Origin of the sequence: Shewanella indica (assembly GCF_033842865.1) — a bacterium.
GTDB classification, from domain to species: Bacteria; Pseudomonadota; Gammaproteobacteria; order Enterobacterales; family Shewanellaceae; genus Shewanella; species Shewanella indica.
Window position 1 is genome coordinate 400,570 of sequence record NZ_JAWXXR010000001.1, and the last position, 230,686, is coordinate 631,255.

Annotated in this window: 200 protein-coding genes, 4 tRNA genes, 3 pseudogenes and 3 riboswitches (2 of these 210 running past the window's edge); of the genes and pseudogenes, 100 read left to right on the plus strand and 107 right to left on the minus strand. The window is 53.3% G+C overall.

Annotation, left to right across the window (positions count from 1 at the left end; all coding sequences use genetic code 11):
- Together trpS and SIL79_RS01910 are read left to right on the plus strand one after the other, a co-directional pair.
- Nucleotides 1–693: the 3' portion of a tryptophan--tRNA ligase gene (gene trpS / locus SIL79_RS01905; protein ID WP_101095433.1), read on the plus strand. The gene continues 309 nt to the left of window position 1, outside the view; 693 of the gene's 1,002 nt are visible here — the last part of the coding sequence; its start codon lies off the left edge, out of view; the stop codon is at nt 691–693.
- Nucleotides 694–849: 156 nt separating this feature from the next.
- On the plus strand, nt 850–1,263 hold the full coding sequence (locus tag SIL79_RS01910; RefSeq protein WP_319618925.1) for an acyloxyacyl hydrolase: 414 nt from the start codon (nt 850–852) through the stop codon (nt 1,261–1,263).
- 24 nt (nt 1,264–1,287) lie between these two features.
- Here the strand turns inward: SIL79_RS01910 and SIL79_RS01915 are convergent, their stop codons facing one another.
- Nucleotides 1,288–1,545: a putative hemolysin gene (locus SIL79_RS01915; protein WP_039033146.1), complete on the minus strand. Its 258-nt coding sequence runs from the start codon at nt 1,543–1,545 to the stop codon at nt 1,288–1,290.
- Nucleotides 1,546–1,881: 336 nt separating this feature from the next.
- Between SIL79_RS01915 and SIL79_RS01920 the strand changes: the two genes are divergently transcribed.
- Complete coding sequence (locus SIL79_RS01920) at nt 1,882–3,417, plus strand: MFS transporter (protein WP_071475811.1); 1,536 nt, start codon at nt 1,882–1,884, stop codon at nt 3,415–3,417.
- A 136-nt stretch (nt 3,418–3,553) separates the two neighbouring features.
- The gene (locus SIL79_RS01925; protein WP_319618926.1) at nt 3,554–4,636 is read left to right on the plus strand and encodes a methyl-accepting chemotaxis protein; all 1,083 of its coding nucleotides are present in this window, start codon (nt 3,554–3,556) and stop codon (nt 4,634–4,636) included.
- Nucleotides 4,637–4,651: 15 nt separating this feature from the next.
- On the opposite strand, the gene SIL79_RS01930 is transcribed toward SIL79_RS01925, so the two are convergent.
- The gene (locus tag SIL79_RS01930; protein WP_319618927.1) at nt 4,652–5,365 is read right to left on the minus strand and encodes a 16S rRNA pseudouridine(516) synthase; all 714 of its coding nucleotides are present in this window, start codon (nt 5,363–5,365) and stop codon (nt 4,652–4,654) included.
- On the minus strand, nt 5,355–5,993 hold the full coding sequence (locus tag SIL79_RS01935) for a helix-turn-helix transcriptional regulator (RefSeq protein WP_039033142.1): 639 nt from the start codon (nt 5,991–5,993) through the stop codon (nt 5,355–5,357). The genes SIL79_RS01930 and SIL79_RS01935 overlap by 11 nt, the downstream gene beginning before the upstream one ends.
- Before the next feature lie 139 nt (nt 5,994–6,132).
- On the opposite strand from SIL79_RS01935, the gene SIL79_RS01940 reads away from it, so the two are divergent.
- Together SIL79_RS01940 and SIL79_RS01945 are read left to right on the plus strand one after the other, a co-directional pair.
- Nucleotides 6,133–6,735 carry an NADPH-dependent FMN reductase gene (locus SIL79_RS01940; RefSeq protein WP_039033141.1) on the plus strand — a complete coding sequence of 201 codons (603 nt, stop codon included), beginning with the start codon at nt 6,133–6,135 and terminating at the stop codon, nt 6,733–6,735.
- A gap of 50 nt (nt 6,736–6,785) precedes the next feature.
- Nucleotides 6,786–7,205 carry a VOC family protein gene (locus SIL79_RS01945; protein ID WP_233962687.1) on the plus strand — a complete coding sequence of 140 codons (420 nt, stop codon included), beginning with the start codon at nt 6,786–6,788 and terminating at the stop codon, nt 7,203–7,205.
- Between the two features lie 66 nt (nt 7,206–7,271).
- On the opposite strand, the gene SIL79_RS01950 is transcribed toward SIL79_RS01945, so the two are convergent.
- A complete protein-coding gene (locus SIL79_RS01950; RefSeq protein ID WP_039033197.1) occupies nt 7,272–7,874 on the minus strand; it encodes a disulfide bond formation protein B in 603 nt (200 codons plus the stop codon).
- A gap of 11 nt (nt 7,875–7,885) precedes the next feature.
- Nucleotides 7,886–8,308: a DsbA family protein gene (locus tag SIL79_RS01955; protein ID WP_234501210.1), complete on the minus strand. Its 423-nt coding sequence runs from the start codon at nt 8,306–8,308 to the stop codon at nt 7,886–7,888.
- Between the two features lie 532 nt (nt 8,309–8,840).
- Between SIL79_RS01955 and SIL79_RS01960 the strand changes: the two genes are divergently transcribed.
- The 4 genes from SIL79_RS01960 to SIL79_RS01975 all read left to right on the plus strand — a co-directional run bounded on the left by SIL79_RS01960 (nt 8,841) and on the right by SIL79_RS01975 (nt 13,562).
- Nucleotides 8,841–10,619 (plus strand): aryl-sulfate sulfotransferase, encoded by a 1,779-nt coding sequence (locus SIL79_RS01960; protein ID WP_319618930.1) that lies wholly within the window; start codon nt 8,841–8,843, stop codon nt 10,617–10,619.
- 43 nt (nt 10,620–10,662) lie between these two features.
- A complete protein-coding gene (locus SIL79_RS01965; RefSeq protein WP_039033137.1) occupies nt 10,663–11,421 on the plus strand; it encodes an outer membrane protein OmpK in 759 nt (252 codons plus the stop codon).
- A gap of 154 nt (nt 11,422–11,575) precedes the next feature.
- The gene (locus SIL79_RS01970; RefSeq protein WP_039033136.1) at nt 11,576–12,550 is read left to right on the plus strand and encodes a LysR family transcriptional regulator; all 975 of its coding nucleotides are present in this window, start codon (nt 11,576–11,578) and stop codon (nt 12,548–12,550) included.
- Nucleotides 12,551–12,674: 124 nt separating this feature from the next.
- Nucleotides 12,675–13,562 carry a universal stress protein gene (locus SIL79_RS01975; RefSeq protein WP_144361566.1) on the plus strand — a complete coding sequence of 296 codons (888 nt, stop codon included), beginning with the start codon at nt 12,675–12,677 and terminating at the stop codon, nt 13,560–13,562.
- 1 nt (nt 13,563) lies between these two features.
- Here SIL79_RS01975 and folM read toward each other — a convergent pair whose 3' ends face one another.
- Nucleotides 13,564–14,271: a dihydromonapterin reductase gene (folM, locus tag SIL79_RS01980; RefSeq protein WP_200887981.1), complete on the minus strand. Its 708-nt coding sequence runs from the start codon at nt 14,269–14,271 to the stop codon at nt 13,564–13,566.
- Nucleotides 14,272–14,552: 281 nt separating this feature from the next.
- Here folM and SIL79_RS01985 point away from each other — a divergent pair, with 281 nt between their 5' ends.
- Nucleotides 14,553–15,023, plus strand: a complete 471-nt coding sequence (locus tag SIL79_RS01985; RefSeq protein WP_039033133.1) for a DUF4920 domain-containing protein — start codon at nt 14,553–14,555, stop codon at nt 15,021–15,023.
- Nucleotides 15,013–15,573, plus strand: a complete 561-nt coding sequence (locus SIL79_RS01990) for a PepSY-associated TM helix domain-containing protein (protein WP_082014224.1) — start codon at nt 15,013–15,015, stop codon at nt 15,571–15,573. The genes SIL79_RS01985 and SIL79_RS01990 overlap by 11 nt, the downstream gene beginning before the upstream one ends.
- Before the next feature lie 83 nt (nt 15,574–15,656).
- On the opposite strand, the gene SIL79_RS01995 is transcribed toward SIL79_RS01990, so the two are convergent.
- The 6 genes from SIL79_RS01995 to ung all read right to left on the minus strand — a co-directional run bounded on the left by SIL79_RS01995 (nt 15,657) and on the right by ung (nt 22,537).
- Nucleotides 15,657–17,660: a TonB-dependent receptor plug domain-containing protein gene (locus SIL79_RS01995; protein ID WP_319618931.1), complete on the minus strand. Its 2,004-nt coding sequence runs from the start codon at nt 17,658–17,660 to the stop codon at nt 15,657–15,659.
- 108 nt (nt 17,661–17,768) lie between these two features.
- Nucleotides 17,769–18,578, minus strand: coding sequence for a class I SAM-dependent methyltransferase (locus SIL79_RS02000; RefSeq protein WP_039033132.1), 810 nt, complete (start codon nt 18,576–18,578; stop codon nt 17,769–17,771).
- Between the two features lie 40 nt (nt 18,579–18,618).
- Nucleotides 18,619–19,359, minus strand: coding sequence for an ABC transporter ATP-binding protein (locus SIL79_RS02005; RefSeq protein ID WP_039033131.1), 741 nt, complete (start codon nt 19,357–19,359; stop codon nt 18,619–18,621).
- Nucleotides 19,356–20,363: a FecCD family ABC transporter permease gene (locus SIL79_RS02010; protein WP_071475806.1), complete on the minus strand. Its 1,008-nt coding sequence runs from the start codon at nt 20,361–20,363 to the stop codon at nt 19,356–19,358. The genes SIL79_RS02005 and SIL79_RS02010 overlap by 4 nt, the downstream gene beginning before the upstream one ends.
- The gene (locus SIL79_RS02015) at nt 20,360–21,385 is read right to left on the minus strand and encodes an ABC transporter substrate-binding protein (RefSeq protein ID WP_143078353.1); all 1,026 of its coding nucleotides are present in this window, start codon (nt 21,383–21,385) and stop codon (nt 20,360–20,362) included. Before SIL79_RS02015 ends, SIL79_RS02010 begins: the two co-directional genes overlap by 4 nt.
- A 483-nt stretch (nt 21,386–21,868) precedes the next feature.
- Nucleotides 21,869–22,537 carry a uracil-DNA glycosylase gene (gene ung / locus SIL79_RS02020; protein WP_233962681.1) on the minus strand — a complete coding sequence of 223 codons (669 nt, stop codon included), beginning with the start codon at nt 22,535–22,537 and terminating at the stop codon, nt 21,869–21,871.
- Nucleotides 22,538–22,869: 332 nt separating this feature from the next.
- On the opposite strand from ung, the gene SIL79_RS02025 reads away from it, so the two are divergent.
- Nucleotides 22,870–23,196: a DUF3144 domain-containing protein gene (locus SIL79_RS02025; RefSeq protein WP_071475804.1), complete on the plus strand. Its 327-nt coding sequence runs from the start codon at nt 22,870–22,872 to the stop codon at nt 23,194–23,196.
- Nucleotides 23,197–23,385: 189 nt separating this feature from the next.
- Nucleotides 23,386–24,285: a LysR family transcriptional regulator gene (locus SIL79_RS02030; protein WP_264184785.1), complete on the plus strand. Its 900-nt coding sequence runs from the start codon at nt 23,386–23,388 to the stop codon at nt 24,283–24,285.
- Here SIL79_RS02030 and SIL79_RS02035 read toward each other — a convergent pair.
- Entirely contained in the window at nt 24,274–24,891 is a 618-nt protein-coding gene (locus tag SIL79_RS02035) for a LysE family translocator (RefSeq protein ID WP_039033127.1), read from the minus strand. The genes SIL79_RS02030 and SIL79_RS02035 overlap by 12 nt on opposite strands.
- 191 nt (nt 24,892–25,082) lie before the next feature.
- On the opposite strand from SIL79_RS02035, the gene SIL79_RS02040 reads away from it, so the two are divergent.
- From SIL79_RS02040 to ccoG, 3 genes are all read left to right on the plus strand, one after another.
- Nucleotides 25,083–25,625, plus strand: a complete 543-nt coding sequence (locus tag SIL79_RS02040) for a thioredoxin family protein (RefSeq protein WP_039033125.1) — start codon at nt 25,083–25,085, stop codon at nt 25,623–25,625.
- Nucleotides 25,626–25,709: 84 nt separating this feature from the next.
- Nucleotides 25,710–27,131, plus strand: coding sequence for a sigma-54 interaction domain-containing protein (locus tag SIL79_RS02045; protein WP_039033124.1), 1,422 nt, complete (start codon nt 25,710–25,712; stop codon nt 27,129–27,131).
- Nucleotides 27,132–27,315: 184 nt separating this feature from the next.
- Nucleotides 27,316–28,722 carry a cytochrome c oxidase accessory protein CcoG gene (ccoG, locus tag SIL79_RS02050; protein WP_233962680.1) on the plus strand — a complete coding sequence of 469 codons (1,407 nt, stop codon included), beginning with the start codon at nt 27,316–27,318 and terminating at the stop codon, nt 28,720–28,722.
- A 49-nt stretch (nt 28,723–28,771) separates the two neighbouring features.
- Here the strand turns inward: ccoG and SIL79_RS02055 are convergent, their stop codons facing one another.
- Nucleotides 28,772–29,341, minus strand: a complete 570-nt coding sequence (locus tag SIL79_RS02055) for an NADPH-dependent FMN reductase (RefSeq protein ID WP_233962679.1) — start codon at nt 29,339–29,341, stop codon at nt 28,772–28,774.
- 222 nt (nt 29,342–29,563) lie between these two features.
- Between SIL79_RS02055 and SIL79_RS02060 the strand changes: the two genes are divergently transcribed.
- The gene (locus SIL79_RS02060) at nt 29,564–31,180 is read left to right on the plus strand and encodes an AMP-binding protein (protein WP_233962678.1); all 1,617 of its coding nucleotides are present in this window, start codon (nt 29,564–29,566) and stop codon (nt 31,178–31,180) included.
- Nucleotides 31,181–31,243: 63 nt separating this feature from the next.
- Here SIL79_RS02060 and SIL79_RS02065 read toward each other — a convergent pair whose 3' ends face one another.
- Together SIL79_RS02065 and hemG are read right to left on the minus strand one after the other, a co-directional pair.
- A complete protein-coding gene (locus tag SIL79_RS02065) occupies nt 31,244–31,768 on the minus strand; it encodes a cytochrome b/b6 domain-containing protein (protein WP_039033120.1) in 525 nt (174 codons plus the stop codon).
- Nucleotides 31,769–31,780: 12 nt separating this feature from the next.
- Complete coding sequence (hemG, locus tag SIL79_RS02070; protein ID WP_039033119.1) at nt 31,781–32,323, minus strand: menaquinone-dependent protoporphyrinogen IX dehydrogenase; 543 nt, start codon at nt 32,321–32,323, stop codon at nt 31,781–31,783.
- A gap of 309 nt (nt 32,324–32,632) precedes the next feature.
- On the opposite strand from hemG, the gene SIL79_RS02075 reads away from it, so the two are divergent.
- Together SIL79_RS02075 and SIL79_RS02080 are read left to right on the plus strand one after the other, a co-directional pair.
- Nucleotides 32,633–33,835: an MFS transporter gene (locus tag SIL79_RS02075; protein WP_233962677.1), complete on the plus strand. Its 1,203-nt coding sequence runs from the start codon at nt 32,633–32,635 to the stop codon at nt 33,833–33,835.
- A 65-nt stretch (nt 33,836–33,900) separates the two neighbouring features.
- Nucleotides 33,901–34,731 carry a TIGR03899 family protein gene (locus SIL79_RS02080; protein WP_039033117.1) on the plus strand — a complete coding sequence of 277 codons (831 nt, stop codon included), beginning with the start codon at nt 33,901–33,903 and terminating at the stop codon, nt 34,729–34,731.
- Nucleotides 34,732–34,745: 14 nt separating this feature from the next.
- On the opposite strand, the gene cysC is transcribed toward SIL79_RS02080, so the two are convergent.
- Genes cysC through cobA form a run of 5 tightly spaced genes read right to left on the minus strand, consistent with a single transcriptional unit; the run spans nt 34,746 to nt 40,295 of the window.
- Nucleotides 34,746–35,384 (minus strand): adenylyl-sulfate kinase, encoded by a 639-nt coding sequence (gene cysC, locus SIL79_RS02085; RefSeq protein WP_025009979.1) that lies wholly within the window; start codon nt 35,382–35,384, stop codon nt 34,746–34,748.
- A 9-nt stretch (nt 35,385–35,393) separates the two neighbouring features.
- Nucleotides 35,394–37,130: an SLC13 family permease gene (locus SIL79_RS02090; protein ID WP_071475796.1), complete on the minus strand. Its 1,737-nt coding sequence runs from the start codon at nt 37,128–37,130 to the stop codon at nt 35,394–35,396.
- Nucleotide 37,131: 1 nt separating this feature from the next.
- A complete protein-coding gene (gene cysN / locus SIL79_RS02095) occupies nt 37,132–38,547 on the minus strand; it encodes a sulfate adenylyltransferase subunit CysN (protein ID WP_319618933.1) in 1,416 nt (471 codons plus the stop codon).
- Entirely contained in the window at nt 38,547–39,455 is a 909-nt protein-coding gene (gene cysD, locus SIL79_RS02100; RefSeq protein ID WP_319618934.1) for a sulfate adenylyltransferase subunit CysD, read from the minus strand. Before cysD ends, cysN begins: the two co-directional genes overlap by 1 nt.
- Nucleotides 39,456–39,473: 18 nt before the next feature.
- Nucleotides 39,474–40,295 carry a uroporphyrinogen-III C-methyltransferase gene (gene cobA / locus SIL79_RS02105; protein WP_319618935.1) on the minus strand — a complete coding sequence of 274 codons (822 nt, stop codon included), beginning with the start codon at nt 40,293–40,295 and terminating at the stop codon, nt 39,474–39,476.
- A 383-nt stretch (nt 40,296–40,678) separates the two neighbouring features.
- On the opposite strand from cobA, the gene SIL79_RS02110 reads away from it, so the two are divergent.
- Both SIL79_RS02110 and SIL79_RS02115 read left to right on the plus strand, forming a co-directional pair.
- Nucleotides 40,679–41,590 (plus strand): phospholipase A, encoded by a 912-nt coding sequence (locus SIL79_RS02110; protein WP_177192581.1) that lies wholly within the window; start codon nt 40,679–40,681, stop codon nt 41,588–41,590.
- A gap of 71 nt (nt 41,591–41,661) precedes the next feature.
- The gene (locus SIL79_RS02115) at nt 41,662–43,134 is read left to right on the plus strand and encodes a S41 family peptidase (RefSeq protein WP_319618936.1); all 1,473 of its coding nucleotides are present in this window, start codon (nt 41,662–41,664) and stop codon (nt 43,132–43,134) included.
- A gap of 547 nt (nt 43,135–43,681) precedes the next feature.
- Here SIL79_RS02115 and SIL79_RS02120 read toward each other — a convergent pair.
- The 3 genes from SIL79_RS02120 to SIL79_RS02130 are packed head-to-tail and all read right to left on the minus strand — an operon-like array spanning nt 43,682 to nt 47,989.
- Entirely contained in the window at nt 43,682–44,443 is a 762-nt protein-coding gene (locus SIL79_RS02120; RefSeq protein WP_039033112.1) for a phosphoadenylyl-sulfate reductase, read from the minus strand.
- Nucleotides 44,436–46,142, minus strand: a complete 1,707-nt coding sequence (cysI, locus tag SIL79_RS02125; protein ID WP_162206814.1) for an assimilatory sulfite reductase (NADPH) hemoprotein subunit — start codon at nt 46,140–46,142, stop codon at nt 44,436–44,438. The genes SIL79_RS02120 and cysI overlap by 8 nt, the downstream gene beginning before the upstream one ends.
- Nucleotides 46,143–46,174: 32 nt before the next feature.
- Nucleotides 46,175–47,989: an assimilatory sulfite reductase (NADPH) flavoprotein subunit gene (locus SIL79_RS02130; protein WP_162206815.1), complete on the minus strand. Its 1,815-nt coding sequence runs from the start codon at nt 47,987–47,989 to the stop codon at nt 46,175–46,177.
- 434 nt (nt 47,990–48,423) lie between these two features.
- On the opposite strand from SIL79_RS02130, the gene pntA reads away from it, so the two are divergent.
- From pntA to SIL79_RS02145, 3 genes are all read left to right on the plus strand, one after another.
- Nucleotides 48,424–49,950 (plus strand): Re/Si-specific NAD(P)(+) transhydrogenase subunit alpha, encoded by a 1,527-nt coding sequence (gene pntA / locus SIL79_RS02135; protein ID WP_039033109.1) that lies wholly within the window; start codon nt 48,424–48,426, stop codon nt 49,948–49,950.
- An 11-nt stretch (nt 49,951–49,961) separates the two neighbouring features.
- Nucleotides 49,962–51,446 carry a Re/Si-specific NAD(P)(+) transhydrogenase subunit beta gene (gene pntB / locus SIL79_RS02140; RefSeq protein WP_144361577.1) on the plus strand — a complete coding sequence of 495 codons (1,485 nt, stop codon included), beginning with the start codon at nt 49,962–49,964 and terminating at the stop codon, nt 51,444–51,446.
- A 485-nt stretch (nt 51,447–51,931) separates the two neighbouring features.
- Nucleotides 51,932–52,639 (plus strand): hypothetical protein, encoded by a 708-nt coding sequence (locus SIL79_RS02145; protein WP_162206816.1) that lies wholly within the window; start codon nt 51,932–51,934, stop codon nt 52,637–52,639.
- 430 nt (nt 52,640–53,069) lie between these two features.
- Here the strand turns inward: SIL79_RS02145 and mrcB are convergent, their stop codons facing one another.
- From mrcB to SIL79_RS02160, 3 genes are all read right to left on the minus strand, one after another.
- Nucleotides 53,070–55,397, minus strand: coding sequence for a penicillin-binding protein 1B (gene mrcB, locus SIL79_RS02150; RefSeq protein WP_162206817.1), 2,328 nt, complete (start codon nt 55,395–55,397; stop codon nt 53,070–53,072).
- A gap of 14 nt (nt 55,398–55,411) precedes the next feature.
- Nucleotides 55,412–57,967 (minus strand): ATP-dependent helicase HrpB, encoded by a 2,556-nt coding sequence (hrpB, locus tag SIL79_RS02155; protein WP_233962671.1) that lies wholly within the window; start codon nt 57,965–57,967, stop codon nt 55,412–55,414.
- 64 nt (nt 57,968–58,031) lie between these two features.
- A complete protein-coding gene (locus SIL79_RS02160; RefSeq protein WP_039033103.1) occupies nt 58,032–60,203 on the minus strand; it encodes a putative bifunctional diguanylate cyclase/phosphodiesterase in 2,172 nt (723 codons plus the stop codon).
- Between the two features lie 156 nt (nt 60,204–60,359).
- On the opposite strand from SIL79_RS02160, the gene thpR reads away from it, so the two are divergent.
- Nucleotides 60,360–60,908: an RNA 2',3'-cyclic phosphodiesterase gene (gene thpR / locus SIL79_RS02165; RefSeq protein WP_267959635.1), complete on the plus strand. Its 549-nt coding sequence runs from the start codon at nt 60,360–60,362 to the stop codon at nt 60,906–60,908.
- Between the two features lies 1 nt (nt 60,909).
- Here the strand turns inward: thpR and SIL79_RS02170 are convergent, their stop codons facing one another.
- Nucleotides 60,910–61,368, minus strand: coding sequence for a GNAT family N-acetyltransferase (locus SIL79_RS02170; protein WP_071475785.1), 459 nt, complete (start codon nt 61,366–61,368; stop codon nt 60,910–60,912).
- A gap of 91 nt (nt 61,369–61,459) precedes the next feature.
- Entirely contained in the window at nt 61,460–62,737 is a 1,278-nt protein-coding gene (pepB, locus tag SIL79_RS02175) for an aminopeptidase PepB (protein WP_144361583.1), read from the minus strand.
- A gap of 164 nt (nt 62,738–62,901) precedes the next feature.
- Between pepB and sfsA the strand changes: the two genes are divergently transcribed.
- The 8 genes from sfsA (at nt 62,902) to SIL79_RS02215 (ending at nt 69,547) form a co-directional block, all read left to right on the plus strand.
- Complete coding sequence (gene sfsA / locus SIL79_RS02180; protein ID WP_144361584.1) at nt 62,902–63,606, plus strand: DNA/RNA nuclease SfsA; 705 nt, start codon at nt 62,902–62,904, stop codon at nt 63,604–63,606.
- A 168-nt stretch (nt 63,607–63,774) separates the two neighbouring features.
- On the plus strand, nt 63,775–64,218 hold the full coding sequence (gene dksA, locus SIL79_RS02185) for an RNA polymerase-binding protein DksA (protein WP_025010051.1): 444 nt from the start codon (nt 63,775–63,777) through the stop codon (nt 64,216–64,218).
- A 68-nt stretch (nt 64,219–64,286) separates the two neighbouring features.
- Nucleotides 64,287–65,156, plus strand: coding sequence for a tRNA glutamyl-Q(34) synthetase GluQRS (gene gluQRS, locus SIL79_RS02190; RefSeq protein ID WP_144361621.1), 870 nt, complete (start codon nt 64,287–64,289; stop codon nt 65,154–65,156).
- A 113-nt stretch (nt 65,157–65,269) separates the two neighbouring features.
- Nucleotides 65,270–66,655 carry a polynucleotide adenylyltransferase PcnB gene (gene pcnB, locus SIL79_RS02195; protein WP_202932874.1) on the plus strand — a complete coding sequence of 462 codons (1,386 nt, stop codon included), beginning with the start codon at nt 65,270–65,272 and terminating at the stop codon, nt 66,653–66,655.
- Between the two features lies 1 nt (nt 66,656).
- Nucleotides 66,657–67,145, plus strand: a complete 489-nt coding sequence (gene folK, locus SIL79_RS02200) for a 2-amino-4-hydroxy-6-hydroxymethyldihydropteridine diphosphokinase (protein WP_233962669.1) — start codon at nt 66,657–66,659, stop codon at nt 67,143–67,145.
- 77 nt (nt 67,146–67,222) lie between these two features.
- A complete protein-coding gene (panB, locus tag SIL79_RS02205) occupies nt 67,223–68,017 on the plus strand; it encodes a 3-methyl-2-oxobutanoate hydroxymethyltransferase (protein WP_039033097.1) in 795 nt (264 codons plus the stop codon).
- A gap of 19 nt (nt 68,018–68,036) precedes the next feature.
- Nucleotides 68,037–68,882, plus strand: coding sequence for a pantoate--beta-alanine ligase (gene panC / locus SIL79_RS02210; protein WP_039033096.1), 846 nt, complete (start codon nt 68,037–68,039; stop codon nt 68,880–68,882).
- Nucleotides 68,883–69,040: 158 nt separating this feature from the next.
- The gene (locus SIL79_RS02215) at nt 69,041–69,547 is read left to right on the plus strand and encodes a DUF4124 domain-containing protein (protein WP_071475781.1); all 507 of its coding nucleotides are present in this window, start codon (nt 69,041–69,043) and stop codon (nt 69,545–69,547) included.
- A gap of 1 nt (nt 69,548) precedes the next feature.
- Here SIL79_RS02215 and SIL79_RS02220 read toward each other — a convergent pair whose 3' ends face one another.
- From SIL79_RS02220 to mpl, 5 genes are all read right to left on the minus strand, one after another.
- Nucleotides 69,549–70,319 carry an ABC transporter permease gene (locus tag SIL79_RS02220; RefSeq protein ID WP_071475780.1) on the minus strand — a complete coding sequence of 257 codons (771 nt, stop codon included), beginning with the start codon at nt 70,317–70,319 and terminating at the stop codon, nt 69,549–69,551.
- The gene (locus SIL79_RS02225; RefSeq protein WP_039033093.1) at nt 70,316–71,254 is read right to left on the minus strand and encodes an ABC transporter ATP-binding protein; all 939 of its coding nucleotides are present in this window, start codon (nt 71,252–71,254) and stop codon (nt 70,316–70,318) included. Before SIL79_RS02225 ends, SIL79_RS02220 begins: the two co-directional genes overlap by 4 nt.
- 126 nt (nt 71,255–71,380) lie before the next feature.
- On the minus strand, nt 71,381–71,911 hold the full coding sequence (hpt, locus tag SIL79_RS02230; protein WP_039033092.1) for a hypoxanthine phosphoribosyltransferase: 531 nt from the start codon (nt 71,909–71,911) through the stop codon (nt 71,381–71,383).
- Between the two features lie 7 nt (nt 71,912–71,918).
- A complete protein-coding gene (locus SIL79_RS02235) occupies nt 71,919–72,560 on the minus strand; it encodes a flavin prenyltransferase UbiX (protein ID WP_025010042.1) in 642 nt (213 codons plus the stop codon).
- The gene (gene mpl, locus SIL79_RS02240; protein WP_144361585.1) at nt 72,557–73,939 is read right to left on the minus strand and encodes a UDP-N-acetylmuramate:L-alanyl-gamma-D-glutamyl-meso-diaminopimelate ligase; all 1,383 of its coding nucleotides are present in this window, start codon (nt 73,937–73,939) and stop codon (nt 72,557–72,559) included. The genes SIL79_RS02235 and mpl overlap by 4 nt, the downstream gene beginning before the upstream one ends.
- Before the next feature lie 253 nt (nt 73,940–74,192).
- Between mpl and SIL79_RS02245 the strand changes: the two genes are divergently transcribed.
- Nucleotides 74,193–77,267 carry a DUF2339 domain-containing protein gene (locus SIL79_RS02245; RefSeq protein WP_319618937.1) on the plus strand — a complete coding sequence of 1,025 codons (3,075 nt, stop codon included), beginning with the start codon at nt 74,193–74,195 and terminating at the stop codon, nt 77,265–77,267.
- An 87-nt stretch (nt 77,268–77,354) separates the two neighbouring features.
- Nucleotides 77,355–77,816: a DUF1090 domain-containing protein gene (locus tag SIL79_RS02250; RefSeq protein ID WP_101095477.1), complete on the plus strand. Its 462-nt coding sequence runs from the start codon at nt 77,355–77,357 to the stop codon at nt 77,814–77,816.
- A 38-nt stretch (nt 77,817–77,854) separates the two neighbouring features.
- On the opposite strand, the gene SIL79_RS02255 is transcribed toward SIL79_RS02250, so the two are convergent.
- From SIL79_RS02255 to SIL79_RS02275, 5 genes are all read right to left on the minus strand, one after another.
- A complete protein-coding gene (locus SIL79_RS02255) occupies nt 77,855–79,132 on the minus strand; it encodes an O-acetylhomoserine aminocarboxypropyltransferase/cysteine synthase family protein (protein WP_101095478.1) in 1,278 nt (425 codons plus the stop codon).
- Nucleotides 79,133–79,264: 132 nt separating this feature from the next.
- Complete coding sequence (locus SIL79_RS02260) at nt 79,265–79,879, minus strand: disulfide bond formation protein B (protein WP_039033087.1); 615 nt, start codon at nt 79,877–79,879, stop codon at nt 79,265–79,267.
- Nucleotides 79,880–79,889: 10 nt separating this feature from the next.
- Entirely contained in the window at nt 79,890–80,504 is a 615-nt protein-coding gene (locus SIL79_RS02265; protein ID WP_226684395.1) for a thiol:disulfide interchange protein DsbA/DsbL, read from the minus strand.
- A 48-nt stretch (nt 80,505–80,552) separates the two neighbouring features.
- Nucleotides 80,553–82,313, minus strand: coding sequence for an aryl-sulfate sulfotransferase (locus tag SIL79_RS02270; RefSeq protein WP_319618938.1), 1,761 nt, complete (start codon nt 82,311–82,313; stop codon nt 80,553–80,555).
- A 15-nt stretch (nt 82,314–82,328) separates the two neighbouring features.
- Nucleotides 82,329–83,069 (minus strand): nucleoside-specific channel-forming Tsx family protein, encoded by a 741-nt coding sequence (locus SIL79_RS02275; protein ID WP_071475774.1) that lies wholly within the window; start codon nt 83,067–83,069, stop codon nt 82,329–82,331.
- Nucleotides 83,070–83,300: 231 nt separating this feature from the next.
- Between SIL79_RS02275 and SIL79_RS02280 the strand changes: the two genes are divergently transcribed.
- The 4 genes from SIL79_RS02280 to SIL79_RS02295 all read left to right on the plus strand — a co-directional run bounded on the left by SIL79_RS02280 (nt 83,301) and on the right by SIL79_RS02295 (nt 87,128).
- A complete protein-coding gene (locus SIL79_RS02280) occupies nt 83,301–84,011 on the plus strand; it encodes a TetR/AcrR family transcriptional regulator (RefSeq protein ID WP_039033084.1) in 711 nt (236 codons plus the stop codon).
- 232 nt (nt 84,012–84,243) lie between these two features.
- On the plus strand, nt 84,244–85,581 hold the full coding sequence (locus SIL79_RS02285) for a Na+/H+ antiporter NhaC family protein (protein ID WP_039033083.1): 1,338 nt from the start codon (nt 84,244–84,246) through the stop codon (nt 85,579–85,581).
- 99 nt (nt 85,582–85,680) lie between these two features.
- The gene (locus SIL79_RS02290; protein WP_052247930.1) at nt 85,681–86,355 is read left to right on the plus strand and encodes a hypothetical protein; all 675 of its coding nucleotides are present in this window, start codon (nt 85,681–85,683) and stop codon (nt 86,353–86,355) included.
- Nucleotides 86,356–86,414: 59 nt separating this feature from the next.
- Entirely contained in the window at nt 86,415–87,128 is a 714-nt protein-coding gene (locus SIL79_RS02295; RefSeq protein WP_039033186.1) for an RNA pseudouridine synthase, read from the plus strand.
- 275 nt (nt 87,129–87,403) lie between these two features.
- Here SIL79_RS02295 and SIL79_RS02300 read toward each other — a convergent pair whose 3' ends face one another.
- The 3 genes from SIL79_RS02300 to SIL79_RS02310 all read right to left on the minus strand — a co-directional run bounded on the left by SIL79_RS02300 (nt 87,404) and on the right by SIL79_RS02310 (nt 90,388).
- On the minus strand, nt 87,404–89,014 hold the full coding sequence (locus tag SIL79_RS02300; protein ID WP_260852993.1) for a hypothetical protein: 1,611 nt from the start codon (nt 89,012–89,014) through the stop codon (nt 87,404–87,406).
- 125 nt (nt 89,015–89,139) lie between these two features.
- Nucleotides 89,140–89,649: a hypothetical protein gene (locus SIL79_RS02305; protein ID WP_039033082.1), complete on the minus strand. Its 510-nt coding sequence runs from the start codon at nt 89,647–89,649 to the stop codon at nt 89,140–89,142.
- A complete protein-coding gene (locus tag SIL79_RS02310; RefSeq protein WP_039033081.1) occupies nt 89,642–90,388 on the minus strand; it encodes a winged helix-turn-helix domain-containing protein in 747 nt (248 codons plus the stop codon). The genes SIL79_RS02305 and SIL79_RS02310 overlap by 8 nt, the downstream gene beginning before the upstream one ends.
- 426 nt (nt 90,389–90,814) lie before the next feature.
- On the opposite strand from SIL79_RS02310, the gene SIL79_RS02315 reads away from it, so the two are divergent.
- The gene (locus tag SIL79_RS02315; protein WP_039033079.1) at nt 90,815–91,636 is read left to right on the plus strand and encodes a cytochrome c3 family protein; all 822 of its coding nucleotides are present in this window, start codon (nt 90,815–90,817) and stop codon (nt 91,634–91,636) included.
- Nucleotides 91,637–91,646: 10 nt separating this feature from the next.
- Nucleotides 91,647–92,189 carry a hypothetical protein gene (locus SIL79_RS02320; protein WP_039033078.1) on the plus strand — a complete coding sequence of 181 codons (543 nt, stop codon included), beginning with the start codon at nt 91,647–91,649 and terminating at the stop codon, nt 92,187–92,189.
- A gap of 3 nt (nt 92,190–92,192) precedes the next feature.
- Here SIL79_RS02320 and SIL79_RS02325 read toward each other — a convergent pair whose 3' ends face one another.
- From SIL79_RS02325 to SIL79_RS02355, 7 genes are all read right to left on the minus strand, one after another.
- Nucleotides 92,193–92,798, minus strand: a complete 606-nt coding sequence (locus SIL79_RS02325; protein WP_162206913.1) for a hypothetical protein — start codon at nt 92,796–92,798, stop codon at nt 92,193–92,195.
- Nucleotides 92,791–93,579, minus strand: coding sequence for a winged helix-turn-helix domain-containing protein (locus SIL79_RS02330; RefSeq protein WP_162206912.1), 789 nt, complete (start codon nt 93,577–93,579; stop codon nt 92,791–92,793). Before SIL79_RS02330 ends, SIL79_RS02325 begins: the two co-directional genes overlap by 8 nt.
- A 110-nt stretch (nt 93,580–93,689) precedes the next feature.
- On the minus strand, nt 93,690–95,144 hold the full coding sequence (gene nhaD / locus SIL79_RS02335; RefSeq protein ID WP_071475771.1) for a sodium:proton antiporter NhaD: 1,455 nt from the start codon (nt 95,142–95,144) through the stop codon (nt 93,690–93,692).
- Nucleotides 95,145–95,365: 221 nt separating this feature from the next.
- Entirely contained in the window at nt 95,366–96,103 is a 738-nt protein-coding gene (locus SIL79_RS02340) for a DUF481 domain-containing protein (protein ID WP_039033075.1), read from the minus strand.
- Nucleotides 96,104–96,242: 139 nt separating this feature from the next.
- Nucleotides 96,243–96,425, minus strand: a complete 183-nt coding sequence (locus SIL79_RS02345) for a DUF2474 family protein (RefSeq protein WP_082014222.1) — start codon at nt 96,423–96,425, stop codon at nt 96,243–96,245.
- A complete protein-coding gene (cydB, locus tag SIL79_RS02350; protein ID WP_162206911.1) occupies nt 96,409–97,416 on the minus strand; it encodes a cytochrome d ubiquinol oxidase subunit II in 1,008 nt (335 codons plus the stop codon). Before cydB ends, SIL79_RS02345 begins: the two co-directional genes overlap by 17 nt.
- 2 nt (nt 97,417–97,418) lie before the next feature.
- Entirely contained in the window at nt 97,419–98,816 is a 1,398-nt protein-coding gene (locus SIL79_RS02355) for a cytochrome ubiquinol oxidase subunit I (RefSeq protein WP_071475769.1), read from the minus strand.
- Nucleotides 98,817–98,957: 141 nt separating this feature from the next.
- Between SIL79_RS02355 and SIL79_RS02360 the strand changes: the two genes are divergently transcribed.
- Nucleotides 98,958–100,373: an aminotransferase-like domain-containing protein gene (locus SIL79_RS02360; protein ID WP_162206910.1), complete on the plus strand. Its 1,416-nt coding sequence runs from the start codon at nt 98,958–98,960 to the stop codon at nt 100,371–100,373.
- A gap of 163 nt (nt 100,374–100,536) precedes the next feature.
- On the opposite strand, the gene fba is transcribed toward SIL79_RS02360, so the two are convergent.
- The 4 genes from fba to tkt all read right to left on the minus strand — a co-directional run bounded on the left by fba (nt 100,537) and on the right by tkt (nt 106,124).
- Nucleotides 100,537–101,604 carry a class II fructose-bisphosphate aldolase gene (gene fba, locus SIL79_RS02365; protein WP_039033070.1) on the minus strand — a complete coding sequence of 356 codons (1,068 nt, stop codon included), beginning with the start codon at nt 101,602–101,604 and terminating at the stop codon, nt 100,537–100,539.
- Between the two features lie 114 nt (nt 101,605–101,718).
- The gene (locus tag SIL79_RS02370) at nt 101,719–102,894 is read right to left on the minus strand and encodes a phosphoglycerate kinase (protein ID WP_039033069.1); all 1,176 of its coding nucleotides are present in this window, start codon (nt 102,892–102,894) and stop codon (nt 101,719–101,721) included.
- Between the two features lie 87 nt (nt 102,895–102,981).
- Nucleotides 102,982–103,998 (minus strand): erythrose-4-phosphate dehydrogenase, encoded by a 1,017-nt coding sequence (epd, locus tag SIL79_RS02375; protein WP_039033068.1) that lies wholly within the window; start codon nt 103,996–103,998, stop codon nt 102,982–102,984.
- A gap of 131 nt (nt 103,999–104,129) precedes the next feature.
- Nucleotides 104,130–106,124: a transketolase gene (gene tkt / locus SIL79_RS02380; RefSeq protein WP_039033067.1), complete on the minus strand. Its 1,995-nt coding sequence runs from the start codon at nt 106,122–106,124 to the stop codon at nt 104,130–104,132.
- Between the two features lie 445 nt (nt 106,125–106,569).
- On the opposite strand from tkt, the gene metK reads away from it, so the two are divergent.
- The gene (gene metK, locus SIL79_RS02385; RefSeq protein WP_039033066.1) at nt 106,570–107,721 is read left to right on the plus strand and encodes a methionine adenosyltransferase; all 1,152 of its coding nucleotides are present in this window, start codon (nt 106,570–106,572) and stop codon (nt 107,719–107,721) included.
- A 65-nt stretch (nt 107,722–107,786) separates the two neighbouring features.
- On the opposite strand, the gene SIL79_RS02390 is transcribed toward metK, so the two are convergent.
- Nucleotides 107,787–108,116 (minus strand): hypothetical protein, encoded by a 330-nt coding sequence (locus SIL79_RS02390; protein ID WP_039033065.1) that lies wholly within the window; start codon nt 108,114–108,116, stop codon nt 107,787–107,789.
- 26 nt (nt 108,117–108,142) lie between these two features.
- Nucleotides 108,143–108,679 carry a GNAT family N-acetyltransferase gene (locus SIL79_RS02395; protein ID WP_143078352.1) on the minus strand — a complete coding sequence of 179 codons (537 nt, stop codon included), beginning with the start codon at nt 108,677–108,679 and terminating at the stop codon, nt 108,143–108,145.
- A gap of 129 nt (nt 108,680–108,808) precedes the next feature.
- Between SIL79_RS02395 and SIL79_RS02400 the strand changes: the two genes are divergently transcribed.
- Nucleotides 108,809–109,762: a GGDEF domain-containing protein gene (locus SIL79_RS02400; RefSeq protein WP_039033063.1), complete on the plus strand. Its 954-nt coding sequence runs from the start codon at nt 108,809–108,811 to the stop codon at nt 109,760–109,762.
- A 120-nt stretch (nt 109,763–109,882) separates the two neighbouring features.
- Nucleotides 109,883–110,749 carry a diguanylate cyclase domain-containing protein gene (locus SIL79_RS02405; RefSeq protein ID WP_071475764.1) on the plus strand — a complete coding sequence of 289 codons (867 nt, stop codon included), beginning with the start codon at nt 109,883–109,885 and terminating at the stop codon, nt 110,747–110,749.
- Between the two features lie 54 nt (nt 110,750–110,803).
- Here the strand turns inward: SIL79_RS02405 and SIL79_RS02410 are convergent, their stop codons facing one another.
- Nucleotides 110,804–110,971, minus strand: coding sequence for a hypothetical protein (locus SIL79_RS02410; RefSeq protein ID WP_233962663.1), 168 nt, complete (start codon nt 110,969–110,971; stop codon nt 110,804–110,806).
- A 136-nt stretch (nt 110,972–111,107) separates the two neighbouring features.
- Here SIL79_RS02410 and SIL79_RS02415 point away from each other — a divergent pair, with 136 nt between their 5' ends.
- Complete coding sequence (locus SIL79_RS02415; protein WP_039033061.1) at nt 111,108–111,521, plus strand: META domain-containing protein; 414 nt, start codon at nt 111,108–111,110, stop codon at nt 111,519–111,521.
- A 61-nt stretch (nt 111,522–111,582) separates the two neighbouring features.
- On the opposite strand, the gene SIL79_RS02420 is transcribed toward SIL79_RS02415, so the two are convergent.
- Nucleotides 111,583–112,905, minus strand: a complete 1,323-nt coding sequence (locus SIL79_RS02420; protein WP_039033182.1) for a dicarboxylate/amino acid:cation symporter — start codon at nt 112,903–112,905, stop codon at nt 111,583–111,585.
- Nucleotides 112,906–113,202: 297 nt separating this feature from the next.
- Between SIL79_RS02420 and SIL79_RS02425 the strand changes: the two genes are divergently transcribed.
- The gene (locus tag SIL79_RS02425) at nt 113,203–113,652 is read left to right on the plus strand and encodes a GNAT family N-acetyltransferase (protein WP_039033060.1); all 450 of its coding nucleotides are present in this window, start codon (nt 113,203–113,205) and stop codon (nt 113,650–113,652) included.
- Between the two features lie 2 nt (nt 113,653–113,654).
- On the opposite strand, the gene SIL79_RS02430 is transcribed toward SIL79_RS02425, so the two are convergent.
- From SIL79_RS02430 to SIL79_RS02440, 3 genes are all read right to left on the minus strand, one after another.
- The gene (locus tag SIL79_RS02430; protein ID WP_162206909.1) at nt 113,655–115,019 is read right to left on the minus strand and encodes an L-serine ammonia-lyase; all 1,365 of its coding nucleotides are present in this window, start codon (nt 115,017–115,019) and stop codon (nt 113,655–113,657) included.
- A gap of 15 nt (nt 115,020–115,034) precedes the next feature.
- Nucleotides 115,035–116,348 carry an aromatic amino acid transport family protein gene (locus SIL79_RS02435; RefSeq protein WP_039033058.1) on the minus strand — a complete coding sequence of 438 codons (1,314 nt, stop codon included), beginning with the start codon at nt 116,346–116,348 and terminating at the stop codon, nt 115,035–115,037.
- Nucleotides 116,349–116,766: 418 nt separating this feature from the next.
- On the minus strand, nt 116,767–119,328 hold the full coding sequence (locus SIL79_RS02440) for an acylase (protein ID WP_319618940.1): 2,562 nt from the start codon (nt 119,326–119,328) through the stop codon (nt 116,767–116,769).
- Nucleotides 119,329–119,560: 232 nt separating this feature from the next.
- On the opposite strand from SIL79_RS02440, the gene yjjX reads away from it, so the two are divergent.
- Nucleotides 119,561–120,097 (plus strand): inosine/xanthosine triphosphatase, encoded by a 537-nt coding sequence (yjjX, locus tag SIL79_RS02445; protein WP_162206907.1) that lies wholly within the window; start codon nt 119,561–119,563, stop codon nt 120,095–120,097.
- Between the two features lie 191 nt (nt 120,098–120,288).
- Nucleotides 120,289–121,290: a bifunctional helix-turn-helix transcriptional regulator/GNAT family N-acetyltransferase gene (locus SIL79_RS02450; RefSeq protein WP_083399750.1), complete on the plus strand. Its 1,002-nt coding sequence runs from the start codon at nt 120,289–120,291 to the stop codon at nt 121,288–121,290.
- A gap of 5 nt (nt 121,291–121,295) precedes the next feature.
- Here SIL79_RS02450 and SIL79_RS02455 read toward each other — a convergent pair whose 3' ends face one another.
- The 7 genes from SIL79_RS02455 to rplU all read right to left on the minus strand — a co-directional run bounded on the left by SIL79_RS02455 (nt 121,296) and on the right by rplU (nt 125,459).
- On the minus strand, nt 121,296–121,685 hold the full coding sequence (locus tag SIL79_RS02455; protein WP_039033055.1) for a DUF3718 domain-containing protein: 390 nt from the start codon (nt 121,683–121,685) through the stop codon (nt 121,296–121,298).
- A 133-nt stretch (nt 121,686–121,818) separates the two neighbouring features.
- Nucleotides 121,819–122,301 (minus strand): type 3 dihydrofolate reductase, encoded by a 483-nt coding sequence (folA, locus tag SIL79_RS02460; RefSeq protein ID WP_039033054.1) that lies wholly within the window; start codon nt 122,299–122,301, stop codon nt 121,819–121,821.
- Between the two features lie 23 nt (nt 122,302–122,324).
- Nucleotides 122,325–122,792, minus strand: a complete 468-nt coding sequence (locus SIL79_RS02465; protein ID WP_174840187.1) for a threonine/serine exporter family protein — start codon at nt 122,790–122,792, stop codon at nt 122,325–122,327.
- Nucleotides 122,792–123,553, minus strand: coding sequence for a threonine/serine exporter family protein (locus SIL79_RS02470; RefSeq protein ID WP_039033053.1), 762 nt, complete (start codon nt 123,551–123,553; stop codon nt 122,792–122,794). The genes SIL79_RS02465 and SIL79_RS02470 overlap by 1 nt, the downstream gene beginning before the upstream one ends.
- Before the next feature lie 23 nt (nt 123,554–123,576).
- Nucleotides 123,577–124,743: an Obg family GTPase CgtA gene (gene cgtA / locus SIL79_RS02475; protein ID WP_071475759.1), complete on the minus strand. Its 1,167-nt coding sequence runs from the start codon at nt 124,741–124,743 to the stop codon at nt 123,577–123,579.
- Nucleotides 124,744–124,878: 135 nt separating this feature from the next.
- Nucleotides 124,879–125,133 (minus strand): 50S ribosomal protein L27, encoded by a 255-nt coding sequence (rpmA, locus tag SIL79_RS02480; RefSeq protein WP_011760936.1) that lies wholly within the window; start codon nt 125,131–125,133, stop codon nt 124,879–124,881.
- A gap of 14 nt (nt 125,134–125,147) precedes the next feature.
- Nucleotides 125,148–125,459 (minus strand): 50S ribosomal protein L21, encoded by a 312-nt coding sequence (gene rplU, locus SIL79_RS02485; protein ID WP_025012063.1) that lies wholly within the window; start codon nt 125,457–125,459, stop codon nt 125,148–125,150.
- A 273-nt stretch (nt 125,460–125,732) separates the two neighbouring features.
- Between rplU and ispB the strand changes: the two genes are divergently transcribed.
- Entirely contained in the window at nt 125,733–126,704 is a 972-nt protein-coding gene (gene ispB / locus SIL79_RS02490) for an octaprenyl diphosphate synthase (RefSeq protein WP_319618942.1), read from the plus strand.
- Between the two features lie 115 nt (nt 126,705–126,819).
- Here ispB and clpB read toward each other — a convergent pair whose 3' ends face one another.
- The 3 genes from clpB to rluD all read right to left on the minus strand — a co-directional run bounded on the left by clpB (nt 126,820) and on the right by rluD (nt 131,179).
- Complete coding sequence (clpB, locus tag SIL79_RS02495; protein WP_071475758.1) at nt 126,820–129,393, minus strand: ATP-dependent chaperone ClpB; 2,574 nt, start codon at nt 129,391–129,393, stop codon at nt 126,820–126,822.
- Between the two features lie 96 nt (nt 129,394–129,489).
- Nucleotides 129,490–130,203 (minus strand): peptidoglycan editing factor PgeF, encoded by a 714-nt coding sequence (gene pgeF, locus SIL79_RS02500; protein ID WP_071475757.1) that lies wholly within the window; start codon nt 130,201–130,203, stop codon nt 129,490–129,492.
- Between the two features lies 1 nt (nt 130,204).
- Nucleotides 130,205–131,179 (minus strand): 23S rRNA pseudouridine(1911/1915/1917) synthase RluD, encoded by a 975-nt coding sequence (rluD, locus tag SIL79_RS02505; protein WP_039033048.1) that lies wholly within the window; start codon nt 131,177–131,179, stop codon nt 130,205–130,207.
- Between the two features lie 122 nt (nt 131,180–131,301).
- Here rluD and SIL79_RS02510 point away from each other — a divergent pair, with 122 nt between their 5' ends.
- The 5 genes from SIL79_RS02510 (at nt 131,302) to SIL79_RS02530 (ending at nt 132,792) form a co-directional block, all read left to right on the plus strand.
- Nucleotides 131,302–132,063, plus strand: coding sequence for an outer membrane protein assembly factor BamD (locus tag SIL79_RS02510; RefSeq protein WP_071475756.1), 762 nt, complete (start codon nt 131,302–131,304; stop codon nt 132,061–132,063).
- 267 nt (nt 132,064–132,330) lie between these two features.
- Nucleotides 132,331–132,406 (plus strand) — tRNA-Phe (locus tag SIL79_RS02515).
- Nucleotides 132,407–132,458: 52 nt separating this feature from the next.
- Nucleotides 132,459–132,545: transfer RNA gene (locus tag SIL79_RS02520), tRNA-Leu, on the plus strand.
- Nucleotides 132,546–132,585: 40 nt separating this feature from the next.
- Nucleotides 132,586–132,672, plus strand: a tRNA-Leu gene (locus SIL79_RS02525).
- Nucleotides 132,673–132,705: 33 nt separating this feature from the next.
- Nucleotides 132,706–132,792 (plus strand) — tRNA-Leu (locus SIL79_RS02530).
- A gap of 48 nt (nt 132,793–132,840) precedes the next feature.
- On the opposite strand, the pseudogene SIL79_RS02535 reads toward SIL79_RS02530, so the two are convergent.
- Nucleotides 132,841–134,023 (minus strand): annotated as a pseudogene (locus SIL79_RS02535) (ISL3 family transposase).
- Between the two features lie 225 nt (nt 134,024–134,248).
- Between SIL79_RS02535 and SIL79_RS02540 the strand changes: the two are divergent.
- A complete protein-coding gene (locus tag SIL79_RS02540) occupies nt 134,249–135,871 on the plus strand; it encodes a methyl-accepting chemotaxis protein (RefSeq protein ID WP_039035552.1) in 1,623 nt (540 codons plus the stop codon).
- A 208-nt stretch (nt 135,872–136,079) separates the two neighbouring features.
- Here the strand turns inward: SIL79_RS02540 and SIL79_RS02545 are convergent, their stop codons facing one another.
- The gene (locus tag SIL79_RS02545) at nt 136,080–137,942 is read right to left on the minus strand and encodes a methyl-accepting chemotaxis protein (RefSeq protein ID WP_162206906.1); all 1,863 of its coding nucleotides are present in this window, start codon (nt 137,940–137,942) and stop codon (nt 136,080–136,082) included.
- A 350-nt stretch (nt 137,943–138,292) separates the two neighbouring features.
- Between SIL79_RS02545 and SIL79_RS02550 the strand changes: the two genes are divergently transcribed.
- Nucleotides 138,293–138,421 carry a hypothetical protein gene (locus tag SIL79_RS02550; RefSeq protein ID WP_319618943.1) on the plus strand — a complete coding sequence of 43 codons (129 nt, stop codon included), beginning with the start codon at nt 138,293–138,295 and terminating at the stop codon, nt 138,419–138,421.
- Between the two features lie 77 nt (nt 138,422–138,498).
- Here SIL79_RS02550 and SIL79_RS02555 read toward each other — a convergent pair.
- Nucleotides 138,499–138,801 (minus strand): annotated as a pseudogene (locus tag SIL79_RS02555) (transposase); the annotation flags it as partial.
- 188 nt (nt 138,802–138,989) lie between these two features.
- Here SIL79_RS02555 and SIL79_RS02560 point away from each other — a divergent pair.
- The 5 genes from SIL79_RS02560 to SIL79_RS02580 all read left to right on the plus strand — a co-directional run bounded on the left by SIL79_RS02560 (nt 138,990) and on the right by SIL79_RS02580 (nt 143,286).
- On the plus strand, nt 138,990–139,625 hold the full coding sequence (locus SIL79_RS02560; protein ID WP_143078420.1) for a hypothetical protein: 636 nt from the start codon (nt 138,990–138,992) through the stop codon (nt 139,623–139,625).
- Nucleotides 139,626–139,843: 218 nt separating this feature from the next.
- Nucleotides 139,844–140,947: a metal-dependent hydrolase gene (locus tag SIL79_RS02565; protein WP_082014351.1), complete on the plus strand. Its 1,104-nt coding sequence runs from the start codon at nt 139,844–139,846 to the stop codon at nt 140,945–140,947.
- Nucleotides 140,948–141,272: 325 nt separating this feature from the next.
- The gene (locus tag SIL79_RS02570) at nt 141,273–141,830 is read left to right on the plus strand and encodes an RNA polymerase sigma factor (protein WP_371873330.1); all 558 of its coding nucleotides are present in this window, start codon (nt 141,273–141,275) and stop codon (nt 141,828–141,830) included.
- Complete coding sequence (locus SIL79_RS02575) at nt 141,827–142,351, plus strand: hypothetical protein (RefSeq protein ID WP_162206905.1); 525 nt, start codon at nt 141,827–141,829, stop codon at nt 142,349–142,351. The genes SIL79_RS02570 and SIL79_RS02575 overlap by 4 nt, the downstream gene beginning before the upstream one ends.
- The gene (locus SIL79_RS02580; RefSeq protein ID WP_162206904.1) at nt 142,348–143,286 is read left to right on the plus strand and encodes a DUF4097 family beta strand repeat-containing protein; all 939 of its coding nucleotides are present in this window, start codon (nt 142,348–142,350) and stop codon (nt 143,284–143,286) included. Before SIL79_RS02575 ends, SIL79_RS02580 begins: the two co-directional genes overlap by 4 nt.
- A 47-nt stretch (nt 143,287–143,333) precedes the next feature.
- Here SIL79_RS02580 and rsuA read toward each other — a convergent pair whose 3' ends face one another.
- Nucleotides 143,334–144,026, minus strand: coding sequence for a 16S rRNA pseudouridine(516) synthase RsuA (rsuA, locus tag SIL79_RS02585; protein ID WP_162206903.1), 693 nt, complete (start codon nt 144,024–144,026; stop codon nt 143,334–143,336).
- A gap of 289 nt (nt 144,027–144,315) precedes the next feature.
- Between rsuA and SIL79_RS02590 the strand changes: the two genes are divergently transcribed.
- From SIL79_RS02590 to SIL79_RS02605, 4 genes are all read left to right on the plus strand, one after another.
- Nucleotides 144,316–146,415: a M13 family metallopeptidase gene (locus tag SIL79_RS02590; protein WP_319618945.1), complete on the plus strand. Its 2,100-nt coding sequence runs from the start codon at nt 144,316–144,318 to the stop codon at nt 146,413–146,415.
- Between the two features lie 142 nt (nt 146,416–146,557).
- Nucleotides 146,558–147,340: a RelA/SpoT domain-containing protein gene (locus SIL79_RS02595; RefSeq protein ID WP_234500961.1), complete on the plus strand. Its 783-nt coding sequence runs from the start codon at nt 146,558–146,560 to the stop codon at nt 147,338–147,340.
- Nucleotides 147,341–147,408: 68 nt separating this feature from the next.
- Entirely contained in the window at nt 147,409–147,813 is a 405-nt protein-coding gene (locus SIL79_RS02600) for an SMI1/KNR4 family protein (RefSeq protein WP_039035558.1), read from the plus strand.
- A 59-nt stretch (nt 147,814–147,872) separates the two neighbouring features.
- Nucleotides 147,873–148,376 (plus strand): DUF4447 family protein, encoded by a 504-nt coding sequence (locus SIL79_RS02605; RefSeq protein WP_025888809.1) that lies wholly within the window; start codon nt 147,873–147,875, stop codon nt 148,374–148,376.
- 44 nt (nt 148,377–148,420) lie between these two features.
- Here the strand turns inward: SIL79_RS02605 and SIL79_RS02610 are convergent, their stop codons facing one another.
- The gene (locus SIL79_RS02610) at nt 148,421–149,047 is read right to left on the minus strand and encodes a glutathione S-transferase family protein (protein WP_028780886.1); all 627 of its coding nucleotides are present in this window, start codon (nt 149,045–149,047) and stop codon (nt 148,421–148,423) included.
- A 228-nt stretch (nt 149,048–149,275) separates the two neighbouring features.
- Entirely contained in the window at nt 149,276–151,858 is a 2,583-nt protein-coding gene (locus SIL79_RS02615; protein ID WP_071477362.1) for a TonB-dependent receptor, read from the minus strand.
- A 213-nt stretch (nt 151,859–152,071) separates the two neighbouring features.
- Here SIL79_RS02615 and SIL79_RS02620 point away from each other — a divergent pair.
- From SIL79_RS02620 to SIL79_RS02635, 4 genes and pseudogenes are all read left to right on the plus strand, one after another.
- Nucleotides 152,072–152,314 (plus strand): annotated as a pseudogene (locus SIL79_RS02620) (PH domain-containing protein); the annotation flags it as partial.
- Nucleotides 152,315–152,851: 537 nt separating this feature from the next.
- Nucleotides 152,852–154,015, plus strand: a complete 1,164-nt coding sequence (locus SIL79_RS02625) for a serine hydrolase domain-containing protein (protein WP_144361604.1) — start codon at nt 152,852–152,854, stop codon at nt 154,013–154,015.
- A 104-nt stretch (nt 154,016–154,119) separates the two neighbouring features.
- Nucleotides 154,120–154,584, plus strand: coding sequence for a YehS family protein (locus tag SIL79_RS02630; RefSeq protein ID WP_039035562.1), 465 nt, complete (start codon nt 154,120–154,122; stop codon nt 154,582–154,584).
- Nucleotides 154,585–154,809: 225 nt separating this feature from the next.
- A complete protein-coding gene (locus SIL79_RS02635; protein WP_039035563.1) occupies nt 154,810–156,498 on the plus strand; it encodes an NAD-dependent malic enzyme in 1,689 nt (562 codons plus the stop codon).
- A gap of 56 nt (nt 156,499–156,554) precedes the next feature.
- Here the strand turns inward: SIL79_RS02635 and SIL79_RS02640 are convergent, their stop codons facing one another.
- Nucleotides 156,555–156,992, minus strand: coding sequence for a DUF3069 domain-containing protein (locus SIL79_RS02640; protein WP_162206902.1), 438 nt, complete (start codon nt 156,990–156,992; stop codon nt 156,555–156,557).
- A gap of 264 nt (nt 156,993–157,256) precedes the next feature.
- Here SIL79_RS02640 and SIL79_RS02645 point away from each other — a divergent pair, with 264 nt between their 5' ends.
- Entirely contained in the window at nt 157,257–159,113 is a 1,857-nt protein-coding gene (locus SIL79_RS02645) for a tetratricopeptide repeat-containing diguanylate cyclase (protein WP_319618947.1), read from the plus strand.
- Between the two features lie 22 nt (nt 159,114–159,135).
- Here SIL79_RS02645 and SIL79_RS02650 read toward each other — a convergent pair whose 3' ends face one another.
- The gene (locus tag SIL79_RS02650; RefSeq protein WP_083399901.1) at nt 159,136–159,957 is read right to left on the minus strand and encodes a substrate-binding periplasmic protein; all 822 of its coding nucleotides are present in this window, start codon (nt 159,955–159,957) and stop codon (nt 159,136–159,138) included.
- 158 nt (nt 159,958–160,115) lie between these two features.
- On the opposite strand from SIL79_RS02650, the gene queG reads away from it, so the two are divergent.
- Nucleotides 160,116–161,261: a tRNA epoxyqueuosine(34) reductase QueG gene (queG, locus tag SIL79_RS02655; protein ID WP_260852994.1), complete on the plus strand. Its 1,146-nt coding sequence runs from the start codon at nt 160,116–160,118 to the stop codon at nt 161,259–161,261.
- 8 nt (nt 161,262–161,269) lie between these two features.
- Here queG and SIL79_RS02660 read toward each other — a convergent pair whose 3' ends face one another.
- A complete protein-coding gene (locus SIL79_RS02660) occupies nt 161,270–161,473 on the minus strand; it encodes a dodecin (RefSeq protein WP_025009040.1) in 204 nt (67 codons plus the stop codon).
- Nucleotides 161,474–161,605: 132 nt separating this feature from the next.
- Between SIL79_RS02660 and SIL79_RS02665 the strand changes: the two genes are divergently transcribed.
- Nucleotides 161,606–161,932 (plus strand): hypothetical protein, encoded by a 327-nt coding sequence (locus SIL79_RS02665; protein ID WP_096140927.1) that lies wholly within the window; start codon nt 161,606–161,608, stop codon nt 161,930–161,932.
- Between the two features lie 74 nt (nt 161,933–162,006).
- Here the strand turns inward: SIL79_RS02665 and metE are convergent, their stop codons facing one another.
- On the minus strand, nt 162,007–164,277 hold the full coding sequence (gene metE, locus SIL79_RS02670) for a 5-methyltetrahydropteroyltriglutamate--homocysteine S-methyltransferase (RefSeq protein ID WP_162206900.1): 2,271 nt from the start codon (nt 164,275–164,277) through the stop codon (nt 162,007–162,009).
- A 165-nt stretch (nt 164,278–164,442) separates the two neighbouring features.
- Between metE and SIL79_RS02675 the strand changes: the two genes are divergently transcribed.
- Entirely contained in the window at nt 164,443–165,345 is a 903-nt protein-coding gene (locus SIL79_RS02675) for a LysR family transcriptional regulator (protein WP_215774031.1), read from the plus strand.
- 48 nt (nt 165,346–165,393) lie between these two features.
- Here SIL79_RS02675 and SIL79_RS02680 read toward each other — a convergent pair whose 3' ends face one another.
- From SIL79_RS02680 to SIL79_RS02700, 5 genes are all read right to left on the minus strand, one after another.
- Nucleotides 165,394–166,116, minus strand: coding sequence for an HDOD domain-containing protein (locus SIL79_RS02680; protein ID WP_319618948.1), 723 nt, complete (start codon nt 166,114–166,116; stop codon nt 165,394–165,396).
- Between the two features lie 145 nt (nt 166,117–166,261).
- Nucleotides 166,262–166,882 carry a GDSL-type esterase/lipase family protein gene (locus SIL79_RS02685; RefSeq protein WP_162206899.1) on the minus strand — a complete coding sequence of 207 codons (621 nt, stop codon included), beginning with the start codon at nt 166,880–166,882 and terminating at the stop codon, nt 166,262–166,264.
- Between the two features lie 108 nt (nt 166,883–166,990).
- Nucleotides 166,991–168,940, minus strand: a complete 1,950-nt coding sequence (locus SIL79_RS02690) for a TonB-dependent receptor (RefSeq protein WP_319618949.1) — start codon at nt 168,938–168,940, stop codon at nt 166,991–166,993.
- 92 nt (nt 168,941–169,032) lie between these two features.
- Nucleotides 169,033–169,225: riboswitch (cobalamin riboswitch) on the minus strand.
- A 147-nt stretch (nt 169,226–169,372) separates the two neighbouring features.
- Nucleotides 169,373–169,720 (minus strand): DUF805 domain-containing protein, encoded by a 348-nt coding sequence (locus SIL79_RS02695; RefSeq protein WP_039035572.1) that lies wholly within the window; start codon nt 169,718–169,720, stop codon nt 169,373–169,375.
- Nucleotides 169,721–169,972: 252 nt separating this feature from the next.
- Nucleotides 169,973–171,238: a DUF3592 domain-containing protein gene (locus SIL79_RS02700; protein ID WP_319618950.1), complete on the minus strand. Its 1,266-nt coding sequence runs from the start codon at nt 171,236–171,238 to the stop codon at nt 169,973–169,975.
- A gap of 147 nt (nt 171,239–171,385) precedes the next feature.
- Here SIL79_RS02700 and rihA point away from each other — a divergent pair, with 147 nt between their 5' ends.
- Nucleotides 171,386–172,324, plus strand: a complete 939-nt coding sequence (gene rihA / locus SIL79_RS02705) for a pyrimidine-specific ribonucleoside hydrolase RihA (RefSeq protein ID WP_039035574.1) — start codon at nt 171,386–171,388, stop codon at nt 172,322–172,324.
- Between the two features lie 3 nt (nt 172,325–172,327).
- Nucleotides 172,328–173,233 (plus strand): ribokinase, encoded by a 906-nt coding sequence (rbsK, locus tag SIL79_RS02710; RefSeq protein WP_319618951.1) that lies wholly within the window; start codon nt 172,328–172,330, stop codon nt 173,231–173,233.
- 67 nt (nt 173,234–173,300) lie between these two features.
- Here the strand turns inward: rbsK and SIL79_RS02715 are convergent, their stop codons facing one another.
- Nucleotides 173,301–173,822 carry a DUF2059 domain-containing protein gene (locus tag SIL79_RS02715; protein WP_319618952.1) on the minus strand — a complete coding sequence of 174 codons (522 nt, stop codon included), beginning with the start codon at nt 173,820–173,822 and terminating at the stop codon, nt 173,301–173,303.
- A 208-nt stretch (nt 173,823–174,030) separates the two neighbouring features.
- On the opposite strand from SIL79_RS02715, the gene azu reads away from it, so the two are divergent.
- The gene (gene azu, locus SIL79_RS02720; protein ID WP_039035576.1) at nt 174,031–174,498 is read left to right on the plus strand and encodes an azurin; all 468 of its coding nucleotides are present in this window, start codon (nt 174,031–174,033) and stop codon (nt 174,496–174,498) included.
- A 237-nt stretch (nt 174,499–174,735) separates the two neighbouring features.
- Here azu and SIL79_RS02725 read toward each other — a convergent pair whose 3' ends face one another.
- Nucleotides 174,736–176,892, minus strand: coding sequence for a S46 family peptidase (locus SIL79_RS02725; protein ID WP_319618953.1), 2,157 nt, complete (start codon nt 176,890–176,892; stop codon nt 174,736–174,738).
- 136 nt (nt 176,893–177,028) lie between these two features.
- On the minus strand, nt 177,029–178,222 hold the full coding sequence (locus tag SIL79_RS02730; RefSeq protein WP_144361614.1) for an aromatic amino acid transport family protein: 1,194 nt from the start codon (nt 178,220–178,222) through the stop codon (nt 177,029–177,031).
- A 500-nt stretch (nt 178,223–178,722) separates the two neighbouring features.
- A riboswitch (yybP-ykoY riboswitch) is annotated at nt 178,723–178,826 on the plus strand.
- 92 nt (nt 178,827–178,918) lie between these two features.
- On the opposite strand from SIL79_RS02730, the gene SIL79_RS02735 reads away from it, so the two are divergent.
- The gene (locus tag SIL79_RS02735) at nt 178,919–179,476 is read left to right on the plus strand and encodes a TMEM165/GDT1 family protein (RefSeq protein WP_319618954.1); all 558 of its coding nucleotides are present in this window, start codon (nt 178,919–178,921) and stop codon (nt 179,474–179,476) included.
- 64 nt (nt 179,477–179,540) lie between these two features.
- Here SIL79_RS02735 and katB read toward each other — a convergent pair whose 3' ends face one another.
- The 4 genes from katB to SIL79_RS02755 all read right to left on the minus strand — a co-directional run bounded on the left by katB (nt 179,541) and on the right by SIL79_RS02755 (nt 185,091).
- Nucleotides 179,541–181,004, minus strand: coding sequence for a catalase KatB (katB, locus tag SIL79_RS02740; protein ID WP_028779401.1), 1,464 nt, complete (start codon nt 181,002–181,004; stop codon nt 179,541–179,543).
- Nucleotides 181,005–181,350: 346 nt separating this feature from the next.
- Nucleotides 181,351–181,632: a YgjV family protein gene (locus SIL79_RS02745; RefSeq protein WP_039035580.1), complete on the minus strand. Its 282-nt coding sequence runs from the start codon at nt 181,630–181,632 to the stop codon at nt 181,351–181,353.
- A gap of 267 nt (nt 181,633–181,899) precedes the next feature.
- Nucleotides 181,900–182,337 carry a PaaI family thioesterase gene (locus SIL79_RS02750; RefSeq protein ID WP_039035581.1) on the minus strand — a complete coding sequence of 146 codons (438 nt, stop codon included), beginning with the start codon at nt 182,335–182,337 and terminating at the stop codon, nt 181,900–181,902.
- 252 nt (nt 182,338–182,589) lie between these two features.
- The gene (locus SIL79_RS02755; RefSeq protein WP_319618955.1) at nt 182,590–185,091 is read right to left on the minus strand and encodes a S8 family serine peptidase; all 2,502 of its coding nucleotides are present in this window, start codon (nt 185,089–185,091) and stop codon (nt 182,590–182,592) included.
- Nucleotides 185,092–185,503: 412 nt separating this feature from the next.
- Here SIL79_RS02755 and SIL79_RS02760 point away from each other — a divergent pair, with 412 nt between their 5' ends.
- Nucleotides 185,504–185,932 (plus strand): curlin, encoded by a 429-nt coding sequence (locus SIL79_RS02760; RefSeq protein WP_405130409.1) that lies wholly within the window; start codon nt 185,504–185,506, stop codon nt 185,930–185,932.
- 18 nt (nt 185,933–185,950) lie between these two features.
- The gene (locus SIL79_RS02765; protein WP_144361618.1) at nt 185,951–187,387 is read left to right on the plus strand and encodes a curlin; all 1,437 of its coding nucleotides are present in this window, start codon (nt 185,951–185,953) and stop codon (nt 187,385–187,387) included.
- 1,438 nt (nt 187,388–188,825) lie between these two features.
- Here SIL79_RS02765 and SIL79_RS02770 read toward each other — a convergent pair.
- Nucleotides 188,826–189,491, minus strand: a complete 666-nt coding sequence (locus tag SIL79_RS02770; protein WP_319618956.1) for a helix-turn-helix transcriptional regulator — start codon at nt 189,489–189,491, stop codon at nt 188,826–188,828.
- A gap of 210 nt (nt 189,492–189,701) precedes the next feature.
- A complete protein-coding gene (locus SIL79_RS02775) occupies nt 189,702–190,307 on the minus strand; it encodes a DUF2238 domain-containing protein (protein WP_071476570.1) in 606 nt (201 codons plus the stop codon).
- 158 nt (nt 190,308–190,465) lie between these two features.
- On the opposite strand from SIL79_RS02775, the gene serA reads away from it, so the two are divergent.
- Together serA and ygfZ are read left to right on the plus strand one after the other, a co-directional pair.
- On the plus strand, nt 190,466–191,695 hold the full coding sequence (gene serA, locus SIL79_RS02780; protein ID WP_039035005.1) for a phosphoglycerate dehydrogenase: 1,230 nt from the start codon (nt 190,466–190,468) through the stop codon (nt 191,693–191,695).
- Between the two features lie 99 nt (nt 191,696–191,794).
- On the plus strand, nt 191,795–192,757 hold the full coding sequence (gene ygfZ / locus SIL79_RS02785) for a tRNA-modifying protein YgfZ (RefSeq protein WP_144360997.1): 963 nt from the start codon (nt 191,795–191,797) through the stop codon (nt 192,755–192,757).
- Between the two features lie 58 nt (nt 192,758–192,815).
- On the opposite strand, the gene SIL79_RS02790 is transcribed toward ygfZ, so the two are convergent.
- From SIL79_RS02790 to SIL79_RS02800, 3 genes are all read right to left on the minus strand, one after another.
- Nucleotides 192,816–193,847, minus strand: a complete 1,032-nt coding sequence (locus SIL79_RS02790; RefSeq protein WP_071476568.1) for a response regulator — start codon at nt 193,845–193,847, stop codon at nt 192,816–192,818.
- A 91-nt stretch (nt 193,848–193,938) separates the two neighbouring features.
- Nucleotides 193,939–199,233 (minus strand): PAS domain S-box protein, encoded by a 5,295-nt coding sequence (locus tag SIL79_RS02795; RefSeq protein ID WP_162206717.1) that lies wholly within the window; start codon nt 199,231–199,233, stop codon nt 193,939–193,941.
- 455 nt (nt 199,234–199,688) lie between these two features.
- Nucleotides 199,689–201,056 (minus strand): alanine/glycine:cation symporter family protein, encoded by a 1,368-nt coding sequence (locus SIL79_RS02800; RefSeq protein WP_162206718.1) that lies wholly within the window; start codon nt 201,054–201,056, stop codon nt 199,689–199,691.
- A gap of 117 nt (nt 201,057–201,173) precedes the next feature.
- Nucleotides 201,174–201,274, minus strand: a riboswitch (glycine riboswitch).
- 353 nt (nt 201,275–201,627) lie between these two features.
- On the opposite strand from SIL79_RS02800, the gene SIL79_RS02805 reads away from it, so the two are divergent.
- The 8 genes from SIL79_RS02805 to SIL79_RS02840 all read left to right on the plus strand — a co-directional run bounded on the left by SIL79_RS02805 (nt 201,628) and on the right by SIL79_RS02840 (nt 211,362).
- The gene (locus SIL79_RS02805) at nt 201,628–202,293 is read left to right on the plus strand and encodes an ABC transporter ATP-binding protein (protein ID WP_162206719.1); all 666 of its coding nucleotides are present in this window, start codon (nt 201,628–201,630) and stop codon (nt 202,291–202,293) included.
- Nucleotides 202,286–204,889, plus strand: coding sequence for an ABC transporter permease (locus SIL79_RS02810; protein WP_162206720.1), 2,604 nt, complete (start codon nt 202,286–202,288; stop codon nt 204,887–204,889). The genes SIL79_RS02805 and SIL79_RS02810 overlap by 8 nt, the downstream gene beginning before the upstream one ends.
- On the plus strand, nt 204,889–206,067 hold the full coding sequence (locus SIL79_RS02815; RefSeq protein WP_071476564.1) for a lipocalin-like domain-containing protein: 1,179 nt from the start codon (nt 204,889–204,891) through the stop codon (nt 206,065–206,067). Before SIL79_RS02810 ends, SIL79_RS02815 begins: the two co-directional genes overlap by 1 nt.
- A 389-nt stretch (nt 206,068–206,456) precedes the next feature.
- Entirely contained in the window at nt 206,457–206,756 is a 300-nt protein-coding gene (locus SIL79_RS02820) for a chaperone NapD (RefSeq protein WP_233962644.1), read from the plus strand.
- Nucleotides 206,753–209,236 (plus strand): nitrate reductase catalytic subunit NapA, encoded by a 2,484-nt coding sequence (napA, locus tag SIL79_RS02825; RefSeq protein ID WP_162206721.1) that lies wholly within the window; start codon nt 206,753–206,755, stop codon nt 209,234–209,236. The genes SIL79_RS02820 and napA overlap by 4 nt, the downstream gene beginning before the upstream one ends.
- A 10-nt stretch (nt 209,237–209,246) precedes the next feature.
- Entirely contained in the window at nt 209,247–209,990 is a 744-nt protein-coding gene (napG, locus tag SIL79_RS02830) for a ferredoxin-type protein NapG (protein ID WP_039035014.1), read from the plus strand.
- Nucleotides 209,987–210,925, plus strand: coding sequence for a quinol dehydrogenase ferredoxin subunit NapH (gene napH / locus SIL79_RS02835; RefSeq protein ID WP_039035015.1), 939 nt, complete (start codon nt 209,987–209,989; stop codon nt 210,923–210,925). The genes napG and napH overlap by 4 nt, the downstream gene beginning before the upstream one ends.
- Nucleotides 210,922–211,362, plus strand: a complete 441-nt coding sequence (locus tag SIL79_RS02840) for a nitrate reductase cytochrome c-type subunit (RefSeq protein ID WP_025889974.1) — start codon at nt 210,922–210,924, stop codon at nt 211,360–211,362. Before napH ends, SIL79_RS02840 begins: the two co-directional genes overlap by 4 nt.
- Nucleotides 211,363–211,468: 106 nt before the next feature.
- Here the strand turns inward: SIL79_RS02840 and SIL79_RS02845 are convergent, their stop codons facing one another.
- Nucleotides 211,469–212,104, minus strand: a complete 636-nt coding sequence (locus tag SIL79_RS02845; protein WP_039035016.1) for a class I SAM-dependent methyltransferase — start codon at nt 212,102–212,104, stop codon at nt 211,469–211,471.
- A gap of 342 nt (nt 212,105–212,446) precedes the next feature.
- Nucleotides 212,447–215,119, minus strand: a complete 2,673-nt coding sequence (gene acnA / locus SIL79_RS02850; RefSeq protein WP_319618957.1) for an aconitate hydratase AcnA — start codon at nt 215,117–215,119, stop codon at nt 212,447–212,449.
- A 170-nt stretch (nt 215,120–215,289) separates the two neighbouring features.
- On the opposite strand from acnA, the gene SIL79_RS02855 reads away from it, so the two are divergent.
- The gene (locus SIL79_RS02855) at nt 215,290–215,550 is read left to right on the plus strand and encodes a DUF5062 family protein (RefSeq protein WP_025008966.1); all 261 of its coding nucleotides are present in this window, start codon (nt 215,290–215,292) and stop codon (nt 215,548–215,550) included.
- A gap of 76 nt (nt 215,551–215,626) precedes the next feature.
- On the opposite strand, the gene SIL79_RS02860 is transcribed toward SIL79_RS02855, so the two are convergent.
- Nucleotides 215,627–215,767, minus strand: coding sequence for a hypothetical protein (locus SIL79_RS02860; RefSeq protein ID WP_157823006.1), 141 nt, complete (start codon nt 215,765–215,767; stop codon nt 215,627–215,629).
- Between the two features lie 95 nt (nt 215,768–215,862).
- On the opposite strand from SIL79_RS02860, the gene SIL79_RS02865 reads away from it, so the two are divergent.
- Nucleotides 215,863–216,744 carry a LysR family transcriptional regulator gene (locus SIL79_RS02865; protein ID WP_039035018.1) on the plus strand — a complete coding sequence of 294 codons (882 nt, stop codon included), beginning with the start codon at nt 215,863–215,865 and terminating at the stop codon, nt 216,742–216,744.
- 12 nt (nt 216,745–216,756) lie between these two features.
- Here the strand turns inward: SIL79_RS02865 and SIL79_RS02870 are convergent, their stop codons facing one another.
- On the minus strand, nt 216,757–217,626 hold the full coding sequence (locus SIL79_RS02870) for a universal stress protein (protein ID WP_039035019.1): 870 nt from the start codon (nt 217,624–217,626) through the stop codon (nt 216,757–216,759).
- A 107-nt stretch (nt 217,627–217,733) separates the two neighbouring features.
- Between SIL79_RS02870 and SIL79_RS02875 the strand changes: the two genes are divergently transcribed.
- Entirely contained in the window at nt 217,734–218,930 is a 1,197-nt protein-coding gene (locus tag SIL79_RS02875; RefSeq protein WP_071476558.1) for a cation:proton antiporter, read from the plus strand.
- Nucleotides 218,931–218,989: 59 nt separating this feature from the next.
- On the opposite strand, the gene SIL79_RS02880 is transcribed toward SIL79_RS02875, so the two are convergent.
- Complete coding sequence (locus SIL79_RS02880) at nt 218,990–221,227, minus strand: S9 family peptidase (protein WP_319618958.1); 2,238 nt, start codon at nt 221,225–221,227, stop codon at nt 218,990–218,992.
- Nucleotides 221,228–221,410: 183 nt separating this feature from the next.
- Between SIL79_RS02880 and SIL79_RS02885 the strand changes: the two genes are divergently transcribed.
- Both SIL79_RS02885 and ppa read left to right on the plus strand, forming a co-directional pair.
- The gene (locus SIL79_RS02885; RefSeq protein WP_071476556.1) at nt 221,411–222,400 is read left to right on the plus strand and encodes a class 1 fructose-bisphosphatase; all 990 of its coding nucleotides are present in this window, start codon (nt 221,411–221,413) and stop codon (nt 222,398–222,400) included.
- A gap of 207 nt (nt 222,401–222,607) precedes the next feature.
- A complete protein-coding gene (ppa, locus tag SIL79_RS02890) occupies nt 222,608–223,135 on the plus strand; it encodes an inorganic diphosphatase (protein ID WP_025008962.1) in 528 nt (175 codons plus the stop codon).
- A gap of 57 nt (nt 223,136–223,192) precedes the next feature.
- Here ppa and SIL79_RS02895 read toward each other — a convergent pair whose 3' ends face one another.
- On the minus strand, nt 223,193–224,437 hold the full coding sequence (locus tag SIL79_RS02895; RefSeq protein ID WP_233962790.1) for a dicarboxylate/amino acid:cation symporter: 1,245 nt from the start codon (nt 224,435–224,437) through the stop codon (nt 223,193–223,195).
- 277 nt (nt 224,438–224,714) lie between these two features.
- Between SIL79_RS02895 and SIL79_RS02900 the strand changes: the two genes are divergently transcribed.
- On the plus strand, nt 224,715–225,041 hold the full coding sequence (locus SIL79_RS02900) for a hypothetical protein (RefSeq protein ID WP_233962643.1): 327 nt from the start codon (nt 224,715–224,717) through the stop codon (nt 225,039–225,041).
- 128 nt (nt 225,042–225,169) lie between these two features.
- Here the strand turns inward: SIL79_RS02900 and SIL79_RS02905 are convergent, their stop codons facing one another.
- Nucleotides 225,170–225,859 carry an LrgB family protein gene (locus SIL79_RS02905; protein WP_083399819.1) on the minus strand — a complete coding sequence of 230 codons (690 nt, stop codon included), beginning with the start codon at nt 225,857–225,859 and terminating at the stop codon, nt 225,170–225,172.
- A gap of 4 nt (nt 225,860–225,863) precedes the next feature.
- A complete protein-coding gene (locus SIL79_RS02910; RefSeq protein WP_071476553.1) occupies nt 225,864–226,331 on the minus strand; it encodes a CidA/LrgA family protein in 468 nt (155 codons plus the stop codon).
- 99 nt (nt 226,332–226,430) lie between these two features.
- Between SIL79_RS02910 and SIL79_RS02915 the strand changes: the two genes are divergently transcribed.
- Complete coding sequence (locus SIL79_RS02915; RefSeq protein WP_039035027.1) at nt 226,431–227,321, plus strand: LysR family transcriptional regulator; 891 nt, start codon at nt 226,431–226,433, stop codon at nt 227,319–227,321.
- Nucleotides 227,322–227,688: 367 nt separating this feature from the next.
- Nucleotides 227,689–228,894: an aromatic amino acid transport family protein gene (locus SIL79_RS02920; RefSeq protein ID WP_039035028.1), complete on the plus strand. Its 1,206-nt coding sequence runs from the start codon at nt 227,689–227,691 to the stop codon at nt 228,892–228,894.
- 100 nt (nt 228,895–228,994) lie between these two features.
- Here SIL79_RS02920 and SIL79_RS02925 read toward each other — a convergent pair whose 3' ends face one another.
- Nucleotides 228,995–229,432: a hypothetical protein gene (locus SIL79_RS02925; RefSeq protein WP_071476551.1), complete on the minus strand. Its 438-nt coding sequence runs from the start codon at nt 229,430–229,432 to the stop codon at nt 228,995–228,997.
- Between the two features lie 318 nt (nt 229,433–229,750).
- Here SIL79_RS02925 and SIL79_RS02930 point away from each other — a divergent pair, with 318 nt between their 5' ends.
- Nucleotides 229,751–230,608: a DUF72 domain-containing protein gene (locus tag SIL79_RS02930; protein ID WP_233962789.1), complete on the plus strand. Its 858-nt coding sequence runs from the start codon at nt 229,751–229,753 to the stop codon at nt 230,606–230,608.
- Nucleotides 230,609–230,683: 75 nt separating this feature from the next.
- On the opposite strand, the gene SIL79_RS02935 is transcribed toward SIL79_RS02930, so the two are convergent.
- Nucleotides 230,684–230,686 carry the 3' portion of a hypothetical protein gene (locus SIL79_RS02935; protein WP_071476550.1) on the minus strand. 537 nt of this gene lie beyond the right edge of the window, so 3 of the gene's 540 nt are visible here — the last part of the coding sequence; the start codon falls outside the window, past its right edge; the stop codon is at nt 230,684–230,686.

A 230,686-nucleotide genomic window follows, 5' to 3' on the forward strand; every position in this document is an offset into this window, starting at 1 on the left:
CTTGAGCGCAATCCCACAGTCAAGGCGGAGATCCAGCAAAAAGGCTTTGAGCGCAGCCTACCGGCGGGTTTTCTGGTCTACCCCGTCAGTCAGACCGCTGATATTACCGCCTTTCGGGCCACTCATGTGCCTGTGGGTGAAGATCAGTTGCCCATGCTGGAGCAAAGCAATGAAATCGTCCGTCGCTTCAACAATCTGGTGGGGGCCGAAGTGCTCAAGGAGTGTCAGGCGATTCTCAGTGACACAGGCCGTCTCCCGGGGCTCGACGGTAAAGCCAAGATGTCCAAATCCCTTGGCAATACCATAGAACTGGGAATGAGCAGTGATGAACTCAAGCAAGCGGTGTTTTCCATGTATACGGATCCCAACCATCTGAGAGTAGAAGATCCGGGTAGAGTCGAAGGCAACACGGTATTCAGCTATCTCGATGCCTTCCATCCGGACAAGCCCTTGGTAGCCGAGCTCAAGGCCCATTATCGCCGAGGCGGCCTCGGCGATATGAAGTGCAAAAGGATACTCAACGACTGCCTGCAGGAATTACTCGCGCCCATGCGGGAGCGGCGCAGGCAAGCCCTGGCAGACAAAGGGCAACTGCTGGCGATACTGCAAAAAGGTACGGAAGAAGCCAGAGCCATCAGTGATGCCGTACTGCAAGATGTCAAAGCCGCCATCGGGCTTAATCTGCTTCGCTAAACGATTGTTCACTCAGCCAAGAGTCTATAAGCCCGGCACTTGGCTGAGCCTCTCACAGAAACAACTCCCCCTGTTGGCACTCATACTAACCTTGATACTGCGAGCGCTATCCAGCCAGGCTGTTTTTTACTGGGCAGTTTATTGCAGTGCTGTATCATGCCAAGCTATGCCAACGCCGCCGAACAAAGTGTGGCAATCAACTATATCCATGGAGAAGGCCAGGCCAAGGGTAGCAAACTGGCTTATCAGCTGTATCTGGATCCCCTGAAACCTATCAGTGGAAATTTTGAACTGCCCCTGAAAGCCAGTATCAACTTTTGGGAATGCGGCGAAAATAACCAGCATGATGTCAATCATCTGCTGGCCATGTCACCCATATTGAAATACCCGCTGATGAGGGGACAATGGCTGGACTTTTATCTGGAGGCCGGGATAGGCTTTGCCTTCAAATTTGGCCGTGAGCGCAAACAGACAGGCTCCATCACCTACCTGCATTATTCCAATGCGGGCCTCAGCAAACCCAACCCAGGGCTCGACTTTGTCAACCAGGCCTATAGCTACCGTTTCTAACACCCTTTTAGGGGAGCGGGCCAATCAATTTAGCGGATGATTGGCCCGAAAATAGGCCCACTCTTCCACAATGCTGCCATCCGGCAGGTGACAATAGCCTACAGTGCCCTTTTGTTCCTGAACCAGCTCCAGCTTACCGCCGGATTCGACACAAAATACCGCTGCCGGATTAGGGCTTCCCACAGTATCTTTCAGACTCTCGGACCCGGTTTTTGCCGCCTCTTCAGAGCAGCCCCCCAACAGCAGCACAGTGCCCACAATCATTACAGTTAATACTCGCATCTTGGCTCCTTGCTCAGTCCCTTGGGCGCGCCCAATTGCCACCGCAGACTTTCCAGTATCAGCTCAAACAAACTCCAAGCTACAAGGAGATAGCAAGGTCTGCAAGCGAATGAGCCACTTATCCAAGTTAATGATTTGAAAGTTATGAATATTGTTAAAAGTAAGCAGCAATTTTTGCCAGGCAGATCATGATTTTTCCAATTTGATCAGGCTTGTTTTTTGGTGTTTGACAGTAAAGCGGGTAAAGTGTCGCGGTTATCACCTTTTTTGATACAAGGCATTAGCCTGCAATTGATAAAAGACCTACAAACATAATAATACAGACAAGGGAAGAGTATGAGCGACTCCAACTCCTGTGCAGGCAATGACCTGCGCGAAGTCAAGCAACTGGGAATGTGGGCCTCCATCGCCAGTTTAAGCTATATCTTCTGGCTGGTCGGCGGTATGGAACTGGTTGAACGTATCGCCTACTACGGCGTTAAGGCCAGTGCCGGACTCTATGCCAAGGCGCCGGCTTCCGAAGGCGGCCTAGGTATCAGCCTCAGCGATTACGGCATCATTATTTCACTCTGGGCCTTGCTGCAGACCTTTGTGCCGGTATTTACCGGCGGGCTCTCAGATAGGGTCGGCTACAAAGAGACCATCTTTGCCTCAACCATCATCAAGATCTGTGGCTACCTCTGTATGGCCTTCTTCCCCAGCTTCTGGGGCTTTTTGTTCGGTGCCATGCTGCTGGCGGCCGGTACCGGCATCTTCAAGCCCGGTATCCAGGGAACGCTGGTGCTGTCCACCAACCGTAACAACACCTCCATGGCCTGGGGTATCTTCTATCAGGTGGTGAATATCGGTGGCTTCCTTGGCCCCTTGGTGGCGGTGCATATGCGGCAGCTGTCCTGGGACAATGTATTCTACGCCTGCGCCGCCATTATCTCGCTCAACTTCCTGTTCCTGCTGACGTACAAAGAGCCGGGTAAAGAGCAACGCCTGGAACGGCAACGTAAGATCAAGTCCGGTGAACTCAAGCAGGAAATGCTTTGGAAAGATGCCTGGAGCGAACTGAAAAAGCCGGTAGTCATCTACTATATGCTGGTGTTTTCCGGCTTCTGGTTCCTATTCAACTCCCTGTTTGACGTGCTGCCTATTCATATTGCCGAATGGGTGGATACCAGCGTGATTGTCACCAGCCTGTTTGGCCCTGAAGGCACCAGCAACGGCATACTGCAATTCTGGCTCGGGCTGAACAACGAAGGTACCAAGGTCATGCCGGAAGGCATGCTCAACCTCAACGCGGGTCTGATTATGACCAGCTGCTTCCTGATAGCCGCTCTGACCGCCAAGTACCGTATCACCAGCGCCATGCTGGCCGGCTGTCTGCTGTCTATATTTGCCTTTGTGTTGATCGGTGCCACCCATGCGGCCTGGTTTATCGTGTTGGCTATCGCCATGTTCTCCCTCGGCGAAATGATGATAAGCCCGAAGAAGAACGAATTTATGGGCAATATCGCCCCCGAAGGCAAGAAGGCCATGTACCTCGGCTTTGTGATGTTGCCACAGGGCATAGGCTGGGGCCTGGAAGGCTATTTCGGCCCCAAACTCTATGAGATCTTTGCCTCCAAAGAGATCTTCTCCCGTGAGATGCTGCTGGATAAGGGCATGTCACAGAAGGATGTAGCCGCCATTCCGCAGGGGGAAGCCTTTCATAAACTGGTTGAGTTCACCGGCCAAAGTGGCCGCGAGCTGACTGAGATCCTCTACCAGAGCCACAACATAGGCATGGCCTGGTACATCATAGGCGCCATAGGCACCATTTCCGCCGTCGGCATCTATATCTACGGTAAGTGGCTGCTGAGAATGCAGCAGGCCCAAGCCTGATTGGAAACGCCACCTCAGGGTGGCGTTTTTTATATTGATTGTAAATGAGAGCTTGATCCCGCCAAGGGAACAGGCCAAAGTCTATGCTTAAAATAGCCATAAATAGAATGCAACTATTTGTATCCAAGGAAGTTTTATGCTTTTTAACCATCATCTTCACCGGCAGATAGATTCATTGAAACAGCGGCTCGATGAACAGAGCCAGCAGCACCAGGCGACACTGGAGCAATTGCAGCTACAACTGGGGCAGCTTAAACAGGAAAGGGACCAGGCACTGGCGCAAAACCGCGACTTCGCCGCCATGTTGGCCTGCCAGAACCAGGGCGGGCTCATGTTGCAATCGGTACGCGAGGCCATGGCCGAAGACGCCGGACGTCTGCTTGAGGAGCAAAGCAAACTGGAGCAACTCAACGCCCTGTTCGAGCAAACCCGCAGCGCCGTGACCAGATTGGGAGAGCGAGCCCATCTGCTCAGTTCTCAGTCACAGCATAGCCTGGGAACAGTGGCGCAACTGGATACCAGTACCCAAAGCATCAGCCAGTTTGTCAGCGCCATTCAGGGCATTTCGGCACAGACCAACCTGTTGGCACTCAATGCCGCCATCGAAGCCGCCCGCGCCGGAGAGGCAGGTCGCGGCTTTGCGGTGGTGGCCGATGAAGTCCGGCAGTTGGCGGCCAAGGCCAGTGACGCCAGCCAACAGATAGAGCAGTTGGTGCAACAGATCATCACTCAGTCAGAAAGCATACGAACCCTGACAGATGACAACCAAGGCTGCGCCGATGAAGTGGCCAGCTCGGCGGTGCAGATAGACACAGTGGTCACTCAGGTATTAGCGCAATCGGCGCAGATGCAACAGGTGATCAGCCATGCCGCGACAGTGTCTTTCCTCAACACCACCAAGCTGGATCACGCGGTATGGAAGCAGAATATCTATGAACTGCTGCAAAACCAGTGTTTTGATCAGCCGGTAAACAGCCACCATGACTGCCGTTTGGGTAAGTGGTACTACGAAGGACAAGGCGCCAGCCTCTATAGCTCACTCCCGGGGTTCCGCGAGTTGGAAGCGCCGCATGCATTGGTGCACGAAAGTGGCCGCCTGGCGCTGCAACAGGCCGCAGCCGGCAACACCACAGAGCAGGTAATGGCACTGCAACGGATGGAAGATGCCAGTATGCAGGTGGTACTTGCCATAGATAGCATTATCGCCGCAGTTCAGTAGCCGTCAGTAAAATCGTCAGTAAGCGACCGATTCCACCTCTTCCCGGGTCAACTCTCTGGCTTCGCCCTCGGCCAGAGAGTCATCCAGCATTATCTGACCTATCTGGCTGCGATGCAGCGCCAGCACAGGGTTACGAAAGCGGCCGAACATGCGTTTTATCTGGTGATACTTGCCTTCGGTGAGTATCACCTCGGCCTCATGGCTTGCCAACATTTTCAGCTCGGCCGGCGCTGTGATGACGTTTTCAAACTCAAAGAAAAATCCGTCCCTGAAAGCCTCGATATAAGTGTCATCCAGCGGATTGGCCAGACGCACCCGATAACGCTTGGCCTTGCTCGATGAAGGCAGGGTCAACGCCTGGGTCCAGCGGCTGTCATTGCTGAGCAGTACCAGCCCGGTACTCTGTTTATCCAGGCGGCCGGCGATATGCAGCCCCGGCACCAATGCTGCCGGGGGCAGGCAGTCGAGCACGGTTTTATGCTTGGGATCTTGGGTGGCGCTCACTACTCCGGCAGGCTTGTTCAGCATCCAATAGACAGGGTTTTGCCGCTGCAGCCATTGCCCATCGAGACGAATATGACTGAACTCATGAATAAGCCTGTCTGCGGCAAACACCTGCTCGTCATCGAGCCAAACCCGGCCATCGGCAAGCAATTGCCTGACCTGTTTGCGGGGAATATTCAGCTGCCCGGCAAGAAACCTGTCCAGTCGTCCCCTCTTACTGCGCATCGTTTAAGGCGCCTTTAGCTTCAATCCGATAAGCACAGCGACGTGAACCATCCAGGATATGTTCGCGGCGACTGATCTCCACTTCGGGCCCCAGCAACTGCCGGAACAGCGCCAACTCAGAGCGACAAAAGTTCTGGCAACTCGTGGCTGCCGCACAAATGGGGCAATGGTTTTCCAGCAGCCAAAAGCCGGTACTGTCCGCTTCAATCTGCGCCATATAGCCTTCACGGCTTCGGATCTCGGCCAGGCATTCCAGCTTATCGGCCAGGGAAGCGGCAGCGGCCATCTGGCTCGAATAGCTCTCGAGGCTTTGCTGCTCCCTGTGACTGATGAGTTTATCCAAGCCCTCGTCACCAAAGACCTGACGCACTGAAGTTATCAGCTGCAGACTCAACTCATCGTGACGGTCGGCAAACAGCGAGCGACTTTGCTCGGTCAACGTCCAATAACGCGCAGGCCTGCCGCGGCCTTCGGCTCTATCTTCTGTCCGCACCAGCCCCTCGGCTTCAAGGGCTTGCAGATGTTGACGCACCCCCATACTGGTCAGCCCCAGCTCAGCGGCCAGGCTCTGGGCCGTCTGGGCTCCGTTCAACTTGAGAATGTCGACTATCTTGTCTGTGGTCTTCATGGCACCTCCAGCGCTGATTATGCCCGGATCAGGACGCCGCATCCAGAATAAATAAACTTTTTTGTTTATTTTATCTTTACATTATTAAGTAAAGCACATACCTTATAAAATAATAAATAAACAAAAAGGTTTACTTAACATGAAATACCTAGTCGTCAGCGCCAGCCAACGTTTCCAATCCCAGAGTGCCAAGGTCGCAGAATTCATCACCCGGGAAATAAAGACCAAGCAGCTCGCAGAGGCGGAGCATTTGGAGCTCTGCGGTTTCAATCTTCCCTTCTGGGATGGTGAACAACAACACAAGGGCGCCGACTGGCAACGGATAGAAGCCAAGGTGACAGCAGCCGATGCTCTGGTGCTTATCACTCCGGAATGGGGCGGCATGGCGACACCTTTGTTGAAGAACTTTCTGCTGATGTGTGACAGCCAACATACGGCCCATAAGCCTGTGCTGCTGGTTGCAGTTGTCTCAGGCATAAGCGGCGCCTATCCCATCAGTGAATTGAGAATGAACGCCATGAAAAACAACAAACTGGTGGCCGTTCCGGATCATTTGATCGTCCGCGATGTCGAGAAAATGCTCAACCCCGAATGCGACAGCATCCGCGATGCCAGATTAAGAGAAAGGATCGGCTACAGCCTGCATATGTTGGCCCAGTATGCAGCAGCACTGGCACAGATACGTTTTGCCCACAGGGACGCCCCCTTTCCCAAACAACAGGAATATTGCTACGGCATGTAAACAAAGGCCCGAATAAGAAGGAAAAAGGGCAAATACCAAGGAGAACGCAAATGATACAACTGGAACATCTGAACCTGGTGGTCGCAGACCTCCCCAAGGCCCTGGATTTTTACCGCGCCGCCTTTCCTCACTGGCAGATCCGCTGCCAAGGAGAAGGAAGCTGGTATGGCAAGCCACGAAAATGGCTCCACTTCGGTGATGACTATCAATACCTGGCTTTCAGCGATAATGGCGAAGGCAATAACCGCGACTTGAGCGGTCATCAACCCGGGCTGGCCCACTTCGCCTTTGTCACAGCAGACATTGACGGGGTGATCAAGCGCCTGCAGGACGCAGGCTATAGCATAGATAAAGACGGTGCTGACGAGCCCTGGCGCCGCAATGTGTACTTTATCGACCCGGCCGGGTTTGAAGTGGAGTTTGTCCAGTACCTGAGCGATCTGCCAAAACAGCGCAATCGCCCTAGCTAAGGGCAGTCATAAATAGCCTTACAGGCTCCCTCGCCTTCGCTCACTGGGTGGGGGAGCCGCCTTGATTCACTTCTTGGCAAACAGACTGTATAACCAGCCCAGGGTGACGGCACCCAGCGCGAGGCTGAAAATGCTGTAGGCTATGATGCAATAATCAGCCATATTCATTCCCAGCAGTGACCAATCATCTTCTCCACAGCCCCCTGTCGGCGCAAACTCATAGGGTAACCATTCATGCAACGGTAACCCCAAGGGGAAATGCGGTTCGGTTGAACAAGCGGCACCACCGCCACCAGTAGCAAAGATATCGCCACCATCCAGCATGTGCGCAGCTGCATGTATCTGTTGCAGCTCAACTGACCAGAGCATCCCCTGGATCACACCATACCAAGCCAGCGCCAATCCCAAGACCTTGAGCCATTGACTGGAAGGCTTAATCGCCATGGCAATACCGGCAATCAAGATACAGCACTGACTAAAACGAATATAAACACAGAGCTCACAGGGATCCATGGCCAAAAACCACTGGAAATACCCCATTGCCGACAACAACAGAAACAGCGCAGCTCCGGCCATCAGCAACCACACACCTCTCTGAGCCTGCCAGCGGCCCAAGGTTGATAAAGGAGCCTGCTTAAACTCCCCAAACAAACGGCTAACAAGATTCATCTGCATTATCCTCACTTCTTGGACAATTCAAGGATCATTTCGTCCAGCATAGGCATACTGCGAATCGACTTGGTATTGATCAAATACTTGCCATTGACCACCAGCGCCGGGATCCCCTGGATTTTAGCGATGGCAATCCCTTGGTCCCACTTGGCCAAGAGTTGTTTCACTTCAGGGGTTCCCTTGAGACGGTTGAACTCTTCTTGCGAGATCCCAGCCTGACTCAGGCCAAAACGGATGAGCTCATCACCACTGGTAAACTTGGCCTTCTTATCGTGGATCCTGGCATATAAAGCCATTTTGGCAGCTTTATATTTGTCTTCACTTAACACCTTGGCCACCGCTAAGACCTCAGAGGCTTCGGCACCAAAAGGCGATTTACTGGAAATATGATAAGCATCGTAATCCACGCCGGAAGGCAAATTTCCAACCATTCCGGGAACAACAGACTTCTCATACTTGTAGCAGAACGGGCAGTTGACAGAAAAAATTTTGGTTACCTGTTTATTAGCCTGAAACTGAACATTTTCCGGTAAAACTTGATAATGGTTTCCTTCTTCCAAATCCAATGCCATTACATTGCAGCTTCCCAGTAGAAAAGCACCCACTACAAATTTTTTAATAAATTTCATTTTCGACCTCTTATCCATCAATCAGATTCAACCCCATAATGCCAATATAAAAACCAATCACAACAAGCCACTCCAGATAATTAATAACACTGTGAGTAACAACAAAATAAACAACAGAATTCAAATAAACCAATATGGATTTCAAAAAATAATGGATTACAAACAAACCAATAAGGTAAATCAATTTTTTTGAAGTTATAAGTCAAGACGTAAACAAGAGCACAAACAAAACATTAACCAAACATTAAAAACGCCAAATGTGACTATGGCCTCAAATTAAATTCCTCCGTTCAACTTAATTAATAAGCGTCTATTAAAAACAAAGGATGATGATATGAAAAAGTCACTCACTTCATTGGCTGTGGTATTAGGTATTGGTTTATCAGCCTCTGTCTCTGCTGCTGGTTTTTACCCAGCACCGCCAGCTGGAAACTTAGGAGGGATTATTGTCAACCCCTATGGTAATTCGCCACTCACTGCCTTAGTCGATTTGGGTAGCAAGCGAGTGTCCAATGTTAGCGTTACCGTGGCCGGAAAAGGTAAGAATGGAGTCAGTATTTCCTATCCGGTCGGTCCCAAAACTATTAACAGACATGACGGTATTCCTATTTTCGGTCTGTATGCCGATTATAAGAATCAGATCAGTGTTAACTTCACTCTAGATGGTAAAAAATATAGCGATAAATATGAAATTCTCACCAGTGCACTCGAGAACAAGTACATAGATAACCGTAATATTACTTCGATGCAGGAAGTAAAGGTCAAGAAAGTCGATAAAAACTTTAAAGACAGACTGTTAATGGTGAACTCTCATACCATGGTATTCCAAGGTTCAGATCTGCACTGGTCCGGAGTCAAGAGTAAGGATGCCGGTATTTTCGAGTCGACCCCAGCATTGGGCGCCATGACATTCGACATGGCCCCTCTTACTTATATCATTGATACACAAGGTGAAACACGTTGGTGGTTGGATCAGGATGCCACCTATAATGGCCGTGATATCGACGTAAACAAGCGCGGCTATCTGATGGGATTGAGAAAGGATGGCCGCGGTAATCTGAGCTTTGTCCAAGGTCAACATTTCGGATATCTGGACTTGATGGGTAAGATAGTCGACTTCAAGATCCCAAGGGGCTATCAGGACCTGTCCCATGAAAGCATAACCATGCCCAATGGCAACCTATTACTCAGGGGCGCCAAGACCAACTATGTCAACCCACAAGGGGACAAGGTGCATACCGTCAGGGACCATATCCTCGAGGTAGACCAACAGGGGAATTTGGTTGATGTCTGGGATCTCAATAAGATTCTCGATCCCTACCGTGATGCCTTGCTCAAGGCCTTGGATATGGGCGCTGTTTGCGTCAACGTGGATCTCGACCATGCCGGTCAAGCCGCCGGTGAAATGAAGATAGATGCTCCCTATGGCGATATTCCAGGTATAGCCGCAGGTCGTAACTGGGCCCACGTCAACTCCATTTCCTACGACCCCAAAGATGACGGCATCATTCTGTCGCTGCGCCACCAAGGGGTAGTGAAGATCACCCGCGATAAACAGGTCAAATGGATCCTCACCCCCAGCATAGGCTGGAAGGGAGAACTGGCCAAAAAGCTCCTTAAGCCCGTCGATGCCAAAGGCAAGGCCATTGCTTGCTCTGAGCAAGGTGATTGCCAAGGCGACTTTGACTTCACCTATACCCAGCACACAGCCTGGCTGAGCAGCAAAGGCACCTTAACTGTGTTTGATAACGGTGATGGTCGCCACTATACCCAACCCGCTTTACCCACCCAGAAATACAGTCGCTTTGTGGAATATAAAATCGACGAAAACAATATGACAGTGCAGCAAATCTGGGAATACGGTAAAGAACGGGGCTACGAGTGGTATAGCCCTATCACCTCCAACGTGGAATACGTTGCCGACCACAACACCATCTTTGGTTTTGGTGGCTCTATCAATCTGTTTGAGCCCGGCAGAGTCACAGGCAAATTCAATGAGATTGATTACCGCACCAAGGAAGTGAAACTGGAAATCGACGTTCTCTCCGACAAGGCTGGCCAGCCCCATTATCGTGGCCTGTTTATTGAACCGGCGAAGATGTTCGGACGTTGATTTGACTCTAACGGCCGGGAGCTTCCCGGCCTAAGGTAACACTATGTTAGTAAGGACTTCATTACTGCGGCTATTGCCCTTGTTGCTGCTGATCCCCACGGCCCAAGCAGAGGTATTCCAACAACAAAATGGCATCAAAGTCGGCTATGAACACCTGTTGGATGTCAAGGACAACAACCCTAATCTCTATAGTCAGAGTTACCTCAGCTTTACCAACACTACCCGCGCCAGTTGGGGCGATTTTGCGGCTTGGCTGACACTGGAAAACCCCCTGGACGACAACGACAATCAGCAAGGCGAAAAGGCCGGCGCTACCGTCAAGTCCTGGCTAAAGCTGGACTACAATCTGGGAGATAGTTCCTTTAACCTTTGGCTGCAGTCTTTTACGGCCAACAATAAACACCGTACCGAAGAAAACTTCTACTACGGCTTGTCTTACGACATTCAGTGGCAGAAGCTTAAAGGAACCATGGCGATTGGCGCCCATTACGCCTGGGGCGATATGGATGCCTCTAAGCAAGACTTTAATGGCAGCAGTGGTTATGCCGCAGTGGTGCAGATAGCATATCCTATAACTCAGGAATTACTGGGTAAATTTTACTTTGAAACCCAATTTGATCGCAGTGATGAACAAGTAACAACTTTCCTTTATCGGGATTCTGGTTATCAAGCAATTTTGGGGTTGGATTATCAACTCCTACCTCAAGCCTCAGCTTCATTGGCATATAAGTATCGAGATGCTTGGGGAGGTTCAATTCATCATGGAGGAGAACTGTTATTTGAGTTAGGATATCAATTTTAAAAAAAACAAATAAACAACACAAAAAGTATGCCAAAGGTAATAAGGATCACATTATTACCTTTGGCAATGTTAAAATACATATCACTCTTGATGGACGCGGGTCACAGTAAATCTCCATTTTATATACTATCTTGTATAAAAAGGGGAGCCGACCATGAATAAAGCCGACATAAACAATTTATCACTAATTCACCTTCAACTAATAAGGCTTATCCTGGAGCATGGAAATGCCAGTATTGCTGCTCAAGAATTAGGGTTGACTCAATCTGGAATCAGCTATCATATAAAAAAAATAAGACAGATATTTAATGACGAAATGTTTGTCAGAACAAAGTACGGCTTCACCCCAACAGAAAAGTGCAACAAAATTAAAAGCACTGTTCAGGATATTATATTAAGAATTGAAGATGATCTGCTAAACAGTTGTGACTTTTCGCCTATGAATATCGATAAGGAAGTCTGGCTTGCGGCCGATAATACTATCTGCAACTGGTTTCCAGAGTTAATAGAACAAGCCAATCAAATCGCTCCTAGAATGATACTTTGTACCCGCAGTTGGAATCAAAATAGTTTTGATGAAATTCTCACCGGCTCTATCAACTTTGGCATTCACGTTAACCAAACCTCGCTCAGTTCTCTCTACAAGGTAGATCTGCTACCCTGTTGCAGGTATTTCTTTATGCGTCATGATCATTACCTGGCGAAGAAAGGACATATTGATCTAAAGGATCTACTGGATTTCCCCGTGGTATTGCACGACTTGTGCGGTTTCAACTCTTATGGTCAATCCCTGATCGAAAAGACCATGAAGCTCAAATTTCCACACTTCAAGATCAGAGCTAAAATTAGCAGCATCAGTGAGATAATCGAAGTCCTCAAGAGCAGTAACGCCCTGGTGTATACCTCGGCACTGGCTTTCCCTCTGGAAGAAATAGGTACTGAGCTTTGTGTACTGGAAGCACCAAGCAGTCTATCCGATGTCGAGTTTATTTATAAACTGTATATCTCTTCCGCTCGCTACGGCTCAGTGGAGTCCGACTGGTTAATCAGCTTTATCAGCGAATCATTCCGTCATTTTGCCTGCCGTAAATATCAGCTGCTGGAGTCACTGATCTGCAACCAAGTCTAAGCAACCAAACAGAGCAAAAGCCACTATTGACAGGCGTTTCAAGAGCAAAAGGATCTGATGGCGCAGCCTGGTATAGCTAGACTTATACGAAGCCAAGATTAGACTTGGCTTCGAGGATAGCGTCATGAGTGTCTTTACACGCCTGCTGGCCGTTTCAGACGACAGCAATAGAGGAAAACTGGCCCTGAGAAAGGCTGTGCAACTGGCCAATGCCAGCCATGCCGAGCTCACACTGCTCAGAGTCAAAACCCCCCAGTATCAGGGTATTGGTCAGTGGTTACAGCAAAAAGTACATCCCCAGCCCTTGGTTTCCCATCTAAGGGAAAAACGCCCCCATTATCCATCGAGAGAGTTGAACCTTTGCGTGAAGCAATGTCAGGCCAAAGATCTGCCTACCGCCATTCTTATTGAGCTCAAACAAGCACATTACGATCTGCTGTTGGTAGAACATCACAGTTACTCAGCCCTGCAGTGTGAGTTGGGCCATACCTATGACTGGCAACTGCTGCAACGTGTGTCTCTGCCGGTGATGTTTGTCAGCGACTCTCCCTGGGAACAACAAGGGTCGTTGCTGGCGGCTTTGGAGCTGGATGAAGACACGGAAGATCATGCCCATTTCAATCACAGGTTGTTGCAACAAGCCAATGAATTTGCCGGATTACTTAAACAAAAATTACATCTGCTCAATTGCTATCAGGAAGCCGACATCAGCATGGCCTTCGATAACCTATTACCCGGCTGTCGCTCACTGAAAGACAATCAATGGCATAAACTGCGACAGGTTGCCAGGCCTTTGGCTTTGAGTGACGAACAGTTGCATCTGGCCAGCGGCATGCCGGATCATGTAGTACCGGAAGCCGCTCAAAAATGGCACAGCAACATAGTTATCATGGGGGCGGCAGAGCACAGGGGCTTGTTGAGTGAACTCAACGGCCACGCCTCAGAGCAGATGCTCAATCAACTGCGCTGCGATGTACTGGCGTTAAAACCCAGTTGCCCCTTGCTGCATTAAATCACTTCAGCGGCCGCCCACCATCAAGTGATAGAGTGCGGCCCGTTATATAGCGGCTGGTCATCAGATACTTCACCGCGGTCAGCATCTCCTGCTCGCCGCCCTCTTTAGGCAATAATGCCTTGGCAAGCGCCTTTTGCCGGTAGGCCGTGTCATCCTGCTCATTGAACAGCATCAGTGCCGGTGCTATGCCGTTGACCTTGACACCCGGCGCCAGCTTGGCGGCAAATGACAGGGTTAAATTATCCAGCGCCGCCTTACTGGCGGCATAGGCTATGTGCTTCTTACTGCCCTTCTGCGCCACATAATCGCTGATGTGGATGATATCTCGGCTGCCTATCTCATCTGTCTGCAGTAGCGGCGCCAGTGCCAGATTCAACTGATAGGGCACGGAGGCGTGGATCTGCATCATGCTGTCAAAAACCTCTGCGGCATCTATGTCAGGCCGCTCCGGCATCCAATCCGAGGCGTTGTGAATGATTGCCCGCAGAGACTCATGCTTGCTTTTTACCTCGGCAATAAAGGCTTTGATCTCGCTATTTTGCAAAAGATCCACTCGATACAGCTCAGCGCCCGCTGCCTTGAGATCGTCGATAGCAGCATAGTGGCTGCGATAAGTGCCGATAAGTGGGTAGCCCTGAGCCATCAAATCCTTGGCCATTGCCAGTCCCAGACGCTTTCCTATGCCGGTGATCAAAATAGGCTGCATGTATTTTCCTTTCATGTGTCAGTCACACTATTGTTTCACGTTAGGCCGCACTCTGACCAGTCTCGGACAGTGCTCTAACCTGGGCGCAGATGCTAATCTGAACATATTGGAAACCCTATGAAAATAAACAGATAACCTTGACTAATCGGCAAAGTGCCAACTCGCTCGCATATTTGAATTTCAAAGCCATAAATACTGCTACACCTGTGCTCGCTTCAACAGTATCGCCATACAAATACCCAGTATTATCAATTAAAAATTCAACTACAAAGGTCACTCCCATGCGTCTCAATCAGTTAATCTTATTGGTAGCCCTGTTTATTTCCCCTCTGGCCTACAGTGCCAACAGCCTGTTTGGCAAAGCGGTCGATCTGAATATCTTAGTGCCCATTTCCACATTGATGGCATCGCCGAATGACTATCTGGGTAAGGAACTCACAGTGGAAGGCACCATAGTCTCAGTGTGCAGTAAGCGAGGCTGCTGGATGGAGCTGGCAACCGACGACAGCTTTGATCGTTTGAGAATCAAGGTTCGTGACGGTGAGATGGTCTTTCCCATCAGTGCCAGAGGGCAAAAAGCCTATGCTACCGGAGCTTTAGAGGCAATTGAGCTGGATCTCGAACAAACCCGCGCTTATCTCGGACATCAGGCCCTGCAACACAACAAACCTTTCGATCCCGAGTCTATTACTCAAGCCGTGACTTTCTATCAGTTGCATCCATACGGGGTCGAGATCCGTGATGCTGAATAATAAGCTGCGCAAAAGGATACGTTTATTACACAGAGACATAGGGTATCTGTGCATAGGCATGACTCTGGTGTATGCCATTTCGGGAATTGCCGTCAATCATATCAATGACTGGAACCCCAACTATCAGATAACCCAAAGCGAAAGCCGTGTCGAAGGGCTGAGTCCTTCACTGGGTAATAATGACATTCAAAGCCTGTTGAGCAGGCACTTTTCACTGCAGGATAATATCCGCAGCGGTTACCGCGCCAGCGCCACCGAGTACCAACTATTTCTCAAAGACGGCAGCCTGCTGAGCGCCAACCTGGTATCCGGCAGTGTCTCGGCCGAGATGGTAAACAACAGGCCATTGTTGCAGGCGCTCAACTATCTGCACCTCAACCATGCCCGTGACGCCTGGACTTGGATTGCCGACATCTATGCCGCCATGCTGCTGTTTTTGGCATTATCTGCGCTAGTGATGTTGCGTAGCAGTAACGTGATGAAAAGCCGCAAGACCTGGCTGACACTCACAGGTATCCTACTGCCATTGCTGTTTATTCTGCTGCGCTAACGCTCTCTGAGCAAAAAACGCTAGCAGATAACAAAGAACCCGGTCATAGCCGGGTTCTTCCGTTTTCTGTCCCCTTGAAGAGCTTAACGACCGAAACGGTATTCCACTCCCAACCAATAGTTACGTCCCTCCTCGGGGAAGCCCTCACTGTAGGCGTAGTTACGGTCAAACAGATTATTGACCGAGGCATTAACACTCAGCCCCTGCCAGAGACGGTAATCGAAGCGAATGCCGGTCACGCCAAAGCCACTGGCTACCTGAGTGCCTCTGGAGCTGCTGAGGCTGTCGCTGCGAGCTTCCTGACTCAGGATGATGTCCAGCTTATCCAGCGGGGTCAGCTTAACCCAGGCAAAGAGTTGATGATCCGGCAGGCCGGTAACATCAAGCTGTTCATCCTCAACATCGGCGTGAATATAGCTGTAGCTCAGGCCTACACTGGCCCAATCGCTGAGATCGCCATAAAGCCCCAGATCCAGCCCGCTGTAATCTACCCTGCCGCTGTTGCGGTTTTGGATAAGCGTCGGGGTGATGTTATGGGTCAAAATCGCATCGGACACCCGGTTATAATAGACACTGCTGTCCAGTTGCCAGTTAGCGGCCAGAGTTGTCTGATAACTGAGTTCCAGGTTAGTCGCCCGCTCAGGCTCCAAATGCGGGTTGACTATGGCAGTTTGGCCATAGGCGGGCCTGAAAGTGGTGTAGCGTTCTTTCAATGTCGGAAAGCGACTGCGCTGGGATAGAGACAGTTGCAGTGTATCCAGGTTATCCAACTCATAACGGGCCATCACTTGCCAATTGAAAGCGTGCTGCGAGTTGTCTTCATAGCGGGTCAGGCTGCCATCCTTTTCATGTTTGTAGCCTTCAAGGCTCTTGCGGGAGTCATAGCTGATGCCCCCAACCAGATCCAGGTTCTCTCTCAGGGCCCATTGATACTCCACTGCCGCCGACAGGGTTCTGTCCTTGTACTTGTCAAACTCCCCCCCTGGCTCCCCCTGTTCCTTGTGCAGATCTTCCTTCCAGTGAGCGGCAAACGACAAGATATCGTCTTTGCGCATATCGATACTGAGCTGCAGACCGGCACCATTGCTGGCATCGTCATAATGACTGTAGGGGCCTTTTTGTTGCTGCAGGTTTTTCAGGCTCTTGTATATCCTCAGGGTGTTTTCAAATTCATCGCGATAGAGGCGACTGTGCAGCACAACCCCGGGGATGAACTCTGTATAGCCGCTGTAGTAAAAGCTCTGTTTGTCGTACTGCGGCCACTGCCAATAGGTAGGGCGAATATCGGCTTCAGTGCCGGCATAAGGCGGACTGTTCTTTTCCCCTTCCTGGCGGATATAAGTAAAAATGTACTCGTCTGTTTCATTGGGAGTCAGCCCCAATTTGGCGGTGCCGCGGCTATCGCTGTATGCCGAGTTGGCGCGTTTGCCGTCACTGCCGGCGATCGGGTTGTCGTTATCGTGGGACAGGCCAACAAAGTCTTTGTCCAGCTTATTGCCGCTCAATTGGATAAAGCCCCAATCATTACTGCCGGCCAGGCTGGCATCCAGGCTATAACCGTTGTCCTCTCCACGGGCCCAACCTTGAGAAGCGCTCAGTTGTGCTTCAAAGCTCTTCTTGGGTCTGCGGGTCGTCAGGTTGATGGCACCGCCCATCATATTCGGTCCCTGCAGCAAAGAAGCATACCCCTTGGAGACTTCCACCGAGGCCAGATCCGACGCCAAAAAACGCCCCAAGTCCAGATTACCGTCATAGGGGATGTAAATCGGGACTCCATCAAAAAACAGCGGTACCTGCCTACTATCAAAACCCCGAACCTTAACCTGTACCTCGTTACGACGACCGGATTTTTGCAGGCTAACCCCGGGAATAATATTCAGCGCCTCTGCCACGTTCTGCTTATTCAGCATCTTGATGGTGTCTTGATTGACACTGTCCTGATTGGCGGCAATCGGGCTGCCCCAGACACTGATCCTTTCTATTTTGGTTTCGTTTTTACTCTCAGGTTCAGCCACGCTGCCATCGGCAAGCGCCAACGGAGAAGCCAGCATCAGCGGCAGAATAGAGTAATAGTGCTTTGGTTTCATACTACAGACCTTCAACATCCAATCGATATATAAATCTCTATATATCGATAATTAAAAAAATACCCGGAGCTCGGTGCGAGTCCGGGCAATAACTAATCAGACTCTGACTCAGGACAGGGGAGTCGCATCCCAATAGACCATGGCCCAGCTGCGATCGCCGGTTCGCAGCGGTTTGTCCTGTTGCTTATGACGCTGATAATACTCTTGCAACCGCAGTTTTTCGGGTTCATCCAGCGGCCCCAGCGACCAGGCAACGTTGTCTTCAAACTGAGCGTAACTCTCAGCCTGGTTCATGCAACCACTGGACTCGATGAAGTCCACCTTGGGCTTAATACCCATCTGCTGCAAAATATTCACCGCATACAGATAGTTAGGCAGAGTCACCACCTTACGACCTATGGCTTGAATAATGGCGGGGTCGATAAAGGTTGAGCTGACTGTATGTGTGGTATAAACCCTTTTGCGGGCCTGACGATTGAGCTTTTCCAGGGCACTCTTGAGGCAGCCCACCAGAGTCGAGCGCGACGCTACTGCGATATCACACACGGGGATATCACTCCAATCATCTTCCCAGGCTCTCTTAATCAGAGTGACATTGCTCAAACCTTCCGCATCGGCGCGGCGTTTGGCCACTTCCAACATGCCGCTGCTGTAATCCAGGCCATAGACGGCCTGCATCTTGTCGGCCAGCCCCAGACACACTGAGCCAGGGCCACAGCCCATATCCAAAAGCGTGTCGCAATCACTCAAGTCCATCAGCTTGAAAAAGCCCTCCAAGTAACTGTCCTTGGGTCTGGCGCAGTTTTCGGCCATCTTTTCCGCGCGCTTGTCCCAATGTTCGGCACTCTTGTGGCTACGTTCAGCCCTTTGCAGGTGCTCGCGGTACATGGCGGCAAAGTCCAGCTCTTCTATTATCATGAAATCACCTTGCTTAAAATTTAGCGCTCCCGTCAACACCTCAAAGGTGCTCGGCAATCGCAGATTCACTGACGCCATAGAGCTGCGCCAGTCCTGATACTTGCAACTGCCCGGCCACTGCGCCTTGTCTCAGGCCATGACCGGGTTCCACCAAGGCCACGCTATCGGCCAACAGCTCGGCATGACGTGGATGGTGAGTCGACATCAATACTGCGATTCCCTGCTGCTTGAGTCGTTTAACCTGAGCCAGCAACTTGATTTGATTGCCGAAATCCAGGCTGGCGGCCGGTTCATCCATCACCAGCAGTCTTGGCGATTGCAATAGGGCCCTGGCAATCAATACCAGTTGTCGTTCGCCGCCGCTTATCTGATCCATGGCGCAATCGGCCAAGTGAGCTATATCCAACTGCTTCAAAGCCGCCAACGCCCGCTTCTGCTCATTGGCGCCGGGCACGGCAAACGGCCCCAATCGCGACTGGCAGCCCATGAGCACCATTTCCAACACCCGAAATGAAAAACGGCTCAACTGCGCCTGCGGCACATAGGCCATCTGCTGTGCCAGCTCGCGCTGCGACCATTGATGAATTTGCCTGCCGGCTATCTTTATCTCACCGGCCAGTGGTTGCAGCAAGCCAAGCAGCGTTTTCAATAAGCTGGTCTTGCCGCTGCCATTACAGCCGAGCAAACAGACGATTTCAGCTTCCGGCAAACAAAGCTCTACATTTGCCAGCAAAGGCTTACCGGCATAGCCCACTGTGACGCCTTGCATGCTGGCGATCATTGGCCCCGACCTCCGCCTCTTAACAGTAAAAACATAAAGAAAGGCGCGCCGATACACGCGGTTAAAATCCCCAGCGGCAACTCGATTGGCGCCAGAGTGCGCGCCAGAGTGTCGGTCAGCAGCAACATAAAGGCACCCAGTAGCATGGACATGGGCAACAAGCGTCTGAAATCGGCGCCCACCAGCAGGCGGGCTATATGCGGCACCACCAGCCCAAGCCAACCTATGATACCGGCGATGGATACCGCCGCCGCAGTCAGCAAAGTAGCCGCCAAAATAAATATCAGCCGGGTTTTCGCTATATTAAGCCCAAGACTGCTGGCCTCATCGTCGGCCAGGCTTAACAGATTCATACGCCAGCGCAGCAGCATTAACGGTACCAAGCCCAGCAACATGGGCAGCAAGCTGGACTTCAGGTCTGCCAGCGTAATATCCGACAACCCACCCATCAGCCAGAAAGTAATGGAAGGTAACTGACTGTAGGGATCGGCCAACAATTTCATCAATGAAATACCGGCGCCACACAAGGCGCCAATAGCTATGCCCACCAGAACCAAAGACAATACTGGATCGCCCTGACGACTGAGCCGCGCCAGCAGACAAACCAGAGCCACCACCAGCAAACCGCCGAGAAAGGCAAACAGCTGGATGTTGTAAACCGGTAAGTCCAGGTAGATGCCCAGAACAGCCCCCAGGCCAGCCCCGGCGGAAACGCCCAGAATATCAGGTGATACCAGAGGGTTACGGAACATCCCCTGATAGGCGGCGCCACTGGCGGCCAGACCGGCTCCTATCATAAGCGCCGCCAAAATTCTGGGCAGCCGCAAATGCCAAAAGACACTGATACTCTTGCTGTCCAGGGCGGCAACATCGCCGCCGATAGCATGCCATAGCGCTTGGCCCTGCTGCACCAGGCTAAGCGGATACTGGCCACTGGCCGCAGCAAAACAGAGAATACCGAGACAGATCCCGGCCGCCAGTGGGTATTTAATTCTGTCGTTCATGCGGAGCGCAGCAGATTGGCAGCCTGCTCTCCACTCAGCTCACTGTGGTAAAAATCGCGGTAGAAATCCTTAACCAATGCTTGCTTGGCCTGCTCATCAGCGCCGGATAAAAGCAGTCTAAGATAACTCATGCCCAGCAACCGGTTTATTCCCGGCGGTGAGTCAATCCAACCAAAGGGCTTGTTCGGCAACCAATAGACCCGCTGATTACGCACAGCCGCCAGCGTGCCCCAGACCGGGTCTTGACGAATATGGCGGATAAAGGCGGGATCCTGACTTATGATTAGCTCAGGCTCCCAGGCCATTAATTGCTCCAAAGAGACTTTGGCCAAGCCGCGGTAGTCACCGGCCTTGGCGACATTCTTAAGCCCAAGCTGCTCTATGGCTTCGGTATGAATGGAACCTGTAACTCCGGTTTCAAGCCCTGTCGCCCCGCGGCCGAAGTAAAAAGAGAGCGGCTCCCCCAAACTGCGGCCAAACTCTCTGGCATCACTGAGTATTTCGGCCGTACGCTTGGCAACAAAATCGGCTCGCTCGTTGACTCCCAATACCTGCCCCAATTTTCTCAGCTGTGCCGGAGTACCTGCGAGTGAGCCATCGAGCAGCAAAAACGGCACGCCGCTGATGCGTTCCACCTTTTGTGCCATCGACTGGTAGTTTTGGCTGAGGTTGCCATAGTCAACAACAAGATCGGCATCCAGAGTCATCAGCTTTTCCAACGAAAGACTGGCATTGCGGCCCACCAAACGGCCCAGTCTGGGCTTTTGCCACAGACTCGGAGCAAATCCATGCTGTTGTAACAAAGCCGGCTTGAGATGGGCGTAGCCGAGCAGTTTTTCCGGACTCAAGGCCAGCAACAGCAGATCAGCCGGCCCGCCGGCACTGATCACCCGCTTGATATCTTTAGCCTGTGGCAGCGACAATTGCCCATTTGGGGTCAACTCAGTTCCATTGGCCAGCATGGGCAAAAAGGCCAACAAGCCTAGACTTAAGCCGCCCTTAATAACACTCCTTCTATCCAATCTTGTTATCCTCACCGCCAATCGATATATACAAAAATATACAGCGCTGAAAATTACCTTTATCCACCCACTTTGGCAATGGATGGAGATCACAATTAAAAGATTTGCAACAGCGAACACTTAAAAACGCTATACAAGCGCGTGGAAGAAATAACTTAAAAGGCAGATAGTTATCTGGCAAACATAGACAAGGGTATCCGCACCGGCTCCTTTCTCGAACCAGTCAATAACACAATCAAATTATGGTCTTGCTGCTCAGGAATTATCAAGGCAGATCTGTGGCTTCATCCTATGTTCCCATAGATGCATTCGGGGCTGGTTGAGCATTATGGGGCAGGAGCGTGCAGACCTCAGTCGCCGCTCCGGCGCAGCATATAATTTATGTCGGCACACTAGCGTACCTTGATGAAATAGTCCGGCACTGCTGGCCTGCGCGGCGCAGTTCAAAGTTTACAGAATCAAAAGGGAGTCTGGGGATACGTCCTATACCTGCCAGTCTATTTCCACTTGCTGCCACTGCTTGAGTTGCTGATTGATGGCCGAGAAATGGCCACAACCAAAGAAACCGCGATAGGCAGAAAGAGGTGAAGGATGCGGGCCGCTTAAGATCTTGTGCTGCGGCGCCCTGATAAGTTTGCCTTTCTTAATGGCATGACTGCCCCAAAGGACAAAAATAATCGGTTCTTCACGCTGATCGAGCAGCTGCAGCGCCCTGTCGGTGAAGGTTTCCCAGCCCGCTTTGGCATGGGAGTGCGCCTTGCCCTGTTCCACTGTCAGCACAGTGTTGAGCATCAAGACCCCTTGTTTGGCCCAGTTTACAAGATGGCCGTGATCCGGGATTGTGAATCCTGGGATGTCAGTCGCCAGTTCTTTGTACATATTGACCAGCGAAGGTGGCGCCTTCACCCCAGGTTTGACCGAGAAACACAGGCCATGGGCTTGCCCTGGGCCATGGTAAGGATCCTGACCGATAAGCACCACTCTCACCTTGTCCAGCGGTGTCAGTTCAAAGGCACTGAACACCTCGTCTTCAGGAGGAAAGATGGCCTTGCCGGCGGCGCGCTCTGCGGCGACAAACTCACTGAGTTGCTGAAAATAAGGGACCTGTTGTTCGGCGGCAATAAATGCCTGCCAGTCAGTGGAAAGCGCCATGGTGATAATCCTCTGCGTAAAAGAGGCCATAGCTTAAGAGTGCCGACTGCGGGATACAAGCGCCGAGCATAGACTCTGAGGCCTGTATTCGAAGGAACCCGAGTCAATTTTGCAAGCCAACCTTTTGAAGTGTAAGCCAAGATACCCCACGGACACAGACTTGAGTGACAGCAACTGCCGCAACGGTTGAAGCCACTTTTTACCCAAATGCCAAGAACTTTGCCCCAAGGCGCGGGGATTCAGATCCCAATCACCAATATTTTTCCTTGGCATAGCGCCTTTTTAGGTTAGAATCGGCCCTCAATCTTTGGCTTAGCAAGAGCGAATATAATATGTCAGATGCCAACAACCAAACCACCATATTCCAGTTAGCAGATCAGTTTATCGCCCTCGCCAATGAACTGACCCAGCAAGAAGGCGACGTCGGCAAGGTTGGCACCGCCCTGAGATTTGCCGCCGCCCGCTTCAACGCCTTTGAAGCCTCGATCAAGTCTGCCGATCTGGGCGCCGAAAAAGCCAATGCCCTGGAGTGGTTTACCGCCGAATATCGCGACATGTTGGATGACAACCTGGAAGATCACATTGCCAACCCTCCAGTAGTCAACAACGAAGAAACTACCGAAGCGGCCGATAATGCCGTGCAGCAATTCAAGATCTAGGCTCAGTTTATTGCAGCTGCGGGGCCTGGTCCCCGCACTATTACACCATTCCGGCTTTCCCCTTCTCGGTCTCGTCAGCGCATCACAACCTCTGTTTCTTCCGCGACACTTTCAAAATTTATTTGAATATCTGCCAATTACAGGCATAAATACCAGAGTCATCAACAGGACTATTCTGGGTAACCGCGCATGATACGAGCATTGCAGGACTTGAAAATATTCAGCGAAACCGCCAGACAGGGCAACCTGTCGCGGGTGGCACAACAGCTTGATCTGACTCCAGCCGCCACCAGCGCTGCCATCAAGCGCCTTGAGGCCCAACTCAACACTGTGCTCTTTGTCCGCTCTACCCGCAGCCTGCGTCTGACTCAGGAAGGCGAAATCTTTCTGCAGCACTGCAATGAAGCCCTGAATATTCTCGATAATGGCTTTCAGGCGATTCAACAAGGTCGGAGCCTGCTCAAGGGCAAGTTACAGTTGTCATTGCCATCGGATCTCGGCCGCAACCGCTTGCTGCCGATATTGGATGAATTTATGGAACGCCACCCACAGGTGAGTATCAGGGTGCAGATAAGCGATCGCCTGACGGATATCTATCGCCAACCCGTCGACCTAGTGATCCGCTACGGGCTGCCAGCCGACTCGGCGCTTATCGCCCTGCCGCTTTGTCGCCAAAATGACAGGGTGCTGTGCGCCTCGCCCGACTATATTGCCAGGTTCGGTGCGCCGGGCAGCCCGGAGGAACTGGCAAAGCACAACTGCCTGTGCTTTATGCTGGCCGATGCGACTCACAGCAAGTGGCTTTTTCAGTCACAGTCGGGCCAAATCACTGTGCAGGTCAAAGGCGATAGAGTCGCCGATGATGGCGAGTTGGTACGGCGTTGGGCCGTGGCCGGCAAAGGCATAGCCTACAAGTCACGGCTCGATATCAGTGAAGAACTGAAAAATGGTCAACTACTACAACTCTGCCCCGAGTGGCGCGGTGAAGAAGCACCACTCAATATGCTCTGCGCCGACAGACGCCAGCTCAGTCCTTTGGTTATCGCCCTCAGGGAACATCTCGAGCAGGCATTGCAATCACAGCAGTGAATAGATCACCCGCCCGGCCAACAGGATAAGCACCAGGCCGCTAAGGCGGTCAATCAACTGTGCCTTCTCTCTCAGCTTGGGTAACACCTTGGGCTGAGACAACAGGAAGGCTATCAGAGTGTACCAGAGTCCATCCACCAGCATGGGGGTCAAGACTATGATGCCTCGCCCCAGCAGGCTGTCTGCGGCGGCGACAAACTGGCTGAACAAGGCCAGGAAAAACAGCAAAATTTTCGGGTTAAACAATGAAATGGCAATACCGTCACGGGCGGCTGTCAGCATGCTCGTCGGCTTGCCGGCACTAAGCTTTTGCTGCATTCCGCCCTTGGATTGCAGTGCCTGAATTCCAAGCCAGGCGAGATAAAGCGCCCCCAATAAGGCGATGCCATTAAACAGCAAAGGGGTGTGTTTCAACACCACAGCCAAACCCAGCAGAGTGATAAAGGCGTAAACACCTATCCCCAAAGAGTGTGCCCAGGCGCAGGTAATACCGCGACTGCGACCGCCCCCCAAGGTGTGGCGCACCACCATGGCCAGGCTCGGCCCGGGTGACATGGCCCCCAAACACGAGATAGCCACCAGTCCCAACCAGTCACTCCAATTCATTGTTTCCCCTCGATGAAACCCACACCATTTAGCCCTGTTTTGTGGCCCACAAAAGACAAGTACCATCCGCAACAGGTTGGTCAATATACTCTATGAAGCCAGCGCTTTCGAGCCGCCAATTTTCAATTAGTTTTAAGGCTTGCTGACTATACTGGGCGCCCTTATAGCTCCCTACCCCCATTGAGGCCCGGATGATACTTACTCTCAGCATGCTGGCTCTGCTCAGCCTGATAGCAGTGATTGTGCTGCTGTTAATCAAAAAACGCCGCGGCGCCAAGATCCCCATGGCGGTGATCCTGGTGTTGGGAGGAATGGCTTTTTGTGTCGCCGCCGTGGTCAGTTTTGTGTATCGCGGCGAAGATTATGAGGCTTACCGGGAACTGCATTGGCAAACCTTAGACAGCCAGGCAATCCCGGCTCTGGTGGCCGAAGGCAAAACAGTCGTCATCGATGTGAGTGCCGATTGGTGCCTGATTTGCCAGGCCAACAAGGCCAATGTGCTCCATCGGGAGCAGATTGTCAGAGCGCTGGCCGAGCCGAATATTGTATTGATGCGCGGCGACCTCAGTAAGCCCAACCCGGCGGTATCCAACTATCTCAGCTCCCAGGGCGTTGCCGGAGTGCCTTATAACCGCATCCATGGCCCGGCCGTGCCCGAGGGAGTCGTGATGCCCAGCGTCCTGACGGTCAATGATCTGCTCAAGGTGCTGGCTCATGTTCAAGCCAGGCAGTAAGGCACGATATATCGTGCCTCTATACTGACAAGCCCCGTAAGCGGCTCTATACTGGCGCAGTCCTCAGTGCCGAAGGAGCCGCTCTTGTCTGACTCAAACAGCTTTTTACCCGAAAACCGCCTCTTGCTCAATGCCGTCAGTGAAGGCATTTATGGTTTTGATCTTAAAGGCAATGCCGTCTTTATCAACCCAGCTGCCGAGAAGATGACCGGCTGGAGCACCGCCGAACTCCTGGGGCGCAAGATCCATGACTTTCACCACCACAGCCATGCCGATGGCAGCGCCTATCCCCACGAAGATTGCCCCATCTATCAGACACTCAAAGACGGCAAAGCCAGAGAAATCACCACGGAAGTCTTCTGGCGCAAGGACGGCAGCTGCTTTCCCGTACACTATAGTTCCACCCCAGTGTGGCAGGACGGTAAGCTCAAGGGCGTAGTAGCGATATTTCGTGACATCAGTCTGCAAAAGCAGACTGAGTTGTCGCTGCGTCAGGCGCTGGAACAGGTACAGGCACTGTCGGAACAGCTGGCCTCGGAAAACTCCTGGCTGCAGGCCGAGCTGGAAGACAAGACGGGCACCCAGGAGATTGCCGGTAACAGCCCGATGATCCAAACTCTGCTCAAACAGCTGCGCCTGGTGGCCAATACCGACAGTACCGTGTTGATCCAGGGGGAAAATGGTACCGGCAAAGAGCTGGTCGCCCGCCAGTTGCACCGACTCAGCAGCCGCAAAGACAAGCCGATGATCTCGGTCAACTGCGCCGCCTTCTCTGCCGGACTCTTGGAAAGCGAACTATTCGGCCATGAGAAAGGCGCCTTTACCGGTGCCAGTCAGCGGCGCAAGGGGCGCTTCGAACTGGCCCATAGAGGCACCCTGTTCCTCGACGAAGTGGCCGAGCTCAGTCTGGAGGCGCAATCCAAGCTGCTACGGGTCATTCAGGAGCAGGAGTTTGAACGCGTCGGCGGCAGCGACAGTATCAAGGTGGATATTCGACTGATCGCCGCCACTCACCACGATCTGCAGCAGCGGGTGGAGCAAGGTCTGTTCCGGATGGATCTCTTCTACCGACTCAATGTCTTTCCGCTCAAGGTCCCGGCACTGAGACAGCGGCGGGAAGATATTCCCGAGCTGGTGCAACAGCTGCTCAAGAGTCTGTCATTGAAACTGGGTAAACCGCTGGCGGGCGTTGATGGCGATAGTCTGCGGCGGATGATGCAATATCAATGGCCGGGAAATGTGCGTGAATTGCAAAACCTGCTGGAGCGGGAAGCCATCCTTGCCCGCGAGCCGATACTGCATCTCGCTCCCTTGCCCAGCGATACACAGCTGCCGACCGTGGGTCAGACTCTGGCCGAAGTGGAGGCGGCTCATATCAAGGCGACTCTGGATGCCTGTCACTGGCGAATATCCGGCCCAAGGGGCGCGGCCAGCAGTCTGGGGCTGCCTCCCAGCACCTTGAGATCCCGGATGCAAAAGCTGGGGATCTGCCGCCAAGGCAGTTAAAGCCATAACAGGGGATTCAAAGCGTAAAAAGTCACGACATATCGCCAACTCACGCTATGTCGTGAGTTGGGTTTCCTACATCTAAATAAACATTAGATATAAATCAACAAGTTAATCCTGTATTTGAACTGGCACGTCTCTTGCCATTGCCTAGCCGTATGTAAGTCGTCATTCAGGAAATAGCATGGTTCAACAGGCAAGACAGTCATCGGAAGCGATTCCGGTCACTTTTATCCCCTCCCCCCAAGATAAAAAGAGCAGCCACCAAGGCGGTAAAATCCACTTTCGTAGCCAACGCGGTTATTTTCAGCGTTGGCGCAGCGGCCTCAACGCCCTGTTGATAGCCCTGTTTCTGTTACTGCCCTTTATCGACTGGCAGGGGCGACAGGCCATCTGGTTCGATCTGGCCAATCAACAGTTTTACTTTTTTGGTGCTAGCCTCTGGCCCCAGGATTTTACCCTGTTGGCCTGGTTCTTTATCGCCGCCGCCTTTGCACTGTTTTTTGTAACCCTGTTTTGGGGCCGGGTCTGGTGTGGTTATCTCTGCCCGCAAACCGCCTGGACATTCGGCTTCGCCTGGGTAGAAGAGAAGCTCGAAGGCAGCCGTAACCAGAGGATCAAGCTGGACGCTTCGCCCATGAGCCTCAGCAAGGCCAGCAAACGCGGCGGCAAACACCTGCTGTGGATATTGATTTCACTGCTCACCGGCTGTGGCTTTATCGCCTACTTTGTACCGGCCAAGCAGTTGTATCCGGAGATTTTTACCTTCTCCGCCGGTTTTTTGGATAGCGCCTGGGTGTACTTTTTTGCCCTGTGTACCTATCTCAATGCCGGTTGGATGCGCGAACAGATGTGCCTGCATTGCTGCCCCTATTCAAGGTTCCAATCGGCCATGTTCGATTCCTTCACCAAGACAGTGACCTATGATGCCCAGCGGGGTGAAAGCCGCGGCCCAAGAAAGCGCAAACAAGCCACAGAGCTTGGCGACTGTGTCGATTGCAATCTCTGCGTCGAGGTGTGTCCCACCGGGATAGATATTCGTAACGGCCTGCAATATGAGTGCATCAACTGTGGCGCCTGCGTCGATGCCTGCGATCAGACCATGAGCAAGTTTGGCTATCGCCCCGGGCTCATCTCCTATACCAGTGAAGAGTCACTGACCGGGCAAACTCCGCCACTGTGGCAACGCAAACGCTTTATTGGCTATGGTGCCGCCTTGCTGGCCATACTCTGCACCATGGGGCTGGATATCTACTCGCGGGATCCCATCACGCTCAATGTGATCCGCGACCGCCAGAGCCTGTACCGGGAAACCCTGGATGACGGCATAGAAAACAGCTATCTGCTGAAAATACGCAATAAAACCCAGCAGGATAAGCACTACCGGATAGAGATCAGCGGCGCCCTGCCCTATAAGTTGTCGACCAATCGCGTTCATATCGCCGCCGGCGAGCAGTATGAATTGCCGCTAACCCTGACTGTGCCTGTGGCGCAAATTGACAACAACCGCAGCAATCTGCTGTTTAAAGTGCTTGAGGCCGATGCGCCAGATAATAGCGTCAGCCAGAAGTCGGTATTTTTTGCCCCTTGAGTTGCCTCAGGGCGGCGAAGTGTTTCACCCTGCTTCGTCGCCCGCTTTTTTATCCTCTACTCTGCTGGGCAATCAGCCCCTGCAGTATGCTTTTCACCTTGCTCTGCTGGTCATCTCCCAGCAGATAACCATCTTCGGTAAAGGCTTCGTGAGCCCTGGCAAGCGCCAACTGCTCGGGCAATACCAGCGCTCCCAGGTTGAACATCAGCTCGCGGACCGGGGTCAAGCCTCTGAGCCCCCCGAGAGCTCCCGGGCTTGCCGCCATCAAAGCTACCCATTTACCGGCAAATACATTGCCCGCGGGCTGAGTTGCCGGGCGGGACAGCCAGTCGATGGCATTTTTCAATGCCGCAGTCATGGAACCATTATACTCGGGGCACACCAGCACCAGACAATCGCTCCGCAACAGCTTGCCCTTAAGTGCCACGGCAGCTTCGGGAGCGCCAAATTCGGCCTCTTCATCCTGATTGAGCAGAGGCATGGGAAAGGCATTCAGTGTCAGCACTTCAGGCTCCAGCCCCAGTCCAGCGGCCACTGTTGCGGCATAAAGGGCTAGGCGGGTGTTGAACGAACCTTTCCTCAGGCTACCGGAAATAAACTTTATCCGCAGTTTCTGCATGTTTTTATCCTTAATTACAGTCAATTAACCCACTTATTGCACAGGATTTTTCATCAGTCACCATTGCCTTGACCGCGCTTTGCCTCTAACCTGAACTCTGATCATTACTAAGCACTCCAAAAGGTGCAGAAAGTGTCGGGGGAAGCACGGGCCAAAGTTAATATCATGGCTGGATAAGTATTCAAAACCCAATAACAATAATAAATTCCAAAGGAAAAGGTGATGACAAGAGTGATACAGAATCAGGTATACGATAGCCAGACTCAGTTGGATTTTTCCCGCTACGACTCTCTTGCAGATATGATAGTCAGCAGTTGTGAGCGTTATGGCAACAAGAGCGCCTTTGCCTGCCTCGGCAAGGCCATCAGCTTCCGGGAACTGGAGAGGGATTCACGCGCCTTTGCCGCTTTCCTGCAGCACAATACCCAGTTGCAAGTCGGCGATCGCATCGCCATTCAACTGCCCAATATCAGCCAATTCGTTATTGCCGCCTATGGCGCTATTCGCGCAGGCCTGGTACTGGTAAATACCAACCCCTTGTATACCGAACGGGAATTGATCCATCAGTTCAAAGATTCAGGCGCCAAGGCGCTGGTGGTACTGTCAGATCTCTTGCCGATTCTGGCCAAGGTCGTTGCCAGCACCCCGATAGAAACTGTGATATCCACCCATCCGCTGGATCTTATCGAGCCACAAATTCAACCCAAGACCGGCCTGAAAAACCTCGAATTTACCAAAGTTCTTGAACAGGGGCGTCAGCTGGAATTCACCGAAGTAAAGCTGAAGCTGGACGATTTGGTGGCGCTGCAATACACGGGCGGTACCACAGGCCTTTCCAAGGGAGCTATGCTCAGCCACAAAAACCTGATTGCCAACGCCCTGCAATGTGAATCACGTATCGGCGCCAACCTGGTTCAGGGAGAAGAGATCTTCGTCGCCCCGCTGCCCATCTATCATATTTACGCCTTCTTGGTGAATCTGGTGCTCTACTTCGAGCGAGGCGCCCTGACAGTACTCATTCCTAATCCGAGGGACATAGCCTCACTGATCAAGACCTTGGCCAAATATCCCTTTACCGGATTTGCCGGGCTCAACACCCTTTTTGTTGGCCTGTGCCACCAGCAAGCCTTCCGTGAACTGGACTTCTCTCATCTGAAGATCACCATTTCCGGCGGTACAGCCCTGACCGAAGCCGCGGCCAAACTCTGGCAACAAACCACTGGCTGTACCATATCCGAAGGCTATGGCCTGAGTGAGACTTCACCGGTTATCTCCCTCAACGCGCCGGGGTTGGAACGTCTGGGCAGCATAGGCAAGCCGGTTATCGAAACTCAGGTGCAAATTCTCGATGGCAATGACCAGCCCCTACCGCCGGGGCAAGCCGGTGAGCTGGCGGTGCGCGGCCCTCAGGTGATGAGTGGTTACTGGCAAAAGCCCGATGAAACTGCGGCTGTGATGACAGAGGATGGCTTCTTCAAGACTGGGGATATCGCCATTGAGAGCGAAGATGGTTTCCACAGCATAGTGGATCGCAAGAAAGATCTGATTATCGTCTCCGGCTTCAATGTTTACCCCAATGAAGTCGAAAACGTATTGGCCCGCTGTGAATTGGTACTTGAATGTGCGGTTATCGGTGTTGAAGATGAGCGCAGCGGTGAAGCTGTCAAGGCGGTAATTGTACTCAAACCCGAGGCCGATGCCACCCAGGCTCAAGCAGCTATAGAGGCACACTGCCGGGCAGAGCTCGCGGCCTACAAGGTGCCAAAGGTGATAGAGTTTGTCGCCCAGTTGCCCAAGAGCACGGTCGGCAAGATACTCAGGCGTGCACTGCGCAAATAAGTCAGATAAAAATGCCGCTTAAAAGCGGCATTTTTATTACCAAAGTTTTTTACTTTCAGCGTGCTACTGACGGAAGAAGTCCAGCAAATGGCTGAGGGCACAGATGGCGTGCACTATCAAAAATCCGATAAAACCGTGAGCCAAATGTTTATGCCAACCACGCCAGAGCAGCGCATCACTGGAGCCTTGGGTCAAATACCAGAGCAGGCCGGTCAGGGCAACACCGAGCAGCAGTAACATCCCCAGCCCTTCTATCAGGCTGAACAGCCCCTTGCCACCGGCAACCGGTAACTTGCCTTTGAACAAGCCGCCGATATCGGCACCTATCTGGCGCCAATCGCCGATAAACAGGCTGAAATACTGACGCCAGCGGCCAGCAGTACAGTTACTCACAAGAAACGTCAGCGACAACGGCACACACAGTAACCCGAGATAAACATGGCTCAGATCCCAGAAGCCGGCACCGGCCCTGATGCTGCGGATCATCATCAAACTGCTGCTACCCAGCACCAGAAACAAACACAAGAGCATTAACAACAAGTGTTGATGGGCACTATAGAAGCGCCAAAGACGTTGCAACAGAGCCATTTCTGCCTCGCTTTAACCCGCTCTGGAGATCAGAGCCTGCGCCGCCAATTGCTCGGCAAATTCCTGCACCTTGTCCCAATTAGTGTATTCAATACAGGTATTGGGATCGGTCGGTCCCTTGGTGATCCACATGATGAAACGTATGATATTTCTGTCCATGGCTCCATAGCCCTGATAGTCAAGGTTGCCGCCAAATACGGCCAACTGCTTGGGCTTCCATTCAGTCTTGGCAAGAAACGCCTGCATGTAAGGGTTGGTTTCAGGAGTATTTTTTTCCGGCTTGCGCGCCACCAGACTCACAGAAAAGAAGCCATTGGCCTTGCTTTCCAGTTGCTGCTGATGTTGACGGATATAGTCGAACACGGCGGGATTGTGTTTGCCGTGTCGAATACTGGCTCCAATGGCGACCCGATCAAAATCGGCCAGATCCGGCGCATCATCTATCGCCGCCATGGTCACTTGCTGCCCCAAAGCGCCAAGTTGCTTTGCCATAACGTCACAGATCTTGCGGGTCTGACCATGCACGCTGGAATACAGCAGAAGAGTCTTGCTCACCTTAACCCCTAATAGTTCAATCTCTTAGTACTGATGTCATCTTAGGTGATCCATTAGCTCATTTACATGAAACAGATCACGGGCGAAGGGCGAAACGCTATCCAAGCCGCGGAAATACCGAGTAGTTCACAAAAAATAACCGCTGTGAGCCCCTTTGAGTAACCGTCCCTCAAGGAGCCGTTATAGCAGTGGAACCTTGGCGCTACAGCAGCTTTACAGCCGAATAATATTTTTCAACAAAGTTTTCTGGTTATCTCTAGGTTCAGGCATTAGCATAAGCTGATACTCTGCAGCCATTTTCTAAACAAGATGCAGCAACCAAGCCGCAATCCCCAGGCCTTGCTACTATGGATGACCTTTGTCATGTCCTTGGTATTTGCCGTCTGGCAGGCCCTGTTGAACAACTTTGTTGTTGAAAGAGCACAATTTACTGGCGCCGAAATAGGCATGCTGCAAAGCCTCAGGGAAGTTCCCGGTTTTCTGGCCTTTAGCGCCATTTTTGTGCTGCTGTTGATTAAAGAACAGGCCTTCGCTCTGTTGTCGCTGGCGCTGCTGTGTATTGGAGTGGGCATTACCGGTTTCTTTCCCCAGGTATTGGGACTCTACCTGACGACCGTTTTAATGTCAGTTGGCTTTCACTACTTTGAAACCATCAATCAATCCCTGACCCTGCAATGGGTCGACAAGTCCCAGACAGCCGGTTTTATGGGAAAGGCCATGTCATGGCGCGCTGCGGCCGCCCTGGGGGGTTATGGCAGCATCTGGTTGGTGATGACAGTCTTCAAGCTGGACTATGTCTGGATGTACAGCCTTATAGGGGCCTTGGGGCTTTTAATGGTGATCACCCTCTACTGCTATTTCCCCAGGTTCGATACCGGCGAAGTCCAGTACAAGAAAATCATCCTCAGAAAACGCTACTGGCTTTATTACTTGCTGACTTTTTTCTCGGGAGCCAGACGGCAAATATTTATGGTGTTCGCCGGCTTTATGATGGTGGAGAAGTTCGGTTACAGCGTCAGTGAGATCACGGCTCTGTTCCTGATCAACTATGTAGTCAACCTGCTGTTTGCCCCGGCCATAGGCCGCTTTATCGGCCGCATAGGAGAAAGGCACGCCCTGACCCTGGAATATATCGGCCTGGTGCTGCTATTTATCAGTTATGCCCTGGTGGAGGACGGCCACATGGCAGCGGCACTCTATGTGATAGACCACCTGCTGTTTGCCATGGCGATTGCCATCAAGACCTATTTCCAAAAAATTGCCGAGCCCAAAGACATTGCCGCCACCATGTCGGTCAGTTTTACCATCAATCATATCGCGGCCGTGGTGATCCCGGTATTGCTCGGAGTGCTCTGGCTCAGTTCACCTGCGGCAGTATTCTATATCGGTGCAGGTTTCGCCGCCTGTTCGCTGTTGCTGGCACGCCTGGTGCCCAAAGATCCTGCCCCTGGGCGCGAACTCAGTTGGCACAAGACTCTCGTTGCAGAAACCCAACAACAGGAAGCCGGCTGAACTACTGGACAACTAACTGAAAACTATGCATAAATAAGCACAGTTTTTGCTAGAAGATAATTAAGATGGCAGAGGAAAAACTCCCCAGAGAAATCGAAGAGCCAGGTCAGGCATCGGCCCGCAAGAAGGCACTGCGCCTCGGGCGCCTGCTGGGACTCGCCTCTGAGCAGGACTACAAACCCGCCAATGCCAGCGTCGCCGAGCGGGCCGCCTTTCGCATCGACAAACAGCAAGCCCAGTACCAACGTAACCTGGAAAACATCTATGCCATGGCACTGAGCTATACCCCATCCGACGTGACCGGGGTGGAGCTGGATCCCGACTGGGTACATCAATTCTTCCAAATGGCCGAGCAGATCCACAATCGCAAGATGCAGGATCTGTGGGCTCGGATCCTCTCCAGTGAAATCATCAATCCAGGCAACTTCAGCCTGCGTACCCTGGCAACCCTGAAACAGCTGACCTTGAGAGAGGCACACATACTGGAAAAAGCGCTGGGGATGGCGGTCAAGGTCAACAATGAAAGCCGACTCAAGCTTATCAGTGGTTACAGAGTCAGCGGCGGCATAGGCCAGTATTTTCGTAAACACAGCGCGGTCAACCTGGGGTTGTCGCAATTCGGCATGCCCTACTCAAGCATACTCACCCTGGTGGATGGCGGCATACTGCACAGAGGCGAGTTCGAGACCGGCATATTGGACAGCAAGAGCCCACTGCAACTGCAGATCCAGCAGCAACACCTGAAGCTGACCCCCAAATCAGGCCACCTGTTGTTCAGCTACTACCGCTTTACCCCTGTGGGCGATGAACTGGCACTCTTGGTGCGCCCAAGGGAAGACGAAGCCTATATCAAGGCGCTGAAGGCCTTGTTTACCAAAGACTTCAGCATTAGCTAGGCATCAACTGAGCCTCAGGCGCTGGCCTGTAATCGCGTCGATGGGATCACTTCCAAGGCAGAGAGGTAATCCAGCAATGCCTGCACCTGGGTATTGAGATCGCCCTTGCTGGTATCTATGGTCAACTCGGCGGCCAACGGCTCTTCGTAGGGCGCCGAAATCCCGGTAAAGTCTCGGATCTCCCCCTTACGCGCCTTCTGATACAAGCCCTTGGGATCGCGGGCCTCACACACAGCCAGCGGCGTGGAAACATGCACTTCGATAAAACGTCCCGCGGCAAACCGACAGCGAATGGCATCACGCTCGGCCCGGGTCGGCGAGATAAAGGCCGACAGTACCAGCAAACCGGCATCCACCATCAGGTGCGCCACTTCGCCCACTCTTCGCAGGTTTTCATCCCTATCGGCGGCGCTGAAGCCGAGATCTTTGCAAAGACCATGACGCACATTGTCGCCATCGAGCAGATAGGTATGAAACCCCGCCTCGAACAGTGCCCGCTCCAGGGCGCCTGCCAGGGTCGACTTGCCGGCGCCAGACAGCCCGGTGAACCAGAGCAGCACAGGTTGTTGGCCCTTCTGGGCTGCCCTTGCCGCCTGATCGACAGCATGCTGGTGCCAAACGATATCGGCATTGGGCTGGGTAGAATTCTTCATCGTCACTCCTTAAAGACCCGCATCAAAGGGGAACAGCATGGGCACCAGAAACAGAACTATCGCCGAGTAAAGCAGCGACAGCGGCAGCCCCAAGCGCACAAAATCAATAAAGCGGTAGTTACCGGCGTTGAACACCATCAGATTGGTTTGGTAGCCATAGGGCGAAATAAAGCTGGCGCTGGCACCAAAAACCACTGCCAGAATAAAAGGCCGACTGTCGACCCCGAAGCTGGTCGCAATCGCATAGGCCACGGGAAAAGCCAAGGCCGCCGCCGCGTTGTTGGTAATGAGTTCGGTCAACAGCAAGGTCAGCAAATAAACCCCGACAAAGGCACCAAAGACCCCAAAGCCGGAAAAAGCGCCGAGCAGAGTATCAGCCATCCCTTTGGCCAAGCCGGTATCCAACATCAGCTTAGCCAGACTCAGGGCACTGCCGACAATCAACACCAGCTCCAGCGGGAACCGCCGTTTGAGCTCGCCCAGGGTCACGGCACCTATCGCCAGATAACTGAGCAGCAAGAGCACCAGCCCCTTGGCCAGCGGCAGCCAGCCCAGCAGACTGGCAGCTATGGTGAGCACAAAGCCCGCCAGTACCCACTGACTGCGGCGACTGTCCAGCCTGACACTCAGGTCCAGGCCGCTGACGGCGGCAAAGTCGGTACTGAGACGCGGATTACGGCCAAAGCCATCGCCCGGGGTCAACAGCAACACATCTCCGGCCTGCAGCACTATGTCGCCCAAGCCGCCCTTGAGTGGATGATGGCCACGGCGAATCGCCATTACGGCGGCATCAAACTGCTCCCGAAATCGCGAGGCCTTGAGTGACGATCCCACCAAAGCCGAAGACGGCGCCAGCACGGCTTCCACCAGATTCTGGCCCCTGGCCTGCTGCTTGCCGAACCACTCCAAACCATCGAATTGATGCAGCAACTCCACCGACTCCACCGCGCCGCTGAAGCGCAGCACATCCCCCGCGGCCAGCACGAGTTGCGGCGGCACAGGGCAGATGCGAATGCCGCTGCGCTCCAGCTCCGCCAGATAGAGCTTTTTCAGGGCCCTGAGTCTGTTGTCCTGCACGCTGCGGCCCACCAGGGTTGAGCCGGGCAACACCTTGGCTTCCAACAGATAGGGCAGACTTTCATCTCCATGTTGCTCATCGCCATCGGGCAACAGGTGTGACAGCAATACCAAAAGCGCAATACCGGCCACCACCACGGCCAGACCAATCAAGGAAAACTCAAAAAAGCCCAGGGGTTTCAGCCCGGCATTTTCAACAAAGGAGTTCACTATCAGGTTGGTCGAGGTGCCAATCAGGGTCAGGGTGCCGCCCAAAATCGCCGCGTAGGATAAGGGCAGCAATAACTTGGCCGGTGCGTGTTGCTGATTGCGACGCACCACGCCAATCAGCGAGGCCACCACTGCGGTATTGTTGGTAAAAGATGACAGCAGCGCGGTGGAAAACCCCAGCTTGGCCATGGTCAGTCCCAAGGAGCCTGAGCCTATGACCTGGCTGAGCCTGCCGAGCAGGGGCGTCTTCTCCAGTGCCGTGGTTGCCAGCACCAGAAGCACCAGAGTCACCAGACTGGCGTTGGTAAAACTGCCCAGCAGCGACTCCAGCTCCAGCATACCCAAGAGGTAACTGAGCAGCGCCGCTATGGTAAACAGCATGGCCGGTGATGCCAGACCACTGACGAGTCCGGCCACCAGCGCGAGCAGTATTAACCCCAGGATCCAGGTTTCAGACAATTCAGTCTCCCTGAGCGCGGATATCCAGCGCCTGCCAATGGGGGAAATGCTTACGGATCAAGGCATTGAGTTCCAATTCAAACTCACTGAAATGGGTCGTTTTTTCAGTTTCCCCAAGCGCCTGCTGCACCATACCGGCACCGACAGTGACATTGCTGATGCGATCGATAAAGATAAAACCGCCGGTATCGCGATTGTCACTATAGGCATCGAACACCAGGGCCTCGCTCAGCTCAAGTTCAACCAGGGCTATGGTGTTGAGGCTCAGCTCGGCAACACTGTCCTGTGCCAGGGTATTCACATCTATGCTGTGCAATATGCGGCTGACACTGGCGGGCACCTTTTTGGTTCCCAGCTTGATGTTGTACTGCTTGCCGGGTGTCAGCGGCTGCTCGTGCATCCACACCACCTTGGCCAGCAGCCGGTTGGAAACGCCCACAGGGCTCGCCGCCGGTACTATCACATCGCCGCGGCTGATATCTATCTCATCATTCAGGGTCAGGGTCAGTGCCTGGCCGGCATAACCCTGCTGCCGCTCACCATCAAAGGTGACAATCGAGGCGATAGTCGACTCTTTTCCCGAAGGCAGCACCTTGACCCTCTGGCCAACTTGCAGACTGCCGGAAGCCAAAGTACCGGCAAAACCGCGGAAATCCAGGTTGGGACGGCTGACATACTGCACCGGGAAGCGGGCATCGAAGGCGTGATTAAAGCCGGTCACAGGCGCACTCTCCAGCATGGCAAGCAGGGTTTCACCCTGATACCAAGGGGTGCGCGCCGAGCGGTTCACCAGGTTGTCGCCATCGAGTGCCGACAGCGGTACAAAGCGGAGCTCTTCCAACTGTAACTGGCCGGCAAACGCCAGATAGTCGGCCTTGATCGCCTCGAAACGCTCCTCACTGAAATCCAGCAGATCCATCTTGTTGACGGCCACGATGAACTGCTTGATCCCCAAAAGAGAGCAGATAAAGCTGTGTCTGCGGGTCTGGGTCTGCACCCCGTAGCGACCGTCGATCAGGATAATCGCCAGATCGCAGTTGGAAGCGCCGGTCGCCATATTGCGGGTGTACTGCTCATGCCCGGGAGTGTCGGCAATGATGAATTTGCGCTTCTCGGTAGAGAAATAACGATAAGCCACATCTATGGTGATCCCCTGCTCGCGCTCGGCCTGCAGGCCATCCACCAGCAAGGCCAGATCCACGGCTTCGCCCGTGGTGCCATGGTTCTTGGAATCCTTGTGCAGTGCCGCCAGTTGATCTTCATAGATCTGGGCGCTGTCGTGCAGCAAACGGCCTATCAGGGTTGACTTGCCGTCATCCACGGAACCACAGGTCAGAAACTTCAAAAGCGATTTATGCTGCTGATTTTCAAGATATTGCTCTATACCCAGCTCATTGACTTGTTGTGCAACCGACATTAGAAATACCCCTCACGCTTTTTCTTTTCCATCGACCCGGACGAATCCCTGTCGATGACCCGTCCCTGACGCTCACTGGAGCGGGACAGCAACATCTCTTCGATAATCTCTGCCAGTGTCGCGGCACTGGACTCTATGGCGCCGGTCAGGGGATAACACCCCAAAGTGCGAAAACGCACCCGGCGATACTCGGGCACTTCGCCTTCATTGAGCGGCATCCGCTCGTCATCGACCATGATCAGGCTGCCATCGCGCTCCACCACAGGGCGCTGCTCGGCAAAATAGAGCGGCACTATGTCGATGTTTTCCTGATAGATGTATTGCCAGATATCCAACTCGGTCCAGTTGGAAAGCGGGAAGACCCTGATGCTCTCCCCCTTGCTGACCTGGCCGTTATAGGTGTGCCACAGCTCGGGGCGCTGATTTTTGGGATCCCAGCGGTGATGGCGATCGCGAAAGGAATAGACACGTTCCTTGGCGCGGGACTTCTCCTCGTCGCGGCGGGCGCCGCCAAAAGCGGCATCGAAACCGTATTTATCCAGGGCCTGTTTCAGGCCTTCGGTCTTCATCACGTCTGTGTGCTTGGCCGAGCCGAAGGTAAAGGGATTCATGCCCATCGCCAGGCCTTGCGGGTTCTTGTGCACCAGAAGCTCGAAGCCGTACTTCTTGGCCGCCTGATCGCGAAAACGTATCATCTCGCGAAACTTCCAGTCGGTATCCACATGCAGTAAGGGGAAAGGGATCTTGCCCGGATAAAAAGCCTTGCGCGCCAGATGCAACAGCACGGAAGAATCCTTGCCGATGGAATACAACATCACCGGGTTGTCAAATTCGGCGGCAACTTCGCGAAAGATCTGGATGCTCTCGGCTTCCAACTGTTCAAGGTGACTCAACACTGGCCCTGACATCTTATTTCTCCAATTGATTCAAAGTGCTGTAACAGCATCATGTTGTAGTTGCAGGCCATTGTTCGCCGCCTCGGGTTCAAACCAGCTGAGGCTGTCCGCCAGAGCGACGACTTCGCCTATGATCATCAGCGCCGGCATCACTACCCGCGAGTCCTGAGCCAGGGTTTGCAACTGCTCCAGAGTGCCGATAACACGCTGCTGCTGCCTGGTCGTGGCCTTGGAAACTATGGCCACCGGCGTCTGTGGGCTACGACCATGGGCAATCAGTTGTTGCTGAATAAGCCCGGCATTGAGGATCCCCATGTACACCACCAGGGTGTTGGCCGGGTTGGCGTAGCCTTGCCAATCCATGGGGCGGTTTTGCAGCTGGCAATGACCGGTAATAAAGCTGACCCCCTGGGCAAAATCCCTGTGGGTCAAGGGAATCCCCGCATAGGCGGCGGTACCGCTGGCGGCCGTGATGCCCGGCACCACTTCGAAGGCGACGCCGGCCTGCGCCAGAGTCTGCAACTCCTCGCCGCCGCGACCGAAGATAAAGGGATCGCCCCCCTTGAGTCTGACCACGGTTTGGCGGGTGAAGGCCTTGGTCAGCAACAAACGATTGATTTCACTCTGGGAAGCACTGTGCTCACCGGCCCGTTTGCCCACGGCAATGCGCTCGGCACCTTCGGGGATCAGCGCCAGGATCTCGGGACTGACCAAGGCATCGAACAGCACCACATCGGCGCACTTAAGCAGGTGCCACGCCTTGACGGTCAATAGCTCAGGATCGCCGGGACCGGCTCCAAGCAGATAAACTTTGCCTTTGGCCCGCTTACCGGGCAGTGTCAGTAATTCCATGCGCTATTCCCCATCTTGCTGATGCAAGCAATATAGCGGCTATACATATTCCACTATAAATAGAGAATCATTAGTTGTTATTACTTTTGGGTATATACGAGGAAATCGCGATAACGGAAAAGATATCTGGGACAGATAAATCTGTTAATAAAAAACATTTCTTTTTACTTTCAATGAATTACGAAAATAGAGTCGAACCGGATTGATGAAATTTTTTATTGTTTACTGCCGCATTTGGCACTAACTTATGGCAAAAAATTCTAGTTTAAGCTCAGTGACTACGACTCGGGATGGGAATGTGCAGGCTAAAGCCAGGATGTTACACTCTCAAGCCGAAACAATAGCCGGGCACCCATCAAGCCTCAGAGACAACAGGGAAGAATATGTATACCAAAATCCGTTCCAGCCTCAGCGGCCTGACCTTGGCCCTGGTCATATTACCGTCCAGCCAACTCTCTGCCGCCGAAGCCAATGGCCCTTCGCTGGTCGATCAAAGGGTGCAAGAGGAGCTGGAAACCTCAGAGCGACCCTTTGTAATCACCCCGCACAAGGTCAATTACATACTACCGGTCACCTATAATCCTTCGCCCAATATGGCCCCTTTTGAATCGAAAACGACTTCAGAAGATGAAACCTTGGATAAATATGAAGCCAAATTTCAAATAAGCTTCAAATTCCCGCTGATGTACAACGTGTTTGGCGACAATGGTCACCTGTTTTTCGCCTATACCAATCAATCCTGGTGGCAGGTGTACAACAAGGATATCTCCTCGCCGTTTCGGGAAACCAACCACGAGCCCGAACTCTTTATGTTGTTCAACAACGACTGGAAAATAGCCGGTTTCACCAACTCCTTCTGGGGCTTTGGTGCGGTGCATCAGTCCAATGGTAAGTCGGGCGACCTGTCCCGCAGTTGGAACCGTATTTATGGCACCATGGTGTTCGACAAAGGCCCAATCGCCCTGGCGGCCAAGGTGTGGTGGCGGATCCCGGAAAGCGAGAAAGACTATGAGGGAGATCCCCGCGGCGACGATAACCCGGATATCACAGATTACCTTGGCCACTTCGAGCTGACCGGCGTCTATGGCATAGACGACCACAGATTCAGCCTGATGTTGCGTAACAATCTTCAAAGTTCCAACCGCGGCGCGGTGGAGTTTACCTGGAGTTACCCCATACTCGGTAACCTGCGCCTATATGCACAATACTTCAATGGCTACGGCGAAAGCCTTATCGACTATAACGATCACAATCAGCGTATAGGTATAGGGGTCGCCATCAACGATATCCTGTAAGCTATCAAGGGCGAGCTTAATGATTGCCTCTGTGCCATTTATAGGCCCAGAGGCTGATATCAGGGAGAGATATGAAGCCGGGATTCCGTGAAATAGTTAGCTGCTTTATCCTGCTGTTGCTGATCTCCTGTCTGCAGTTGGGACGATTCCTGCTGCCTGAGCCTGCGAAAAAAGAGCTGCTTAGCCAAAGGCAGATGCAGGCCGACCTGACTGTGCTGCTCAAACAATTGCAGCAGCACTCGGCCTTTATGGTGCTGGATCCGGACATTGAATCCCGGCTCGAGAAACGGCTGCAACGGCTGAAACAGGAATACCGAGACAGCATAGCTATCAATCGTTTCACCGCCGAAGTCAATAAACTGCTGGGAGAGCTAAAAGACCCCGGAGTCAGGGTCAAGCAAGCTGCGCTGCCTTCCGGCGTCTTGCCCCTCAGGCTCAAGCCCATGGAAGACAAATGGCTGGCGCTCAATGACAAGGACGAGCCCCTTCAAAGTGATACACCTTTTATCAGCCATATCGATGGCCTGCCCATCAGCCATTGGCAGAAGATTGCCAATCACTTTTTGCCGCCGGAGCAGCGAAATAACGTACCTATGCAGATACCTTGGCTGCAACAGCTGGATCTGCTGCGGCGGGAGATGGGGCTTAGAGTCAAAGATGAGGTACTACTGACGCTCTATGGGGCCGATCTCCAGCCACAAAATATAGAGATAAAAGTACCGCTGCAATTTCTCAGTGCTCCTCTGTCTATTCTGGCCAGTTGGCAACAATTGGCGCCTGACACAGCCCTGTTTACCTTGACGGATCTCAACGCCATAGAGACAGACCCTCAGCTGCAACAAGATCTGCTGCGCGCGATGAGTAATCACACCCTGGTGCTGGATCTGCGCCACGCCAACGGATTCAGCGACAGCCTGCTGCAGTTTCTCGGCAACTATCAAGATGGACTCAGCAGCCAACCACTGGGCTATAGCCGCTACCGCCGCTCACCGCAGCTACGGCGCGACTTTCTGCAGCCACTGCACTTTGAACCGCTCACTCAATTCGCACCGTTTCCGCCGGTACAGGCCGCACTGGACAATCAGCCACAGCCCAACCTGAGTCACTGGTATGCCCGACCGATCCCAAAACTGACTGCAGCGCCCGTGCCTGAGTCGGGGCGCCTGGTCCTGCTTATCGGCCCGGACTGTCGTCAGGAGTGTGAATGGATTGCCTATGCCGCCAAACGCTGGCGCAGGGCGCTATTGGTGGGCGAACCGACCCGCGGCGATCTGGGGCGTTTACATCATTTCACCCTGCCGGCCAGCGGCCTTAAACTGAGTATCAGCGCCTCGCTTGGCTATGACGGTTATGGTCAGTTGCTTTCCGGAGTCGGCACAGAACCGGACCTGTTGCTACCTACAGATGCCCCCTTGCAATGGCAGGGATTACTGTCACTCATCTCCCCGGAGCAGCGTTTGCGAAAGTCTAAGGATGCTCAATCAGAACTCATGGAACCCAAGACTCAATTAAGCTCGACTACGCCCAGCTCAACTGCTCGGTAGCCCCTCTCCGGCATCTTATTTTCAATAGTTGACTCATTCAAAAAGTCACTTGATGAAAACCTTAGTTAGTAGAGACACAGATGAAGTTGAAGTTTGGAACAAACAATTCCCGGATAGCCCCATGAAAGGGTAAGTGGGCTATCCGGGACACGGAGAGTGCTTTGAAGCTGCGCCAGCAAGCCAATCAAAGCTCGGGGTCACTCGCGACCGACTGCTGAAAAAACCTGGGCAACCGATGCCATAAAGGCGAGCCGTCTTGATGTGTATTGCCGACTGCACTGCCTGCCGCTAAGCCGATGTTTCATAAAAACACCCGATACAGAATGACATATCACACTTCCCCCAGCGGGAACTATGGATTATAAACCAGAAAACCGCCCTGTGCATAACCCTGTGAACAAATATGTACTAAAGTATAACCCTCAACGGTTAGAAGACCGTAACAATAGGAATCCTCAAGGTTAACTTTCCAAGATGACCACAAGATGACAAGCCGGACAACTTGTCCACAGACAGAAAAAGGCCGCTGATGACAGCGGCCCCAAAATCAGATCTCATAGTGCAATCCGCACTCGCGTTTTAACCCGTTAAAACGTGTCTCTTCTTCCGTCATCCCCAGCTCCAGGGGCTTGCTCGAATGGCTATCACCCACAGAGACATAACCCTGCTCCCAGAGGGGATGATAGGGCAAGTCATAGCACTTGAGATACTCATGCACCTGTTTGTTACTCCACTCGATAATCGGCAGCATCTTGTAGCGCTTGCCGTGGATAGCCAAAATCGGCAACGCCTCCCGGGTCGATGCCTGGGAACGGCGCAAACCGGCAAACCAGGTGCCGACATCCAGCTCAGCCAGTGCCCGCTGCATCGGTTCCACCTTATTGATGCGATTGTATTGCTCCAGCCCTTCAAGCCCCTGCTGCCACAGCTTACCGAATCTGGCCTCCTGCCAGGCGGCGCTCGTCTCGGCCCGATAGACTTTGAGATTGAGTCCGAGTCGCTCTGTCAGTTGATCGATAAAGCGGTAGGTCTCGGGAAACAGGTAGCCGGTGTCGGTCAAAATCACTTGTGTGCCTTGCTGCACCGAGTTCACCAGATGCAGCATCACTGCCGCCTGAATACCAAAGCTGGACGACAAGGCATGGCTCCCGGGCAGATAGGCCAGGGCCCATTGGATCCGCTCCTCAGCGCTCAATCCGCCAAGATAGCCATTGATGGCAGCGAGGGCACTTTGCTGCTCAGAGGTCGGCGCATCCAGCAAGGCCAGCAGCGCCTCGGCGCTGTGCAATAAACTTGTGGTATCAGCCATGAAAGTCCCTCGCGGCGTCCAATACAGGTTTTACTATTCCGGCGCGCACCGTGAAATCACCGAAGCTCTCGCCGGTTTCGCGCTCGGCGGCATAGCGACCAAACAGGGCATCGAGCTCGCTGAGGATCTCGACTTCCTGAATATTCTCACGGTACATCTTGTTCAATCGGGTGCCTTCGAAGCTGGCGCCCAGATACATGTTGTAGCGCCCAGGGGCCTTGCCCACAAAACCGATCTCGGCGGCAAAGGGGCGGGCACAACCGTTGGGACAGCCCGTCATACGCACGACTATCGCCTGCTCACCTATGGCGTGCTTGGCCTGCAGCGCATCCACATGATCGATAAACTCGGGGAAATAACGCTCGGCTTCGGCCATAGCCAGGGCGCAGGTCGGCAGCGCCACACAGGCGATAGAATGGCCACGGGTTGCGGTGATCACCTGCCCCATCAGACCATACTTACGTGCCAGTGCTTCGATTTCAGCCTTATCCTCATCCGCCACTTTGGAGATGATAATGTTCTGGTTGGAAGTCATCCGAAAATCGCCCTTATGTATTTTGGCGATTTCCCGAAGCCCGGTCTGCAACAACTTACCCTGGGTATCTTTCACCCGGCCACCTTCGATAAACAGGGTCAGGTGCCAGTGGTTGTCTATGCCTTTAACCCAGCCGTATCTGTCACCGCGATCGCCAATGACCACATCACGCTTGGGGGCGAACTTAACCCCGGCGCGCTTCTCAACCTCGGCCTTAAAGGCCTCAAAGCCGTGATCCACTATGGTGTATTTGAGACGGGAGCGTTTACGATTGCTGCGGTTACCCCAATCGCGCTGCACTGTCATCACGGCCTCGGCAAACTTAATGGTGTCTTCGGCCTTGATAAAACCAAAGTCATCGGCCAGCCGCGGGAAGGTTTCCACTTCGCCATGGGTCGAGCCCATACCGCCACCGGCCACCAGATTGAAGCCCACCAGCTCGCCCTCTTGCGCCACGGCAATAAAACCCAGGTCATTGGTGTAAACATCCACATCGTTGTCCGGTGGCACAGCTACCGCCATCTTGAACTTACGCGGCAGGTAGGTCTTGCCGTACACAGGCTCGACCTTGGCTGGCTGCTCATCTTCTGTGCTGAGCAGCTTCTCCTCATCGAGCCAAATTTCGGCATAGGCACGGGTGTGCGGCAGCAGATGATCCGACAACTTCTTGGCCCAGAAATAAGCCTGCTGATGCAGCTTGGACTCTACCGGGTTGGGGTTACACATGACGTTGCGATTCACATCACCACAGGCGGCAATCGAGTCCAGCGCTTCCCTGTCCAGCCCCTGAATAATGGTTTTCAGGTTGCGCTTGGGGATGCCGTGATACTGGAATGTCTGCCGGGTCGTCAAACGTATGCTGTTGGAGCTGGTCAGCTCCGAGGCTATCTTGTCCACACCCAGCCACTGCTCTGGAGTACAGACACCACCCGGCACCCGGGCACGCAGCATAAAGCTGTACAGCGGCTCGAGCTTTTGCTCCTTACGTTCGTTGCGCAGATCCCTGTCGTCCTGCTGATAGAAACCGTGAAACTTGATCAGTTGCTGATCGTCGTCGCTGAAGGCGCCTGTCACTTCCGTGCCCAAACCCTCGCGTATGGTGCCGCGCAGATAGTCACTGTCGGTCTTGATATGCTCGTTGGCGGATAATTTCTGCTCACTCATGGCCTTATCTCTTTATTCCTAGGTTCTTCAGCTCAGTAGACATCTTTCTGGTAACGCTTGGCGCTGCGCAGTTGATCGAGAAACGCTTCGGCGGCCTCGCTCGTCAAACCGCCTTGCTCCATGGCCACTTCAAGCAGTGCCTGGTGTACATCTTTGGCCATTCGCTCGGCATCGCCGCACAGGTAGATATGAGCCCCGCGCTCAAGCCACTGCCACAGCTCTTTGGCCTGTTGTTTAATCTTGTGCTGAACATAGACTTTCTCCGCTTGATCCCGGGAGAAGGCCAGCGAGATCCGGCTCAGGGCGCCGCTCTTGAGGTACTGTTGCCACTCGGTCTGATAGAGAAAATCCTGCTCGAAATGGGGATTACCGAAGAACAGCCAGCTGTCGCCGGCCACGCCCTCGGCCACTCTTTGCTGCATGAAGGCCCGAAATGGCGCGACACCGGTTCCCGGCCCTATCATGATCACTGGCGTCTGTGGGTCTTCGGGCAGGCGGAAGTGCTTGTTGGGTTCCACATACACCCGCACCTGAGCCCCCTCCTCGGCCCGGGCCAGGAAGTGAGAAGCGGCGCCGAAACGGCGTTGACCGTCACGTTCCTCTTCCACCAGCGCCACTGTGAGATGCACTTCAGACTCCACTTCACTCTGACTCGAAGCGATGGAGTAAAGCCTTGGGGTAATGGGGCGCAGCTTGTCCAACAGAGTCTGGGCAGAATCCAGCTTGGCACCATTGAGAGGGTAGCGTTTCACCAGGTCCACCAGTTGGTGGCTGAGAATAAACTGCCGGGTCTGCTCCTTGTCTTGACTGATAGTGAGCAGCTCGTCGCTCTGTACGGTTTCGGCCCAAAACTGCACCAGACCGGGGTAGAGTTGAGTCAGCTCTTTGTGCTCAATCAGGGCATCACGCAACGCCAAAGACTCGGTGCCAAGCTGAACCCGGGTATCCGGCTCCAGCGCCAACGCCTCGAGAATTTCGGCCACCAGAGCCTCATCGTTATGGAAATAGACCCCCAGCGCATCACCCGCCTGATAGCTGATGGACGACTCGCCCAAATCGATTTCCAGATGACGGATATCCTTGAGTGAATCCCGGCCCGTTAGTTTCTGGCTGACTATCACTTCGGCGCTGTAGGGGTTTTGCTTGTCATATTCCTGGCCGATATTGCCATTGATACCTGCATTAACGGCATTGATGGACACCACATTGGTCGCTGCGCCATCGGCCGCCTGCAGCAGAGGCTTAACCCGCTCAAGCAGCTCGGTTTGCCAGCTGTCGCTCTGTAACTGATAGTCCACATCACAGTCCACTCTGGGCAGTAAAGGCTTGGCCCCGAGGGCACTCAGGCGGGCATCGAAGTCTTTACCTGTCTGACAGAAAAACTCATAGGAGGAATCCCCCAGCGAGAGAACCGCATACTGAAGCTTATCCAGCTTGGGGGCGCGTTTGGAGCCGAGAAACTTGTGCAGCTCAATGGCATCATCGGGAGCTTCACCTTCACCATGGGTACTCACCACGGCCACCAGCAGGGTTTCCTGCTTGAGATTACGGACATTGTATTCGCCCATAGATGCCAGGTTAACGCCATAGCCCAGACTCTGGGCCTTGGTGGCCAACGCCTTGGCGATACCCCGGCCATTGCCCGTCTGACTGCCATAGAGTATGGTCAGAGTTTGCCCGCTCTGGTTTTGGGGGGAAGCGCCCTCCTGCCCCTGAGCGCTGGCGGCCAGAAAACCACTGACCCATGCCAGCTGCAGCGGGCTGAGCTCGGCGGTGAGTTGTTTAAGCTTATCCACTTGTGGTGCTGAGAGTGGCGAAGCCAGTGAAGAGAGTTGTTTCAGTAACATTGAGACGGCCCGGTGACAGAGTAATGTCAGCAGCTTAGCCCCACTATCGAAAAGCAAAAAAGAATAATATTTAATTTTTTATATCAATAAGGAATATGCATGGTATAAAAATTAAGCTACAAAAGTGTGGCCTGGCGCAAAGAATTTGCTCTGACCAGTGGAGAAACACACCACATGAAGAATATGAGCTTGTTTCCATTGAAAGACTTGCGACAATGCCAAAAGCACGCTAGGTGCCATGAAAGGAATATCTGTACCCCACACCCAGGATTTCATTCATGAGCGGGCTTGGTTCCTGAAAACATTTCAGGAAGTCCCCAATGGAAAGGGAAAGACCAGTCCCCCGAGTCCAGGTCAACAGACTTGCATTCTTTCACTCTGCCAGCGGAGTTTTGGCGGGGTGAATTTTGTTTATCAACCATCAGGGAATAGTCATGCAGATTGGAATACCGAGAGAGAGTCTCGCCGGTGAAACCCGGGTCGCTGCGACCCCGGCAACGGTAGAGCAACTTAAAAAACTCGGCTTTGAAGTGGCAGTGGAAGCAGGCGCGGGTGCGCTGTCCAGCTTCAGTGATGCCGCCTTCGAAGCCGCCGGTGCCAGTGTGGTACCGAATGTATGGCAGGCCGACTTGATCTTTAAGGTCAACGCGCCAACAGAAGATGAAATCAGCCAAATCAAAGATGGAGCCACCCTGGTAAGTTTTATCTGGCCGGCCCAAAATCCTGAATTGGTGGAAAAGTTGTCACAGCGCAACATCAATGTGATGGCGATGGACATGGTGCCGCGGATCTCCCGTGCCCAGTCCCTCGACGCCCTCTCATCCATGGCCAATATCGGCGGTTATCGCGCCGTGGTGGAAGCTGCCCATGAGTTTGGCCGTTTCTTTACCGGCCAAATTACTGCCGCGGGTAAAGTCCCACCGGCCAAGGTGCTGGTGATAGGTGCCGGGGTTGCCGGTCTTGCCGCCATTGGTGCCGCCGGTTCATTGGGCGCCATAGTGCGCGCCTTCGATACCCGTCTGGAAGTGGCCGAGCAGATCGAATCCATGGGCGGTGAATTCCTCAAATTGGACTTCGGCGGGGAAGACGGCTCTTCCAGCGATGGCTATGCCAAAGTGATGTCTGATGAATTCATCAAGGCTGAAATGGCGCTGTTCGCCGAGCAAGCCAAGGAAGTGGATATCATCATCACCACAGCACTGATTCCAGGCAAACCTGCGCCCAAGCTCATCACCAAAGAGATGGTCGACTCCATGAAGCCGGGCTCAGTGATAGTGGACCTGGCGGCCGCTACCGGCGGCAACTGCGAATACACCCAAAGCGGCGAACTCTTTGTGACCGACAATGGCGTTAAAGTCATAGGTTACACAGATCTGCCAGGGCGTTTGCCGGCACAATCCTCCCAGCTTTACGGCACCAACCTGGTGAACCTGATGAAGCTGATGTGCAAGGAGAAAGACGGCAACGCCAGCATAGACTTCGAAGACGTGGTGATGCGCAACATGACGGTCGTCAAGGCAGGTGAAGTCACCTTCCCGCCGCCACAGATCTCTGTGACCGCAGCGCCCAAAAAACCGGCTGCCAAAGTCGAGCCGAAAAAGGCTGAAGAGAAAGCGCCATCCAAGCTCAAGTATATTTTGGGCGCTCTGGGTGTGGCCGCGTTCGGCGCCGTGGCCTCGGTGGCTCCGGCTGAGTTCCTGTCGCACTTTACTGTATTCGTGCTCGCCTGTGTGGTGGGTTACTACGTGGTTTGGAACGTGACTCATGCGCTGCATACGCCATTGATGTCAGTCACCAACGCTATTTCCGGCATTATTGTGGTAGGTGCACTGCTGCAGGTTGGCCAGGGCTCGGCCCTGATGACCGCACTGGCATTTATCGCCGTGCTGATTGCCAGTATCAACATCTTTGGTGGCTTTACCGTCACCCAGCGCATGCTGAAGATGTTCCGTAAGGATTAAGGGGGTATATCGTGTCTCAAGGACTGGTAACAGCAGCCTATATCATAGCGGCCCTGTTCTTCATCTTAAGCCTCGCCGGCTTATCGAAGCAGGAGTCTGCAAAAAATGGAAACCTGTTTGGGGTTATAGGGATGTCGATCGCTTTGATCGCTACCATACTGAATCCTGAAACCAATGGGGTTCACTGGATCATTCTCGCCATGGTGATAGGCGGTGCCATAGGTATTCGTCTGGCGCTCAAGGTTGAGATGACAGAAATGCCTGAGCTGGTCGCCATTCTCCACAGCTTTGTGGGTATGGCCGCCGTATTGGTAGGTTTCAACTCTTTCCTCGGCCTGCACCCACAGGCGATGAACGAAGTGATAGTCACTGTCGGTAATGACCTCAATGCCACTCTGGAAGCCGCCAGGGCAGCCATAGAGCAAGCCGCCGCCTCGGCAGCGCATGAGCCCATGACTGGCGCCATGCTCAACATCCACCTGGTGGAAGTCTTCCTGGGGATCTTCATCGGTGCCGTGACCTTCACCGGTTCTGTGGTGGCATTCGGCAAACTCAGAGGCATTATCTCCTCCAAGCCGATGATGTTGCCTCATCGCCACAAGCTCAACCTGCTGGCGGTAGTGGTATCCCTGCTGCTGATGATTTACTTCGTCAACGTAGGTGGCAGCATCTGGCCTCTGCTGATCATGACACTGATAGCCTTTGCCTTTGGCTGGCACCTGGTAGCCAGCATAGGCGGCGCCGACATGCCGGTTGTGGTATCCATGCTCAACTCCTACTCTGGCTGGGCGGCCGCAGCGGCGGGCTTTATGTTGTCCAACGACCTGCTGATCGTCACAGGTGCCCTGGTAGGTTCTTCCGGTGCCATCCTGTCTTACATCATGTGTAAGGCGATGAACCGTTCCTTTATCTCTGTAATTGCCGGCGGTTTCGGTACCGATGGCGCCGTTTCCAGCGGTGATGAAGAGATGGGCGAATACCGTGAAACCACGGCCGAAGAGGTAGCCGAGCTGCTGAAAAACTCCAGCTCAGTGATCATCACCCCCGGATACGGCATGGCGGTGGCCCAGGCACAGTATCCCGTGGCCGAGATCACCCAGAAACTGCGTAATCTGGGAGTGAAAGTGCGCTTCGGTATCCACCCGGTTGCCGGGCGTCTGCCGGGCCATATGAACGTGCTGTTGGCCGAGGCCAAAGTGCCTTATGACATAGTGCTGGAGATGGACGAGATCAATGATGATTTCGAAGACACAGATACAGTACTGGTGATAGGTGCCAACGATACGGTTAACCCGGCGGCCACTGAAGATCCTTCCAGCCCAATCGCCGGCATGCCGGTACTGGAAGTGTGGAAGGCCCGCAACGTCATCGGCTTCAAACGCTCGATGAACACAGGTTATGCCGGGGTGCAGAACCCACTGTTCTTCAAAGACAACACCCAAATGTTGTTCGGCGATGCCAAGGCCAGCGTAGAAGCGATTTTGAAATCACTCTAAGTAGCCTATCGCAGTAACAGCATGAGTAATAGAGGGAGCCTGATGGCTCCCTCTTCTTTTGCCTGCTCTTTACAGGTTTGAGCCCTCAGGCCGCTATCTCCTGCCCCCAAGCTGTCTTTAGGGAAGGTGCGAATAAGTCCTCGTGGCACAGAGGGGAGATTCACAAAGATAAACTCAGCTTTGGAGAATGGTATTAAAAGCAATCTGGCAATGCGGCATCACTATGCCGAAACAACTACCATGCCCACCTGCACCTCTTTATCTTTCTTGCCAAGCTCCGTCAGGGTTCGCTCAACGGCGTTTTCGGCGGCTTCTTGCGCCATGAGATAAGAAGTGCATACCTGCCACTAAGACCGGCTTTAGTGGTCTTTAGCCCACCGAATCTCCGCCCGTTCACTGTTCAATTTATGGACAATCAAATCATTGACCCTGCAAATTAGGTCTGTTAGATATACTCAGATTAAAAAATGCAAAGGAGATGTGAAATGAGTATACGGATCTTACTTGCAATTCTGTTATTGGGGTGTTGCTCTCAAAACGCGATTGCGAAACCAGAAAGCGATGTGCAAAAAAAAGTAGAAGCTCACGCTCAGTACTTTGGTTTTCAAAGTCCAGAGGCTTACTTGCACTTTTCAGCTGAATTAAATCAGCTGATGTCCGGGAAGAAAACCCTAGGAGAACCTCTTTTAAAAACGACTACTTACATCAACTCTTTGGGGGCTGGAACTACTTATTCTACACTTTCTGTTGAGCAAAAGAGTGAACTCTTTGCTTTGATAAAAGCACGTAGGCTAAAAATGGCTCAAAGTCTTGGTATTCCAGAGTCTTCAATGGATAGACTTATCACTCAATATGCAACCTACTCTAGGCTGAATGCAAAGTTGCATAACATTGCTCTGGATAAGGTGTTTCAAACCACATCAGGTGAAGATGATGAAATTGAGCGGATAGAAGTCGAGGGACGTCTACTACAAAGTTGGGGAGGCTATGACTCACTCATGATGTACGTAGGAATCACCGAGATGGCAATGCAATCAGGTATTTCCCAATACACTCCTTTCGTTGTTCGTTTTACCTCAAGAGAGTCTGAACAAACTTTTATGTATAATAATTATTCTGGTTCATGGAGTATCTCAAACGAAACTCCGTGTATACAAGATAGTTGCCAAGGGTATCCTGTTCTAAATCCTTAACTAAAAGGATTGCAAAAAAGCCCCAGTAGAATTAATTACAGGGGCTTTTTTGTACTTAGAATTTCACCTGGAGGAACCAGTCAGAAGTTGTCTTAGTTACTCTAGTGCGAGCCTTCGGCTCTCCCTCCGCTGCAATAACTTTACCTTGCACTTGGTGACCTTCCCTGAGGGGGAAATTCACAAGGACAAGCACTGCTTTGAGAATCGCATTAAACGTAATCTGGCAATGTGGTATCACTATGCCATTACTGTGAACAAAACGGTACGATTCACAGCCACTCTGGGATAGAACAACCGGTTGTTGATCCATTTATCCTCCAAAAGTTGGTGTGGAAAAACCCCGATTAAAGCTCACGCACACTCAGTGCCCCAGCTTGGCCTGCTCAATAAGCAGGGCCGCTGGTATAGCCGCCCTGCTTAGTTTTAGCCGTTAACCACCGAGGATCCGTTTCCACCAAGGCAAAGGTTCACCGCAGTTGGGCGCCGGATGATAACTATCGGCCAGCGCAGGAACCGCCACCACATTACGGCAATCGGCTTGTTTCGCCGCACCTGTATCCCGGTCGAAATAGCCCTGCACCACGTCGTTGACCGGCGGCAATCTCAGCCCCAGCGGCGGCCGCTCGGCGAGGAAACGTTGATAAACAGTCATGGCACCACTGCTGCCATAGAACTGGGTCTTGCCGTTGTCATCACGGCCAACCCAAACGGCGGCAACGTTACGCTCGTCAAATCCGGCAAACCAGGAATCGCGGCGGTCGTTGCTGGTGCCCGTCTTGCCCGCCAGCATCACTCCGGGGAAAGCCGCCCCCAGACGCGAAGCCGTGCCGGACTCCACCACCTTGGTCATGGCGTACTGCACCAGATAGTTGGCCGCAGGCGTTATCGCCTCATGGCGTGGCATACTGGCCACAGGCAGGGGCTGGTTGTCGCTGTCCAGCACGGCAGTCACCGCATTGAGCTTACGATAACGACCTCCGTCCGCCAGGGTCTGATATACCTGCGCCACCATCAAGGGGGAACCGTTCACGGCGCCGAGCAACATGGAAGGATAAGCCGATACAGCTTCATTCCAACCGGCCTCTTTTAGCGTCGCGGCTACGGCATCGACGCCAACCATCATGCCCAGATTCACGGTCGGCACGTTCATCGATTTCTTGAACGCCGTCAACAGCGGCACCTGGCCGCGGAACTTGCGATCCACATTCTGGGGCGACCAGGTCTTGCCCTGCTCATTCTTGAGGGTAATGGCCTCATCTTTGAGGGGGCTGGCGAGATTGAACTTACTGCCCTGTGCCAGCGCCGTGGCATAAACAAACGGCTTAACCAGTGAACCTATGGGACGGCGAATTTCCACCGCCCGGTTGAAACCCTCGTAGCCCGGCACCTTATCGCCCACCATGGCGGCTATCCCGGCGCTGTACTTGTCGGTCACCACCATGCCCACCTGCACCTCTTTATCTTTCTTGCCAAGCTCCTTCAGGGTTCGCTCAACGGCGTTTTCGGCGGCTTCCTGCGCCATGGGATCCAAAGTGGTATAGACCTTGACGCCGGACTGCTTCAGCAGCGCCGCACCATAGCGGTCCTTGAGTTCCTGTTTAACCACGGCAAAGAAGGCCGGCAGTTTCTGGTGCACCGGCTTGTCCGAGCGCCTTAATCCCAGCGGCGACTCCGCTGCCGCCTTGTATTGGTCGACAGAAATTTTGCTGCCTTCCATCAACAGCCTGAGCACCAGATCGCGCCGCTCCTGAGCCCTGTCAGGATAGCGCCAAGGGTTGTAGTAGGATGGCCCCTTGATAGCGGCGACCAGGAAGGCTTGCTGTGCCAGGGTCAGCTCTCCGACCGGGCGGCCAAAATAGAATTGCGATGCCAGCCCCATGCCATGCACAGCTCTGGATTTGTCCTGCCCCATGTAGACCTCATTGAGATAGGCCTCGAGAATTTCATCCTTGCTGTAACGAAAATCGATAATCAGCGCCATCAAGGCCTCCCTGGCCTTACGGATTAAGGAGCGCTCGCTGGAGAGGAAGAAGTTCTTCGCCAGCTGCTGGGTCAGGGTTGAGCCGCCCTGTACCGTGCGACCGGCACTGATATTGACCAGCAGGGCACGGGCGATGGCAAAGGGATTCACCCCGTGGTGCTCATAGAAGCTGCGGTCTTCCACCAAAATAAGCGCTTCGACTATGTGTTCGGGGATCTGTTCGGTTGGTACAAATAGCCTGTCCTCACCATCACCGGCGATGATCCTGTCCAGCAGCACAGGTTCGAGATGAAACACCGCCAGTTGACGTTTGTCGCTCATGCGCGCCACCGAAGTGACGCCGTTGGAGTCGAAACTTATCATCACCCGCTGCTCTGCCTGGCTTCCCTCAGGATGCAGGAAGGGGCGACGCCACAGCTCGATTCGGGTACTGGAGGCAGAAAACTCCCCCACCTGGCGCGGATTGGCCACCTTGCGATAGCCCAGCAGCTTAAGTTCGGCCATCAGCTGGGCGTGGCTCACCGCCGCCCCGGGATAGAGTGCCATTGAGCGACTGAACACCTGCGCCGGCAGGTGCCACTTCTGCCCTTCAAACTTACGGGCGATGATCTGATCCAGGTAGATACAATAGATGGTCAACGCCGCTACCAGAATAAGGGCCAGCTTCCAGGTTATCGACCATAACCTGCGCCACAACCCGGGGCTTTGCCGCGCCGGCTTGCTCTTGCTGCTGGTTTTTCTGGTACTTTTTTTCGTGGTACTTTTCTTGGTGGTCATGCTTATCCCAAAATTTACTGCTGGATATTCAAGGTCTTTTTCTTGGTGAATTTGGTCGGCAAAGTATTAGCCGGGTCGTCGGGCCACAGGTGTTTAGGGTAGCGCCCACGCATCTCTTTTTTCACTTCGACATAGGGCCCTTGCCAAAAGCTGGCCAGATCGGCCGTCAGTGCCAAGGGGCGCTGCGCCGGAGACAAGAGTTCCATGGTTACAGTCAACTCCCCTTGCAGTAGCCGCGGGCTTTCGGCCATGCCCAGCGCTTCCTGCAGACGCACGCTCAGCAGCGCCCGCCCGCCGGCATCATAGCGGATCGGCGCCCGGGTGCCCGTGGCCATTTTCCAATGGCTCGGCAGCCATTCATTCAGCATCTGCTGCGCCTGCCACTCGAGGCGATTGAGCAGCAGCTGCTTGATATCCAATGCCATTAACCCCTTTAGCTGCTTGATATCGCTCAAAAACGGCTCCAACCACTCCTCGAGAGAATCCAGTAGCGCCGGATCGCTGCTGTCCGGGAATAGGCTCGGATCTTTGGATCTTGCCAGTGCCAGCCTGAACTGGAGCTGCCTGACATCCTCATCCATATTGAGCAGCGCCAAGCCTTTACTGCGCAGCAACGTCATAATCGCCTGAGCCCTCAGCTTGGGATCCGCCTCTTTCTCGGCTTCCCGCTTGAGCACTATCTCCCCAAGACGCAGTTGGCGCTCGGCAAAGAAACGTCCCTTGGACTCATCCCAGCCCGCCTGCTGTTGCCAAGTGCAGAGAAAAGCCAGCTCATTTTCCAGCAACCCCGCCGGTAATTCGGCCGCCAGATAGATGCGGCCGGCGCTGCGGCCCTCGGTCTCCTGGTAATCAGCCACCACCAGAAACTCGCAGCCGCTGAGGCTGTCACCGGCATCGAGCACCACGCCGCTGCCATTGGCCAACTGATAGCCCTCGACGCCTCTTGCCTTGGCTATCCTGTCAGGAAATGCCAGCGCCAACAACAGGGCGCAATCGGCACGATTCGCCAATTTCAGAAAGTCTGCCGCCTTGCCATTAAGCCCTAAGCGTCTGAGCCAGTTGCCGACTTGTCTGGCCTCAAGGCCTTGAGTGGCCTGAGAAAGTTTATCCATGATATCGGCGCCGTTGCCCGCAAGGCTTCTGGCCTCCAATAAGGCAGCCAGCAGACAAGCCAGACCGGCGAGCTCAGGTTCGCCGCGCCCCTGCCCCAAACTCTGCGCCCGAAGCAGCATGTGCGCCAGCCGCGGTTGCGCCCCCAGTGCATAGGCCGCGCGGCCATGGGCGCTAAGCTTACGTTGCCTGTCTACCAATTGCAGCGACTGCAACAGCTGCCAGGCCACCGCCTCATTGGCTCTGGCCGGTGGCGTCAGTAAAGGCAAGTCACTGAGGCTACGCACGCCCCAGCAAGCGGCATCCAAGGCCATGGAGAGCAAGTCGGCATGCAAGATTTCCGGCTCATCCGCCTGCGGCAAGCGGCCGTGCTCCTCCTGGCCCCAAAGCCTTAAGCAGAAGCCCGCACTGGTGCGCCCAGCCCGCCCGGCTCTTTGAGTGGCCGATGCCTGGCTGATACGCTTGAGTCCCAAACGGGTCACGCCGCTGCGGGGGTTGAAACTGGCCTGGCGCTTGTAGCCACTGTCCACCACCAGAGTAATCCCCTCTATGGTCAGACTGGATTCCGCCAGGTTGGTGGACAGCACCAGCTTACGCTCACCGGCATTGGCCGGGGCAATCGCCGCATCCTGCTCTTTGGCACTCAGTGAGCCGTAGAGAGGACAAATACGCACATTGGCCGCCACTCTGGATTGCAGATAGTGCTTGAGGCGCTGAATTTCCCCCTGTCCCGGCAGGAAGGCGAGTATCGAGCCCTGTTGCTGCGCTTCGCTAACCCCCAAAGCGCTGGCCTGCTGAGGGTCCAGCAGCGCCAGCAACTGCCGCCCCATATGTTCAAGCCAAGGCGCCATGCCAGAGCCGGAACCCGAACCGCTGCGCCTCTGCGCCGAAACAGCGCTGTAGGCGATAGTCACAGGGTAGCTGCGACCCTCACTGGCAAGTAGCTTGGCATCCGGCATCAAGGTGTGTAACGGCAAACCTTCGAGCGTTGCCGACATGGCCAGCAAGTGTAAATCGTCCCGCAATGAGGCCTGCACTTCCAGTGCCAACGCCAGACCAAGATCTGTGCTCAGATGGCGCTCATGGATCTCATCGAAAATGATCATGGCAACGCCCTTGAGCTCAGGGTCCTGCTGGATCATGCGGGTCAGCACCCCCTCGGTGATGATCTCGAGTCGGGTGTTGCCGCTGACCTGACTCTCACCACGAACCCTGAATCCCACCTCTTGCCCCAGCGCCTGCCCTCTTTGGCGCGCTAAAAAGCCGGCGATGGCCCGGGCCGCCACCCGTCTTGGCTCCAGCATAAGGATCTTGCCGTCGATTTCCGGCCAGTCGAGCAGTGCCAAGGGCAGCGCGGTGGATTTACCGGCTCCGGTAGGTGCTTCGAGGATAACTTGCCGGCAACTGGCCAAGGTTTGGCGCAGTTGAGGCAACAGGGATTGAATGGGTAAGTCGTTCAAGATTCAGGGCATGGCTTACAAAAACAGGCGCTCAGTGTAACCAGTTTCCGCCGCTGTGGCTAACCTAACGAATTGGCTCGCTCAGCGCCAATAAGGGCCTGGGTTTACCTATGGCGTAACCTTGAGCATAATCCACTCCTAGCTCCCGCAGTTTCGCCACTATGGCCTCGGTTTCCACAAACTCGGCAATAGTTTGAAACGCCATCTGCTTCCCCAACTGACACATGGCGGCAATAATCGCCTGATCCGCCTTGTCTTCACAGAGATTGACCACAAACTGGCCGTCAATCTTCACATAATCCACCGCCAACTGTTTCAGGTAGGCAAAAGAGGAAAAACCGGCGCCAAAGTCATCCATCGCCAGCTTACAACCCAAAGGTTTGAGCAGTTCAATCAACCTATGAGCCTGCTCGAGCTGGCTGAGAACCGAAGTTTCGGTGATTTCGATACACAGCTTATCGACCAACTCGGGCTCGGCCAGCAGACGCATCTCAAGCCAGTCCATAAACTCCTCATCCTCAAGCGAGGACGCCGAAAGGTTCAGCGACACCAAAGACAGGGACTGCCACAACTCAAGATGCCGATTGCCCCAAAGCAGCAGATGATCTATCACCCAGCGATCCACTCTGGACGCCAGGTTATAACGCTCTGCCGCCGGCAGAAATATCGCCGGTGACAGCATCTCTCCCTCCTCCTGATACATACGCAGCAAGATCTCCAGATGCATACCGCTATCTGTAGCCTCCAGCGGGCGGATCTCCTGAAAATAGAGCTCAAATTTGTCGTTGGCCAGGGCTCCCAGGACATCGACCGAGGCGGTCATTTCGCTGTAGAGCCGCTTGAGGCGGGGATCGCTGCTGTCGTAGAGTAACCAGCCATTGCGCCCCTGCTCCTTGGCCAGCCGGCAAGCGGCATCGGCCTGGCCCATAACGGTATAGATGTCCTGCGCCAATGGTTCCAACTGGGCTATGCCTATGCTGGCCGAGACCCCATGTTTGCGGTTTTCCCAGTTGAATTCATGATTAAACAGCTGCTGACAGATACGCTCGGCGATATGTTTGGCCGACTCAGGGTTACAAAAATGCATCAGGATCCCGAACTCATCGCCGCCGAGCCTGGCCACCACATCCCCCTTGCGCACCAGCTGCTTGAGCCGCTGCGCCACCTGACACAAGAGCCTGTCACCCGCGATATGCCCGCTGACATTGTTGATCACCCGAAACTGATCCAGATCCACAAAGGCAATACACACGGGAGGAGCCTGTTCCTCGCCGAGCACCTTGGCCAGCAAGGCTTCGAAATGCACCCGATTGGGCAGGCCGGTCAAAGCATCATAATTGGCATGGAATGACAGCTCGCTGGCCAGCCTGTGACGTTCACTGACATCTTCAGCCATCAACACCAGGGTACGCTTATCAGCCTTGCTACGACTGATACTGAGCTTTTGCCAGGAGAGCTCCTGTCCATGCTGAAAACCAACCTCACACCAGGCCTGATTCAATACCCCATCGCGCACCACGGCCAGCGTATCGAGCAAAATGCCCTTGTCATCCTCACGCACCAAGGTCAGCAGATCCTGGCTATCAGCGGCTACCAGTGTCTGTTTGGCTATCCGGTTCATCATGGTCAGTTGGTTGCTGCTATCCAACTGACCACAAGCCAGGGGTAACTGCTGAAACAACTCCTGATACTTGCGCTCACTGGCCAGCAGCGCCAATGCGATACGGGTCAGTTCCATCGCCGAGCCTATCATGGCGGCCGCATGGCTAAGCTCATTGACAAAGTCCTCCCGCCAGCGCTTTTCACCACCGCATTGCAAGGCACCGACGGCGATATGGGTCTCCCCCAGATTCAGTGGCGGCAGAACCAACAGGCTACGTACCTGCCACTGGCGTAAAAAACGTTTCTCTTCCTGAGCTTCCTTGGGAAGCTCTTCAATACTGTCCAGGGTCAGGAGTTTGGGATGGCGTAACAGATTGCGAAAAAAAGGCATGTTCCCCAACCCCCACTCTCGGGTGGCTTGCAGAGTATTGAATTGGGGTTTGAGGTAGAGATTACGGGTCTTGAGCCGCCCGGGAGCCTTTCCAGCCGCCAGCACAAATACCCCGTCACAATCCAGTTGCCGGGTGATGATCTCCAGGGCGCGATCAACATTCTGCTCCAGGGTGATCAACGGAGAATCGCTGAAGACATCCACCAGGGCATGTTGCAATTGATTGGCTAGACTCACGGACATAATGGGGTCATTTCCTTACGACTGTTCCTGAACTGAAGAATCCATCTGATACCATTATGCTTCCATTTTAACGCAGTGAGTCAACTCTCATGCAAAATGGTATAAGCCACAGTATAGGTCAAGAGTATAAGCCAAAGCCTTAACCGGAAACGAAAAATGAGCCCAATTACGCCTAAAAGACTATTTCTCGGATTCTCGCCAGCCGCGGCAGAAAGAGCGAGCTTGCTGAAGTTGCAGCTGGCTTGTGAACAAGCTTATGAACCGTCAGCCCCAAGTCTCAAGAAAGTGACTGAGGCCAATCTGCATCTCACCCTGGCGTTTCTCGGCCAGGTGACGGCAGAACAGCTCGAGGATTTACTCGCTGCCATTCCCGGCTTGCCCTTGAAACGCTTTCGGGTGCGGCTCGAGCATCTCTGTTTCTGGCCCGGGCCGAAAATACTCTGCCTGGCCGGCATAGCCGAAGATCCAGCGTTAATGGCGCTCGCCAAGGCGGCGCAACAACTGGCAACAAATCTTGAGCTGCATAGCAGCGAATATGATTACCGCCCCCATATCACCTTGATGCGAAGGGCCGACAACCTACCGGAACTCGAAGATGTTCCAACGCTCGATTTAACGCCAAGCGAGCTGCAACTCTACGAGTCTTTGAGTACTCCAACCGGCGTCGAGTACCGGATATTGACCAGTTGGCCGTTAAGCGACTGAATCACTTAAGCGCCTTGTGCATCACCACGCAGTCGAGCACTATGCCTCTTGGGGAGTGATATTGGCTTATCCCCTCACCGCAAAAGCCACAACTGCGATAGAAGTCGGCGGCATTGAGGGTAGACTCCAGCGTCAGCACGGTCACGCCTCTTTCACGCGCCAAAGACTCGAGATAAGCGAGTAAGTCGCGCCCAAGCCCTTGGCCCATGGCTTGTGGATGCACGAACAGGGCTTCAATTCGGTCGTTATCCAGCATGCCGGTCGCCAGTATTTTTCCCTGATGTTCGATGAGATAAAAGTCTCTCTCCACCATGGTGATAAAGACAGAGGGCATCTCGCCTTGGGTCCAAATTCTGAGCTCTGCCTTTGTGTAAACCTCCTGGCAACCGGCCTGAATCGCCAGATTACGGATATCCCAGGCAGCTTGTGCGTCTTCCTTTCTTGCCTTGCGTAACTTCATCCTGCACTTCCCTTCGTTGAAAAATAGCGATACACAGGCATTAAAAAGCCGCCCTGTAGGCGGCTTGGTTGGGGCGTTAATTCCCTATGACTCAGTCCGCCAGCAGTTCGGCTATGGTCAACATACCATGAGTCGTGGCGCCTGCAGCCCAAAGGGCCGAAGCGTTGTCTTCAAATGCGGCGGCCAGATCGATATGCAGCCAATCGACACCTTCATTGACAAAACGCCACAGGAAACCGGCGGCATTGGAAGCGCCACCGGCACCGCCACCTTTTACCGGGCGGCTGTTGGCGGTATCGGCATAGGCAGAAGGACACATCTCTTTATGCCAAGGCTCCAGAGGTAAAGGCCAAACATTTTCGGCCACTAGAGCCGCCTTTTGCTGCGTCAACGCCAGCAGTGGCTGACTGGGGGAGAAGATGGCGTTATAGTTGCGGCCAACGGCCATCACGGCGGCGCCGGTCAGGGTGGCGGCATCGATAACCCGAGTCGCACCGCTGGCGCAGGCGGCCTGCAGACCATCGGCCAGCACCAAGCGCCCCTCGGCGTCGGTATTGACCACTTCAACCGTGGTGCCGTTCTTGTAGGTCAGTATGTCTCCCAGCTTATAGGCACGACCACTTATCAGGTTCTCGGCGCAGCAGAGGTAGAGTTTGACCCGCTTGTCGAGACCGTTCTGAATCGCCAGTCCCAGCGCCGCAGTAACCGTTGCCGCGCCGCCCATATCGGCCTTCATGCCCAGCATGCCTTCGGAAGCCTTGATGCTGTAACCGCCTGAGTCAAAGGTGATCCCTTTACCTACCAGCGCGACGGACACGGGAGCATCTTCACCCAGAGGATTAAAATCCAGTTCCAGCAACGCTGGTGGCCTTTCGCTGCCGCGGCCAACCGCATGAATGCCTATCCATTGCTCCTGCAACAAGGCTTCCCCTTCAACTATCCGGTAGCTGACCTTGTCACCGCCGAGTTCGGCCAGCCAATTGGCCGCCTGCTGCGCCAGTTTCAGTGGTGGCAGATTTTCCGGTGTTTCATTAATAAGACTGCGGGCAAACGATGCGCTGTAAGCCCTGCTGGTCAGCGCGCCCTTGAGCGCCTCATCACCGGCCCACTGGATCTCATGGCCGCCTTTGGCAGTGACAAAGCCCTGGGCAAAGGCCCACTGACAGTTGAGGTCCCAACCCTCTCCCACCAAAGAAACCTGATTGATCCCCTGGTTACGCAGTTTGCGGGCGGCCATCTGAATTTGTCGCAGGGCATCGTTTCCCTGCAGGTGGATCTGAGCCTGCTCAGCATTGTAGGTTACATCGGCCTTGCCCCAATGGGCCGCAGGGGCCTCATGGGTCAGCGCTATCTTCATGGATTGACTCATTTCGATTCCTTCTTCTTTTATATGTAGTGAACGCAAGGCGCCACAATTGCGTCCAGTGTACTGCATTCCTGCCTGGCACTTGAAGCCCTGCGCCGAATGAGAATTGTTGCCAACTGTAAAGCCTGCTAGGCTTTGGAGTTTTCAGTCACTTCAGGGAGATGGGGATGGAGTTTATCCCACCACTGCAATCCGGCATTTTGATCCAAAGGTATAAACGCTTTCTGGCCGATGTCAGGCTGGATGATGGCACTGAGATTACTCTGCACTGCCCCAATACGGGTTCAATGAAGAACTGCCAGTTCCCCGGCGAGCGGGTTTGGTTCTCCTGTTCGGACAATCCCAAGCGTAAGTACGCCCACACCTGGGAACTGATGCAAACCCCTGGAGGCGACCTGATTGGAGTCAACACCGGCCGGGCCAATGCCCTGGTAGAGGAAGGGATCCAAACAGGTGTCATCAAGGAACTACTGGGATACCAAAACCTCAAGCGGGAAGTGAAATACGGTGATGAAAACAGCCGTATCGATATTTTTCTCAGCGAAGGGGTAAAGGCCGATTGCTATATCGAAGTGAAGAACACCACACTCTTGGAAGAGGGTCACGGTTACTTTCCTGATGCCGTCACCAGCCGCGGTCAGAAACACTTGCGGGAACTGATGTCCGTGGTAAAAAGTGGCCAACGAGGGGTATTGGTGTTTTTAGTGCAACATACCGGCATAAAAACCGTATCAGCGGCCCGCCATATAGATTCAAAATATGCTGATTTATTGAACGAAGCCATAGATGCCGGGGTAGAAGTGCTTGCCTATGCCACAAGCCTTGCCCCAGAAGGCTTCAGGGTGGAATCAAGGCTCGAATTTATCCGCTGAACCAGCTGTAAAAAGTGATAAAAAGTTGATTTAATCGGGTTTAGCAGACATATTCAAATAATTAGCAATAAGTAAATCGAAATATTTGCCTAGGTAGAGAGATTCTGATATAGATAGCGGCCGTTCATAAGAACGCCCTACGACGCAAATGGAAACAGGAGATGCGTTATGCCTGAAGGCACTAAAAAACTTGGTGTACTCGCTATCGCTGGTGTAGACCCTTACCAGGAAAAACCCGGTGAGGAGTACATGAACTCACAACAACTGAGTCACTTCAAAACCATTCTTGAAGCATGGAGGAATCAGTTGCGTCAAGAGGTGGATCGCACTCTTACCCATATGCAGGATGAAGCTGCAAACTTCCCGGACCCGGTGGACCGTGCCGCCCAGGAAGAAGAGTTCAGCCTCGAACTGCGCGCCCGCGACCGCGAACGTAAGTTGATCAAGAAAATCGAAAAGACACTGCAGAAAATTGAAGAAGATGACTTCGGTTTCTGTGAATCCTGCGGCGTTGAAATCGGCATCCGTCGTCTGGAAGCCAGACCGACAGCCGATCTGTGTATCGACTGCAAAACGCTGGCAGAGATCAAAGAAAAACAGATGGCAGGTTAATCTAATCTGCCACAGCGCGGGGCCAAGTGTTACACTGGCCCCGCGATTTTTTTGTCACTCTGCCCTTGATGAACAACACTTCCTACATAGGCCGTTTCGCCCCCTCGCCTTCTGGCTCTTTGCATTTTGGCTCTCTTGTTGCCGCCCTCGGCAGTTATCTACGCGCCCGCTCAAAACAAGGGCTGTGGTTACTGCGAATAGAAGATATCGACCCCCCAAGAGAAGTCAGCGGCGCAGCCGATGACATAATGCACACTCTGGAAGCCTTTGGCTTACACTGGGATGGCGAAGTGCTGTACCAGAGCCAACGCCTGCAAGACTATCAACAACATATAGATGCCTTGCTGAAATCCAATCAGGCCTACTATTGCCAGTGCACCCGCAAACAGATCCAGCAAAGAGGTGGCGTTTACGACGGCCGCTGCCGGGAGTTGCAACTCAAGCAAGGTGCTATTCGCATTCACAACCAATTGGCGGTTGCTCAGTTTATTGATGACCATCTGGGTCAAGTCTGTGTCGACCCGGCCTTCGCCGCAGAAGACTTTATTATCAAGCGCAGCGATGGCCTGTACGCCTATCAACTGGCGGTAGTGCTGGACGACGCCTTTCAGGGCATCACAGAAATCGTCCGCGGCGCCGATCTCTTGGAGGCCAGTTGCCGACAGATAAGCCTATTTCGCCAATTCGGGTTTCAGGAACCGAGTTTTTTTCATCTGCCGCTGGCCAGCACCCAGGCTGGACGCAAGCTCTCCAAGCAAAACCATGCCACGCCGGTGGATAAACGCCATCCACAGCCGGCGCTGTTGGCGGCACTTGAGTTTCTCGGCCAGGCCGCTGTCACGCCCCAAGCCGATGTGACTCAGATGTTGGCTCAGGCGGTGGCTCAGTTTGATCCGGACAGCATTCCCAAACAGACAGAGATCCTCATCGGCCGCTGATATACTCATCGCCCGCTATTTGGTATATCATAGCCGCCAGTTTTTAACCCTTATTTTGCGTTAACGTTCCGAGGTGTCCCATTTTTCGCCGTATCAGTCAGTTTTGTAAGCAGTTGTTTGACGATGGTCAGACAGCCAAGGCTCAACAAGAAGACAACACAGACACAGGTTTGAGCCTGGAGGTTATCCCGCGCGATGGCCACAGCATTTCCCGCAGACAGATTAGCGAGAATGCGCTCAAGGTTTTGTACCGCCTGCATAAGTCTGGCTTTAACGCCTATCTGGTTGGTGGCGGCGTACGCGATCTGCTGCTTGGACTGGATCCGAAAGACTTTGACGTGGTCACCAATGCCACTCCGGAAGAGATCAAGAAGCTGTTTCGCAACTGCCGCCTGGTTGGCCGTCGTTTCCGCCTGGCCCATATCGTCTTTGGCCGGGATGTTATTGAAGTGGCTACCTTCCGCGGCCACCACGGTAACAGCGAAGAGAAGATTTCCAAGGTCAATTCGGCCGGACGACTGCTGCGCGACAATGTTTATGGCGACATAGATGAAGACGCCGAGCGCCGCGACTTTACCGTCAACGCCCTCTATTACAATATTGCCGACTACTCCATTCGCAGCTATGGCGGCGGTATTCATGATCTTAACGCCAGAACCCTGCGACTGATTGGCGATCCCGAGACCCGTTATCGGGAAGACCCGGTGCGTATGCTGCGGGCCGTGCGCTTTGCCACAAAGCTTGGGATGTCCATCGACAAGCGCACTGCGGCCCCGATCAAGAGCCTGGCTCCGCTGCTGAAAGATATTCCGGCGGCGCGTATGTACGAAGAAGTACTCAAGCTGTTCTTCGCCGGTAAGGCACTGAACAACTATCAGATGATGCGCGAATATCAGCTGTTTGCACCGATATTCCCTCTGGTGGAAAGCCTGCTGCGGGACGATCCCAAGGGCCCGGCCGGCAGACTGCTGAGCGAAATGATGCACAACACAGATGTGCGCGTCGGTGAAGACAAGCCTGTGACACCGGCCTTCTTCTATGCCGCGCTCCTTTGGTATCCGCTGCAAAACCGCGCCCAGGATATCGCCTTGGAGAGCGGTCTCAGCCCCTATGATGCCTTCTTTGCCGCCATGGGCGATGTACTTGAGCAGCAGTGCCGATCGGTAAGCATTCCACGCCGCTTCAGCACTCCGGCACGGGATATCTGGCAGTTACAGATGCGCTTTGAACGCTCTCAAGGGGGCCGCGCCTTTAAACTGATGGAGCATCCCAAGTTCCGCGCCGCCTATGATCTCTTGCTGCTCAGAGCCAATGCCGAAGGCGGTAATCTGGCCAAGCAAGCCAGTTGGTGGCAACAGTTTGTCGAGTCTGATGATGATAAGAGGCAACAACTGATACGCAGCGGCAACAAAACCGGCGGCAGCCGCAACCGTAATGCCAATCAGCGTCGGCGCCGCAAGCCACGTCGCCCAAGCGAAAAACCACAGGCGGCCGAGTAAGATGACCGGAGTCTATGTGGCGCTGGGCGCCAACCTGGACTCTCCCGAGCGCCAGCTTGATAGTGCTTGCCTGGCGCTGCAACAACTGGCGCTGCAAAACAGCTTTCGCGTTTCATCCTACTATCGCTCGGTTCCCATGGGCGATGTTCCCCAGCCAGACTATGTCAATGCGGTGGCCTGTTTCGAGACCGAACTGGCGCCGCTGGAACTCCTTGACGCCTTGCAGGCAATCGAGTTGCAGCAAGGTCGACAACGCCTGGTGCGCTGGGGGCCCAGAACCCTGGATCTGGACCTGCTGCTCTACGGCGATGAGCAGATACAGATCCCAAGGCTCACTGTGCCGCACTACGGCATCAAGAGCCGTGAGTTTGTCCTCATTCCACTGGAAGAACTCAATCCTTCGCTGGTGCTGCCCTGCGGCACCGGCATAGCCACACTGATCACCGATGCCATGCGCCAATCGCTGCAATTGCTCCATCCCTCCGGCTGAGAAACTGAGCCGGATCGTTGCAGTCCAAAGCTTCATGGCATATAACACCACTTTACTCGGTTAATAAGAAGAGCATTATGTCTAAAATCACCACAGCTACCCTGCGTAAATTCAAGCAGGAAGGTAGAAAATTTACCGCTCTGACCGCTTATGACGCCAGTTTTGCCGCCGCTTTTGACAGCGAAGGTGTAGACGTCCTGCTGGTAGGAGACTCATTGGGAATGGTTCTGCAAGGGCACGATGATACCTTGCCTGTCAGTGTCGAGGAGATGGCCTATCACACCCGCTGTGTTCGCCGTGGCATCAGCCGCAGTTTGTTGATGGCCGATCTACCCTTTATGAGCTACGCCACTCCCGAACAGGCAATGACCAATGCCACCAAGCTGATGCAGGCCGGCGCCAACATGATCAAGATTGAAGGGGGCCAATGGTTGCTGGAAACGGTTTCCATGTTGACCGAGCGCGGCATTCCTGTCTGCGCTCATATAGGACTGACACCACAATCAGTGCATGTGTTCGGTGGTTTCAAGGTGCAGGGCCGCGATGCCGACAACGCCCAGCGGATCCTCGATGAAGCCAAGGCGCTGGAAGGTGCCGGTGCCCAACTTTTGGTACTCGAATGTATCCCGGCAGCGTTGGCAAAACAGATAACCGAAGCGCTGCAAATTCCGGTGATCGGCATAGGTGCCGGCAAGGATACTGATGGCCAAATCCTGGTGATGCACGATGTACTCGGGATTTCCAGCGGCTATATCCCGCGCTTTTCCAAGAACTACCTCAAGCAGACAGGTGAAATCCGTGAGGCCGTGAAGGCCTATATCGACGAAGTTCAGCAGGGACAATTCCCCGCAGAAGAGCACACCTTTAACTGAGCCGGGGATTCGCCAGATTATGCTGACCACAGCCAAAATAGATGAGATCCGTGCCCGGGTACGGGAATGGCGCCAAAAGGGGGAAACCATCGCCTTTGTCCCTACCATGGGCAATTTGCACCAGGGGCATGTGAGTTTAATCCTCGAAGCTGCGCGCCGCGCCGATCACGTGGTGGCCTCGATTTTTGTCAATCCATTGCAGTTTGGCAAGAATGAGGATCTCGATGCTTATCCCCGCACCCTGGGCGCCGATCAACAGAAGCTGACCGAAGCCGGCTGCGAGCTGCTGTTTACCCCAACACCCGAGCTTATCTACCCCAAAGGGCTGGATGCCCAGACCTTTGTGGAAGTCCCCGGGATCTCCGATGAGCTTTGCGGTGCCAGCCGTCCAGGGCATTTTCGCGGAGTCGCGACCATAGTATGTAAGCTGTTCAATATAGTGCAGCCGGATATCGCCCTGTTTGGCCGTAAGGACTACCAACAACTTCTGGTGATCAAGACCATGGTGACCGATCTGTCGTTGCCCATCGAAGTCATAGGGGTAGAAACCGTTCGCGAGGATTCCGGCCTGGCGCTGAGTTCGCGCAATGGTTACCTCACCGAGGCCGAAAAGGCGCTGGCGCCCAAGCTCAAGGCAAGCATGGATAAACTGGCCGAGGCGATCGTACTGGGACAGGATATCGACCAGGCCATCAGCAATGCCAAGGAGTTCCTGCGCGCCGCCGGGCTTGAGCCCGACTATCTGGAAGTGCGTGAAGCTTCAAGCCTCAAGCCTGTGAACAGCGATGACAAATCGCTGGTGATCCTGGCCGCCGCTTATCTGGGTAAGGCCCGCCTCATAGACAATATGATATTGTCACGCTGATCTCTTTTTAAGGGGTAGGATAGCTACCCCTCCATTTTCTGCCCAATAGCTTCCCCCAGCCACAATAATTTCCTTAGTCAAAAACTGGTCTTCAATAAAGGCTTGAGTCATATTGGTTACACTTGTTTTAGATATGTGACGAAAGGATTCCCACCCCAATGTTGTCCGGACAGCCCAGACTCTGGCTCTTTGTTGCACTGCTGCTCGCTTGGCAAGTTCAGGCAGGTACCGTCTATAAATGTATCAAAGAAGACAAGGTGGTATTCAGCCAGCAGCCCTGCCCACAAGCCTTCACCCAGCACAGAATTGAATACCAGTATGGCGTGACCACGGAAACGGCCGAGGGAGAAAGAGTTGATCCGCTGCAATCCCTTTTGGAAAACGACAGCCTGCCCGAAGACAAGCTGTTGCGCCGACTGGAAGCCGAAGTCTATCGGCTGCAGCAGGAAAACAGCTATCTGGAAATACTGCGAACCAGCGAGCTACAAAAGCAGGAGCGGCAACGCTATTGGCAGAAAATGGCGCGGGAAGATCCCGCATTTATTGAGCAGCGCGGCAAGATAAATGCCCACTTTGATGAGCTCAAACGCGCCAATGATGACAAGATAGCCAAGCTGCAGCAATACAGACAATTGCTGCAGCAGAAAACCGAGGCTCAGCCCTGAATCAGCTGCGCAGCCCTATCCCACGAGAGATCAGATAATAGGCCAGCAACCACAGACCCGCACAGAACCCCAGCATCACCCCAATGGACAGCGGCACGCTCATATCGGCAAATCCCAGGAAACCATAGCGGAACACGTTGATCATATACACCACAGGGTTCAGCGCCGATACGCCACGCCAAAAGTCAGGCAACAGCGACAGCGAGTAAAACACCCCGCCAAGATAGGTCAGCGGCGTCAACACAAAGGTGGGGATGATGCTGATGTCGTCGAAGCTCTTGGCAAACACGGCATTGATAAGGCCGCCAAGGGCAAACAGCACTGAGGTCAGAAACACTGTGACTATCACCAATCCCAAGTGCTGCACACTGAGATCGACAAAGAACATGGCTACCAGGGTCACTATCAGGCCCACCAACAGTCCACGGGCGACACCGCCACCGACATAGCCGGCTATCATCACATAATGAGGCACAGGCGCCACTATCAGCTCTTCCAGGTTACGCTGGAACTTGGCGCTGAAAAAGGAAGATGCCACATTGGAGTAGGAGTTGGTGATCACCGACATCATGATAAGGCCCGGGGCGATAAACTCCATATAGGACACCCCGCCCATCTCACCGATGCGACTGCCCACCAGATTACCGAAGATCAGGAAATACAGTGTCATGGTGATCGCCGGCGGTACCAGCGTCTGTATCCAAATGCGGGTAAAACGGGTAATTTCCTTGATTAAAATACTCTTGAAGGCAACCAGATACAGACCTCTCATGCCTGGCCTCCTTGGGCATTTTCAACCAGTTTCACAAACAACTCCTCCAATCGATTGGCCTTGTTACGCATGGATAGCACTTCAATCCCCTGCTCGCTCAGTAAACCGAAGACGGCGTTCAGGCTGTGGGACTTCACCAAGTCCACTTCCAGAGTCATTGGATCGGTAAGCCTGACGCTAATATCGCCAAGCTTGGGTACCTCAACAAGCGGCTGCTTGATATCCAACACAAAGGTTTCCATATCCAGTTTCGACAGCAGGGACTTCATACTGGTGCACTCCACCAGCACGCCCTTATCGATAATGCCTATGTTGCGGCAGAGCATTTCTGCTTCTTCCAGATAGTGGGTCGTCAGTATGATGGTGACGCCTTCAGCGTTGATTTTTTTGAGAAACTCCCACATGGAGCGCCGCAGTTCTATATCCACCCCTGCGGTAGGCTCATCGAGGATCAAAAGCTTGGGCTCGTGCATCAAGGCCCTGGCTATCATCAAACGCCGCTTCATGCCGCCGGAAAGCTGCCGGGATTGGCTGTTGCGCTTGTCCCAGAGATCCAGTTGCCTGAGATATTTCTCGGCCCGCTTATGGGCCTCGGCTCTGGGCACACCGTAATAACCGGCCTGGTTAACCACGATTTGCAGTACTGTCTCAAACTGGTTGAAGTTGAATTCCTGCGGCACCAGGCCAATACACAATTTGGCCTGCTCCAGCTCTTTATCCAGATCATGGCCAAAGACCCGCACACTGCCGCCACTTTTGTGCACCAGCGAACTTATGATACCGATAGTGGTGGACTTACCGGCACCGTTTGGGCCGAGCAAGGCAAAAAAGTCACCCTGAGCCACTTTCAGGCTGATCCCTTTGACGGCTTCGACACCGCCCTTATAGGTCTTCTTAAGATTGTCCAGCTCCAACGCCAGAGCTTTGGTCGTCATAGATGTTTCTCCTAAAGAGCCTCCAATACCTGGGGTATCGGCAGCGGCCCGGGACGCAAAAAGCAAGACTCCCGCCGTGGCGGGAGTCTGTCTTACTATATAAACAAAGCCGACATCACAGCTTGCTTACTCCTGCGGGATCACCTTGGCGATATAAGGCAGGTTGCGATACTGCTCGGCGTAGTCGATACCGTAACCGACCACAAATTCATCAGGAATAGTAAAACCGACAAAGTCTACCGGTACATCGACTTCACGGCGATCCGGCTTATCCAGCAGAGTACAGAGCGTCAGGCTCTTTGGCTCACGCAGCAGCAGCATTTCGCGTACCTTGTTGAGCGTGTTGCCCGAGTCAATCAGATCTTCGACGATCAACACATCACGATCGGCGATTTCCGACTGAACATCTTTGAGTATCTTCACGTCTCTGGTGCTGGTCATGGCATTGCCATAGCTGGAAACAGACATAAAGTCGATCTCTACATGGCCCTTAATCCGACGGCAGAGATCGGCCATAAAGACCACTGAGCCCTTGAGCAGGCCGACCATCAGCAATTTGTCGGCATTGGCATAATGCGCATTGATGCGCTCGGCTAATTCATCCAGTTTCTGGTTGATCTCTTCTGCCGAGATCATCACTTCGGTGGTGTGTTTCATATCACTCTCAATTGTCGATCTCACTGTCTTTGGGTTTGTCATAACCCCAGCGATCCGTTAATGCATGTTCGACACCCAGATGATCCAGGATCCGGGCGACCATGAAGTCTATCAGATCTTCAATGGATTTGGGATGGTGATAAAAGCCGGGTGCGGCCGGCATTATGATGGCGCCCAGTTGGCTGAGTTTCAACATATGTTCAAGATGAATGGCGTTGAAAGGTGTCTCTCTGGGTACCAACAACAGCTGACCGCGCTCCTTGAGCACTACATCGGCGGCCCGCTCCAGCAAGCTGTTGCTCATACCAGTGGCCACCGCAGCCAGGGTGCCGGTTGAGCAGGGACAGATCACCATCTGCTTTGGCGCCGCCGAGCCAGACGCCGGTGGAGAGAACCACTCATCCTTGCCGAGCACTCTCAGTTCACCGCCTTCGGGAAACAGTTTTCTGAGCTGCTCTGTGGCCTTGTCCGGTGCGCTGCTGAGTTTGAGCCCATGTTCCGTTGCCAACACCACCCGAGCGGCGCTGGACACCATCAGAAAAACCCGAAACTCGGCCTTGAGCAAGCACTCCAGCAGCCTCAGCCCATAGGGCGCCCCGGAGGCGCCGGTCCAGGCGAGGCTGATACTCTTAATCTGCTGATATTTCACGCTTTGACCTCGCCACTTCTGGCTTTAAGGGCCTGGAGCAACTTTTGATGCAAGCCGCCAAAGCCACCATTGCTCATGATCAGCACGGTATCGCCGGGCTTGGCTTCACCACTGACCTTGGCCACTATCTCATCTATGTCGTGCAAAACCTGTACCGGCAGCGGTGCCGCCTGCATGGCCGCGGCAATATCCCAATCGATATTATCCGCCTGATACAACACGGCTTCATCGGCCAGGGCCATGGAGTTGGCCAGTGTGTCTTTATGCACCCCTTGCTTCATGGTGTTGGAGCGAGGCTCAAGCACGACAGTGATTTTGCCCTGGCCTACCTTGGCGCGCATTCCCTGAAGAGTTGTGGCGATTGCCGTTGGGTGATGGGCAAAGTCGTCATAAACGCTGACCCCTTCTACGCTGCCCAGTAACTCGAGACGACGCTTGGGCGGGGTAAAGTCTGCCAGCGCCTTGAGCGCATCTACCGGCAAGACTCCAACATGACGCGCCGCGGCTATCGCCATGGTGGCGTTGTCTATGTTATGACGCCCAATCAGGCCCCAGCTCAAAATGCCCTGGGATTCACCGCGGAAAAATAGCTCAAATTCGTGACCATCGTCTGCCAGCATTCTGGCACTCCAGTCACCCTGGCCCGCTTCATGGCTCAAGGTTTCCTGTTCACTCCAGCAGCCCTTGGCTATCACGCCGGCAACCGCCTGGCTGTCTTGCGGCCAGATCACCCGGCCATCCCCAGGCAGGATTCTGAGCAGATGGTGAAACTGCTTCTGTATCGCCTTGAGATCGTCGAAGATGTCGGCATGGTCGAACTCCAGGTTGTTGATCACCAGGGTTCTTGGCTGGTAATGCACAAACTTGGAGCGCTTGTCGAAGAAAGCGCTGTCATATTCGTCGGCCTCGACCACAAAGAAAGGCGACTCGCCCAACCTGGCCGAAATACCGAAATTCTGCGGCACTCCACCAATCAAAAAGCCAGCTTGATAGCCGCAGGCTTCGAGGATCCAGGCCAACATGCTGGCGGTTGAGGTTTTGCCATGGGTACCGGAAACGGCCAATACCCAACGTTCGGGCAATATATGGTCATGCAGAAACTGCGGGCCCGAGGTGTATTTCAGGCCGCGATTGAGTACGGCTTCCACACAGGGGTTGCCGCGGCTCATGGCATTGCCTATCACCACGAGATCCGGCTCGGGATCCAGCTGTGAAGGATCAAACCCCTGAATAAGGTCTATTCCCTGCTGCTCAAGCTGGGTGCTCATGGGAGGGTATACATTGGCATCGGAGCCGGTGACCTTATGTCCCATGGCGCGGGCCAGCAGTGCCAAGCCCCCCATAAAAGTGCCACAGATCCCCAGAATATGTACGTGCATTAAGGCCATCCTTCTGCAGTGAGTCCGCTCGCCCCACGTTGGGCGAGTTTGCATGCCGCTCATTGTACCTATGCCACCGGCAAGACGCGAGAGGCCTCTGCCTGCTGTTCAGCTTTCTCTCATCTTCCGCTAAGCAATGTGATTAATAGATAAAGGAATTTTCCAAAATCTGAGCCGAACGCTGGTCAGGACAGGGCCGCGCGTTTAAAATGCCCGCAGCCTACGCAAATGCGATTAGCATCAGGAAAGCAGCATGCAGTTAACGGAAGAACTCCAACATCTCAGGCGCGAGCTTGAAGATCTCAAACTCAAAGAGACGAACCTGGAAATCAGGACAGATATCCGCCTCGACGCGATAGAACAAAGAATCGAGGCGCTGTTTGCGGCCGTCAATCAGCTTGCCGAAGAGCAAGCTCAGCCTTTGGTCGCCAAGGTTGCCGAGCCGTCTGCAATGCCTGAACAAAATGAACCTCAGGCCGAGCCAAAAGCTGCCGACTTGTCTTTCGAGTCACAGGCTCAGCGCCAGGACGCCTGGCAGCGCAGGGCCGATATTCAGCCTATCGAGCACACCAAACCAACAACAGCTGAAATAGCCGCAACACCAATTGCAGCCAAAGCGCAAACCGCCGCCCCAAAAGTATCCCCCCAAACACAAGAGGGTCGAGGGCAGCAGACTCCCAACTGGGGGCGTAAGTTTGATCAGGCTGTGGCCGCTTTTTTTGCCGCTATGCTGAGCCCGCTTTTGGGACTCTTCGCACAAGCCAAAGATTTTTATCAGCACTATCAAGCCAAAGGTCAGGGGCCGGTATTTATGATGACCCTGGCCGGGATCATCGCCATGACCCTGGGCTTTGGTTATCTGCTGCAGTATTCCATGAACCACTGGCTGTCGGATACCGGAAAGGCCTTGACCGGCTTTGTCTGCGCCAATGGCATTCTGGCCTTGGGGGCCTTTATCCGCAAACGGCAACGAGCAATGGCCGATTTCGGCTCGGGTCTAGTGGGCCTTGGGCTGATTATCAACTATCTGTGCGCCTATTTTGTCGGTCCCTACTTCGAGCTGGTACCGGATGGCGTCAGCTATCTGCTGCTGTTGCTTATCACTGTAGCCGGTTACAGTCTGGCGCTGAAACTGGAAGCCAGAGTCATCAGCATAGTCGCCTTGCTGGGTGGCTCCCTGGCACCACTGATGCTGCTTTCCGGCAGTCAGGCGCCTTTGATGTATCTCCCCTTCCTGCTGCTGATTGGCGGCTGCTCTTTACTCTTGAGTCACAAGATACGTTGGCCTGTGCTGCTGGAAACGACAGCCATACTGCACATAGCCTGTATCGAGAGCCTGAGTTTCTTTGTCGAGCTGCCGCTGCAAGGGCAAGGGATAATGGGAGTTCTGGCGCTCATCTCCCTGCATGGCCTCTTTTATGGCTATGGACTTGGCAGCCTTTGGCTGTTTGGCCGGGAAGGTCTCAGCCACAGGCTGCTGGCTCTGCCGGCGGCCTTGCTGGCCTTTTTGGTCTATAGCCTGAGCCAGTTCAGCCCCCACGCCGGCGAGCTGCTGCTGGCCAACGCCGCCGTGCTTATCGGCCTGTCGCTCTGGCTTAAACAAGACAAACAGCTGCAGACGCTATTATGGCTGGCGACCGGTGCCTGTCTCGGTTTTGCCGCGCTCAGCCTGCTCAGTGGTGAGCTGCTGGGGCTGGTGTTACTGCTCGAAGCCTTGCTGTTGATGTGGCTAGGTTGCCGTGAGCAGCAAGCCTCGCTGCGAATCGAGGCCATCACCCTGCTGGCTCTGGGACTGGTCATCAACCTGTTGGCCCTTGGTGATATGCTCAATGAAGCGCCGGTGCTCTTGTCACTGCCGCTGCTGGCTTGGGGGCTAAGCACGCTTAGCTTGTTTGGCTTTAACCAACTGCTGGGCAAACAGCCCGAGCTCAGCCGCTGGGAGCAACAACTGCTGCAACTGGGACGCGAGCTTGCCAACGTGCTGCTGGTGTCTTTAGCCCTGGTTAGCGCCTGGCTGATAAGTGAAAACTACTTCCTGGTGATAATTCCCGGATTGAGTCTGACCTTGCTGCTACTCGCGCGCAGGCAACAACTCAGGGTCAGCGAGGCCTTGGCCTGGGCCTTGTTGTTACCGCTGGCGGCTCAGGTCATCTTCGCCGTTGTGGATGTGCATAGCCTGAGTTTCCGCGCTCAGCCGCTGTATGCGCAAATCGCCAGGGTAGAGCTGTTCCTCTGTCTGTTACTGGCCTGGTATGCATACCGGCGCTTCCATCCCAAGGGCGAACTTAGGCGTTTGGCCTGGTACGCTCGCCTGGCCTGCCTGGTGCTATTGCCACTGCTGTGGCTGCCCAAAATCGCCCTTCGCTTTGAAGATTGGCTAGCCCCGGCCTTGTGGTTATCCTGCTTTGTCAGCTTAGTATTGGCCCGCAAGTTCAGGCAGCCGATACTGAAACGCGAAGCGGATGTGCTGCTGGTGCTGGCTATAGCCCAAACTGCTGTTGCCTGCCTGGCAGGACAATGGCCCGGGCTTATCGCACTGCTGCTGGGCAGTCTCTATTCCGGTCTGCTGCTGTGGCGCTATCCATTCTTGCCAAGGCTCTGGCAAGGCCCCTGCCGACTCGGCTGGCAGTTGTCACCCTTCTATGGCGCCCTGCTGCTGGCAGTGGTGAGTCACAGCCTGGAGGTCTTGTTCAGCCACACTCTGGCACTGAGCAGTGTGGTGCTGAGCGGCTACTTCTTTATCCTGCTCAGCCGCAAACCGCTCAAGGCCCTGCGCCCGGGTTACCCCTTTGCCTTTGCCAGCTTCTTTATCGCCTTGCTGCTGCCCTGGATTACCTGGCTCGACAGCCTGCAGTCGTTGCAGCTCGATGCCCTGACCCGGCCCTCTGAACCTTGGCTGATGGCGCTGGCACAAGCTTGCAACCTGGCCTTGCTGGCGCTGTTTATCCGTAAACGGCCATTGGCCATGAGACGCTATCGTCAGCAGTTGCCGACCAATATGGTGTTTATCGCCTGGCATGCCCTGTTGCTGCTGGCCTATCTGCCTCTGGCCTACCAGATGCCAACCGGATTCGATGCCACCTTAAGCACAGTGCTCATGGTGTCCCACGGCTGCTGGCTGATGTTCCTCAGCCTGCGTCCCGGCTGCCAGATTATGCTCAAACTGGCCGCAGGTCTGTTTGCCATCAGTTGCCTCAAGGTATTGCTGCTGGATATGGCCGCCGCCGATCTGCTGCAAAAGATCATCGTCTTTATGCTGATTGGCGCCTTGCTGCTCGGGGTGGCTTACTTCTACCAGAAATCCAGAGCCCGGCTGCTGTCACAATAAACCAACTCAAAGGCGCCTGCGGGCGCCTTTGGGAATAAGTCTGACTGAAGTTTTGCTAACGACCTTTTACTCCATTCTTGGTAATTTATGAAACTGACCCAAATAACCCTATTTTCCCTGGCTCTGTTTTCGCTCCCCGCCCTAGCCGGTGGTCATTGCGCCAAAAAAGAAGCCGCAATCGAAAAGCAGCTCTCTGATGCCAAAGAGCATAACAACAGCCACAGAATACGGGGACTGGAAACGGCGCTGGCCGAAGTCCGTGCCCACTGCACTGAGGCCGGTGAAATCCAAAAGCAGCAAGATTCACGCGATGAATTGGCAAACAAGATCCGTGACAAGCAGAATGAGATTCGCGAGTTAGGTGAAGAACTGGCCGAAGAACGCGCCAAACTGAACGCCGATATCGCCGAGGCCGAGCGCAAGGGCAAAGTCGATAAGGTCACCAAATATCAACGAGAACTGGCCGAGGAAGAGGCTAAAACAGCCGCTAAAATCAGCGCTAAAGAAGCTGAAATACGTGGATTGAAATCCGAGATGGACGCCAGATAAGTATTAGCCCCGCTTGGCGGGGCTTATTGATGACATCATCAAGCCTGGGACGCTTCCAGCGCCTGGGCCACATCGCTGATGATGTCGTCTATATGCTCAATTCCCACAGAGATCCGGATTAGATCTTCACTCACCCCTGCACGAGCCAACTCCTCGGCGTTGAGCTGCCTGTGGGTCGTGGTGGCAGGATGACAGGCCAGTGACTTGGCATCGCCTATATTCACCAGACGCAGGATCATCTGCAGCGCATCGATAAAGCGCCCACCGGCCTCTTTGCCCCCCTTGATACCAAAGCTAATAATGCCGGACGCCTTACCCGAGGTGATTTTGTCGCAATTGGCCTTATAAGGGCTGTCTGCCAGGGCGCCATAATTGACCCAGTTCACCAGCGGATGGGACTGCAGGTAACTTGCCAGCGCTTCGGCATTACTGCAGTGGCGCTCCATCCTCAGGCTCAAGGTCTCCAGCCCCTGCAACAGTAAAAAGGCGCTGTGTGGTGATAAAGCCGCGCCGGTATTACGCAGCGGCACCACCCGGCAACGGCCGATATAGGCCGCCGCGCCGAAGGCTTCGGTATACACCACCCCATGGTAGGAAGGGTCCGGCTGATTGAGCACCGCAAATCTGTGTTTATTGGCAACCCAGTCAAACTTGCCCGAATCGATGATCACCCCGCCCACTGTGGTGCCGTGGCCACCGACATACTTGGTCAGCGAGTGGACAACAATATCGGCGCCATGTTCGAAGGGGCGGCACAGCACAGGGGTCGCCACTGTGTTATCCACCACCAAGGGCACACCATGTTTGTGGGCAATTTCTGCCAGACGCGCGATATCGACAATATTGCCGGCGGGGTTGCCTATGGATTCACAAAACACCGCCTTGGTGCGCTCATCAATAAGCGACTCCAGGGTATCGAAGTCATCGAACGAGGCCATGCGCACCTCTACCCCCTGGCGCGGCAGAGTGTGAGCGAACAGGTTATAGGTGCCGCCGTAGAGCTGGCTGCTGCTGACTATGTTGTCGCCCACTTCCGTCAGCGCCTGCAGCGCATAAGTGATGGCCGCCATTCCCGAGGCCAGCGCCAGCGCGCCAATGCCACCTTCAATGGCCGCCATTCTGGCTTCGAGCACGGCGTTGGTGGGGTTCATGATGCGACTGTAAATATTGCCGGGCACCTTGAGGTCAAACAGATCGGCGCCGTGTTGAGTATCGTCGAAAGTATAGGACGTCGTCTGATAGATGGGCACCGCCGCCGACTTGGTGGTGGCTTCCGATTCATAACCATGGTGCAACGCCAGGGATTCCAGTTTCATCTCGCGCTCCTTGATGACAGATAATGCTGACTGAATGAGTGAGCAATCAAATTAACAGATAGACGTCCAGATGTCCAAATAAAAAGAAACCACCCCTGAGGGTGGTTCTTGCCAGGCGCGATTAGCTGTCTGTTATGGCTTGGCCTTGAAGCTCGCCAGCCAACCCACTATTGCGCCGCCAAGGCCGATGGCAAACACTGAGTAGGCTATGATGCAATAGTGCGCCATATTCATGCCAAACAGTGACCAGTCATCTTCACCGCAGCCGCCGGTAGGAGCGAACTCAAATGGCAGCCACTTATCCAGCGGCAAGCCCAGAGGGAAGTGCGGCTCGGTGGAGCAGGCTGAACCTGCCGCCGAACCTGCCTCGGCAAAGAAGTCCATCGATTCATCTACTACCAGGTGCGCGGCGTCGTGGATATTCATCAGTTGAATCGACCAGGCCATTCCCTGGATCACGCCGTAGAGGGCCAGGGCAACACCCAAGGCCTTGAGCACATGGTTCTTCGGATTGATCAAAATGATGGCACCGGCCAGTACTATGCAGCATTGGCTGAAGCGTATGTAGACACACAGCTCGCAGGGGTCCATCTCCAGAAACACTTGAAAATAGCCCATAGCGGAAGCGAGCAAAAATACCGCTGCGCCCAGCATTATGCTCCAGAGTATTCGCCCCTGTTGCCAGCGGGCCAGAGTGGGAACGGGTGCCTGGGTAAACTCCCGAAACAGCATACTCAATTTATTCATCCGTTACTCCTTACTTGGCGGCCAGTTCGGCCACCAATTCATCGAGCATCTGCATGCTGCGAATAGACTTGGTGTTGATCAAGTACTTGCCATTGACCACCAGTGCCGGGATCCCCTGGATCTTGGCGACTTCCACGCCTCTGTCCCATTTGCTCAAGAGTTGTTGCACCTCAGGGCTATTCTTGGCCGCTTCAAAACCGGCGCGATCCAGGCCTGCGGCCTTGAGGCCAAAGTCGATGACTTCATCGGCGGAGGCAAAGCGGGCCTTGTCGTCATGATACTTCTTGTACAGTGCCATCTTGACTGTCTTGAAAGCCTGCTCGGATTGGGTTTGGGCATAAGCCAGCACCAGGGCTTTCTCCATGCCGAATGGCGGCTTGGTGGTGATGTGATAATCATCGAAGGTCACCCCCTTGGGCAGATTTTTCACCATGCCGGGGATCACTGCCTTGTCGTACTTGTAGCAGAAGGGGCAGTTGACCGAATACACCTTCACCACTTGATTGGGAGCATCAAAGCTGGCGGCCCCCAACAGTTGATAGTGTTCGCCTTCATTATATTTGGCAGCGGAAACAGAGCAGGACAACAACAGGGCACTCAGTGCCAACAGACTTTTCTTCATCATGATACGGACTCCAAACAGGCGGCAGCCCGGCTGCCGCCACAACAACAATTAACGATTGAACATGCTTTCAGGGTGAACCACGGTAGAGCGATAGCCAGGCTCATGTTTCATCAGGGTCTTCACCTTAATTTCAACCTTGACCTCGTTGGTCTTGGGATCCACTTCGGTGATCCAATGCTCGGGAGCCTTATCCCCTTCCAGCAATCCGGCAGAAGCCGAGGCCATAAACATAGTCTTGTGATCCGCTTGCCACTCTGTAATGGAAGTGATTGGGCTATACCACTCGTACCCCCGCTCTTTGCCGTACTCCCAGGTCTGCTGCACCGTCATCTTGCCCATGTTGACTTTGTACTCGACGCCACGGGAATACTTCATGGTCGGCAGCGCAGGTTGTTCCAGACCGCGGCCATCGCCGTTGTCAAACACTGTGACTGTGCCCCTGTCCGGTACCGGCCAAGCCGTGTGCTGAGTCCAGGTCCAGTCAAAGCTGCCTTCGCAACCCTTGGCGTCACACTTGAGTGCCCTACCTTTGGCATCCACGGGTTTCAGTACCTTGGCGGCCAGTTCTCCTTTCCAACCTTCGGGAGTACCGAGGATCCACTTGACCTTATTATCACGGCCAACCTTGATCACCGCAGACTGGTGGCGCGAGCTAACAATGATGCTGTCATCGGCCGGGTCATAACCTATGGAGTTGATATGCAACCAGTTGCGGCCGGTTCCGACCCCGGCAACATCGCCGTAGGGTTCGCTGGCCAGCTCTTCGGTGGTTTTGGTTTCACCGGCCTTGGAGACATCCACGTTCAGGCAAACTGCCCCCATATCCAATGACTTAAGCACAGTGTCACGCATAGGGTCGAGTATCTTGTTGAAGTCCCAAACCTTAACGACATCACCGTTCTGATCCACTTCAATCACATGGTCGCGCACTGTGTCGACCTTGAGGCCATCCGGCGTGACATAATCACGCTTGCCCACCCTCAACAGCAGGTGACCATTGGGCATTTCGGTGATCTCATGGGAGAAGCCATTAAAGCCCCGTGGAAGTTCGCGCTTGAAGATAGGCTTGCCGATAAAGTCATACTTGGCGTAGTAAGGCACCTGGAACCCTTGATGCAGTTCAAACATCAAACCCTGACCAAAGATCAGCTTGCCATCACGGGTCTGCTTGAAGGACATGGAGCCGCCCGGACGGTCATAGATAACATCGCTGTTCAGATGCCAACGCACATCGCCATTGGTATCTATGATGTTCTGGGTCGGGATCCAGTCCCAGTGGTCACGGATATTGGGTGGTATCACCTGCCCATCAACCAGATAGAATCTATTTTCAAAGCCTTTGGCGACTTTGACCGGCTCATACTCGTACTGGGTGCGGGCATTGCCGTCAATATGCAGGTGAGGCAGTGCGCTGGTGCGGATCTTGTATTCCTCGGTCACTGACTTACCGGCCAGTTTGTAGCTGACCTCAACCCGGTTCAGATAATCGGGATAGAGGCCAAATACCGGAATACCACTGTGGGTGTTGAGCTGAGTCAATCCCACAGGGTACTGAATATCAATCCCTTTCTTTCCCTTGCCTTTTACTGTGACCTTGACGTCACTGATGGACTTGCCACCGAGATCGATCACCGCCACCAAAGGGCTGAACTTGTAAGGATCTACATAGACAAATCCCAACTGCCCCTGAGGTATGGCACTGGAACTGGTACCCGGCAGATCGCCGCCGGCAATCACCTGGGTTGAGAAACCCGTTAATGTCAGACTGGATGCCGCCAACATTAAGTAACACAGTCTCTTCATTTTCATCTTGTCACCTTCCAATTAAAGTTGATATTGCAGGGAATAAAAAATAGCGTCGTGATATCCTTGTTTTCCTAAGTTATTTTCCGCATACCGATAACTCAGGATAAAACTCAGATTTTTGCTAAAAGACCAATTAACAGATAAAGCTCCATTAAAACCAAAATCTTTTCCATCACCAGATAAAATCAAATAATCATCTTCGCGATTAAAAAAGTGTTCTTGCCACCAGGTCAACTTAAAGTCTTGCTTAAATAGATTTAGCTTATGGCTTGCCAGAAAATAAACATACCCACCGTTGAAACCACCTTCAAAGTTAGCGTCAAAGCTCTTATAAGTGGCATCGACAAAATGTCCTGCCAGGGCAACTTGTAGATAAGTATCGTCATAACTTTTGTCCCAGCTCAGTCCCAACATGGTGTTGGTTTCGCCCCAACTGGGTTTACTCTTGTCAAACACTTGGCCATAGAGATTCCAATCTGTCTCCCCTAAGTTAATCTGACCTATCACATTAATCTCTGTGCCGTAGTAGGCTCCATCATCCGGGTCTTCCCACTTTACATGGCCATAAATATCCCCATACTCATTACCAACGGCACCTTTCAGAGTGATAAATGGGTTATTGTCTTTGGCCTCGCCAAAATAATCCGATGCTTTGGATTGCCAATCCATCATCCCGGCTTCAACAGCCAGCATAGCCGCCTGACAGTGGCCACCAAGGCAGGCAGAGATAATTAAGGGGTATAACAATTTCGTGTTCATATTCAATCCTTCCTTCCCGACTCAAGTTAATTATTTACAGAAGCAGAATTGAATAGGTGAACTAAATCACATGAAAATGTTTATTTTGTTTTTTTGTTAAAAGGTTTAATAAGGATCATCAAAAAATAAAATTTTATTTTTTGATGAGCGAGATCACAAAGAGCTAATTAACACTCAAAAACTTTTATTCTCCAACTTATAATAAACCAACACTTTCTTGAGTATTTTAAAATGGATAAGCCCGAGCATAACCGTATACGGGAAGCTATTTTGGATTTGGCAGAGTCTGTTATTGCCAAAGAAGGATTATTGTCACTGAAAGTATCAGACATCACCAAAGGATTGGGCATATCCACGACTCTGTTCTACAGCATCTTCAAGACCAAGGAAGATATTCTGGTGGCTCTCACCTGTCGCGCCTTTGACCAGGTACTTGGGCTTCGTTGGTGGCTCAATCTGGAGGGTTACTCAGGATTAGAGAAATTTATCGCCTATATTCTCAATGAGATCCAATTTACCGAGACCTACTGCCTACGCAGTTCCATCTCCACCATCTCCTGCAACAGGTTGATCTTCAACAAGGCCAGTGCCACTTATCTGCGTAACCTAAATCGACTGGCCATGGATTATTGGGAAACCCCGCTCCAACTTCTGGCTCAAGCAAAAGAGCAGCAGGAGATCTTGGCCAGTGATGTGCAGATCCAGCAGTTTTGCCATCTGTTATGCACCTATCTGAGAGGTCGAGAGTTGGTGGGGAATACCTATGCCGGTAAGGAGTACAGCCTGGATGTCAGGTTTGATAATGCTCGGCTACTCACTCAACTGCTCAAAGAGTTATGCCCAGGCAAAAGACTTAATCCCCAAACCCTTGCCAGAGCGCAGCAACTACGCCGCGAATTACCCCGCTACAGAGAATTACGCCAACAACAGCTAAACACTTGAGTGAACCAAAGGCCTTGGGTAATTCCACAAGCGACCGGGATTTAAGCTGCACAGTGCACAAAACCAACATAGAAGTAAAAACATCTAGACGTCTAAATTGACAGACGACTGGCTATCCCCTATTCTTTCGCCTAATTTGTCAGGAGATGATGCCGTTAAGACAATGCAATTCAGCGAGTTTGGCTGCTACGGAGGGAATCCCCGGCCAAACGTGATTTACAGAGAGTAGATTTTGACCCAGAACAACACTTCTCCAGCCGTTAAAGCTCCGGCCTCATTTGTGGCGCTGCTGCCACTATTTCTGTTTCTGGCGCTGTTTATCGGTGCCGGGGTCTATTTCCAAAGCCAAGGGGTAGATTTTGCCTTCTATCAGTTGCCAAGTCCGATAGCGATATTACCGGCGATTGTACTGGCCATTTTGCTGTCCAAGCAAAAGCTCAACCAGACCATGAACACCTTTATGGCGGGGATAGGCCACAACAACATCATCGCCATGTGCCTCATCTACCTGTTAGCCGGTGCTTTTGCCGCCGTAGCCAGTGCCACTGGAGGGGTCGATGCCACAGTTGCCCTGGGGCTTAAACTGATCCCGGCCAATCTGTTGCTGCCCGGTTTTTTCATTATCGCCGCCTTTATCGCCACCGCCATGGGCACCTCCATGGGCACGATTGCCGCTGTAGCCCCTATCGCACTCGGGGTTGCCGATCAGGCAGGGATTGAACTACCACTGATGGCCGGCTCTGTGATGTCCGGCGCCCTGTTTGGTGACAACCTGTCTATTATCTCGGATACCACTATTGCCGCCACCCGCACTCAGGGCTGCGAAATGAGAGACAAGTTCCGCGAAAACCTGATCTTTGCCATTCCGGCGGCGATCGTGACCCTGCTGCTATTCGGTTTCCTATCTTCCGGTCAAGCCGAACTGCCACCGCAGGAGGTCGACTTTGTTAAGGTGTTGCCTTACTTGAGTATTCTGGTGCTGGCCGTCGCCGGGTTAAACGTATTTGTGGTACTGGCCATCGGCATTTTGCTGGCCGGGACCACGGGATTTCTCACTCAGGACTATTCGTTGCTGACCTTCGGCCAAGACATCTATAAAGGCTTTGGCAATATGCAGGAGATTTTTATCCTCTCCATGCTGGTTGGTGGTTTGGCAGCCCTGATGCAGCAGCAAGGTGGTCTGAGCTTTGTCAGCCAACAGATTGAAAAACTGATCGCCCGTTTCTCCCGCGCCAAAGGCGAAGCCTCATGTCGCGCCGCCGAACTGGGTATGGCCGGGATTGTCGCCCTGACCAACTCCTGTGTGGCCAACAATACCGTCTCTATTGTGGTCAGTGGTGATATCGCCAAAGACCTGGCCGCCAAACATGGCGTGGCCCCCAAACGCGCCGCCAGTGTTCTGGATATTTTCGCCTGTATTATTCAGGGACTTATTCCCTACGGTGCCCAGGCCTTGCTGATAGCTTCCCACTTCAAGATCTCTCCGCTGGAAGCGGTTGCCAACACTTGGTACTGTATGATCCTGGCATTGGTCGCTGTAGTGATTGTGATACTGCGCCCCCGCAGTTAAACTAACAAATACAAAAACCAAACCGGTCCCTGCGACCGGTTTTTTGTCGCTGCCGTTTGGCAAGCATTATTGAATACTGATATTCAAACGAGCCACTGCATGCCCCCTTACGAGCAATATCACAAACAAGATCCGCAGCGCCTGGCATTTATGATGTCTCTGGTAGGCGTTAGCATAGCGGCACTGGGTATGATTTCCTCCTTTTGGGCCGCTTATGACAGTATGGGCAGTGCTATTTTCAACATGCGCATGGACAGACTGGGTGACTATTTAAGCTCGCCACTGGCCTATGTCTACAACATCTCGCTACTGCTCGGCGGTGCTTGCTTCACCTTGGCCATGGGAGGCCTCTGGTGGCAAAAGCACAGCGCGGCGGCCAACTTACTGTCAAGGTCGGGGATAGCTGTGGGGGTGGGGATAGCGGCGCTTGGTGTGTTTCCCTATAATGAACTCTTTGCTCACCAGTTGGCGGCCATCTTCTTTATTGCCAATACCTTGGTGATGTTTACTCTTTGCTGCTACTGCTTTGTTTCCCATCGAGCACTGTGTAACCTGCCGCTGTGCCTGTTTAGCCTGCTGGGAATAGTATCCGGTATTGGCTTGTTATCTCAGTTGCAATGGCCATCGATGAATTATGCCTCTTGCCCGGCGCAAACCCTCTGCCTTTCGGTATGGTTTATGTGGTTGCACTCCATTGCCACTGTGTTTGCCGGCCTCAGCCTATCGGCCACGGTTTATCGGCTGTGGCACTGGTCGCAGCCGACAAACGACTGATGTAACCCTGGCAATAAAGGCCTGCAATGACCCACGCAAGAGCATCTCAACAAGCCACAATCCGCCTCGCTCACTATCTGGCGCAAACCGGCCTATGTTCAAGGCGCGAAGCCGCCAGGCGCATCGAAGCCGGAGAGATTTTTCTGGGTGACAAACTCGCTAAACACACAGACAGAGTCACCCTCGCCACCGGGCAGCGCCATTGCCTCGAAAAGCTGTTTTATCTGGGCGAGCCCGTCGCCGCCCCGGCAGCTTACACTTATCTGCTATTCAATAAACCCGTCGGCATAGATTGCCGCCTAATCAAGGATGACCCGAGCAGCCTATTGCATCTATTGCCTCAGGATAAACGCCTGTATCCGGCCGGAAGACTGGATAAAGACTCCCGCGGCCTGTTGCTGCTCAGCAACGACGGCGAGCTGACCCAGCAACTGATGCATCCGGATTTTTGCCACAGCAAACACTACCGGGTCACTCTGGAGCGAGCATTTACTGACGCGTTTATCCATGCCTTGAGAGCGCCTATGGATTACGGTTATGGCCAGGTGCGGGCATCACAAGTCACACCGATTTCGGCAAACAGTTTTGAAATTATTCTGACTCAGGGCAAGAAGCGGCAAATTCGCCGTATGTGTCGGCATTTGGGCTACAGAGTCACAGACCTCTGCCGTACCCGGATAATGGAGTTAACACTTGACCAGCTCGCCGAAGGGGAAGTTAGGGAGCTCAGCCATGCACAAATCGCTGCGCTTAAAGATGCAGTACAACCTTGACTAAACAGCTGTGTATTTTTTACGACTCTAAATTATTGGCAAAACCAAGCGCTTGGTTAACTGTATCAACCCAACACAATATTGTTTGTGGCAACACTCACTCCTCATACTCTCTCAGACAAATCAGCTCTCACCCTCGTTGATAGAGGACATTTATAGTGGCCCGTTGTCGCCCCTTGGTTGAACGCGCCATAGGCGGCGTATTGGTCAGCCTGGGGCTGGGATTGGCCTTTTCCTCTGTGGGACGTTTCTGAGCAGTTTCTCCGTTAAGGCCGTCAGGGTTGACTGCCTTCACCGTTTTTAGGCTCGCTTGCCCGGGAAGTGGCGACTTTATCATCCTTCCCGCCGCCGGGTTGCAACTCAGACAGAAGATCGGCAGCCTGCGTCACGGCAGCCAGATTCGCCTGATGCTCTTCTTCCTCCACAGTCTTGGATTCGACGCGATCTTCCTTACTGCGCCTGAACTCGCCATTGGCCTTGACCTCGGAATCATAGGGCAGATCCTCAATTCCCGGCAGTGAATCAGGAATATCGCTGGGGCTGACATCCACTATCTGTGAGCGGTTCATGGTGATCTTGTATCTGGCATAGCGCGGCGCCTGCTTGCCCTCTTTGAGTACGGCGACCAGATTTATCTGATAACGCCGCTCCACCGACTCGTTAGTTATCCTGCCATCGGTTTCGCTGTAAATTTTGGCCTTACCCCGTTCCAGATAGCGGGCAAAGGGCACTAAGCTGAACACCACCTGCTCCTGCAATGTGTTATAACCGGAGAGAAACTCGGTATCTGCCACCTTGGTTTGAATGCCGTAGTGAAGAATTTCAGCGTCGACCTTATTTTGGCTATGGCGCCGCCGGAGGATCTCTTTGACATCATCAGGGAGATCCCGACTACGCATAAACTCAAGCCAAATCAGCTGCTTGGCAATAAACTTCTGGTTGGTTGTATCCCTCAATATCCGACTCCAACGGGGGCGTCCCCGTTGGATATAGCGCCACAAAGCATTGCGGACATCATCTTTAAAGATCTCCCGCGCGCCGTAAATCAGCGCTAACACCAACACCAATACCAGAGTCACGCCGCTGAATATCCCCTGAGCCTTGATGATCAAGGCTGATACCACCAGCATCACCAGCGCGGTAGCCAACCCTGTGGTTAACTTTTTAAGCCCAGTGTTCAGAGGTTTAATCTCCTCTTTGAGCACCACCCCTTGCTGAATAAGCCGCCTGAGCAGCAACATCTTGTTGGCAATACGATTGGGATCTTGCAGGGTTTGCGCCGAGTTATAGAGTCGCTCGGCCCGATAGTGATTTTCTACCCGGCAGAGGGTGATCACCTTATCCGACACATGGCTAAAGTCACTGTTTCTGGGACCATGGGCCAACAGCTTCAACAACTGCTGTTCACAAAACCAGGATAAGTAGTTATCGGCATTCTCAAAATAGTGTTTCCATCTGGCATCGGCCGGTTCGTTACGGCGAAACTTCTTCAGCAAAATCGCTGTCTGCTCGGTTAACTCCTCCAGCAAAGGATAGAAGTTTTCCGGCTCGGATTGCCGCGAAATCTCTTTGGCATCGTTCTCCATCGCCACCACAAACTGGTAGGCAAACAGGTTCAGATAGAGGCGAAACTCTTCGACGGTACGCTTCTTCTGGCTTACAAACCTGGATTGTACCAGGGGCAGATGCAGACCATCCGAGTAGTAAGAACGCCGTCCGAGAATGGCGCTGAAGTAGTATTCCTCTTCATTCAGGCTCTGCGGCCCTATGCCCATCTCCTTGGGCAGGGAAAAGTAGAGATCCAGCTTGCGCTGCTCCCCAACACCCATCAGATGACTGAATTTGATGGATAGATTTTCTTCCTGCTTGATACGTAGTTTGGACACAATAATGGAAAACTATCAATGAATTGATGAAAGAACCAGACTATAGCCCAAGCAACACGGGAATGGGATAGCGCACAGGCGTTAACTGAAAGGAAATGGTGAAATCGTCAGCAAAAATTCAGCCGTCAATGGATCAGGCGGCAGCCACATACTGTGTTACTCGGTTGGAACAACACAATAGCATAGTCTTTGGCTTCATCGGCATCAAGGATCTCCAGTGCCAGGTGATGCAGGCCTTCATTACTGAGGTTGAAGCTGGAAACATAAGAAAGGTATTGCATATGGGCGGGCCTTGCGCCCTTGCCGGAAAGCTCCTGTTTATCTGTAACCAGGATTTGATAACGCCCCGCCTCTTCCGAAGCCAGTTGCCCCTGCATCAAAATGCTGCCGGCCGGGGTGCCATCCATGTTGAAGTAGCGATAGTTGACCAGAGCTCGCTTGCCTTTGGTCTGCAGATCCAGCAGCAGGTAGTGCTGCGCATCTTCGCCCTCGTTCAACTGCCGGTCGTAGAGTTCAGAGCTGCAATTAAGCGCCAAAGCGGGCGCTGTTTGACTGAAACGATAGATCACCAGCAAACAGCCGAGCAAAAAGATCAGGATCAGCAAATTTATCACCCAAAGCCAACGTCTAGCCACAGAGATCAACCTCCTTAAGCCAAGGTACACTGACAAATGCCTTGACCTGACGTCCATCGCTTATTTTGAGATTGCGTACCACGGACTGTCCCAAATACTCGCCTCTCAATGTGAGGTTAAGGACTTGTTTGTCATGGGAAAGAGAGACATATAATTTGCGCCAAGGGCTGCTCTTACACTGAGCCAATGCCGAGGTCAGCACCTTGCCCTGTTCGGTCAACAACTGATTGTTGGTACGGGAATTGGAGTAGAAAAACAGCTCCATTCTCTGACCAGATAGCAGTGTCAATTCCTGCTTGTTCAGTGGGATAGTGGGTACCACTCTGGGTAAACGATACAGATAGAAGACACTGAGACCAAGCATGAGTATCAGTACCAAGCCCACCAGCAGTTGCTTGGGACCGGCATTCAACCTGGACTCCAGCACTCCCGCGGGTTTACGGGCCACAGATGAGCGTAGCAGATACCCCTGCCCCTTGACCGTTTCAATCAAAGACTCATATTCGGGCCCCAGAAAGGCACGCAACATACAGACAGCACGGGCTACAGACGAATCACTCAAAGGGGGATGATTGTCATCACCGGCGCGCAACTCGATACGGGAGACCAAACGTCCCTGATTGGCAAGCAGGAGTTTCAGCACCTGCAACTCCGCCCGAGGGAGATGCCAACTGTCTCCCCTGCCTTTGTGTTGTAACTCACCGCTGGCTTCATCAAACCAGCAGTCGCCTATCTGCATCATCTTCCTCCTGTTTTATATGAACATGAGTGTATGCAAGAAATCTAATCACTACTGTGATCCTCATAACCCTGACACAGGAAAAAGTTTAAAAAGTGATCCAACTCAGGCAAGGAAGCAAGCAAGAGGGAAGCAAGTAGCGTTTTGTGAACCAGTTCCCATGGTTGAAGGCTTTGAAAACAGGCCTGAATATTGATAAACCAGCCATTAATTAACATGAATAAAACAAATAAGGTGATTCTGCCCAACCCTTAATCCTCAAAAAGGATTAAGAATAGCCACTCTAATCACCTTAAAAGGTTAAAACTCCAGTCTTTGACAACTCAATATTCATGCGCGCTAAATCACAACCTTCATATCTTATCCCCCTAATCTGAATACAACCGACCCGGTCGGGAAAAACAAAGACAACAAAGGGTGATAAATATGAGCATTAACAGACGTCAGGCCCTGGGCCAGATTATCGGAATTAGCGCCGCAGCAGCCGGAGCCAGCCTTACGGCCACTTGCGCCTTTGCTGCCACGGATGAGTCAGGAAACTACCGCCTGGAGTTGGGTGAAAAACTCAAATATGCTCCATTGGATCCTATGGAGACAGCCAAACTGGCTTATGAAACCGGCGGTGGCTGTATGCATCAGGTATTTCACGCCACTGTGACCATGCTGGCTCGGTCTGCCAGTGTCGATGCCGACAAGTTTGCCACTATTCCAACGGCGCTGGCCGGCTACGGTTTTGCCGGTGTTACCGGCCAAGGCACGCTTTGCGGTAACCTCAATGCAGTAGGTATGTTGGTTAATATTCTCGATGACATTAATGGCCAAAACTCCGCCGTCATAGGTTCCTTGTTCCGTTACTACGAGAATACCGAACTGCCTTTGTCCAGCGATGAGTTCGTTGCCGGTATTGGCTCCACCGCCGAAAAGACTGCCCTGGTGGTCAAATCCTCGGTAGCCAACAGCGTATTGTGTCACTCCTCTATCAGTAACTGGTCCAAGGCCTCAGGCAAGACCTTCTCTGAAAAAGGTGAACGTTGCTATCGTTTGTCGGCCTCTATTGCCTATCACTTAGTGGAACTCTTGAACCGAGCCTACAAGGGTGAAGACTTGGGCGCCCTGCCTGAAAGTAAACCCAGCTCAGAAGCCCAGAGCTGTCAGAGCTGTCATGGCTCCACAAGTACTATGGGACCTGCCGCCAGCGTCAAGACAGACATGGAATGTACCACCTGTCATACCGGGCACTTTAACTGAGGATTATCCAATGAAAATCAGCTATCTGAGCCTGCTGCTCGGCTCGGCCCTGCTATTGGGAGGCTGTGGCAGCGATGATGACAACAATAATGGTGGCGGTGAGATCACGCCTCCGCCACCACCTGTGGAAAAACCCAGTCAGGATATCGCCGAAGCAAGTAGTATTGAGTTGACTCTCAACAGCTTCGACCCAGATTCAGGCCAGGTCACCTTTGCCCTGCAAAACGCCGAAGGCAAAGCGCTCACCAATGCCGCCAAGTACCAAATCACCTACTTTGGTTATCCGGCAGAAGAGCAAGCTTCCACCAAGCCCAAAGCCTGGAAACGCTGGCATGTAACCTATGGTTACAGCTGCGACCCGACAACCGAGTGCGCCGAGCCGCTGCAGGCTCTGGAAAGTGCCGGCAGCTACAGTTTCAGTCCATCAGGGCTCGACTGGGACGCTAATGCTGCTACTGGCGCGGTTAGCCGTTACAAGGTAGCCATAGAGGTATTCGGAACTGAAATCAGCAATGAAGTGACTCTCTATTCTCCCACTACAGACGTAAACTAAAGGTCACCAATCCCAAATGCCGTTGATCAATGAGAGCAACGGCATTTGGGACTCATCCTCCTCCTCAAATTCAGTCATACGACAGGCCCAAAGGTGATTGCCTGGACTCAGTTGAATAAGTGAATAATCGGCCAAAATATCCATCTCAAGAACATGCAACCTGAGCTCCAATTTACCCGACTGAGCCAAAGCCTTATTGATAGCCTCCCGCATTGCCATCAAGTATGGAGGGAGTTCTTCTTCACCTAATAGCAGTTTATCCTGATAGGGTTCCAGACTCATCATATAGCTTAGTGAACCAAGCTCAACGCCTTCTATAGTACCTGCCAGCTCAATACCCGCCCACGGCTCATTATCATAGCGATAGCTGACCTTCAGTCTGGTCTGCCCATTTTCTGTGGTTATCCCAAGCCTGAGTTTCTCCCCTCCCCTTGGTCCCCCGGCTTTGCCGGGGTTAATTAAACTCGCTTCACAATTAAAGCTTGGGTTTAGATACTTGGAAATCAAGGTGTCAACCGCCAGGATACCCACAACAAATAACAGCAGTAACAACAGCAATATCCAGCTCCGGTTTTGGCGTAAGCGCCACGGCAGAGTCGATTCAGTCACAGCGCAACGCCTCCTTCAACCAAGTATGCTCGGGGGCACAATCATTCATCTGAGACATGGTCAACTTGTAAGCTTTAAAGTACTCCCCTTGGTCACTTTCTCCCTTGAGCACCATACTCAATACCTTACTGTCATCACTGAGGGAAATGGAAATCGTACGCCAGCTATCAGGGCAAGGAGCCAGCCAGCCTTCAATGTTCTGAGTCAGATCTTTCAATGTCGCCAATGCCTTGGGTTCGCCATAGAGACGCAGGAAGGTAGTATTGCCCGAAGGGTGCGCGAGTTTTATCACTTCATCCGGCGTTTCCAGATAGCGCAGCGGTCCGACTCTGGACGATAGAAAAAACAATACCAACCCACTCAGCAGTAACATCCAAAAAAAATGATACCAGGGTGCCTTTCCCTTTAAAAACAGAGAAATTGGTTTACTTTTTCGAGTTTTGCTGTGCAGTAAAAAACCTTGCCGGTCGATGGGCTCCAACAGGTCACAGTAATCAGGCCCCAGGTATTGGCGGATACGGGCCACCGCTTGTTCCAATAAATGCTCTTGGTTGACGGGAATGCCCGCCTCCTGCAGCAATTGCATTCTGGAAACCACCTTGCCCTGATGGCTCAACAAAACACTCAACACACATTGCTCTATTTCAGACAAGACCCAAATCTTACCGGACCCAATATGTTTGAGCGTGCCGGTATCGGCATCAAACCAACAGCAACCTATCTGCATGGCATTGCTCAGCAGCAAATGAATGGCGGCAGTATAAGGGAAAAAAACACCCATCCAGAGTGATCTGCATGGGTGTTTTCAGGCTTTTAAGAAAAGCGTGAACCTTCTCTCAGACTTTTCTCACGATTAAAACTTTGTTAATTAACAATATGATACATGCTTTTCTAAAATGTAGAACTGTTAAGCCAGAGATGTATCAGAATACTGGCGATATAACCCAGGGCGATAACAGGCGTCCACTTGAGGTGAGCCCCAAAAGTATAAATGCCCCTCGCTTGCCCCATCAGAGCGACCCCTGCAGCACTGCCGATAGACAGCAAACTGCCCCCGACTCCGGCGGTCAGGGTTACCAGCAGCCATTGGCCAAGAGCCATATCCGGATTCATGGTCAGTACGGCAAACATCACAGGAATGTTGTCTATGATAGAAGACAGCACCCCAATGGCGATATTGGCATAAGTGGGATCCCACTGGGTGTACATGGCGTGAGACACCATACTCAGATAGCCCATAAAGCCCAAGCCGCCGACACAGAGCACCACGCCATAGAAGAACAGCAAAGTATCCCATTCGGCTCTGGCAATACGGCTGAAGACATCGAAAGGCACCACGTTACCCAGTTGCTCCAGACGCTTTTCATCCTGCATCAGGCGCGCCTTCTCCTGCGCCCTTGCCAATGCTTTGGGGAAATTCTTCCTCAGGTAGAAGCCAAAGCACTGCAGTAGTCCAAGGCCTGTCATCATGCCCAGCACAGGTGGCAGCCCCAACAATGAATGAGCACAAACAGCCATAGAAATAGTAAACAGGAACAGCAGTACTATCCGCTTGGCGCCTGTCTTGGTATAAACTTTTTCAACCAGGGCATCGGATTTTTCCCTGGAAATAAACAGGCTCATGATCAGCGCCGGCACCAGGAAGTTCACCAGTGATGGCAGGAACAGCTTAAAGAACTCGGAAAAGTGCACCATGCCCTTTTGCCACACCATCAAAGTGGTGATATCCCCAAAGGGACTGAAGGCACCACCGGCGTTGGCCGCCACCACTATGTTGATACAGGACAGGGTGATAAAACGGCGATTATCGGCGCCCATTTTCATTACCACGGCGCACATCAATAATGCCGTGGTCAGGTTATCGGCGATAGGTGAGATAAAGAAGGCCAATAAGCCGGTAAGCCAAAATATCTGGTATAAACTGAAGCCCTTGCCGACCATCCAACAACGTAAAGCATCAAACAACCGCCGCTCTTCCATCGCGTTGATATAGGTCATTGCTACCAGCAAAAACAGCAACAATTCGGCATATTCGAGCAGGTTATGCTTAAAAGCTGCCTCGGCCACTTCCGACATACCGTTTTGGGTATAGATATAACCTATCATGCCCCAGATAAGACCGGCGGCGACCAATACAGGCTTGGACTTCCTCAGGTGCAGTTTCTCCTCCCCCATCACCAGCAAATAGGCGATGGTAAATAGAGTCAGTGCCAGATACCCCACAGTTGAGTCGGTCAGGTTCAGATTATTTACGGCTTCCGTGCTAGCCAGGACCGCAGGCGAAAACAGTCCGGACAAAATTCCTCCTAAGGCTGCGCAGCCCCCATGCAAACGCATCAACTTCATTTCAATGATCTCTCGGTAGGAAATTAACTAAAACCTAGCACAGAGACAGGAAATCAAATCTTGATAAAACGCAAATTTCTGTAATTTAAGTGAGCAAGCCCAAGCCTTAAGCGGCAGACAACTGAAGAAAGGTTACCAAGGACTGGCAAAAAAACACCATAGATCATAAAAGCGCCCGCAGGCGCTTTTATCTGGTTCACACTTTTTTATATCACGACTTTTTAGAAGGAGTACAGCAGTGTCATGTTGGTTTCGGTATCTGTGCTCTTTTTGTCATCCAGCGGATCGCTGTTATAACGCACGACCACGGCGAACTTCATCGCCAATGCACCTATGATATTAGCGGTCAACGAAGTCTCGGAACGCGCGTCGAGCTTGTCACCATAGTCGGCAACAAACATCTGGCGGAATTTGGAGGTCTTGCTGATCTCAAGCTCATAGTTAATCACTCCGTGAGCCACCCAGCTGGCATCTGAGTTGTAACCCAGAATAGCACGCTGCTCACTGTCCAGACGCTGATACTGGTAACCAGGACCTATCTCGGCATCCAGGAAACTCTTGCTGCCCTGGAAAACCCGGTAGCCGTAACCGGCTGCGCTGTTGAATTTATAATCATAACCTGTAAAGGGATCGGCTTCGTAACTGGTGTTGGCAAACAGATAACTGCGCTCATCCAGACGGTAGTTGCCCTGAACACCACCAAAGTAACGCTTGGCGGTAACTTCTTCAGAATCTTCCTTATACAGACCTTCGAGCAGATACTGGTTTTCCCAGTTACCCAGTTCGTGTTTCATCGCCAGGCGACCCTTCACCGAAGAGGTATCAGTGTTACCTGTGGTCAGGGTAGCACCCAACTCCGCCTCACCGGCAAATGTTTTATCACCTTCGACAAAGTCGGCCCCTGCGTGAGCAAATGGTGCGACCAGCAGAATGGCTGCAGCGCTAAGCAGTTTTTTCATTCTTGTGCATCTCCGTTCAAAGCAATCCCTAAAAAAACGGGCGCCATCTTAACATCTACAGCGAAAAATACGAAACAGCTCGCATTTTTCAGCCGAAAAACCTGATTGCGTACACTATCTTGATAACAATGGCCCCCAATCATGCCCGCAACCCGGCCGCAGACATCAGCAGTCGCAATAGCGAAGAGACACTCAGCAAAGAAAGAACACTCAAGCACCAAAGCAGCAGCATCCAGCAGCCTGGACGGCTATCGAGCCAAGCCTTAGCGGGGGCCAACAGCCGGATGGCCCGGCCCCTCAAAGCATTAATGATAGGCATCATCGACGCTCACCTTGCCGCGGAACACATAATAGGTCCAGCAGGTATAGACCAAAATAATCGGGATAATGAACAGGGCCCCCACCAGCATAAAACCTTGGCTCTGGGGCGGTGACGAGGCCTGCCAAATGCTGATTCCCGGTGGAATAATGTAGGGCCAGATGCTGATCCCAAGACCGCAGAACCCCAGTAACACCAACAGCAGCGTCATCACAAAGGGTTGGTAAGTATCTTGCCTTTGCAGCCCCAGGTACAGATTCCATCCCAGCAGCGCCGTCAACAAAGGCACGGGTGAGAGGAAAATAAGGTTCGGCAGTGAAAACCAACGCTCGGCGATTTGGGGATGTGCCAAAGGCGTCCAGATACTGACCAGCACTATGGCCACCAACAAGCCTATGAGCAAAGAGCGGCTCAGCAGAAACATCTGTTGCTGCAGATGCCCCTGGGTCTTCATGATCAGCCAACTGCTGCCAAGGAGCCCGTAAGCGACCACCAGGCCGACACCGCATAAAAGCGGGAAAGGCGCCAGCCAGTCGAGCTGCGAACCGGCAAAGCTGCGATCTATGACGGGGAAACCGGATATCACAGCCCCCAGCACCACCCCCTGAAAGAAGGTCGCAGCCACAGAGCCGATGGCAAATGCCCTGTCCCAGGCTTTTCTGTGGCCTTCAAATGCCTTGAAGCGAAACTCAAACGCCAAGCCTCGAAAGATAAGCGCCACCAGCATAAAGGTCAGCGGAATCGCCAAGGCATCGATAATCACCGCATAAGCCAGCGGAAAGGCACCGAACAATGCGGCCCCGCCCAATACCAGCCAGGTTTCATTGCCGTCCCACACGGGCGCCACTGAGTTCACCATGATATCTTTGTCATCCCTGTCTTCAACCAAGGGCAGCAGTATCCCCACTCCCAGGTCGAAACCATCCATGACTATGTACATCAAGGTGGCGAAAATAATAATCACAAACCAGATAACAGCCAGATCGATACCCATACTCAGCTCTCCTTATGCAGCTCGTCGCTGTGAAACTGTGAAATTCGCCCGACCAACGCCGGGCTTTCGGATAAGGCTTCCTCGACCTTGGGTCCCTGACGGATAAGATTGAGCAGATAGAGATACCCCAAACCAAACACCAGGCTGTAGACCACAAAGAACCCCAGCAGGCTCAGGCTCATATGCAGCTCGCCATGGGCGGAGACCGCATCCTGGGTGCGCATTACCCCATGAATGATCCAGGGTTGCCGCCCCACTTCCGTGGTTATCCAACCGGCCAACAGCGCTATGAGTCCCGATGGTCCCATGCACAGACTGAAGCGCAGAAACCAGCGGCGCTGGTACAGGCCACCACTGTGTCTGAGCCAAAGGCTGACGACACCGAGCAGCAGCATCAACATGCCCAGTCCGACCATGACCCGAAATGACCAAAAGACGATAGGGACATTGGGCCTGTCTTCCACGGCAAACTCCTTCAGCGCCGGCACCTGGGCCTGGCTGTCGTGCATCAAGATCAAACTGGCCAGCGCCGGGATCTTGAGGGCATAGTCAGTGGTTTCTGTCTCCATATTGGGCCAGCCAAACAGGATAAGCGGTGTCGGCTCACCCGAGCTGTTGTCCCAGTGGCCTTCCATTGCGGCAACTTTAGCCGGTTGATGCTCCAGGGTATTGAGCCCGTGAATATCCCCAAGCAAGGCCTGCAAAGGTGCACAGGCGAGGATCATCCACAGCGCCATGGAGAACATCTTGCGCACCGCCGGGTTGTCGTTGCCTTTAAGCAAGTGCCAGGCGCCCGATGCCGCCACCATCAAGGCGCAGCAGATAAAGGCGGCCACCGCCATATGCGAAAGACGCGGAATAAAGGAAGGGTTGAAGATAACCGCCAACCAGTCTGTCGGTACTACTTGACCGGCTTCAATGACAAAGCCCTGGGGCGTGTGCATCCAGCTGTTGGAGGCCAAGATCCAGAACATGGACATTAGGGTGCCGAGGGCAACCATGCAGGTGGAAAAGAAGTGCAGCTGATCGCCGACTTTCTTCCAGCCAAACAGCATCACCCCCAAAAATCCGGCTTCGAGGAAGAAGGCGGTCAACACTTCATAGGTCAGCAGGGGGCCGGTAATACTGCCGGCAAACTCGGAAAAACCGCTCCAGTTGGTGCCGAACTGGTAAGCCATCACCAAGCCGGAAACCACCCCCATACCAAAGTTGACCGCAAATACCTTGGACCAAAAATGATACAACTGCTTGTATACCGGATTACGCTTTTTGAGCCAAAGCCCTTCCAGTACCGCGAGATAACTTGCCAGGCCAATGGTGATGGCAGGGAAGATAATGTGAAAAGAAACCGTGAAGGCAAACTGTATGCGTGCCATTTCGAGTGCATCCAGTCCAAACATGAACCACCTCAAAGGGTCAATAAACCTGGCAGGCATCTTAAGGACTGAGACAAAACTATAATAGATACAGAAAATATGATTTTATATATAACAGATTGAATAATTGTTATGCTGGACACGGGCAATAAAGCAGAGTAAACCATGGCCAAATATGAAACCCTGATCCAGCAATTGAGGCAGCAGATACAGAGCGGTGTCTGGCAGGTGGGTGACCGCTTACCTTCACTCAGGGAGCAGACTCAGCAGAGCCAGATGAGTTTGATGACAGTGATGCATGCCTATCAGGTGTTGGAGAGCCAAGGTTGGATAATCTCCCGCCCCCGCTCAGGTTACTTTGTCGCCCCGAAAGTGGCTGCCCCCAAGCCTCAAGGTCTGCATCAGTCCAGTGCTGTGACCCGCGCCGAGTCGGTGGATATCAACGCCTTTATCTTTGAGGTGTTGCAGGCCAGTCGCGATCCGGGGATCACGGGGTTTGGCTCCGCCTACCCGGACCCCGGGCTGTCGCCCCACAAACAGTTGAACCGGGCCTTGATTTCAAGCGCCAGAACCCTGGATTCCGCCAGCGCTCTGGACAATCTGCCACCCGGGAACCCGGCGCTCAGGCATATCATAGCCCAGCGCTACGCGGCGCAGGGAATGAGCATCTCGCCGGATGAAATAGTGATCACCGCGGGGGCACTGGAGGCATTGAACCTGAGCCTGCAGGCGGTTACCCGTCCCGGGGATTGGGTGGTGATAGAAAACCCCGCCTTCTACGGCGCGCTGCAGTCGCTGGAGCGCCTCGGCCTCAAGGCGCTCGCCATTCGCACCCATCCCCAGGAAGGAATAGATCTACAGTCTCTGGCCCAGGCGCTGCAAACTCACAGGGTCAAGGCCTGCTGGTTGATGACCAACTTTCAAAATCCCCTTGGCTGCAGTATGAGCGATGACAAGAAGCGTCGTTTGCTGAAACTCTTGCAGGAACACGACTGCTTTTTGATTGAAGACGATGTCTACAGTGAACTCTATTTCGGCAAAGATAAGCCCCTGCCGGCCAAGGCCTTCGACCCGGACAACAGAACCCTGCACTGCGGCTCCTTCTCCAAATCTCTGGTGGGCGGTTTTCGTGTCGGTTGGGTGGCCGCCGGCAAGATGGCGCTCAGTATTCAAAAACTGCAACTGATGAGCACCCTGGCCACCAGCACCCCGGTGCAATTGGCACTGGCTCATTACCTGTCGACCCGCAGTTATGAGACCCACCTGCGACAATTGAGGCGCACCCTGGAGCAGCGAAAATTCGCCACCTGGCAGGCATTGAAGAGCCGCTTACCCGACAGTGTCAGAGTGCATTATGGCGATGGCGGCTATTTTCTCTGGGTAGAGTTACCCGAGGGGCGGGACACCACAGAGCTCTATCGCCAGGCACTCTGGCAAGGAATAAGCCTGGCGCCGGGACAGATGTTCTCGGCGCACCGGGAGTTCAGCCACTGTTTTCGCATCAATGCCTCACTGCCTGGCGGGCCAAAGTTGGAGCAATCGATAGCCAGCCTGGCCAAGCTTATCAAAAAGGCGTTGTGATGACTCAAGAGCCATCCGGAAAACACTCCGCCAACCTCAGCCCTATCACCCGAGTGTGTCGTGACAGCCAAGGCGCAACAACTCGCGCCCACCTCGGATTTACACTCTGGAAGCTAAAAGTAAAAAAGCCCGCGAATGCGGGCTTTCAATACAGAGAACGGGATTACAGATTGATCTGTGGGTCCAGTTCGCCGGTCTGATAACGCTTGTACATGGCCTGCAGTGACAGCGGCTTGATCTTGGAGCCCATACCAGCACAACCGAAGGCTTCGTAGCGCACGGTACAGATGTCGGCCATAGCTTCCATAGAGGCCTTAAGGAATTTGCGTGGATCAAACTCAGTTGGGTTTTCGGCCAGGAACTTACGTACCGCACCGGTTGATGCCAGACGCAAATCTGTATCGATGTTAACCTTACGCACACCGTGCTTGATGCCTTCAACAATCTCTTCCAGCGGCACGCCGTAAGTTTCAGGGATCGCGCCACCATACTGGTTGATGATCTGCAGCCACTCCTGAGGTACAGAAGAAGAGCCGTGCATGACCAAGTGAGTGTTGGGGATACGGGCGTGGATCTCTTTAATGCGGTCGATACGCAGCACATCGCCGGTAGGCTTGCGGCTGAACTTGTAAGCACCGTGGCTGGTACCTATGGCGATAGCCAGGGCATCCACGTGAGTGTCGGCCACGAAGCGGGCAGCCTCTTCCGGGCTGGTCAGCATCTGCTCATGGCTCAGGGTGCCTTCGGCGCCGATACCGTCTTCTTCACCGGCCATACCGGTTTCCAGGCTACCCAGACAACCGATTTCACCTTCAACAGAAACACCACAGGCGTGGGCGAACGCCACTGTCTTGCGGGTGACATCGACGTTGTACTCATAAGAGGCAGGAGTCTTGCCATCAGACATCAAGGAACCGTCCATCATCACAGAGCTCATGCCGAGCTGGATGGAACGCTGACACACGTCAGGGTGGGTACCGTGATCCTGGTGAATACACACAGGGATATCCGGATACTGCTCGAGGGCGGCCGCCATCAGATATTTGAGGAACTGAGGACGGGCATACTTACGGGCACCGGCTGAAGCCTGCACGATCACAGGGCTATCAGTGGCTTCGGCGGCCTGCATGATAGCACGCATCTGCTCCAGGTTGTTGACGTTGAACGCCGGGACGCCGTATCCATGTTCGGCGGCGTGGTCCAGCAGTTGGCGTAGGGAAATAAGGGCCATTTTTTTACTCCAATAATAGGGTGAATTACTTCACCGAGGTCGCTATCGCTTGGATTTAACTTGATGCTCCCGGCAAAGCCGGGAGCGGTTTCTTTATAATTCTTTTGACTTTGCTTAGTTACCGCGGGCCTTGAGCATAGCCACTGCCGGTAACTCTTTACCTTCGAGGAACTCGAGGAAGGCGCCGCCGCCGGTAGAGATGTATGACACCTTGTCGGCGATACCGTATTTATCCACGGCGGCAAGAGTATCACCGCCACCAGCGATGGAGAAGGCCGGTGACTCGGCGATCGCCTGGGCGATACGCTTGGTGCCTTCGCCGAACTGGTCAAACTCAAACACCCCTACCGGGCCGTTCCAGACTATAGTACCGGCTTTTTGCAGGATAGCTGCCAAGGCTTCGGCGCTGTCCGGGCCTATATCAAAAATCATCTCATCGTCGGCAACCTCGGCCACTGGCTTCAAGGTAGCCACGGCTGCAGGGCTGAACTCCTTGCCAACCACTACATCGGTAGGCACAGGGATATCGCCGCCACGGCTCTGGGCATTGGCCACCAGGCGCTTGGCTTCATCGATAAGGTCGGCTTCATAGAGTGACTTGCCCACAGGATGGCCGGCGGCGGCTATAAAGGTGTTGGCGATACCACCACCCACCACCAGTTGATCCACTATGCCGGATAGAGACTCAAGCACTGTCAGCTTGGTTGACACCTTGGAGCCTCCGACAATCGCCACCAAGGGACGTGCCGGGTTATCCATCGCCTTACCCAGGGCATCCAGCTCGGCTGCCAACAATGGGCCGGCGCAGGCTATCGGGGCAAACATGCCGACTCCGTGAGTCGAGGCCTGGGCGCGGTGAGCAGTACCGAAGGCATCCATCACATAGACATCACACAGGGCCGCCAGCTGCTTGGAAAGCGCCTCGTCGTTTTTCTTCTCACCCTTGTTGAAGCGGACGTTTTCAAACACCACGACTTCGCCTTGGGCAACTTCGACGCCTTCAAGATAGTCTTTTTCCAGGCGCACCGGGCAATCCAGCGCCTTGGCCAGATAGTCAACCACAGGCTTGAGGGAAAACTCCTCATTATATTCGCCTTCGGTTGGTCGTCCCAGGTGGGACATCACCATCACGGCAGCCCCTTTTTCCAGTGCCAGTTTGATGGTGGGCAGTGACGCCCGCAGACGCGCGTCGCTGGTGACGACACCATCGACCACCGGCACGTTGAGATCTTCACGGATCAGCACACGCTTGCCCTGAAGATCCAGCTCTGACATCTTGATAATTGCCATTTTTACGCTTCCTTCTTAATCAAAAACAAATCTGTTTCACTAAGGGCGGCAGCTTCCCTGCCCCCTGAAATAATCTGTCGCAGTCTCTCAGGCGCTGCGGGCCTTGATCATCGCCAGTGCCGTATCCAACATACGGTTGGCAAAACCCCATTCGTTGTCGCACCAAAGCAACAGCTTCACCAGTTGGCCATCACTGACCCGGGTCTGGGTACCATCGACCACGCTGGAGCGCGGATCATGATTAAAATCGCATGATACCAGAGGCTCATCAGTATAGCCCAGAATCCCCTCGAGCCGGCCGTGGGTCGCCTGCTCCAACACTTGGTTTACCTTGGCAATATCCACTCTGTCGTTGAGGGTCACAGACACATCTATAGCGGTAACATTAATAGTGGGCACCCGCACAGAGATAGCCTCAAACTTATCCTTCATCTGCGGCAGGATACGCTCTATGCCGCGGGCAAGCTTGGTATCTACCGGAATAATTGATTGCCCGGCGGCGCGGGTACGGCGCAGATCGTCGTGATAGGCATCTATCACCTGTTGATCATTCATCGCCGAGTGGATAGTGGTAATGGCACCGCTCTTGACCCCAAAGTGCCGGTCCAGCACATCGATGACAGGGACAATACAGTTGGTGGTACAGGATGCGTTGGACACCACTGTGTGTTCGGCGGCCAACAGTTCCTGGTTGACACCATAGACTATGGTGGCGTCAACATCCGCCGAAGAGGGGTGACTTATCAATACCTGGCGGGCACCGGCCTGGATATGAGCCTCACAGCTCTGTCTATCAGAGAGGGCGCCGGTAGCTTCGAACACCAAGTCGATATCCAGCTCGCCCCAGGGCAGTTTGTCCGCCTCCGGCTCGGCCAACAGGGTAATGCTGTCATCCCCCAGTTGCATCATGCCATCGGCAAGGCTCGCGCGGCTATGGAAGCGACCATGGGTGGTGTCATAGTTGGTGAGGTGGACTATGGCCTCGGGCTTAGCCAGTTCATTGATAGCAACGATCTGAATTTGCTGCCTTTTACCCGATTCGTATAAGGCACGGAGAATTGAACGGCCGATGCGGCCATAACCATTGATTGCGACTCTGATCATGGAGATCCTGTTCCTCTAATGAGGGATGCTGATTGGGTAACGGCCTGACTTCCCGACAGGCCGTTGCACTTCCTGTGCGGCATTCCATTGCCTGGTTGCCGCACAGTCATTTCCAATCAGGCAGGCGCGGCTCAGGCGAGCAGAGCCTTACCGGCTTCAACCACTTTATCGACAGTGAAACCGAACATCTCAAACAACTGATTGGCAGGCGCCGACTCACCGAAGCTGGTCATGCCAATAATGCGACCGTTCAGGCCGACATATTTATACCAGTAATCGGCTATGCCCGCTTCCACGGCCAGTCGTTTTGTGACATTGGCTGGCAGTACAGCTTCTTTATAAGCCGCGGTTTGCTGGTCAAATACGTCGGTAGATGGCATGGAAACCACGCGCACCTTGGCGCCAGTAGCGGCCAGCTCAACCTGGGCCTTAACCGCCAACTCGACTTCGCTGCCGGTGGCAATGATGATCAGCTCAGGCGCGCCTTCGCAATCCACCAGCACATAACCGCCCTTGGCCACATCATTCAGTTGCTCGGCGCTGCGTGGCATCTGGGTCAGGTTCTGACGCGAGAAGATCAGCGAAGTTGGGCCGTCTTTGCGCTCAATGGCGTATTTCCAGGCGATAGCAGATTCTACCTGGTCACATGGGCGCCAGGTGCTCATGTTGGGAGTCATACGCAAAGAGGCAATCTGCTCAACCGGCTGGTGAGTCGGGCCGTCTTCACCCAGCCCAATGGAGTCGTGGGTATAGACTTGAATATTCTGCACCTTCATCAGCGCGGCCATCCGCATGGCGTTACGGGCATATTCCATAAACATCAGGAAGGTGGCACCGTAAGGTACAAACCCACCGTGCAGGGCAATACCGTTGATGATGGCGGTCATACCAAACTCACGCACACCATAGTGCAGGTAGTTGCCGCTGGCATCTTCGGCCGAAATAGGCTTGGAACCTGAGTACATGGTCAGGTTGGAAGGCGCCAGGTCGGCACTGCCCCCTAAGAATTCAGGCAACATTTTACCGAAGGCTTCCAGTGCATTTTGCGAGGCCTTACGGGAAGCGATATTGGCAGGATTGGCCTGCAGCTGCTCTATGTAGGCTTTGGCATCGGCGTCAAAGTTGGCAGGCAGTTCACCGTTGAGGCGACGCTTGAGCTCGGCGGCCAGCGCGGGGTGAGCGGCTTCATAGGCAGCGAACTTGTCGTTCCAGCTGCTTTCGGCGGCCTTACCGGCTTCCTTGGCATCCCAGGCAGCATAGATTTCAGATGGGATCACGAATGGCTCATGCTTCCAGCCCAGGAATTCACGGGTGGCGGCAATTTCAGCATCACCCAGCGGCGCACCGTGGCAATCATGAGAACCGGACTTGTTGGGAGAACCGTAACCTATTACGGTCTTGCAGCAGATCAGCGATGGACGCGGATCAGCCTTGGCGGCTTCAATGGCGGCGTTAATAGCTTGTGGGTCGTGACCATCGACACCGGCAACCACGTGCCAGCCATAGGCTTCAAAGCGCTTGGGAGTATCATCGCTGAACCAGCCTTCAACATGACCATCGATGGAGATACCGTTGTCATCCCAGAAGGCGATCAGTTTGCCAAGACCCAGGGTACCGGCCAGTGAGCAGGCCTCATGGGAGATACCTTCCATCAGGCAACCGTCACCCATGAAGACATAAGTGTGATGATCGACAATATCGTGACCGTCACGGTTAAACTGAGCCGCCAGAGCCTTTTCCGCAATCGCCATACCTACAGCATTGGTAATGCCTTGGCCCAAAGGCCCTGTGGTGGTTTCGATGCCGGGAGCATAACCATATTCAGGATGGCCCGGAGTGCGTGAGTGCAGTTGACGGAACTGCTTGAGATCTTCAATGCCCAGATCATAACCCGCCAGATGCAGCAGTGAGTAATGCAGCATGGAACCATGGCCGTTTGACAACACAAAGCGGTCGCGGTCGGCCCATTGAGGGTTCACAGGGTTGTGCTTGAGGTGATCCCGCCACAGGACTTCGGCGATATCAGCCATCCCCATGGGAGCACCGGGGTGGCCGGAATTGGCCTTTTGGACAGCGTCCATACTTAAAACACGGATAGCGTTAGCGAGTTCTTTACGGGAAGACATGCTCTCTCCTGCTTGATCTTAGAGGTCTTGGGCAAATTGGAGCCATATTTTCCCCTACCGGGCAGAAGGACGCAAATAAAATTCACCCACTCACAACGCCAAAAGCAGCCCAGGCTTTGCTTTGTGTTTACATTTGCGCCTCATTTGCGAAGCTTGCCGCTCACAAAGCTGTCAACTTGCCTGTCCGCTGTTCGCTTTCAATGCGGCTACCTGGGTTAAAGCGCCATAGGAAAACTCCTCACCCAGATACAGATGAATCTGATACATTTCAGCAAAATAGCTGAAAACAGTGGAAAAAGCTCTTAGTCATTTGAGCCGATTCCTGCGCCATGGCGCACAAATATTTGCGACAAGGGGTGTCATCCAAGTCGAATTCCACTAAAATGGCCGTCTAGATGTAGATGCTTCTACACGTTTGAATTCCACAGACGAGATTTTCCGAATTATGGCAAAACACTTGTTTACCTCTGAGTCAGTCTCAGAAGGACATCCAGATAAAATCGCCGATCAGATTTCTGATGCGGTACTCGACGCGATTCTGGCTCAGGATCCCAAGGCCCGTGTAGCCTGTGAAACCCTGGTCAAGACAGGTATGGTACTGGTGGCCGGTGAAGTCACCACCTCAGCCTGGGTCGATATTGAAGAACTGACCCGTAAAACCGTTCGCGAAATAGGTTATACCCACTCGGATATGGGTTTTGATGCCGACAGCTGTGCGGTACTGAACGCCATCGGCAAGCAGTCCCCCGATATCAACCAGGGTGTAGACCGTGCCGATCCCAAAGAACAGGGTGCCGGTGACCAGGGTCTGATGTTTGGTTACGCCAGCAATGAGACCGACGTGCTGATGCCAGCTCCTATCACCTACGCTCACCAGTTGGTTAAGCGCCAGTCAGAAGTCCGCAAGAGCGGCGCTCTGCCTTGGTTGCGTCCCGATGCCAAGTCTCAGGTGACTTTCGCCTACGAAGACAACAAGATTGTCGGTATCGATGCCGTGGTACTTTCTACCCAGCATTGCGAAAGCGTCAGCCAGGCGGATCTGGTGGAAGGCGTGATGGAAACCATCATCAAGCCAGTATTGCCTGCCCAGTGGCTGAACAAGGACACCAAGTACTTCATCAACCCAACCGGCCGTTTTGTTATCGGTGGCCCTATGGGTGACTGTGGTTTGACCGGTCGCAAGATCATCGTTGATACCTATGGCGGCATGGCCCGTCACGGTGGTGGTGCCTTCTCAGGTAAAGACCCATCCAAGGTTGACCGTAGCGCCGCTTACGCTGCCCGTTACGTTGCCAAAAACATAGTGGCTGCCGGTCTGGCTGACCGCTGTGAAATCCAGGTGTCTTACGCCATTGGTGTGGCCGAACCGACCTCCATCAGTGTGGAAACCTTCGGCACAGGCAAAGTCTCGCAAGAATTGCTTATCCAGTTGGTACGTCAGCACTTCGATCTGCGTCCATACGGCCTGACCGAGATGCTGGATCTGGCGCGCCCCATCTATCAAGGCACCGCCGCTTACGGTCACTTCGGCCGTGACGAGTTCCCATGGGAGCAAACCAACAAGGCTGAAGCCCTGCGTACCGACGCAGGTCTGTAATAGACTCAGCTTGCAGAAAAACCGCCTCAGGGCGGTTTTTTTATATCTATTTATCGGGCGATATCTCAGTAGCAGTGATCGAAATGGGCCGTTTCCATACAGAGGTAACCCAACTGCTCGGCCGATAGCGGCGTGATATCCAACACTTTCATTGGAGTGAATTCGGTATCAGTCAACTGGCGGATCTGCACCTGATAGCTATTGCTGCGCCCACAGTCGAAACAGACGCCCAAGGCTTGCAGCAGATAATGCGGCTTGCCATCGATTTTGGCTTCAAAAGCCTTTGCCTGCTGACCCTGCAGCGCCAAAACAGACACCAGGTATCTGACATTATCCCAGGCAGAAAGCCTTAGCGACTCACAGGATTGCAGTAGGGTTTCTGGCGTGTTTTGCATCTTACTCTCCCGCGTCAAAGCGCCTGTTAACCCAGCAGCAGATAGAAATCCCGGCCACAAAGGGTGACAAAATCCAGGGTGCGCATGCGGCCATCCCGGCTATGGGCACGTATAGACGCCTCGTTATCCTCGGCGATCAGTGCCAGCCAAGGCGCACTGATGTTGGCTCTGGCGGCGCCATAAAGCTTATCAAACACGCCCTTGCCACGATAATCAGGATGCACCCAAACCGGACCGTAATGCAAAGTCTGCTGCCAATTCAATTCCAGGTCAAAGCGATTCTGGGCCAGTTGCCGACAGAGGGCCTGACACAAAGGCGAATGCTTGAGTTTATCCCAACTGCCGGTTATCAGATAACCGGCTACCTTAGTCGCGTCCAACGCCAACCACACCAGGCCGGAAGCCACAAGAGGCTCAAGCTCCTTGGCAGAAAAGCCCTGCCCTTGCATGCCTTGAGTGCGCTCTCTGGCACTCAATTCATCCTGGCCGAAGCGCTGCTCCAGACTGGCAATCGTCTCAATATCGGCCGCCTCGGCCTGGCGGTATTGCATGGTTTGCGGCATTAAAAAGACTCAGCAAGAAAAGAAGCCGCATTATAGCCAAAGCAGGTTTAAGCCGCACTCGATTTGCGAAATTCCTATACTGCTTCCACACTTAAAGTTGAACTTAAGCCACATCACTCAGGAAGAGACATGCTCCCGGATACCATAGACCCAGGCAAGAGCCTATTGGAAAATGAAAGCCACAGACTCAACCTTATTCGCTGGATGCATCAATGTGAGCTAATGAAACGTTACTACCAGGCCGACAAAGTCTTTGTGCTGCAAAAGACAGAACAGGGATTTGAAGTCATTGTCAGCGCCGCCGATGCCAGCCACAGGTTCCCACCCGGTAAGGTATTCTCTGCAGACGAAAGTGTATTCCTGCGTATGGTCGATAGCCCACCCGAGGGCGTTAATCTGGATCTCACCCGCTCCACCTATAATGACAATCCAAAAGAGTTCAGCAATGTCCTTGGGATTCTATCCCGGCCCGTGCTCTGGCCCGATGGCTCGGTGTTCGGTTGCCTGTGTGTCATCAATGCCCATGCCAACGAGCAGCAACACATAAGCCCTTATATGCTGGAACCGTTTCAAATTCTGCTGCAGCAAGACTTGGCGCTCCTATGCCAAAGCCATAGAATCGAATCGCTATCCATGCGAGACCGGGAAACAGGCATACTCAACCGTTATGGTTTCATTATGATGGCGCCAAGACAGCTCAATCTCGGTCGCCGCTTCGGTGCTCATTCAGGCATTATTTTTTTCGAGTTGATACCCGGGGCGAATATGGATGCCGAAACGCTGGCACGTCATCATAAGGAACTCGGTAACCTGATCCTCAGTACCATAAGAACCGCGGATATTGCCGCCCACTACAACGACAGCCAATATGTCCTACTGGTGTTTGTCGATCTGGAGCGGGATCTGGAACATATCATCAAGCGCCTTGAGCGGCAGATGAACCAGTTTTCGGCTCCATTGCAGTTGGACTCCAGCAGTTGCTTTTTCAGCCCGGACTCAGCAGCCAAGTTGGCCCCCATGCTGGAAAGTGCCAGAGCAGGGCTCAAGTCATCCAAACAGAAGAAAGAAGCAGAAAAGCCTTGATTCAAAGCACAGAACAAGCATTAAAAAGACTCAGATCCAATAACTGATTATTTGCATTTTATTAACGCAAACGGTTAGGTATCCTGAGGCAATCCCTGCCATCAAAAATACGATAACTATATGCATGCGCAACTGACGGAAAAAACCAGCAGCTTAAGAGACCACCCCAACGACCCTTTGAAGCTTAGCCATTGGCAAAACCGTTTAGCCACTGTCAGAGAAATATTTCACGCCCAAACTGTGCTGTTACTACAGCATATGCCAGACACCAAGCTACAGGTCCTGAGCCACAGTTCGGTGGCTGAAATCCCAACTGAATTTGAAGATATTGCCTCTATACTGCAACACTTTGCAGCTCACCCGGCCGAGACCATCAAGTACCCACTTCATTGGTCCGATGGCAAGCTGTTTGGCGAATTACTGATCCTAAATGGCAAACCCAAGGTAGCGATAGAGCAGTTGCAGTCTTTGCTCGAGCCTATGCTTGAGCTACTCAAGAGTGAGCTTGGACAGTTGCAACTGATGGAACAGATGGCGTCTCTGTCTTTACAAGATGAACTCACAGGTATGCTCAATCCCAGGGGCTTTAATCTGCTGGCATCAAGGCAGCTGAGTCTTAGTCGCCGTTTGGGCTCCCATGCCGGACTTTTACTGTTGGAAGGCAAGGAACTTAACTCAAACCGTATTGCCGGGCTGCAACAAGATAAGGCCCTGAAAATACTGGCAAGGGTGATACTGGAGAACATGCGTGAAGCAGATATCTGCACCAGGTTGAATAAGAGCCAATTCATTATCCTGGCATTTGTAGACAACCAAGCGCATTTGGATATTCTCACCAGCCGCTTAAAAAAACGAGTTAGTCGCAGCGATTGCGGCCTACAACTGCTGGTTGGGAAAAGCTTCTTTGCACCTGACTCCCACTTCGAACTTTCACCTATGTTGGAACTGGCAAAGCAAGATCTACTGCAATACAAGGCCTCAAGTTAATCCGGGAAAACCGCTTGCGCCATGGCCGTTCATGCTAATTTTGAACTTAAGCGTTTATTGCGTTTTTTGATCCTGTGCCTTGGCCCATTGGATAAAGATAACCACAGGATATGGCGACATAAATACCAACCCCAAGCCTATCAGCGAGGCAATAATCAACATTCCGCTGACCTCAAGTGCCATAGTAGTCAACATATAAACCCCAACACCGACAAGCAGCATTAACACTCCGATCCAATGTAACAACTTTAGAAGGCCTATCACTGAGTTAGCATTGGATATCACCCTTCTCCCCCTTTTTAATCCGCGTTATTCTTGTCACACTATAAAGGCTTTATAGACTAATGGAAAAATGACCATGATTAAGAAAACTCTCGTAGCTGCTGCGCTGCTATTTGGTCTGGCTGCCTGCCAAACCACCCCGGATACCCAAGGTCAGTTTCTGCCACTGGAAGGCAGCTGGCAAGTAGAAAGCATTATGGGACAACCGACTATAGATTACAGTCCCGCCCAGTTGGTTTTTACCAAGGACGGCAAATTGTCCGGTAACAACAGCTGCAATAACTTCTTCGGCACCTATTCCCAGGAAGGCCTGAAGTTAAAACTCTCACCCGCCGGCAGTACAATGAAAGCTTGTGTCGATGCACTGATGGCCCAAGAACAACTGGTGATGCAGGCCATGCCTCAGGTGACCCAAGGTGAAATGAGCAATGGCAAGCTCTTGCTCAAGGGTGTTGACGGCCAGGTTCTGCTGCAACTCAGCAGCCTCTGATTTTTCCCTTCAGTCATAAAAAAACCGCCTTCAGGCGGTTTTTTCATTTATGTAACTCATATCAATTACGGCCATGCTCTATAGTGTCAACGGCATTCTGTTCAGCTATCAGAGCACTCTGCTGCATATCGGCATTGTAGTGTTCAATATCCAGTTCATTTTCCGACTTGGCAATCACTGTGGTAGCCACCAAGTCACCGGAGACGTTAACCACAGTGCGGGCCATATCCAGAATACGGTCGATACCGGCAATAATCGCCACCCCTTCCAGCGGCAAACCTACTGTGGTCAGCACCAGCGTCAACATCACCAAACCGGCGCCGGGCACACCCGCAGTACCTATAGAAGCCAGCGTCGCAGTCAGAATAATGGTGATGTAGTCCACCCAGGTGAGGTCTATGCCAAAGGCCTGAGCCACAAACAGCGCGGTCACCCCTTGGTAGAGTGCGGTGCCATCCATGTTGATAGTGGTACCCAGCGGCAGCACAAAACTGGAAATCTTCTTGTTCACCCCCAGGTACTCACTGGCACACTTCATACTGGCCGGCAAGCTCCCCGCCGAGCTTGACGTGGTGAAGGCGACGGCCATCGCATTGCTTATCCCCTTAAAGAAATGCAATGGATTGAGACGGGCAAAGACACTCAAGACCAAGCTGTAGAAACCGACAATATGCAGGAAACAGCCGATATAAACGGCAACAATCACCTTAATGAGCGGCAACAACATCTCCATACCGTATTCACCAGCCACCCAAGCCATCAAGCCAAACACCCCGTAGGGCGCCAGACTCATCACCATATCGGTCAGCTTGTACATAGCTTCTGCCAGACTCTCGAATACCCGAATCGCAGGCTTGCCATGTTCCCCTATCAACACCAGGGCGATCCCCAGTGCCACGGCGAATACGATCACCTGCAGTATCTGCCCTTCGGCCAAAGCCGATACTGGATTGGTAGGCACTATGTTGATCAGGGTTTCCATCAAAGAGGGAGCCTGGGCAACCTTTTCGGTACCGATTTCAGGTGTCATGCTCAAGCCGGATCCCGGACGTATGACAGAACCGACAATCAACCCCAAACTGATGGCAATGGAAGTGGTACCCAGATAGAAAGCAAAGGATTTAAAACCTATCCGCCCCATCTTGGCGGTATCCTGCATTGAGGTCACCCCCACTATCAGCGAGCAGAACACCAATGGCACTATCAGCATCTTGATAGTGTTGACGAACAAAGTCCCTATCGGCTTGAGATAGATGGCGTCTTTACCCAGCATCAGTCCTGTACTCATCCCCAGAACCATACCTATCAGTATCTTCAGCCACAAAGGCAGCCCCGACCAGCGTGACCACAGACGGCCGATGCGTGAAGGTTCGTGTTTTGACATGTGTAAACCTTGATATTTGAAAAAGAGAGGGGCCATTTCCTTGGCAGATGGCCAAGATCAGACATCAAGGCCGGTGCGCGAGTTTAGCACAATGCCCCTGTCGCAAGGATGATCTGTATCACGCTGCCCGGCTCCTGGGTGGAGTTACCATGAGCTGAGGCTGGATAATCCGGGTAAAACTTGAAGTGACACTTTTGATCCAGTCCCCTTTGCGCCTACACCTAACTGCTGATAAATTGTGCCCCGCACACGCAAATCCTACGGGCGCAAAAGCAAACAGAACTCAAAGGAATAATTATGCTTATAAGAAAAGGTACCCCAAGAGACGCCGAGGCCCTGGTGGCCTTCAACCAGGCGATGGCACAGGAAACCGAAGGACTGTCACTGAACAGCGACACCCTGAGCCGCGGCGTCAGCACTCTATTGGAAAACCCCGCCAAAGGTTTTTATCTGGTGGCGGAGATAGATGGAGAGATTGCAGGCTCCTTGATGGTTACCTATGAATGGAGCGACTGGCGCGCCGCCGACTACTTCTGGATCCAGAGTGTCTATATCAAACCTGAACACAGACGCAAAGGCATATATCGCGCCCTGTATCAGGAGGTCAAGGCACTGGCAGAGCACCAAGGCGGCGCCGCAAGCTTCAGGCTCTATGTGGAGCAGGAAAACACCCGCGCCCAGCAAACATACCAATCACTGGGCATGAGTCAGAGCCACTACTTGATGTATGAAGAAAAGCCCGCCTGAGTTCAGGCGCAGATACTGGTGACCTTAATAGCCAGGCCACCCTGGCTGGTTTCCCGGTACTTGGCGCTCATATCCTTGCCGGTTTCATACATGGTGGCTATCACCTTATCCAGGCTGACTCTGGGCTCACAGTTCCTGCGCAGTGCCATTCGGGCCGAGTTAACCGCCTTCACGGCGGCAATGGCGTTACGCTCAATACAGGGCACCTGAACCTGCCCGGCGACAGGATCGCAAGTAAGCCCCAGATTGTGCTCCATGCCGATTTCGGCCGCCATACACACCTGGGCCGGGCTGGCCCCCATCAGCTCGGCCAAACCGGCCGCCGCCATGGAGCAGGCAACCCCGACCTCCCCCTGACACCCTACTTCGGCGCCCGAGATAGAGGCATTGCGTTTGTAAAGTCCACCTATGGCCGCGGCCGTGAGCAAAAAGCGACTGTACTCTTTCTGCCCCAAAGGACGAATAAATTTGTCGAAGTAAGCCATCACGGCTGGAATAATCCCGGCCGCACCATTAGTCGGCGAAGTCACTACCCGGCCACCGGCCGCATTTTCTTCACTGACCGCCAGGGCAAACAGGTTCACCCAATCGACTATGACCATAGGATCGCTGGAAAGGCGCTCCCCGGTTTGCAATTGCCGCAACAGTGCCGGTGCCCGCCTTGGCACTCTCAATGGCCCGGCCAGAATCCCTTCGGTATGACATCCCTTGTCGATGGCTTGCTTCATTGTGTGCCAGATATTGCCAAGACCACGGTAGATGCGCTCCTCCGGAGCCAACGCCTTTTCATTGGCCAGCATCAAGGCACTGATACTCATGCCATGTTCACGGCACAGCGCCAGCAACTCTTCGGCATTGGTAAAGGGATAAGGTAAGCTCCGCTCACTTACAACTTGTTTGCCAAAGTCGGCCTCTTCCACCACAAAACCACCGCCGATGGAATAGTAGGTCTTGCTGCTCAATACCAGCTCACCGGCCCAGGCGGTGAGCCGCATGGCATTTTCATGCAGCGGCAGGGCCTCACTGTGAAACTTTACGACATCGGCCGGAAAGGCCACCTTGTGCCCGTGTCCGAGCACGAGTTCACCACAGGCCTGCACCTGTTGGATAAATGTCGGAATCGCATCTATGTCCACAGTCTCCGGACTATTGCCCGCCAACCCCATGATGATGGCGATATCTGTATGGTGGCCCTTGCCGGTCAGCGACAGTGAACCATAGACATCGACACTTACCCGGGTCAGGCGACTCAAACGTCCGTCAAGATGCAGCTGCTCGACAAAATCCCGCGCCGCCTTCATAGGGCCTACGGTATGGGAACTGGAAGGACCCACACCTATCTTGAAAATATCAAAGGTACTGAACATGCTCCCCCCAGTAACTTAGCCTTGGAAGAAGGAGTAAAAAATGGCGGTCATGGACATCAAACCGGCCACTATCACAAAGATGTTGCTCAAGCGACCGCGATAGGCCTTGAGTGCCGGTACTTTGTAAACGGCATACATAGGCATCAGATAGAGAATGGCCGCAATCACTGGGCCGCCCAGAGCTTCAATCATCGTCAGGATACTGGGATTGGCAATCGCCGCGCCCCAAACGGTCAGGAACATAAACAGCTGAATACCGCGATTCAGCCCCTTGTCGCTGCAACGCTCTCGAACAAACGGCAACTGTTTGGAGGCAATTCCCTTCAATCCTTCAGTGGCTCCCAGATAGTGGCCGAAGAAAGAGGATACTATGGCCACAAACGCAACAACCGGCCCCACATAACTGATAAATGCACTGTCATGGATATTGGCCAGGTAAGACAAAATCGGCAGGTTGGATGCCTTGGCTTGTGCCAGTTGTGCCGGACTCATGGCCAGAACACAGGAAAACACAAACAACATCACAAACCCCAGCAGCATCATGGCGGTATTACGCAAGATCATATCGGCCTTCTTGGCCGCATTGGCGCCATGTTCCCGCTTTAGCGATACCGCAAACTGGGAAATAGCCGGAGAATGGTTAAAAGAGAAGATCAACACAGGGATGGTGACCCAAACAATACCGAGAAACTCTCCGGCCGATGGAACCTGCATCAAAGCATCCATCTTCCAATCGGGAATGAGATAGAGCGACATAAACAGCAAGATGCCGACCAGAGGATAGACCAGGAACTGGGTCACTTTGAGCATCAACCGCTCACCGGCTACCATCACAGCCATCATACCGGCAATCAAAGCCCCGGACAGTAGCCAACGCGGTAAAGATGCCATCCCCAATTGATGCACCATAAAACTGTCAACCGTATTGGTGATACTCACGCCATAGATCAACACTATCGGATAGATGGCCAAAAAATAGAGCCAGGTAATGGCGCGACCGGCACCAACACCGAAGTACTCCTCGACCACTTGAGTGATATCACTGCCTTCAATCTTCGAGGCACAGACAAAGCGAGACAAGCCCCGGTGAGACAGATAGGTCATGGGACCTATCAAGATGGTCAGCAACAACAGCGGCCAAAAACCACCGAGACCGGCATTCATAGGCAAAAACAGGATCCCGGCACCCACTGCAGTGCCAAACAGACTCAACATCCAAGTAGTGTCCTGGGCCGTCCAGGATAGTGAGCCAGACACTTGTCCCTTTTCCGGGGCCGTGGGGGGCAGTACAGCGTCTTGAACCTGCGTACCTGTGATCTCTTGTTGCATAAGGATTACCTTAACTTCGGCTGAAATTGGCGGCAAGCATAGCCAATCGCCCGGCAAAGAAATTGATCTGAACCGCCATTCACGGCACTGAATTTGGGCTCTGAGTCATAACTGGGATCCAGATCTGCCTTTTGCTGTAATAAAATTTCAATTAGGCAACAAATTAATTCCACCCTGCAAAGCCGCGGAAACAAAGGTGCTACCTTGAATGCCAGCCGGTAAAGCATCAAGTTTGCGGAGAAAAAAGACAACAGAGATCACCAGCACGTTCGTGAGAAAAATATGACATAACTCAGCAAGGCCGAATTAAAACCCGACAGCGATCACCATCTAAATTGTAATTTTATTAACAAACCGGCAGCAGGCAAAAAAATGCCGCTCATCGAGATGAGCGGCATTGAAGCAGAATAAATAGTGCTTAACGCTCGAGCGTCAGGTCCATCTTGGATACGGTTGCCGCATCAATATCCGCTTCTTTGAACAGCAAGGGGCGGAAACGTTTCTCACTGGAGTAGAGCGCGGTCTGATCGGCAAATTCGGGACGCAGAATATTGCTGGTCTCTGAGTAGGTCAGTATCCCCCTCGCCTCCGGGCCCTCATCGGTAAAGCTCACCGCCATCATCCAACTGGAGCCATAACGAATCTGATAGCCTTTGGCGCTCAGACCTGAATCCAGCGCTTTACCGCTCAGTACATCGGTTGCCGGAGCGTAAGAGTGCTGTGGGATCAGAGTGTCGTCACCACTGGTTCTGGTGGAAAATACGTTGAAACCACCCTCGGCATGATGACTGCCGGGCCAGGGCAAACGCACGCCGCTGGCGCTGCCATCCGGCAATGAACGCTCAACAAACTGCACACTGCCAAGAGGCGCATCGACGGCAAAACCGGCCGCTTCCAGGTTGAGCGCGGCATGCGCCAGCGCGGTGAGCGCCGAACCGTCAGAACTCAGCCCTGTGGGAGTGGTCGCCGGCTGCAGATAATCAAAGCCTTGGGTCAACATGGTTTTGTCATTGAACAGATGGGCGAACTCCCGAAGCAAAGCGCCGCCTTTACTGTCGTTGTCCTGATGACCATTCCAGGCCTTGAGCGCCGCGCAGGCAGCGCTGATATCCTTGGCAAGGGTACCGACCATTACAGGTTCACTGCCCTTGGCTTCACACTGGGCAATCAGATCATCCAAAACAATTTCGGCCAGATAGCTGCGGTTGTTGAGCACTGCCGCCTCCAATTCATCCAGGTTGAACTTACCATCACTACCGGCGGCATCACCAAGCAGCTTGAGTCCCATGCGGGTTCTCATGCTCAGTTGACCACGCTCCGGGCCATACATGGGAGAAAAATACTCCAGCGGCTCGGCCGGGTTGGTAGACCAGAAGGAGTTATTGGAGTTTTGCACAAAATCTGTGCGTTCCAACTTGGGTGCCCGCTCGAAAGGCGTGGGGCCAGCGAAAGCGAACAGTGAGGTATTGCCCGGCAATATGGTAAAGCCCGCCTGCGCCTTGGCCGCCTTGATCTCAGGGGAAGTCTTCAGCAATACCACAGCCGCCTCGGATAATCCCGGCACGGTAGAGTCATCGATATAGAAGGCGTTGCCTTCCCTGTCGGCATACATGGTGTTATTGAAGATCATGCCGTCATAGTCTTTAAATGCCTGCACAAACTCCTGTTTGTTGGCGGCCATATTCATCGCCAGCCAGTGATCCACGGGATCCAGGGTCGCCATGTTGGCATCCTGCAACATAAAGGCCTGACCATCATCCCAGCCAAAAGGTGCCTGGGTCGCAGGCGCTTCGACTATAGGTCCTTTGGGAGTGGTATAGATATCTTTTTCGGCTACCAGCATACCCGCCGGACCGGCATTGACCAGCACCTGCACGGTTTCCTTGCTGATAGGCATAGGCTCACCGTCAAACAGATACTGCATCCGGTCGCCGGAAACCAGCTCCAGGTTATAGACCACAAAATGTTCGGCGGTGGAGAAGGTATGAGTCCAGGCGAGATCTTTGTTGAAACCAATATTGATTGGGCCCGGCATGCCGACCAGCGAGCCGCCCATCACATCCAGGTGTCCGGGAATGGTGGCATGGGACTGCCAGAATCTCAGGTTACCCGTATGCGGGAAGTGCGGGTTCCCCAGCACCATGCCCTTGCCGTTTTCTGTCTTGTCTTTGCCAAGGCCCCAACCGTTGGAGCCCAGTTCACCCGGGTTGGTCTCCGGGGTTGAAATATTGGCGGCTCTGGCAATCAGCTTGCTGTTGATGTCATTGACAAAAGCTGTCTGGGCGGCAGAGGCCGGAGCCGGGCCGACTATTCGCGGCAGATATTCATCACCATCACCCGGATTGGCGTAAAAGATCAGATCCAGGAAGTTGGCCGCCCCCGGTAACAGGGCGATTGAAAACAGGTAGGTCACCACATCTTCAGCTTCAATAGGCTTGACCCAGGGTTGCCCGGCACAGAAGGGCTCGGCCTGTTGCTTGCCTTCGGCCACATCGCTCAAATACCGGTTGTAGCCGGCGACAAACCCGCTGATCAGTGCCCGGGAGTTTTCACTGAATTCTGGCCATTTGGCCTCGGCTTGAGCTCTGACCTTGAGCGCCTTGTAGGCAAAGTCGGAGATCAGATTGCCATTGTCTTCCCGGGCCGGGATCCCTGTGGTGAAGTCCAGGCTGGCATGGGGGCCGAAATACATGGAACGCTCTGAGTTGGCCTTAACAAAACCATCGGCCAGGATGCACAGATTGTCCTGCGCCTGCACATAGCCGTTACCGAATCCCAGGCTTTCCAAATTGTCAGCTTGAATATGAGGTACACCGAAACTGGTGCGCCGCACGCTGACCGAGAGCTTACCATCCGGTGCAAATGCCTGCAGTGTGTTATCGACCGGAGGCGGGTTCTGATCATTATCGTCATCCGAACAGCCAACGAGTACCAGGGTGCCTGCCAGCCCCATGGCGTACATGAGTTTGTTGAATTTCATTATAATTATCTCTTTTTTAATGCCATTTATCCGACAAGGCCCAGCCCCTTGAACAATACAACTCCCCAAAGTCATGCGGGTTTGTCGTGGCGCCTATGTCGTGTCCCTCGGTGCACCTTGCGTTGTGATTTATGGCGCGTCACAATGACGCCCAATTCAAGGTCGCACCTCCGACCATTTAAACAATGATTCAAACACCCGTCTACATTAAAGATCTATCAAACAAACAAATATGAAACAAAAACAGTTACAGATAGTGGTGGGTTCTACCAACCCGGTGAAAATCAAAGCCGCCGAGAATGCGGTTCGCGCCCTGCATCCCGACGCCGAGATCCACTGCCACGCCATGAAGGCGCCATCCGGTGTCGCGGAGCAACCCATGACAGATGCCGATACCCGCCAGGGAGCCATCAACAGGGTGGAATGGTGCAAGGCGAATGCAGATGCCGATTACTATCTGGCAATGGAAGGTGGGGTGGATGAGTTCCCCCAGGGGCCAGCCACCTTTGCCTATGTGGTTATAGCCACCAAAGAACGCCTCTGCGTCGGCCGCAGTGCTCACCTGCCCCTGCCGCCCAAGGTTTATGCCGCGCTCAAGGCCGGTGAAGAACTGGGAGATGTGATGGATTCGCTGTTCAATACCATCAATGTCAAACAGGCAGGTGGCGCCATAGGGCTCTTGACCCAGGGGCATGCTACTCGCGAGAGTATTTATCGCTCGGCCTTGCTGCTCGCATCGGCGCCACTGCGTTACCCGGAGCTTTACTGATACCAGCAACCGCTGTTATTAATAACGGCGGTGTTGTTGACCGCCCCACTTCAATCTTTCCCAAGCGACCTGTGTAAATGCGGGACGATGACCAAACCCAGCTGTTGCAAATAGATACAGACTGAGCTAAGTTGAATTCAGAATTAGTTGCTTTACGCAACCATTTTATCATTTGCGAGGTAATTCCTTAGATGTCCCTCAGTACAAAACCGTTAAGTTTGGGCTCATCCAAGCCTGATGTTAAAGAGCCGAGCTCTCACCAGGAACCATCTCAGGATGAACTGGCCCAGGTCAGTCCTGTACTCAGACAACTGTCACGTCACTTGGTACGGCAACTGGGTATGTTGTCCGGCGCCTGTGGGCAACTGCCACTGACCCCGGTGCAGGCACACACACTGCTGGAGCTGGGACAGCAAGATCTCAGTATCAAGGAGCTGGGAAACCTGCTCAATATCGATAAATCCAATGCCAGTCGTGCCGTCAGTCATCTGGTCAAGAAACAACTCGTGCAAACCAAGGCTAATCCCAGGGACAATCGCTGTCTGCAGGTCAGCCTGACTCCGGCCGGGCATAGGATGCTGCAACAATTGGATAACCAACAGGATAACCAATTTGCTGACATTCTTGCCCAGCTGGCACCAAGCGAGGTGACCCAACTAGAAGCCAGCCTGCGCTGCTACAATAAGGCGATTACCAAGGCCAAGAGTCAACAAGGGGTAATAATCCGGCCACTGCAGGCGGCAGACGATGCCGAGTTAGCCGCCGTGATACGCGCAGTATCGGCCGAATATGGCCTGACACCCGATAAGGGTTATAGTGTAGCCGACCCGACCCTGGATCACCTGAGTCGCCAATATACTCAGCCAGGAAGCCAATATTGGATAATTGAAAAACAGCAGCAACTGCTCGGCGGTGCCGGTATCGCCCCCTTACCCGGCGAAGATGGCGTGTGTGAGTTGCAGAAAATGTACTTTATGCCCGCACTACGAGGCCTGGGGCTCTCCCGCCGTTTGGCACTGCAATGTCTCAGCTTTGCCCGCGAGCAGGGATATAAGGCCTGCTATCTGGAAACCACCCAACTGTTGCCACAAGCGCTCGGCCTCTACGCCAGCCTGGGCTTTACCACCTTACCCAAGCCCCTTGGCAATACCGGCCACAGCGCCTGCGAAATCCCTATGTTGTTGACACTTTAGCGGATTCAGCTGCCTAAGCGCTCTTTAATGGCCAGGGTAATAATGCTGGCGCCAAAACCATTGGCGTCGGCCCAGTCGACTATGGTCTTGCCGTCAGCTTCCACCACTTCCAATTCGGTTTTTGACAAGCGCTTGGCGATAAACTCGCCGGTATCTTCGGCGTTGCTGTGATAGGCAGTGCGCAGCAGGCTTTCGCCGTCACAGGAAAGTCCTGAATAGATATTACGCAGCTTCACTCGATTTTCTTTCAATTTCTTACGCAGGCGATTTTTGTCGTTGGACTTGACGTAATCACAGATACTGGCAGCCAACAGATCTTCGGCTTTAGCAGTTGAAGGGGATGACACTGAAGATACAGCAATCAGTGCAGCAATGGCCACGGGCAACAGACGCATCTGACACTCCTTTTTGTAATTGTTATTAAAGCCAAGAGTCCCCGGCAGACTTGTCTGCCGGGGACTCTTGGGCATAAGGATCGCTTCGTGGCCGGTGCCACTCACGTTTCAGGGTTCAAAAGTCTGCTCAAATTTAACATTTTCTAATCATATTAATAAAGCGAAAACCCAATCCATTTACACCGCGACCACTTTCCTCGTAAACTTGCTGCCAGCTGCCATCGTTCCATTCAGGAAAGCGAGTGTCCCCTTCCACTTGCAAGTCTATCTCTGTCAGATACAGCTTATCGGCCTGAGGCAGGATTTCCCGGTAGAGCTGACCACCACCTATCACCACCAGTTCTTCGCAGTTTCCTGCCGCTTCCACAGCCTCTTTAAAGGAAGAAACCCGGGTCACACCTTCCGGTGCATAATCGCTCTGGCGGCTGATCACTATGTTGTGGCGTCCGGGCAGAGGACGACCTATAGATTCGAAAGTCTTACGTCCCATCACCACCGGCTTTCCCAGGGTCATCTGCTTAAAATGACGCAGATCTTCCGGCAGGTGCCAGGGCATTTGGTTATCTTTGCCTATGACTCTGTCATGGGCCATGGCGGCAATCATGGCGATGCGCATATACGCTCCTTGTTATTATTGGATTAAATTACCGGGCGGGTACGGAAATACAGCAGGCTGGGCATGGCCAGACCGACAGATAAAGCCCCGAGAATGAACACGGTTTTCAGGCCATTGGTAACCACCTGCTCCCATAGCTCGGTACTGAGTTGTGACTGAGCGGTCAATTGCACCAAGGCAATCACAGTGTTGTAGGCATAGGAACCCGGGATCATAGGGATAATTGCCGCCACGGCATACAACAGCGGCGGTGCCAGATGACGCTTGGCAAAGGCGATGGTTACCATGCCTATGATGCCGGCAGCGGCAAAGGTGGCCCACTCTATCGGCAAGCCAAACTGCAACATCAAGGTCCGAGAGCTGTGGCCTATGGCCCCGGCCAGGGCACAATAAAGCAGATAACGCCTGGGAACATTAAACAGCATGGCAAAGCCCATGGCGGGAATCGCCGAGAAAAAGGCGTCATTCAGCAGTAACAACAGAGTGTCCATCACAGGAAGATACCCCCAAGCTGCATAGCGATGGTAATACCTATCACTGAGGAGACTGTCATCAGGGTCGCCTGTCCCCAGCGGGAGATCCCTACATTCATATGGCCTTTAACCATATCCGATATCGAGTTGATCATCGGAAAGCCGGGAACCAGCATCAGCACAGAGGCCGCCATCGTCAGCTCAGGGGTTTGGGTCACAGGATAGAGATACCCCAGTTGAGCCACCAAGCTGGTGACAAAGGCGGTCACGGCAAAATTCACCAACACATTGAAGTGACGTTGCGCCATAGCCAGGCGCACAAACATGCCGATCACAGAGGCAAAGAAGGTGATAAAGCATGCGGCCAGATCGCCACCGAAAAGATGACAAAAACTGCCGCAGGAAAGACCTATCATTGGGATAAGCAGCCACTTGGGATAGGTTTTGGGTTGCAGTCTGGCAAGGCGTTTGCGGACTTCATTGGGGCCATAGAGGCCTTTTTCGGCCAGCAGGCAAATACGCTGCAGCTCGCACACCACTGTCATATTGATGCCGTGCTCGCGAATGCGCCGGGTAGTGGTAATACAACGACCGGAAACCAAGCTGGTGAGCACCAGTGAATTGGATGAGATGGATAGCTCGACACTGGCCAAGCCAAGTGCCCGGCCAAGACGCTGACTGATCTCTTCAACCAGTTCAGATTCAGCGCCATAGGCCAGCAATAGCTGAGCAACCCGGACAACCTGCCGGGTGATATCGTTTTGGGTATCAGCGTACACAGGTGTTCAGACTCGCTCAGATATTATCTTTGGTAAATAACCTCAACATCGTAATCATCGTCGTCGAAGTCATCGTCGAACTCATCATCATAGTCTTCGTTGAGGTCTTCCAGGCTATCCTGGTGGTAGTTATCCCACTTGAACTCGACATCGGCGTCAGGATCTTGCTGTTGCTCTTCCGCCGGTAGACTACTGATAAAGTCATAGAGCTTTTCAGCCAGTTCCTTGGTGCCTTCACGGGTATAAGCCGAGATGGTGTAAACATCCCCTTCCCAGCCCATCTCCTTGACTATGCTGTCGACTCTTTCCTGAAGCTCTTCTTCCAGCAGCAGATCTGTCTTGTTGAACACCAGCCAACGTGGCTTGGAAGCCAGCTTGGGCGAGTATTTCTCAAGCTCAGCGACAATCGCCTTGGCCGCTTCTGCAGGACTTGAACCATCAATAGGCTCAATATCCAGGATATGCAGCAATACACGACAACGCTCAAGGTGTTTGAGGAAGCGAATACCTAAACCGGCACCTTCGGCAGCACCTTCAATCAACCCTGGAATATCCGCCACCACAAAGCTCTGCCCTGGGCGAGGATTTACCACACCGAGATTAGGCACCAGGGTGGTAAAGGGATAATCGGCTACTTTCGGTGTCGCGCGGGAAACCGCCCGAATAAAGGTCGACTTACCGGCATTTGGCATGCCAAGCAAACCCACATCCGCCAGTAGCATCAGCTCAAGGCGCAAGCTGCGCACTTCACCGGGAGTCCCCAAGGTCTTTTGTCTGGGGGCGCGGTTAACACTGCTCTTGAAACGAGTATTACCAAGACCGTGGAAACCACCTTTGGCCACCAACAGCTTCTGACCATGCTGGGTCAGATCACCGAGCACCTCATCGGTTTCTTCATCAACCGCCCGGGTTCCCACTGGCACCTTAAGCACCAAGTCCTGACCACCTTTACCGGTACAGTCGCGGCCTCGGCCGTTTTCACCGCGCTCAGCCATATGGAAACGCTCAAAACGGTAGTCAATCAGGGTGTTGAGGTTTTCATCCGCTTGCAGATAAACGCTGCCGCCGTCGCCACCATCGCCACCGTCTGGACCACCATCCGGCACGTACTTTTCACGTCTGAAGCTGACGCAGCCACTGCCACCATCTCCAGCTTCAACTCTGATCACTGCCTCATCGACAAACTTCATACATACTCCTGGCACCACGGAATGAGGCAATTATACTGCCTAACCCTGCAAGGCGCCAAAAAACAGAAACTATGGCTCTCGCCCAAAACAAAAGCCCCACCAATGGCGGGGCTCAAAGCAATTCTGGTTTGAAGATTAATCTTCGATGCTAACGAACTTACGGTTGTTAGGACCTTTAACTTCAAACTTAACTTTGCCGTCAGTCAGGGCAAACAGAGTATGGTCACGACCGATACCTACGTTAACACCTGCGTGGAACTTAGTACCACGTTGACGAACAATGATGTTACCAGCCAGAACTGATTCGCCGCCGAAGCGCTTTACACCAAGACGTTTGCTTTCTGAATCGCGGCCGTTACGAGTAGAACCGCCAGCTTTTTTGTGTGCCATGAGTCAGACTCCTATTAAGCGTTGATAGCAGTGATTTTAACTTCAGTGAACCACTGACGGTGGCCCATTTTCTTCTCGTGGTGCTTACGACGGTTGAACTTTTGGATAGTTACCTTTTCACCACGGCCATGGCTAACAACTGTAGCCACAACTTTACCGCCTGCTACCAGAGGGGTACCCACCTGGACGTTTTCACCATCAGCGATCAGCAGAACTTGATCGAATTCGATAGTTTCACCAGTGGCAACTTCAATTTTTTCCAAACGAACAGTATGGCCTTCAGCAACACGGTGTTGCTTACCACCACTTTGAAAAACAGCGTACATAGCTATTTTACTCCGAAATTCTTAACACGCCGGCTCATCTCTATGAGGCTGGGTGCTACAAAAACTTTAATGACAATGGGCGCGGAGTTTACGCGAATAATCCCTTACAGGCAAGCCCTAATTGAAGCTCAAGAAAAAAAGACCGGATTAACTCGCACATTGCTCCCTCTGCTACTGTCTTGTTCATTAATTTTAGGTAAACTTCGGTCTATTACAATACTTAAGCTTATCGGGAGCTGCCGATTCGGCGTTCCTTCATACCTAGAGTCTACTATGGATTTAACTGCTATCCGTCAGCTGGCTGACGCCGACATGCAAGCCGTCAATCAACTGATCTACAAACAACTCGAATCTGATGTTGCCCTGATCAATCAATTGGGGTTCTACATCATCAACGGTGGCGGCAAACGTATGCGGCCGTTACTGTCGATTCTGGCAGCAAGATCACTCGACTACAGTGGTGAAGCACACCTGAAGCTGGCCGCTATCATAGAGTTTATTCATACCGCTTCACTGCTCCACGACGATGTGGTGGATGAATCCACTCTGCGCCGTGGACGGGAGACAGCCAATGCCCTGTTTGGCAACAGCGCCAGCGTGCTGGTCGGCGACTTTCTTTATACCCGCTCTTTCCAGATGATGACAGAGTTGGAGTCGATGAAAGTACTGCAGGTTCTGGCCAACACCACCAACGTACTGGCCGAGGGTGAAGTGCTGCAGTTGATGAACTGCAACGATCCGGATACCACTGAAGCCAGCTATATGCGGGTTATTTATTGCAAGACCGCCAAACTGTTTGAAGCTGCAACCCGTCTGGCCGGTGTGCTGGCCGGTTGCGACAGCGAAATGGAAACGGCGCTGGCCGACTACGGCAAATACCTGGGCACCGCCTTCCAGTTGACCGATGACCTACTGGACTACACAGCGGACGCCGAAGAACTGGGCAAGAACATAGGTGACGACCTCGCCGAAGGTAAACCCACTTTGCCGCTGATCTACGCCATCGCCCACGGTACAGAGCCACAGCGACAGATGATCCGCCAGGCGATTGAACAAGGTAATGGCACTGAACATATCGAAGAGATCATCAATGCACTCAACACCTGTGGCGCACTGGAATATACCCAGCAAAGGGCCTATGAAGAAGCCGATAAGGCCGTAGCGGCCCTTTCGGTACTGCCAGAGTCCGACTACAAGCTGGCGCTGGTAAGCCTGGCTAAAATCGCCGTAGCCCGCAGTCACTGATAGACTAAAGACGACGATTTAAAGTCCATCAGTTAAATTTGTCGTTTAGCCCAAGTAAAAAAAAGGAGCGCTCAAAGCGCTCCTTTTGATTTATGGTGTGTTGTTTATGGTGTGATTACTGCTCAAACACCAAGTTGTCGTCGCGATAGTCCACCTTGATCGGTTGACCTGGCAGTAACTCGCCTCTAAGCAGCTTTTGCGCCAGTGGGTTTTCCACCTCTTGCTGCAGTGCCCGCTTCAGCGGCCTTGCGCCATACACAGGGTCGAACCCGGCTCTGGCAATAAAGCTCAGCGCGGCATCTGTGATCTCCAGCTCGAACTCTTTCTCCAGCAAACGTTGGCGCAGCGATTCGACCTGAATCGCGGCAATACTCTTGATATGCCCGCTCTCCAGCGGGTGGAATACCACGGTTTCATCGATCCGGTTGAGGAACTCGGGGCGGAAGTGGTGCTGCACCACATTCATCACCTGAGCCTTCATCTCATCGTAACTCTGGTGGCTGAACTGCTCCTGGATAATGTCGGAACCCAGGTTCGAGGTCATAATCACCACGGCGTTACGGAAGTCGACCGTACGCCCCTGACCATCGGTCAGGCGGCCATCATCCAGTACCTGCAGCAGTATGTTGAACACATCCGGGTGTGCCTTTTCCACCTCATCGAGCAAGATCACCGAGTAAGGACGGCGGCGCACCGCTTCGGTAAGGTAACCCCCTTCCTCATAACCCACATAGCCCGGAGGCGCCCCAACCAACCTGGAGACAGAGTGTTTCTCCATAAATTCGGACATATCTATCCGCACCATGGCGCTCTCTGTGTCGAACAGGAACTTGGCCAGCGACTTACACAGCTCGGTCTTACCTACCCCGGTCGGGCCAAGGAACAGGAAGGAGCCTATGGGCCGGTTAGGATCGGCCAGACCCGCGCGGCTACGACGAATGGCGTTGGCCACGGCATCGACCGCCTCATCCTGGCCTATCACCCGCTCATGCAATGCATCTTCCATATGCAGCAGTTTTTCCCGCTCACCTTCGAGCATCTTGGAAACCGGGATCCCGGTCGCCTTGGAAAGTACCTCGGCAATTTCAACATCCGTGACCTTGTTACGCAGCAAGGTCATATCCTGCATCTCGGCCTGAGACGCCAGATCCAGCTGTTTCTCCAGCTCGGGGATGCGGCCGTATTGCAGCTCTGACATCCGGGTCAAATCACCGGCGCGGCGTGCCACTTCCATATCCAGTCTGGCTTGCTCCAGATCAGCCTTGATATGCTGAGTGCCCGCCAGTGCGGCTTTTTCTGTGTGCCAAATCTCGTTGAGTTCGGCCGCCTTCTGCTCCACTTCCACCAACTCGCTGCGCAGATGTTCAAGACGCTTACGACTGGCCTCATCGTTTTCCTTCGCCAACGCCTGCTCTTCCAGCTTAAGCTGAATGATACGGCGCTCGAGGCGATCCAGCGGCTCCGGCTTGGAGTCTATCTGCATCCGGATGCTGGAAGCGGCTTCGTCGATAAGGTCGATGGCCTTGTCCGGCAACTTACGATCAGACACATAACGGTGAGACATAGTCGCCGCCGCCACAATCGCCGGATCGGTAATTTCCACATGGTGATGCAGCTCGTAGCGCTCTTTCAGGCCACGCAAAATGGCGATGGTATCCTCGACGCTGGGCTCATCCACCAGGACTTTCTGGAAGCGCCGCTCCAGTGCCGCATCCTTTTCAATATACTGACGATACTCGTCCAAAGTTGTGGCACCGACGCAGTGTAGCTCACCGCGGGCCAGTGCCGGCTTGAGCATATTACCCGCATCCATGGCGCCATCGGATTTACCCGCGCCCACCATAGTATGCAGCTCGTCGATAAAGAGGATCACCTGCCCCTCTTCCTGAGCCAGCTCGTTGAGCACAGCCTTGAGTCTTTCTTCAAACTCACCACGGTATTTGGCACCGGCCACCAAAGCACCGAGATCCAGCGACAATACCCGTTTGTTTTTGATGCCTTCGGGCACCTCGCCGTTGACGATACGCTGCGCCAGCCCCTCGACAATGGCGGTCTTACCCACACCGGGCTCACCAATAAGCACAGGGTTGTTCTTGCTGCGACGCTGCAACACCTGCACTGTGCGGCGAATTTCATCGTCACGGCCAATAACTGGATCCAGTTTGCCTTGCTCGGCACGCTCGGTCAGATCTATGGTGTATTTTTTTAGCGCCTGGCGCTGATCCTCAGCATTGGGATCGTCTACCTTCTGGCCGCCACGCACGGCTTCGATGGTTTTCTCCATCAGCTCTTTGGTCGCACCGGCCTGCTTGAGGCACTGTGCTAGGGTGTCATTACCTTCCAGTGCCGCCAGAATAAACAGCTCACTGGAGATATATTTGTCTTTGCGCTTCTGTGCCAGCTTGTCACACAGATTCAGCAAACGTATCAGCGCCTGGGATAACTGGACATCACCGCCAGTGCCTTCAACCTGAGGCAAGCGCTCCAGTTCCTGGCTTACCAGGGAACGCAGAGTGCTGACCTGAATACCGGCTTGGGTCAACAGCGGATGAATTGAACCGCCATCCTGATTTAACAAAGCCATCATCAGATGGACAGGTTCTATGAACTGATGGTCACGGCCAAGAGCCAGAGATTGGGCATCCGAGATAGCAAGCTGAAATTTATTGGTCATACGATCGAGTCGCATACAGCCTCCTGAAACTCTCAAAATAAGGTATTACTTTGTTAGCTTAAATATGAGGATGCTTTAACCAATTTCAAGTCAGACGAATCAAATAACCACTCAATCAGTGAGCCAAATCAGCGAGGCCATGCGGCCGGTACGGCCGTCGCGACGGTAGGAAAAATAATCTTTGTTGCTATAGGTACAGGCATCCAAGGCATATATCTGCCGGACACCCGCCTGCTGCAATCTGAGCCTGGCAAGCCCCTGCAGATCGCCGAGAAACTTATCTCCCTTAGCTACAAAGCAGTTGTCGGCCTTGGGGTCTTTATTGCAAAAAGCGGCGCGCACTTCACCGCCTACTTCGAAGGCCGTTTTGCCTATTGCCGGCCCAAGACAGGCGATAAGCTCAGAGCCGGGGCGAAAACGGGCAATTCCCGCCTCGATAACGCCATCACACAGGCCACGCCAGCCGGCGTGCAGCGCCGCCACCTGGGTGCCTGCACTGTCACACAGAAGTACGGGCAGACAGTCGGCGGTCATCACCACGGCCACATGCGCCTTGCTGTCGCTATAGCTGCCATCGGCAATCCTTTGGGCATCGCGCGCCAGGTCGACCACCTCTGTGCCATGGACCTGCTCCAGCCATGCCGGCTCGCTGGGCAGAGCCAGCCGCTTTGCCAGCAGAGCACGGTTGGCCTGCACAGATGCGGAAATGTCTCCCACATGCAGCCCCAGATTCAGACTGTCAAACGGCGGCAGGCTGACACCACCATGACGCTGGGTCATGGCGATTCTGACATTGGCCGGCAGCGGCCAGTGACAGCCGTACATGTTACAGATACTCCGGCGGATGCTCTTCGGTGTCTTTACGCAGCGCCTTGGTCAGCTCAACCATATCCTCGGGGATAGGTGCTTGCCAACTCATCAGCTCACAGGTGATGGGATGCACCAACTCCAATCGCACCGCATGCAACGCCTGGCGCTTGAAGTTTTTCAGCACTTCGAAAAAGGCTTCACTGGCGGCCTTGGGGGGTTTTGGACGACCGCCATAGACGGGATCGCCCACCAACACGTGCCCTATATGAGCCATATGCACCCGGATCTGGTGAGTCCGGCCACTTTCCAGCCTCAAGCGCAAGCGGGTGTGGGCACGGAATTTTTCCGCCACACGATAGTGAGTCACCGCCGGCTTACCGCTGTGGTGCACCGCCATATGAGTACGCTTGGTGGGGTGACGCCCGATAGGCTCATCCACTGTACCACCGGCTGTCATGGTGCCCAGCACTATGGCTTCATACTCACGGGTAATGTCGCGCGCCTGCAGCGCCGCCACCAGATGAGTCTGAGCCTCAACTGTCTTGGCCACCACCATCAGGCCTGTGGTGTCCTTATCGAGACGATGGACAATACCGGCCCTGGGCACATGTTCTATCTCGGGGCAATGATGCAGCAGGGCATTCATCAAAGTGCCGTCACTGTTACCGGCACCGGGATGCACCACTAAACCCGCCTGCTTGTTGATCACCAATATATGGTCATCTTCATAGACGATATTCAGATCGATAGCCTGAGCCTCAGCGTGCACCTCTTCTTCCAGAGTGGCGTGAACCTCTATCTCCTGAGATTCCAATACCTTCTCTCTGGGCTTGTTTACCACAGTACCATCAACGGATACTTTGCCATCGAGGATCCATTCCTTGATCCTGGTACGGGAGTAATCGGGGAACAACTCGGCCAAAGCCTGATCCAATCTCAGACCTGTTTGGGTTGCTGATATCTCGCTTTTTAGATTAATCTCTTGCGTCATAGGAACCGTCCCCAGTTAATGGGGTCAAAAACTGTGTACTTTCTGGTACACTCGGAATCGGCCATTTTATCGTGAAATGGAAAAATTCTTAACAACAACTTACTCAAGAATCGAATTCAAGTATGCATAATATTGCCAAAGGCGCTGCCATAGCCTTTTTTTCGCTGGCCATTGTGGCCTGTAGCAGCAAACCGGAAGACGACTTAATTAGCAGCAAGCTGTCTCCGGACGTTCTCTACTCCCAGGCCCGCACCTCTATGGAGCTGGGTAACTATACCAAGGCTGTGCGTTCACTGGAGGCATTGGATTCCCGCTTCCCCTTTGGCCCACACAAGACTCAGGTTCAGCTGGATCTGATTTATGCCTACTATAAGTTGGATGACACCCCATCGGCAGTCGCCAACATCGACAGATTTATCCGCCTCAACCCCACTCACCCGGATATAGACTATGTCTACTATATGCGTGGACTGGTGAATATGCAGGCCGACAACTATCTGTTTCATGACATGCTCAATATAGACAGAAGCGACAGGGATCCTCAATTTGCCCTCGATGCCTTCAAGGACTTCGAGCGCCTGCTCAAGACCTATCCCAACAGCAAGTATGCGGCCGACGCCCAGAAGAGAATGCAGCACCTGAAAAATCGTCTGGCGCTGTATTCGGTTAAAGTGGCCGAATACTATCTGAAGATGAATGCCTGGAGCGCTGCCGCCATCAGGGCTCAGTCGGTGATGGAAACCTATCCCGGCACCCCATCGATAGAGCGCGCGCTCGAGATCATGGCCACCGCCTATGGTGAGCTGGGTCAGGAACAGTTAAAACAGCATGTACTTACAGTCATGCGTGCCAACTATCCGGGGAACGACCTCCTCAAGAATTAATCCCTTAACGCCCCACTTTACCGTGGGGCGTTTTGTTTCCAGAAGAAGATAAAACCAGCCTGCCCTTAAACCTCGAAATCCCGGCTTTACAGCCTGAGTTTTCGATTGGGCTAATTTACCCCTAGCCCAGCAATGACGCGGCTTTCGTTCAAAAGCTAAGCAATATGCGCCTTTTCGAGTAAAACTTGCTCAAACACGCGTTATTTTGAAATATTTCTCAGAAAAGAGTTGACTCAAAACCGTAAAAGTCTTTTAATGCACGCCGTCGCCCGAATAGCTCAGTTGGTAGAGCAGCGGATTGAAAATCCGCGTGTCCCTGGTTCGATTCCGGGTTCGGGCACCACCTTCAACTTTAAGGTGCTCAGGCGACTGAGAAAATTGCAAGGCAGTACAGTGCAGGTGTGGTGGAATTGGTAGACACGCCAGCTTCAGGTGCTGGTGCCCTCACGGGCGTGGAAGTTCAAGTCTTCTCACCTGTACCACTTTGCAATAATAGTTAGCTGTACGTTAGACTCTCAATGTGCAGGTGTGGTGGAATTGGTAGACACGCCAGCTTCAGGTGCTGGTGCCCTCACGGGCGTGGAAGTTCAAGTCTTCTCACCTGTACCAATTAACACATGAAAGAGTCGAAATGAAAACAGTGCAGGTGTGGTGGAATTGGTAGACACGCCAGCTTCAGGTGCTGGTGCCCTCACGGGCGTGGAAGTTCAAGTCTTCTCACCTGTACCAATCATTTAAACCTCGCAATGCGAGGTTTTTTTGTGCCTCAAATTTGGTTCATCGCGGATCTCCGGGGAACGCCTCTCTGACTTTCAGAAAGAAGTATTCGGTATCCCGGTAGCCATAGCCCATTCGCTTCAGCAGTTTGATTTTGTTGTTCATCCCTTCTAGTCGGCAGGTGTGCAACGGATGAACCGCTGAAGCAACTATGCCATGAAGATAGTTTTTAAGACGCTGGCCAAATTGGAGTAACGGCCTGATACCGCTCTCTCTGACTTGTTGCCACCAGAGGTTCCATTGAGCCATGGCTTCGGCTTCATCTGTGCAGTACCACATCTCCTTGAGTTGCTCCCTGAGCAGGTAAACTGTCATTAAGCTTTTGTTCGACTCCAACAGCTCGTTGAGATAACCCGCCTGTTTGTCTGTCAAATTATCTCTGTTTTTGAGTAAGACCCAGCGCCCCCGTTTCACCCGTTTGCGGGCTGGTTTGTCGTGCTTGAGTTGATTAGCCTGGTCAACCCTGACTCGGTCGATGACTTCACGGCCATACTTAGCAACAACATGGAACAAGTCGTAGATCACTTTGGCTTGGGGACAGTGCATCTGTACCTCCAAGTCAAAGGCAGTATTCATATCCATAGCAACGGCTTCAATCTGTTGGCAGTACTGACCCAACTTAACGAAAAACGGCCGGATAGCTTCTCTACTGCGGCCTTCACCTATCCAAAGGACTTGATGAGTATCTGCATCGGCCACCACGGTGGCGTAACGATGGCCTTTGAACAGGGCAAACTCGTCCATGACCAGGCGTTTGACACGACTCCAATCAGGCTCTGTGACCCCGACGTTTGTCGATAGTCTTGATGGTATGCCAGTGCAGGCCAAGGAGTTGCGAAATATGTTTAATCGGCAAGAGCTTGAGTAGCGCCTCGACATGCTCAATGAGCCGTGTGGTCTGGCGAGCATAGGGCTTTAACCAACTGATATGTTCCCGAACGATACCGCAATCGGGGCAAAGAATACGGCGGACGGGTAGCCGTAACTGAACCTGAAACGCCAGTATGGTTCGTTCCGATACGCTGCGAAGTGAAGCGTCGTGAACGGCCTTAGCCGGTTTGCCGCAAGCACAGTAGCCGTTATCAATCGGCTTTAGGTGGATGATGAGGGTTTGTTGATTTTGCTCGGTATGGACGGCTTCAAAGCCTTCCCAGAGCGCAATGGGAAAAGTAATATTCGACATTGAGAACGGTTGGGGTTGGTTATTGTTTTGGTTTGGCGACTAAACAATAACTCTCCAACCGTTTTCATTTCCAGTCCACGCTAATCTGCGATGAACCTCAAATTTGCCCCTCTCTCGTCTCACGCGTTTCATACTTTTTTGCTATACCTTTTGTATGGCTCAACAAATTGGAATGACAGGGCCTCATCCAAGGACAAGTTCCCTTCTGGACCAAGGTTCTCAAGCATGAAGTTACAACTGAAACACAAGATGTTGCTCGGTATGGCCGTGCCTCTTCTCTTGATGCTGCTACTGTGCGGTATCGCCATCAATATCATGAACCAAATCGACTCAGGGGTAGAAAATATCTACAGCGACCGGGTTGTCCCACTCAAAGATCTCAAGAGCATAGGTGATGATTACGCCGTCTTTGTTATCGATGCGATCAACAAGGCCAATGCCGGAGACTTCAGTGCCGAACAAGCCAGTACCGCGCTCAATGAAGCTGACAGAAGCATCAAGCAGAAATGGCAGGATTACACAGCCACTCAGTTGACCGCCAGAGAATCACAACTGGTCAATGAGGCCAAGCGGCTGTTTATTCCCGCCGATGAGCAGATAAAGCGTCTGCAAAATAAATTGGCCACCCTGAGCGGTAATATTCAGGGCCAACTCAGCCAGGAGATCATGCCTCTCTATCAGGTGATAGATCCCATCAGTGGCAAGATTGCCGAATTGGTGACCCTGCAACTTGATGTCGCTAAACAAGAAAGAGAGCAAACCCAAAACCTCTACTCCTCTTCCGTTGTGCTGTTTATCTCCCTGGTCAGTGTCGCCATTATTGCTAGCTTACTACTCAGTGTCTGGGTCAACCGCAGCGTCATGTTACCCATAGGCGATATTCTCACTCAGTTAAAGAAGATTCGCAGCGACTCGGACCTAACTGTGCAATTCAAAACCTTCAACGCCGATGAACTGGGGCAGATATCCGATAACTTAAGAGATGTAATATCTCACCTCAGAGGGATCCTCAACAATATCGCCAATGCCGCCAATACGGTCAGCGACTCAGCGACAGAGCTCTCCAGCTTCACCCAACAAACCAACGAGCGGATGCACAGACAACAGGCTGAGACAGAGCAGACGGCTACTGCCATGAATGAAATGACCGCCACAGTCTCCGAAGTAGCCCAAAGCACCACGGCCGCTGCCGACTCCGCCCACAGCGCCGATGCCAGTGCCGCCAATGGCGATTCAATAGTGCAGGAGTCGATTGCCAGCATGGTGGCCCTCTCAGCGCAAATTCAGGGTACAGCGCAGGTGATCACTCATCTGGCCAATGAAAGCCAAAACATAGGCAGGGTACTGGATGTGATTAAGGGAATTGCCGAGCAAACCAATCTGCTGGCGCTGAACGCCGCCATTGAGGCGGCCCGTGCCGGCGAGCAGGGCCGAGGCTTTGCCGTAGTGGCCGACGAGGTAAGAACCCTTGCCAGTCGTACCCACAGCTCAACCCAGGAGATTGAATCCATGATAGCCACACTGCAGACAGGTGTGCAGGAAGCGGTGACGGCGATGGAGCAAGGTATCACTCAGGTCGAACAGGCCAACAGCAAAGCCAATATGGCCGGTGAGGCCTTGAAAGAGATAGTGGTGTCGGTCGATTCCATTGCCCAGCTCAATACCCATATCGCTACCGCCGCCGAAGAGCAAAGCAGCGTGGCCGAAGATATCAATCGCAGCATTATGGCAATCAGCGACATCACCCAACAATCGGCCCAGGCAGCCAACGAGTTAACCGAGTCGGTCAGCAACTTAAGCCATCTGGCGGAAAACATGCGCGCCGAAGTGGCCCGCTTCCGTCTCTAACTCTCTGAGGGCCCTTCGGGGCCTATTTTTTATCCCTGCCAACTCCAAGCCTTTTGTGAACCCAAAAACCTTTGCCGCCATTCCTGGTAGCCCCCTCGAAAAAGCCGTCTGCACAGCAGAGCTAGAAAGTGCCACAACCGCTAAAGACTACGACTGCAACTAAAACAAAACCGCGGACATGCCGCGGTTTTCGCCTGTGCCTGGAAAACTAGATTTTGAATTGGCTCACCGCCTGATGCAGATAGTCGGCGCGGTGGCGGACCTCATCAGATGCCGTGGCATTCTCTTCTGCCGCCTGAGCCGACTCCTCGGCAATATCGCGGATCACCACCACATTCTTGTTCACCTCGGCGGCCACCATACTCTGCTCTTCAATGGCGGCAGCTATTTGAGTGCTCATATCCATAATATTGGTGACATCAGCATTGATCTGCGCAAGCAAGGTGCCGGCACTGGCCGCCTGCTGGGCACTCTCACCGCCCTGCTTTTGGCTCTGCTCCATAATATCCACTATCGAATGGGTGCGGCTCTGCAGGGTTTGAATGATACCAGCAATCTCTTCGGTCGACTCCTGAGTTCGCATCGCCAGGCTGCGCACCTCGTCGGCCACCACGGCAAAGCCTCGGCCCTGCTCGCCGGCACGGGCCGCTTCAATGGCGGCATTCAATGCCAACAGGTTGGTCTGTTCAGCGATACCGCGGATCACATCCAACACACTGCCTATGGTCTGGCTGTCTTTTTCAAGTTCGGCCACCACCTTGGCAGAGTCGTTCAGTTGTTGCGCCAAAGACTGGATCTTATTGATAGTATCTTCAACCTCAACCTGACCATCCTGAGCATTGTGGTGGGTCTGTTCCGCCTTACCTGCGGCCAGTTCAGTATTCTTGGCAATCTCGTCTATGGTAGCGCCCATCTCGGTGATCGCCGTAGCGACCATATCGGTTTCATTCAGCTGTTTCGACACGCCTTCCGAGGCGCTGATGGCATTGCGGGACAGCTCTTCACAGGAATGGCGCATGGCATCCACTGATTCGATAACCTGTTCGATCAGCTTCTGGAAACTCTCCACCATGCTGTTAAAATGACGTCCTATCATGCCCAGCTCATCGTTGGAGCCCACATCACAGCGCAGCGACAGATCTTTTTGAAGCTCGATGCGGGAAATGACATCCGTGATACGCTCGACCGGCCTCATAATACTGCGGATAATCATCACAGTACTGACCACCAACAACAACGCAATAAGACCAAATAGTGCCAACCCCAGCATGAAGCTGTACTGCTGCTCGTTTTCCACCTTGGCTATTGCCAACTCTTTCAGCTTGGTAGATGAGCTTTCCGTGGCAAAAATCGCTTCTCGCAACTGCCCCATCATACCCTTGGACTCGTCGAGCCCCAACTCCTGCTCCTTGGCCACCAAACTCTTAAAGCTTTGCTGATATTTGCTCATCAGTTGCTCAATATTGCTACGAACACTGAAGTCCAGCAAACTGGCATTGAGCGCCTCATTGAAACGTTCGATATTGGTATCAAACTTATTGAGGTAGCTGAGATCCCGCCGCAACATAAAGTCTTTCTCATTACGCCTCAGTTGCAGCATCAACACCATAAGCTCAGACACATTATGCTCTGCCACCAAGCTTTCGACATTGTGCACCGCTGAGCGTAGCTCACCGTAGAGGCCACTCTTGGGGCTCAAACCTATCTCACGCTGTAATTGCACCACCCCGGTAAACAACTGCCGGTAGTTGGCAAAATCACGATTAAAGCTGTTTATCGGCGCCTCGGGGAGATCATACTCCTTGAAGATCAGTGCCAGTTCTTGCATCAACTGCGCCGTGGCCTGTGCTTCCTGCTGATGTATCTCGACATACTTGAGATCCTGGCGGCCAAAAAAATCCTTTTCATTCTTGCGCATGCTTAATACTTCTTTGTCCAGCTCAACCACTTTCTGGATGGCGATGGACAGTTCTGTCTGCACCGAGCTGGAATATTGCTGCAGTGCAAACATCAATACCAAGGCACCGATCGAAACGGCGGCACTCAGTAACAACTTGTGGCGAATAAGCATGGTGTTACCTCAATAAAAAGAGTCACTCTAAAAAAATAGTCGCAATTCTGTCCCCGTGTCAGTTGAGTTAATCCGGTAACAAAAATGTCATCTTATATTGTCAATGATTAACCTATTGAAAAACAGTCACTAGCCTTGTCACTGTGCAAAAAAAACTAAAATTTTTTCTATTAACTGAGTCAAAAAAACCGAAAGTGCCAAGCATCTGTCGTTCAAGGAAGGTTTTAACCCTACAAACAGCAATTGCATGCGATATTCAACAATCAGAAGTGAATCCAAGAAAGATCTAAGGAAAGTGCAAACAAGCCCCATGTATTCTCTGCGTCGGCTTACAGACCTGGATGCAAGGCGTGGTTCGCAGCAAATGGCTAAGTCCTTTGCATGCCGGTAATATCAACTGGATCTACTTATACAACAGCCAAAATGCAATCGATAAAGAAACCCTGAGTCTGGATGGCAAGTCTTTCGTACGGGATTGAGAATACAACAATCTGGGAGCCGTGGTAATGCCTCGGGCATACAGCGAGATGATGCGGTCATCGAAACCACCTAACTACTTTTCATCTTTCTTTATCAGCTGAGAGGTGAAGGTGCCCTTGCGGTCACGAGGAATATCCAGCTTGATATCACCGTGAACGCTGCGCACTGTTTTCGTGGACTTCCCGTTACGAGAGTTGCCGGAGTTTTTACCTTCCGGTGCATGTTTTGCGTAGCCAAGATGCTGTTCCATTTCGGCATTTAAGGCACGCTCAGTGACCTTTTTGGTGAGTTGCTTGAGAAGTCCAGCGTCACCGAGAATATCATCGGGAGAATTACAGCCAACGAGTAGCTGATTGATAAATTTGTCTGTTATTGGCATTCGACATTCCTTTTAAGAAGTTAAAAATGCCACTTACACAGATATTGTTACACTCTCAAATGTCAAAATGTTTGCCAATTGAAATGGTTTACATTTACATTTCAAGATATAACCATTACAAATCCATTGTTACCTCATGAGGTATAAACCGTTGGTATCAGCAACAAAAACTAACTGAGGGGCTACACATGTTGGCAAGTTATTATTTACCAAGGCGAAGGCTGAGCTATCACTTAGGATATCTATTCTTAGTGAGCATGTTCGCCACACCTGTATTGGCTCAAGACGATCAAACTAATTCACTTCCTATCCCAGAGGGTTATCAAGCCGTCTATCAACGTTCCGTTATCCAAGATGACGTGCCGATGACACTCACACGCTATGAACGACAAGACGGGCAAAATACGGGCTTACAAGGTGAGCATTTCAGTACCTTATACAGTAAAGATGGGACACTCATGGGTTTTATGAATATTACGTCCAGCGTGGTGGCTCACCCCTTGCCTTCCGAGAAAGAAAGTGAGCGAGTAGCCCGTGAGTTCCTTGCATCGCAGGCTCCCGATCTGCTCACCAACATGCGTATTACCTCTATAGCAACCTATACAAAACCCCTACGTCTTACCGCCACTAACGAGACAGTCGATGTCTCTGGGGTAAGGGTTAAAGCCTACAATAACTCAAGCAGTAACTGGTTTTGGGTCGTCGTTGGCAATGGCAATCAAATCTTATCCTATGAAAGGGATGTCGGTTGGTCTTACATCAGATTCCAACGCAGCAGTGAATATTGGTTGGATGATCAATGGTTACTCAATCAAGGCTATTAGTCACCATCGTCTAATTTAAAGTGGAAACCATGATAGATAGTGTATAGAAAAGCAGGTGTGACTGTTTATTCTGTACACAAAATTTCTGTTCATCGTTCAGGCCTACTCGCCGTTCTGATTGAACCGATATGATTGCTGATATTGACACAATCTGTGAGTTCTGGTGCTGCTCATCACTCAACAAGGCGCGAGCGTGATAGTAAAAAAAGGGGGGCAATATGGATTCATTATCTCAAGCACTCTTAGGTGGTGCGATTCAAGGAGCAATGCTAGGGCACCAGCAAGGGCGACGCTCTTTAATTTACGGGGCGGCTTTAGCGACACTGCCAGATTTAGACGTATTTATCCGTTATGCCGATCCTGTATCAAACATGACATACCACCGTGGCTTTTCGCACTCCATTTTTGTTTTGCTCCTTCTCGCGGCACTGCTGACTTGGTTGATCGGTAAACGAGGGATCTCGTACAGTCACACCAGACTTTTTGTGACACTGTCACTAGTTCTCATCACTCATTCGCTACTTGATTCGTTTACTATCTATGGTACGCAACTTTTCTGGCCACTTGGGATCAAGCCAGAAAGCTGGTCAGCTATTTTTATTATTGACCCCATTTATACTCTTCCCCTATTGGCGGCCGTTATTTGCTTTATAAACAAAGGTTTTTCGTCCAAGATCCGGCGGCTCTTAGTGATCTCTATAGTCTTCTCGACGGGCTACCTGTTATTTGGCTTGTTAGGGAAAAATGCAGCTGAAAACCGTGTTGCCAACTTTTTTCAAACCCAAGGTATTGAAGTTTCGGAGTTGCGAGCCGTACCTACCCCCTATAACACCTTAGTTTGGCGTGTTATAGGAAAAAGTCCTGATGGTAATTATCATGAGGTGATCACCAGTTGGTTCGACAAAGGCAACCCAGAGTGGATAACGCAACCACTCAACTTGGATCTCGCCCAAGTACTTGACGGGAACGAGTTACACCAACGTCTTAAATGGTTTACGGGCGACTGGTTACGTTATGATATCATTGATAACAACTTAGTAGTCAGCGATTTGCGCATGGGGATCCCTACTTTGTACACCTTCCGCTTTTCAGTCGCTGAGTGTACAGACTCTGGCTCTCTCGTGGCAAGTGTACCCGAGACTTGGCCTAGCCGTATGGCCTCATCAGCAGAAACGCAGATGATTTTTGGTCGAATCTTCCAACAAGATCCCCCGTTGCCACTGACGCAATGGCAACAGCAAAATCTCTCCAATACGAATACGCTCGTGTGTAGCAATGCGGTATCACCACAAATACCATCACAGACCATCACAAACAGCTAAATCACAGGTGGCTCTAAGGAAGGCGCGAACAAGCCCCATGTATTCTCTGCGTCGGCTTACAGACCTGGATGCAAGGCGTGGTTCGTAAATCCTTAGCAAGAAGCACAACACAGCAGGCAGGCCCTGTAAACGACTCTCTTCGGGGCTTTCACAGCAACCGGCTCTCTACAAAAGAGAACGCCGATAGGGCTTATTCGCACCTTCCCTAACAATTACTTTTCCACCACCAGATAAATTCTTGGTTTTTTTAATTCTTTTTTAAACCTTTTAAGCGGGTCAAACTATCCAATTACCATGACTCGCCCAAACCATTAAGGACAGCCCAGTGAATGCCAGCCCGCAGCTGACAGAAACCAGATACCAGCAAGAAGTGGACTTCCCGCTGGTGCAGCGTGCCCGTTTGGGGGACAAGCTTGCCTTCGCCGAGCTCTACCGTCTGCACCATGGCAGAGTCTATGCATTGTGTTTGCACCTGGCCGGCCAGGTGCCACTGGCAGAAGAGATGACCCAGGACTGCTTTATCCGTGCTTGGGAGAAGCTGGACCAATTCCGCGGTGAAAGCAAATTCAGTACCTGGCTGCACAGCCTGAGCGTCAATCAGGCATTGAGTAGTTTGAAAAAGCAGCGCAGCTTCTGGGCCAGATTTCTGCCTGTGACCACAGAGGCAGACACAGAAGAGTCAACCACAACCCACACGGAGGAAACCTCTGTGTTGGAGCGCAAGATCCTCAAGTTACCCGAGCGGGCCAGAGTCGTGTTTGTGCTGTTTGCCATTGAGGGCTACAGCCATGAAGAGATAGCCGCCATGATGGGCACAAGTACCGGTACCAGCAAGGCGCAGTACCACAGGGCAAGAAACTTGCTTCAGGAGATGTTGTCATGAACAAGCAGCCAACATTGGAACAACTGCTAGAACAACTGCCACGGGAAAAAACACCCGAGCGCGACCTCTGGCCTGAAATCGCCGCCAGGCTGGAACCATCTCAGCCACCCAAGGCCGCAAACGCCAGCAACGGCTGGCGCAATCTGGCTATCGCCTGCAGCCTGCTATTGGTGTCTCTGCTCGGCTATCAGGGCTTGCAGCAACAAACCCAAAGCCGCGTCGACCCACAGATGCTGGCCATGCTGGAGCAGTTGCAGTATCAACACCAACAACAAGTGAAACAACTGGAAGCCAGTGTCAATTTCGGCCAATGGCAAAAGGTCAGCATGACCACGCCGCTCAGTCGCGGCATAGATGAACTCAGGGAAGCCGCCACGCAGATATTCCAGGCACTAAAACAAGACCCGACCGATCAACAACTTTGGCAACTCTGGCTTTGGGTACAGCAAAGGGAGATAGAGCTGCTCACCCGGGGTGAACAACTGCCAACTCAACTCGACCAACAAGGAATCAGCATATGAACAAGATATCACTAACCCTACTCTCTTCAGCCCTGCTGCTGAGCCCGGTATTGCATGCGGCCGAGAAGGTCGATCAAAGTGCGGCGCTGGAGTCCGGAGCTAAATTGAATATCAAGATCCAACGGGGAGAAGTGAAGATCCGCAGTTGGGACAAGGCTGAAGTCGCCATCAAGGGCAAGCTGGATGAGCTCAGTGAAGGCCTGGTGTTTGGTCAGCAGGGCGGCAGCTTTGTTATCGAAGACAAGCTGCCCAAGAGCTATAACAGCCGGGACAAAGACGGCTCAAAGCTGGAGATCTTTCTGCCCGCCACCGTCAATATGAAGCTCAAAGGCGTTTCCGCCGATTATGACCTTCAAGGATTGGAGGGTGAGATCAACTCAGCCAATGTCAGTGGCGATATCAAGGGCCAGGATCTCAAAGGCAATCTGCAACTGACCACGGTTTCCGGCAGTATCCACACCCAGAGCAACCAGGGTGAACTGTATCTGGAAACCGTTTCCGGCGACATTGAGGATAAACAGAGTCTGGGCAAGGTGAGTTATCGCCTGGTGAGCGGCGAACTAAACGCCGAGAGTGATGCCATAGAAGTGGAGCTGGATCAGGTCTCGGGCAAGAGTCAATTGACCCTCAAGGCTCCCGAGTCACTCAAGGCCAGAACCGTCAGTGGCGACTTGAGTATTGCCATGCAAAGCCTGGCCGGCAATGCCAATGTCGATAGCGTCAGTGGCGATATTGAACTCAAGTTTGCCCAACTGCCGAATGCCGCCTTTGATATCAGCGGTGGCCCAGGTGGCAAGATTGACAACCAACTGACCCAGGACTCACCGAAAAAAGCCAAGTACACCAAGGCTGAATCGCTGCAATTCCAAAGCGGTTCCGGCCAAGCCGATGTCAGTATCAACACCATCAGTGGCCGGATTAAACTGCAGCAATAATCAGCTGTATCGCACCAAGGCCTCCAGCTGGCCTTGGTGCCTTTTCTTCAGCCTACCGAGGCTATCTCCGCTTCGGTCAGATAACGCCACTCACCGGGTTCCAGTTCGCTATCCAGTTCTATGGCGCCGATTGACTCACGATGCAGGGCTTCCACTTTGTTGCCCACAGCGGCAAACATACGTTTCACCTGATGATATTTACCTTCGGTAATGGTTAACAAGACTTCAGTCGGGCTAATTAACTGCAGCTGCGCCGGCCGGGTCAGCCCCTCTTCCCGGTGCAGCGCCAGGCCAGCGGCAAATTGTGGGATCAAGTCTTCAGTAACAGGGCTGGCCAGCCACACCCGGTAGCGTTTGCCGCATTCCTTCTTGGGAGAGGTTAGCTTATGCGACCACTGGCCATCATCGGTAATCAACACCAGACCTGTGGTATCAGCATCCAGGCGCCCGGCAATGTGCAGATTCTCGGGCTTTTCTATCTCCAGTAGACTGATGACCGAAGGATAGACCTCATCCACGGTTGAGCAAATGGTATCGACCGGCTTATGCAACATCAGATATCTGTTGCCTATCAAGCTGATAGGTTCACCGTCGAAGCACACTTTCATGCCGTCACGCACCTTGAAGCTGGAGTCCTTGACGATTTCACCATCGACACTGATTTCACCGCGGTGCAGCGCCTTCTTGGCCATGGAACGGGTCAGCTCTGTAGACTCACAGATAAATTTATCTAAACGCACTTGGCTATCCAACCTCTTGAGTTATGCCGTGTCAATTGCGCGCCATTATGGAGCCTGACAAGCTAAAGGGCAAAGACTGTCAAACGCTCACTCAAATAAGCGCCTGTAACCTTTGCTTACAACTCCCGCGTCGCCGAAGCTCACTGTCGTCGCAGCAGGACTTGTTTACATTCCCACACAGGCCTTAACATAGGCATCACTGCGGTTTTTCCCGAACAAACGGGTGTGCAGCCAATCTGATAAAAATGTCCCCTAGCGGGACAGCAAAGAACAAAGAAAAGGAAACAGCATGAGAAAAGTACTCATTGGGGGATTGTGTGCCTCACTCATCGCAGGCCTATCTGCCTGTAATGACAAAACGGCTGAAACCCAGGCTGAAGCAGCCAAACAGCCGGAAGTCGCCAAAACCGCAACTGCCGCCGCCGTCAGCCAAGCCCTGGGCTCGGGAATTGAATTTGCCAACTTTGATAAGTCTGTTCGTCCTCAGGATGACTTCTATACCTATGTCAACGGCGGCTGGATCAAGAACACAGAGATCCCGGCAGATCGCACCAGCACAGGCGCATTCTATGACCTCAGGGAAAAATCCCGTGACGATGTCAAAGCCATTATTGAAGAGGTGGCGCAGAGCAAAGATCTCAAGCCCGGCAGTGACGAGCAAAAAGTGGCCGACCTTTACCGCTCCTTTATGGACAGCGATACGCTCAACCAGTTGGGGATCAAGCCACTGGAGAGTGAGCTGGCAATCATAGATGCCATCAAAGACAAGCAAGCACTGGCGGCCTACTTCGGCAAGAGCCAAATTCTCGGTGGCGGCACGCCCATGGCCTTCTATATCGATGTCGATGCCAAGGACTCCAGCCGCTATGCCACCCATATCTGGCAATACGGCCTGAGCCTGCCGGAGAAAGACTATTACTTCAACGAAGGTGAGCGTTTCGTCAACATCCGCAAGGCCTTTGTTGAGCATATCGCCAAGATGTTCACCCTGGCCGGTTTTGCCGAGCCACAACAAAGCGCCGAAGCCATCATGAAGCTGGAAACCGCTATTGCCGCCAAGCATTGGGATGTGGTTGAAAGCCGTGACAGCACCAAGACCTACAACAAATTGGAGGTCAAAGAACTGTCAACACTGGCGCCGGACATCGACTGGAACGCCTACCTGACTGCGCTTGGCGCCGACAAGCAAGCCGATATCATCATCAATCAGCCCAGCTTTATCGAAGGCCTGAACCAGATAGTCAAAGACACAGATCTGGCGACCTGGAAGACATATATGCGCTGGCAGCTGTTGACCCACTTCGCCTCAGATCTGAGCGAGCCGCTGGATAAAGAAAACTTCGAGTTCTTCGCCAAGACACTCAACGGCCAGCAAGAACAGGAACCTCGTTGGAAGCGCGGTGTAGCCAAGGTCAACAGCCTGCTGGGTGAAGTCGTGGGTAAAGTATACGTCAAGCGCCACTTCGCCCCTGAAGCCAAGGAGCGGATGGAGCATCTGGTGGAAAACCTGCGCGGTGCCTACGCCGACAGCATAGATGAACTTGAGTGGATGGGCGCAGACACCAAAGTTGCCGCCAAGGAAAAACTGGCCAAGTTCAACCCGAAAATCGGCTATCCCGACAAGTGGGAAGACTACAGCAAGCTGACTATCAAGGCTGACGACCTGGTCGGTAACGAGATCCGCGCCGGTGAAGTGGAACATCAAAAGCAACTGGCCAAGTTGGGCAGCCCCATAGACAAGGGCGAATGGCACATGACGCCACAAACCGTCAACGCCTACTACAACCCGACCATGAACGAAATCGTGTTTCCGGCCGCCATCTTGCAGCCACCTTTCTTTAATATGGCTGCCGACGATGCCGTCAACTATGGTGGTATAGGTGCGGTTATCGGCCATGAGATGGGTCACGGCTTTGATGATCAGGGTGCCAAGTTCGACGGCGAAGGCAATATGCGCGACTGGTGGACCGAGCAGGATCTGAAAGAATTTGCCGCTCGCGGCAAGGCGCTTATCGCCCAGTACGACGGCTACTATGTGTTTGACGACCTACACGTTAACGGCAGTCTGACCCTGGGTGAAAATATCGGCGATCTCTCTGGCGTCACCATAGCCTACAAGGCCTACAAAAAATCCTTGGCGGGCAAAGAGGCTCCGGTAATCGACGGTCTGAGCGGTGATGAACGCTTCTTCCTCGGATTCGCCCAAATCTGGCGTGCCAAGATCAAAGAGGAAGCCATGCGCAACCGAGTGGCCACAGATCCTCATTCACCGGCCAAGTTCCGCGCCATAGGTTCACTGTCCAATATGCCGCAGTTCTACAGCACATTTGACGTGAAGCCAGGTGACGGCATGTATATTGAGCCGGCCCAGCGCGTAAAAATCTGGTAATTTTACGCTTGCCAACAAAGGCGCCTCAAGGCGCCTTTGTTTTTAGATGAATAAAGTTTCATTTGAGGTTCAGCAAGGGTTCAGAGCCAAGTGCTACATTGGAGTCAAAGCCACTTAGAAGTCATTCTGGATGCGAGGCCCCATGACCCGATTATTCCGCACTTTCCTGGTTTTCCTGTTATTGCTTTCGGCGCGCACCGCCTACGCTCAGCCTTCAGAGTATGAAGCTGAACCAAGAGACGACAGCGGCTACAGCCAGCGCCAAAACTCGGCCCTCCCATTCAATGCCCTCAAGAAACAAAGCTTCAGCGCCCCAAGGCAGCCCGTCTCCAGCCTCAATGCCCTCTACCAGCAGGCACCGATGGCACAAAATGAATTGCACAGTCTCCTGTCACAGATAGCCAATCAGAGCGAGACTGAGCTGCTCCTTGCCAAAGTGAAAGAGCGTCAACGGGCCGAAGCCAAGGTGGCGCACAAGCTGAATAACGACCCCGCCGCCCTGACAGATCTGGTGCGAGCCACCCTGATAGCCGACAACCTTGATGACCTGCAGCTGGCCTTTGACACCCTGAATCAACAGGCCAATGTGCTACAGGTCAAAGACAGGTTTGCCCAGCCAAAGGCCTCTGGCTATCGGGATATCAACCTGCTGCTGCAACTGCCGAAAAGTGGCCTGATTGCCGAAGTTCAGTTGCACTTAAGGGAGATTGCCGCCATCAAAAACGGCGCCGAGCACCAAGTCTATGAAGAGGTGCAGGCGATGGAACATAAGGCTGCCCGCGAGCAAAGGCCGCTGAGCGAGCTGGAACTGGCCCGGATCCAGAAGCTGCGCCAGGAATCACACAAGCTGTACCACAAGGCCTGGTTAGGTTATAAACGCCAACAAACCCAGACTCTTGGCATAGAAAATACCATAGTCGCCTGACAAAGCTTGTCAGCGGCCAACAAGCCGCTATACTCCAGCGCATTGACCCTCGGCCAAAGCGTAAAATCATGCATGAAATCATAGAGCAACTGCAGGAACTGTCAGAGCAGGTTCCTGTACCGCTGGATCTGCCCGGCTTTGACGATCTGGTGGATATCGAAGAGCAAATACTCATCCCTTTGCCTGCGGAGCTGAAAGAATATCTGCTGCATGCCAGCGATGTTATCTATGGCAGCCTGGAGCCGGTGACCGCTGCCGATCCCCAGTCCCACACCTATCTGCCGGAAGTGACCTCCTATGCCTGGTCGCTGGGAATGCCCAGAGATCTGATTGCCATCTGCCAAACCGGTGATGACTTTTACTGCATAGATCAGGAAGGTGTGGTCTACTTCTGGAATCAAGACGGCCTGGATGAAGAAGATTGCTGGGAGTCATTCTGGCAATGGGTCGAAGACGTCTGGCTGCAAAGCTGACACAGGCCGGCATGCCCTGGGCGCCCCCCATCAGACACATAGAAAAAACAGGAAGCATTATGTCCAAACAATATCCGCTCAACGCCATCGAATTTCAGTGCCTGCGCCAATCTCTTGGCTTGGGTACCGCCCAGGCCGCCGAGTTACTGAAAGTCGATGAAGCCGAGTTGCTCTCCTGGGAAACGGGCGAGGCGCAGGTAAGCGAACTGGCTCAGAAAAAACTGCTGGAAATCGACGATATTATCGAGATGCAGGTGCTGAACACCTGTGATGGTATCGAGGCCATGTTCAAGAAAGAACCCAAGCGCCGTTTGGCCTTTGTGGTTTATCCTACCCAGGCGATTTACACCCAGTACAACCCTGAGTTTTTAAGCTCGCTGCCACTCACTGAGTTGTACAATACCGCCGCCTGGCGGATCAAGAAAGAGTGCAAACTGGTGCTGGAAGTGGATATCAGCCTGGTGCCACTGGATGTGGAATCCTACAAGGCCTTCAGAGAGCAGCAAGGCGGGCTGGGGGAGAGCCGCGAAAGCCGCGCCAAGTGGGCGGCCGCACAGCTCTGAAATATCACGGCCCCGAAATACTGCGGCTTTAAACCAGAGTTTGATTAATCAGTTAAATTGGCGCTGGCTTTGTCCAGCGCCTTTTTCATTGCCGGACGCAGGTTAAGCCTGTCTCGGTAAGCCGCCAGTTTGGGCGGGATCTGCTGCTCAAAAATGGTGGCCCAGTTCAGAGTATGGGCCAGCAGTATATCGGCCACAGTCAATTCATCACCGAGCAAGAATGGGCTATCAGGCAGCCACTGCTCGGCAATGGCCGCGGCCTTGTTGAACTCCCATACGGCAGTGGCTTGAATCGCCGCCACCCGCTGCTCCTCCGGCAAGGCAAACCTGTGCTTGCCCATGGTCCATAACGGCTGCTCCAACTCGGTTATCACAAAGCTCAACCATTGATGATGATGCCCGGAGGCTGCCGTGCCTGGCTTGGGCAACAGACGCCCCTCACCGTAACGCTCGGCCAGATAGAGCATAATGGCCGCCGATTCGGTCAATACCAGACCGTCATCCTCGAGCACGGGGATTTTACCGCAGGGATTAAGCGCCAGGAACTCAGGAGTGCGGTTCTGCTGCTTGGCCATATCAACAAAGTGAAACTCCCAGGGCAGTTCCAGCTCTTCCAACAACCAGGAAACCCGCAGCGCCCGGCTTCGCGGCGTGCCATAGAGTCGAATCATATTACTTTCCTTAAATTGCCCTGTCGCCATAAGCAATGGCTAACGCAGGTATGGTGGCAGAAAAGGCGCCCGCAGGCGCCATGATGATAAGGTCAACAGCAACAAGATACTCCCACTGCCTCAAGCTTGTCACTCAGTCCTTATTTCTCGGCTCTTATGTCTCACTTCTTATCTTAACTCTCCAGCATCCGGCCCTTGTCAGTTTGCCATCAAGGGCCGGGGGCCTGCTCAGAAGTTAAGACTAACCTTGGTGTAGATGAAACGGCCTCTGGGGTTATGCACAGACATCACATAGCCATAGAGATCGCCATCGCCATCGCCTATGGCAAACGGCGGCTCTTCATCCAACAGGTTGTTGACCCCGAGCGTCCACTTGAACATCTCGTTGAAACGGTAGGAAGCCTGCAAGTCCACCAGGAACTGGGCATCCACCATACGTGACTTGTTCTCGGTAAAGTCGAGGGCGCCGTCGAAGTTGATATCCGGCGTATCCTCAAATTCACCTATGTAGCTGACATTGAGGTTGGCGGCAAAGTCGCCCATGGTCCAGTTAGTGCTGGCCAGCCAGCGGTACTGGGGATACTCATACTCGCCGGTATAATCCAGGCCGTCCTTTTCAAACTTGTCCAGATAGCTCCACTCAAGGCCAAACTTGAGATCGCCATAGCTGTCCAGCTCCAGGCCGTAGTGAGCCGAGATATCCAGGCCCTGGGCCTCCTGGGAGCTTAAGTTAACAAAGCTTGAGTGAATCACATCAAGCACCCCGAGCGGCTCGCCACCGGCGGGGGGCAGGCGCACACAGATAGCGCTGTTTTGATCATTACAGTTGGCGGCATAGATATCGCCCAGAGGCTGCTCGTCTATCTTGTTGTCCTGGGTGATGTTCCAGATATCGAAGCCGATATCGAACTTCTGGCTCGGCGCCCAGATCATGCCGATGTTCCAGGTTTCCGACTCCTCGGCGTCCAGATCCGGGTTACCGGCAAATACCGTGTTGTAATCCAGTACCTCACAGTCGGCCTCGGAGATACCCTGAGCGGCGCAGGCATAGGTATCTTTAAAGAAGTTACTCTTTTCCGAAGGGCCCAGGCCTATCTGAGCCAACGATGGTGCCCGGAATCCCTGGGCCCAGGAGGCGCGCATACTCAAGTCTTCCGTCATGCCCCAGTGGAATGCCACCTTAGGATTGGTGGTGGAGCCAAAATCGCTGTAATGATCGTAGCGCCCCGCCAGTTGCAGCTCAAAGCTGTCGGTCACCGGAATGGAAAACTCCAGGTAGGCGGCATACTGATCGCGCTCGGCCGCGGCGGAAACCGCTTCAGTCCCGAAGATAAGCCCGCGCTGGAACTGCTCATCGGGCACATCGCTGACATCCTCTTCACGATATTCCATCCCGGCGGCCAGCATGATATCCCTGTCTGCCAGGGTAAAGGCATGCCCCGAAATGCTGGCATCATAGGCGGTAATATGTGACTTGCCCTGACGCACCAGACTGGTGGTAATGGCATCTATCACCTCGGGTGAGTTGATGGTGCCGCCAAAGGGGTTGTAGTTGCCGAGATTGATTTGCTCCTGCAGATAGTCCACCCGCACCCAGCCCTGGCTGCGATCCCCTGTCTGGGTCGACTCACTGCGCCCCTTTTGGGCCGAGACTTCCCAGTCCCACTCCTTGAAGCTGCCGCGCAGACCGGCCACTAATCTCAAGCTGTCGGACTCGATATCCCAGCGGCGGGGACCGGCATCCACTGTGCGGAAGCGACCTATGTCAATATCCTGACCAAAAGGATTGTTGGGATGTGAACCGGGAACCGTCAAACCGGCGGTTTCATCCAGCGGTGTGGCGGCGCCACCGGCCTTGGAAGTATTGTGCTGAGCCGCCAACTCCAAAAAGGCGGTCAGGGAGTCACTCAGGTGATACTCAAACTGACCTATGGCGCCTATGCGCTCGGCCTCGGGGATCACCAAGTTATAGGGGCCATAATCGAACAGGCAGCTGCCGCTCGATGTGGCGGAATCGGCCGGACAAGCCGGATCTATGGTCTTGACGCCATTGACATAGAAATACCCGGGAAAGCCCCGCGAGGAACGGAAATCCTCCCCGCCCCAGGGCGACTGATTGGCGGTACCAAACTGCCCCATCTCATCGGCGCTCAGGGTCGAGTTGCTGAAGTAATCCAGGATCACAGACGCGCTGCCCTTGTCACTCATGGTGCCCCACACCAGACTGGCGGTCTTTTCGTTGTAATTGGGGCCATCTGTGGCGCCATAGCCGAGATTGACTTCAATGCCTTCGATGTTTTTCCTCAGCACTATGTTGACCACCCCGGCGATGGCATCCGAGCCATAGATGGCCGAGGCGCCGTCCTTGAGTATATCTATCCGCTCAATGGCCGATACGGGAATGCTGTTGATATCGACAAAAGAATTGCTGACCCCTTCGGCAAAGGCGCTGATGGAAACCCGGCGACCATTGATCAGCACTAAGGTTGCATCCGGCCCCATGCCACGCAGGCTGATGGCGGCGGCACCGTTGGCGGTAGAGTCCTGGCTGTTGCCGCGGGTGGAGAAAGTGCCGGCCCCGGCCGCCGGCATTCTTTCCAGCAACTGCTGCAGGTTGTCGTAGCCCATGTTGGCAATATCTTCCTTGCCTATGGATTGAATGGGCGATGGGCCTTCCATATCGGTACGTTTGATCCGCGAGCCTGTGACTTCGATACGCTCCACAGACTCCTCGGCCGCGAAGGATTCTCCGGTAGGGGTCAAGGCAAGTGCGACGGCGCAGGCACTCAGGACAAGGTGAGGTCTGTTCATAATTATCCCTAATTTCTTCAGCTGTTTTTGTGGAAAACAACCACGACTACAAACTTCCGTGTTGTCATATTTCTTAACATTTACCGATTCAACTTAACTCTTTAATATCTAAAGTCAATGCCTCTACCCGAGGTAAATTTGATTTTACTGATATAGGAAGTCGCCATGTCCACAGCCGCCGCGCCACTGCTTCAGGCTCGCTTTGCCGATAATATCGCCAACATAAGCGCCGAGCTAACCGAGCGTAAGCTAGTGGTGCGCCGCGGCCTGCTGACCCGCACCGAAAATACTGTGCCCTTGGATAAAATCACCGACATGGCGCTTATTCAGCGGCCACTGATGCGCCTGTTCGGTCTGAAGAAACTCAAGCAGGAAACCGCCGGACAATCCGGCAATGACGCCCTGATAAGCCTGGTTGGCATAGTCGATGCTGACGGATTTCGCGCCGCAGTGCTGGCACTGGTGTTTCTCAACCTGGGTGCCGGTACCATGCATGACTCAGGAGCCTCCTTTGCCGACTCGGGAGCCCAGTTTGCCGGGCAGTTGATCTCCCTCTACGCCAGCGTGCTCGGGGAGTGGGGCCGTATGCTTATCGCCTTGGTGGCGCTGCTGTGTATTTTCTCCACCACTGTCACTGTGCTCTATGATTACAACAGCACCCTGGATGCCGGTTGGCGCCTGCTGCTTGAGCGCCGCCCCAGCGGTAAACGCCTGGCGGTGATCCTGCTGGTTATGTCGCTGCTGGCCTTGCTGCTGTTCCTGTTCTTCAAGGGTGCCTTGCTATCACTGTTGGAATTGGTGATGATCCAGGCCTTTATGACCACCTGCATTTTTGCCTGGTTGAATCTACGGCTGATGAGTTCCAAAACCCTGCCGACTGAGGCTCGTTACGGCAAGGGCATGCAACTCTGGGGCTGGCTGGGACTCGGTTACCTGTTTGGCTTTGCGCTGCTGTTTATCTATTGGTCTTGCTACATCAAATAAGGAAGTTGCATGAACTGCTCACCGCTGGCAAAGCCGCGCTTTTTAGGGCCAAACCTCTCATCGACAGTCAAAGGCATCACCATGGCCTGCATGCTGGGATTCACTTTAAGCCTGAGCGCGGCGCCAGGGCCCAAACAAGAGCCGGCACCAGGCAAGGGTTCGGCGCCATCTGCCTGCCACAGCCAAGAGCTGACACAACAGCTGCAGCTGATAATCAAGCAAAACCCCCTGCCCTTCAGCGGCGTAATCGAGTTAAGGCAAGGTAAAAAGACACTGCTGAGCCATGCGGCCGGAGAAAGCCAGGGCAAACCCATCACCTCTGATAGCCAATTTGTGCTGGGTTCACTGTCAAAGCAAGTGTTTGCCGTCTTGGTGATGCGGGCGATAGAAAGAGGCGATTTCAAGCTCAATGACAGCGCCGCCGCCCTGCTCGGCAAAAAGGCCGAACTGGATCCGGCCATCACAGTCGCCATGTTGCTGAGCCACACATCCGGCATAGGCATCCAAGGACAAGCCTTGCTGTTCACCCCGGGCAGCGATTTTAAATACAGCAATGACAATTATTGGCTGCTGGCCGAGATCCTCAAGCGTAACGGCAGCAGCAGTACTCAATTGCTGCAACGCTTCTTTGATGCCGAGGGGCTTGAGCTCAAGGCCCGCACCGGCAGTATTGAAAGTATCCAGGAACAGTTACCCCATCTGGCGATAGGAAGAACCGAGACAGACAGCGGCTTTGAGAGCGTGGCCGAGCAGTTGACTCTCACAGATAAGCTGCTGGCCAGCGGCGCCCTTATTGGCTCCGCCTCTGCCTTTGCCGACTTTCAGCAGGCCCTGCATCAGGGGCAACTACTGAGCCCTGGCGGCTATCTGCAACTGCTGGCGCCAAGAGGCAAACGCCCCCATCGTTGGGGCGAGCTGAATTATGCCGCCGGAATACAACTGAGCCCTGAGTTGCCCCTGGAGTTCAGCCACAGTGGTTACATAGCGGGTTATATCAGCACGGCGATTTATTATCCGGACTCGGGCTTCAATCTGGTGGTGCTGGAAAACACCTCTTGGTCACTCAAAGATATAGGCCGGGTGTTCGCCCTTCACGACAAGCTGCGACAAGCGGTGCGCGAAACGGCCGCGAACTGTCCACTGGAAAAAGCGGCAAATCTGCCCGGCTTTTAGGTATAATGCCGCAATACTGCGGAGCCTCCGCGCCTAACGCACCTAAGTCAATCGCCAGACAGTGTTAAAACTAAGCCGGGAGTCAAACCGGCCCAGGGACATTCATGACCAACAACGATATTCTGCGCCGCTTGCGCTTTGTCTTTAATTTCAACGACTCCAAGGTATTGCGTCTCTACGCTAAAATGAAGCGTGAAATGAGTGAAGCTGAGCTGGCCGGCCTGCTCAAGAAAGAAGATGAAGAAGGGTTCCGTCCCTGTGACGATCGCACCCTGTGCCAATTTCTCGATGCCGTGATCATCGACAAACGCGGCCTGCGTCCCGGCAGTGGCATTCCGCAGCCGCTATCCAGCCTGAACAACAACATCATCTTCAAGAAACTCAGAATCGCCTTGGAACTGAAAGAAGAAGATATTATTGCCATTCTTGAACTGGCCAACTTCCGTATCGGCAAGGCTGAGCTGAGCGCCCTGTTCCGCAACCCGGAGCACAAGCATTACCGCTATTGTGGTGATCAGTTAATGCGTAACTTTATCAAAGGCTTGTCACTTAAATATCGCGGTAAGTAAGCCAACAAGCAACGACTGATTTCTCCTTTGGAACCAGGCATCCGCCTGGTTCTTTGTTTTGTGTCGTTACCCTCTTAGGCTCAGGCCAATCCGGTTTGCCGCGTTTTAAACAAAATTTTTGCTCAAGCCCTCGCCCGCAGGCAACAAAGATCACATTTCGTGGTAATCTATGCGGATTTAGATCACAGCCCGTCATCCACCAACAAAGAACATAAAAGGTTAGCCATGGACGATAATAAACGCCCCTTATATCTGCCTTTTGCCGGTCCGGCTATTCTCGAAGCGCCGTTGATCAACAAAGGTAGTGCATTTACCGAGGAAGAGCGTATTTTCTTCAACCTCGAAGGCTTGGTGCCCTACGTGATTGAAACGATCGAAGAGCAGGCCTCACGTGCCTACGATCAGTTCAAGAACTTCAGCAATGATCTGGACAAGCATATCTATCTGCGCAATATCCAGGACACCAACGAGACCCTCTTCTATCGTCTGGTTCAGAACCACATCACAGAGATGATGCCTATCATCTACACCCCAACCGTCGGGTTGGCCTGTGAACGCTTCTCCAAAGACTACCGCCGTAACCGCGGCCTGTTTATCTCCTATCCGAACAAGGATCGCATCGACGACATCCTCAACAACTCCACCCGTCACAAGGTGAAGGTGATAGTGGTTACCGATGGTGAGCGTATTTTGGGGCTCGGCGATCAGGGGATCGGCGGCATGGGGATCCCGATTGGAAAGTTGTCACTCTACACCAGCTGTGGCGGCATCAGCCCGGCTTACACTCTGCCCATCACCTTGGATGTGGGAACAGATAATCCGCATCTGCTGGAAGATCCCATGTATATGGGTTGGCGCCACCAGCGCATAGGCGGTGAAGAATATCTGGAATTTATTGAAGCCTTTATGCAGGCGGTTCATCGCCGCTGGCCCGAGGCCTTGATCCAGTTCGAAGACTTCGCCCAGAAAAACGCCATGCCGCTGCTGGAGCGTTACAAGGATAAATACTGCTGTTTCAATGATGACATTCAGGGAACCGCCGCTATCACAGTTGGCTCACTGCTCGCCGCCTGTAAGGCCGCCGGCACTCAGTTGAGCCAGCAAAGAGTTGCCTTCCTCGGCGCCGGCAGCGCAGGTTGCGGCATCGCCGAAGCGATTATTGCGCAGATGGTTTCCGAAGGGATCAGTGATGAGCAGGCCAGACGCCAGGTGTTTATGGTCGATCGCTGGGGACTGTTGCAGGACAATATGCCCAACCTGTTGCCATTCCAGCAGAAGCTGGCGCAAAAGCGCGAAGAGCTGCAGCAATGGAGCAACTTCGGTGACAACATCTCATTGCTGGATGTGGTCAACAACGGCAAGCCGACAGTGCTTATCGGGGTTTCCGGCGCCCCTGGGCTGTTCAGCGAGGAGATCATCCGCGCCATGCACAGCCACTGCCCAAGACCGATAGTGTTCCCGCTGTCCAACCCCACCAGCCGGGTTGAAGCCACGCCCAAAGATATTCTGCATTGGACCAATGGCCAGGCGCTGGTTGCCACCGGCAGCCCCTTTGAGCCTGTGGTCATAGACAACCAGACCTATGAAATCGCCCAGTGCAACAACAGCTATATCTTCCCCGGCATAGGCCTTGGGGTATTGGCCAGTGGTGCCAAGCGGGTCTCCGATGAGATGCTGATGGCCTCCAGCCGCGCCTTGGCAGAATGCTCGCCGCTGGCGCTCAACGGCAGTGGTTCCCTGCTGCCTAAGCTGGAAGAGATCCAGAAGGTCAGCAAGCACATCGCCTTTGCCGTCGGCAAGGTCGCCATCGAGCAAGGCCACGCATTGCCGACTTCCGATGAGATGTTGCAACAGGCTATCGAGAGTAATTTCTGGCAGCCTGAGTATCGCCGCTACAAGCGTACTTCCTTCTAAGAGCGTCCGCACACATAAAAAACCGGCATATTAAGAAGATAATGCCGGTTTTTTATTTAGCCATTGGCTATCACATCTCGAATACTGTTGAGTAAGCGCCTGTCGGTACGAGCTTTTTTCAACTTGCGCACACTCTCCTTGAGCGCCGACTGTGAAATACGATCATATATGCCGCTATATTCCTGCTCGGCAATAGCCTTATCGGTATCCGCCAGCTGGGCGATATCCTGGGCCATCAAACTCAGTTGCAACCAGGCCGATGCGATAAAAAAGCCGTGAAATTCGGCTCTGGGCAGCAACTTGGCAGCACTTGGCGGCAACTTGTCCCAAGCCTGTTTGAACTCAGACTCCTTATCCTCCAGCAGTTGTTCAAACAGATTGTCATAGGCTTCTTTCAGCGCCGTCGGCAACTTATCCATGGGCAGAACTTGAGAGCAGATATTGATGGCGGCACTATGTGCCTGTTGCCGGTATTGAGCATCAACTTGAGTCATTGTGTATTCCGTCTAAAAGCGATTGGCGGCGAGTATAGCACCGGCATGAAACAGCAATCCATCTCCAATTGGCACCATGAAAATACCAAAAAGTCAGCGAAATAACGGAGCCAAGCGGGCTCAAAACCAGGTAACAGGCATTGGATGAAACCCTACTTGGTGCGCAAATTTAACGATTTATTGCTGGTCAGCCAATGCCCTGGTGCGTATGCTTAGTAACATAATATAAACATATCTCTATCGGTAAGCGTGAAGTCATACTTTTTGAAATCAGCCTTCGCTCTGCTACTTTTGTCCGGCATGGTTCCGCTCGCTCAGGCATTGGATAACCCCGAGGCAGATAAGTTATTCAAACTGCTTGAAAATGGGCAGGTCAATAATGTTGCCAAGGTGGAGCAAACTCTGGAGCGGATAGCCCAATTGTTGGCAGATAACGATCTTGATCGCCAAGTAAGACTCAGGCGCGCCCGCTGTTGGAGCTATGACATCAATAATAATGCCAAGGTTGATGCAGCAATAGATTACGCCAATACCCAAGAACAGATGGCTGAAAATCAAGCTTATCCGGAAGCCCTGACCGACTTTCGCCTGTGCCATGGTTGGTACTCTCAACTCAAAGGTAATATGGAGCAGGCCAAAGCCGACTATGACCAAGCCTTACAACAAGCCTACCAACTCGAAGACCGCCGGTTAATCGCGGATGCCCGCAGTATGCGTGGTGCCATGTATTCTTTTCAGGGCAATTTTGCACTGGCATTGGAAGATCTTCTGACCGCCCAACAGCTCTATGAACAACTCAAACTGGATTATTGGAGCCGCTACAACTTGGTTGATCTCGCTACCAGCTTTCGTCGTTTCGGCGATCCGCAGAGTGCACTCAACTATTACCGCCAATTGGAACAGGCTTATCGCCAAGGAGGCCATGAAGAACAAGCCTATATTGTCAATGGCGAGATGGCCATAGCTCTCGAGGAATTGGGAGATTTCGAAGCGGCTGTAACCAAATTCCAGCAGTCTTACAACTATCTCAAACGACAAGGAATGACTGTCGAAGCCGCAGGAGTTTCGGTCAATATGGCAGGTTCGCTGTTGAAACTCGACAGAATAGAGGATGCCAAACAGGCATTGGAGCGCGCCAAACCATTTGTGACCGAGCAACAGGGTGGCTTTTACAGCTTTATGCAACTCTACAGTGCCGATTTGCTGCTGCGCCAAGGTCAGGCGGAACAAGCTATGGTCCCCTTGGCCAAGGCAGAACAGAGTTTTCGGGATATCAGTAATGACAGGGGATTGGCCGAACTCTATCTGCTCAAAAGTGAAGTATTGGCCGCACAGGGACTTTGGCAAGAATCAACAAACGTGCTCAAATCATATATCTCCCTGCATTCTGAACTGGATAGTAAGCTTCAGTCATACCGCACCACAGAGATGCGTACCCGCTTCAATGCCGACCGCATGGCAAAAGAAAACCAACGTCTGCTGGAAAGCGAGCGTCTCAAAGAACAGGAGGTGCAGATACTGCAGCAAAACCGCCTGTTGCAGCTGGCGGTGCTGATCCTTGCCAGCATCATTATTTTCATTATGGCGATTCTGGCCTATAAACAAACCGGAAGGTCACGTCAATTTCAGAAGATAGCCCATACGGATCATCTCACTCAGTTGGCCAACCGACGCTATACCTATCAAAGGGGAGAAGCGTTATTCAATCAGGCCAAACATTCAGGCGTACCTATGTCTGTTATTCTGTTTGATGCCGATAACTTCAAGGATATCAACGACCAGTTTGGTCATGATGGCGGTGATAAGGTACTGCAACACCTGGCGAGCGTGAGCCAAACGCTTATTCGTGAGCAAGATCTACTGGGGCGGATCGGTGGTGAAGAGTTTCTGCTGCTGTTGCCGGAAACCAGTCGAGAAGAATGCCTGAAGATTGCTGAGCGTTTACGTCAAACCTTGGCAGAGTCAAGTCCAGAGGCGCTTGCAGGCGAGTCCAGAGTCACCATCAGTGCCGGGGTGGCGACTCTCAATACCGAGTTACAATTTTCAGAGCTGCTGAAACTGGCAGATAACGCTCTATACCGCGCCAAAAATAAAGGGCGTAATAGGGTAGAAAGCGCCTGAACCTCCCCCACCAATCAGTAATTCAGTGGCTATGCCATAACACTTCAGCCTCAGGCAGTGACGCCTTTGCTCCAAACCATTCAAAATACAGAGCATCAAATTCGCCACTTCGCTGCAATGCCAGCAGCGCCTTGTGCCAGGCTTCGACTCGCGCAGGATCTGTGCCACTGGAGAACGCCAGATATAACCGCAAGTGTGCCAATTCCAGCACAGGTCTCACAGCAGTCAACGGTTGATCCAATTGCCGCAAGACGCCCTGAACCGCGATCTCTGCCTGACACCAATAACGCACCCGCTTATGCAGCAACTGCCTGGCCGAATACTGAGGAAACCCCGAGATTAGCAACCGCTCATCCGCAATATCCCTCAACAACCTTTGCGCCGGAGAGTGACGATAAATCGCTATATTACCGGCCGCAGCCGCCTGTGATAGATCTGCCGGAGTGAAGTCATCATCCATGCGGGCATAAAGCTGGATACGGGTTTCGGCAATCGGGCCAACAAAATCAAATTGCTGCCGTCGCTGTTTATCAATAGAAGTGGCAAATAACAGGATATTGGCATGATGAGTTGCCATATTTATGGCGCGGGCCCAAGGCAAGATCTCTATGACTGGCTCATCATCGGTGGCGGTGACTTTGTGGTTCAACGCCTTTACCAAGGCAACGGCATAACCATCAGTTTGTCCTTGGTATTCATAACTCATGGGTGGCCAGGCTTCGGTCAAAAGCCTCAGAGGCACAAGTCTGGACTCGGGAGGCTCATTCCCGGCCTGGACGAAACCAGCAAAAATGCAGCCACACACAATCAAGCAGGCCCAAAACAGAGGCTTAATTGTCGGCATATATTCATTCCCCCTCGGTTTCAGCATAGCACCGACAAAAGCCAAAATCGCCGTTTGCGGCAACTGTGAGCGATTCTGCTTTACTGATATAATCAGGTCTTTTCCCCGGTCAGCCTCTGTTCATGTCAGCTCCTCAACCACCACAATTTGATCCCTGTATGCTTGGAAAGCTCGCCCGCGACATAAAAGCCTGGGGCAAAGAGCTGGGTTTTGCTCAAGTGGGGATCACAGATACAGATCTTCGCCGCGAAGAGCCCAGGTTACAGGCCTGGCTCGATAAGGGCTATCACGGTGAAATGGGCTATATGGCCAGCCACGGCATGATGCGGGCCCGCCCGGCCGAGTTGCATCCCGGCACTTTGCGAGTCATCTCAGTACGGATGGACTATCTGCCGCCAGAAGCGGGGTTTGCCTTCAATCTCAAAGATCCTAACCTTGGCTATATCTCCCGTTATGCCGGTGGCCGCGACTATCACAAGCTGATGCGTAATCGCTTGAAAAAGTTGGGCGAGCGCATAGATGAAGCGCTCAAAACCCTGCAACTTGAAGGCAGTGGCTTTCGGCCCTTCGTCGACTCGGCTCCCATTCTGGAACGGCCGCTGGCAGCAAAGGCCGGGATCGGCTGGACAGGTAAACACTCACTGATCCTCAACCATGAGGCCGGCAGTTGGTTTTTCCTCGGCGAACTGCTGGTGAACCTGCCGCTACCCTTGGATGTCGCCATAGCCGAAGGCTGCAACACCTGCGTTGCCTGCATCACAAGTTGCCCAACCGGCGCCATAGTCGAGCCTTATGTGGTCGATGGGCGCCGCTGTATCTCCTACCTCACCATAGAGCTGGCCGGCAGCATTCCGCTGGAGTTTCGACCACTGCTCGGCAATCGCATCTACGGTTGCGATGACTGTCAGCTGGTATGCCCCATCAACCGCGCCGCCCCTTTGACCGCAGAGACAGACTTTCATCTAAGGCCACAACTTAAGCAACCCAAACTGCTGGAGCTGTTCGCCTGGAGCGAGACCGAGTTTTTGAAAAACACCGAAGGCAGCGCCATTCGCCGCATAGGTCATGAACGCTGGCTACGTAATATTGCAGTGGCGCTGGGCAATGCCCCCGGCAGTGAAACCATAGTTGTCGCCCTGCAGGCGCGACTGACAGATGCCTCGGAGCTGGTCGCCGAGCACATAACGTGGGCACTGGCGCAGCAGGCAGAAAAACTCAGCGGCAAGGACACAGTGCCCATTCCCGCCCGCAAGACAGGACGCCTGATCCGGATAGTGGAAAAAGGCCTGCCAAGAGATGCCTAAATTCAAGTCTAATCCAGGGTAAAACCCACCTTGATGGTGACCTGCCAATGAGCGATGACACCGGCTTCCAGGTGGCCGCGGGTATCTATCACTTCAAACCAGCGCAGATTGTGCAGCGACTGACTGGCCGCCGCGATGGCATTCTTGACCGCTTCATCTGAGCTGATGGGGGATGAACCTGTCAGTTCTATTATCTTGTATACATGGCTCATGGGGCTTCTCCTGATAGTTATCTGAGTCCGGTTGCTGACCTGAGTATAGACAGAAATGGCCGATGGCATATTTCCCTCAGTTTCTGTATATTTCTCAATTGGATAACCATCAGAAAAAATCAAGGGATTGCCATGCAATTAAAACATTCAGGTCCAGGGATAGCCTCATTTGTCACCAGCATATTGAGTGGAATCGCCCTGTTTATTACTTTTATTGTTGCCGGAACCCTGGAAACAACAACACCGGGCGGCATGGATGAAAACTCCATGGAAGCGGTTCTTGTAGGGTTAATGATCATCTTTATGATGCTGGTCTGTCTGGTGTCTTTGGGGTTGGGTATTGGTGGCCTGGTACAAAAAGAGCGGCAGAAAATCTTCGCCATTCTGGGCACAATCTTTTCAAGCTTGATCATCCTGGGCACTGTGGGCCTGATGATACTGGGAATAAGCATGAGTTGAATCTTTACCGTGTTGAAGTCAATCAACATCAGGGGCGCATTGCGCCCCTGACTATTATTAACCACAGAATTTTATCACCCGAGTCGACGTCGCAACTCCCTGGTGGCATCAACCATGTTCTTTAAAGCCGGCTCAACTTCCTCCCAATTACGGGTCTTCAAGCCGCAATCCGGGTTAACCCAGAGCTGGCGCAGAGGAATTTTCTGCGCCGCCTTTTCAATCAGGCTCACCATGGCCTCCACTGTTGGAATGTTGGGGGAGTGAATATCGTAAACCCCGGGGCCGATTTCATTGGGATAGTCAAAGTCTTCAAAGGCATTCAACAACTCCATCCGTGAGCGCGATGTTTCTATGGTGATCACATCGGCATCCATGGCGGCAATTGCGGCAATAGTGTCGTTGAATTCGCTGTAGCACATATGGGTGTGAATTTGGGTCTCGTCCCTGACACCGGCGGCGCTGAGCTTGAAGGCGGCCACAGCCCAATCGAGATAATGGGCCCAATCGCTGCGTTTGAGCGGCAAGCCTTCCCTAAAAGCCGGCTCATCAATCTGAATAATGCCTATGCCCGCCTGCTCCAATGCCACCACTTCATCGCGTATCGCCAGAGCCAACTGAGTCGCTATCTGTTCGCGGCTAATATCCTCGCGGGCAAAGGACCAATGCAATAGGGTCACAGGCCCGGTCAGCATGCCTTTCACCGGTCTGTCGGTTAGACTCTGGGCATACTCGGCCCAGTCGACTGTCATCGCCTTGGGACGGGTCACATCGGCATAGATCAGCGGCGGCTTAACGCAACGGGAACCATAACTCTGCACCCAGCCATGTTTGGTAAAACCTACGCCGTCGAGCTGTTCACCAAAGTATTCCACCATGTCGTTGCGCTCGGCTTCACCGTGTACCAACACATCTATCCCCAACTTGAGCTGACGTTCTATGGTATCCCGGGTCACCTGTTGCAGTTGCTCTGTGTATACCGTATCGTCCAACTCCCCCTTGCGCCAGCGGCTACGCAGGTTACGAATGGCCGCCGTCTGCGGGAATGAACCTATGGTAGTCGTCGGCAACAAAGGCAGCTTGAACCTGGCCTGCTGGGCTTGTCTGCGCACCTCAAACTCATGGTTTCGGTCGTAATCAGCCGCAATCAAGGCATCAATTCTGGCACTGAGCGGTTGATTACGCCCCTGCGCCCTGGCCGCGCGCCGACTCCGGCAACGGGTGACCACGGCTTTGGCATTTTCAGTCTCAGGCGCCTCCAAAAGCGCCTTGAGCTCCTGCAACTCGGTGAGTTTTTGCCGGGCAAAGGCCAGTAAGCTCTTGAGCTCGGGCGCCAGCGCGGTTTCCACCTCAAGATCCACCGGGGTATGCAACAGGGAGCAGGAAGTAGCGAGCCAGAGCCGGTCTCCCAGATCCCGTGCCAGTGGCGCCAACTGCTCGGCCACAAGATCCAGATCGGCGGCCCAGACGTTACGGCCGTTGATCACCCCAACCGACAACACCTGCTCGGGTGCCAATGCACCAGCAAAGGCCTGCAACTGCTCGGGCGCCGTTACCAGATCCAGGTGAATACCCGCCACCGGCAGTGCCGACAACAGACTTTGATGGTGGGCGACAGTGCCGTAATAGGTTGCCAGCAACAGCTTGAGCGGCGCCGACTTGAACACGCCGTAGGCCTGATTAAAGGCCTGCTGCCAGTTGTCATCCAGCTCAAGTGCCAGCGCAGGTTCATCCAATTGCACCCATTCAACGCCTTGGGCGGCAAATCGGGCCAGAATGGTTTGATAACATTCCAGCAGCGCCGGCAGCAGTGTCAAACGGTCGAACTCTGAACCCACTGTTTTGGACAGATACAGGAAAGTGACCGGCCCCAAGAGTATCGGCTTGGCGGTGTGGCCCAACGCCTGAGCCTCGGTCACCTCTTCAAACAACTGTTCCCAGGCGATATCGAAGCGTTGATCTTCGCTGAGCTCAGGCACCAGATAATGGTAGTTGGTGTTGAAGTACTTGGTCATTTCAGACGCCGGCGCATGCTTGCCACTGGGCGCTCGGCCACGGGCAATCCGGAACAGGGTATCGAGATTGACAGCGCCGCCATCACTGTGACGCTCTGGGATAACCCCCAGAGTCGCACTCAGGGTCAGTACCTGATCATAGTAAGCAAAATCGCCGACCGGTAACAGCTCCACCCCGGCATCAGCCTGCCACTGCCAATGGGTGCGCCTAAGCTCATTGGCAACGCTTTCTAATTCGGCCACGCTGGACTCACCACGCCAATACTTCTCCAAAGCAAACTTGAGTTCACGTCGACGCCCGATACGGGGAAAGCCAAGACTGTTTAATCGCATAATGTATACCATCCTTTATAAAACATGCGGCAAATGACTGATGACGCCGGAATACAACAAATAAACATGGGCGTCTGGACGTCTAGAAGTTTATTGTGTTAGTCTCAACACAGGCAACCGAATTGAATTCAAGGGCAACATGAGCGGCATTCATGTGGAGAGGAAATGATAGAACTGAGACACCTTCGTACTCTGATAGCACTGAAAGAAAGTGGCAGTCTGGCCGGCGCGGCGAAGAAACGTTTTGTCACCCAGTCGGCACTGTCGCACCAAATTAAAGAGCTGGAGACCCGAATTAACTCCCAGGTATTTGTCCGCAAAAGCAAACCTCTGACCTTCACGCTTGAAGGTAGTCGTCTGCTGACCCTGGCAGAAGAGATATTACCTCGGGTACAGGAAACCGAATTTGTACTCAAGCGAGGCCTATCAGGAAACTGCGGCCCCTTGAAGGTGGGTATTGAGTGCCACAGCTGCTTTCGCTGGTTAATGCCTGTGATGGAAGCCTTTCATCAGTCTTATCCGGATGCCAATCTGGATCTCTCCAGCCGCCACCTGTTCGACTCACTTAATGCGCTGGAAACCGGTGAGCTGGATATAGTGCTAACCTCAGATCCTGTACCCGGCCATGCCCTTGCCTACCAGCATCTGTTTGATTTTGAGGTGAGACTGGTGATGGCCAAAGATCACCCGCTGGCAGGCAACAGTTATATTTTGCCGCAGCAGTTGGCCGGGGAAGCGATTATCAGTTATCCGGTACCGCTGGAAAGGCTGGATATTTTCCGTCACTTCCTTGAGCCGGCCGGGGTAGTGCCTGGCCCACAAAAACGCTGCGATCTCACCAATGTGTTGCTGCAACGCATCGCCTGTAAAGAAGGGGTAGCGGCCTTACCCAGCTGGTCACTGACCGAAACCCAGGGCTTGAGCCTGACCTCGGTGAAACTGGGGCAGGAAGGCCTGAAACGGCCGCTGTTCGGTGCCTACCGCCGCGACAGCAGCAATAGAGTGCAACTGCAAAGGCTGCTGGAATTGATTGCCAAAGAGGGATTACAGCGTCAGGACAGACACTGACTGAGCGGCTGCCACCGTCCCTTAAAGGCGGCGGCAGTCACAAAGCATTTAGAGAGGATTCAGCAGCAGACCGCGCTGGGACAATACCCTTCTCAGTACCAGTCCGGGCGAATTGGGATCCCGGGTCTGTCTCAGGTTATGAGCAACCATAAACTCGCTTTGCAGCTCATCATCCAACCCCAGAGATTCAAAGGCTTCCACCGTCAGCGTCTGCTGCTGGGTCTCTATCAGAGTCTTGATAATGCCCAGCGGGAAGCACTGCTCGGCTTCGGCGTTGAGATAGGCAAACGCCGTCAGGGCAATGATCTGACCGAATACGCTGAATAGTGCCAGAGTCTGCACTTCGTCCGCGTCTATCTGTACCCCTTGCATCTGATGCAAACTGTCCACAGATTCGATCGCCACTGACTCGGTCAAACGCCAATAGCCTTGTACCAGCTTGCGATATGGCTGCGGCAATTCATCGAGCCGCTCCTTAAGATAGAAACTAAAGGCATAACGGTAGATATTGACCTGTCCAAGGCGCACCAAGGCATCCTTGAGGCTGCGGTTGGGCTGGACTGAAGGTGAGAGCGCGTTATTGCTGCGCCACAGCAAATGGGCTGCCAGCGCGGGATCGGTCGCGACAATATCGATCACATTGCGGATATCACCATCGGCAATAATAGCCTTCTTAAGCGGGATCAGGATGCCGCGGCGCCCTATCACCTGCTCTTCGTTGGCAATAATGGCACGCACTTGAGTAAAAACCTGCTGCTCAAGATCTGTCATGTGATTCTTTAAACCTGCTGTTATTTATTATGAAGGCACTATTGCCATTTATTATGGCAGAGAATTTACCCACAAAACGCCCACCAGGGTCAAGTTCAATCGATAATTAGCCCGGTTTTTGCTAAATAGAATCAAAAAAGTAGCATCAAAAAGCGCCCGCCTCCTGCAGCTTGGAGAAGATGATTTGTGCCAAACGTAAATAACCCTGTTGATTAAGATGTACATTATCTGACTTGAGCTCGTTTGAACGCAAAAGCTCAGATAGAGTATCCTCCAGCAATATGGCACCGTGCTTGTCGGCCAGTTCGGCATATAAAGGCAGAGGTGACAGCAACAGACTCTTTTGCGGCACAGCCAGCAGCACTACCGGAATTTGCCGCTCTTTGGCCTCAAGTAACATGGTCTCAATGTTTTGCGCCAATTGCGCCTGGCTGCGACCGCGGAGAATATCGTTACCGCCTTCAAGCAAAATAAGCAGATCCGGCTTGGTTTCATCCAGCAGCGCCGGCAAACGCTCAAGCCCGGCAGCCGATTGCTCACCGGAAATCCCGGCGTTGATCACCTCACAACGGCACAACTCAGCCAGACGGCTGGGATAATCATGCCCGGCCTTGGCACCCACGCCTTGGGTCAGGCTGTCACCGAAGGCCAGCAGTTTGCCATTGCTGCCGATATAAGCCAGCTTGGGTTCTGAGCACGCCAGCAAAAACAGCGACAACAGGGCTATAACCCCGCCTCTCAAACCATACCTAAAATCAGCTTTCATATTTCGACTCTTGCCTCCTTGTCGGTGCTCGAAAAGGCCCAGGTTCTAAACTACAACCGATAGAAATACGGGCAGAAAAAAGCCGGGAAACCCCGGCTTTCTATGCTATCAGAAGCGATAGCTGACGCTGAATCTCAGCGCCCGGCCGCTTCCTGAGTAATAACCATCGCCCCAGGTACTGAAATAACCTGAGCTGGCATATTGCTTGTCAAACAGGTTGTCGACCCTCAGGCTGGCAAGCCAGGCATCACGGCTGTAGTTGAGGGCGATATTTCCCAGCCAGTAGCTGTCCAGTTTATCGTGCTGATTGCCATTGTCACCTTCCATATATCTGTCACCCAAATACTGGCCCTCGACAAATAGTTGCCAGTGCTGACCAAAGTCCACACTGGTGTAGACACGCCCTGAATGCTCGGCCACCCAGGAGAGAGATTTGCCTTTGTTGGCGCCTTCAGTAAATTCGGCATCGATATAGTTGTACTCAAGTCCCAACTGCAGCATCTCATTGAGCTGCCAGTCCCAGTCGAGGCTGGCGCCATAACGACGGGAAGCATCGGCATTGACGTTGGCACCGGGGAAAGCGCCGCCGATAGGCATATCGGCACTGGGATCAAAGACAATTTCATCTTCCAGCGACAGCCGGTACAGGTTCAGACGCAGGCTCTGGTTGCTCAAGGTCCAATCCCAGCCGGCTTCAATGGAACGGCCGGTCTGCGGCTTGAGGCCGACGACCGTTGGCGGCGTATAAGCTTGCTCATCGACCTTGGCGAAACGGAAGCTCTCATCACCGCGAAGATAAAATCTGTGGCCTTCCAGCGGCCGATAGTTGAGCCCCAACTCGAGCGCGTGAGCGTCTTCATCCAGATCTATGCCATTGGGATAAACTTTACCATCCTTGAGTTCATCCTTGACCTTGGCATAGCGCCCACCCACCACATAGCTCAGGCTGCTGGTCAGTGGCACATTGGCCTGTAGGTAGGTGCTGGTCATGGTTTGGGTATTGCTGCGCTGCATATAACTGAGATCGAACTCGGTTTCACCCCGTTGAATATCTGCGCCTATGACTATGCTCAGCTCACCATTGCGGGTCTGATAACGCCCAAGCGCCTTGGGGTTGAATTCCAACAACGAGCGCTCGTTCCGACCTGGGCTGCCATAGCTGACGCTGGACACTAGAGTGTCACTGTAGTTAAGGTCCGCAACCAAAGCCCAGTTGGCGTGCACCTGGCGCTGAATATGAGCACGCCAGGCGGAAGTCATCTCATGGTTGTAATCCCCCGGCGTCGATGTCGCCTGGCGAGGATCGGCCTCAAACTGAGCCAGGGTCAGTGAGCCTGGGGTCTGACGCTTATTATCGTAGTAACTGCCTTCGACAAAGAAATTGGTCAGCTCTGAATCATATTGCAGACGCCCCAGTACCGAACCGGTTTCGTTGGCATTGTTTTTACGGTAGTTGTCACTCTCGTTATAAGCAGCAGCCAAATAGTAACGCCAGTTGTCATTGATGGCACCGGACAGATCGCCACGGCCTTCGTAGGTATCGAAGCTGCCACCTGAGAGGGTCAGGTTGCCACCGCTGGCATTGGGTGCCTTGGTGATAATATTGATCACCCCACCGACGGCCTGATCGCCATAAAGCACCCCGGCACTGCCGGATAGGATCTCCACCCTTTCAATCTGATTGACTGCAATGGCACTCAGACTGGGAGCGGCAATATCGATATTGTTGAGTCGGCGACCATCAATCAGTATCAGGGTGTTATTCACCGCCTGACTGGCAGAAAAACCGCGCATCGCCAGCACAGGCCCTGAGTTATTGTCGGATATTTGAATGCCACTGCGGCCACGCAGCAACTCGCTCAGATTACTGGCACCACTTTGCTGAATATCGGCGGCATCTATGACCACCACATTGGCAGCAATATTGAGCGGCGTGTCATCCTGACGGCCAATGACCACCAGCTGTTCATCCACAGCCTTGGGTGTCACGCTCGCCATGACGGGAACAGAGGTAAATGCACCGCAAAGCAGCGCGAGATGATTTAGTTTGAAACCCATTTTCCTTTGACTCCTGAAAGGGAAACGGGGCAAGAGTGCCACGGCAGGGAGAGCCCCTTGGCTGCCGCATTTCGAGATCTGCCCACCGAAATCATCGAAATACCTCCAGGGCCGGTCTCCGGACTTTGGCTATGCGGTTGACCGCGCAAGAACCGGCTTTTATGACGCCGCTTGGGCGCGCCTGTCTCTCACCATTTACCGTTGCGGGGGCAGTGCCGGATTCTCACCGGCTTCCCGATTATCCCCGGTCTTTAATTCCGGGGCACCACGAGAGGTTGACTGAAATACTGTGCTGTCATTCCCGGCCTGGCCGAGAGCGGGCATTATAGACGTCTATATGGATAAATGTCTAATTTTGACGACGACGGACCACCGCAAATTTACCCTGAAAACAAAAAGGGAGCCGAGGCTCCCTTTTTATGCTCTTAGCTATTAACCCAGCTCTTTGGGGTTACTGCCAAAGCGGTTGTCACCCACTTCGCTATCCTGGCAGTAGAAGACCAGCAGTACAATCCAACCTATAACAGGGATTAGCCCCAACAGCTGCCACCAACCACTGCGGTCAGTGTCATGCAGTCGACGCGCCGCAATCGCAATAGAGGGTAATAGCAGACCCAAAGAATAAATCAGCCCCAGCACTGTGGTACCCAGAGCATAGTCGATAGCACTGACAACCATACTGAAAATGATATAGAACAGAACAAACATCCAGTATTCTGTCCGTCGGGCTCGACCGGTAAAGTCGGCGTATTTTTTGATGGCTCCGATGAAATGTTCCATGTTTTCTCCCAATAACAGATCCAAGATCCGAAAACGCCGCACCAATTATTGAATGGCTTAAGGCAACCAAAGTTTCACCAGAGTTTCTGACTCCCTGAAACAGCAAACAATTTTAACATACCTGAATGAACTGCAAAGTGACAGAAAAGAGATTTACATTCCGTTCGCCACAGAATCAGAGATATCTCACCCCGTCAGTCGTCATTGGTTTACAGATATCGCCAATAAATAACACATCGACGCTTTTTCATCTTACCTGGTCAGCTTAAAACCGCGGCTGGCGGCCAGAGCCTGGATATCGGCTTCCATTTGATCCAGCTGTGCCTGGCGCTTTCGACCTATTGCCCCCGAGTTAGACTTGGATGCCAGACTGGTGAGAATATTGCGCCAGTATGGCACTTGTTTTTTACGCTGTTTACGGCTCAAAGGATTGAGTGGCCGCTGCGCTGCGAGCGCCTTGAGCAAGGCTGCAGTAGCGCCGCGCCAAACATCTGGCAGCGATTCCAGGTTATTCAAAAGCCAGCCAAGACATACCAAGCGACTCACTTCGGTGTGGATAAATCCGTTGTCACCCAAAGGCATTTGCCGCCCCAATAACAAGGCATTGAATTGCCCCTGAATTTCAGTGCTCCAAGGTTTGCGTTGCAGCTCGGTCAGATGCTGGGAGAAGACCATCTTCGCCAGTTCATGCTCAGTAAACAGGCTGCGAATGCCATCGAGCAGTGCCAGAGTAAACTCAGGGTAACGACGACCGAGAGTCCATTGCAATGAAAGCCCGAGAACTGAGCTTTCCCAGATCTCTTCTCTTTTATTTGGCGACTCCCATTTGAGGCACACAGGGACAAACCAGGCAAGAAAACGCGTCTGCCATTCAGGTCTGGCGGCAATATAGCCAAGGGCCTGCCGCCCCAAATAGCTACTGGCCGGGCTGGCTCGATTGACTTCAAGAAATGCCAGTAACTCGGCGGGGTTATCGGCCTCCAGCAACGGCTCAAGCAGTGGAGAGAGTCGCTCTCTGGCCAGGAAAAAGCGCAAACATTGACCCGCTTTGGTCAAAGTCCAACCGCCTAGCGCCAACATAGGCAACGCCAATAGAATACCCAACAGTTCGTGCCAGGTATTTTGTTGCTCTCGATAGTACTGGATATCGGTGCGCGCTATGCCAGGTTCCTCAGGCAAATACCAAAGGGTCACAGCCTCACCGACGCTTTTTGAGTCGCAAAGCAGGCCTGGGGGATTCCAGATATAATGCTCACCGCCGTTAGGCAACTGGTAATGCACCAGGCAATCCCACTCATAACGGCCGACACCCCAGCGCCCCGGGGGCACATATTGTTGAGCACGCCGGGCGATATAACCTTGGGTCTCGACACCTCGCTCGAGCAGGATATTCACTTCCTGCCAGGATTCAACACTGTCCTTGACAAAAAAGAGCCCAAGAGCCGAGAACAGTCCACCGGCAAGCGCAAAAGAGCCGATAAAAGCCAGGTCTTTCCAGATTGCCCGTATCTTTCCCACCGAGCCCCCTTTGATTCAATCCTTTAAGGCCGCGGATTGTAGCAGATTTCAACAATCAGTTGAGGAACACTTCACAGTTTGCCATTGGGGTCTGCGCACGCCACAGAGTCATGCTATGCTCGGGCAAATTGCGAAAGGAGTAACAGCATGAAACGCCCTATCATTCTCGACTGCGATCCCGGCCATGATGATGCCATTGCCTTGATCCTGGCCCTGGCCAACCCTGAACTGGAACTATTGGCCGTGACTACCAGCGCCGGTAACCAAACCCAGGAAAAAACACTCAACAATGCCATGCGAGTGCTTACTCTACTGGGCAGAACCGATATACCTGTAGCCAGCGGTGCCCCCAAGCCTTTGGCAAGGGAGCTGATCATTGCCGACAATGTTCACGGTGAATCCGGGCTCGATGGTCCTGAACTACCGGATCCCGCCTTTGAACCTCAGCCGGTAATGGCCTGGGAACTGATGGCCGAAAAAATCCGCCAAAGCAGCCAGCCGGTGACTCTGGTGCCCACCGGGCCATTAACCAATATCGCGATTTTCCTGAGTGCCTATCCCGAACTCAAATCCCGTATCGAACAGATAGTGCTGATGGGCGGCGCCGCCGGTGTCGGCAACTGGACTCCTGCCGCCGAATTCAACATTTTTGTTGACCCGGAAGCGGCCGACATGGTGTTCAAGTCAGGTATCCCCATCGTCATGGCCGGGCTGGATGTGACCCATGAGGCGCAGATCATGGAACAGGATGTGGCCCGTTTCCGCGCTATTCCCAACAAGGTTGCCAAGTGTGTTGCCGATCTGCTGGAATTCTTTGTTATCTACCACAAGGATCCCAAGTGGGGCTTTGATGGCGCACCACTGCATGACCCCTGCACCATAGCCTGGCTGCTCAAGCCTGAGCTGTTCATCGGCCTGGACTGCCATGTGGCCATCGAAACCCAGAGCGAACTGACTGTAGGGATGACTGTTGTCGATCGTTACCACCTGACCGGTAAACCCGCAAACGCCAAGGTGCTGATGCATCTGGATCGTGAAGGCTTTGTGGATCTGCTGGTTGATAGCCTCTACGCCTATCAGGATTAAAATATGAGCAGACTAGTGATAATCGGCAGTGCCAACGCCGATCATGTGATGGAATTCAGTCACCTGCCCGAGCCTGGGCAAACACTGATGAGCCGCAGCTACCGGTTGGAACATGGCGGCAAAGGGGCCAACCAAGCGGTCGCCACCGCCAGACTGGCACAGCCTGGTACCCGAGTGGACTTTATCTGCCATCTTGGGGACGACGCCATTGCCGATACCATGATTAAGAGTTGGTTGGACGATGGCATTCACCCACAGGGGTTGAAGAAGATGCCGGCAATGGCGACCGGCAGTGCGATGATTTTCATCGGTGATAACGGTGAAAACTGTATCGGAGTGGCCGCAGGTGCCAACGCCAGCCTGGAACCTGCCGATGTCCACTGTCATCAAGACCTGTTCGAAGACGCCAGCCATCTGTTGGCACAGCTGGAAACGCCTCTGGAATCAGTCAAAACTGCACTGCAACTGGCTAAGCAACAGGGCACAGTGACCATACTCAACCCGGCTCCCGCAAGCCCCTTGGCAGACGATATGCTGGCCTTGGTGGATATCATCACTCCCAACGAAACTGAGGCAGAAGCGCTTACCGGTATCAAGGTGGAAGATGAGGCCGGCGCTGCCAGAGCGGCAGCCGCTCTGCAAGCCAAAGGGGTTGGTACAGTGGTAATCACCCTCGGCAGCCGCGGTGCCTACGTGCGCCATCCCGAGTTTGAGGGCCTGGTGCCTAGCTATCCGGTCAAGGTGATTGATACTGTAGCCGCAGGAGACACCTTCAACGGTGCCCTGATGGTGGCTTTAAGTGAAGGGCTGATCATGGAGCAAGCGGTGGATTTTGCCAATAAGGCCGCTTCCATAGCCGTGACCCGTCATGGCGCCCAGCGCGGAATTCCCTACCGCCGCGAGCTGTAATCACGCCTTTACCGCCACAAAAACGGGAGTCATAGACTCCCGTTTTTTATGCTGGCTGCCAGTCAAATTATTCGCCTGGATTGGCTTCTCTATGAGCCTTGAGCTTATTGGCAAACTCCTGCTGCAGTTGCTCCATTTTGGGCAGCAGTCCCTGGCTCAGCGATTGAGTCATCATCATCGACTCCTGCATCACGGCCGGCATCTTGGCAACCATGGAGCGCCCTGTGTCACTGGCATAAAACGCCAGCATATCGGCAATTTCCTTGTCACTGTAGTGCTTTACATAAATATCTGTCAGTGGCTGCTTCAGACGGTCCCAGCCCAGCTCCTGCTTGAAGATCTGCGTACTCTTGCGGGCAAACTCTTCAAATAAAGGCTTTTCACTCTCCTTGATATTGAACTCTTGTTGCATGCTCAAAATCATCTGTTCCATCTGGGTATAAGCCGTGTCCATCATGGAGTCCATCTGCATTTCCAGCAGCAGTTGCTCCACCTGGGCCCGGCGAGCGCTGTCATCGGCCAACGCCAAAGGGCTGGTGAGCAATACACCACCCAGAACAAGAGATGACCAAAAACCAGGACCTTTCATGAGTGCCTCCGTGGCAAATATTGATTCGACTGTCAGTCTATCACAACCCAAACAGCTGTCAGCTGCTCCGGCCGCGGCTGATAGTTAAAATTCTGAGATTAATTCTCATTTAAGCTAGATACCGTTATGATTAACCCAGGCGGGAGCCTGCGGGGCTCTCGTACTGTCGAGAGAAATATCGACCCTAAAACCAGAAAAGGAATTGAAAATGAATAAGTTAACCAAGAGACTCGCGGGTATTGCCCTATTGGGAGCCGGCGCCGTTATCAGCAGTACTGCCAGCGCCAACGAATGCAGCCTGACCATCACAGCCAACGATGCGATGCAATTTGATACCAAAGAACTCAGCGTTCCCGCCAGTTGCAAGACGGTAGAACTGACATTGACTCATTCCGGCACCCTACCTGTGATAGCCATGGGCCACAACTGGGTTCTGAGCAAGAGCGCCGATATGCAGGGCATTGCCACTGATGGTATGGCAGCAGGCGCCGATGCCGCCTATGTTAAAGCCGGTGATGAACGGGTCATTGCCCACACACCTCTGGTTGGTGGCGGCGAATCAGTCAGCATCAGCTTCAGCACCGAAGGCATGACACCGGAAGAAAGCTATAACTTCTTCTGCTCCTTCCCTGGCCACTGGGCCGTGATGCAAGGCAGCTTCAGTATCAAAGGCTAAGCCTGCGCGCTTTGGGCCCTGCAAGGGGCCCAAAGAAACATTTCCCTACCGTAAGACAGCAGACTTCCTAATCATCATTGGTCAAGGCCCGCGGGGTACAGCAATCTTTGCCCGATAAGGTTGAGCGCCCGGCCGCCGAGGTATGCCAGCTGTTGAATCAGGCCCTGCAACTCTCCCCCCCAGCGCTAGTTAAAAAAATCCCCGCAACTTGGCGGGGATTCAGATTAATGGCGAAGCTTACTTAACGATTTCCATCTCTTGCAGTAAGTTATCTGCATTATCCAGATACTTCATCACCCACAGCATGTAACGGCTGTCCACCTGAATGGAGCGGTTGATGTTATCGTCGTAGTTCCAGTCACCTATGATGCTCTCATAAACACCGTCAAACAGCAGTCCCACCAGCTCAGCGCGGCCGTTGAGGGTTGGCGAGCCTGAGTTACCGCCTGTGGTATCCAGAGTTGAGAGGAAGTTGACCGGTACCGAGTCAATATCTTTGAAGTAGAAGTCACCGTATTGCTTGGCCTTGATAAGCTCCAGCTCTTTCTTGGGAGCATCGAAAGGCTCAACCCCGGTGTCTTTCTGCACTATGCCTTCCAGACGAGTGAAAGGTACGGCGTAGAGACCGTCTTTGGGTGAGTAGCCCTTCACATGACCCACCGTCACCCGCAGGCTGGAGTTGGCATCGGCATACACAGGTTTACCCTGCTCACGGTTGTAGGCAATGATGGCTTCCATGTACTGAGGACGCACCTTCATCAGCTCACCGGCCAACTCTTTCTTTTTCTGCTCCAGCTGCATACCTGTGTCATAGAAGGCCACGGCAAACTGGATCATAGGATCTTTCGAGGCCTTGAAATCGGCAACCGACTTGTCCATCCAGGCCAGACGCACATCTTTGTTATCCAGCTTGGTATTCTTGTACATCTTGTCCAGAGTCTTCTTCAGCTTGGCCTCATCGAACTTGTTGCCTATGCCGAAGTACTTGTCCAGCGCCGGCAGGCGCTCAGACTTGGGCAGCGCCGCATAACGCTTGAGCATCTCAAACACCAGCGCCTTGTCGACACTGGCGGCATAGCGGCGATCGATACGCTCCATACCGGCCTTGAAGCGGATCATGTCACGCTCCTGGAAACCCGGCTCGCGTTCCATGTCCGGCAGCGCCTTTTCATTGGCCAGACGATAGAGTTCGCGGGCCGTTGGCAACATGGTGGTATACCCCAGATAGCCCAGGATAATATCACGCTGCTGATCCGCCTGGCTTTGAGCGACCAGCTTGTCCAACTGTGCCAACACCTCGCCATACTGGGCCTTGCGGCTGCTGTCGGCATCGATCCAGCTCTTGAGCTTGGCTTCCAGGGCACGCTTGTCTTCCAGCATGGTCGACTTGCCGTAGAACTCGATCATCGAGGTGAAGTTCTTGGCATAGTTGGCCAGACCGGCGATCAGGCTCTCGTACTTGATGCGCTCGTCACTGCCTTCCGGGGCCGTCTCTTTAATGATCTCGATAAAGCGCTCACGCAGCTCCTTGCCTTGTGGATAGGACCACTCAAACTGGTTTTCCACTTCATTGCCGGTGCGGTATCTGTTGGTGCGTCCCGGGTAACCGGCCACCATCACAAAGTCCCCTTCCTTGACCCCTTTGGCCGACACCTTGAGGAAGCTCTTGGGCTCATAAGGTACGTTATCCTTGGAGAAATCGGCCGGCTTGCCATTTTTGTTGACATAGGCGCGGTAGAAGGAGAAATCGCCCGTGTGGCGCGGCCACATCCAGTTGTCGACATCACCGCCGTACTTACCCACGCTGGCCGCTGGGTTATACACCAGGCGAACATCACGGATTTCCAGCTGCTTCACCAAATAGTACTCGAGACCACCGTGGAAGCTGTAAACCTGACAGCGATAGCCATCTTCTTTTTCACACTGGGCCACCAGTGACTTCTCGGCCGCCTCGACGCCCTTGTAGAAAGCGTCGCCCTGCTTGTTGTCCAGGCCTTGCTTCACCTTGTCGGTCACATTGGTGACCTCTTCGGTGACATATACCCGCGAGCCCGGAGTTGCCGGCAATTCTTCGGCAAAGTTTTTCGCCAGGAAGCCATCACGCAGCAGATTCTTCTCCGGGGTGGAGTTGTACTGGATGGAGCCGTAGGCACAGTGATGGTTGGTTACCACCAGACCCTTGGGCGAAACGAAAGACGCGGTGCAGCCCCCCAGGCTTATCACGGCGTTCATCGGGAATTCGGTCAGCTTGGAGATAGACTTGGCGTCTATTTCCAGTCCTTTGGCCTTGAGTTCATCGGCCATGGCCGGCAGTTGGTAGGGCTGCCACATGCCCTCATCGGCCTGTACACCAAAACTGGTGGCTATGGCCGTTGCAAGTAACCATTTTTTCATTCTAGTAAGTCCATTCGCTGGTATTAGTTCAATTTGTTGTTTTTGTGCAACAAAAAAGCCGGGCACAAGTCCCGACTTTAACACAGACTACCAAGCGGCTACAGACTCGGAAAAATTCCCTTACAAAGGGCTTAGCTTAGGCCCCCAGCGTCGCATACAGCTGGGCAGCTATAATGCCTATCCCCAGGAGGGCCATCAGCGCCATCGCCGGCTTGCCACCGGCAACTTTGTAGCCTTCCGGCGACTCACGCCGCTGTTTCAGCGCTATGGCTATCGGCAAGAAGATGATGATCACCACTAAAGGCACGGCGGCAAACCCCAGCAGCGCTGAAAAACCTTCCGGCAGATACAGGGCGCAGGCCAGCGGCGGAATAAAGGTCAGCAACCAAGTCTGCAAGCGGCCGACAAAGTTACTCTTGGCGCGGATAAGCTCGGCGCTGAAGTCAAACAGGCTCAGGGTCACCCCTAGAAACGAGGTGATCAACGCCAAGTCGGCAAACAGCCCAATGCACTTGCTCACCAAAGGCTGCTCGCTGATAGCCTGCAAGGCACTGATGAGTTTCGACAGTGAACCGCCAAAGCCGTGAATGGTATCGCCGCCGACGGTACCCAGGGTTACCAGCAGCCAAAGCAGATAACAGGCCAGCGGAATGCCGGAGCCTATCAGTAGCACCTTGCGTAGGGAAACCGTGTCACCATCGAGATAGCGCACCAGAGTAGCAATACAGACATGGAAACCAAAAGAGGTAAATACCACAGGCACGGCGGCCAGCCACACATTGGCATAGGAATCGGTCGGCGCCTGCTCCAGTAAGGTGCTCATATTCACCTCAGGCAACAGAAACAGTACCACCAGCACCAGCATGACTATCATGGCAGAAAACAGCCCGCGGGAGAGCTTATCGACCCAACCGACTCCCAAGGCGGCAAAACTGCCCAGAGCCAGGGTAAACAAGAGTACCGCGTCCTGGCCATCCAGGGTCATATCGAACCAGGCCTTGGCCTTGAGCACCAGGAGATCGGCGCCGCCGGTCAGATAGGCAGCGGTCAGGGCAAACAGCAGGCTGAGAAAGGCGGCGCTTTGAATCAGTTGCCCCGTCTTACCCAAGGCTTTACCTGTGATGGCATGCAGGTTATCCCCCACGCCGGAGCGCAGATTGACTTCCAACATCAACAATGAGGTGTAGGCAGAAATGCCCCAAATGACCAACATCAATAGCAGGGCCGGCAGTAAGCCCAGAGCAGCCGTTGCCAATGGCAAGGCCAACATACCGGCGCCTATCGCTGTACCTGCGACTATGGCTACAGAGCCCAATATTTTAAAGTTCACTAAAATTCGTCCTGTTCTTTTGTCTTGTTATCTTTAAGGTCAGATTTACCCAAGGGGAAAGGCGAATTGTCAGCGCAGCTGGCAAGCTGTAACGTCTTGGCCGCAGATGAAATTCCGCCTTACGGAGTTTCATTGGCCCCAACAGCTCAGCAAACAGAAGAGGTATGCCACCAAGCCACTGGGGCTAACTAAATCGTGGACAGCGGAATTGGGGACTGCAAAGATGCAAACTCAACACTGAGGCTCTTTCTCAAAAATTAACTTAACCGGGACATTAACAGAGCCACAGCCCTTGGGCAAGCAGGGAAGCGCGACTATCAGCCAGTTACCCTATGCTTCGACTTGATTCCTGATACAGGGCTGTCAAACGGAAACATAAACCATTTTCTCGACTTTCAGCGGCGTAAAAAATCGACAGCCCCCTCTTTCCCAGATAAAGAAATCTCATTTTTATCGAAATCAGAGCAGTGTTGCCATAACGAACTTTATAGTTATAATGGCCGCCTCTGTCTTAGGGGAGTAGCTAACCTGGGTCCCGCCCAGGGGTAAGTATCAACACACTTGGCCTCATGCCATGGTGCTTACAGCAAGCTTAGGCTTGCCCGGCAAGACCTGAGTACGGTATACCGCACTAATTATAAAGGGGTGGGCGGTAGACTGTGCTTGGAATTTTGCCACCCCGAAGGAACGCCCATTTTGGAAGCTCTCATCGCCTCAACTCTCACTGTCGCCGTAGCCGAAATCGGTGACAAGACTCAGCTGTTGGCCCTATTGTTGGCCGCCCGTTTCAAAAACAAGACCGCAATCATCTCAGGGATCCTTATCGCCACCCTGCTCAACCATTTTGCCGCCGCCTGGCTGGGCCAATGGGCCATGGGTTGGCTCAGCGCCGATGTCGGCCGTTACCTTGTTGCCGGTAGTTTCTTTGTCATCGCCCTTTGGGTGCTGGTGCCCGATAAGGTCGATGCCGAAGAGAGCCGCTTCTACCGCTATGGCCCTTTCGTGGCCACCTGTTTGCTGTTCTTTATCGCCGAAATGGGTGACAAGACCCAGGTCGCAACCGTGGTGCTGTCAGCCAAATACGATAGCCTGCTGATGGTAGTAACAGGCACCACTGTCGGCATGCTGCTAGCGAATGTTCCTGTGGTACTGGCCGGCCATTTCAGTGCCGACAAGCTGCCCATGACCTGGATCCACAAAGGTTGCGCCCTGCTGTTTGCCCTATTGGGGATTGCCACCCTGTTGTGGGAATAGGGCAACCGCTGACAGCGCAAAAGGGGCAGCTCAAGCTGCCCCTGTTATTTCCGGCGTGCAATTATCAGCTGGCCAGCATCTCCTGCACCCGGCGGCCATAGTCGGCATCGGCCTGACTGAAGTGACCTATCATTCGCTGCTGCACATCCTGAGTCGCTTGGCTCAGAGTACCGCAGATATTGCTGATAAGCCTGGCCTTTTCCTCTTCCGGCAACAAGCGGTAAAGGTTGCCAGCCTGGGTGTAGTCATCCTGACCATAACGGCTGTATCTGTCAGCTTCACCATCCAGGCGCAGCGGCGGCTCTTTGAACTCTGTGGCATCCTGCAGGCCGCTTGGCTGCGAGTTGGGGCCATAGTTTGCCGACGCATCGCCACCTGTCTGGCTTCCATGATAAGGGCACTGAGCCCCGGCCATGGCACCGGCACGTTGATGGTGATTGGCCTGAGTCGCATGGGGGCAGTTCACCGGCAACTGGTTATAGTTGGCTCCTATCCGATAACGCTGGGCATCGGCATAGGCAAACAGGCGAGCCTGCAACATCTTGTCCGGCGATGCGCCAACACCGGGAACCAGGTTACTTGGCGCCAGTGCCACCTGCTCTACTTCAGCGAAGTAGTTCTGTGGCAGACGATTGAGCTCCAGTACCCCAACCTCAATCAGCGGGTAGTCCTTATGTGGCCATACCTTGGTCAAATCAAATGGATTGATATGGTAAGTATTGGCATCGGCTTCCGGCATTATCTGCACCTTGAGCTTCCAACGGGGGAAGTTACCATCCTGGATTGCCGCCACCATGTCGCGCTGGGCATGATCCGGATCGATTCCCTTCACCTTGGCGGCCTGCTCTTCAGTCAGGTTGGCTATGCCCTGCTCAGTCTTGAAGTGGAACTTGACCCAGAAGCGCTCACCCTTGGCATTCCAAAATGAGAAGGTGTGCGAGCCAAAGCCATGCATCTGCCGATAGTTGGCCGGAATGCCCCGGTCAGACATCAAGACCGTCACCTGATGCAAGGACTCCGGGTTGAGCGACCAGAAGTCCCACATCGCCTGAGGATCTTTCAAGTTGGTGTGCGGGTTACGCTTCTGAGTGTGGATAAAGTCAGGAAACTTGATGCCATCACGCAGGAAAAAAGTGGGGGTGTTATTGCCCACTATGTCATGATTACCGCGTTTGGTGTAAAAACGCACTCCAAAACCACGGGGATCGCGCTCGGCATCGGCGCTGCCCATCTCACCGCCTACGGTCGAGAAGCGAACAAAGGCCTCGGTCTGAGTGCCTACACCCTGGAAATGTTCGGCTATGGTGTATTGACTCATATCATTGGTCACTGTGAAGGTGCCATAAACACCCGTGCCTTTGGCATGCACAACCCGCTCTGGGATCCGCTCGCGGTTGAAGTGGGCCAACTTTTCAATCAGGTGCCAGTCCTGCAGCAACAGAGGACCACGCTCTCCGGCGGAGAGGGAATTCTGATCGTCTGCGATAGGGGCGCCGCTCTGGCTGGTGATATATTGCTTCTGACTCATCTCGTGCTCCTTAGTCCTTTGTTTTGTTTAACCAGTTTTCAATCACATCATATAGGGTGGCCATAGGTGCTCCCTTGAGCAGTCATATTGGCGATGTGGTCATCTTAGTCAAACGACCATTTTTTAAAAACGATTAAAACTGATTATCACAATTCCATTTATAGATTACATTGGGGCTGGCTTAATAAGTGGAGGATAAAGAAATGGATAACCGAGATAGCAGTGACTACCAGTCGAGATGAAAAACGGCTGAAGCAGAACAAGCTGACATTGTCACGAAAGCAAGAAACAAACTTTATAGAAACCGGCACCATGAGATTACTCGGGCGCCGGTGGTTTGCCAGTCTTACTTATCATCTGATTTTTCGCCGTTTATTTGATCACTTGACTGCAATTCAGGCGCTGGTGTGCGATAGAGTTTAACCAGGTAATAGGCATCGATAAGCACAATAAAGAAGTTCACCAAAGCCACAGGATAAGCAGCAATGGCCACACCATAGGCAACAAACAGTGCCGCTCCAAGCAGGTTCCACCAGCGCAACCGTTTGATATTGGACATCATCAGAGAGATAGCCACCACTACTGATGCCAGATATCCGACCCACTCCCATATATTGATTGTATCCATTCATGCTCCCCTATTTCACAGCAGCAACTGTCTTCGAATCATGACGCCCCTGAATGCCAAATTCCCAACCCCTCGCCTATAAGGATAGTCGCTTACAAACAGGAGCAAGAATGAATACTGGAGCTAAAAAATTGGCTTTGGGCCTGTTGGCAATCTACCCAATTGCAACTAGGCCCGTTGTCCATGCGAGTGAAATAATCTTGAAAAACAGGCGATACATTGGCCTTAATCTATGCTTTTACGCAAACTCAGCGCTAGCATATGGCCCTAACGCTTGATCACGGCCGCGGTCATACGGGAGATACAGGTCAGCTCACCGGCGCTATTATGAATAAGCACTTCCCAGACAGAGCTGCGTTTGCCCAAATGTACCGCTCTGGCGGTTGCCTTGAGTTCTCCATTACGGGCTGCCCGCAGGTGATTGGCGTTAATCTCCTGACCGACACAATAGTAGTTTTCAAAGTCCACCGCAAAATTAGCGGCATAGCTGGCCACCGTCTCTGCCAGTGCCACATTGGCACCACCATGGACTATTCCAAGTGGATTGTGGATAGCCGGAGATGCCGGCATGCTGGCAACCATATAGTCATCACCTATCTCTGTGATGCGGATCCCCAGTGTCTGCATCAGGGTGCCCTTGCCACTCATACCAACATCCAGTTTGGCACAATCTTCCAGGGTGATAGGGCGAAACCAAATACTCATCTTATTGTTATCCTTAGTACTCCAATTAGGAAAATCAGTGTACTTGGCCGCCAGCATCCAAGTAAACCCGACCAAGCAGATAAGCTTGCACCGACGCAACTTCAATGAAAGGTAAAGCAATGGGGCAATCGCCCCCCTGCGTAAATGATTGCGAAGTTCTGAAGTTATCTCCCCCTGTCATCAAAAATTAATTTTTGCACGATGTGTTTATAAAAAAAGCGGCCAGCTGGCCGCTTTCATCCATTTGGGTTATCAGAATTGAGCAACTACAGGATCAGAGCAAAGCTCGGCTTCCAGTTCACAAACCTGATAAGTCACGCTCTCGGCTTCAGTGCTGAAGCGATCACGGAACTGACCATCGTTGGCGGTAACGGCTATCTGCTCACCATCGCGGAAAATCGCCACTTCATCACCCAGGGCACCATTCCAGTTAACATCGACCATGGCGCTGCCACGACGGGACTTGAGGGCGCGGCTGATATCGGCAGAGATGCTGTGGGCAAATACCTGCACTTCCATGCTGACACTGTCGCTGAGCTCGGTGGCATCGGTCGCTGTCAGGGTCACTGTGTAGGTACCAGCCTGGGCATACACATGTTGAGGGTTTGCCTCGCTGGAAACAGAGCCGTCACCGAAATCCCAGTGGTAGCCGGCGATATCATCATTGATATCAGAGCTGCTGTTGCTGAAGCTGACGCTCAGACCTTCGGCTTGATAGTCAAAGCCGGCATTAGGTGCTGAAGGACCGGCTTCACCCAGCGCAGTGATCACCATACCCCAGTTGTTCAGGGTGCCATTGTCACCACCGGCGTGGTCAGTCACACTCAGAGTCCAGGTTCCTTGGGCAATTTCACCGTTGAAGTCACTCAAATCCCAACTCTTGACGATATCATCATTGCTACTGCCTTCACGATTATGCAGCACCACTTCGGTACCGGATGGCGAAGTCAGGGTCACAGTCAAATCACCAATCCAGGTGTGGCTGATGTTGACGTTGCTGTTGACCCCGAAGATCTGCAGCGGATCGGCGATCTCAATGGTGCTGGTCACTGTGGTGTTATCGGCAATAGCCACCGGGGTATCATTGCTGTACGGGAAGTCATTCAGCCCTTGAGGGATGATTTCCAGGCTCACCACACTGCTCTTTTCAATACTGCCGTCATTACCCGATACCGTGATGGCGTAATCACCCCACTGAGTCTCGGCTGTGCTGGCGACGTTCAGGGTAAAGCTGTCACCGGCACCAACATTGGTAGCAGACAAAGATACCCCTTCCAGAGCGGGTTCCACACTGACACTCAGCTCAACACTGCCATTCCAACCGGCGACACTACCGACACTAAAGTCATAGCTGGTGCTTTCACCGGCTTCAATGGTGCGGGCAGCCGGGCTCACGCTAAAGCGATAACTTGGGCTTGGATTAGCTTGATCGAGTGCATTGGCCGCATTCAGACGGGTACCGGCAACACTCTTACCTGTCATGGCCGCATTGGCATCACCCGAATTCATCAACAGTGCTTTCATCTCAAGCGGTGTCAGATCCGGGTTGATAGACCATACCAGAGCCGCGACGCCACTCACCATAGGTGTCGCCATTGAGGTGCCCGAATAGCTCTCGTAGCCACCACCAGGAACCGTTGACAGAATGGCACTGCCTGGCGCGGCCATATCTACACTGGTAGCACCCCAGTTGGAGAACCAGGAGATATCATCCGAGCTATTGGTACTGGCGATAGACATCACTATGTCCGATTCATAGTTGGACGGATAATGAGGGCTGGCATCATTATTTGTGGTGTCGTTACCGGCCGCAGCCAGGAACAGAATACCGGCGTCACCGGCAGTTTCAATGGAATCCTTCAGCGCCTGGCTGAAACCACCACCACCCCAGGAGTTGTTGGTGGCCTTGATATCGACACCATGATTCACCTTAAGATCTGTCATATAGTCGATACAGGCGATGGCATCTGCGGTAGAACCTGTACCTGCAGGAGTCAGAAACTGACAGCCGATAATAGTCACGTCCCAGTTGACTCCGGCGACACCCAGGCCGTTATTTCCCTTGGCGCCAATGGTGCCGGCCACGTGGGTACCATGACCGTTACCGTCCATGGGATCGCCATTGTTGTTGGCCGCGCTGAAACCGTGAATATCATCAATCACGCCGTTGCCGTCATCATCTATGCCGTTACCCGGAATTTCCCCCGGGTTGACCCACATGTTGGCCTGCAGATCCGGATGGGTATAATCAACCCCGGTGTCGATAACCCCGATGATCACATCCGTGCTGCCGGTAGTGACATCCCAAGCTTCGGGAGCATCTATATCGGCATCGGCCACACCACCGGTTTGCCCTGTGTTATGCATGCCCCAGAGTTCAGGGAAACGAGGATCATCCGGCATGCCTATGGCGCGCAAAATGTAGTTGGGTTCAGCATATTTAACCGCCGGGTGACTGGAAATCATCTTGATCGCCTGCTCAATATCGGCTCCTTGACGCAGATTCAGCTTGGCCAGACGACCATCAAGCAAGCGGGCAAATTTGTCATCTATACCATCGGCATTGGCATCACGCAAAGTACCACGTACCAGGCGCTGAGCCGCGATGCGCTCCTCCTTGGTGGCATTATCCTTGTAAACCACCAGGATAGAGTCCTTGGCGTAACGGATCTCGTTTTTAGCCATTGCAGGCGCGCTACCAAGCGCCATAACCCCAGCGACAGCTACTGCCAATGGCGAGAATTTTTTCAACATATTCGGGTTTCCTATAGTCCTTATAATCCCTTGGTATCCGGAACGGCTTGCATCTGCGGCACTTCCTTGAAACGACAGGCAAACAGTGACCAGCGAGTGAAATCCGGCGTTTATTTATTGCAAATAGATTGTTACCGCAATGAAAACGACAGCGATAGTAGCAAACGGTAAAATACGACTTTGATACTAGACGTGTTAGGTATAGATAATCTTATAAGCCGCCAAAAACAAAACACAATGCATTGTTTTAAAACAAAAATAAGTCAAACCACCATTATTACAAAAAGCAATATCGACTAAAGCCTAAATAGCCTTTAACTCCAATTGCGGCACCCATCCTATACGCGTAACTTTTGTTGCTGATTTGTTCCACTCTGGTTCAATCAAGGATATGTACGAAAAGGAGTCTTAGGTGTCGGTACTCGCAAAAATCCTGTTTGGTTCAACCGTTTTGTTGACCAGTCTTGGTACAGCAGCGACAGAGCGCCAGGTGAATGCATTACAGGAGTTGCCAGTCACCCTCCAGACACTGCTGGAAACTCAGGGACGTGACAACTTGGTCAACCTGATGCAACAAGGCAGTTTCAACCAAGCCATCATAATTCAAGCCGGAATTGACAACGGCGCCGTCATCACCCAAGTCGGATTGGGTAATCAGGCGCAAGTAGTACAACTCGGGGTCAATAACCAGGTTGAAATGATGCAGGTAGGTGACGCCAATAAGGCAAACATCACTCAAATAGGCAATGACAATCTGGTGCAACTCAACCAGCTTGGCAGCGCCAATTTTTCGATACAACAAATTGCCGATGCAGCCACTATCAGCATCACGCAGTATTAAAAACACAGGGAGCGTTTAATGAAATCTCAAGCTAAAAAGTCACTGATTGCACTGGCTATCACAACGGGTCTGGGTATGAGTGCCCAAGCCTTCGCCGGTAGTGTCAACGAAATATCAGTTAACCAGCAGAGCCGCAGCACTGTAGGACAGGAAGTCTATGCCGAGCAAACTGGCATTCTGAACCTGGCTGTCATCAATCAGGAAGGTTCTGCCCAGGAAGCCACCGTGGTTCAAGACGGTGTTTGGCACGAAGCCTATGTTGATTCCAAGGGCGACGAAAACAAAGTCACTGTGACTCAAAATGAAGACTGGCACGTGGCCAGCGTCGATGTGGATGGTAACGTCAACACTGCAACTGTCGCTCAATCCGGTTTCTTCAACGAAGCCAATGTGGAGCTGATCGGTGACAACAACAGCGCCGAAGTAAACCAGAACGGTGACACCAACTTTGCGGTATTCCGTGTCAACGGCAACGACAACTCTGGCTACATCAGCCAGAACGGTAACAACAACGAAGCCGGCATGATAGCCGTTGATTTCAGCCCCAACGTAGGCAACGGCAACTCTGTGACTGTACTGCAGGAAGGTAACGCCAACATAGGTGGCGTTCGCGGCGTTGCCGGTGATAACAACAGTATCGAAATCGATCAGGCTGGCGCTCTGAACACTGGCTTTGTTTATGCCCTGTCCGGCTCTGAAAACAGCATAGAAATGATGCAAACCGGCACTGCCAACACCGCAGTGCTCGAATTCACCACAGGTGATGATAACGACGTTGAAATCTATCAGAAAGGTGACGGCAACACGGTAGGCGATCTGCTGGTTGCCGATATTCAGGGTAGCGATAACCTAGTCGATATCCAGCAGGAAGGCGACACCAACGGCGTTGAATTCCAAATCTGGGGTGACGACAACAACATCGACCTGGAGCAGGATGGCAGCACCAACTTCGCCACTGCCGCCGCCTATGGCACAGACAACAGCATGGACCTGACCTCACAGGGCGATTACAACGAACTGGTCGCCTTCACCACAGGCGAAGACAACCAGATCGAAATCCATCAGGAAGGCACTGAAAACTTTGCCTATGCCGAATTGGAAGGCGATAACAACGAAGTGGATATGGAGCAAGATGGCAGTGCCAACGAAGCTTTGGTCACAGTGGTTGGCTACAACAATACCGATATCGAAACCACTCAAAGCGGTGAGCTCAACTTGGTAGACCTGCTGATCCTGGGTGATAACAACCTGGCTCAAATCGTTCAAAGCGGTGACAACAACTGGGTGAGTGGTGTTGAAGGCGGTGCCTTCGCTGTGGTTGGTACAGGTAACAGCCTGATGATCACCCAAAGCGGTAACGAAAACCTGGTTGTCGGTTCTCAGGCCGGCGCCAGCAATGCTATCAGCGTAACCCAAAGCGGCGACTACAACGTTGCCACTGTTATCCAGAACTAATCACTCTGGCGCTTTGTGCGAAAGGGAGCCTCTTGGCTCCCTTTTTATTTGCCCAATTGCCAACTGAGCGTGAGTCATTATGGCTTGAAAACTTATGGTTACAGCGGTTTCCTGGAAACCCCATACCATAAGCATCGAATAGCAAGGCGAGTACTCACTGCTGGCACAGTGGCTATCATGGCTTCTAACTAAAAGTTACTAATTAGTATTGGCAGAGCCTCCGGCGACGGATGTTTCTCATTGCCTACCGCAGGCTTATGCACAGGCGATCCTGTGACAAGGCGAGAGTTGCGCAGCAACATGCTTTCGAGCGCGAGCCAGGGATGGTGAGCTGGCCGTTAAACAAGGAAGTTGTTGTGAACCCATCCCTGGGCGCTCGACGAAAACGTCCCTGTTTTCGACGGTCACAGTTCCGCCTGTGCCTGAAAATGAGGTGTATGTCTGCAGACACTTCAGATGTTTCAAGCTACTCAGTGCTAACAGAATTACACCAATTCCCCCTTCGGAGCCGCCGCTGGCGTTGTTGTAAATTGGCGTAGCCGAGACAGGGATGTCGAGGCTCGAAGGTCGAGCAGGGCGAATGTTGCTAGGCAACAAGCTTATGAGCGCGAGCCAAGGAAGGCGAGCTGGCCGTTATGCATGGATGTATTTGGCGAGTCCTGAATGTAGCCAATTTGCTTTATAAGCCAGCGGGGATTTCGGCTACGTTGGGGTGTCCTTGGGGATGCAAGGGGCTTTGGACAAGCAAAGCCCCTTGTCCGGTGTGGTTTGGCGAGTGTCGCGCAGCGACTGGCTGCGAGCGAGAGCCAGGGATGGCGAACTGGCCGTTGTGCATGGAGGCATTTACACCACGACTTTAAGCCGCTGGCACAGCGGCTATCATAGCTTCCAGCTAAAAGTTCCTAAGTTAGTATTGGCCGTGCTTCCAGCCACGATGTAGCCAATCACCTGCGGTGCGCTTTTCGCACAGGCGATCCTGTGACTCGCTGCGAGTACGTCCCTGTAAGCTCTGCCTCGCCATCCCTGGCTCGGAAGGTCACAGTTCCACCTGTGCCTGAAAATGAGGTGTATGTCTGCAGGCATATAGGTAACTTCAAACAAGTTAGCTCTCACAGAATTGCTCCAATCCCTCCTCGGTGTCGCCGACAGCCGTTGGCGCAAATAACGTGGCTGAGGGCGAATGCTCGCCGGTGGCGAGCGTGCTTATGAACGCAAGCTATGAACAGATTGGAATGCTTAAGCCCCACGACTTTCGCCACAGGCACAACAACTATCATAGCTTTGGCTGAAAGCCATTCCCAACGCGTAAAAAAGCACAAAGCAGCGGCGATTGCCGCACTCTGACAGGAATTTTCCACTGACTTGGCTTACATAAAAAGCCATCAAAACATAAACAAGCCCCATTCGGGGCCAAGTTCAGGCTGAATCCAGCGACAAATCAACTGATGAGATCGAAGTGACTCTGATAGGTCTGGGCCCAACGCAACAATTCGACTCGATTACGAGATTGTGTCTTGCGGAAAATCGATGAGATATGCGCCTTGACCGTATGCTCACTGATACACAGACGCTGGGCTATCTCTTTATTCCTGGCACCACTGGAAACCAGCTGAATAATGGTACGTTCACGCCGGGTCAACATCTGCAGCATGGAAACCGTATCGGCCGACATCTCATTGCCAGTGTCCAGAGTTTTAACCAACTTACGGAACATCTTACTGATAAGGGTTCTGTCGTACCAGAGCTCATCGGCCACCATCTTGCGTAGACCAGTGAGCATAAGATCGATACGCTGATCTGAGTAGAGCACTCCGCGGATCCCCAGCAACATGGCTGATTCCTGATCCAGTGACCCTCTGCAGACTTGATAAAGGGCGACCGGAACATGGGAAACCAAACGACTGGCCAATAAAGGGATCCCCTTATTATCCAGCGCTGCCCCCTTCTGAGAGATTAGATAAAAAGTACTATCGCTCTTCTGCGGTTCCAACTGCTCCGGGTGGCGTACTATACGAGTCTTAAGACCGATGGACTCGGCCAGTATGGCCAAATGACAAGGGGCGGCTATTTGATTTATAAAAACCAACTCATTGATACTACTCATTTTTACTCTTCTCCCTGAAAAGTCTTGCTTATATCCCTAAAGGGATAGCTTCCTTAATCACTTTAAGTGCGACTACACAAAAAGCATCAGACGATTCTGACCAGATAACGTCCGGTTTTCATCACCATAAAGTATTATTCTAACAATCTTTAACAGATTTTTCAGACGGAAGATTGTAAAGAGTGTATTCAAAACTCTTTGTTCCAACTGTCAATCTACGTTTAAATGCCGCAATTGACGGTCATGAAATGAGGATAAGAAGAACAAGGCAGCGATAGCACCGACAAGGGCCATCAGCATATCCGACTGGGTATCCCAAACGTAGCCTTGGGTGCCGAGAAAGGCCTCGGCGCCGGTTCCGGTGGCAACGGCGACCCACCATTCTATCAGTTCATAGAAAGCCGATAAGGCCAAGGCAAAACAACTGACTAGAAAGGCACACCAGGCACCCGGCTTCACTGCCCGATTACGCAGCAGTATCTCCCGAGCAATCATGGCCGGGATAAACCCTTGCGCCAAGTGACCCAGTTTATCGTAGTTATTGCGCTCAGAACCCATCCACTGTGCCAAGGTATCGAACAGTGGCACCTCGGCGTAGGTGTAGTGGGCACCGACAAAGAGGATCAGGCAGTGCACCAAGATCAGGCCATAAAGCAGTGGAGTCAACGGGAAACGCTTACGGGTAAAAAACAGTATCGGCAGCGCCAGCATACCCGGCAGCGCTTCCAGCCACCAAGTAAAATTATCTTTGGGGGCTATCGCCGACCAGATAAGTACCGCAAAATAAATGACCAGCCAGATAATTGTGTTTTTCAAGCCACTTTCCTTATGCCAGTGATTGTTCTCTATTAGGAAAAAATACTTTAGCCATCTAGCCCTCCACTTAATCTGAAAAAAGTGCTACTTTGGTTGGGCATGAGCGAAAATATCATAGCATACGTACATTAGTTAATAATCAAGAGGGTACCTATATCATGGCGAAACACTCGCTGGACAAGGATAAAATTAAAATCCTGTTGTTGGAAGGCGTCCACCAATCAGCCGTTGATGTGCTGGAAAGGGCTGGCTACACCAATATCGAGTATCATAAGGCATCACTTTCCGGCACTGAGCTGCAGCAGTCGATCAAAGATGCCCATTTCGTCGGAATCCGCTCCCGTACCCAACTAACCCAAGAAGTCTTGCAACAAGCTGAAAAGCTGGTTGCCATAGGATGTTTCTGTATCGGTACCAACCAGGTCGATCTCAAGGCTGCCGAGCAACTGGGTATTCCAGTATTCAACGCACCCTTCTCCAATACCCGCAGCGTGGCCGAACTGGTACTCGGTGAAATCATCATGTTGCTGCGCGGGATCCCGCAGCGCAACGCCCTGGCCCATCGTGGTGGCTGGCTCAAGAGCGCCAATGGCAGCTTTGAAGCCCGCGGCAAAACCCTTGGGGTTATAGGTTATGGTCATATCGGCACCCAGCTTGGGATCCTTGCCGAAACTTTAGGGATGAAAGTGATCTTCTTCGATATCGAAGATAAGCTGCCGCTGGGTAACGCCCAACAAGTTCACTCCATGGAGCAACTGCTGTCTCAGGCCGATGTGGTCAGCCTGCATGTACCTGAAACACCACAGACCAAAGAGATGATTGCCCAGGCCGAACTGGCGATGATGCGCAAAGGGAGCATATTGATCAACGCTTCCCGCGGCACAGTGGTGGATATCGACGCCCTGGCCGTCGCCCTCAAGGAGCAGCAGTTGGCTGGTGCTGCCATCGACGTGTTTCCGGCTGAGCCCAAGTCCAACACAGATGAATTCCAAAGCCCGCTGCGCGGTCTGGACAATGTGCTGCTGACCCCTCACATAGGTGGCAGCACAGAAGAAGCTCAGGAAAACATAGGTATTGAGGTTGCCGGCAAGCTGGCCAAATACTCAGACAACGGCTCTACCCTGTCGGCAGTCAACTTCCCGGAAGTATCGCTGCCGCAGCATAAAGATGCCTCTCGCCTGCTGCATATTCACCATAACCGTCCAGGTATTCTGATCAAGATTAACCAGGCGTTTTCAGAAAAAGGCATCAACATTTCAGCCCAGTACCTGCAAACCACGCCGACCATAGGTTATGTGGTAATGGAAGTGGATACCACTCAGGCAGAAGAAGCACTAACAGAACTCAAGTCTATCGAAGGCACTATCCGTACTCGTTTGCTGTTCTGATTTTCACAGGGCGCCTTATTACCCTTGGCGCCCTGTTTATTTCTGTCAAATCCGCTACAATCGCAGATCTCTTAATGCCTTCAATCTCAGGATCTTGTTATGAGCATTTGCGTTTCTCAGCCCGATTGGCCTCTGGATGCCGGCATTCCGGATCTGCTTATTTCCCGCCTCTCTCACTTGGGTCTGCTTGCCGTTACCGGTGAACAGGGCCGCAGCTTTATCCACGGTCAGGTCACCACAGATATCAGCTCTCTCACGACAGAGCAGTGGCGCTGGGGCGCTCACTGCGACCCCAAAGGCAAGATGCTTTCAAGCTTCAGAACCTTTACTCTGGGTGATGCCCTGATATTGATGATGCCAAAAGATACCCTGGCAGCCGACTTGCCGCAATTGAAGAAGTATGCGGTATTCAGTAAGGCCGAACTGGTCGATGTCAGCGACGATTACAGCCTCTTGGGTGTTGCCGGTGCCAAGGCGAGCACTTGGCTGACAGAGCAGCTTCCGGGCTTCAACGCCGAGCAACAAGTCAGCGCTGTCGATGGCGGCGCAGTGCTGCAGGACGGCGAGCGCTTTATTCTGGTACTGCCCAAAGCCCAGGCCGATGCCATCTGCCAGCAGCCTCCAGTCGATGCCAGTGCCTGGCAAGAGCTGGAAATCCTTGCCGCCTACCCTAACCTGCCGGCAGCACACATGGGCCAATTTGTACCGCAAATGTGCAACCTGCAAGCCATCAACGGCATCAGCTTCACCAAGGGTTGCTACATGGGCCAGGAAACCGTGGCCAGAATGAAGTATCGCGGCGGCAACAAGCGAGCCCTCTATATTCTCAAGGGCAAAGCCACTGTCGATGTCACCCCGGAAACCACGCTGGAGATGGCGCTGGAAGGAGGTTTTCGTAAGGGTGGCAGCATTATTGAAGCCGTACAACGAAATGGCGAGTTACTGCTGACCGCAGTACTGGCCAATGACACAGAAGTCGGTGCCAAATTCCGTATCGCCGATGATGAAAACAGCGAACTGACGGTAATGCCTCTACCCTACTCTCTGGAAGAGCAGGAGTAACAATAAATCACCCAATAAAGGCGCCGTCGGCGCCTTTATTTTTATCCGCAGTTTGTCGCTATTCGGTGCCGGACTCGGTTTCCATATGAGTGTCACGCACTTCAATCACCTGGGGCAATATCTGTTTGAAGTGCTCCACCAGTTCAGGGTCAAAGTGTTTCCCTGCCTCAGACTCCAGCAACGCCATGGTATCTTCTATGCTCCAGGCCTTCTTGTAAGGTCGAATCGAAGTCAGGGCATCAAAGACATCGGCAATGGCGACGATTCGCCCCTCAATGGGAATATCTTCGCCTTTTAAACCTTTGGGATAACCTGAGCCGTCCCACTTTTCGTGGTGGGTCAATGCTATCCTCCGGGACATCTGCAACAGAGGATCCGGGTGTTCACCAATAATCTCGGCGCCGATTTCGGCGTGTTGTTGCATGATTCTCCACTCTTCGGCATCCAGCTTGGCCGGCTTTTTCAGCACGGCGTCCGGCGTACCTATCTTGCCGATATCATGCATGGGCGCCGCATTATAGAGTAGTTCACAGAAGTGTTCCGGCAACTGGGCTTGCTGCGCCAGTAGCTTGGCGTAGTGGCTCATGCGAATAACGTGTAAGCCGGTTTCGTTATCCTTGTATTCGGCAGCGCGGCCCAGACGACGAATGATCTCGAAACGGGTCTGTTCCAGCTCGTGAGTGCGTTCACGCACCTGTTGTTCCAGCAAGCGCTGCTGATCATAGAGGGCCAGGTGGTTCCGCACCCGCGCCTTAACTATCGGGGCACTGACAGGCTTGGTGATGTAGTCGACAGCGCCCAAATCAAAGCCCTGGGTCTCATCGGCCACTTCAGAGAGAGCGGTGACAAAGATCACCGGAATATGGCAAGTCATAGGCTCTTGCTTGAGACGCTTACAGACTTCATAGCCATTCATACCCGGCATCATCACATCCAGGAGGATCAGATCCGGAGGGCTCTTCTGCGCCAACGCCAGCGCTCTTGGGCCATCTATCGCCACCTTGAGCTTATAGTCATCGCCGAGGATCCCGAGCAGAATATCAATATTCTCCGGTGTATCATCCACGACCAACACAGTGGCTTTTTCCATCCCAATCTCCCTCTTGCTCCAGACACCGATTTGCATCTCGGCACAGCAGGTTCCGCCGTAGCCCGTAATTACCCGTTGAGTATAGTCAGGCTTATTCCGCCTCGTTCAGCTCTTGCTGTAATTCGCGAATAAGGTCGGCAGCATCATCAAATTGATAGCTGCCAACCATGCTGCTGACAGGTTTCAAGCGCTGCCACAAAGGTTTACTCACCCGGCGGCTCAATGCTTCCAGTTGAACGACGGCATCAGCATCGGCATCTTCCAGACTGCTTTGCAGTTGCTGCAAAGCGATTTTAAGCGTCTCGATATCCATCTCCTCGGCCGCATCAGCTTGCGTCTGAGGAGCGCTTTGTGGCTTATCACCCATCCAATCTGCAATGGCGTCGACAATGACGGCGACCCGCTTTTCCACTGCCTGCAACTCTTGCTCACATTCTTCAGCGGCCGCCAACTTAGCTTCCAATTGCCGAGCCTCTTCCACCAAAGTCTCAGAGCAAAGATTGCCCGCCAGCCCCTTCAAAGTATGCGCCGCCCTAACCGCTTCTTCCTGCTGCTGTTCCTTGAGCGCTTTGCGGATCCGTTTGCCGACATTGCCCTGACTAGCGAGGAAACGCTCGAAGATGCGCCGATAGAGGCGCTCTGAATGCTGCACCAGCTGCAAGCCCCGGTCGATATCCAAGCTCTCTTGTTCCGGCCAGCTCACCAGATCATCAGGAGCATCACCATCGGCCATTTCAGTGTTATTCTTCCCTGCAGCAGGGGCTTGCCCCCCTCCCAGATACTGCAACAACACCTGATACAAGAGGCTGACTTCTATCGGCTTGGCAATGTGATCATTCATGCCGGCCATCAGGCACATCTCCTTGTCACCGGCCATGGCGTTGGCCGTCATGGCGACCACTGGCAACTGCTCAAGCCCTGGCATCTTACGCAGCGCTTCTGTGGCCTGATAGCCGTCCATCACAGGCATTTGACAGTCCATCAGCACAAGATCAAACTGCTGCTGCGCCAACTTCTCCAGCGCTATCTGGCCGTTTTCTGCGATAGACAGGTCTATGCCTACCTGCTCGAGAAACTCGGTCGCCACCTCCTGATTCATCTCGTTGTCTTCCACCAGCAGCACTCGTTTGCCGGCAAGAGCCGCCAATTGCAGCGATTCAAGATCCAATACCTTGCGCCTGACGGGAATATGGCCCTGACGTCCAAGCGCCAACATAATGCCGTCCAGCAGCCTGGAGGCACTGACCGGCTTGGTGATATAGCCGTTGATCCCGAGTTGCTCCAACTGTTCGATAAAGTCATTGTTGGCGTGGGCCGATACCATGAGGATCAGTGGCGGCTCCTTTAGCTGCAATATTTGCCGGGCGGTTTCCATGCCGTCCAGCTCAGGCATCTTCCAATCGATCAGGGCCATCTTGTAGGACTTGCGCTTCACCTTCTCCAGCGCCTCCATGCCGCTGCGGGCACAGTCGACGACAAAGCCCATACTCTCGAGCGTAGTACGCAATATATCTCTGGCGGTGCCGTTGTCATCAACCACCAGAATCGGCATACCTTCCAGTTCCTGCTCTACATTGAGCTTGTCGTTTTCCGCAACCTTGAGTCGCACGGTAAAGAAGAAACAACTGCCGTTACCAAACTGGCTTTCAACGCCGATTTCACCGCCCATCAGTTCCACCAGCTGTTTGGAGATCGCCAGCCCAAGCCCGGTACCACCGTATTTACGTGTGGTTGAAGTGTCCGCCTGGCTGAAAGACTTGAATAATCTGGCCTGCTGCTCGGCCGTCAGACCTATGCCACTGTCACGCACTGCGAATCTCAGAAGCACCTCATTCTGCTCTCGGCTAAGCTCAGTTATCGACAGCATCACTTCACCGCGCTCGGTGAATTTAATGGCGTTGTTCATCAGGTTAATCAACACCTGACTGAGGCGTAGCGGATCCCCTTCCAGATAGCTGGGCACACTGGGGGCCACGGCAAACAACAGCTCCAATTGTTTGTCGGCGGCACGCTCCGAGAACATATCCCCGAGATCTTCCAGAATATTGTCGAGCTGGAACGGCACCACTTCGATATCCAGTTTGCCGGCCTCAATCTTGGAAAAGTCGAGAATGTCATTGATGATCCCCAGCAGGGATTGCGAAGCCCGTTCAATTTTTTCCACATAGTTACGCTGCTTGTTATCCAGCTTGGTCTGCAGACACAGTTGTGACATACCGATAATGGCATTCATCGGGGTGCGTATCTCGTGGGACATATTGGCAAGAAAGTCACTCTTGGCCTTGTTGGCAGCATCGGCTTCATCCTTGGCCGTCATCAGCTCATTGGACAAGAGTTTCAAGCGGGTGATGTTGGCAATGCTCATAACCACTGAGCGTTCACGATCACCTTCTTCCTCAATTTCAGAAGCGTTGACGGCCATCCACATCGGCTCGCCAGAAGCACTGAGCAGGCGCCACTCGCCGCTGACACTGTGATCGTCACTCTGTTGCAAGCGCTCGTACAACTCGTTGGCTTTGCTTCTGTCTTCCGGCACCATCAGATCGGCAAACGAGCGACGTTTCAGCTGTTCGGCACTCATGCCCATATCAGTGCAGAATTGACCATTACAATCCATTATGGTGCCGCGATCATCCAGGTTGACTATGCCTATGCCTGCGTTATCAAACAGGGCCCGGAAGTGTGCCTCACTCTGGGCCAGTTCGGTTTCCATCTTTTTACGGCCGCTGATATCGGTCAGATAACCGTTCCAGAGCATGCCATCCTGCTGTTTGCTGCCTTTGGCACCGGCCTCGAGCCAACGCACCTCGCCGGAAGGGTGACGGTAGCGAAACTCTTTGATCCACTGCAGCCCCCCCTCACCGGAAAGCAGCCGAATAATGCTGCCCCTGTCTTCGGCAACAATCCGCTCGGCCACCAGATCAAAGTCGGCCATTACCTCATTCTTGTGGTGGCCCAGAGTGGCAATGGCTGCACTGGAAAGGAAGGTGAATCTGCGTTGCTGCGGGCTTTGCCAAAATAGTTGATACACAGTACTGGGCACAGACTCTGTGATGGTTTCCAGTTGCTCCCGCGACTGCTCCATCTTTTCCTGAGCCAGCTTGCTGTCGGTAATGTCGTTGAGGCTGCCATCGAACCACAGTGGATTGCCGTCTTCGTCGTAACTGGCCTTACCCTTTTCATGGATCCAACGCACGCTGCCATCCCGGTGGCGAATACGATACTCAACATCGAAGGCTTGCTGCTCGGCCAGAGCCGAATTTATGGTGTCAATACACAGTTGCTTGTCTTCATCAATAACCAGGGAGCCATAACTGCGCTTCTTGCTGTCGATAAAGTGCCAGGCCGGATAACCGCTTATCTCAGTGATATTGTCGCTGACATACTCCATGGTCCAATGTTCATCGACCCGGGTACGATAAACAGCGCCGGGGATGTTGGATACCAGACCGCGAAAACGGCTTTCGCTCTCGCGAATTTTACGCTCTACTGCCAGTTGCTCGGTCAGATCCCGAATCGATGCCGCCACCTGGTGTTTACCCTTCTGATCGGCCGGTAACAGGCTCAAACCTATCTGCACCGGAAACTGGGAGCCATCACACTTGAGCGCCTGCAGCGCCTTGCCCTTGGCCATCATGCGATCCTTACCGTCAGTCACAAAGGTATGACGCTTGGCCGCATGCTGCAAACGATCGACTTCCGGCAACAATTGATCTATGTTGAGTTTGAGCATCTCTTCAGCGTTATAACCGAATAGCTCCTGACAGCGGCTGTTGGAGAACACCAGCATGCCATTTTCATCGACAATCAGCATCGCCTCCGGCGCCGCTTCCAGCACTGCGTTGGACCAGGCCGCGGCGGAAAACTGCTCGGTAACATCGTTGAACAACATCTCCACCGAAATCAGCTTACCTTCATCATCGAGCAAGGGCTGCATAAACAGATCCAAACGTCTCAAGCCACCTTCGGCGTCGGCCAACTCCACCTGATGTGGCGGTACGGACTCACCGGCCAGCGCCTGTTCCATATACTGCCAGTTGGCTTCATTGATACTGTTGCTGGAAAACAGCCGCTGATACTTGCGCCTGAGCACCTCAGGGGAGATGCCCAATACCTTCTCCACACCGTCGCTGGCCTGCACTATGGCGCCGTAAGGATCCATAGAGCAGTAAAAGGACTTATCACTCATGCCATCGATAAGCTTGGCAAACCTGTTGCCACGGGAGTCGAGCAGTGCTTGTTCCCTCTCTTCGAGAATTTCAGCCATCTCATTGAATTTATTACTGAGAGTAGCAATCTCCCGCACCACGCCTTCAGGCTTTTGCAAGCGTTTTATCAACCCCTTGCTGAAGTCCACTATCCCGGTTTCCAACAGCTCCAGGGGCTGGGTGAGACGCTTGGCACTCCAGTAACTGGTCACCAGCAGCAATATAGCCAATAACAACAGATTGATTGTTAACGAGCTGAAATCCTGCAGGAAAGAACGCAGCAACTGTTTTTGTGGGGTAATCACCAATACCCGCCATTCCAATGGTGCCACTCTGGCAACACTGGCAAGGTACTGCACGCCATTGAGGTCACTCAGAGCCACTTCAGGGGTGTCGGCGGCGTAGATATGTTGCGCCGCTTCCTTTCCTGCAGCGGTATTGGCGAGCCAATCTTCCAATTTGGCATTGCGGCTAAGGTTATTGTCCGGGTGATAAATGAGCCGCCCCTGGTTATCCAACACCAACAGCTTTTTGGGATCGATTCCCAAGCGAATCGGTAAGCTGGAAAGCGCCAGATCTGTGGTTATGACTCCCAAAGGTGCCGCTTCACTGCCGAAAGGCTGTGAGAAGGTGATCATCAAAGCATTGCCGGCACCCTCGTCGAAATAAGGAGGAGACCAATAACCGTCAGGATGCTTAAGCGCCTCGGTCCACCATCCCCATTCGCCGCTGGTGTAATCATAGGCTTCCTGACCTATGTCCATAATCGCAATAGAAAGATCCTGGCGGAAAGCATAGGGCGCGAAGCGTTTTTGCCCGGGCAGAAATCCGGGCTGAAAGGCGATGGCGCTGCCGTAAAAGTTGGGGTTGCGCTGCAATCTGTCTTTAAGCAGTTGATAAAGATTGTCAGCTTGCTGCAGACGCTCGAATGACTCAAGATGCCCAATGCTGTAGGCCAGAGTTTGGGTATTGCGCTGCGCCAGAGACAATTCAAACTCAAGCCGCTTGGCAGCAAAGTCGGCCTTTTCAGCCAGATCGGTAAAGAAGGCCTTTTCTTCATCCTGATAGTTATACCAGCCGGTAACCCCCGAAATCACAGTCATGATAGTGATTAAGGGAATGGCTATCTGCAACAGAATACGGCTGCGAAAAGTTCTGAGTGTCGCGGTATCCGGCATAAATCTGCCTCTCTGACGATTTCCTTGCGACTCTGCAACAGCAAAGTCCTATTGTCAGGCACCCCCCTCTTGGGCATTCAATGCCGAAGTACATCAGGCGACTGAAGTCAACCAACTGATTAAAGGTCAAAAATTAACCTTGTCATTTAAGCATTAGCCATAATGTTACACAAGTAACTCGGCGCGAATTTACATAAAATTCATCCATCGGCGAGCGCCGGATAATACACTGCCGGCTAACAGCAAACTAAACTCACGGCGTGAAATAGACTCTTGCTGACATGGCGCATAACACTGAGCTATCAGCCCCTTTCCGCCAGATAGCCCAGCAATATATAAGCAACAGCTACCGAATAGCAGCCGCTAACTAGTGATAACCTTAAACCGCCTGCCACATTAGCCAGAATAAGGCGGTTTGAAGACTGGTTGCTGGCCTTGATTGCTTCGCTCAAGACTCAGGCATCGGCCTGAGGCAAAACCTCATCACTGCAGCCGCGCAGACGCTGAAAATAACTGCGGGTTTCTGCCAGCACCAGGTGGCGCAGACCTATGATGGCTATCAGATTGGGTATCGCCATCAAGCCGTTGACTATGTCGGCGAGCAGCCAGATGAGATCCAGCGTGATAAAGGCGCCCGAAGCAATGAGCCCAAGGAAAACCCAACGATAGAGCGGGATCCAGCGGCCCTTGGTGAGATAGCTCCAGCAGCGATCGCCATAATAGTTCCAGCCAAGAATGGTGGTAAAGGCAAAACACACCAGTGCTACGGTTACCAAATACTGGCCAATCAGCGGTGTGGTAGCACTGGAGAAAGCGGCGCTGGTCATACCGGCCCCGGCGCTATCGCCATTCCAAACGCCGGTAATAATAAGTACCAAACCCGTCATGGTGCAGATAATAATGGTATCGAAGAAGGTGCCCGTCATGCTCACCAGCCCCTGCTCAACCGGTTCCTTGGTCTTGGCGGCTGCCGCCGCTATCGGGGCACTGCCCAAACCCGACTCGTTGGAGAACACTCCGCGAGCTATCCCGGTTTGAATCGCCAGGGCAATACCGGCCCCCAAAAAGCCACCGGTCGCCGCCACTGGATTGAAGGCGGAATGCAACACCAGCGCAATAGCATCCGGAATCGCCTCACTGGCGCTCAGCAGCACCCAAAGACAGGCAACCACATAGCCTATAGCCATAGTGGGCACCAACTTTTGTGCCACAGCCGCAATCCGTTTAACTCCCCCTAAGGTCACAGCAGCCACCAGCAAGGTCAGTACCACGGCCGTGATCCAGGCTGGCACATCAAAGGCAATGGTCATGGCTTCGGAAATCGCGTTGACCTGGGCAAAAGTCCCTATACCGAAAAAAGCGACACCGACACCGAAAACCGCAAACAGCTTGGCCAACCAACCGAGCCCCAGGCCTTTTTCTATGTAGTACATGGGGCCACCGGCAATATTACCGTGGCGATCTGTGGTGCGAAACTTAAGCGCCAATAGACACTCGGCGTACTTGGTGGCCATGCCAAACAAGGCAGCAACCCACATCCAGAACAGAGCTCCGGGGCCACCGAGTTTGATGGCAGTAGCCACCCCGACAATATTACCCGTGCCTATGGTGGCAGACAGTGCGGTACAGAGGGCGGCAAAAGAGGAGAGCTCCCCCTTGCCATTGGCGGGTTTGAACAGCAATTGCAGCGCCAGCGGTAGACGCAACAGTTGAATGAATCCCAGCCTGAAGCTCAGATAAATACCGGTTCCCACCAGCAAGAGTAAGGTGGCAGGTCCCCAGACAATAGCGTTTATCTGGGTAAGAAGTGCATGAAAATCCATAGATTCCTCAGTTATTAAACATCTAAATTAATAAACGGAGGAGGAAAAGAAATGGCTGCGAAACCGCGGCAGCAAAGGCCAAAAGCGAAAGATCACCAGAGGCAAGGCGGTGCAATCATCCTCTCCTCTGTCCTTTTGCCTGAGCGTTTCGCGCTGGCCTAAGCCGGCACTTTCGCCTTCGGCGCCGGGGCATGCCCGGTCTCTCCAGAGGCTCGTCCAGTAACAGTCCACGCCGTCAATGCTGACCGGCACCTGAAAGAGTACCTCCAACCGGGTTAACCGGTGGAAATTGCCTCGTCGGTGTGGGGGCGATTCCCCACTCTCCTGCTACCTTCATCCGAACGGATTGCCACGTTATTCGTGGCAGGTGACACAGTTTGCGCCTAAATGGCCTCCGGCTCAAGGGGCAAAGCCCCCTAATCCTGTTTGCTGCAAAAAATTTGACCTCGACCTACACCCCGAGCGACCGAACCCGGTTCGGTTTACGCAGTAACAACAGCTGAAAGTCGAGTTCACCGATTAAAAAAACTTGTTATGCTGTAGCAGATTACTGCGATTCACAGGAGTTCAAATGCAGAGCCAGGTGTTGCTGGAAGGGGTAAGCAAAGGATTTTTGGACGGCGATCGCCCCCACAGGGTGCTGGAAAATCTCAGCCTGGAGATCAAACCCGGTGAGACGGTGGCATTGACCGGCCCCAGCGGCAGCGGCAAGAGTACACTGCTGAATCTGATAGCCGGTTTTGAGCACCCGGACAAAGGCCGCATTCTGCTGGCAGGTCAAGACAGCAGCCGCTGGCAGGACAAACAGTGGAGCGCCTTTCGCCGCCGCCATCTGGGGGTGGTGTTCCAGCAATTCAACCTACTGACGCCGCTCAATGTTCGCGACAATATTCTCTTTCCCCTGTCGCTGCTCGGTGAAGGCTGGCAAACCTGGTGCGATCACCTGGTGCAGGCACTGGGGCTGACGCCACTGTTGAACCGGGAAGTCGAAAGTCTCAGCGGTGGTCAACAGCAGAGAGTCGCCATTGCCCGCGCCTTGGCCCATAAGCCTGAACTGCTGCTGGCCGATGAGCCGACGGGCAACCTGGATGCCGCCGCCGGTGATGAGGTGATGCAGCTTTTGTGCTCTCTCGCCGCCGATGCCGGCAGTGCCATTCTTATGGTCACCCACAGCGAAACGGCCGCCGCCTATATGCAGCGCCGCTGGTACCTGCAGCAAGGGCGCATTCATGAATGACACAGGGGCGCTGACCACAATCAAGTTGGCCTGGCAGGCCCTGAAAGTCACCCTGGCCCACTATCGCAAGGCACCACTGCAAGCCGGCGCCATACTGCTGGGAGTGGTGTTGGCGGTGACTCTGTTGATTGGCGTCAAGGCCACCAATGACAACGCCATCAACAGCTACCGTGAGGCGGGCGAAGCCCTGGGACAACAAGCCAGTTTGTTTATCACCCCCAAGGCCCGCGGGGCCAGCCTCGATGAAGCGCTCTATTTCCAGCTGCGCCAAAGCGGTATCCAGGCGCTGCCGGTGATCAGCGGCGTCCTTGACGACGCTCAGGGTCGCCAGTGGCAAGTGGAAGGCAGCGATATCATTGCCGCCCTCGGCACCTTCGAGCAAAGGGGCAATGGCCGCAACCATCTGCCCTTGAATAGACTGCTCGCCGGAGAGCCCATCATTGTCATGAGTGACAGCCTGCATCAAGGACTCAAGGCGCCGCCAACCCTGTCCCTCGGTGGGCGCACGCTCGAAGTGCTGGCGCTCGCCGACTCAGAGCAGCTCGGTAACCGCCTCTATCTGGATATCTCGCTGGCCCAGCAACTATTAAAGCGCGAGGGCACCCTTAGCTATATCGCCCTCTTTGGCGAGCCGCAAAGGCTCAAAGAGCGACTCAAGCAAAGCGGACTGCCGCTGGATAAGCTGAATATCAGCGAGCAGGACAAGGGCGCCGCCCTGACCGCGCTCACCCGCAGCTTTCATTTGAACCTCAACGCCATGGGGATGTTGGCCTTCGTGGTGGGGCTGTTTATCGCCTACAACGGCGTACGCTACAGCCTGATGAAACGCCGCCGTTTGTTGCTCTTGTTGCTCAAGCAGGGCCTGGGACGGCGCGCCCTGATGCTGGCGCTACTGCTGGAGTTGTTGTTGCTGGTGTTCATTGGCTCGGCCAGCGGCTTTATTCTGGCGCTGCAGCTCAGCCAGTGGCTGCAGCCTATGGTGGCGCTGACCTTGGAGCAGCTCTATGGTGCGACTCTGCTGCCGGGGAACTGGCGCTGGCAATGGCTGGCTGAAGGTGCCGGTCTGACACTTATCGCCGCACTGCTGGCCTGCGTGCCCCTGTATCTTGAGCTTTGTCATCAGAGCCTGGCACAAAATACCCAGAGCCAATGGCATGCCCACAGACACAGAAGCATGCACAAACGCCTGTTTCTTATCGGGGTTGCGCTGCTTGCCCTGACGGCGCTGCTTTACCCCTTGAGCCAAACCCACCAACACAGCCTGGGCTTGATGGGGCTCTTGACCCTGGCTATCCCGCTGCTGTTGCCGCAACTGTTGCAGTCTTTACTCGGGCTATTGGCGCGGCTGTTTCCGTCCGGGCTCAGCAAGTACGCCATCGCCGATACCCGAGAGCTGGTGGCACCGCTGGCGCTGGCCATGATGGCGTTGCTACTGGCCCTGTGTGCCAATATCGCCATGAATACCCTGGTAGGCAGCTTTGACAAGACCCTCAGAAGCTGGCTCGACACCCGCCTGCATGCCGAGCTTTATATCCGCCCGGGCGCCGGCAATATGGCGAATCTGGAGCATTTTCTTGAGCAGCAAGCCCCCGGACTGGCTCACTTCTACCAATGGCAGGCGCCCTTCTATGCCAAGGGGAGCGGCAATGCACTGGAGATAAACCTTATCAGCCGGGACGCCGACTCTATCGCGCGCACCACGGCGCTGAAGACCTCGGCCCAAGTTGCCTCCAAAGAACAAGTTGCTTCCCAGGAACAGGTGCAAGGAGCCCAAAACCAGCAACAGCAAGCGCTGCTGACTGTGATCCAAGGCCAGGCTCTGGCTATCAGCGAGCCCTTGGCGCTGACCCTGGGGCTGGCGCCGGGCGACCAGCTCAGTCTCTGCCCGGATAAGGACTGCAAGACACCACTGACCCTGCCCATCAGCGCCATCTATTACGACTATGGCAATCCCAAGGGTGAGGTCCTGCTGGCGCAATCCCTCTGGCAACAGCTTAAGCTGCCAACTGAAGCCGTCAGCCTGGCTGTGAGTGGCATAGCAACAAGTGCAGAAAGCGCCAAGGGGGCAGGACTCACAAGCATTGCCGCCCTCGAGCGCACCCTCATTCAAGAGCTTGGACTCAGTCCGGTACAGGTCTACAGCCAGCAAAAAATTCGCGACGAGGCAATTCGGGTCTTCAACAAGACCTTCAGCATTACCCTGGTTCTCAACACCCTGACCTTACTGGTGGCCGCCGTGGGGCTTTTCAGTGCCGTGCTGATGCTGACCCAGTCCCGCCAGGCGAGCCTCGCCATGTTACGCTCGCTCGGGCTTACCCGTGGCCGGCTTTTGTCTATGTTGCTATTGCAGATGCTGCTGGTGGTGCTGCTCACCTGTCTGTTGGCCCTGCCCATGGGGGCGATTCTCGGTTACCTGCTTATTCATAAGGTGACGCTGCAGGCCTTCGGCTGGACCATAGCCATGCAGTGGGACTGGCTGGCCTATGGCCGGGTGGTGCTTTTGTCGCTGCTGTGCTGCATCCTGGCGGTGATAGTTCCCCTCTATTGGCAGAGCCGCCGCTCTCTGGTCTCCAGTCTGCAACAGGAGGTGCTCTAATGCGATTGATTACAATGCGATGGCCTGTCGCCGCGCCCTTGTTAGCGGGACTACTGCTGGGCGGCGCTGCGCTGAATGGCTGCGATAAGGCTCATCAAGACCAGGCTCAGCAGCAAGACTCACGGGCCATGAGCCGGGTGATGGGTACAGCGAGCGAAGGCTATGCGAAAGTCGAGCCAGGTGCGGCGCTGCAATTTCCGGAAGATCACTTATCCCACCCCAGGTTTCGCCAGGAGTGGTGGTATCTGACCGCCAATCTGACCACGCAAAGCGGTGAGCCCCTCGGACTGCAATGGACTCAGTTTCGTATTGCCCTTTCCCCGGATGAACCTGAATCCAGCTCTCCCTGGGCGACGAATCAGCTTTATATGGCTCACAGCGCACTCAGTTTTCAAAACAGTCACCAAAGCGCCGAGCGCTGGGCCAGGGGCGCACTTGCCGCGCCCCAAGGCAAAGCAGCCCATCCCCAGGGAGCTCAAGCCGGAGCCGTGGGCTTGCCGCTCAGGGTCTGGCTCGATAACTGGCGCTGGCAAAGCCGGGCGGCAAGTGGCCCCAATAGCGGGCTGTTTCCCGCCAGTTTACAGGTCAGCGAAGAGGACTTTGCCTTCGAGCTGCAACTCGATAGCCAAGCCGAGCTGCAGCCTCAGGGAGACAAGGGTTTCAGCCGTAAAAATGCCGCCGGCACTGTGGCCTCTTACTACTACAGCCAGCCCTTTATTCGGGTCGAAGGCAGAGTGCGCCACAAAGACCAATGGCTGCAGGTATCCGGCAATGCCTGGCTCGATAGGGAGTGGAGCTCAGAATTTCTCAGTCGCGGCCAACAGGGCTGGGACTGGTTCGCCTTGCGGCTCGATGACGGCTCGGCCCTGATGCTGTTTCAGCTCAGAGAGCAGGAAAACAAAGCCTTTTTCAGCGGCAAGCGCATGTATCCCGACGGCAGTGGCCACCCGCTGGCGCTCGATGATATCAGCCTCAGCGTCAAGGACTGGCAACAAACGGCCAGCGGTCGCTACCCTGTAGCCTGGCAACTGGAGCTGCCGGGAGAGTCTCTGTCACTGACTCTGGAAGCCCTCAATCCCAATGCCGCCATGAACCTGTCTATCCCCTACTGGGAGGGGCCAATCACCATCAAGGGCACACAAACCGGCATGGGTTATATGGAGCTGACCGGCTATTGAATAACCCAGCTATCGGGCTAGGTTGTCGATGTATGAGTGTTCAATAACCGAGCCGCTAAGCATCTAGGGCAGATAACCTCCTGAAAGACAGTTTGAAAAATCGCTTATCGGCAATGGCATCCGTCCGTTTGCATAACCCTCTTTAGGTAGTAAACAAGAACTATTCTCAAAATGGCGTTGCATTAATATTGCAAGAGTCAAGCGGCTAATCTGTTTAAATTTCAAACTTGGATTCAGATCACATTGAAAATGTTGATCCGGATCGCCAATCGCTTTCATTACCTCTCAAGAGGTATACCCACATTTTTAATGAGGTCTAGACTTTGATTCAGTTCCGGTGACTCGGCCCATGCCGTGCCTGTCGCCCTTACCTGTCGAGGTGAGCCTCAATGAAGCAACAAACAGAGATGGAATACCATGTCACCAGTCTGGTGGTGCATGCCGCTCCGGGAACCCTAGAGGCGGTAACCACTGCCATCCAGGCCCTTGAAGGCGCCGAAGTCCATGCCAGCAGCCCAGAAGGCAAATTGGTAGTCACCCTCGAAGGCGAAAGCCAGGGCGAGATCCTGGATAACGTCGAAGCAATCAACTGTCTGCCCGGGATACTGTCCAGCAGTCTTATCTATCATCAGGTCGATTCTGAGCCTGTCAGTCAAACAAAAGAAATAAAGAGTGAGGAAACACCATGAGCATAAGCCGCCGCGAGTTTCTTAAAGCCAACGCCGCCGTTGCCGCCGCCACGGCCGTTGGAGTCACTCTGCCAGTGAAAGTCGTCGAAGCCGCTGAGCAGAAAGACAATATTAAATGGGACAAGGCCCCCTGCCGATTCTGCGGTGTCGGCTGCTCTGTGCTGGTAGGCACAAAAGAGGGCAAGGTCGTCGCCACCAAGGGCGATCCTGAGAGCCCGGTCAACAAGGGCCTGAACTGTATCAAGGGCTACTTCCTGTCGAAAATCATGTACGGTAAAGACCGTCTGACCACTCCACTGCTGCGGATGAAAGACGGCCAGTATGCCAAAGAGGGTGAGTTCACCCCGGTGACCTGGGACAAGGCCTTCGATGTGATGGCAGAAAAGTGGAAGCACTCGCTCAACACCAAGGGCCCGACTTCTGTGGGCATGTTCGGCTCAGGCCAGTGGACCATCTGGGAAGGCTACGCCGCCTCCAAGCTGCACAAGGCAGGTTTCCGTACCAACAATATCGACCCCAATGCCCGCCACTGTATGGCCTCGGCCGTGGTCGGCTTTATGCGTACCTTTGGTATCGATGAACCCATGGGCTGTTATGACGACCTGGAAGCCGCCGATCACTTTGTGCTCTGGGGCGCCAACATGGCCGAGATGCACCCCATCCTCTGGGCCCGCCTGTCGGATCGCCGTCTGAGCCACCCCGACGGTAAGGTGCATGTACTGTCTACCTTCGAGAACCGCTCGTTCGATTTGGCCGACAACCCGATAGTGTTCAAGCCTCAGTCCGACCTGGTTATCCTCAACTATATCGCCAACTACATCATCCAAAACGACGCGGTCAACAAGGACTTCGTCAACAAGCACACCAAGTTTGCTCTGGGTGTGGATGACATAGGTTATGGCCTGCGTCCGGATCATCCGCTGGAGAAAAAAGCCAAGAACCCAGGTAACGGCAAGTTCAGCGATATCAGCTTCGATGAGTACGCCAAGTTTGTCAGCCGCTACACTCTGGAATACGCCAGCGAGATGAGCGGCGTGGAAAAAGAGCGCCTGCTGGAGCTGGCCAAGGCCTATGCCGATCCCAAGGTCAAGGTAATGAGCCTGTGGACCATGGGTATCAACCAACACGTGCGTGGGGTTTGGGCCAACAACATGCTCTATAACCTGCACCTGTTGACCGGCAAGATTGCCACTCCGGGTAACAGCCCCTTCTCTCTCACAGGCCAACCCTCAGCCTGTGGTACCGCCCGTGAAGTCGGCACCTTTGCCCACCGTCTGCCCGCCGATATGGTGGTCAACAACGACAAACACCGCGCCATCACAGAAAAGGCCTGGCAGCTGCCTGAAGGCACTATTCCGCCCAAGCCCGGTTTCCACGCCGTGTTGCAGAGCCGGATGCTGAAAGACGGCAAGCTCAACTGCTACTGGACCATGTGTACCAACAATATGCAGGCCGGCCCCAATATCAACGATGAAATCTATCCCGGTTTCCGTAACCCGGAAAACTTTATCGTGGTGTCAGATCCATACCCAACAGTCACCGCCATGGCGGCCGACCTGATCCTGCCTACCGCCATGTGGGTCGAGAAAGAAGGTGCCTATGGTAACGCCGAGCGCCGCACCCATATGTGGCACCAACAGGTAAAAGCCCCTGAAGGCGCCAAGTCGGATCTGTGGCAGCTGATGGAGTTCGCCAAGCGCTTCAAGGTAGAGGAAGTCTGGCCCGCGGAGCTGATTGCCAAGAAACCTGAATACGCCGGTAAGAACCTCTATGAAGTGCTGTTCGCCAACGGCGTGATCAACAAGTTCCCCGCCAGCGACTGTCAGGCCGAGCTCAACGATGAATCTGAACACTTCGGCTTCTATGTGCAGAAGGGGATCTTCGAAGAATACGCCGCCTTCGGTCGCGGCCATGGTCACGATCTGGCTCAGTTCGACCGCTACCACGAAACCCGCGGTCTGCGTTGGCCGGTAGTGGATGGCAAGGAAACCCTGCGCCGCTTCGTTGAAGGTTCTGACCCTTATGTTAAACCGGGTTCAGGCTATCAGTTCTACGGCAAGCCGGATGGCAAGGCGGTGATCTTCGCCCTGCCCTACGAACCGGCCGCCGAAGAACCCAACAGTGAATATGATCTGTGGATGAGTACAGGCCGGGTGCTGGAGCACTGGCACACAGGTTCAATGACCGCCAGGGTGCCCGAGTTGTACCGCGCCTATCCGGATGCACAGATCTTCATGCATCCTGATGACGCCAAGAGCCGTGGCCTCAAGCGTGGTGATGAAGTCATCGTCGCCTCGCCTCGCGGCGAAGTGAAGACCCGGGTTGAAACCAAGGGCCGTAACAAGCCGCCCAAAGGTGTGGTGTTCATGCCCTTCTTCGATGCCCGTCAATTGGTCAACAAGCTGGTACTGGACGCCACCGACCCTCTGTCCAAAGAGACAGACTACAAGAAGTGTCCGGTCAAAGTGATGAAGGCGTGAGGCAGCAGTAATGGGTGACAAACGCAATGGTGTCAATAACATCAATCGTCGCCAGTTTCTGGCGACCACGGCCAAAGCCGGCTGTGTGATGGGGTTGGCCGGGCTGGGGATTTCAGCGTTGGCCAAGTCCCAGTCGCTGGCGCCCCAGGCGATACGTCCCCCGGGCGCCCTCGCCGAGGACGCCTTTCTCTCGGCCTGTGTTCGCTGTGGTCTCTGTGTCGAGGCCTGTCCCTATGACACCCTGAAACTGGCGCGTTGGTTTGAAGGGGCTGCCACCGGCACGCCCTTCTTCAGCGCCCGCAGTATCCCCTGCGAGATGTGCGAGGACATTCCCTGTACTCGCGCCTGTCCCAGTGGGGCACTGGATACCGGCCTCGAGAAAATCGAGGATGCCAGAATGGGCACAGCCGTACTAATAGATGAGAAAAACTGCCTTAACTTCAAAGGCCTGAGATGTGATGTCTGCTACCGCGTCTGCCCGCTCATCGATGAGGCCATCACCCTTGAGCGTGCCCGCAATGAGCGCAGTGGCCACCACGCCATGTTTATTCCTACCGTGCATGCCGATATCTGCACCGGCTGCGGCAAGTGTGAACATGCCTGCGTTTTGGAAGAAGCGGCGATCAAGGTGCTGCCGCAGAAACTCGCCAGCGGCAAGACCGCCGAGCACGACACTTACATAGACACGGAAAAGACCACCCTGGAGATGCTCAATCAAGGGCTGCCTGGACTGGGTAACGGAGGCGCAATATGAGTCGAAGAAAAAACCAAAGCTCAGACGCCTTTGCCGCCGATGCCATCGCCACCCTGGGTTGGTGGAAGGCACACAGGTTCCTGCTGCTCAGACGCCTGTCACAACTGAGCGTTTTGCTGCTGTTTGCCATAGGGCCACTGTTTGGCCTCTGGCTGCTGAAAGGCAACCTGTCGGCCAGTCTGTTACTGGACACAGTGCCGCTGGCCGATCCGCTGGTGACGCTACAAAGCCTGGCCAGTGGCCATCTGCCGGAACTGAGCCTGCTGCTCGGCGCCGCCATTGTCGCCCTGGGTTATGGTCTGCTGGGTGGACGAGTGTTCTGCAGCTGGGTCTGCCCGGTCAACATGGTGACCGATACGGCCGCCTGGCTCAGACGCAAGTTGGGCCTGCCCAGATTGCCCGAGCTGCCAAGGTCGCTGCGCTACTATCTGCTGGTATTGGTGTTGCTGTTGCCCCCACTGACCGGCCTGTTGGCCTGGGAGTGGCTCAACCCAGTTCCCGTGGCCTACCGGGCCTTGTTGTTCGGTGGCTTCAGTGGCCTGTGGCTGCTACTGGCGATACTGCTGCTGGATCTGTTCGTCAGCGAGCGCGCCTGGTGCAGCCACCTGTGCCCCAGTGGCGCCCTCTACAGCCTGCTGGGCAAGCTGCGACTGGTCAATATCGAGGCGGTAAGAGCCAACGACTGCAACAACTGCATGGACTGTTTTACCGTGTGTCCCGAACGACAGGTGCTCAAACCCGCCCTCAAGGGAAGCAACCCTACGATAACCAGTACCGATTGCACCCTCTGCGGCCGCTGTATCGATGTCTGTGCCAAGAAGGTCTTTGAGTTTGATACGCCATTAACCCGGCTCTCGCCTAAGGGTGAAGCCAAAGACAAATCCAACAAAATAGATTGCAACCGAATTGCCACCAAGGCGGAGAACAAGCAATGAAAAAAACACTCAGCGCAGCCGCGATGCTGCTGGCACTCAGCGCCTGCTCAGGACAGCAGGCAGAAACGGCTCAGCCGGTTAACGTCAGTTCTCTTGGCGGTGGCGATGCAGAGATTAGCTCTGTACGCCCGGCCGATGCCATGCCTTCCTATCCAATGCGTGGCAATGCCATAGAGCGCAACTACGCCGAGCAGCCGCCGCTCATTCCTCACAAGGCCGACTACCCCATCAGCCTGAAGAAAAACAGCTGCATGAACTGCCATGACTGGAGCAAGGCCAAGCGCATGAAGGCAACGCCTGTGGCCAAGTCCCATGTTATCGACGACAAGGGCACCCTCAATGGACAGAACTATTTCTGTACCCAGTGCCATGTGCCTCAGGCCGATAACAAGCAGCCGCTGGTGGAAAATAACTTCAGCACTGGCGCTGCCAACTGATAGCGAAAAAACCGGGTCGCTGCTTCCTGGAGGCGCCCCGGTTTCAAGGTACAGCCCCAAAGGGATTGGGGCTTGCCTGCCCTTCCCAGCCCTTCACTTTGATGCCTCAATTTTTCTGAAAAATGGCAATCCGCCGCTCATCGACAAAACATAAGCTCAAAGCAAACATCTCACAGAGCCAGTCCAATGTTGCGCGATGGAAGAAACTGCAATGGGTAGGATCCCGGGTATAGTGCCAGTCATAAAACTGGGCTTCACTCTGCCAGCGGTCTGTCATTATGCCTAAATAGCCCCCCGGAACCAGATGTGCCAGCAGCGCGCTTATCTCGGCGGCAGGCCAGTGCAAGTGCTCGAAACACTCGCTGGAGAGAATAAAGTCATACTGTGCCTGCAATGGATTGGGGAAAAACAGCGGGTCGAAATCGTCACACGCTATCCCTTCCCGGGCCAGGAGTTTCGACAGTGTCGGCCCAGGGCCACAGCCAAAGTCCAGTCCCTGCATGCCCGGGCGCAGAAAGGTCATCGCCGGCGTCAACAAGCGCTGCAAAAAGCCCACATAGCCGGGATCGTCAATGCTGTTCTCGTGGGTATCGTAAAACTGCTGTTCCTCATTCAAGGGCAGCAAATGCACAGGGTCGAGAAAGATGAGCCGACACTCTGGGCAGAGAAAATAACGTCTGGCAACCCTGGCGGGAACTGTCTGTTTAGGTTGGGTGTTGGCACACAAGGGGCATGGATTCATCTATGACTCGGTTCACTTTAACGGCTTTGGTTTAACGGCTTTGGTTTAACGACTTTGGTTTTACAGCTTTGGTTTTACAGCCTTGGCCTAAAGGCTTTAACTCAGAGCTCTAATTCAGAGCTTTGGCTCAGTGCCTGGCTCATTACTTTGACTCGGCGGTTGGCTATCGGGCAGGAGCTTTCATACTTTCCCGCAACAGTCGCCGCCAAAAACTGCACCTACTCTAACAAACCCCGTCCCCGGCTCCTAGGGAAGGTGCAAACAAATCCCATGTTTGCTCTGCTGTTGTGGAATAGCAAAAACCGCCCCCCCAGAAGGCGGTTTTTGACTGAACCAGCTGAGCTATTCGGTGGCCAAACGCTCCAGCACATAGGTCAGCACACCACCGGCACGGTAGTAGGCAACCTCCATGCCGGTATCCAGGCGGCTGAGCAGCGCTATGGTTTTGGACTCACCATTGGCGTAATGGATCTGCGCCTGCAGCTTCTGGTTTGGCTTAAGCTCGCCATCCAAGCCGAGAATATCCACTGTCTCATCACCGGTCAGGCCCAGAGTCTGACGGGTCTCTCCGGGCAGGAACTGCAATGGCAGCACGCCCATACCCACCAAGTTGGAGCGGTGAATACGCTCAAAGCTCTCCACTATGACCGCCTTGACCCCGAGCAGCAGCGTACCCTTGGCGGCCCAGTCACGGCTGGAACCTGTACCATACTCTTTACCGGCAATAACCACACTCGCCTGCTTTCTGGCGCGATAGGCCATGGCAGCGTCATAGATAAAGCGCACCTCAGATTCGCCCTGCATTCGGGTTACACCGCCTTCATGCCCGGGCACCATCTCATTGCGGATACGGATATTACCGAAGGTACCGCGCATCATCACCTCGTGGTTCCCACGGCGTGAACCGTAGGAGTTGAAGTCCTTGTCGGCTACACCATGACCGCGCAGGTAATCGGCTGCCGGACTGTTTTTGGGGATCACCCCGGCCGGGGAGATATGGTCTGTGGTGACAGAGTCCCCCAGTAGCGCCAGAATCGCGGCCCCCTTAATGTCACCCGCATTACCGCCGTATTCGGCTTCGAAGAAGGGCGGTAACTGAATATAAGTGGAGGCGGGATCGAAGGCATAGGTTTTGCCCGAGCCCGAGTCGATGGCGCGCCAGGCATCATCGCCATGAAACACATCGGCGTACTGCTGCTGGAACATGCTGCGACTCACCTTGCCCATTACGGCGGCTATCTCGGCATTGCTGGGCCAAATGTCTTTAAGGAAAACCGCTTTACCATCGCGGCCTTTGCCTATGGGATCGCGACTGAGATCGATACGGCTGGTTCCCGCCAACGCATAGGCGACCACCAGAGGAGGCGAGCAAAGCCAGTTGGACTCCACCAAGGGGTGGATCCGCCCTTCGAAGTTACGGTTACCGGAAAGCACTGAACCCACATGGATCTTCTGTTCGCTGACCGCCTTGGTGACCGCCTCCGGCAAGGGGCCCGAGTTACCTATACAAGTAGTGCAGCCATAACCCACCAGGTTAAAGCCCAGGCTATCGAGCGCCGTTTGCAATCCGGCCTGTTGCAGATACTGGGTCACCACCTTGGAACCTGGGGCCAACGAAGTCTTGACCCAGGGCTTGCGCTCCAACCCCAGCTCCACCGCCTTTTGTGCCAGCAACCCGGCAGCCAGCATCACCGCCGGGTTGGAAGTATTGGTACAACTGGTGATGGCGGCAATCACCAGATCGCCATGGTGCATGGCAAGCTCGCTACCTTCGAGTACAAACGCCTGCTCAAGCTCGCTGCGCCCCGAGAGACGGATGGCATCTTCGGCCGCCTGTTTGAGCTGACTGACGGCGACTCTGTCCTGGGGCCTCTTGGGCCCGGCCAGGCTGGGTTCAACACTGGCAAGATCCAGACTCAGGGTATCGGCAAACTCGGGGGCGCTATCGCCAGTCTCTCGCCACAGCCCTTGCGCCTTGGTGTAAGCCTCCACCAAGGCAAGCGTCTGTTCATCTCGGCCACTGAGACGCAGATACTCCAATGTCTGCGCATCCACCGGGAAGAAGCCACAGGTTGCACCATATTCAGGTGCCATATTGGCGATGGTGGCTCGGTCGGCCAGCGGCAGCTGATCCAGGCCATCACCATAGAATTCGACAAATTTACCCACTACCCCCTGACGGCGCAGCATCTCCACGACTCTGAGCACCAGGTCGGTGGCTGTAATGCCTTCACTGAGCTGCCCCTTGAGCTCGAAACCCACCACATCCGGGATCTGCATTGAGATGGGTTGCCCCAACATGGCCGCTTCGGCTTCGATACCACCAACACCCCAGCCAAGTACCCCCAGGGCGTTGATCATAGTGGTATGGCTGTCTGTACCCACCAGTGTATCTGGATAGACCCAAGTGGCGCCTTCTTCGCCAAGTCCTTGCCAGACACCTTTGGCCAGATACTCGAGGTTTACCTGATGGCAAATGCCGGTACCCGGTGGCACCACGGAGAAGTTATCGAAGGCGCCCTGGCCCCACTTGAGAAATTGATAACGCTCGAAGTTGCGCTGCATCTCAATCGCCACATTGTCCCGATAGGCATCCGGATTGGCAAACTTGTCGATGCTGACCGAGTGGTCAATCACCAGATCCACCTTGGACAGAGGATTGATCTTTTGCGGATCGCGCCCTTTGGCCACCAGCGCCGCCCGCATGGCGGCCAGGTCTACTATCGCCGGGACGCCGGTAAAGTCCTGCATTAATACCCGCGCCGGATGGTAGGCGATCTCCTGCTGACTGCCGCGGCCGCGGCCCTTGGCCAGCGCCTGCAGATCGTCGATATCACAATGGTCGGTATCCAGATGCCGCAGAATGTTTTCCAGCAGCACCTTGCAACTCTTGGGTAATGCGGCCACCTCGGCAATTTCCGCCAGGGGCCCTTCATTGAGGCTGTAGTATTGGAATGAGGTGTTTTTGACAGTCAAGGTGCGTTGCGCCTTGGCCTGATATTTGACTTTGGACATCACTACTCTCCCTAAGTTGAGTTGTCGTTCCGCCAACCAGCTTAAGTTATGCTCAAATAAGGTACAAGGGCACCTTAGGTTGTCGCAGTATTTTTAAGTGTAATCTCAGCCACTTTGCGCTAGTTTAGAAACGAGCCCAAGCAGGGGGCGATAAGCTGGGAGCGATACAGATGAAGAAACACAAGAATGAAGCGGCTCTGTTGAAACTGGCGTTGGAGATAGGTTTGGGATACTCGCTCAAGCGTGGCTTTGCCCCTCTTGGGGATAAGGTGCCGGAGAAAGAAAAAGTCGAGTGCGTCTATCGCCTCTTGGTGCAGGATAAACTGATAGGGCCTTTGCCATCGGACAAAGAAGATGGCCCCAATATGAAACATAGGCTGGTAATGTGGATCAGCGGCAAATTGCCCAAGGAGCATCCACTATTACAATAACCTTGCATCATGCAGGATATAACTATGCCAAAATAGTTAAAATGACAAAAAGAAACCCGGCACGGGCCGGGTCACTTTAGACTGCTTTGGCTTTTTTGTGGAACATCAGCTTCCAGAAACTCTGGGACTTGGCTTTGACTGGCTTGGCCTTGTGTTCCTCAGTTTCAGTGGCAGTTTGCCACAGGGAGCTAACCCACAAACCTTGATATGCTTTCATCGATATTTCCTCTTTACTTGGGACGCTGATCAAATTAACGCCGCCAGGTCTATTAGTAAAATGAATTAATTCCATAGCAAGAATTCCAAATAAGCATGAACGTACCAATCAAGACCTTACACTGCTTTCTGACCCTGGTGGAAACAGGTAACTTTACCCGAGCCGCCGAGCAGTTGTACCTGACTCAGCCAACCCTGAGCAAAATGATCCAGCGTCTGGAAGACACTCTGGAACAACAACTCTTGATCCGCAGCAATCAAAAGGTAGAGCTGACGCAAGCCGGAGAAATATTTCATGCCAGCGCCTGTCAGATAATAGGTCAATGGCACAGAATGGAGCAGGACTTGAGTAACTTGAGTGGCCTCAAATCCGGCCACCTGCGCCTCGGGGTCTGCCCCATGATGAGCAGTCTGACCATAGATCTGTTAACCGAGTTTCGCCGCACCTATCCGGCGGTCGAGTTGCAGATGCATGAATACGGCGGCTTTGGTTGTGAGCAGGCACTACTCGCCGACACCCTGGACATCGCCTTCACCGCACTGCCTACCACCCATGGAGAGCAGTTGTCTTCATCGCCACTGCAGGGTTATCCGCTGAAGGTCTGTCTGCCGGTAGGTCACCCACTGACCAGCAAGCAGGCGATAGAATGGCGGGATCTGGCCGAGTATCCTTTCATCCTCTACAACGAGGACTTTTCACTGGCAAAGTTATTGACCCGCCTGAGCCGCGAAGCCGGGGTCACGTTGAATATCGCTTTTCGCAGTGGTCAATGGGACTTTCTCGGCGCCATGGTACAAGCCGGAATGGGGCTGGCGCTGCTGCCGGAGCCCATCTGCGACAAGCTCGGCGAGCAAACGCTCAGCTATCGACCTATGGCGAGTGAAATCACCTGGCAGCTAGGGCTGATTTGGCGCAACAACCTGCCCTTGACCCCGGCTGCCGAGGCCTTGGTTGCCCTCAGTAAAAAGGGGTTGTGAGAAGGCAGGCTATTAGCTTGCCTGTTCCTCATCGGTTGGGATAACCAGCACATTGCTGCGTACGCGCCGCAAAATCTGCTCAGCGGTATTGCCTATCACCCGCCCCATCAAGCCCTGGCGCTGACGTGCACCAATCACCAGATAGTCGCTCTTGAGCCTGCAGGACAACTGATACAGACAGAGGTCAGGATCGCCGGCAATAATATGGATCTGCTCTTTGGGGAGCCCAGTTAATTCCAACAGGGTTTGATGTCTGCGCCAGGCCGACTTGACCATTTCATGCAGGTTAAGCACCTCGAGATCGCGGATCACCTTAGGCACCCGAATAATATGTGCCAGATGCAACTTGGCACCACTGGCCTTCGCCAGCTCTCGACCATGCTGCAACACCAGTTGATTGAGGCGCTGTTTTTGCTGACTTTTGGCATCGAGATCCACCGCCATCAAAATACTGGATGCCTTCTTGATCGGGTTATCGCTGAGCAGCATCAAGGGCACCTTGGTGCTGCGAATAAGATGCCAATCGGTCGGCAGAAAATGCTCGCTCTGGTGCACTGTCTTAACCACCATATCAAAGCCATAGCGACCGGCATGGCTGCTGACATGTTCGTAGAGATACTTGCTCCAGATAATATGCAGCGGCACATCCTCTGCATCCAACTTTTTGAGATGAGCCGACACCTCGGCTTGCTTCTCCTTCATCAGCCGCTGCTGGGCGGCCCCGGCAAGCCGTGGACTGTAATATTCGTCACCAGAGAAATATTCGTAGCAATAAGCAAATACTTGAGGTTGCATCTCAAGTAATTCCGCTACCTCCAATCCTTTGGCAATCGCATCAGTGTTAGCCTCTTCATGTTGTTCGATGATAAAAAGCTTACCCATTTGTTTTCTCCAAACTTTCTGGTAATTGTCTACTTTTTAGACTCTAATCTGGTGCAGGATAAACCATACTGATCCCGATCAACAATTGCACCTATGGGGGATACTCAATGTCGATGGATAGTCTGTTGATCGCCTTGTTCCTGATCTTGCTGTTCTCCCGCGTGCTGGGAGAGTGCTGCAACCGTATCGGCTGGCCTGCGGTAGTGGGGGAAATAGGGGCAGGCTTGTTGCTTGGTCCTTCAGTGCTCGGCTGGCTGGAACCAACCCAAGTGCTGGCCAATATCGCCGAGCTCGGGGTGATACTGTTGCTGTTTTCCATTGGCGCCGAAACCTCGATACAGCGCCTCTACAGCGCCGGACGTCAGGTGGTGGCGGTGGCCATTATCGGCATAATCGCTCCTCTGCTACTCACCGGCCTGGCTGCCTTCTATTGGTTGGAGCTATCGCTGTTTGCCGCCCTCTTCTACGGCTGTACCCTGACGGCCACCAGCATAGGCATCTCTCTCAGGGTGCTCAGCGACAGTGGCCAGCAACAATCCAGTGCCGGTCATCTGATCCTGGGAGCGGCGGTATTTGACGATATTGCCGGGGTGATACTGCTCAGTTTGCTGTTTAACTTTGCCAGTGAAGGCCAACTGGCACCGCTGGCAATCATTAAACTCTGCGGCTTACTGCTGCTGTTTCTACTGCTGGCACCGCCACTTGGTAGGATGTTAATTTACCCGCTACGAGTGCTCAGCTATCAATCCCAAACCCCTGGCTATGAGGCCGTGGTCATGCTGACACTGATCTGCCTGTTTGCCTGGCTGGCACACCTTTTCGGCGCCCCGGCGCTGCTCGGCGGTTTTGTCGCCGGTTTGGCGCTATCAAGGCAGTTTATCTGGCCCTGGCAGAAGTATCTGCAAAACCCCTTTCCCTTTACCCACAAGCTGGAAAAATCGATGCAGCCACTGACCGATGTGTTCGCGCCTGTGTTCTTTGTCTATGTGGGTATCAGCCTCGACTTGAGCCAGCTGAACCTCAGCCCCTACAGCCTGTTGCTCTTGCTGGCGATGATACTGCTGGCATTTATCGGCAAGCTGGCGGCCGGTTTGGTGGTCAGCGGCACTTGGCGGCAAAAGCTGATAGTCGGCAGCGCCATGGTGCCCAGAGGAGAAGTCGGTTTGGTCTTTGCTGAAGTGGGACGGCAGTTGGATATCATTCCGGCCAAGGTATTTACCGAATTGGTGTTGGTGATAGCCATCACCACCCTGCTCGGCCCCTTGCTGCTCAGACGCCTGTTGCCCAAGGAGGGCGAAGCATAAAAAGCCGCGCCATATGAGGCGCGGCATTTTATGCTTCCAAATAATTTCAGCTTACTGGCTCAGTTGCCTTTCAGCTCTGTCTCGAGGAAATCGGTCAGCGAGCGGTACAGATGAGTGCGCACCTTATCGCCCCGCATCGAGTGCTTGGAGCCGGGGTAATCTATCATGCGGAACAACTTGCCTTCATCCTGCAGTGCCTTATATACCCGAGTACTGTTCTCGAACAATACATTGTCATCGGCCATGCCGTGATACATCAGCAAGCCTGAACCATACTTGCTCACATAGGGGAAGACACTGCTGGCCTCGTAGCCCCGGGCGTTGTCGTCAGGATGGCCGAGATAACGCTCTGTGTAGTGGGTGTCGTACAGAGCCCAGTCGGTCACAGGGGCACCACTGATGGCCGCCTTGAAGTAGTCAGGCGCCTTGAACAGGCTCATCAGCGCCATATAGCCGCCATAGCTGTGGCCATAGATGGCAATGCTGTCGGCCTTGACCCAGGGCAGGGTGCGCAGGAAATCGACACCTGTCTTCTGATCTGCCACTTCAGCATCACCAAGATGGCGGTAGATCACCTGCTCGAAGGCCGTGCCTCTGTGCGCCGAACCCCGGTTATCCAACTGAAATACGGCAAAGCCCTGCTGCAACAGATATTGGGTGTAGTAATCCTGCTCACTCCAGCTATTGACCACCAACTGGGCGTGAGGCCCACCGTAAACCCTTACTACCACGGGGTATTTGGCCTTGCTGTCGAAATTCACCGGCTTGAACAGACGGTATTGCAACACCTTGCCATCTTTGGCCTTGAGGGTGCCAAACTCGGGCAACTGCCACAGCCCGGCATAGTCATACAGAGGGTGTCCGGCCTTGACCGCGTTCTCTTCTACCCAAGCCAGATGCTCACCGCTTTGGTTGTGCAGACTCACCTGGGGAGGCTGCGACAGGCTGTTAAAGTAGTCGAGGTAGACAGATTCCTTGTCGGCAAACACGGCATTGTGCATGCCGCCACGCCGGCTGATGCGCTCTATCTCACCGCCATTGAGGCTGACCCGATACAGATGGCGCTCGACCACACTGTCTTTACGGCCACTGAAATAGACCCAACCCTGCTTTTCATCTAGGTGTTCTATCTCGTCAACCGCCCATTTCCCCTGGGTCAGTTGCCATTTGACCTTGCCCTTGTCATCAAACAGATAGATATGGTTGAAACCATCACGCTCGGATGCCCAGATAAAACCGGGCTGCTGCTTGAGAAAATAGAGGTCATGGTTGAGGTTAACCCAGGCATCGCTGCGCTCGGACACCAGAGTCACGGCGCCTTTGCCCTCGCGGCTGTCTACCTGACGCAAATCCAGCTGTTGTTGACTGCGATTCTGCCATTGAAACGACAAATGCTTGCTGTCCGGCAGCCATTTCACCCGCGGCAGATAGATATCTTTCTCACTGCCGAGATCCACCCATTGGGTCTTCCCGGACGCCAGTGACACCACCCCCAGGGCAATCTCGACATTGGGCTTACCGGCATAGGGATAACGCTGCTCGGTCAGCTTGATGCCATCGGCATAAATCTCATTGCGGGTCACCAGCTCCACGCCCGACTCATCGATGCGGGTATAGGCGATGGCCGATTCATCCGGTGCCCACCAGTAACCTGTCATACGGTCCATCTCTTCCTGAGCCACAAACTCGGCCATGGCGTTCTTGATGGCCCCGCCGCCATCCTGGGTCAGCGCCGTGAGCTTATGGTCTTTCAGCTGGAGTACATAGAGGTTTTGTGCAGCTACAAAGGAAACAAAATTGCCCTTGGGCGACAGTTTGGCATCTGTGGCAAAGGCATCCCCTGTCGGCAGTTGGGTTACTTTGGTATCGGCCAGGCTGAAGTAGTAGAGCTTACCGGCCGCCGGGATCAGCAGTGCCTGACTGTCGTCGGCCCAGAAGTATTCCATGATCCCCTGGCCATACACTCGCTGCCGCTCGCGGCGGGCCTTCTCTTCATCGGAAAGTTCACCGGCTTCGAGCCTGGAGGCATCCAGCAGCAAACTGATCTGGCCGGTGGCGACATCCATCTGCCAAAGGTCGTAGAAGTATTGGTTGTCTTTACGGCCCGCCAGGTAAGTGACCCGCTTGCCGTCGGGAGAGAGTTTCAGCCCTCGGGGGCTGGCACCGGCCAGTGCCGGTGAAGCATAGAGGCGCTCAACCGTTAAGGGCGTTTTGCCACCTTCCAGAGCGAAGGAGTGGCCGCTGGCCAGTGTCAGAGGTATCGCCATAAGCGCCGAAGCCATCCAAGTTTTTTTCATTATTATTTCCGGAATTATAAGAGACAAGAGCCACGGCATCCGGCCACAGCCCAAAAAACAGCCCTCATTCTGCCCCAATTGACAAGGGATCGGCAAACCCGTGCAATTGGCCGCTGAAATATCGCCGGTTCTCGGTTATGATCCTGTCCCAGAAAAAGCTCAGACCTCTTTTAAGGAAACAAGATGCAGACTCTGGCCCAAACCCTCAAACAGCAGGCTGTCACCCCAGCCTTGTCCCAATTGCTTCTCACTCTGGCCCAAAGCTCAGTCGCCATCAGTCAGGCGGTAAGACACGGCGCACTGGCCGGTGTGCTGGGCGCCACCACCCAGGAAAACGTTCAGGGTGAAACCCAAAAGAAACTGGATGTGATCACCAACGAAATGCTCAAAGATGCCCTCAAGGCCGAAAGCACAGTGCGCGCCCTGGCATCGGAAGAGGAAGATCATATTGTTGAAGTCGGTGACAGCGGTGAGTTTCTGGTGTGTTTCGACCCACTGGACGGCTCTTCCAACATAGACATCAACTCGCTGGTGGGCACCATTTTTTCTGTGCTGCCGGCACCCGAGGGGGAGATCAGCGAGCAGAGTTTCCTGCAAAAAGGCAGCGAGCAACTGGCGGCGGCCTATGTGCTCTACGGCCCATCGACCATGTTGGCCCTGACCACAGGCCAAGGGGTGCAACTCTTTACCCTGAATCCGGAAACCGGCGAGTATCTGTTAACCAATGAAGCGGTGAGTATTCCCAAAGACACCGCCGAATTTGCCATCAATATGTCCAACCAGAGATTCTGGGAAGCGCCGATGCAGACCTATATTGCCGATCTGCTGCTCGGCAAAATCGGCCCGAGAGAGAAGTCGTTCAACATGCGCTGGATTGCCGCCATGGTGGGCGATGTGCACAGAGTATTGAGCCGCGGCGGCATCTTTACCTACCCAACTGACAACAAGAACCCGGATAAGCCCTACAAGCTGAGACTGATGTACGAAGCCAACCCAATGGCACTGCTGGTTGAACAGGCCGGCGGCAAGGCCAGCACAGGTTATCAGCGCATTCTCGACATTCAACCGGAGCAAATTCACCAGCGGGTAGCCGTCATTCTGGGCTCGGCCAATGAAGTCGATGCCTGCCTCGAGTACCATCAGCAGGATTACAGCGGTGAGCCTGAACTCTAAACGCCGCTTGAGGCTGCCGGGGTCGGCAGCCTTGAATTGGCGGTATGGGCCAGGGCCTGAGACAGATTGCCTTAGATGAACTGTTGGCAATTAGTCTTAAGACCGCGGCCTTTCATTGGCAAGCCGTCAAATCGCGCTATAATACGCGCCACACTGAACTTCAGGCTGGACCTGAAATAGATTTATACACAGTCTAAGGATACTTCCATGAGCTTAAATGCAGTGCCTGCGGGCAAATCCCTGCCAGATGACATCTACGTGATCATCGAAATTCCACAAAACCACGACCCTATCAAGTATGAAGTGGACAAGGACACAGGTGCCTTGTTTGTGGATCGCATGATGACTGCGCCTATGTTCTATCCTTGCAACTACGGCTATGTGAACCAAACTCTGAGCCTGGATGGTGATCCGGTAGACGTGCTGGTTCCTACCCAGTATCCACTGCAGCCAGGCAGCGTTATCCGTTGCCGTCCAGTTGGCGTACTGAAAATGACCGACGAGTCAGGTGAAGATGCCAAGATTGTTGCCGTACCACACGAGAAGATCTCCAAGGAATACGGTCATATCCAGGATGTGAACGATCTGCCTGAGCTGCTGAAAGCCCAGATCAAACAGTTCTTCGAACACTACAAGGATCTGGAATCCGGCAAGTGGGTTAAAGTTGATGGCTGGGAAGATGCCGAAGCCGCCCGCGCCGAAATCCTGTCAAGCGCCGAGCGTTACAAGGGCTAAGTCCCGAGCGACAACGCCAGCAACATAAAAAAATCCGGCAAATAGCCGGATTTTTTATTAGGCGTTAACCGCCTCTGTCTGATGTCCCTTCTCGGTTTGGTCCACTATGGTCAACACCGCAGCGTCGCCCACCACATTGCAGGAAGTCAACACCATATCTATGATTCTGTCCAGCGCTGCCACTATCGCAAAAGCTTCCACGGGTAAGCCCAGTTGATGGATTAACACGCCTATCATCACCATACCGCCACCTGGAACCCCGCCGGCGCCCACAGACAGCAGAAAGATACTGAATATCAGAGTAGGCAGCTGTTCGCTGGAGATTGGCTGACCAAAGGCGTTGGCAACAAAGAAGATGGCGATAGTGATATAAATCGACACGCCGCCCATATTCATGGTGGCTCCCAAAGGCACACCGAACCCGGCGACCGCCTTATTGACCCCAAGCTTTTCGGTCAAGGTTCGCATAGTCACCGGGATGGTGGCATTGGAGCTGGCAGTCGACAGAGAAAACAGGATCTGCTCTTGGGTCTTGGCACGAAAGCTCTTGGCACTGACCGGGGTAAACACAGCCACAGCCAGAGGATAAACAATGAAAATCCACAGCAGCAGCATGGTTAGGATGATGGCCATATAACCCAGTACACTGAGAAAAACTTTGGCTTCCAGAGTGGCTCCCAGTTTGAACATCAGCGCAAACACTCCAAATGGCGCCAGCTGCATTACAGTCATGATGAGCTTCATCATGATCCCATTGGCAACTTGAAAACCTCTAACCGCTGCGCTGCCGGCGTCATCCAGCGACTTGATGACCCCACCCAGCAGCAGCGCCATAAAGATCACCTGCAACATGTTGCCCGACATAAAGGCATCGACAGGGTTACTGGGCACTATGCCGACAATCAGGCTGATCAAATTGGGCAACTCGGTCGCGGTAATGGCCATATCCTGGCCGCCACTCATATCCACTCCGACACCGGGCTGCAGCAATAATGAGACACACACCGCCGCCAGGATAGCGAGCAGGGTATTAATGATATAGAAGCTGAAGGTCTTGCCGCCCAAGCGACCGAAGCTCTTGAGGTCCTGCAATTCGCAGACACCGCAGACTATGCTGACAAATACCAGCGGCATCACCAGCATCATGATCATATTGACAAACATGGTGCCCGCCGCGGTGGCTACCTCAACCAGGGTGCCGGAAAAGAAACCGATATGCCCCAGCCCATATTGCACCACAGAGCCCAATAACAGGCCGCTGAACAGACCCATAAAGATCCGTCCGGAAAGAGATTTGAGTATTGCCATTGTACGTTCCAATTCGGCATCGTTCCTGATGCACAACTATCATCCCTGTTCGCTCTGGGAAGGGATAGTGAAACATGCTACTCAAAAGTTCAATGATAAAATGCTCAAAAAGTGCCTCCGCAACATGTTAAGAACCTCAAAAATCAACGATAAAAACTTGATTTAAAACCATTTTAAATTTTGTCAAAAATTTACCCTATGGATTACCCCGTTTACAAACGCACAGCGCAACAACAAATCCACAACAAATACAAAATATTTATCAGTGAATATGTCTAAAAATACAAAAATAACAGTATTAACAGCCAGAATTTCAATTCAAAGCAGTGAGCTTGTTAGGCCGCTTGCCATTTTACTGCAGATCCTGCTTGTTAATTTCGTCATCAAAGTGACTTTCCGCCTCACTCAACCCCAAGCTAGAAAAACCGCCACAGAAAAAATCATAGGGGCAAACCATAGAGAAAGTTGGCAGCAGAAGCACCAAAGCAAGCAGGAGAAAACCCGCAGAGCGCGATTGGAGAAGATAGTCCCACGGACAAAAAATGGGCAAAAAAAAGCCGGTGGGGCGCACCGGCAAATCAAGCAACATATTACCTGAGAGGCTCAGGAAAAACGCCTGACGATGCAGGCGGTCACCACAAGAAAAGGCCATCGGGTGATGGATAGACTCAAAAACGGCAGTAACCCTTGTGGTCAGGTCATCTACTTGAATCCAAATCGATTAAATCAAACAAAAATCAACGCAAATAAAGGCGCGCCGAGCACCATGGCGATACCGGTAAAGATCATCGTCAGACTGGCAATCACGCCTTCCTGCTGACCGAATTCGCTGGCTTTGGCGGCGCCGGCACCATGGGCAGAAGCGCCGAGTGCCACTCCTTTACCAAGAGAGGTCTTGATCCGCGCCAACTTGAACAACGGCTCACACACCAGCATACCTATCACGCCGGTGAGCAACACCAACATAGCGGTTAATTCCGGCACGCCACCGAAGGCACCAGTGGCCTCCATGGCAAAGGGCGTCGACACAGAGCGCACCAGTACGCTGTGACTCAGTTCGCTCGGCAGAGGCACCAATTTGACCAATAGCCAGGATGACACCAAACCCAACATGAGCCCGGCCATAACCCCAAGGCTAATAGTGATCGGATAACGGCGGATCAACTTGCGCTCGCGGTAAATAGGCACTGCAAAAGCTATGGTCGCTGGGGCCAGCAATGCCATCAGCCAATGGGTGTACTCAAAATAGGTCGGCAGCGGAATCGCCAACAGCAACACCACAGCCAGCACGGCCAAAGGCGCCAAAAATATCGGAGCCAACCACCAGCTACGATGCCTGCGGTATAAAGCCTTGGCGCCGTAATAACAGATAAGGGTGATCAGCAGACTCAAAAGAGCAAGTAAGCTGTGAGACATAGCGTTACCCTTGCACTCCATGTTTGGCCAGTTGGCGTTTCAAATTAAGGCGCCGCTCGAAACGAAATACCCTGTCCACCACAAAGCCGGTTCCCAGCAATACTGAAGCGCTGCCGAGCACCAGGGTCAGCATAATATTGAAACCATACTCCTCGAGTAAGGTTTCATACTTGAGTACTGAAATCACCGGCGGGATAAAAAACAGCAAGAGATCGCCAATCAACCAGGCAGCCCCCAGTTGCAACGCCTTTTCCGGGATAAGCTTGAGCCCCAGCGCCAACAACACTACCAGCATCCCAAGCACACTGCCGGGAATGGGTGAGTGCAATGTGGCGGCCAAGGCATGAGTAGCCCATGCCAGCAAACAGATAGCTGCAATTTGCAGCAAGGTCGCGCTGATGTATTTGCCTTGGAGCCAAATGACTTTCGCCACTTTTTGAGGGGAAGCAAGGCGTTTGCAGAGGGAGTGCATATCTTTACCGAATAACTTAACTGGTGTTTATTCTAGGCTTGCAATATAAATAAAAAAAATGAATATTAAGCATAGTTTGCATTCCATAAGGTTATTCAATTGGATCTGAAAGTTGTTCGCTACTTTATCGAAATAGTGGATGCCGGCGGATTTGCCAAGGCAGCGGAAAAGATCCACCTGACCCAACCTGCGCTGTCCAAGTCCATTCGCCAGTTGGAGCAGGAACTGGATCTTGTACTCTTGGAAAGAGGCAAGCGTGGCAGCCAGTTACGTCCTACAGCAGCCGGAGAGGTCGTCTACCGTCACGGCCAGGAACTATTGAATGTACGCCGCAACATGCTCAGAGAGTTGGCGGCGCAGCGCAGTCTCAACTCGGGTGAACTGCATCTGGGGCTGGCCCCTCTCGGCAGTGCCGAACTCTTTGCTCCTGTCATCGCCCGCTTTCGTAATCGCTATCCCAAGGTGCAGATGCATCTATTGGTACGCGGCGGCGTAGAGCAAACCGCGGCCCTCAAGAAAGGGGAAATCGAGCTGGCAACCGGGATCATCTCCTTTGAGGATGAGTTTGATGGTATCAGGATCCGCCGCGATCCCATGGTGGTGGTATTGCCAAGACAACATCCTCTGGCAGGTAGTCAAGAGCTGACCCTCAAGGCGTTGGCGGAGATCCCACAGATACTGTTCGAACCCGAATACGCCCTGCATGAGCTGGTAATCAATGCCTGCCAGAGAGCCGGCTTCAGCCCCAAAGATGTGACTCGGGTCAGTCATCCCGACTTTGGTATCGCCCTGGTGGCAGCAGGCACAGGAGCCATGATACTGCCAAGCTTTATTGCCGAGCGCCATGCGGTGGCCGGGGTGATCAGCATACCTCTGGCCGCATCCGATCTGCTCTGGGAGCTATCGCTATTCTGGCGCCGGGGGCAACCACTCTCTTTTGCCGCCCAAGCAATGGTCGAGCTGGTCAGACAACAACTGGCGCTGAAGTGAAACCCTTATGCTTCAAGTGCTGCAGCCGAGTGAATTTTCGCCAACCAAGTCACAGCGTACCGTTACAGCAGTACAAACTCATTGACACCCTCTTTTCGCGCCGCTAAGGTGAATCACACTTTTCCGGGCCCGCTTGGCCTGGGTTTATAAACACAACCCGAGATTCGCAATGCGGCCAATACACAAGCTTTATCTCTATCCCAAGCCACAGTGGCTTGGGCGGGGATAATGACCTGAACCTCCCTCTCCTGTGAGCCACTGTGGCTTTGCTGTCAGGTTTCGTTACCGGCTTTCCGGTTCTCTTGGGTACCCACAAATCCAAAGCCTGGGTCCCTATTACGAAAATGCTTGTTGAGAATGTAATAAAATGAATAACAACAAAACCTTTGGTAGCATGCTGATCATAGCAGGCACCACAATTGGTGCCGGGATGCTGGCGCTGCCGCTGGCCTCTGCCGGCCTGGGTTTCGGGGTCGCCTCGATACTGATGCTATTGCTTTGGGGATTGATGAGTTACACAGCGCTGTTAATGCTGGAAGTGCATCAACATGCCCCCGCTCATGCCACTTTGCACACCTTGGCACACAAGCTGCTCGGCCGTAAGGGGCAGTTACTGGCCAGCCTGGCAATGATGTTTCTATTGTATGCCCTGTGCGCCGCCTACATCGCCGGTGGTGGTGCCCAGCTCAACGATAAGCTGGTTCGTTATGCCGACCTGACGCTGCCGCCACAGGTAGGCGCCATAGGTTTTGCCCTGCTGATCGCCCTGGTGGTCGCCATAGGAACCCATTCAGTCGATATGATCAACCGGGTGCTATTCACCCTCAAAATAGTCGCCCTGGTCATCATGTTGGCGCTGCTGTTGCCCCACGCCCAAGGGGGATACTTGCTGGAGCTACCGTTGCAGCAAGGCCTGGTCATCTCAGCCCTACCGGTAATCTTCACCTCTTTCGGGTTTCACGGCTCTATCCCCTCTGTGGTGCGCTATGTGGGACTGGATCTCAAGGCGCTGAAGAAAATCATGATTGTCGGCTCAGCTATGCCGCTGCTGGTTTACCTACTTTGGCAATTGGCCAGTCAGGGGGCTTTGAGCCAAAGCGAATTGATGGCTTCCAAAGAACTGCCCAAATTCATCAATAGCCTGGGGCAACTGCTGCATAACCCCATGATAGGCCAGACAGTATCCATATTTGCCGACCTGGCACTGGCCACCTCTTTTTTGGGCGTCAGCCTGGGGCTATTTGATTTTATGGGTGATATTTTGCGCCGCAACGACAGTGCCGGCCATAGGCTGCAAACTGCAGCCATCACCTTTTTGCCACCACTGGGGTTTGCCCTCTTCTACCCTCAGGGCTTTATGGCCGCCCTGGGTTATGCGGCGATAGCTTTGGTGATATTGGCGGTGTTCCTGCCCGTTGCCATGGTCTGGAAACAGCGGCTCCAGCCTATGCCGGCAGGCAGCTACCGGGTCGCTGGTGGTAAACCCGCACTCATGCTGGCAGCGCTGTGCGGGGTGGTGATTATTCTCAGCCAACTGCTGCAAATGGCCGGGATACTGACCAAGATAGGCTAACCAAGGGGCAATAAACTGGAGAAGCTCCAGCACAGCGCCCAGGGCCAACCTTTAAACACAAAACGCAGCGCTCAGGCTGCGTTTTTTCTTGGTTCAACATTCAGTTTATTGGTTCCAGCGACACTCTAAAGCAACTGGCTGACAGCTGGGAAAAAACCAGGTCAAACCCTTCGGGGATCTCTTGCTCACTGATAACGACTCGCTGATCCAACTGCTGCTCCAGGGCCTGTTGGCGCCACTGCTGCCTTTGCTGCATTGCGCTTCTGCCACTGATAAAACTGGCACTGCCCAGCAAGATTCCAACCAGCGCCAGCAGATTGGCCATCATGGGATTGCCTATTTGCAGCGCACTGGCGTCATCCAGCAGCCACCAGAGAATCGAGGCACTCAGCAGTAATACCCCCAAGGCCAACCTGGCTATTGCGCTCGGCGCATTATCTGTCGGCAATCTCAATTGAATATCGGCGGGTAAGTCAGCAAGGGTCACAGTCAGGAACGACGGCTCATCCTGCGCTGAGGCACTCTGGGTATCAGGCATAAATCATCCTTAATTTGAATGGAATAGGCTAATGCGGGTCGGTGTAGAACCAATTTAATGACATCCTGTCCTTATGTCAGTGAGCACTGAGGTTACAATGCACCGATTCATTATATGTAAGCATAAATAAGCACTGCAAACTCAATATATTATTAACTCAAACTCTGCTGAAATTCTGTGCATTTTGTGGCAGTCATAGTGCCAGCGGTACTCTTGACCCTGCCAGGGACCGCAGACACAATAGCACCGGAGACCCATTTGACGGAGCCCGTGGTGAGCGGTCAGCAACAGATACCAGAGCTGAGATTGGGACTGGCCATGTGGTCCCATAACCAGTGGCAGCGAAGCCTTTATGGAAGGGGGACACCTCAGGCCGAGCGTCTGGCGCGCTACGCCGAGGTTTTCAATACGGTAGAGGGCAACACCAGCTTTTATGCCACCCCATCGGCAAACAATGTCAGTAACTGGCGCGATGCCGTGGGTGAGGACTTTCGCTTTACCTTTAAACTGCCGCAGGAGATCACTCACAAGTTGCAACTGAGGCACTGTGACGATGAACTCAAGCAGTTCCTGCAGGTGATGTCGCCACTGTTTGCCAAGACAGGCCTGTGGAAGATTCAGTTGCCCGGCTATTTTGGCCCTGACGCCTTGGGGACGCTGAACACCTTTCTTGGCAAACTGCCATCCGAGTTGCCTCTCGGGGTCGAGGTACGCCACCCGGCCTTCTTTGCCAAGGGAGAAACCGAGCGTCGACTCAATCGCTTGCTGCTGCAGCGCTCGGTCAACCGCATCATAATGGACACCCGGCCGGTATTTGCCGCGCCGCCAAACAGTGCCGCCGTCATCGACGCCCATGAAAAGAAACCCAGAGTGCCGGTACATGCCATAGCCACCGGCCGCTATCCCACAGTTCGCTTTATCGGCCACCCGGAGCTCGAGGTCAATCAAGGTTTCTTCAAGCCTTGGCTGGACAAGCTATGCCAATGGCTGGAGGAGGGGCGCCAACCCTATCTGTTCATCCACACCCCGGATAATGCCCAGGCACCTGAGCTGGCCATAAGTCTACAGCGTCTGCTCAGTGACCGTTGGCAAGCCAAACACGGCCAACCTCTAGCTGTGTTGCAACAGCCCCAAGATGCAAGAAATCACAGCAAACAACTGGGCCTGGAACTCTGACAAGCAAGTTTCTGATCCCATAAACATAAAAAATGCCGTTTAATTAAAGTGAACGGCATTTGGTACTATCAACTTTTA

What these genes read in the sequence shown, in the direction of transcription:
- SIL79_RS01910 (WP_319618925.1), top strand. Translation starts at nt 850, where the DNA reads ATGCCAAGCTATGCCAACGCCGCCGAACAAAGTGTGGCAATCAACTAT.
- SIL79_RS01915 (WP_039033146.1), bottom strand. Translation starts at nt 1,545, where the DNA reads ATGCGAGTATTAACTGTAATGATTGTGGGCACTGTGCTGCTGTTGGGG.
- SIL79_RS01920 (WP_071475811.1), top strand. Translation starts at nt 1,882, where the DNA reads ATGAGCGACTCCAACTCCTGTGCAGGCAATGACCTGCGCGAAGTCAAG.
- SIL79_RS01925 (WP_319618926.1), top strand. Translation starts at nt 3,554, where the DNA reads ATGCTTTTTAACCATCATCTTCACCGGCAGATAGATTCATTGAAACAG.
- SIL79_RS01930 (WP_319618927.1), bottom strand. Translation starts at nt 5,365, where the DNA reads ATGCGCAGTAAGAGGGGACGACTGGACAGGTTTCTTGCCGGGCAGCTG.
- SIL79_RS01935 (WP_039033142.1), bottom strand. Translation starts at nt 5,993, where the DNA reads ATGAAGACCACAGACAAGATAGTCGACATTCTCAAGTTGAACGGAGCC.
- SIL79_RS01940 (WP_039033141.1), top strand. Translation starts at nt 6,133, where the DNA reads ATGAAATACCTAGTCGTCAGCGCCAGCCAACGTTTCCAATCCCAGAGT.
- SIL79_RS01945 (WP_233962687.1), top strand. Translation starts at nt 6,786, where the DNA reads ATGATACAACTGGAACATCTGAACCTGGTGGTCGCAGACCTCCCCAAG.
- SIL79_RS01950 (WP_039033197.1), bottom strand. Translation starts at nt 7,874, where the DNA reads ATGAATCTTGTTAGCCGTTTGTTTGGGGAGTTTAAGCAGGCTCCTTTA.
- SIL79_RS01955 (WP_234501210.1), bottom strand. Translation starts at nt 8,308, where the DNA reads ATGGTTGGAAATTTGCCTTCCGGCGTGGATTACGATGCTTATCATATT.
- SIL79_RS01960 (WP_319618930.1), top strand. Translation starts at nt 8,841, where the DNA reads ATGAAAAAGTCACTCACTTCATTGGCTGTGGTATTAGGTATTGGTTTA.
- SIL79_RS01965 (WP_039033137.1), top strand. Translation starts at nt 10,663, where the DNA reads ATGTTAGTAAGGACTTCATTACTGCGGCTATTGCCCTTGTTGCTGCTG.
- SIL79_RS01970 (WP_039033136.1), top strand. Translation starts at nt 11,576, where the DNA reads ATGAATAAAGCCGACATAAACAATTTATCACTAATTCACCTTCAACTA.
- SIL79_RS01975 (WP_144361566.1), top strand. Translation starts at nt 12,675, where the DNA reads ATGAGTGTCTTTACACGCCTGCTGGCCGTTTCAGACGACAGCAATAGA.
- folM (WP_200887981.1), bottom strand. Translation starts at nt 14,271, where the DNA reads ATGCAGCCTATTTTGATCACCGGCATAGGAAAGCGTCTGGGACTGGCA.
- SIL79_RS01985 (WP_039033133.1), top strand. Translation starts at nt 14,553, where the DNA reads ATGCGTCTCAATCAGTTAATCTTATTGGTAGCCCTGTTTATTTCCCCT.
- SIL79_RS01990 (WP_082014224.1), top strand. Translation starts at nt 15,013, where the DNA reads ATGCTGAATAATAAGCTGCGCAAAAGGATACGTTTATTACACAGAGAC.
- SIL79_RS01995 (WP_319618931.1), bottom strand. Translation starts at nt 17,660, where the DNA reads ATGAAACCAAAGCACTATTACTCTATTCTGCCGCTGATGCTGGCTTCT.
- SIL79_RS02000 (WP_039033132.1), bottom strand. Translation starts at nt 18,578, where the DNA reads ATGATAATAGAAGAGCTGGACTTTGCCGCCATGTACCGCGAGCACCTG.
- SIL79_RS02005 (WP_039033131.1), bottom strand. Translation starts at nt 19,359, where the DNA reads ATGATCGCCAGCATGCAAGGCGTCACAGTGGGCTATGCCGGTAAGCCT.
- SIL79_RS02010 (WP_071475806.1), bottom strand. Translation starts at nt 20,363, where the DNA reads ATGAACGACAGAATTAAATACCCACTGGCGGCCGGGATCTGTCTCGGT.
- ung (WP_233962681.1), bottom strand. Translation starts at nt 22,537, where the DNA reads ATGGCGCTTTCCACTGACTGGCAGGCATTTATTGCCGCCGAACAACAG.
- SIL79_RS02025 (WP_071475804.1), top strand. Translation starts at nt 22,870, where the DNA reads ATGTCAGATGCCAACAACCAAACCACCATATTCCAGTTAGCAGATCAG.
- SIL79_RS02030 (WP_264184785.1), top strand. Translation starts at nt 23,386, where the DNA reads ATGATACGAGCATTGCAGGACTTGAAAATATTCAGCGAAACCGCCAGA.
- SIL79_RS02035 (WP_039033127.1), bottom strand. Translation starts at nt 24,891, where the DNA reads ATGAATTGGAGTGACTGGTTGGGACTGGTGGCTATCTCGTGTTTGGGG.
- SIL79_RS02040 (WP_039033125.1), top strand. Translation starts at nt 25,083, where the DNA reads ATGATACTTACTCTCAGCATGCTGGCTCTGCTCAGCCTGATAGCAGTG.
- ccoG (WP_233962680.1), top strand. Translation starts at nt 27,316, where the DNA reads ATGGTTCAACAGGCAAGACAGTCATCGGAAGCGATTCCGGTCACTTTT.
- SIL79_RS02055 (WP_233962679.1), bottom strand. Translation starts at nt 29,341, where the DNA reads ATGCAGAAACTGCGGATAAAGTTTATTTCCGGTAGCCTGAGGAAAGGT.
- SIL79_RS02060 (WP_233962678.1), top strand. Translation starts at nt 29,564, where the DNA reads ATGACAAGAGTGATACAGAATCAGGTATACGATAGCCAGACTCAGTTG.
- SIL79_RS02065 (WP_039033120.1), bottom strand. Translation starts at nt 31,768, where the DNA reads ATGGCTCTGTTGCAACGTCTTTGGCGCTTCTATAGTGCCCATCAACAC.
- SIL79_RS02075 (WP_233962677.1), top strand. Translation starts at nt 32,633, where the DNA reads ATGCAGCAACCAAGCCGCAATCCCCAGGCCTTGCTACTATGGATGACC.
- SIL79_RS02080 (WP_039033117.1), top strand. Translation starts at nt 33,901, where the DNA reads ATGGCAGAGGAAAAACTCCCCAGAGAAATCGAAGAGCCAGGTCAGGCA.
- cysC (WP_025009979.1), bottom strand. Translation starts at nt 35,384, where the DNA reads ATGAAGAATTCTACCCAGCCCAATGCCGATATCGTTTGGCACCAGCAT.
- cysN (WP_319618933.1), bottom strand. Translation starts at nt 38,547, where the DNA reads ATGTCGGTTGCACAACAAGTCAATGAGCTGGGTATAGAGCAATATCTT.
- cysD (WP_319618934.1), bottom strand. Translation starts at nt 39,455, where the DNA reads ATGTCAGGGCCAGTGTTGAGTCACCTTGAACAGTTGGAAGCCGAGAGC.
- cobA (WP_319618935.1), bottom strand. Translation starts at nt 40,295, where the DNA reads ATGGAATTACTGACACTGCCCGGTAAGCGGGCCAAAGGCAAAGTTTAT.
- SIL79_RS02110 (WP_177192581.1), top strand. Translation starts at nt 40,679, where the DNA reads ATGTATACCAAAATCCGTTCCAGCCTCAGCGGCCTGACCTTGGCCCTG.
- SIL79_RS02115 (WP_319618936.1), top strand. Translation starts at nt 41,662, where the DNA reads ATGAAGCCGGGATTCCGTGAAATAGTTAGCTGCTTTATCCTGCTGTTG.
- SIL79_RS02120 (WP_039033112.1), bottom strand. Translation starts at nt 44,443, where the DNA reads ATGGCTGATACCACAAGTTTATTGCACAGCGCCGAGGCGCTGCTGGCC.
- cysI (WP_162206814.1), bottom strand. Translation starts at nt 46,142, where the DNA reads ATGAGTGAGCAGAAATTATCCGCCAACGAGCATATCAAGACCGACAGT.
- SIL79_RS02130 (WP_162206815.1), bottom strand. Translation starts at nt 47,989, where the DNA reads ATGTTACTGAAACAACTCTCTTCACTGGCTTCGCCACTCTCAGCACCA.
- pntA (WP_039033109.1), top strand. Translation starts at nt 48,424, where the DNA reads ATGCAGATTGGAATACCGAGAGAGAGTCTCGCCGGTGAAACCCGGGTC.
- SIL79_RS02145 (WP_162206816.1), top strand. Translation starts at nt 51,932, where the DNA reads ATGAGTATACGGATCTTACTTGCAATTCTGTTATTGGGGTGTTGCTCT.
- mrcB (WP_162206817.1), bottom strand. Translation starts at nt 55,397, where the DNA reads ATGACCACCAAGAAAAGTACCACGAAAAAAAGTACCAGAAAAACCAGC.
- SIL79_RS02160 (WP_039033103.1), bottom strand. Translation starts at nt 60,203, where the DNA reads ATGTCCGTGAGTCTAGCCAATCAATTGCAACATGCCCTGGTGGATGTC.
- thpR (WP_267959635.1), top strand. Translation starts at nt 60,360, where the DNA reads ATGAGCCCAATTACGCCTAAAAGACTATTTCTCGGATTCTCGCCAGCC.
- SIL79_RS02170 (WP_071475785.1), bottom strand. Translation starts at nt 61,368, where the DNA reads ATGAAGTTACGCAAGGCAAGAAAGGAAGACGCACAAGCTGCCTGGGAT.
- pepB (WP_144361583.1), bottom strand. Translation starts at nt 62,737, where the DNA reads ATGAGTCAATCCATGAAGATAGCGCTGACCCATGAGGCCCCTGCGGCC.
- sfsA (WP_144361584.1), top strand. Translation starts at nt 62,902, where the DNA reads ATGGAGTTTATCCCACCACTGCAATCCGGCATTTTGATCCAAAGGTAT.
- dksA (WP_025010051.1), top strand. Translation starts at nt 63,775, where the DNA reads ATGCCTGAAGGCACTAAAAAACTTGGTGTACTCGCTATCGCTGGTGTA.
- gluQRS (WP_144361621.1), top strand. Translation starts at nt 64,287, where the DNA reads ATGAACAACACTTCCTACATAGGCCGTTTCGCCCCCTCGCCTTCTGGC.
- folK (WP_233962669.1), top strand. Translation starts at nt 66,657, where the DNA reads ATGACCGGAGTCTATGTGGCGCTGGGCGCCAACCTGGACTCTCCCGAG.
- panB (WP_039033097.1), top strand. Translation starts at nt 67,223, where the DNA reads ATGTCTAAAATCACCACAGCTACCCTGCGTAAATTCAAGCAGGAAGGT.
- panC (WP_039033096.1), top strand. Translation starts at nt 68,037, where the DNA reads ATGCTGACCACAGCCAAAATAGATGAGATCCGTGCCCGGGTACGGGAA.
- SIL79_RS02215 (WP_071475781.1), top strand. Translation starts at nt 69,041, where the DNA reads ATGTTGTCCGGACAGCCCAGACTCTGGCTCTTTGTTGCACTGCTGCTC.
- SIL79_RS02220 (WP_071475780.1), bottom strand. Translation starts at nt 70,319, where the DNA reads ATGAGAGGTCTGTATCTGGTTGCCTTCAAGAGTATTTTAATCAAGGAA.
- SIL79_RS02225 (WP_039033093.1), bottom strand. Translation starts at nt 71,254, where the DNA reads ATGACGACCAAAGCTCTGGCGTTGGAGCTGGACAATCTTAAGAAGACC.
- hpt (WP_039033092.1), bottom strand. Translation starts at nt 71,911, where the DNA reads ATGAAACACACCACCGAAGTGATGATCTCGGCAGAAGAGATCAACCAG.
- mpl (WP_144361585.1), bottom strand. Translation starts at nt 73,939, where the DNA reads ATGCACGTACATATTCTGGGGATCTGTGGCACTTTTATGGGGGGCTTG.
- SIL79_RS02245 (WP_319618937.1), top strand. Translation starts at nt 74,193, where the DNA reads ATGCAGTTAACGGAAGAACTCCAACATCTCAGGCGCGAGCTTGAAGAT.
- SIL79_RS02250 (WP_101095477.1), top strand. Translation starts at nt 77,355, where the DNA reads ATGAAACTGACCCAAATAACCCTATTTTCCCTGGCTCTGTTTTCGCTC.
- SIL79_RS02255 (WP_101095478.1), bottom strand. Translation starts at nt 79,132, where the DNA reads ATGAAACTGGAATCCCTGGCGTTGCACCATGGTTATGAATCGGAAGCC.
- SIL79_RS02260 (WP_039033087.1), bottom strand. Translation starts at nt 79,879, where the DNA reads ATGAATAAATTGAGTATGCTGTTTCGGGAGTTTACCCAGGCACCCGTT.
- SIL79_RS02265 (WP_226684395.1), bottom strand. Translation starts at nt 80,504, where the DNA reads ATGATGAAGAAAAGTCTGTTGGCACTGAGTGCCCTGTTGTTGTCCTGC.
- SIL79_RS02270 (WP_319618938.1), bottom strand. Translation starts at nt 82,313, where the DNA reads ATGAAAATGAAGAGACTGTGTTACTTAATGTTGGCGGCATCCAGTCTG.
- SIL79_RS02275 (WP_071475774.1), bottom strand. Translation starts at nt 83,069, where the DNA reads ATGAACACGAAATTGTTATACCCCTTAATTATCTCTGCCTGCCTTGGT.
- SIL79_RS02280 (WP_039033084.1), top strand. Translation starts at nt 83,301, where the DNA reads ATGGATAAGCCCGAGCATAACCGTATACGGGAAGCTATTTTGGATTTG.
- SIL79_RS02290 (WP_052247930.1), top strand. Translation starts at nt 85,681, where the DNA reads ATGCCCCCTTACGAGCAATATCACAAACAAGATCCGCAGCGCCTGGCA.
- SIL79_RS02310 (WP_039033081.1), bottom strand. Translation starts at nt 90,388, where the DNA reads ATGCAGATAGGCGACTGCTGGTTTGATGAAGCCAGCGGTGAGTTACAA.
- SIL79_RS02315 (WP_039033079.1), top strand. Translation starts at nt 90,815, where the DNA reads ATGAGCATTAACAGACGTCAGGCCCTGGGCCAGATTATCGGAATTAGC.
- SIL79_RS02320 (WP_039033078.1), top strand. Translation starts at nt 91,647, where the DNA reads ATGAAAATCAGCTATCTGAGCCTGCTGCTCGGCTCGGCCCTGCTATTG.
- SIL79_RS02330 (WP_162206912.1), bottom strand. Translation starts at nt 93,579, where the DNA reads ATGGGTGTTTTTTTCCCTTATACTGCCGCCATTCATTTGCTGCTGAGC.
- nhaD (WP_071475771.1), bottom strand. Translation starts at nt 95,144, where the DNA reads ATGAAGTTGATGCGTTTGCATGGGGGCTGCGCAGCCTTAGGAGGAATT.
- SIL79_RS02340 (WP_039033075.1), bottom strand. Translation starts at nt 96,103, where the DNA reads ATGAAAAAACTGCTTAGCGCTGCAGCCATTCTGCTGGTCGCACCATTT.
- SIL79_RS02345 (WP_082014222.1), bottom strand. Translation starts at nt 96,425, where the DNA reads ATGATGCCTATCATTAATGCTTTGAGGGGCCGGGCCATCCGGCTGTTG.
- cydB (WP_162206911.1), bottom strand. Translation starts at nt 97,416, where the DNA reads ATGGGTATCGATCTGGCTGTTATCTGGTTTGTGATTATTATTTTCGCC.
- SIL79_RS02355 (WP_071475769.1), bottom strand. Translation starts at nt 98,816, where the DNA reads ATGTTTGGACTGGATGCACTCGAAATGGCACGCATACAGTTTGCCTTC.
- SIL79_RS02360 (WP_162206910.1), top strand. Translation starts at nt 98,958, where the DNA reads ATGGCCAAATATGAAACCCTGATCCAGCAATTGAGGCAGCAGATACAG.
- fba (WP_039033070.1), bottom strand. Translation starts at nt 101,604, where the DNA reads ATGGCCCTTATTTCCCTACGCCAACTGCTGGACCACGCCGCCGAACAT.
- SIL79_RS02370 (WP_039033069.1), bottom strand. Translation starts at nt 102,894, where the DNA reads ATGGCAATTATCAAGATGTCAGAGCTGGATCTTCAGGGCAAGCGTGTG.
- epd (WP_039033068.1), bottom strand. Translation starts at nt 103,998, where the DNA reads ATGATCAGAGTCGCAATCAATGGTTATGGCCGCATCGGCCGTTCAATT.
- tkt (WP_039033067.1), bottom strand. Translation starts at nt 106,124, where the DNA reads ATGTCTTCCCGTAAAGAACTCGCTAACGCTATCCGTGTTTTAAGTATG.
- metK (WP_039033066.1), top strand. Translation starts at nt 106,570, where the DNA reads ATGGCAAAACACTTGTTTACCTCTGAGTCAGTCTCAGAAGGACATCCA.
- SIL79_RS02390 (WP_039033065.1), bottom strand. Translation starts at nt 108,116, where the DNA reads ATGCAAAACACGCCAGAAACCCTACTGCAATCCTGTGAGTCGCTAAGG.
- SIL79_RS02395 (WP_143078352.1), bottom strand. Translation starts at nt 108,679, where the DNA reads ATGCCGCAAACCATGCAATACCGCCAGGCCGAGGCGGCCGATATTGAG.
- SIL79_RS02400 (WP_039033063.1), top strand. Translation starts at nt 108,809, where the DNA reads ATGCTCCCGGATACCATAGACCCAGGCAAGAGCCTATTGGAAAATGAA.
- SIL79_RS02405 (WP_071475764.1), top strand. Translation starts at nt 109,883, where the DNA reads ATGCATGCGCAACTGACGGAAAAAACCAGCAGCTTAAGAGACCACCCC.
- SIL79_RS02410 (WP_233962663.1), bottom strand. Translation starts at nt 110,971, where the DNA reads ATGCTGCTTGTCGGTGTTGGGGTTTATATGTTGACTACTATGGCACTT.
- SIL79_RS02415 (WP_039033061.1), top strand. Translation starts at nt 111,108, where the DNA reads ATGATTAAGAAAACTCTCGTAGCTGCTGCGCTGCTATTTGGTCTGGCT.
- SIL79_RS02420 (WP_039033182.1), bottom strand. Translation starts at nt 112,905, where the DNA reads ATGTCAAAACACGAACCTTCACGCATCGGCCGTCTGTGGTCACGCTGG.
- SIL79_RS02425 (WP_039033060.1), top strand. Translation starts at nt 113,203, where the DNA reads ATGCTTATAAGAAAAGGTACCCCAAGAGACGCCGAGGCCCTGGTGGCC.
- SIL79_RS02430 (WP_162206909.1), bottom strand. Translation starts at nt 115,019, where the DNA reads ATGTTCAGTACCTTTGATATTTTCAAGATAGGTGTGGGTCCTTCCAGT.
- SIL79_RS02435 (WP_039033058.1), bottom strand. Translation starts at nt 116,348, where the DNA reads ATGCAACAAGAGATCACAGGTACGCAGGTTCAAGACGCTGTACTGCCC.
- SIL79_RS02440 (WP_319618940.1), bottom strand. Translation starts at nt 119,328, where the DNA reads ATGAAATTCAACAAACTCATGTACGCCATGGGGCTGGCAGGCACCCTG.
- yjjX (WP_162206907.1), top strand. Translation starts at nt 119,561, where the DNA reads ATGAAACAAAAACAGTTACAGATAGTGGTGGGTTCTACCAACCCGGTG.
- SIL79_RS02450 (WP_083399750.1), top strand. Translation starts at nt 120,289, where the DNA reads ATGTCCCTCAGTACAAAACCGTTAAGTTTGGGCTCATCCAAGCCTGAT.
- SIL79_RS02455 (WP_039033055.1), bottom strand. Translation starts at nt 121,685, where the DNA reads ATGCGTCTGTTGCCCGTGGCCATTGCTGCACTGATTGCTGTATCTTCA.
- folA (WP_039033054.1), bottom strand. Translation starts at nt 122,301, where the DNA reads ATGCGCATCGCCATGATTGCCGCCATGGCCCATGACAGAGTCATAGGC.
- SIL79_RS02465 (WP_174840187.1), bottom strand. Translation starts at nt 122,792, where the DNA reads ATGGACACTCTGTTGTTACTGCTGAATGACGCCTTTTTCTCGGCGATT.
- cgtA (WP_071475759.1), bottom strand. Translation starts at nt 124,743, where the DNA reads ATGAAGTTTGTCGATGAGGCAGTGATCAGAGTTGAAGCTGGAGATGGT.
- rpmA (WP_011760936.1), bottom strand. Translation starts at nt 125,133, where the DNA reads ATGGCACACAAAAAAGCTGGCGGTTCTACTCGTAACGGCCGCGATTCA.
- rplU (WP_025012063.1), bottom strand. Translation starts at nt 125,459, where the DNA reads ATGTACGCTGTTTTTCAAAGTGGTGGTAAGCAACACCGTGTTGCTGAA.
- ispB (WP_319618942.1), top strand. Translation starts at nt 125,733, where the DNA reads ATGGATTTAACTGCTATCCGTCAGCTGGCTGACGCCGACATGCAAGCC.
- clpB (WP_071475758.1), bottom strand. Translation starts at nt 129,393, where the DNA reads ATGCGACTCGATCGTATGACCAATAAATTTCAGCTTGCTATCTCGGAT.
- pgeF (WP_071475757.1), bottom strand. Translation starts at nt 130,203, where the DNA reads ATGTACGGCTGTCACTGGCCGCTGCCGGCCAATGTCAGAATCGCCATG.
- rluD (WP_039033048.1), bottom strand. Translation starts at nt 131,179, where the DNA reads ATGACGCAAGAGATTAATCTAAAAAGCGAGATATCAGCAACCCAAACA.
- SIL79_RS02510 (WP_071475756.1), top strand. Translation starts at nt 131,302, where the DNA reads ATGCATAATATTGCCAAAGGCGCTGCCATAGCCTTTTTTTCGCTGGCC.
- SIL79_RS02540 (WP_039035552.1), top strand. Translation starts at nt 134,249, where the DNA reads ATGAAGTTACAACTGAAACACAAGATGTTGCTCGGTATGGCCGTGCCT.
- SIL79_RS02545 (WP_162206906.1), bottom strand. Translation starts at nt 137,942, where the DNA reads ATGCTTATTCGCCACAAGTTGTTACTGAGTGCCGCCGTTTCGATCGGT.
- SIL79_RS02560 (WP_143078420.1), top strand. Translation starts at nt 138,990, where the DNA reads ATGTTGGCAAGTTATTATTTACCAAGGCGAAGGCTGAGCTATCACTTA.
- SIL79_RS02565 (WP_082014351.1), top strand. Translation starts at nt 139,844, where the DNA reads ATGGATTCATTATCTCAAGCACTCTTAGGTGGTGCGATTCAAGGAGCA.
- SIL79_RS02575 (WP_162206905.1), top strand. Translation starts at nt 141,827, where the DNA reads ATGAACAAGCAGCCAACATTGGAACAACTGCTAGAACAACTGCCACGG.
- SIL79_RS02580 (WP_162206904.1), top strand. Translation starts at nt 142,348, where the DNA reads ATGAACAAGATATCACTAACCCTACTCTCTTCAGCCCTGCTGCTGAGC.
- SIL79_RS02590 (WP_319618945.1), top strand. Translation starts at nt 144,316, where the DNA reads ATGAGAAAAGTACTCATTGGGGGATTGTGTGCCTCACTCATCGCAGGC.
- SIL79_RS02595 (WP_234500961.1), top strand. Translation starts at nt 146,558, where the DNA reads ATGACCCGATTATTCCGCACTTTCCTGGTTTTCCTGTTATTGCTTTCG.
- SIL79_RS02600 (WP_039035558.1), top strand. Translation starts at nt 147,409, where the DNA reads ATGCATGAAATCATAGAGCAACTGCAGGAACTGTCAGAGCAGGTTCCT.
- SIL79_RS02605 (WP_025888809.1), top strand. Translation starts at nt 147,873, where the DNA reads ATGTCCAAACAATATCCGCTCAACGCCATCGAATTTCAGTGCCTGCGC.
- SIL79_RS02610 (WP_028780886.1), bottom strand. Translation starts at nt 149,047, where the DNA reads ATGATTCGACTCTATGGCACGCCGCGAAGCCGGGCGCTGCGGGTTTCC.
- SIL79_RS02615 (WP_071477362.1), bottom strand. Translation starts at nt 151,858, where the DNA reads ATGAACAGACCTCACCTTGTCCTGAGTGCCTGCGCCGTCGCACTTGCC.
- SIL79_RS02625 (WP_144361604.1), top strand. Translation starts at nt 152,852, where the DNA reads ATGAACTGCTCACCGCTGGCAAAGCCGCGCTTTTTAGGGCCAAACCTC.
- SIL79_RS02630 (WP_039035562.1), top strand. Translation starts at nt 154,120, where the DNA reads ATGACCAACAACGATATTCTGCGCCGCTTGCGCTTTGTCTTTAATTTC.
- SIL79_RS02635 (WP_039035563.1), top strand. Translation starts at nt 154,810, where the DNA reads ATGGACGATAATAAACGCCCCTTATATCTGCCTTTTGCCGGTCCGGCT.
- SIL79_RS02640 (WP_162206902.1), bottom strand. Translation starts at nt 156,992, where the DNA reads ATGACTCAAGTTGATGCTCAATACCGGCAACAGGCACATAGTGCCGCC.
- SIL79_RS02650 (WP_083399901.1), bottom strand. Translation starts at nt 159,957, where the DNA reads ATGCCGACAATTAAGCCTCTGTTTTGGGCCTGCTTGATTGTGTGTGGC.
- queG (WP_260852994.1), top strand. Translation starts at nt 160,116, where the DNA reads ATGCTTGGAAAGCTCGCCCGCGACATAAAAGCCTGGGGCAAAGAGCTG.
- SIL79_RS02660 (WP_025009040.1), bottom strand. Translation starts at nt 161,473, where the DNA reads ATGAGCCATGTATACAAGATAATAGAACTGACAGGTTCATCCCCCATC.
- SIL79_RS02665 (WP_096140927.1), top strand. Translation starts at nt 161,606, where the DNA reads ATGCAATTAAAACATTCAGGTCCAGGGATAGCCTCATTTGTCACCAGC.
- metE (WP_162206900.1), bottom strand. Translation starts at nt 164,277, where the DNA reads ATGCGATTAAACAGTCTTGGCTTTCCCCGTATCGGGCGTCGACGTGAA.
- SIL79_RS02675 (WP_215774031.1), top strand. Translation starts at nt 164,443, where the DNA reads ATGATAGAACTGAGACACCTTCGTACTCTGATAGCACTGAAAGAAAGT.
- SIL79_RS02680 (WP_319618948.1), bottom strand. Translation starts at nt 166,116, where the DNA reads ATGACAGATCTTGAGCAGCAGGTTTTTACTCAAGTGCGTGCCATTATT.
- SIL79_RS02685 (WP_162206899.1), bottom strand. Translation starts at nt 166,882, where the DNA reads ATGAAAGCTGATTTTAGGTATGGTTTGAGAGGCGGGGTTATAGCCCTG.
- SIL79_RS02690 (WP_319618949.1), bottom strand. Translation starts at nt 168,940, where the DNA reads ATGGGTTTCAAACTAAATCATCTCGCGCTGCTTTGCGGTGCATTTACC.
- SIL79_RS02695 (WP_039035572.1), bottom strand. Translation starts at nt 169,720, where the DNA reads ATGGAACATTTCATCGGAGCCATCAAAAAATACGCCGACTTTACCGGT.
- rihA (WP_039035574.1), top strand. Translation starts at nt 171,386, where the DNA reads ATGAAACGCCCTATCATTCTCGACTGCGATCCCGGCCATGATGATGCC.
- rbsK (WP_319618951.1), top strand. Translation starts at nt 172,328, where the DNA reads ATGAGCAGACTAGTGATAATCGGCAGTGCCAACGCCGATCATGTGATG.
- SIL79_RS02715 (WP_319618952.1), bottom strand. Translation starts at nt 173,822, where the DNA reads ATGAAAGGTCCTGGTTTTTGGTCATCTCTTGTTCTGGGTGGTGTATTG.
- azu (WP_039035576.1), top strand. Translation starts at nt 174,031, where the DNA reads ATGAATAAGTTAACCAAGAGACTCGCGGGTATTGCCCTATTGGGAGCC.
- SIL79_RS02725 (WP_319618953.1), bottom strand. Translation starts at nt 176,892, where the DNA reads ATGAAAAAATGGTTACTTGCAACGGCCATAGCCACCAGTTTTGGTGTA.
- katB (WP_028779401.1), bottom strand. Translation starts at nt 181,004, where the DNA reads ATGAGTCAGAAGCAATATATCACCAGCCAGAGCGGCGCCCCTATCGCA.
- SIL79_RS02745 (WP_039035580.1), bottom strand. Translation starts at nt 181,632, where the DNA reads ATGGATACAATCAATATATGGGAGTGGGTCGGATATCTGGCATCAGTA.
- SIL79_RS02750 (WP_039035581.1), bottom strand. Translation starts at nt 182,337, where the DNA reads ATGAGTATTTGGTTTCGCCCTATCACCCTGGAAGATTGTGCCAAACTG.
- SIL79_RS02755 (WP_319618955.1), bottom strand. Translation starts at nt 185,091, where the DNA reads ATGTTGAAAAAATTCTCGCCATTGGCAGTAGCTGTCGCTGGGGTTATG.
- SIL79_RS02765 (WP_144361618.1), top strand. Translation starts at nt 185,951, where the DNA reads ATGAAATCTCAAGCTAAAAAGTCACTGATTGCACTGGCTATCACAACG.
- SIL79_RS02770 (WP_319618956.1), bottom strand. Translation starts at nt 189,491, where the DNA reads ATGAGTAGTATCAATGAGTTGGTTTTTATAAATCAAATAGCCGCCCCT.
- serA (WP_039035005.1), top strand. Translation starts at nt 190,466, where the DNA reads ATGGCGAAACACTCGCTGGACAAGGATAAAATTAAAATCCTGTTGTTG.
- ygfZ (WP_144360997.1), top strand. Translation starts at nt 191,795, where the DNA reads ATGAGCATTTGCGTTTCTCAGCCCGATTGGCCTCTGGATGCCGGCATT.
- SIL79_RS02790 (WP_071476568.1), bottom strand. Translation starts at nt 193,847, where the DNA reads ATGGAAAAAGCCACTGTGTTGGTCGTGGATGATACACCGGAGAATATT.
- SIL79_RS02795 (WP_162206717.1), bottom strand. Translation starts at nt 199,233, where the DNA reads ATGCCGGATACCGCGACACTCAGAACTTTTCGCAGCCGTATTCTGTTG.
- SIL79_RS02800 (WP_162206718.1), bottom strand. Translation starts at nt 201,056, where the DNA reads ATGGATTTTCATGCACTTCTTACCCAGATAAACGCTATTGTCTGGGGA.
- SIL79_RS02805 (WP_162206719.1), top strand. Translation starts at nt 201,628, where the DNA reads ATGCAGAGCCAGGTGTTGCTGGAAGGGGTAAGCAAAGGATTTTTGGAC.
- SIL79_RS02810 (WP_162206720.1), top strand. Translation starts at nt 202,286, where the DNA reads ATGAATGACACAGGGGCGCTGACCACAATCAAGTTGGCCTGGCAGGCC.
- SIL79_RS02815 (WP_071476564.1), top strand. Translation starts at nt 204,889, where the DNA reads ATGCGATTGATTACAATGCGATGGCCTGTCGCCGCGCCCTTGTTAGCG.
- SIL79_RS02820 (WP_233962644.1), top strand. Translation starts at nt 206,457, where the DNA reads ATGAAGCAACAAACAGAGATGGAATACCATGTCACCAGTCTGGTGGTG.
- napA (WP_162206721.1), top strand. Translation starts at nt 206,753, where the DNA reads ATGAGCATAAGCCGCCGCGAGTTTCTTAAAGCCAACGCCGCCGTTGCC.
- napG (WP_039035014.1), top strand. Translation starts at nt 209,247, where the DNA reads ATGGGTGACAAACGCAATGGTGTCAATAACATCAATCGTCGCCAGTTT.
- napH (WP_039035015.1), top strand. Translation starts at nt 209,987, where the DNA reads ATGAGTCGAAGAAAAAACCAAAGCTCAGACGCCTTTGCCGCCGATGCC.
- SIL79_RS02840 (WP_025889974.1), top strand. Translation starts at nt 210,922, where the DNA reads ATGAAAAAAACACTCAGCGCAGCCGCGATGCTGCTGGCACTCAGCGCC.
- SIL79_RS02845 (WP_039035016.1), bottom strand. Translation starts at nt 212,104, where the DNA reads ATGAATCCATGCCCCTTGTGTGCCAACACCCAACCTAAACAGACAGTT.
- acnA (WP_319618957.1), bottom strand. Translation starts at nt 215,119, where the DNA reads ATGTCCAAAGTCAAATATCAGGCCAAGGCGCAACGCACCTTGACTGTC.
- SIL79_RS02855 (WP_025008966.1), top strand. Translation starts at nt 215,290, where the DNA reads ATGAAGAAACACAAGAATGAAGCGGCTCTGTTGAAACTGGCGTTGGAG.
- SIL79_RS02860 (WP_157823006.1), bottom strand. Translation starts at nt 215,767, where the DNA reads ATGAAAGCATATCAAGGTTTGTGGGTTAGCTCCCTGTGGCAAACTGCC.
- SIL79_RS02865 (WP_039035018.1), top strand. Translation starts at nt 215,863, where the DNA reads ATGAACGTACCAATCAAGACCTTACACTGCTTTCTGACCCTGGTGGAA.
- SIL79_RS02870 (WP_039035019.1), bottom strand. Translation starts at nt 217,626, where the DNA reads ATGGGTAAGCTTTTTATCATCGAACAACATGAAGAGGCTAACACTGAT.
- SIL79_RS02875 (WP_071476558.1), top strand. Translation starts at nt 217,734, where the DNA reads ATGTCGATGGATAGTCTGTTGATCGCCTTGTTCCTGATCTTGCTGTTC.
- SIL79_RS02880 (WP_319618958.1), bottom strand. Translation starts at nt 221,227, where the DNA reads ATGAAAAAAACTTGGATGGCTTCGGCGCTTATGGCGATACCTCTGACA.
- SIL79_RS02885 (WP_071476556.1), top strand. Translation starts at nt 221,411, where the DNA reads ATGCAGACTCTGGCCCAAACCCTCAAACAGCAGGCTGTCACCCCAGCC.
- ppa (WP_025008962.1), top strand. Translation starts at nt 222,608, where the DNA reads ATGAGCTTAAATGCAGTGCCTGCGGGCAAATCCCTGCCAGATGACATC.
- SIL79_RS02900 (WP_233962643.1), top strand. Translation starts at nt 224,715, where the DNA reads ATGTCTAAAAATACAAAAATAACAGTATTAACAGCCAGAATTTCAATT.
- SIL79_RS02905 (WP_083399819.1), bottom strand. Translation starts at nt 225,859, where the DNA reads ATGTCTCACAGCTTACTTGCTCTTTTGAGTCTGCTGATCACCCTTATC.
- SIL79_RS02910 (WP_071476553.1), bottom strand. Translation starts at nt 226,331, where the DNA reads ATGCACTCCCTCTGCAAACGCCTTGCTTCCCCTCAAAAAGTGGCGAAA.
- SIL79_RS02920 (WP_039035028.1), top strand. Translation starts at nt 227,689, where the DNA reads ATGAATAACAACAAAACCTTTGGTAGCATGCTGATCATAGCAGGCACC.
- SIL79_RS02925 (WP_071476551.1), bottom strand. Translation starts at nt 229,432, where the DNA reads ATGCCTGATACCCAGAGTGCCTCAGCGCAGGATGAGCCGTCGTTCCTG.
- SIL79_RS02930 (WP_233962789.1), top strand. Translation starts at nt 229,751, where the DNA reads ATGTGGTCCCATAACCAGTGGCAGCGAAGCCTTTATGGAAGGGGGACA.